We start from the raw sequence: 222,802 nt of genomic DNA, 5'->3' as shown, positions 1-222,802 counted from the left end.
TTGGCTTCTTTACCGCCGTGCGCGATCTCAGCCTGACGGTGCCTCAAGGCTCAATCGTTGGCTTTCTCGGGCCAAATGGAGCCGGCAAGTCGACCAGCCTGCGCATGTCGCTGGGCGTGCTGAGCCCGGATGAGGGCCAAGTCCGCCTGTTTGGCGGCGCGCCCGATATCGATACGCTGAAACGCGTCGGCTTCCTGCCGGAGGAGCGTGGCCTCTACAAGAAGATGAGCCCGCGCGCGATCATTTCCTATTTCGCGCGGCTGAAAGGCATGAGCGCATCCGACAGCCGCAAGCGCGCGGATGAGCTGCTCGAGGTCATGGGGCTCGGCAATTTTGGCCGCTCGCGGATTTCCAAGCTCTCGAAGGGTATGGCGCAGAAGGTACAGATCCTGTCGGCCCTCGCGCACCGTCCGGATTTCCTGATCCTGGATGAACCCTTCTCCGGCCTCGACCCGGTCAACCAGCAGGGCCTCGAGGACATGATCATCGAGGAACACAAGCGCGGCGCGACGATCCTTTTTTCCACCCATGTCATGGAGCATGCCGAACGGCTCTGCGATTCCATTGTGATGATGGCGCGTGGCCGCAAAGTGTTCGATGGCACGCTGGACCAGGCGTTTGGTGCGCTCGGCCGCGCGGCGCTGATCGGCGTCGAAGACGGCTATGACCTCAATGCAGCCATTTCGCCCAAGGGCTTCACCGAGAATGAGCTGGCGGGCGATCACTGGCGCGTGTCGCTGCCTGCCCAGTATGACGCGCAGGATGCCCTTCGCGCGGCCATAGAAGCGGGTGCGCCGATCACCAGCTTCCGGCCGGAAGAGGCGAGGCTGCGTGATGTCTTCGTCTCGCTTGTCTCCGAGGCAGAGGCCGAGGACCTTGAAAAGACGCTCGCCACCAGAAAAGCGACGGAGGCTGCCTGATGCGTTCGATCTATCTCGTCGCCCGCAGGGACTATCTCGGCTATGTACAGGCCTGGGGCTTCTGGCTTGGCCTGCTCCTGACGCCGATCCTCATGGGGGTCGGCATGATGGCGCCGACCTGGGCCGCCAATTCGCAGCCGACCCGCTATTACACGGTCATCGAGCAGGGCACCGAATTCGCCGATGCCCTGCGCGCCGAGCTTCAGGAAGACCGTATCGCGCTGGTGCGGATGACGCTGGACCCTGTCGGCGTCCTGAATGGTGAGCCGAGCGACAAGCTGCTTGCCTTTGATGACGCCATTGATGCGGGAAGCACGGTTGAAGCCGCGCTAGAGGCGGCTGGCGGTGCGCAGGTCAGCCTGCCGCAAGCCGATTTTGTAGCAGTGGCACCGCCCGCCACAGATGAAGACTCCATCCGCCCTTACCTGATGGGCGAGCGTCTGGTTGAAACCAGTGAAGGCCCTCAGCCGCTCTTTGCCGCGATCTTCGTGCCTGAGGACAATGGCGAGATCGAATATTGGAGCGAGAATGTCACCTCCCGCACCCTGCTCGACCAGGTCCGCGCGGCAGAACGCAAGATCACCGAAAGAAAGGTGTTTGAAGCGGCCGGCGTGAGCCCCCGAATCCTGAACGAAGCTGAGAAGCAGCGCCGTGATATCACAGAGCGGCGAGCGCGTCCGGCCTCGTCCGATTCCGGATCTCAGGTCACGATGGCCGACCGGGCCCCGTTCATCGCATCTGTCTTCATGGCATTCCTGCTCTGGTTCCTGATCTTCTCGGTCGTGAACTATCTTCTGATGGGCACGATTGAGGAGCGTTCCAACAAGATCTTCGACTCGCTGCTGACCTCGGTGAAGCTGCCTCACATGCTGGCTGGCAAGCTGCTGGCAGTGCTGGCCGTTGCGCTCACGCTGATGATGGTCTGGGCAATAGGGGGCTCGGTCATCGGCACTGCGCTTTCAGGCCAGATGCCCGCCGACATTCGCGAGAGCATGTTCTCCGTGGCTGGCGCGGTGCTGAAGCCCAGCCTGCTGATGCCTGCCATTCTGAGCTTTGTTCTCGGTTATCTCATGTACGGCGCTGTGTTCCTGGCACTCGGCTCGCTTTGCGACACGATCCAGGAGGCGCAGACGCTGATGACGCCGCTCATCGTCATGCTGATGGTGCCGATGTTCATGATTGTCGTGGCGATATCTGATCCGGAATCGCCGATCCTGTCGGTGATGAGCTGGATTCCGGTCTTCACGCCCTTCCTGCTGATCCTGCGCGTGCCGACGCACCCGCCACTCTGGGAAGTGATAGGCCTGCTTGTCCTGATGGTGGTCGCAGCCCTTGTCGTCCTCTGGCTCGCTTCGCGGGTCTATCGCGCGGGCGCTGTCCACGGTGCAGGCGTCGGCGATGTCGGCAAATGGTTCAGCAAGATGCTGCCGGGGAAGAAGGGCGAGACCGGCTGAACTGGGCCTTTGGCTTCAAATTTCGTCATCCAGGAAAAGTGATTGCGGCTGCGCTGTCCGGAGCTGTTTTTCAAACCGCAGCCTCAGCAGATCTGAGTTTGATTTCCAAGGTGTAGCGCGACGCTAGCGTGGCGCGTCACTCTCGATGAGCCGTAAGGCTTATCTGAGAGCCCATCTCTGATGCATGCCTCATCACAAGGGGCTGTCGATGGGAGGTGGACCCTCAGATGGCTGCGCCATCGAGGGTGACGCGGCAATGGAGGTCAGCTTGCTGGCTGCCTCCATTGTTTTCGAAACGCCAGGCATGAAAAAACCCCTCCGGCCGGGGCCAGAGGGGCTTTGTTTCACGCCAGATCAGGCGGGCTTATGGCTTATGCCAGGCCCTCACGCTGGGCGCGCTTACGAGCAAGTTTGCGAGCGCGGCGCACAGCTTCTGCCTTCTGGCGAGCCTTCTTCTCAGACGGCTTTTCAAAGTGCGTGCGGGATTTCATTTCCCGGAAGAGACCCTCACGCTGCATCTTCTTTTTCAGTGCGCGAAGGGCTTGTTCGACATTGTTGTCGCGGACGACGATCTGTACGATGGTTCAATCTCCATTGGTTCGCTCGAGGGTTAGCCCGAGCTATAGTCTGGCGTGTTGTTCAAAGTGAAGGCGCGCCTATAACACCAAATTTCAGGCTTGCCTACTCCCGGAGCCAGTAATGACAGCAACTCGACCGTCAATCAGACTGCAGGATAAATGGCTCGAATACCTCCTGCCTCTCATCAAGGATGAGGGCTGGACGGAACGGGCCGCTACACAATCAGCGCGCGAGGCGGGGATTGGTTCCGAAGAAAAAGCACTCGCGGCGCCAGATGGCGTGAAAGACCTCATCGAACGCTTCTTCGACCGGGCCGAGGAAGACATGCTGGCGGCTCTCGAGGCTGAGGACCTTCGCGAGCTGCGAACCCATGAGAAGGTCGCTGCAGGCATCAAGGCCTGGCTGTATGCGCTGGAACCGCACCGCGAAGCTGTAAAGAAGGCATCCGCGCGCGGTTTTGCGCCGTGGAACGCGCCCGCTGCGGCCCGTCGCACCTGGAAAACCGCAGATGCCATCTGGCTCGCGGCTGGCGACACAGCGGAAGATTATAATCGTGAGACCAAGCGCGCGCTCCTTTCGGCAACCTTGCCCACCACCGTGCTCTACTGGCTCGACAATGATTATGAGGAAGACGAACTCGACGCCTTCATCGAGAGCCGCCTCAAGGGGGCGATGAAGCTTGGCCAGTGGGGCTCGAAATTCGCCAGGCCGGGGCTGGAATTCCTCGACCGGCTAAGGGGGCGCACGTCGTCCTGAGCTCATACTGTAATGGGCGCAGCACCTTCTCGCCCGTGTCAATCTTTCGGTAACCTGTTACGGGCAACAGCGATACACATGTTGGAATTACTGCTGGCGCCTGCCTTTGCGGTGGGCGGAACTCCGCAAACCGTAGCGACTCTTCCCCAGGAATTGCCTCGGCCCGTGTCGAGGATGATTTCGGCTGCCATTCGCAGCAATGATGAGGCGCAGCTGGCGGCCGTCGTGGCCGCAGCCAAGGTCGCCTTTCCTGAATTTTCCGGCCAGATCGACACGCTTGTGGCGGAACTGAAAACGCCGGTCGAGCCCCTGCGGATCGCGCCGCTTGTCGTTCCCGCGCCGAAACCGGTTGAAATCGAGTCGCCCGGCTATTGGGAAGACTTCAATGCGGAACTCGCGCTCAACGCAGCTGAGACGAAGGGCAATTCAGACACGCTGTTCCTTGGCCTGCGCAGCAAGGTCAACCTGATGCGCAAGGCGCAGATCCACCGGCTGGAAGTCTTTGCCAACCAGGCCGAAGCCAATGGGGTCGAGAACCAGAGCAATTGGGGCGCCTCCTACCAGCTCGATACGCTCTGGAATGATGAGTATTTCGGCTATGTGCGCGGCTCCATGGCGCGCGATGACTTTGCCGGGTTCGAAACCGATGCGTTCGCAGGCGTCGGCGCGGGGGCGTATCTGGTCCAGACCGAGGCCGTGACGCTCCGCAGCGAAGTCGGGCCGGGCTATCGCTATCTGAAGGTCGCAAATGATGGCGATGAGATTGGCGGTGTTGGCCTCTACGGCGCGACGGAGCTTGACTGGCTCATCCGTGAAGACCTCAGTTTTGAAGTGGATGCAAAGGTCAATATTTCAGGCCCGACATCGACCTTCCACCCGACCTTCAGGATGAATACAGCCGTTTCCGACCATGTCAGCGCCGGCCTTTCCTATGATATTCGTTACGAGTCCAATCCGCCACTGATGAGCGAGAATCTCGACCGCATCCTGCGCTTCGACGTCAAATATTCCTATTAGGCGCGGCCTGTGCGGGCCACCACATGGCCCATCTTGCGTCCGGGCTTGGCGTCGCGCTTGCCATAGAGGGTGAGCACGGCGTCCTTGTCATAGCTGTCGGCCGGGGCGAGCGCTTCCTCGCCGAGCAGATTGTGCATCTCGGCATCGAAGACACGGGTGACCGGGCCGAGCGGCCAGCCGGCGACGGCGCGGATATGCTGTTCGAACTGGCCGGTCAGGCAGGCCTCTGGCGTCCAGTGCCCGGAATTGTGCACGCGCGGCGCAAACTCATTGGCGAGCAGTGTGCCGTCTTCAAGAACGAAGAGTTCCAGGGCCAGAACGCCAATATGACCGGTTTCACGCGCCAGCGCCTCGGCCATTGTGCGGGCCCGCGCGATGATGTCATCTGACAGGCCGCACGGGGCAATCGAGGTGCGCAGGATGCCGCCGGCATGATCATTCATGCTGGGGTCGAAAGCCGCCATTGAGCCGTCCGCGCCGCGCGCAATGACAACAGAAATTTCCCGCTCGAACGGCACATAGGCCTCCAGGATGGCAGGCACCTCGTCAATATCGGCATAGGCGGCAGCAAGGTCATCGCCGGATTTGAGCCGCACTTGTCCCTTGCCGTCATATCCATCGCGGCGGGTCTTCAGGATGCCCGCGCGGCCCAGCGTTTTCAGGGCCTGTTCAAGGTCGCTGACGGACGACACTTCGGCAAAGGCGCCGGTTTCGATCCCGATGGCATTCAGAAACTGCTTTTCGGCCAGCCTGTCCTGTGACTTTTCAAGCGATGCTGCGCCGGGGCGCACAACAGCGCCGATGGAAACGAGAAAGTCGACGGATTGAACCGGAATGTTCTCGAACTCATAGGTTATGACGTCGCACGCATCGGCGAATTCGCGAAGCGCGCTTTCATCATCATAGGCAGCCTGCCAGTGCATCGCGGCGACACGCGCTGCGGGCGGGCTGTCTTCCGGGGCAAAGATGTGCACGTCAAAGCCCAGCCTCGCTGCCGCGCTCGCCAGCATGCGGCCAAGCTGTCCGCCCCCCAGAATGCCGATCACAGATCCGGGTGGAAGAGGCTTCATCCTTCGGGGACCTCGCCCACACTGGCGGTCTGCGCCGCGCGGAAGGCGTCGAGCTTTGCGGCGACAGCGTCATCGTTCAAGGCAATGATGGAAGCAGCCATGATGCCGGCATTCGCCGCGCCCGCTTCGCCGATGGCCAGTGTCCCGACGGGCACACCCTTGGGCATCTGGACGATCGAGAGAAGGCTGTCCTGGCCGCTCAGGGCGCGCGACTGGACCGGAACTCCGAGGACCGGAAGCGGCGTCATCGCGGCGGTCATGCCGGGCAGGTGCGCGGCCCCGCCAGCGCCTGCAATGATCACTTTAAGGCCGCGGCCTTTTGCGGTCTTCGCATAGTCGCTGAGCCGGTCGGGTGTGCGGTGCGCGGAAACGATGCGCGCCTCATGGCGCACGCCCAGCTGGTCGAGCATTTCGCAGGCGAGTTTCATGACCGGCCAGTCGGACTGGCTGCCCATGATGACTCCGACGACGGGTTCTGCTGCGCTCATCTCGCCCCCTTTCAGGAAGCGGCACAAAATAGGCACGGGCTTTCGCCCGTCAAGCCGCCTGGTGTGTAGATGTCGTCGCGCCTTTGCCTTATAGGTGATGCATGGACCGAATCTCCAGGAATGGCGGGCGAAAACGAGGACACGCGACCGTTTCGGATGCGGCTGCGGACCTGTTGCAGGCGGTCGGTATCGATCTGCAGGAATACGATCTTCGCGCCCGCGCGGCTTTCCGTGCGCTGGCCGAGGAGGTCCTTGATCTGCGTGACCGCGAGGCTGGGCTGGCTCGCGCCCTTGAAGAGGCCGAGCGCCTCGCCGACCATGATGCGCTCTGCCCGGTCTTCAACCGGCGCGCCTTCGAGCGGGAGCTGAGCCGGGAAATCGCGCTCGCTGCCCGTCATGAGCTGCCGCTCTGCCTGCTCTATATCGACCTCGACCGGTTCAAGGCCATCAATGACACGTATGGTCATGCGGCCGGAGACAAGGCGCTGATACGGGTCTGCGATATCATTCTCTCACAGGTGCGCCAGACCGACATTGTCGGACGCCTCGGCGGAGACGAGTTCGGGGTGATCCTCACCCATGCCGGACTTGCCGACAGCCAGCTCAAGGCCAACCGGCTCACCCAGCGGCTGGATCGGCTGAAGATTGGCGAGGATCTGCACCTCGGCGCGTCCTGCGGCGTGATTGCCTGGTCGGGTCAGTCTTCTGCTGAAACCTTTATTGCAGAGGCCGACGAAGCCATGTTCCGCGTCAAGTCTGCCCGCAAAGCAGTCAGGCCTTAGGACTCTCTCGATATTGAAGATATTTTATTCTGGAGTCCCGTGACCAAGGCCTTCGCTTGTGCTTAACTGTGCCCATAATGTCACAGTTTTCAAGCAGCAAAGAAGGAGAAGTATATGTCACTTCAAGGACGTATCGAGGAACTCGCTAGCCGCCATCGCAAGATCGATGAGGAAATCAGTGACGAACAGAAACGCCCTGCTGCAGACGAAGTCCGACTGCACGAACTGAAGAGAAAGAAACTGAAGATTAAAGAGGAACTGGTTCACCTGCGGCCAAACTAGTCGCGAAGTCCGGTTGATCCTGACCGGGTGCAGCGACGTCCGGATCAGGAGCCGACATGGAAAAACCCGTCACTCTCATCTTGGGGCTGGGTCAGCTTACAGGCGAAGCCGTCGCGCGCCGCTTCGTGGATGAAGGCCACGCCGTCATCGCCTGCGACCCGCAGATGAAGCGCGTCGAACGCGTCGCTGACAATCTCCGCGACAAGGCGATTGTCCAGCATGAGGAGCTTCATACCCGCATCGGCATCAAGAACTGCCTTGCGGCAGCGGTCGAGGCCTATGGCCATGTCGATCACATCATTTCTGTCCCGCCCATTCCGCCAAACCTGTCGCTCAAGGATCTCGACGTTCCTGAATTCGAGCGCCTGCACCTTCGCTCGCTGCGCGGTGCCATCCTGACGCTCCAGCTTTTTGAGAAACTGGTTGCCCGCCGCATTGAGGAAGAGGGTGACACGATGGCGCGGCGACCGCAGTTCGGCAGTGTCACGTTCGTGCTGTCACTGTCGGCGCAGCAGATCAATGCCGGCGATTTCGCGGATGCGGTCGTCCAGCATTCCATTCTTGGCGTGATGCGTGCCGCTTCTGTCGAACTCGCCTCCAAGAAAATCAGGGCGAATGCCATCTGCGCGCTGCGGCCACGCGCCGAAAGCACCGAAGTCGACTGGCTCAAGCGCCGCACGCCACTGGGCCGTGCTAGCCTGGCCGATGAAATTGCCGATGCGGCGCTTTTCCTGTCCCTGCCGTCAAGCGCGATCATTACCGGCGAGATGCTGACCATGGATGGCGGCCGCGCGCGCCTCAGCGGTCTCATCGACGGCGATACCGACTAGGCACGAAAAAGCCCCGCAATGACTTGCGGGGCTCAATCCGTTCACAGCTGTGGCATCCTATTTCTTCGGATGGCAGATCACAGGCATCCAGGTATAGCCTTTCACGAAGCTGTGCGGCGTGCGGCTCGGCTCATCGAGCACTTCGATATGGTCGAAACGCTCCATCAGCTCTTCCCAGAGGATGCGCAGCTGAAGCTCGCCGAGACGGTTGCCGACGCAGCGATGGATGCCGAAGCCGAAGGACAGGTGGTTGCGGGCCTGGTCGCGGTCGATGATCAGGCGGTTCGGGTCTTCCTTCCAGAAACGCTCATCCTTGTTGCCTGAGACGTACCACATGGCGATTTGCTCGCCTTTCTTGATCGTCTTGCCGTGCATCTCGACATCCTCGAGCGCGGTGCGACGCATATAGGCGAGTGGCGTCTGCCAGCGGATCACTTCGGAGACCATGTTCGGAATGAGCGATGGGTCGGCTTTCAGCTTGGCATACTCGTCCGGCCACTTGTTGAGGGCATAGATCGAAGCCGTCATCGAGTTGCGGGTCGTGTCATTGCCGCCAACGATCAGCAGGATGACGTTCCCGAGCAGCTCCATCGGCGTCATGTTCTTTGTTTTCTCGCCATGTGCGAGAAGGCTGATGAGATCGTTCTTCAGCGGTTGGGCCTGACGCTCCTGGTAGATTCCCATGAAGGTCGTCAGGCACTCCATGAGCTCCTGCTTCCACTGGTCGAGGCCGCCCGGGCAGATGTCCGGATTGTATGGATTGGTCGCGACATCCGACCAGCGTGTCAGCTTGCGGCGATCTTCGAAGGGAAAGTCGAACAGGGTCGCGAGCATCATCGTCGTGAGCTCGATTGAGACGGTATCAACCCAATCGAACGGCTCGCCGACCGGCAGGCTGTCGAGCAGGCCCTGTGTGCGCGAACGGATCAGCGGTTCGAACTCTTTCAGCATGTTCGGCGCAACGGCCGGCTGCACCGTCTTGCGCTGTTCGGAATGGCGCGGCTCGTCCATCGCGATGAACATTGGCAGTTCGAAATCCTCGAACGGCTCGCCAAGCGTGATGCCTCCATATTCCCAGCTGGAGGAGAAACGCTTGTGGTCGATGTCGACCTTCATGATGTCGTCATAGCGCGTGACCGACCAGTAAGGCCCGGCCGGGCTGTCCGGCGTGTAATGCAGCGGATCATTATCGCGCATCCATTCGAAGAACGGCCAGAAGGCGTCGCGGCGCCAGAGTTCGGGGTCGAGAACGTCGAACGTCTTCATGTCGACGTCCTCGACAGAAGGGATAGCCTCGTCATGTGCGAGGTGGAAGTCGATCAGCTTGTCGCGCGGTGCGGGTTCCGGGCGTTTGAGCGTTTTATCGACGGTCTGAATTGTGTCTGCCATGTGTGCCTCCGAGTATCCCGGTTTTCCGGTGATATTTTGCTTTCAAGCATAGCTTAGCACGAAGTACGTTTAAAAACTATGACGCATGCGTCACTTTTTTCATGCGTATCGTTCGGCGCGGGCACGCATCACTGCATCCTGCATCGCCTGGTGGAGGCTTTTGCGCTCTCCAGGTGTCAGGAATCGCCCGATGACATAGGCGGTCTGGCCGTGGGCAATGCGCAGTTCGCTTGGCCGACGATCCGGGAAATCGAGGCTGAGCCGGGCAAAGGCCGTCGGCAGGCGGACGGTCCGCTTCTCCTGTCCGGGGCGACTGTGCCGCAGTGTGATCGCCTCGGCCGTGATCCGGACCAGTGTTTCTTCCCTGAGGTTCTGGAAGCTCTTGCGAAAGGCAAACCAGATGGCGAGGGCATCAAGGCCGAACCAGCCGATGACCGGCAGGGCGCCCATGGACAGAAACATGATCCCGCCGAGAAAGCTCATCGCGCCGACAAGGCCCATCACGATCATGAAGGCTTTCGGACTGAGGGCTACATGCGGTCTCAGCGTGGCGTCGAAATAGATGGTCTGTCCGTCCTCATCCATGCGTTCAGAAATAAAGGCGCTGGCGCGTTCGACAAGTGAAGGCTTGATTAGGCCGCTGCGGCATTTACATCGCTTGGCCATGTCAAAACCTCCGACACCCCGAAAGAGAAAGCGCCGCTCGCCAACGCTTGGCCCCGAAAAGACGGCGCAGCTCTATGCCGCGCTCGCTGAAGACCGGCCGGCCCCCAGGACCGAGCTTGAATATTCCAATCCGTATACGCTTGTGGTCGCTGTCGCCCTGTCGGCGCAGGCCACCGATGTCGGCGTCAACAAGGCGACGAAGACGCTATTCGAGATTGCCGACACGCCGGAAAAGATGCTGGCCCTTGGCGAGGAAGGTGTTGCCGATCACATCAAGACGATTGGCCTGTGGCGCAACAAGGCGAAGAATGTCATCGCGCTCAGCCAGATGATCGTGGATGAGTTTGGCGGCGAGGTGCCCCAGACCCGCGATGAGCTGACGAGGCTGCCGGGCGTCGGGCGAAAGACCGCCAATGTCGTCCTGAACGAAGCCTTCGGCCATGAGACCATCGCCGTTGATACCCACATCTTCCGCGTGTCGAACCGCACCGGCCTCGCCCCCGGCAAGACCCCGGACGAGGTTGAAGACCAGCTGGAGCGTGTCACGCCGCCAGAGTTCAAGAAAGGCGCGCACCACTGGCTCATCCTGCACGGGCGCTACACTTGCATGGCGCGCAAGCCGAAATGCTGGGACTGCTCCATCCGCGACATCTGCAAGTTCAAGGACAAGACGCCCGATCCGGCGCGCAAGACGTCTTCGCTTGGGCCGAAGGGGCCTAGCGCCTGAAAGGCCCGGTCAGGCTGTATCTCGCCGAGATGAAGTAATTGTATGACCGGTTGATCCCGTCAATTCCAAGCCGTCCGCCAACATTCGCTTCAACCGGCTGGTCGTCGAATGTGAAATATTCCACGCCCGCGCCCACCTTCCAGCGGTCCGAGACGCGGTAATTCACGCCGGCGAGGACATTCCAGTAGAGGCTCTGATTGGTGTCGTCGCCCATGACGATGAAATCGGGATTGATGTTGGCTGGCCCCGAAAACTCGAAATCGAGAATGCCCCAGCCCGCTCCGGCGCCGAGAAAAGGCCGGAACCGGCTGCCATGGTTGAAGTCGCGGAAGAGATGCGCTCCGAAGGTGTGACTGTCGAAATTGCCCTTGGCCTGGCGCGCACCATTGATGCCGGAAATCTTCGCCCAGCGCCGGGCATATTCGCCTTCGATGCGCCAGTTCTCGTCCCAGGCAAAGCCGATTGCGGCGCCGAATTCGCGGCTGGCTTCGAACAGGAAATTGTTCTGATCGTGGATTGCGCCATAGCCGCGCAGCGCCGCATACACACCGCTATTGTCGGTCTCATCGACCGGCTTGTAGCGGCTTTTGTCCTGCGCTGTCGCGGCCGGAAGGGCTGCAACGGCCAGCGCGCTGAAGGCTAGCGCGGCGCGCGCTTTGCGAGGATGCGCTGCAGGGTACGGCGATGCATGTTCAGACGGCGAGCCGTTTCCGAGACATTGTGATTGCATAGCTCATACACCCGCTGAATGTGCTCCCAGCGCACACGGTCTGCCGACATCGGGTTCTCGGGCGGCTCTGGCAGCCCGTCGCCCTTGTTGACCAGTGCGCGAACGATGTCCTCGACTTCGGCTGGCTTGGCAAGATAGTCAACCGCCCCGGCCTTCACGGCCGCGACAGCCGTCGCAATTGCTCCATAACCGGTCAGGATGACAGCGCGCGCTTCCGGGCGAAAGCGGTGCAGCACCTCGACGACGTCAAGGCCCGATCCGTCTTCGAGACGAAGGTCCAGTACAGCAAAGGCCGGCGGGTTCATGCGGGCGATGTCCTTGGCCTCGGCGGCCGAAGACACGGCCGAAACAAGGAAGCCACGCTGGGTCAGCGCCCTTGCCAGTCTCTGCAGGAAAGGGCCGTCATCATCGAGGACCAGGCAGGTGCGATCTTCAACGTCCTTCAGGGACTCATGAAGTTTTACGGTGACATTATAGTCCATGATCAAGTCTCCACTGCCGGGTTATTTATCTGTATCCGGTCAGATTCCAAGCTTTCCAGTGCTGTTCTTGGCCAGACGGCCTGCACAATTGCGCCGTGTCTTGGCGGATATCGGTTGCGCGTTGCGATCCGTCCGCCGGTTCTTTCAATCAGGGTCTTGGCAATAAAGAAGCCAAGCCCCATGTCGCCGCCGCCGAGATGGGCCTCGCCGCGCTGGGAGACATAAGGCTCGCCCAGCTTTGGCATGACGTCGGCAGCAAAGCCTGGCCCGTCATCGGAAATTGTTACCATGAACTGGCGATCCGTCCAGCTTGCGACAGCGCGCACCTGGCTGTCGGCAAAGCTCACGGCGTTCTCGATAAAGGCCCCGAGCGCGTGAAGGACTTCCGGGCTGCGGCGGATCATCGGAACGCGGGGTTCGCCATTCTCACCCGGCGAATAGGTGACTTTCAGCTCAACACCGAGACCCTTGAATGGCGCGGCAGCTTCTTCGACCAGGCTGGACAGCGGCATATTGGCGTGGACGATGTCCTCGGCCTCACGCGACCGGCTGAGCTGGCCGAGGATTTCCCGGCACCGATCAGCCTGTTCTGCAATCAGGCGGATATCTTCATAGCGCGGGTCCTCGCGGTCGAACTCGCCGGCCAGCTCCTTGGCGACCAGGTGGATGGTTGCGAGCGGCGTGCCAAGCTCGTGCGCGGTCATCGCCGCCATGGTGCCGAGCGCCGACAGGCGCTGCTCACGGGCCATGACGATGGACGCTGCATCAAGCGCGCGGATCAAGCGGGCTTCGTCCTCGCTGAGCCGTAGCGATGAAACGGTAAAGAAGAGAATCCCGATACCGAGCGCCGCAAAATGCCCCCATTCAAACAGCGCCGGCAGGTCGAATGGCTCGCCTTCCGGGCCCGGCAGGTCAAACGCAAAAGCAGACATCAGCGCCGCGCAGACAATGGCGAGGATCGCGACACTCACTGAGAAGCGCCGTCTGAGGCTGGTCGCCGCGACTGTGACCGGCGCGAGCAGGAACAGCAGAAACGGATTGGCGAGGCCGCCCGTCAGCGCCAGCAGCAAAGCAAGCTGCAGCGTGTCGAAACCAAGCTGCAGGACCGCCTCCCAGCCCTTCAACAGCAACTGGTCCCGCATGGCAAAGGACATGAAGACGTTGAGCCAGGCCGAGGCTGCGATCACCGTCAGGCAGAGACCCAGCGGCAACTCAAATCCAAGACCGAAGTGCACGAACAGCACCGCCGCCGTCTGCCCCGCCACGGCGAGCCAGCGCAGCGTGACAAGCGTGCGCAGGCGGGCACGGCCGCGCGCGGCGTCGACACCGGCGAGGCCGGTTGGCAGAAGGCTGTAGAGCGCCTGCTCCAGCCCTTCGCGTGTGGCATGTGTCTCTTCCATCGGCTCCCTGCGCCCCTCATGCGGCAGTTTGCACCTTGCCGCGCCCGGTGGCCAGTCGCATACATTTGTGCATGCGTATGATCCAGACCTTAATGCTTTCGGCTGCAGCGCTCGGCCTTGCCGCCTGCGACAGTGGAAATGACACCGCGAGCGGCAAGCCCACGGCAACAGCCGGCGGCGCGACCGCGTCCTGCACCACGCGCGCCTATGAGGAAATCGGCGGCCCGTTCGAGCTCACCAATCATCTCGGTGAGCGGGTGACCGAACAGGATTATATGGGCAAGCCGACGCTGATCTATTTCGGTTTCACCTTCTGCCCGGATGTCTGTCCCTCGACGCTGGTCAGCATCGCAAATGCGTACAAGAAGCTGCCGGAAGGCGTTGAGCCGCCGCAGACGCTTTTGATCTCCATAGACCCTGAGCGCGATACGCCTGAACAGCTCGCAACCTATGTGGCGAGTAATGCCTTTCCCGAAGGCCTGGTCGGCCTTACCGGCAGTGAGGAAGACATCAAGAAGGCCGCTGATGAGTTCATCGTTGGCTATAACCGGGTCGAAACGCCCGACAGCCTCGCCGACTATACGATGGATCACACATCGCTGCTCTATCTGATGGGCGAGGACTGGAAGCTGAAAACCTTCTTTGCCGAGACCAATACCAATCCTGACGAGATGGCCGCCTGTCTCGGAACACTGCTCGGCTCCTGAATCCGGTTGCAATCTGCACGAAAGAGCGCATATGTTGCAGTGCAACATGATGGGATCGTACAGTGCTCTATTCACTCGTTGAAATGAACCGCGCTGCCATGGCGCCGCTTCGGCTGCATGCCAAGGCCACCAATTCGGTGTGGACTTCACCCGTCAATCCGCTGCGCGATACCCAGTTCGCAAAGTCGGTTTCGGCGGCCTCCAAAGTCTTCGAGCGCGCGACCCGTTACTATGGCAAGCCGGACTGGCAGATCACATCGACCGAGATTGACGGCAAGGAATGCGCTGTCGAGCCGACGACGGTCTGGGCAACGCCCTGGTGTCAGATGGTGCATTTCAGCACCGAGAATGTTGAGCCGGAGCGCCCGCAACTGCTGATCGTCGCGCCGCTATCGGGGCACTATGCGACGCTCCTGCGCGGCACGGTGGAAGCTTTCCTGCCGACCCATGAAGTCTACATCACAGACTGGACTGATGCGCGCATGGCGCCGGTCTGGTTCGGCCGCTTCGACCTCGACGACTATATCGACCACATCCGCATGATGCTGGAAGTGCTGGGTCAGGGCGCGCATGTCGTCGCTGTCTGCCAGCCCGGACCTCCCGTTCTCGCGGCGATCTCGATGATGGCGGAAGACGGCTCTGACGCGATGCCCGCGACGATGACCTATATGGGGTCGCCCATTGATGCGCGCCGGTCGCCGACCGTGCCGAACCGTCTGTCTGAAGAGCGCAGCCTCGACTGGTTCCGCTCCAAGATGATCCACACCGTGCCGCCACCCTGGCCGGGTGCATTCCGCCGGGTCTATCCGGGCTTCGTGCAGCTTACATCCTTCATGCACATGAACTGGGACCGGCATGTCGACGCGCAGGCGCGTTTCTTTGACCACCTCGTCGAAGGCGATGGCGACGGCGCGGACAAGCACAAGACCTTCTATGACGAGTACCTTGCTGTCCTTGACCTCACCGAGGAGTTCTACATCCAGACGATTGAGCGCGTCTTCCAGAAGTGTCTGCTGGCACGCGGCGAATACCGCTACCGCGACGATCGTCTCGTCAAGCCGGGCCTGATCGAGACGGTCGGCCTGATGACGGTCGAGGGTGAGCTGGACGACATTTCAGGCATCGGCCAGACGCAGGCCGCACACGATCTCTGCACGAGCATCCCGGACGGGATGAAAGTCGACTATGTGCAGCCGGGCGTTGGCCATTATGGCGTGTTCAACGGCTCGCGATTCCGCAAGGAGATCGTCCCGCGCGTCATCGACTTCCAGAAGAAGGTCGTGAAAAAGAAATAAGCGGGCAGGCGTCTATTCGCCGACGCCGCGCACCTCAGCCTCTGCCTCGAGCGTCAGCGGCTCGTCGCGGCCTTCCACGTCGAAATAGAAAGTGATGTTGGCCGTATCGCCAGCCGCAAGGCCGGGCTCCACGCCAAACAGCATCAGATGGTCGCCGCCGCGGTCGAGATCGAGCGTTTCGCCATCGGCGATGTCCCATCCTTCCACCGGACGCATCTTCATCGTGCCGTCATCCATCGACATCGAGTGCGTCTCAACAGTGGTCGCGGCATCACTGGTTGCGCCGGTGAGGCGTACATCGCCGCCATTCACAGTGATCTCGATGCCGCCCATGGTGACGTCCCGGCCACCGATCGGGGCCATGATAAAGGCATCTGTGTAGGACAGCACAGGCCCGCCTTCCTGCTGAGAGCCGGACGTGTCTGCGGACTCCGTTGCCGGTTGGCAGGCCGCCAGCAGCAGCGGAATGGCGATGAGAAGGGTGCGGTTGATCTTCATGGATGCTGACCTTTGGTTAAGGCTCGCATCTACCGTCGAAATCAGGGCCGCCAGAAGCCGACGATCTGCCGCACCTCTTCCATGATCGGCTCTGCAATGGCGTTGGCCCGCTCGGCGCCCTGTCTCAGCGCCGCGTCGATTTCATCCGGATTATCCATCAGTTCGCGCATGCGAGCCGTGATGGGGCCGAGGTGGTCGACGGCAAGGTCAGCAAGAGCGGGCTTGAACGTACCAAAGCCCTTGCCGCCATATTCAGCAAGAACCTGCTCGTCTGTCAGGCCGGCCAGAGCGCCATAGATTCCGACAAGGTTTGCCACTTCCGGACGACCCTCAAGACCGGCCATCTCGCTCGGCATGTCGCCCAGCGTGTCGGTCTTCGACTTCTTGATCTTGCGCGAAATCGTGTCGGCATCGTCGATCAGGTTGATGCGGGAATTCTCCGCCGGGTCGGACTTCGACATTTTCTTCGTGCCGTCCTTGAGGGACATGATCCGGGCGCCCGGCCCTTCGGTCAGGGCTTCTGGCAGCGGAAAGAAGCCGGGGGCACCATAATCGCGGTTGAAGCGGTCAGCGATATCGCGGGCAAGTTCCAGGTGCTGGCGCTGGTCTTCGCCCACTGGGACATGCGTTGCCTTGTACGCGAGGATGTCAGCAGCCTGCAGGACCGGATAATTAAACAGCCCGACGGATGAGCGCTCAGCGTCCTTGCCAGACTTTTCCTTGAACTGGATCATCTTTTCCAGCCAGCCCATGCGGGCAACGCTGTCAAAAACCCAGGTCAGCTCAGTGTGAACCCGAACGGAGGATTGCGCGAACAGCACCGATTTGTCCGGCTCGACACCGCTCGCCATCATCGCCGCTGCAATCTGCCGGGTCTGGTTCGCCAGCTGCGACTGATCGAACGGCATGGTGATGGCGTGCAGATCCACGACGCAGAACACGCAGTCCCAGCCTTCATTCTGCAGCCGCGTGAATTTCTTCAGGGCACCGAGATAATTTCCGAGGTGGAGATTGCCGGTGGGCTGGATACCGGAAAAGACGCGTTGCGGTCCGGTATAGGTTGGGATCTGTTGTTCACTCATGGCGCCGCCAATAGCGCAAGGGCTCAGGCGCGCCTAGCCCCCTTGATGTCACTGAGGCGGATCGCGCCGAACAGGATGGCAAAGATGCCATATGCGCCAGCGCCACCAGCAGCAATGGCAAGAGCGGCGAGGAACTTGGAACCGAATGTGTAGGCCTGCACCGTCTCGCTGATACTGGCGAGATACCAGAGCAGGGCGGCGAGAGCCCCTGAAGCGATGAGAACGCTGACAAGCCGCTGCACGAGCCGCGCGCCCGGACGGTACCAGCCGCGGCGGTTCAGCGTCAGGAAGAGAAGCCCCGCATTGACCCAGGCCGCCGTGCTGGTGGCAATGGCAAGGCCGGGGAAACCTGCAACGCCCCGGGATTTCAGCCAGAAGAACAGGCTGGCCCCAAGAAGAGTGTTCACGACGACAGAGATCAGCGAGTAATTCATCGGCGTCTTCGTGTCTTCGCGGGCGAAGAAGCCGGGCGCGAGCACCTTGATCAGCACGAAGGCCGGCACGCCCCAGCCAAAGTGAAACAGCGCGCGGGCGGTCTGCGCGGCATCCCCCGATGTGAATTCCCCGCGGCTGAAAAAGCTGTCCACGAAGAGGAAAGGTGCCGCCATCAGCGCAGCGGCTGCGGGCACGGTCAGGGCCATGGCCAGTCCGACACCATTGTCCATCACGCCTTGCGACCCGGCCTGATCGTCCGAACGCGCAGCGCGGGCAAGTCGCGGCAGGATGGCAAGGCCGACGGCGACGCCCACAAGACCGAGCGGAAGCTGGTACAGCCGGTCTGCCGAATAGAGCCAGGTTTTTGCGCCTTCCTCGAAGCTGGCGAGCGACTGGCTGACGAGGATGTTGATCTGCATGCCGGACGCCGCGATCGTGCCGGGAATGGCCAGGGCTGCAACGCGCCGCACGCCCGGTGTAAAGCGGGGCAGGCCAAGATGCAGGCGAACCTTCTGGCGCGACACGCCGTACCAGAGCAGGCACACCTGCAGGAAGCCTGCAATGGAGACTGCAACCGCGAGCGATTTCGACACCGCGAAATTGTCCGAACCGAAAAAGGCCGCGACCAGCAAGCAGAGGTTGAGCAGCGTTGGCGCACCAGCCGACATGCCGAACCGTCCCGCAGAGTTCAGGACACCGGACAAGAGCGCTGCCAGTGCCATGAAGGACAGGTATGGCATGGTGATCTGCGTCAGCAGGATTGCGAGCGGAAAGTGGACCGGATCGTCCCTATAGCCGCCATGGATGACCAGCATGATCCAGGGCATCGCGACCTGCGCGATGATGACAAGCAGGACTGTGACCGCCAGCAGCCCTCTCAAGGTTTCGTTGGCAAGCTTCTGCGCGGCCTCCGGGCCTTCAGCTTCCAGGGTGCGTGCATAGACCGGGATGAAGGCCTGGGCGAAAGCGCCTTCGGCAAAGACCCGGCGGAACAGGTTGGGGAACATCAGGGCGGTGAAGAAGGCGTCTGCCACCGGCCCGGCGCCGACCTTGGCGAGGATGACGGCATCGCGCAGAAAGCCCAGCGCACGGCTGCCGAGCGTCCATGTCGACTGGGTCAGCGTATTCTTCAGGACACTCATCTTTCTGGACGTCTCTCCGGGGCCTTGGTCAGAAGCTGTCGGCGGCGTTGGCCTGTTTCAGGCTGCGGGCCGGGGTCCGCGGCGCATCCGGTTCATCGCGCCTCAGAACGTCCAGAAGTTGCTCCTTGAGTGACAAGATATTGTCCTGCGTGAATTTCTCGGGCAGCTGCACGTAAAATGCGTCGAAAACCCGCTCGCCATAACTGCCGACATGGGCGGAATGGATGGAGATGTTCCGGTCAGCGAGCACGGTTGCCACATCATGGAGAAGGCCCGGCCGGTCGCGCCCTGCCACATCGATGACCGTGTATTCCGTCGAGATGGCCTCATCAATTTCCACCTGCGGGATGACGCGGAAGGCCGCCTCACGCCGATAGGCTGGGGTTGGAATATTGCTGATCGGAGCATCGCTGGTGAACACGCGGCGCACCTCGCTTTCGAGACGCCGCAGCCGGCTCTCGTCACCGGCGGCAAAGACGCCACCCTTGCCATCCTGCAGGATGAAGACGTCGACGATGAAGCCCGACGGGCCAGTATAGACCTGCGCGGAAACCACATTGGCGCCCTGCGCGGCAATTGTCCCTGCGAGGCGCGCGAACAGGCCGAGCCGGTCATGTCCGGCAACCAGCAGCGAGACGCCGCCTCCGTCTTCGCGCACCTGCGCTGAAATGACCGGCGTTTCAGTCGACGACAGCTTCGAGGCATGTTCTGTCAGTTCATCCACGTCGAAGCCGGTCCAGTAGGACGGATCCATTTCGGCCATGACAGTCGGGATCTTGCCGACACGTTCCTGCAGCGCTTCACGGCTCTTGCTGGCGCGCATCTGCAGTTCCATCGACACGCCGCGTTCATCGGTCCGCCCGCCCCGGAGAGCTGCTTCGGTATTGTGGTAGAGATCCTCGAGAAGCTGGCCTTTCCACGCGTTCCAGATGCCCGGTCCGACGGCCCGGATGTCCGCGATGGTGAGGATGTAGAGCAGGCGAAGCCGTTCCAGGGAGCCGACCATGGCGGCAAACCGGACGATGGTGGCGGGGTCTGCTATGTCGCGCTTCTGGGCGGTCTCGCTCATCTCAAGGTGATGGCCGACAAGCCAGGCAATGAGGTCGGTTTCGGCATCGGTAAGGCCAAGCCGCTTGCCGGCCTTGGTTGCGGTCTTCATGCCCTCGACCTGCTGGTCGCCATGGCCCTTGCCGGTGTCGTGCAGAAGCATGGCGAGATACAGGACCTGCTTGTTCTCGATACGCTGGAACAGCCGGTGCGCCAGCTCGAAACCTTCGCCGCCATGACGGTCCATCTCGGCGATATACTCGACCGCGCGGATGGTATGCTCGTCTACCGTGAAGTGGTGATACATGTTGAACTGGGTCTGCGCGACAATGCCGCCAAACTCCGGCAGGAAGCGGCCAAGTACATCGGCTTCGTTCATGCGGTGCAGCGCAAGACCGGGATCGCGGCCCTCGACCAGCAGTTTCAGGAAGGCATCCCGCATTTCAGGCATTTCGCGGGTTTTCGGATTGATCAGGCGGGAACTGCGCGCAGCCAGCGTCATCGCATCAGGATGAATGTCGTGCTCGGTTTCGTCAGCGATCGCGAACAGGCGGATAAGATTGGCCGGGTCTTTCTTGAAGACGCCGTCATCGGTGATGTTTACGCGGCCGCCATCAATGGCAAATCCCTTTTGCGGCAAGGGTTTCGGCTGCCCTGCCGGAATGAAGCGCCGCCAGCCCTCCGGCTTCTTCTTCTGCTCGGCCTCAAGCTTTGCAGCGAGAATGCGCGTCAGGCCACCGACATCCTTGGCGACGAGGAAATAGTGTTTCATGAAGCGCTCGACGCCGAGCTGACCCGCCCGGTCGCGATAGCCCATGCGCGAGGCAATTTCCGGCTGCAGGTCGAAGCTCAGCCGCTCCTCGGCCCGGCCCGTCAAATAATGGAGATGGCAGCGCACGGTCCAAAGAAACCGCGCGGCGCGGATGAACACGGCATATTCGTGCTTGGTGAACGGGCCAGACTGCATGACATCTTCAAGCGTCTCGCCATGCTTGATATGTTTGGCGATCCAGTACAGCGTCTGCAGGTCGCGCAGGCCGCCCTTGCCATCCTTCACATTCGGCTCCACGACATAGCGCGTATTGCCAAGCTTGGCGTGCCGATTGTCGCGCTCGGCCAGCTTGTCTGTGATGAACTGGTAGTCCTGTCCGTCTATCACTTCCTCGCGGAATGTCTCGATCGTGGAGTGGCCAAGCTCGTCATCCCCAAACAGGAAGCGCGCATCCAGCAGGGACGTCTTGATGGTCACGTCCTCGCGCGAAAGACGCACGCAATCGGCGGGCGTGCGGAAGGCGTGGCCAACCTTCAGCCCCATGTCCCAGAGGGCGTAGAGCATATACTCAATGACGCTCTCGGCATGCGCCGAAGCCTTGTAGGGCCGAATGAAGAGAAGGTCGATGTCGCTCGACGGGGCGAGAACGTGGCGACCATATCCACCCGTTGCAAAGACGGCGAGCCGCTCGCCTTCTGTAGGGTTGCGGGCCCGGTGCACGTGTACCGTGACATAATCATACAGTGCGTGCAGGACCTCGTCCTGGACGGCAGCCAGAAGGCGTGCCGTGTCGAGACCGTCAGAGCCCTGTTGCAGACGCTCCTGCGCAATCATCCGCCCCCGGAAAAGCGCCCCGTGGAGATGGTTCAGCACTTCCTTGCGCGCCGCAGCTTCGTCGCCGAGATTGTCCAGCGCCGCCGCCGTCAGCTTGATCCGCAAGGAGCGGCCATCAATGATGTTGGAAATCTTCCAGTGGTTCGGCCATGCCTTGGTCGGCAGCTTCTTGTGGACGAGGGATTCGCTATTATCGGTCATGCCGGAATATCTAGCGCGATTTCGGGCCAAAATACCAGCAAAGCTGCACCCGGATTCAGATTGCCGACCGGCGCAGCGAGATCAGCGCCTGTTCGAATACGCCCTCCGACGATGCGCAGGCGATCTGGGAGCCGAGTTTCGCTTCATTCCCACGCCAGTCGCGAGCGATCCCGCCAGCTCCCCGCACCACCGGCACAAGCGCGGCAACATCATGTGCCTGCAAGCCTGTCTCACAGACAAGGTCAATCGTGCCGGCGGCGAGGCGCGCATAGGCATAGGCGTCAAGCCCATAGCGGCTGACTCTCGCAGTGGCCCGAAGATGCGTCCACGCGCCCTGCTCAGCAGGTGTCATGATATAAGGGTCGGTCGTTGCGATGATGGCCTGACGGAGGTCGGTGCAGGTCGATACTTTTAGCGGGCTGCGGCCTGACCGCGTTTCCAGGGTGCTGCCAGACGGCGCACCATAATAGCGCTCGCCGACAACCGGCTGGTCAATCACCCCAATGACCGGGTGACCGTCAGGGTCTACAAGGGCAATAAGTGTCGTCCAGACCGGCAGGCCGGCAATGAAGGCGCGGGTGCCGTCAATCGGATCGATCAGCCAGGTCCAGCCGGACGCGCCTTCGTGTTTTCCAAATTCCTCGCCGTCAATCCCGTCATCGGGGCGTTCCTGGGCGAGGATGTCGCGAATGGCCTGCTCGCCCGCCTTGTCGCCGGCCGTGACCGGGTCGAACTGGCTGCCACCTGCCTTGTTCTCGGCGGTGGCTCCAGTCCGGAAATAGGGCTGAATCGCAGACCAGGCGGCACCTGCGAGCCGCCTGGTCAGGTTCAGGATATCATTTTCGTCAATCGCCTGGCTCATGCCCAAGCGCTTTGGGCCAGTCAGGCCAAAGCGTCAAGCAGCGCCGCTGTCGCTACTATCGGTTTCGAGGGCCTTTGCCAGTTCAAGAAGGCGGCGGCGAGGGCGTTCGCCGAGACGATAATAGGCGCGCACCAGTTCCAGCGTCTCTTTCTGGCTGAGGATGTCCCCATCCATCCGGTCAGCGTCATTTGCTGCCAGCAGGTCATCTGTCTCGATCCCGTCGAAGAAATACTGCACAGATACGTGAAGCGCCCGCGACAGGTCGAACAGTCTCGACGATGTCATGCGGTTCGCGCCGCACTCATATTTCTGAATCTGCTGAAACCGCACACCCACCTGATTGGCGAGTTCCTGTTGTGTCAGTCCCAGAAGTCTACGGCGGCGGCGAAGGCGTTTCCCTACATGCAAGTCCGTCTTGTCCGTCATTTCCCGGCTCCCATCAGCACCCGGGAACAGTCCCGGAATGAACATTGTGGGACAGGAGAGCAAGCATCGTGCCGAACATGTGTGACCGGCTGTCACATGCGAAAATGCAGGTCTTGATAATTTTAGGGGTTGCATTTGCTGCGGCGCACAATAGATTGGGCTCAGCACTGCGGTGCTAACGCCTTCTGGCGTTTCCTCCCTTTACCTTATTGGCCGTGCCGGCTTGGCACGGCCATTTTTTTTTGAGGTGGGTCAGGCCGACAGCCGTGCTGAGAAGCGGCAAATCTCTGTTATGACGTGCTGCACCGCAGATATGACATTTTGCATGGATGCGTTCGGCGTAATCTCAGCTTCATCCATGTAGAGGCGCCGATTGATCTCGATCTGCAGGGCATGGACGTGGCGCTTCGGGCGTCCGTAACGGCGCGTTGTGTAGCCGCCGGCATAGGGTGCATTGCGCACCGTGCTGTAGCCCTCACTGCGGAAGGTACGTTCAACAAGGCTTGTCAGCTGGCTGGTGCAGCTCGAACCAAAACGGTCTCCAAGCACGATGTCCGGAAGGTCACGGCGCCCTGGCTGCTGCGATGGCATGGAATGGCAGTCAATCAGAATGGCGCAGCCAGAGGCCTCCCTGCAGCGGGCGATCTCGTCGGCAAGTGCGCGATGATAGGGTGTGTGGACGTGATCGAGGCGCGTGTGGGCATCCTGGCTGGAGATCTTGCCAGCATAGATGTTTTCGCCGCGTGCACCGATCCGTGGAAAACAGCCAAGTCCCGCCTGCACCCGTGCAGACGGCGCGGCGACAGGGCCGGGCAGTCCGCCCTCGATCATGTCGGCGTCGAGTTCGCGCGCATCCCGGTTGAGGTCGACAAAGCTGCGTGCATGCGTTGCCGCGATCAGGGTTGCGCCAGCTTGAGGGGCGCTCGCAAACAGCTGGTCGACAAAGGCATCTTCGGTCTGCCGCAGGTCGATCAGCGGCACACAGAGATTCTGCAACAGCGTGTCTGGATAATAGTGGCCGCTATGGGGAGACGCGAAGATGACGGGATGCGGGTCTGTTTCTGGCCGCGACAGGATGAAGGGGGCGACCGTGCGGGCCACGTCCTGCTTCATCCGTCTTTCGTCATCAATCATGCTCATTGTGTCCAGATGGTTGACCATTTGGCGCGAAGGTCAAGCATGTCGGTTCTGTTCACTTCGAATTTACCCGAAGCACTGTCTATGGAATCAATGTTAGAATAGACCGTGAATGTGGAGTCGGGGCCCATGAGTAAAATCCTGCTGGCTGAAGATGATGAGATGATGCGCACCTTCCTGGCGGCATCTCTGAAGCGTGCCGGCCACGAGGTCCAGGACTTCGAGGATGGTGAAACCGCGCTCGCCGCCCTGGAGCGCGAAGTGTTCGATCTCTTGCTGACCGATATTGTCATGCCAGGGATTGACGGGATTGAGCTTGCCCGCCGCGGTGCCGAGCTCGACCCGGCCATGAAGATTGTTTTCATCACCGGATTTGCCGCTGTGGCGCTCGCGTCCGGAACGCCGACGCCGGCAGGCGCGAAGATCCTCTCCAAACCGTTTCACCTGCGAGAGCTGGTGGAGGAAGTTGACCGCGTCATCGCGGCCTGACATTCACCGACATTGCGGGCTTGACTTGCCGGGCCCAAAGCCCGATTAGGGCCGCTTCGAAACGAGTGGGCGGTTAGCTCAGCGGTAGAGCACTACGTTGACATCGTAGGGGTCACAAGTTCGATCCTTGTACCGCCCACCATTTTCCTCCTCAAAAAATCCTGTTCTTGGTAAACAGGACCGGTCCCTTGAGCAGGTTCTCGCGGGTGCAAATCGGCGCATCCCATCGCCAGTGCAATCCGGTCGCACTTGGCGGAAGTAATCTACACTTTCGTATTCGATTTCTGCGCAAATGCATGCTGCCGAAGCTGTAATGAATACGTCAGAACAGGGTGCTTTCAGGGGAATTGTAAAGCGCGCTCCGGGCGACTTTTATTATACTATATACAATATTCAACTATTTAAAATAAAGTCTTTTGCAATTGCTTTTAAAAAGAATGTAAAAACAACATGTTGAATGGTTATCGCCTTGAGGGATTCGAGGCTGGTTCAATTTCTGAATGTTACAGAATGTTTTTGTTAATTTCTGAGGCACAATCCTCGCTCAACAGTGCCAGGGATTGAGCAAAATAAATATAAAATAGAAAATCGTTCCTGGTCTGGACAATTTGCTCTGAAAGGCGAACGTCAGAATGAGGAAGCGTGCTAAGTTTAAAGTAAGTAATGATGGGGTCGCGGCGATAGAATTAGCCATGATTTCCCCAGTATTATTGTTATTCATATTCGGTATTATTGCATACGGTGTTTACTTCGGTGCCGCGCACTCTGTGCAACAACTCGCTGCAAATAGCGCCAGGGCGGCGATGGGTGGGCTGGACATGAATGAGCGCCAGAAGCTTGTCGACACCTATGTCGCAACCGCCCTCGAACAAGGCGGCCTGTTGCTGGGTGACCATCTCAGCGTGGACGTGTCGAGCAATGAGGACCGCTCCGATTTCGTGGTCGTGACGGTCACCTATGATGCGACCGAGCTTCCTGTATGGAATCTCTATCAGGGCCTGCCTCTGCCCGAAAAGACGATCACCCGGACCTCGCTGATCCGCGCGGGAGGCTACTGAGATGCGCGCTGTATCCATTCTCCAACCGGTTACGCGCCTGCGAACCTTTTGGCGAGACCTGTCTGGACAGGTTGTCATCCTGGTCTCGATCTTCGCACCCATCGCTGTCGTAATGGCCGCATTTGCCGTCGATGTCGGCGCGACCGCCGAACAGAAGCGCAAACTGCAAGGCCTTGCCGACCTGGCCGCAATTGCAGCGGCATCCAATATCGAAAAGGCCGAACTGGCGGTCTACAAGCTGCTGTCCGACAATGGCTATCGCAAGAGTGACGCGCACCGTCTGCGCGGCCGCGATGGCAATCCCCAACGCGAGTCGCTGCACCAGTTCAAGGGAGATGTCTCTGTCGAGCTCGGCCGCTATTTCGCCAATCCGGATCTTGCCTTCGATGCGCGCTTTGAGGTCGGAGGTGAGCCTGTCAATGCTGTCCGCGTCTCGCTCACCGAAGCGCCGGCTCGCTATTTCGATTTCATTGGTACGAACCGGGAGCGCGTTTCGGCGTCCGGGACAGCGTCCGTCTCGTCAGAAGTGGCGATGTCCATCGGCTCGCGTCTCGCCAGGCTCGAAGACGGCCTGCTGAATGCCATGCTCTCCGGCCTGACCGGATCGGAGGTCAAGCTGACGGTCATGGACTATAATTCGCTCGTCAATGCGGATGTCGATCTCCTGAAATTCTCGGAAACGCTCGCCAGCGATCTCGATCTGGAAGCCGTCACCTATGATGATGTGCTGGATAGCGATGTCGCGCTGACAAGCGTATTCTCCGCAATGGCAGACGTCAGCGAAGGGTCGCTCAGCGCGAAATCGGTGCTGCAGGGGCTCGCCTCGAACAGGGCCATGGCGAACCTCTCCGTGTCGCTATCGACGCTGTTTGACCTTGGCCCTGTCGGGCGCGCTGAACTTGGCAGTGTGGAGGGCGATCTCGACCTCGTGCTCGAAGCCGTACAGATGGTGACCGCCAGTGCCATTGCCGCAAATGGAGCCAATCAGGTCGACCTCGACCTTGGGGCGAGCGTTCCCGGCCTGGCTGATACGCGCATTGCCCTGCTTGTCGGTGAACGTCCGCAGTCGATGACATGGTTCTCCCTGACCGATGATGGCCAGTCCATGGTGTCGACGGCGCAGCTCCGCCTTTTCATCGAGGCCTCGGTGACGGCAGGCGGCGCGCTGGACGGGGACCTGGTTCGCCTGCCGCTCTATATCGAGATGGCGTCCGCTGAAGCCCGGATCGCGGAGGTGATCTGCGCAAATGACCGGCCGGATGTGCACCGTGTTGATATCGAGGTTGATCCTTCGATCCTGACCCTGAGAATTGCCGACCTGCCGGGTGGTCTGGAGCAGATGGGCCGTGTCCAGCGGTTTGAGCCGGCCCGCCTCGTCAATGCGCGCCTGATCGAGGTGAGCGCAGTCTCCCGCACCAGCCTCTCGTCGCCGAATTCTCGCACGCTGCGGTTTCACAGCCGGGATTTTGGCGGCGATCCGAAGACCGTCCAGACCCGAGAAGCCCTGCGCGGTGCGATCTCTTCGACGATCGGCACGCTCGACTATGACGTCGATATCGCTGGTCTGTCGCTGGCGACCCCGAGGGCGGTGACGGGCCTTGTCGGCAGCACGCTGCAATCAGCAGCCGGGCCGGTCGATTCGATCGTCGACAGTTTGACTGAAATGCTCGGCATTGGCGTCGGAGAGGCCGATGTCTGGGTTCACCACGCGCGATGCAACCGCTCGGTGCTGGTGCAGTAATCACTGCAGTGGCCGGGATGGTGGTCCTGGCTGCTGAAAGGTTCCGGCCATTCGCCGGGACGTCCGGATGCAGGCTAGGGAGGACGAGGAATGCCACGACCGGCAGGGGTGCGAAATCAGGATTTTGAGGAGAAGAGGCTGGCGCTGGTCACTGCCGCATCGAGTTTTCTGCTGAGCGATGACGTGGAAGCGCCATCCTTCCGGCAAATCGCAATTGCAGTGGATACGTCCGAACCGACGCTCAGGCACTATTTTCAGGATCGGTCAGGCGTCATCATTGCCGTCTTCGAGCAACTTCATGAACTTGCCGCGTCGATGCGCGCTGCCGCTGCCGTCGTCGGGCCATCCATAGAGGAATCGGTTACCGACTATCTCGATCTCATGTCGCAATATCGCGAGAATTCGCTGTACATTCGGGCACACCGGTTCGGAATCCGGGAGAGCATGATCGATGAGAAGGCGAGGCGCGCCTATCTCGAAAACCTGGTGATGCCGGGTGTCGAAGCGGTCGCGAACAGGCTGTTCAAGTCACCGGGCTGGTCGGGGCCTCTTCATGCTGCCCGGCAGGCCGCCATGATGCTGATGGGCTCCTCCATCTTCATGGTCCTTCACCAGGAGCTTCTGAACGGCAAGAAATACGCCCCCATGGACGTTGATGCCTATTTTGAACGGATGAAGATCTGGATGAAGCCTGGTCTTGCCGAACACCCGGACCCGTCAGTCCAGAACTGACGCCAGCTGGTCAATCGTATCGGCGCCCGTCTGCCAGCTGGTTACAAGTCGCGAGCTGCCATCGAGCCAGGTGTAGAACACCGCGCCTGCGTCCCGCAGCCTGCCGGCTGTTTCGTCATCCAGCCTGACAAAGACCTCATTGCCATGCACCGGATGCACCAGTTCGGTCCCCGGTCTCCTGCACAGCAGGTTGGCGACCTCCTGCGCTCGCTGATTGGCGTTGCGGGCAAGGTCCAGCCACAGCCCGTCCGTCAACAGGGCGATGGCCTGGGCGGCGAGGTAACGCATCTTGGGCGGCATGTGCCCGGACCGTTTGGCGCGCGCCTTCAGCTCGTTGAACTTCGTTCGGGCTTCACCGAACAGGACGATGATCTCGCAGCCCATTGCCCCTGTCTTGGTCAGGCCGAGGCAAAGCACATCCGTGCCGGCTCTCCAGCTCATATCGGCAAGGCTCGCACCCATCGAGACAAGCGCATTGGCGATCCGCGCGCCGTCGAGATGGACGGTGAGACCCGCTTCCTTCGCCAGCGCTGCATAATGCGCGATGCGGGCCGCAGGGTAGGCGGTGCCACTTTCAGTAAGATTGGTGAGCGAGAGAACATGCGCCGGCGTTTCGTGGACGAAGCCATGATCGATCCGCGCGAGTGCATCGCGAAGCTCTGTCTCCTCGATCTGGGCGCCATCGCCGCCGAGCAATTGCAGCTTGCCGCCGCCGGAGAAAAATTCCGGCGCGCCGCGTTCATCGCGGGCGATGTGCGCTTCGGCGTGGCAGAGGATGGCGCCGGTCGGGGGACAAAAGCAGGACAGCGCCAGCGCGTTTGACGCCGTGCCCGATGCACAGAGCCAGAAATCGAAATCCTCAATCTCGAGCGTTCGGGCCAGCAGGCCTCGAAGCTCTGCCGTCACGGCGTCATTGCCATAGCTCGACTGGTGGCCCGCATTCACGCGGGCAAGTGCTTCCATGACGCGAGGGTGCGCCGGGGCGGACGTGTCGGAGGAGAAATCCATCAGATCTGCGTGTCCGGGGTCTGCCACATGAGGTGCTGGCCGCCGTCTGCAGCAATCATCTGTCCGGTCACGCTGTCAGCCGAGATAAGATAACGCAGGGCCCGCACGATTTCTTCTGGGCGCGAGCCTTCCTGTGTCAGCGTCGCCTTGCGCTCGGCTTCGAACTCTTCCTCGCTCTGATGGGCATTGCGCAGCGTCGGACCCGGCCCGATACCATTGACCCGGATATTCGGAGCGAGGGCCTGCGCCAGCGTCTGCGTGGCCGTCCACAGCGCCGATTTCGAAAGCGTGTAGGTGAAGAATTGCGGGTTGAGCTTCCAGACGCGCTGGTCGATCAGGTTGACGATGAGGCCGCGTTGCTTTTCCGGCAGGGCGTTCGCAAACGCCTGCGCAAGCGCCACGGGGGCGCGAAGATTGGCGTCGAAATGAAGATCCCAGCCCTCGCGATCATGATTGCGCGCTGTATCCTGTTCAAAGGTCGAGGCTGAGTTGACCAGGAGTGTGAGCGGTCCGCCAAGTTTTTCCGCAGCGAGCGGTACAAGCTGCCTCAAGTCTTTTTCCTCAGCGAGGTCGCCCTGCACGATGACGCCTTTGCCGCCAGCGGCTTCTATCGCGCGTACAGTTTCCTTCGCACCATCAGCGGACGAACGATAGTGGACCGCAACCGCCCAGCCATCTTGGCCAAGCGCTTCTGCAAGCGCCTGTCCGATCCGCTTTCCCGCGCCTGTGATGAGGGCGCGCCGGTGTTTGAGTTCAGTTTCCGCCAAGGAGGCTTTCCACTCCGCCTGCGATGTTCCAGCCGTTCACCAGCCCGTAGAGATAGATGCCATAGGTAAGTCCCATGGCAAGCGCGGCAAGGCGCGTGATCTTGTTGCGGGGAATGACGAAGAGACCGAGCGTGATCGCTGCCGCTGCCATGAACCAGTGATCAAATTGCGGGAAGGTCGGCGCGAGATCGGTGGGCCCGAACAGGGCGATGATCGCGCCCGCGCCGGCGAGGTTGAAGATGTTCGATCCGATGACATTGCCGATGATCACATCTGCGCGCCTGCGGAATGCGGCGGCAAGACCGGCGCCCAGCTCTGGCAGGGAGGTGCCGATGGCGAGTAGGGTGAGGCCAATGACTTCCTCGGGGACATTATAGGTTCGCGCGATGCCGGTGCCGCCCTCGACGATGAGATGCGCGCCGAGCGGCAGGCCGACAATGCCGACGATCAGGCTTGCAGCCATGGTGAACGTCTTGAGTTCATCGCCGTCTTCCAGCCCGACATCGACGCCCTTGCGCAAGGCTGACGAGGTCCACCACAACATCAGGAAGGTGTAGAGGACGAGGAGGGCCAGCAGGACAAGGCCGAAGAGCGGCGTCAGCGGGTGGTGCATGGTCCACGCGATCCACACGGCGGTCACGGCCAGCATGAACCAGAAGGATCGGCGCAGGCCGAACTGGCGCGCCGTCAGCGGTATGAGCAGGGCTGGCGCGGCCAGGACGAACCAGATATTGGCGATGTTGGAGCCGACGATATTGCCGATGGCGAGGCCGGGATTGCCGCTATAGGCGGCATCCAGCGACACAACCATTTCCGGCGCGGACGTGCCGAACCCGACGATCAGTATGCCTGCGATAAGAGGAGAAATGCCAAGACGCCGCGCAGCGTCCATGGCGCCATTGACCAGAAAGTCGCCCGCGAGGGCAAGAATGACGAGTCCGCCAACAAGGGCTGCAAGGAGCGCCAGATCTGGCAAGTCTACATGGACCTCTTAGTCGAGACGGCGATAATCGATCAGATTCAAAAGCCCGAAAACTGCGACCGTGACGCCGATGGCGATGAGTGCGAACATGTTTAACTACCCTGAATACCCAATGTTGCCCGGCTTGATAGACTGTGTTGAGTGGTTTGGCGAGGGTGCAATTCACCGGAAACCATATTGATGCCAAAACTCCGCACGAGAATGTTTCAGTCCTGGTTCCGCATGAGCCGCCCGATGACGCTTGGCGTGAGGGCGATGCTGGAAGATAGCCAAGGCCGTGTCCTGCTGGTCCGTCACACCTACACATCCGGCCTGTTCCTGCCCGGGGGCGGCGTAGAGAAAGGTGAAATCGCCGAAGTCTCGCTCAGGCGTGAGCTGATTGAAGAAGCAGGTGCCGAGATTGTCGGAGCGCCTCGCCTCATTGGCATTTACTCCAATCACCGCGTCTTCCCGAATGACCATGTCGTGCTCTACCGGCTGGACGCGGAGGCATGGCAAGCGCGGGAGCCGACAAGTCGCGGCGAAATCTCGCAGCGGCTGTGGATCGACCCGGTCTCGCCGCCCGAAGACGCGACGCCCGGCACGAAGCGCCGTCTTGCCGAGGTCTATGGCGGCGGCGTCTCGGATGGCTACTGGTAGGCTTTCAGTCCTGCTGGCGCAGCGCTGAGACATAGTCAGCGGCGGTCATCACGGACATGATAGCGGCGACCCAGATGCCGACCAGGCCTGCCATCAGGACGGCGCGCGTTCCGATCCAGGCTGCCGAGAACCGCTCGGTATCAAGCGCAAGCGCGCTGATTGCCATGCCGAGAAGGCATGCGCCAATCGCGACCAGTGCCACAGCCGTCTTCCATTTTGCCGCGCGCGTCACTTTCAACCCCCTCGGATTGCCCATGGATTCGCGGATGGCTGTCATGAGAAGATCGCGCCCGACAATGGTGAGCGCCGGAATGGACACCGTCCACGTCCAGCTATCGAGATGTGCGAGCGTCAGCAGGCAGGCGCCGGTCAGGAGCTTGTCCGCAATCGGGTCGAGCCGGGCACCGAGTGGGCTGACCGCATCGAGCCCGCGGGCCAGCGCGCCGTCCAGCCAGTCGGTTGCGGCCACGAACACAAAGGCCGCAAACGGAAGGAAAACCCAGCTGCCGGTGGCGCGGCCTGCATCAAGCTGGCGACCGAATTCCAGGATGAGAAAGCCGACCCAGATGGCCAGGACGCACCGCAGGATGGTGACGGTATTCGGCAACCATTTCAGCCCCAATGGTCACTAGCCTCCATTAAAATGGCCATAGATCCGTTCAGCGAGAGCGCGGTTGATGCCATCCACATTTTCCAGGTCGACCAGCTTGGCCCGTGAAACGCCTTTGGCAGATCCAAACCTGTGCAATAAGGCTTTTTTCCGCGATGGGCCAATGCCTTCTATCTCATCCAGAGGTGACGACTTGATGTCAGCCGACCGTTTGGAGCGGTGCGCGCCAATGGCCCAGCGATGCGCCTCGTCGCGCAGGCGCTGCAGGTAGTAGAGCACCGGCGTGTCCGGCGGCAGCTGGAAGGGTGTCTTGCCCGGCCGGAAAAACTTCTCCCGGCCGGCATTGCGGTCCGGTCCCTTGGCGATGGAGACGAGCGTAATGTCATCCGGCGTCAGCCCAAGCTCGCCGATCGCCTCGGTGACGGCGCTGAGCTGGCCGAGCCCGCCATCGATGAGCACAAGGTCCGGATAGGTTTCAAGCTCGCGGATCGGCAGCTTCTGCTCTTCCGCCTCCTTGAGGAGCCGTTTGAAGCGCCGTGTCATGACCTCCCGCATCATGCCGTAATCATCGCCCGGTTCGAGCTTGGTGTCCTTGATATTGAACTTGCGATACTGGCCCTTGATGAAGCCTTCCGGGCCGGCCACGACCATGCCGCCAACGGCATTCGACCCCTGTATGTGGCTATTATCGTAGATTTCGACGCGCTTTGGCGGTTCAGGCAGGTCGAACGCCTTGGCGAGATCCTTCAGCAGGCGCTGCTGGCTCGCCGTTTCGGCCAGCTTGCGCGATAGCGCCTCGGCTGCGTTGCGTGTCGCCTGGGCCACAAGTTCGCGCTTCTCGCCGCGTTGCGGGGTACGGATCTCGACCTTCCTGCCCGCCTTCAGCTCCAGCGCTTCGCCGATCAGGTCTCGCTGGTCCGGCGCCTCATTGGTCAGGATGAGGCGCGGGGCCGGGCGCTTGTCATAGAACTGGACGAGGAAGGCAGAGAGGATTTCCTCCTGCGTCTCGTCCTTCTCATGGCGCGGGAAGTGGATGGTGGCGCCCCAGTTCTGGCCAGCGCGGATGAAGAAGACCTGCACCGCCGACTGGCCACCTTCCATGGCAATGGCGAAGATATCGGCTTCCTCTATGCCGTCCGGGTTGATGTCCTGCTGGGCCCGCACGACGGCCAGGGCGCGAATACGGTCACGCAGGGTTGCGGCGCGCTCGAAATCCATCTCCTCGGATGCCGCTTCCATCTCGCTTGCGAGCTCTGCCTGCAGGTCGACGCCCTTGCCGCGCAGGAAGTCGGCCGCCTGGTTAGCGAGCCTGGTATAGCCGCTCTCGCTGATCAGGCCGACACAGGGCGCAGAGCAACGCTTGATCTGGTGCAGCATGCAGGGCCGGTTGCGGACCGAGAACACGCTGTCCTCGCAGGTGCGTAGCAGGAAGGCCTTCTGCAGCGTGTCGAGGGTGCGCGTGACGGCATTGGCGCTCGCAAACGGCCCGAAATAGTCACCGCGATCCTGCTTGGAGCCGCGATATTTCAGGATCTGCGGATAGTCATGATCACGGCGGATCAGGATATATGGAAATGATTTGTCGTCACGCAGCAGGATGTTGAATCTCGGCCGGAGCGACTTGATGAGACTCGCTTCCAGCAGCAGCGCTTCAGTCTCGCTTTCCGTCACCACGAATTCCATGCGCGAGGTCAGCGCAATCATGGCAGCGATACGCTGTGTGTGGCCGCCGAGCCGCGCATAATTTGAGACGCGCGCCTTCAGGTTTCGTGCCTTGCCGACATAGAGCACCTCATCCTTCGCGCCAAACATGCGGTAGACGCCCGGCTTGGCGGGCAGGCGCTTCAGATTGTCCTTGATGACATCGACGCCGCGCTTGGGCGCCTGCGATGTGGGCGAGTCAGACATGGCGCCAATCTAGGGGCTGGCAGCCCTGCCGCCTAGGCCGCCTGTGTCAGCCGCGGAACATGAAGGCCAGCGATCCGCCGCCACTGTCCAGCATCCAGCCAAGACCGAAGGCGAAAATCATGATCAGGACGACTGATCCGCCGAAATTGCGGCTCGTGCTGCCATCCTTGTTACGCATGGACCTGCGGATCATCAGCCACAACAGCAGCAGGATGAACACGCAGGCAATGATCAGCTGTTCGGCATCGTTGCGCTGCATCAGCCAGTGCACCGTCGCCTCGTACCGGCGCGATACCTCTGTCATGATGTCGCTGTAAATCTTGTCAAATGGCGACTTGGATACCGTGCTAATCATTTCCTTCCTCCGACTTGTCCCCCGGACAGGTCCGACGATTGATGGATCCTATGGCCAACTGACCAAAATTCGTTGAAACCGATGCGTGAAATTTGCTGCATCTGCTTCGTGCCTGATTAGCAGGTGTGCGCGCCAATCTACCGCCTTGCGCACTGAAACGGCCAGTCGTAAGGATGCGCTGCACAAGACAGACAGGAGCCCTGCATATGGCCAGCGACCTCACATTGAGCCGAGCCGTCGAACGCGTTCAGCCTTCCGCCACGATTGCCGTGACGACAAAGGCGAACGAAATGAAACGCGCGGGCATCAACGTGATTGGTCTGGGCGCCGGCGAACCTGACTTCGACACGCCGGACCATGTCAAGGAAGCCGCCATCAAGGCGATCCAGGACGGCAAGACGAAGTACACCCCTGCCGACGGCATTCCGGAACTGAAGGAAGCAATTTGCGCCAAGTTCAAGCGCGATAACGACCTCGACTACAAACCATCCCAGATCAATGTGTCGCCAGGTGGCAAGGCGGTGCTGTACAACGCCTTCATGGCGACGCTGAACCCCGGCGACGAGGTGATCGTGCCTGCGCCCTACTGGGTAAGCTATCCGGACATGGCGCTGCTGGCCGGCGGCACGCCTGTCTTTGTGCAGTGCGGCCCGAATTCGAACTACAAGCTTTCGCCGGAAGCGCTGGAAAGCGCCATCACGCCGAACACCAAATGGCTGGTTCTGAACTCACCATCCAACCCGACAGGCGCAGCCTATACAAAGGACGAACTGCGCGGGCTTGCCGATGTCCTGCTGAAGCATCCGCATGTCTGGGTGATGACCGACGACATGTATGAGCACCTCGTCTATGATGGCTTTGAGTACTGGACCATCGCGCAGGTCGAGCCGAAGCTGTATGAGCGCACGCTGACGGTGAACGGTGTGTCCAAGGCCTATGCAATGACCGGCTGGCGGATCGGCTATGCTGGCGGCCCGGAAAAGCTTATCAGCACGATGCGCAAGATCATGTCGCAATCGACCTCCAATCCATGCTCGATCAGCCAGTGGGCAAGTGTTGCCGCGCTGAATGGCGATCATGGCTTTCTGGCCGAGCGCAACGCCGTCTTCAAGCAGCGCCGCGACATGGTCGTGGAGGAACTCAACAAGTGCGAAGGCATCTCCTGCGCAACGCCGGAAGGCGCATTCTACGTCTATCCAAGCTGCGCCGGGGTGATTGGCAAGACTTCGCCGGCCGGCACGAAGATTACCTCGGACAAGGATTTCGCCGCTGCGCTGCTGGAGGAAGAGAAAGTGGCTGTCGTGTTCGGCGAAGCGTTTGGTCTCTCGCCAGCGTTCCGGATTTCCTATGCGACCTCGACCGAGGCCCTGGAAGAAGCCATGAAGCGCATCAATCGCTTCTGTGCGGCTCTGAAATAGAATATTTCTATATTTCAGCCCAGCCCAATTGATTGGTTCTCGGTTCGTTGATGCCCATATGGACGGCATCAATCATTCAGGAGATCCAGAAATGCCGATCGATATTGGTCTGACTGACGATCAGAGAAAAAAATCCGTCGAAGCCATCCGCAAGGTGCTGGGCGAGACCTATGCGCTCTATTCCAAGACGCACAGCTATCACTGGAATGTCACCGGCCCACGCTTCCAGTCCCTGCATGCCATGTTCATGGAGCAGTACACTGAACTCTGGGCGGCGCTGGACGAACTGGCCGAACGCATCCGCGCGCTCGACTATTATGCGCCGGCTTCGACAGAAGAAATGTATTCCTACGCGACCATTCGCGCCGACAATGGCGTGCCAGATGCCGAAGCCATGGTCACCAACCTGTCCAAAGGCCATGAAGCGGTGGCCCGGGCGGCCCGCGAAGGCGTCGCAGCGGTCGCAGAATTTGACGATGTGACGGCCGACATGCTCACCCAGCGCGCAACCATTGCTGACAAGACGGCCTGGATGCTCCGGGCCAGCCTCTGAAAAATTGCATAAATGTAACAAAAAAAAGCCCGGCAGCGAAGGATCGCGCCGGGCTCTAAAAAGTGGGTCCCTACTTTAAGGGAGGAAACGACCAATCGGAGGGATTGGTTAAAAGGCCGGGACCACGGCTCACCCCGACAAGTAGGCATGCAGGCGGTGAAAGCCAAGTTGCGAATCAGAAATCAAGCCATGCGTTTATGCATGGTGGGGTGGTCAGCTAGCGCGAAGTTGGATGCTTTCTCGCTTGATCGCCTCGACCTCGGTGGTGAGGAAGTCGCGAAAGGCGGCAATCCGCTTGGAGCGCTTGAGGTCACTTGGATAGATGAAATAGAGGTCGAAAGTCGGTCCGGTATGGTCTGGCAGCACCCTGACCAGACGGGGCGACGTGCTCGCCATATAGTCCGGCAGGTCTGCAATGCCGAGACCAGCCTCAACCGCGCGCAGCATGGCCGGAACATTGTTCACCGACAGGCTGGCCTTGCGCGGCAGCGTGTCGTCGCGGCCGACCCTCTGGGCCCAGCTCATCGCATCCAGCATCGATTTCTCCGTGCCATAGCCGATGATGCGATGATTATCGAGATCCTGCGGCGTGCGCGGGGTGCCGTGGCGTTTCAGATAGTCCGGCGTGGCGTAGAGATTGGTCGCGACCGTGCCGAGTTTGCGCTGGATCAGGTCTGATTTTTCAGCCGCCCACAGACGGATCGCGCATTCCGCTTCCAGCTTGAGGAGGTCATAGGTCTCCCCGTCATCAAGTCGCAGATCGACGCGCATGTTCGGATTGGCATTGATGAAATTTCCAAGGCGCGGCACCAGCCAGGTTGACCCGAAGGCGATGGGCGCCGTTACGACGAGGTCGCCCTGGGCAACATCCTGCTGGTCGCGCAGGGCGGCATTCGCCATTTGTGCGGCTGACGACATGTCCATGGTCGAGCGGTGCAGCGTGTGGCCGGCATCGGTCAGCACAAGCCCGCGCGCATGGCGCTGGAACAGCGAAACGCCGAGCTGTTCTTCCAGAGCCGAAATCTGTCGCGAGACAGCAGACTGGGAAATACCCAGCCGTTCACCGGCGGCGGTGAGGCTGCCCGCTTCAGCGGCAGCGTGAAAGGATTTCAATTTGTCCCAGTCCATCTGATCTCACGGTTTGCACACCGACTACCCCAAGGGCAAGCGGATAATGTGCTGCGCCTGCGAAGGCTATTGACTACTGACTGACCCAGAGAATGCGCGCAATCCAGAGGATGTCGCCCGGTTTGAACTGACGTGTCGGGTGGTCGCGATTGAGTGAAATCAGCTCCACCTGCTTCTCTGTCTGCCGGCCAAGTACCTTCGCCATTACCTCGCCATCCACCGTCTTGACGACCACCCGGTCACCCTTGCGAACCTGCGCGCCGGGCGCAACAATGATCCGGTCACCTTCGCGGTAGGCGGGCTCCATGCTGTCGCCGGAAATCTCGAGGGCATAGACCGGTTCGTCGCCAAGACCGGGAAACCGCACTTCGTCCCAGCCGCCACCCACCGGAAAGCCGCTATCGTCGAAAAAGCCATCCGCCCCCGCCTGCGCAAAGCCGATCAGTGGGGCGGTGGCACCGCGATAGCCTTCCACGAGGGCGGCGAAATCATCCATGCCCGCCCCGACAGCTTCGAGGGCGCGAGCGATGCTTTCGGTTGACGGCCAACGCGGGCGGCCATCCTTGCTCTCACGCTTGGACGGGTTGAAACTTGTCGGGTCGAGACCGGCCTGCTTGGCAAGGCCCGACGCGCTGAGGCCATTCTTCTCGGCCAGCAGGTCAATGCCGCGCCAGACCTGGGCATGTCGCATCGGAATGTCTCCGTCTGTCCTGCTTCTTCCTATCATGGGAATAAATACCTAGCAAGCCTGACATCTTGCCGACTCGGCAAAAGCCTGTTTCAAGCCAGCGCATGCTTATCGAGACCTATGTCTACAAGATCCTCGGCGCTGGCGATCATGCGCGCGCGAAAGAGCTCGGCCACACCGATACCGATCTCGATGCACGAGACGGCTATGTGCACCTGTCATCAAAGGACCAGGTCGCCGAGACACTGGCGCTGCACTATGCGGGCCAGCAGGGCGTCCACCTTTACGAATTTGTGCTGGAGCGGTTCAGCGGCGATGTGCGCTGGGAGGAATCGCGCGGCGGCCAGCTCTTTCCGCACCTCTACGGAACGCTCCGTCTCTCGGCAGCGAACCGTCACTGGGCGCTCGCAAATGATGTGGTGGGCAATCCGGTCCTTCCCGAGGAGCTGCGCTGATGTCACTTGCTGATCTTGGGACGAGGATTGTCCGCATGCTGCCGCCGGAAGCGGCGCACCTGGCCACCATAAGGGCCCTGAAAGCCGGGATTGGCCTTCCCAATGTCAGCGCCCTGCAGTGGAACACGCCGGTCACCCTGCCCAAGGCAGGCCTGAAGCTGTTCAACCCGGTCGGCCTTGCCGCCGGCTTCGACAAGAATGCCGAAGTGTTCGGTCAGATGCTCCGTTTCGGTTTCGGCTTTGTCGAATGCGGCACGGTCACACCGCGCCCGCAGACCGGAAATCCCAAGCCGCGCCTCTTCCGTCTGACTGAAGACATGGCCGTCATCAACCGGATGGGCTTCAACAATGAGGGCCTGCGCGCCTTCACCGCCCGCATCCGTCAGGCCGACAAGCGCCTTGCCCCGGTGGGCGCAAATGTTGGGGCCAACAAGGACAGCGAAGACCGGATCGGCGACTATGAAGCCGGGATCGAAGCGGTCTACCCTTACGCCCACTACATCACGATCAACATCTCCTCGCCCAATACGCCGGGGCTTCGCGGCCTGCAGGACAAGGGCGCCCTTCAGGAGCTTCTGGAACGCTGCGGAAAGATGCGGGATGTGGCGCACCTCTCCTGGAAGCAGGAAATGGGCGAGGAAGGCCGTATCGCAGAGGCGATGACGCCCAAGCCTGTCTTCCTGAAAGTTGCGCCAGATCTCGATGAGACGGCCATTCGCGACATTATCGACGTGGTGCGCGGGCCCGGCAAATGGCTCGCCGGCCTCATCATTTCCAATACGACGCTCGAGCGCCCGGAGACGCTGAAAAGCGAGTACAAGGGCGAGACGGGCGGGCTATCGGGCGCGCCGCTTTTCGAGAAATCAACAGAAGTTCTGAAGCAGTTCGCGTCCGACTTGTTCGGCGAGTTCGACCTTATCGGTGCTGGCGGTATTGCGAGCGGCGCAGATGCCTATGCCAAGATCCGCGCGGGCGCCCATGCCGTGCAGCTTTATTCTGCGCTGGTCTATCACGGGCCGGGGCTGGTTGCTGACATTAATGCCGATCTCGCAAAAATGCTGAAAGCGGATGGCTTCAGCTCTGTCGCGGATGCTGTCGGCGCTGATCTCAGCTGATCGCAATATGCATTGTACGGATCCCACGGCGTGTCCGTGGGATCCATCTCCTGACAACTGATGCGCGGATGTCTGCAGTGATGGGCACTACGGACAAGCCGTGGTGAACCTGAAACTAGGTCTGGGAATGCTGTTCGGTGGACGTCTTTCCAATAAGAGACGGCAGGTACAGCCCAAGCGCCGCTGCGCGCCAGGCATACATCGTCAGGAAGGCCGACCAGACGCCAACATTGCCGAAGGCGGGCCTGAGCGCGAGATCGGTCGCGACATAGAGCAGGCAGGACGCCACCCCCGCATTGCGCAGCGCCTTGCCTTGGGTTGCGCCGAGGAAGAAGCCATCGAGCTGCCAGGCGGGCAGGCCAAGCAACGGGATCACCGCGCACCAGGGCAGGAAGGCGAGCGCGACCGCGCGCGCTTCAGGATCAGACACGAAGCTCTCGATGATGAGGCCGCCTGTCAGGAAATAGGTGAGCGAGATCGCCGCTCCGAAGGCGAAAGCCAACTCGGTCGTGACCCGCATGGCGCGGATGAGGCGCGCCCGGTTTCGCGCGCCATAGGCCTCGCCAATCTCTTTCTCCGCGACGAAGGCAAAGCCATCCAGCACGAAGGCCGAGACGCTGACAAATTGCAGCAGCACTTCATTGCCCGCGAGCTCTGCCGTGCCGAGGCTCGCGCCGGAATTCACGAACCACGCGAAGCTGAACAGCAGCGCGAGCGTACGGATCAGGATATCGCGATTGGCATTGATCAGCGCCGAAAGCCGCGCGCGGTCGAACAGGTCTTTCGAGCGCGTGAGACCGCCGCGCACCAGGATGAGGCCGAAGCCAAGCGACACCCATTCGGCAATCGCGGTGCCGGCACCGATGCCCGCCGGGCCCCAGTCGAGGCCGGCCACGAACCAGATATCGAGGCCTGCATTCACGCCGTTCATCACGATCTGGAAGGCAAGCAGCTGGCCTGTTCGCCCCGTGCCGAGCAGCCAGCCTGTGATGCCATACCCCATCAAGACTGCTGGCGCGCCCCAGATACGCGCATCGAAATAGGCGCGCGCCAGCGACTTGACGTCTTCAGTCGCCGAGAAGGGCTGGAAGACGATCAGCTTGAGCAGGGGCGACAGCACCAGAATGGCGAGGCCGAGCGCCCCGCCCAACAGCAGGGCGCGCTGCAGGGTGGATTGCACTTCAACCCTGTCATCGGCCCCTGCGGCCTGCGCCGTGAGCCCCGTCGTCGACATGCGCAGGAAGCCGAACGCCCAATAGAGAAAGCTCATCACGACGCTCGCCACGGCCACCGCGCCAAGGTCCACCTTGTCGCCGTGCACGCCCATCACGATCGTATCGACAACGCCAGTTGTCGCCGTCGCCGCCTGCGCCAGCATGACGGGAACAGCGAGGTTCAGCACCTTCGAACGGGAGAGCATTGCGCCAGCCATGCTTCGCTCTAGGCGGCGTAGCTTGGCTTGACAATCGGGCCCGCAGGCGCACTTGCAGGATGATGTCCCTGCCCCTTGTCCACCATGCCGATTATGACGCCGCCAGCGTGCCGGATGGCCATCGTTTCCCCATGCGCAAATATTCGCTCGTGGCCGATCTGCTGCGTGAGCAGGGCGAGACGTTTGTTGTCCCGGCCCATGCGTCTGAACGCTGGCTCCACCTTGCCCATGACCCGGCCTATGTGACCGGCGTCCTGACCTCCTCGCTGGATGCGAAGACGGCCCGCCGCGTCGGCTTCGAGATGACGCCTGCCATCGCGGCGCGCACGCGGGCCTCGGTCGGCGGAACTTGCCTCGCGACAAGGCTGGCGCTGGAATACGGCGCGGCCGTCAATCTCGCGGGTGGCAGCCATCATGCCGACTATGAGGGCGGGGCCGGCTTCTGCGTGTTCAATGATGTTGCTGTGGCCGCAAGAGTGGCACTGAATGAGGGGCTGGTGCGCCAGGTGGCTGTCGTCGATTGCGATGTCCATCATGGCGACGGCACGGCGCGCATCTTCGCCGGCGAGTCGCGCGTCTTCACCACCTCCCTGCACTGCGACGATAACTGGCCGCGCGAGAAGCCACCATCTGACCTCGATGTCGGTCTCAGCAAGGGCGCGGGCGACATGCCCTATCTCGGGGCGCTCCGCGCCATGCTGGACGAGATGTTCGAGCGCACGACCCCTGACCTGATCTTTTACAATGCCGGCGTGGACCCGCATGCCGATGACCGGCTCGGCCTCCTCACCCTCAGCGATGACGGCCTGAAGGCGCGCGACCGCATGGTGGTGGAGGCTTGCCGCGCCCGGTCCATTCCTGTCGTCGGTGTTCTGGGCGGTGGCTATTCAAAAGACCCGATGGCGGTCGCGCGGCGCCATACATTCATGGTCGAGGCGCTGCAAAGATCCATGGAATTGGCCTGACGAGCTTAGTCTGCGGGCATTTTCGTGGTAAACACCCTGCCTGGGTCGTTTGAGCGCTGTGGGGGCGCCGGGTGGGAGAAACCAATGAGACTTTTGACGTCGAGCGCCATGGCGGCGCTCCTGCTGAGCGCGTGCGCAACCTCTTCAACCGAAGACCTTGCCCCGGCCATCGCGCCGGAGCCTCCGGCAGCTGAAGGCGAATACGAGACGGCCAGCCTTGCCGAAAAGGCCGGTGCGCCGCTGTTCGAGGGCATGGGCGATTATCACCGCACCATCTCGACCAGCAGCGAGGACGCCAACAAGTATTTCGACCAGGGCATGGTGCTGGCTTTCGGCTTCAACCATGCCGAGGCGATCCGGTCTTTCCGGGCAGCCCAGACACTCGACCCGGACTGCGCCATGTGCTTCTGGGGCGAGGCGCTGGCGACCGGGCCGAACATCAATGTGACCAGCAAGGGCAAGGCGGTCATGGCCGATGCTGACCGTGTCGCGGCCCGCGCCGCAATCGACAGGGCCATCGCCCTGAAGGCCAATGCCACCACGCAGGAGCAGGCGCTGATCGATGCGCTGTCGACTCGCTATAATGGCGACCCGTCCACCCCGCGCGAACCGCTCGACATCGCCTGGGCCGAGGCCATGGGAGACTATGTCGAAGCCTATCCGCAAGACGATGACGCGGCGGCTATCTATGCCGAGGCGTGGATGAACACCATGCCGTGGGATTACTGGTCCGCCGATGGCGAACCGAAGCCGGAAACGGTGGAGGTCATCAAGGCGCTGGAGACCACGATTGCCCGCTCGCCGAACCATCCGTTGGCGCTGCACCTCTACATCCATGCGGTGGAAGCGTCGGCAGACCCCGGCCGGGCAGAGGATGAGGCTGACCGGCTCTACACGCTCGTGCCGGGCTCAGGCCATCTCGTGCACATGCCGGCCCACATCTTCTGGCGTGTCGGGCGCTATGACGACGCCGCAGAAGCCAATGTGCAGGCCGCGAATGTGGACGAGGACTATATCGCCCAGTGCAATGCGCAGGGCTTTTATCCGGCGCTCTACTATCCGCACAATATCCACTTCCTGTGGGCGGCAGCGAGCATGGGCGGGCAGAGCGAAGTTGCACTCGAAGCGGCCCGGAAAGTTGCCGACAATGTGCGCCTTGAGCAGATCGAACAGTTCCCGACGGTCGAATTCTTCAAGACGATCCCGGTGCTCGCGCATGTGCAGTTCGGCAAGTGGGATGATATTCTCGCCATGGATGCCCCGCCTGCAGAGCTCGATTTCTCGAATGCCATTCATCACTATGCCCGCGGCGTGGCGCTCGCCCGAACCGGGAAAGCAGATGAGGCCGCCGGTGAACAGGCAAGGCTCGCCGCCATGAAGGACAGCGTGCAGGTCAGCTTCCTCGACACGAATGACTACCCGGCCAGCACGCTGCTCGGCATTGCCGATGACCTCCTGCAGGGCGAAATCGCGATGGCGCGCGGCATTCCGAACACCGCCGTCGCTCACTTCAAGGATGCCGTCGCCAGCCAGGACACGCTGCCCTATATGGAGCCGCCCTTCTGGTATTATCCGACACGCCAGTCACTCGGCGAAGCGCTGCTCGCGGCGGAGCGGTATGATGAGGCCGAAGCGGTCTACCGGCGCGACCTTGTCGACTATCCGCACAATGGCTGGTCGATGCACGGCCTGATGAGCGCGCTCGACGCCCAGGGCAAGACCGAGGAAGCCGCCGAAATGCGGGAAATGTTCCACCATGCCTGGTCGAAGGCGGATGTGGAGCTCACCGGCTCGCGCCTCTGAGGGAAAACGCAGTCCGCCATTGCGGGCAGGTCCCGACTCCCGGCAGGGTCTGGGAGATGAGCGCTGCCCGCAAACTGCCTGCCGATGAAACGCCGCTGGACCTTCTCAAACGGGTCTATGGCTATGACGCGTTTCGCGGTCTGCAAGACGCGGTGATCGGCGATGTCATGGCCGGCAAGGATGTCCTGGCCGTGCTGCCGACAGGCGGCGGCAAATCGCTTTGCTACCAGATTCCCTCCATCCTGCGGCCGGGTGTCGGCCTCGTCGTCTCCCCGCTGATCGCGCTGATGGCGGACCAGGTCGATGCGCTGAAGGCGCTTGGTGTGCGGGCCGAGCGGCTCGACTCCTCCATGTCCTATGAGGAAAAGTCCGCCGCGCTGGAAGCGGCGGCACGCGGCGAGATGGACATGCTCTATGTCTCGCCCGAAGCGCTCGCCAATGGCATGGGCCAGCGCGTGTCCGGGCTCAATGTCTCGCTGATTGCTATCGACGAAGCGCACTGCGTCAGCCAGTGGGGGCATGACTTCCGGCCCGATTATCGCGCGCTTGGCCGCCTGAAACAGCTCTTTCCCGGTGTGCCGCGCATCGCTGTCACGGCCACCGCCGATGAGCGCACGCGCGACGACATCCTCACCCAGCTCGATCTTACCGCGCCCGAGACTCATGTCGCGAGTTTCGACCGGCCAAACCTCACCCTTGGGGCCGAGCCAAAGACAGGTGGCAAGTCAGACCGCGTGGTTTCGCTGGTCAAAGCGCACAAGGGCGAAAGCGGCATCGTCTATGCTGCCACCCGCGACGGGACCGAGAAGCTGGCCGAAGCGCTGGAAAAGGCAGGCGTGCCGGCGCTTGCCTATCATGCCGGGCTCGACTCTGAGCTGCGCGCCGAGCGCCAGCGTCGATTCCTGCTCGAGGACGGCCTCACCATGTGCGCCACGGTGGCGTTCGGCATGGGCGTCGACAAGCCGGATGTGCGCTTCGTGATCCATGCCGACCCGCCAAAGACGCTGGAAGCCTACTGGCAGGAAGTCGGCCGGGCTGGGCGTGATGGCAAACCGGCCGAGGGCTATGCGCTCTACGGTCCGGCAGACCTTCGCCGTTCGATCAGCTGGACGATGGAGAGCGACGCTTCAGAGGAGGTGCGCCGCGTCCAGCTCAACAAGACGCGCCAGCTCTTCGCCTTCTTCAATGGCAATGACTGCCGCCGCGGTGCGGTGCGGCGCTATTTCGGCGAGGCCAAGGTTGAGCCGTGCGGCGTCTGCGACAATTGCCAGCGCGAACCCGGCACCGGCTATGACGCAACGAAATTCGCGCAAATGGCTGTGTCTGCCGTGATCCGCTGCGGGCAGCGCATTGGGCGCGGGCGCCTGATCATTCACCTGACCGGCCAGGCCAGGGACGGGTTCGACGAAGACCTTTCGCAACTCTCTACCTATGGCATTGGCACTGATCTTTCGAAGCAGGGCTGGAACGCCGTGTTTGATGAGCTGCTCTTCTCCGGCCTGCTGGCCGAAAGCGGCGAGGTAATGCGCCCCGTCATCATCGTGCCGGACGCCGAGGAGGCGAAGGCGCTGTTCCGCGGCGAGCGCGAAGTCTGGCTGCGCGAGGACCCGAACCAGCGCAAGTCGAAGCGCGCCAGGCGCGGGTCGGCATCGGCTGTGTCGATGGACCTTTCGGAGCGCGACCGCGCCCTGTTCGATGCGCTACGCACCTGGCGGCTGGAGACGGCCAAGTCCAAGGGCGTGCCGCCCTATGTCATCTTCCATGACAAGACACTCGCCGCCATCGCACAGGAGCGACCCTCCGGCGAGGACAGCCTGCGCGCGGTTTCCGGCGTGGGCGAGAAGAAAGCGAGCCGCTACGCCGCTGAAATATCGAAACTTGTTTCAGACGCAGCCTGATTGGAACACTTGTCTTCCGGCTCCGTTGCCCTTTCATTGAAGGGGTCTAGCCATATTTCGTAACAAGAGGGTCTGATGACAAGCCAGAGAAAAAAGGCGTCCATCGTCGTGCGCAACGCAACGCTCGAGGATGTGCCGAAAATTGCCGCGCTTGTCATCAAGGTCTACAAGAACCCGGCCGATGGCTACACGCCGGGTATGTTGCGCGGCCAGATCTCCTCCTTCCCCGAAGGCCAGTTCGTCGTCGAATATGAAGGCGAAATCGTCGGCTATTCGGCGAGCTTCATCGTCAAGGAAGAACTGGCGATGAGCCCACATGACTGGATCGAGATCACCGGCAATGGCTATGCCGCCCGCCATGACCCTGAAGGTGACTGGCTGTATGGCATGGACGTCTCGGTCGACCCGGACATTCGCCGCCAGAGGATCGGCCAGCGGCTCTATGATGCACGCAAGCAGCTCTGCGAGGAATGGGAACTGAAGGGCATCGTGTTCGGCGGCCGTATGCCGGGCTGGCGGCGCAAGCAGAAAACCTGGCCCGACCCGGAAGATTATGTACGGGCCGTCAAGGAACAGAAGGCAACCGACCCGGTCATCCGCTTCCATATTCGCGCAGGGTTCGAGCCGATTGGTGTGCTGCGCAACTATTTGCCGGATGACGCCGATTCCGGCGGGAACGCCACGCACATGGTCTGGCGCAACCCATATGCCGAGGAGCTTCCGCAGAAGCAGCGCATCGTCCAGCACGTCAAGGAAGCGGTTCGCGTGGCGACGGTGCAGGTCCAGATGCGGGCCGTGAAAAGCTTCGAGGAGTTTATCTCCAATGTCGAATATTTCGTCGATGTCTGTTCGGATCGCCGCGCCGATTTCGTGGTGTTCCCGGAACTCTTTACCCTGCAATTGCTGGCCTTCGAGGAGCGCAAGCTTTCGCCTGCAGAGGCCATCGAAGCTCTGACGCGGTTTACACCACGCTTCATCAAGGAAATGCGCGAGCTCGCCATTTCCTACAACATCAACATTATTGGCGGTTCTCACCCGACCCGGACCGATGACGGCGATATCCAGAATGTCGCCTATGTCTTCCTTCGCGACGGGTCTGTGCATGCGCAGGAGAAAATTCATCCGACACCGGACGAACGCCACTGGTGGAACATCAAGGGCGGTGACAGTGTCGATGTGATTCCGACAGATTGCGGGCCGATCGGCGTGCTCATCTGCTATGATGCAGAGTTCCCGGAACTTGCCCGCCGCCTGACCGATGAGGGCGCGCGCATCCTGTTCACACCGTTCTGCACCGATAGCCGGCAGGGCTATCTGCGGGTGCGCTATTGCTGCCATGCCCGCTGCATCGAGAACCAGCTCTATGTCGTGACGTCCGGCTGTACCGGAAACCTGCCCAATGTCGAGAACATGGACATCAACTATGCCCAGTCGGCCATCCTGACGCCGTGCGACTATCCCTTCGCGCGCGAAGGGATCGCGGCCGAGATTGCCGAGAATGTCGAGGCGGTGGTAATGGCGGACCTTGACCTCACCGACCTCGCCGTGGCCCGTTCCGAAGGCACGGTCCGAAACCTTCGTGACCGGCGGTTCGATCTCTACCGGGTCAAGTGGAATGACAGCCGCTGACGGGCGGTCTCAGCCGGCATCCGAGACCAGAAAGTGCGCCTGCAGGGCGGTGACGGTCTTGGTCGGGTCGTCGCCCTGCCAGGCTTCGGCGCGCACGCTCGCCATGCGCTGGCCAAGCTTGTGGACAATGGCGCGGGCATAAAGGTCTTCGCCTTTGGCCGAGCGCAGATAGTCTACCGTGATATTAATTGGCTTCGGCGGCTGCTTCATCTCTGATTCCAGGAACACGCCGGCGATGGCGGTCAGTTCGAGGAAAGCGCCGGTGCAGCCGCCATGCAGGGCGTTGATGGCAACATTGCCCAGGAACTTGTCCTGGAAGGGCAGAGTGGCGATCAGTTCACCGTCTTTCATCTCGCAGCGCATGCCGAGAAATCGCGCAAAAGGCGTGCGGTCGAGAAAGGTCTGCACCTCGGACAGGCGCGTCTTCATGACTGGCCTCCCAGCAGCTTGCTGGCCATTTCCATGGCGGCGTTGCCGCTCGCCCAGCGTGAGATGTCATTCAGCGCAAAGGTGCCGGCGGCCGTCGCAATCACCTTGTCCCTGCTCTCATGATAGGCCCAGGCGTGCGTGAAGGCGACATTGCGGGTAATGTGATAGCACTCGGCCTCAGCGAGGATGTCGCGCCCTTTCTCTGCCGGACGCATATAGTCGATGCGCAGGTCGAGCGTCGCCATCGACTTTGGCCTCGTCAGTGCGGTGTTGATGCAGACGCCGCACAGATTGTCGAGCAGTGCTGTCAGCACCCCGCCATGAATGACTCCAGTGTCCGGGTCACCGACAAAGTCTTCGCGCCATGCCACTTTCGCAAACGCGCGGCCCTTCTCCAGCCGCGTGAGCCTGAGGCCCAGTGCCTGCGCCCACGGGACCGATTCCATGATACGCGAGGCGTGCGCCTGCATCACTTCGAGCAGCATTTCGTTCTGGCTTTCCCCGGTGCTCATATGGCGGATTCCTGCTTACGTTATGTGAAATTGACGAATAGCGAAGCGTCGATACCATCCTTGTCAGCCAGCGCAACCAATGACGCGGCGGGAGGTTTTCATCGCAACGAATGCAGCATCAAAAGATAAGGCGTGTATCATCGGAGCAGGGTGCTCGGGCTTTACCATGGCCAAGCGCCTCAGGGATTACGGCATCGCCTATGACTGTTTCGAGAAATCCGACAATATCGGTGGCAACTGGTATTACAAGAACCCGAACGGGCTCTCATCCTGTTATCAGAGCCTGCATATCGACACGTCGAAATGGCGGCTCGCCTTTGAGGATTATCCGGTGCCGGAAGACTGGCCGGACTTCCCCCATCATGCACAGTTGCTGCAGTATTTTCACGACTATGTGGATCATTTCGGGCTTCGCGACACGATCACCTTCAACACGGAAGTGACGCGCGCAAAGCGCCGCGATGATGGCGACTGGGAGGTGACGCTCTCGACTGGCGAGACCCGCACCTATCAGTGGCTGTTCGTCGCCAATGGCCATCACTGGGATGCTCGCACGCCTGTCTATCCAGGCGAGTTCAATGGCTACCAGGTCCACTCCCACCACTACCGCGACCCGTTCGAGCCGTACGATTTCCGCGGCAAGCGGGTGATGATTGTCGGCGCCGGCAATTCGGCAATGGATATCTCGTCCGAACTGTCGCAGCGCCCGCTCGCCGAAAAGCTGTTCATCTCCATGCGCCGCGGCGTCTGGGTGCTGCCGAAATACATGAATGGCGTGCCGGCCGACAAGGCGTCGCTGCCAACCTGGATGCCGACCGGCCTCGGTCGCAAGCTTGCCCGGAAGATGATCAAGAAGAATATCGGCAATATGGAGGATTATGGCCTTCCAAAGCCCGATCATGAGCCGCTTGACGGCCACCCGTCAGTGTCCGGTGAATTCCTGACCCGGGTCGGCTGCGGCGACATCACGCCAAAAGGCGCCATCGAAAAGCTCGACGGGGATGGCGTGGTCTTCACCGACGGCACGCGCGAAAAACTCGACGCGATTATCTGGGCCACCGGTTACAATGTCAGCTTCCCCTTCTTTGACGACCCGCAATTACAGCCAGTCGAGAACAAATTTCCGCTGTTCAAGCGGATGGTGAAGCCGGGCTATGAGAACCTGTTCTTCCTGGCGCTCGCCCAGCCGCTGCCCACACTCGTCAATTTCGCCGAGCAGCAGTCCAAGCTCTGCGCTGCCCTCATTGCGGGTGAATATGAACTGCCCCCCGCCAGCGAAATGGATGAGATCACAAAGGCAGACGAAGCGTTCCACACCGGTCATTTCTACGATGCGCCACGCCACACGATGCAGGTGGACTTTAACGCTTATGTAAAGGACCTTATGAAAGAGATAGCGCGGGGGCAGAAGCGGGCCAGAGCCATGGCATGAGGCCCCGCAGCCAGCGGATTCTTTCACCATGCGAAATGTCGCCCTTGCCGTTTTGTTGATCGTGCTCTGGGCTGCAGGCTGCGCAACCTCGCCACAACGCGCGCCGCTCCCGCCCGCCATCACGACGACAGCGTCGGTGAATGCCGAGCAGGGCCCGTTCCAGCCGGACGCCAATCTTTATCTCTGCCCGAACAGTGTTATCACCAATGCGTTCGAAGCTGACCCGAACAATCGCATCCTGAACTTCAATCCCGTCATCATCGTCGATGGCAAGGTTGTCATGACGCCAGTGCCGATGAACAATGCCTGCATGACGTCCGGCTTCGGCCAACGCTCCGGGCGCGTCCACAAGGGGCTCGACGTCAAGGCCAGCCCTGGCTCCACCATCTATTCCGCAGCGCCAGGCATCATCCGCGAAGCCGATTTCAGCACGGGCTTCGGAAACTATGTTGTTATCGATCACGGACAGGGCGTGTTCACCCGCTACGCCCACATGGCCTCGTTTGCGAGCGGTGTTTACGCGGGCAAGTCCATTGGCTTCGGACAGCCGCTCGGCATCATCGGGCAGTCTGGAAATGCCACCGGCATACACCTGCATTTCGAAGTGCTGACGGGCAATTACAACACGTCGAAGCGCTCATTCGGACTGACAGCGCGCGACCCGCTATCCTTCCCGCCCTATGGAGGGGCGAGCTAGTCGGCCATCAAGCGTGAAAGGCGGGGACGCTTCATGAACACTGAACCAAAGCGGCAAATGGGGTTGCCGGCATGCTAAGCTGGCTGTCCCCTGAAAACCTGTCGCGCACCTATCGCGACCCTGTGGCATGGGCGATCCTGCTCGTGGACCTGTTTCCGGTTTATGCGATCTTCGCATTTGGATGGGACGCGACATCGCTCGTTTTCCTCTACTGGCTGGAGAATGTTGTCATCGGGGCCATGACCTTGCTGCGCATGATCACATCGAGTGTCCGCATGGGCATTGTCGGCCTGCCGGTCATGGTGTTTCTCGGGCCTTTCTTCACCTTCCACTATGGCATGTTCTGCTTCGTGCACGGCGTCTTTCTTGTGGCCTTCTCAGCGATGAGCGGTGGCGGAGACATGGGCTTTCCTTCGCCGTTGGGTGTCGTGGGCTTTGCCCTGGCGAGCGGACCGCACATGTACGTATTTCTCGGCGCGATCATTGCCCTTCAGCTTGTCCTCTTTGTTCGCGACTTCATCGGGCGCGGCGAGTTTCGCGAGACCGACCCCACGCAGGAAATGGCAAAGCCCTATGGCCGCGTCGTCGTGCTTCACATCGGCATTTTTGTGGGCTTCGGCGTGATGATCGCGCTTGGTCAGCCGATGATCGGCATTCTGGGCCTGATCGCGCTGCGGGCGCTGTGGGGCGTCTATCAGACCGTGCGCAGGCGTCTTGAAATTGATCGTCACGAAGCAATTGAAGTTGACGCGGCGTCACCAATTTGATTGCTGGGAATCCAGTCAGGAAGTCATCAGGATGTCCATAACAAAGCCGCCCTTGAACGTAGGAAAACGAGAACGCACCAAGGCCGCCAACCGCGATGCCATCCTGAAGGCAGGACGGCGCGTGTTTGCGCGCCTCGGCGTTGAGGCGACGACGGTCCGTGACATTATCCGCGAAACTGACCTCGCTGCCGGCACCTTCTACAATTACTTCAAGTCCAAGGAAGAAATCTTCCAGGCCATTGCCGATGAGAGCGCGCGTCGCTTTCGCCCCAAACTCGCCAAGGTTCGCGAACAGGCCCTGACGCTCCAGGACTATATTCGCGTCGCCTATGGCGAATATTTCAAATGGCTGAAGGAAGAGAACCAGGAAGACATTCGCAATGGGGCACCACACGCTGCGTTGATCGGTGTGCGCGTCGATACGCCCGAAATGCATGCCATCTTCGACGAAATCCGCAATGACCTTGAGGCCATCGCCAAGCAGGCCAGGATCGCGCTGTCGGACTCCGAATATTTCACTGCCGCGGCGATAGGGATTGCACGGGAGCTTGGCGATCATATGCTGCAGCGGCGCCCGATCGACGTCGAAGGTGCAACGGAATTTGCGACCCGGCTGCTGCTTGAAGGCGGCGGTGCGCTCGCACGGAAAACAGATTAAGGGAGCCGGCCAGATGAGCCTGCAAGTCAAGATTGCGAAACTCCTGCTGAAGCTGCCCGACAGCCTCCTCGTCAAACTGGCGGGTGGCAAGCCGGTCGAGATCAATGGCCGGAAGCTCGACCCACAGTTCCAGTTCCTCGCGCACGGGGCAAAATCGCAACCGCCCATGTCCAGCCTGCCAGCCGCCGATGCACGCGCCGCGTCCGCCGCCGGTCTCGCCATGTTCGGCGACCGTCCGGTGAGTGGTGTCAGCTGGGAGAATGACGAGATAGCATCATCCAGCCGGCACAAGATCCCGGTCCGAATCTACCGGCCGGCGAACCAGGATCCGAAAGCCCCGGTCATGGTTTACATGCATTTTGGCGGCGGGGTGATCGGTGATCTCGATACTTGCCACGTCTTCTGCACCATGATTGCGAAGCGTGCCCGCTGCCCCATCGTCTCTGTCGACTACCGCCTCGCGCCGGAACACAAATTCCCGGCAGGCCTCCAGGATTGTATCGATGCCTATGAGTGGGCCCTGCGCAATGCAGCAAAGCTTGGCGCTCCGGCCGGTGTGGCCACGATTGGCGGGGACAGTATGGGCGGCCATTTCGCGGCCATCGTGACCCAGGAAATGATGCGCGAGCGCAAGCCGCTTCCGCTGCTCCAGCTCCTCATCTATCCGGTAACGGAAATAGAAAACGAGTTTCCGTCCTATACCGTCTTTGGCGAGACCTATCCCCTCGACGCCGACACGATGCGCTGGTTCCTCGACCAGTACCTGCCAGAAGGTCAGGACCGCTCGGACGTGCGGGTTTCGCCCGCTCAGGAGACCCGCCTCGAAGACCTGCCGCCAACGATTATCGTCACGGCCGGCTTTGACCCGCTGGTCGATGATGGCGCCGCCTATGCCGAGCTGCTCCGGCGCTCAGACGTGGATGTCACCTATAAATGCTATGACAGCCTCGCTCACGGCTTCACCGCGTTCACCGGCGTCGTGGACGCGGCCAGACGGGCCTGCGAGGAGATCGCAAGCATGGTCGCGGCCGCTTATGGCAAGTTCGAGATCGAGGACGATTGATCAGACGGCGCACGCCGTCAGCGCCAGCAGGCCGACAAATATAAAGAAGATCGTCTTCATGAGCCCTTCCCGGTTCACATTGCCGCTATAACGCGCAAGTCTTCTTCAGGTTTCCTCGGCAAGTGCAGGGTAATTGTTGCGCACATTCCCGACCGCCGGATCGACGGGCCAGACATGTACGTCTTCTGAGGGGAAGGGCTCGAACAGCGACTCCACATCGCGATTGCTGGTGTCCAGCCAGCGCCCGAAATCGGACTGGTGCAGGATGACCGGCATGCGATGGTGCAGGCTGGCCGTCGCATCATTCGGCGTGGTGGTGAGGATGGTGAAGCTGTGCAGCTCAGATCCGTCGATGTGGGCGACATCGTAAAGCCCGGCGAGGCAGAAATGGCGGCGGTTTCGAAGGCCCACAGCGAAGGGCGTCTTCGCACCCGCCCGGCCCGTCCATTCATAATAGCCGCTCACCGGCACGAGGCAGCGATGATGGCGGAACGCGCCGCGAAACACGGGTTTTTCGGCCACGGTCTCGCTCTTGGCGTTGAAAGTGGTGAATGTCTTTTCCTTTAGCGGCTTCTTCCACCAGCTGGGCACAAGCCCCCACATGGCCGGGGCAAGTTCGGCCGTCCCGTCCCGCGCAAGCCTGATAATCGGCTGGTATGAGCCGGGCGCCGCATTATAGGTCGGCTCGGGCGGCTCGGTGTCCTCGGGGGGGACAAGGTTCAGCCACGCCCGGTAATCGGACCATGTCACGCCGTATCGGAAAAATCGTCCACACATGCTATGAGTTATATCCAGTCTTACCCTCCCTGAAAAAGAGGGAACAAAGCTGTTCAGATAACGTTCAGTTGACTGTCCCCAAGGTCCGGGGGTGCATCCAACAGGAGATTTCCCACCATGAACAAGATGATGATTGGCGTCGCAGCTGGCGCAATGATGCTGACGGCATGTGAAGGCACTGGCCTTTCCCAGCGCCAGGCGTATGGCGCAGGCGGCGGCGCGCTCGCAGGGGCCGCGCTCGGCACGCTGGCCGGTGGCAATGATACGCGCAACGCCGCGATCGGCGCAGCCGTTGGCGCGCTCGCAGGCGCAGCCGTCGGTACCTATATGGACCGTCAGGAGCGCGAACTGCGCGCCCGCACGGCAGGCACCGACATCCAGGTTGAACGCCAGGGTGACCAGATCGCGCTGACCATGCCATCGAGCGTGACCTTCTCGGTCGACAGCGCAACGCTGAAGCCTGAATTCTATGGCCCGCTGAATGATGTTGCCGCGACGCTCGTCGACTATCCGTCGACTTCTGTCGATGTTGTCGGCCATGCCTCGTCCGACGGTCCCGACGACTACAACATGCAGCTGTCCGAGCGCCGCGCGAATTCGGTCTCGAACTATCTTGTGAATCGCGGCGTTCAGCCGGTCCGCATCCGGGCCTATGGCATGGGTGAGACCCAGCCGATTGCGAGCAATGACACGGCTGCTGGTCGTGCTACGAACCGCCGCGTCGAAATCCTGCTGACGCCGGTCACCACCAGCTAGGTCCGGCCTCTGCCGACAACCAATACAAGACGGCCAGGCTCATCCGAGCCTGGCCGTTTTCCTTTGTATCATCCCTCTTTCATTTCCCGCAGAAGTTTTGCACAATTCGGAAAGTCAGGAATATGAGGGTCAGATGAATTTCCTTAAAGCTATCGGCTGCTGCGCCGCAGCGATTGCCGTCAGTATGTCCGTGTCTGTGGTGGCACATGGTCAGTCGGAACCGCCGCCGGTCGAGGCTTATGGCGACCTCGCAACCGTTCGAAATATGACGATTTCGCCCGATGGGCGTCACCTCGCTTTCATCAAGCGTGAGCAGAACAAGGATCTGGTAACGGTCGTGAGGATCGGCGGCGGTATTGTTCGGGCAGTAGAGGTGAAGAATTTCGAAGCACGCGGCGTCGACTGGGCCGGCAACAAGCATGCCATCATCCTGGGAACGGATATGAGCTATGACCGGCGCATTGGCGACTTCCGCTTTGCCGGCGCCATTGCGATCAATATCGAGAATGGCAAGACCGCGCAGCTTCTCTCGCGCGGCCGAGACCTGGCGCCGAAGGCAAGTTCCGGAACGACGATTTCGTACACATTTGATGATGGTGAAGTGCTCATGCCGGCGACGCAGAAAAGCGGCAGCCGGGCGATGTTCCGCGTCAATCTTGATACCGGCGCGGGCAAGCGAGAATATAATCTCTCGGACAAGCGTGTCCTGCTTGATGAAAATGGCCGGATAGATTTTGAGATCGAGCGCGACGATGCCCGCGACTATTACGAAGTCCGCCGACGCAGCGGCGACGAAAGCGTACTTGTCTGGCGCGAGGACAACGTCAAGGAGGATGAGTGGGACCTTCACTATCCGCTCATACAGGTCATCGGTTTTAATCATGACCGCTCCATGCTGTTGGTCTGGCACGATGAAGGGCGCGACGCATTTTCCATTCCGGATATCAAAGGCCTGACCTTTGATGGCCAGATCGTGGAGTCCGGCTTTTCAAATCCCTATGGCGCCGAGCAGATTGCGGGCACCATTCGTGACCAGGACGAAAATATCGTCGGACTCGCCTATGAGGGTATCACGCCGCTCTATGAATTCGTCGATCAGGACCTGCAGAACACTGTTCTCGCAGCCCAAGCTGCATTCCCGGACTCCGCGGTGCGAATCGTGAGTAGCAGTGACGATTTCGAGAAGATTATCTTCAACGTTTCGGGTGGCTCTGCGGTGGGCGATTATTACCTGTTCGACCGCACTCAGGGCGCACTTTCAGCCATTGGCTCCAGCCGGCCGGGCATTGACGCTAGCCATATCGGCTATGTCGAGATTATCGAGTATACCGCGCGTGATGGCATGGTAATTCCGGCACTGCTGACCTGGCCTGCGGGCGTTGAGCCGGGGAATGGCAAGAATCTACCACTGGTTGTTCTGCCGCACGGTGGGCCCGAAGCTCATGACGAGCTTGGTTTCGACTGGATGGCGCAATTGCCCGCTTCGCGCGGTATGCTGGTGATCCAGCCCCAGTTTCGTGGGTCAGACGGCTTCGGACGCGAGTTCCGCGACGCCGGTCGCGGACGTTGGGGCAAGGAAATGCAGGATGATGTCACTGATGCTGCAAAATACCTGATCGACCAAGGTTATGCCGACCCCGACAGAGTTTGTATCTTTGGATGGAGCTATGGCGGATACGCAGCACTAGCCGGTGCGACTTTCACGCCAGAAATGTACAGGTGTGTCATTGCTGGAGCCGGCGTGAGCGACTTGCCGGCCATGCTGTTCTGGGAAGGCCGTGAGACTGGTTTCGAAAGCCCGGTCGTTGCCTACTGGAACAACGTGATCGGCGACCGCCGCGAGGACCGCGAGAAGCTTCGAGACATCTCGCCAGTAAACTTTGCCGCCCGGGTTCAAGCGCCGGTGCTGCTTATTCATGGCGACGATGATGATGTCGTGCCTATTGAGCAGAGCGAAGCGATGTTCCGCGCGCTCCAGCGCGAAGGCAAGACGGTCGAGATGGTCGAGCTCAAAGACGAAGACCACTGGATGTCGACGGGCGAAGGTCGCATGAAGACTGCGGTGGCAGTGATCGACTTTCTTGAGGAACAACTTCTCGGAAAGTAGTCTTCGCCTCGACAAAAAACGGAGGCGGCCAGGCTCATCCGAGCCTGGCCGTTTTGCTTTGCGCAGGCGGGCGTCTAGCGGCTCTGTGGCTGCTGGTCGGCTGGGCTTGGCCTTACGTCCGGGCCGTCCGGAAAGCGCAGGAAGCCGTGCAGGAACCAGTTGTGCATCAGTGTCACCTGGCGTTCGAATTCAGCGGTGTCCGGTGTGATGTCGCTCATGGCGCAACGCAGCACCACGCTGTTTGCGCCGTCATACAGCAATCGGGCAGCCACCCGCGCGGTCGCGAAGTTTCGGGACCCGCCCGGTGTTTTCACAATCCGTTCCGCAATGGCATCGATTGCCGGTTCCACCAGTTCTTCCATATAGGTTGACAGCACCTCTTCATCGACCATGCCTTCTCGTATGGCAAAGGCATGGGAGCGCCGATAGGTGTCATTGGAGGCGAGCTCGATCGCAATCTTGACAAAGCCGGCGATGGACTCCTCGATGTTGCGTTCTGCAATGCGCAATTGCCGACGAATGGGGCGGGACATCAGTCGCAGGCGATGAATGATCGCAACCATCACGCCTGGCCGGTCGCCAAAATAGTGGTTGAGCGTGGGCTGCGAGGTTTCGGCCGCGATTGCAAGTTGCCTCATGGACGGCAACTGGACATCGTCGGACAGGACATAGGCTGTCAGCTTGTCGAGCAGGGCATTCCTTTTAATGTCAAAGTCGGGGTTTCTCACCCCAGATGGGCGGGCCATCAAATTTCCCCCTAAGCGCGATTCATAAACGCATAACACTCTTATAAGGAGAATTTTTCAATACTTTAATGGCTATGTACCTGCCGACGAATATGTCGCAGTTATTACAGTACCCAGCAATCTCGGCACGTGGACTTCAGGCGTCGGCGATGTCCGTGATCTGGTAGGTCAGGGGTTCGGCTTCCCGGTGCCGGATCGTTATGTATTCACCGCGTTCAAACCGATGATCGCCCAAGCGGTAGGCCGGCTCGTCCGGCCCTTCATGGTCTTCGTCATAGTGGATGTACCAGTGGCTGCCGCGATGGGTGAGCCAGCCATCGGCATGCTCGGCAGGGTCCGGGTCAAACCGGATCACAATCGCGTCCTTGCGATGGGTGCGCCAGGCGTCGAGATCAATCTGGCCGTCCGGCGTGATCGGCGCTGTGATGACATAGCCGCGCTCTGCATCGCCATTTGGAATGCCGGGATTGCGGGCAAGTCGAAGGACGATTTTCTTGAAGCTCATGATTTCCTCCCGGTTCAGCTCCAGACCTAAGCCATCGGCGCCGGGAGGGGGATACGGAGGATTACCTAGGCCGCTTCAACTGGCGTGGGCGTGCTTCAGGAGAGCTCCGCTTCCTCTTCAAGCCGTACCTGCATGTTTTTGGCATTTGGGTCCTGGACGAGTCCCCTTGTCATCCAGCTGACCATTATGGCGTGCTCGCGGTGGAGTTCGCCCGCCGCCTCCGGCGATGACTGGAAGGCCTGCCGAAGCGATGTCATCATGACGGCCGACATGATCATATCAGCGGCGATGCGGGCCGTTTCCATGCTGTCCGGTCCACCTGGAGAGTTCACGAAACTCTCGGCAATGGCTTCGATTGCGGGTGCGACAAGGACGGCATTGTAGGCCTTGGCGACTTCAGGGTTTGTCAGTCCCTCGCGAATGGCAAAGATGTGGGCGTTCACATAGCGCGGATTGCGGCTCAGGCTTTCGGCGATCTGCGCATATTTTTCAGCAGCCTCAAGCAGGGAACCGCGCGGCTCGCGCAATTGGTCGCGAATTGGTTCGCCAAGTTCTCCGAGCCGGTTGATAATGGCGATGATGACCCCTGTGCGATTGCCAAAATAGTGGTTGATCCTCGGTTGAGATGAGCCAACGGCAATAGAGAGCTGGCGCAGGGATGGCAGGACGACGTCGGTCTGGTTCACATAGTCGGCCAGGGCGTTGACAAGTGCTTCGCGCTTTTCGTCATAATCGGCATTCCGGGTGCCACCAGGGCGCGACATCTGAACTCCTTCGGTTCCTTGCCATCGTGATGTCGATGCCAGACGATAAGAGACGCGATAGCCCACTCGGGGTGAGCCGCTACATCCAGGCCCAACCCGTTGCGTCCGGAATGTCCATTACACGTTCAACAAGTGCATAAGATGCAAAAAGATTTCAAATGCGCAATAAAAAACCGGGGCGCGGGCCCCGGTTTTCTGATTGACGCGACGATGTTGTCTTATGCCGCGACCTTGGCTTTCACACCGCCTGGCGGGAAGCGGTCATAGAAACCTTCGCCCTTGGCGGCCATGTCCTTGAGCAGGGCAGGTGGGGCGAAGCGCTCACCATATTTTGCGGCGAGCTTTTCAGCTTCTTCCACGAACGGGCCGATGCCCCAGATCAGGTCGACATAGGAGCAGCAGCCGCCCGTATAAGGCGCAAAGCCCCAGGCGAGGATCGAGCCGATATCGGCGTCGCGTGCATCGGTGATGACGCCCTCCTCGAAACAGCGGGCGACTTCGATGGCCTGACGGACAAGGAAGCGGTTCTTCAGGTGCTGCTTCAGCTCCGGCGGGCACTCATCGACCTTCACGTCGATACGGTTGTTGAGGTCGGGCCAGAGCCGTGCAGGCTTGCCCTTCTCATTATAGTCGTAGAAGCCCTTGCCGGCCTTGCGGCCAACGCGGCCCTGATCCTCGACCAGCCAGGCCATCATCTGGCCCAGCTCATTGCCATTATAGTCCATGCCCGCGGCCTGGGCCATCTGACGGCCAACCTTGAGGGCGGTGTCGAGACCGACCGAGTCGGAGACTTCCAGCGGTCCCATCGGCATGCCGGACTGGCGTCCGACATTCTCGATGATGGCCGGCTTGATGCCTTCGGCCAGCATCTGCATGCCTTCCTGCGTATAGGTGCCGAAGCAGCGGGACGTATAGAAACCGCGGCTGTCATTCACGGCGATTGGCGTCTTGCGGATCGCGAGGACGTAATCGATCGCCTTGGCCAGCGTCTCCTCGGAGGTTTCTTCGCCAGAGATGATCTCGACGAGACCCATCCGCTCCACTGGGGAGAAGAAGTGGATGCCGATGAAGTTCTCAGGGCGCTTCGACGCCTTGGCAAGACCGGTGATTGGCAGGGTCGAGGTGTTGGACCCGAAGACTGCATCCTCGCCCAGCACGGCCTCGGCCTGCTCGGTGATCTTGGCCTTCAGCTCCGGGTTCTCGAACACGGCCTCGATAACGAGGTCCGCGCCCTTGAAGTCATCATAATTGTCGGTCGTCGTGATCAGGTCGAGCAGCTTGTCGCCCTTTTCCTTTGTCGACTTGCCGCGCGAGATGTCCTTCTCGACGAGGCGGCGGGAATAATCCTTGCCCTTCTCGGCATTCTCCTTGGAGATGTCGACGAGCACGGTCGGAATGCCAGCCTTGGCCTGGACATAGGCGATGCCGGCACCCATCAGGCCGGCGCCGATGACGGCGATCTTCTTGAACTCGGTCTTCGGGTAGCCTTCCGGACGGTTGCCGCCCTTCGAAAGGGCCTGCGTCGACAGGAAGAGTGAGCGGATCATCGCTTTCGCTTCCGGGCGCGACTGGGTGTTGATGAAGTAGCGCGTCTCAATGCGAAGACCCGCATCAATCGGCACCTGGATGCCTTCATAGATGCAGGAGAGGATGTTCTTCTGGGCCGGATAATTGCCATAGGTCTTGGCCGCCAGCATCATGTTCGACATGGTCGCGACCTGGCCGGCGCCCGGGCTCTTGTGAACCACGCCGCCTGGGACCTTGAAGCCCTTCTCGTCCCACGGGGCTTTCGCCGTCGGATTGGCTTTCACCCAGGCCTTGGCTTTCTCGACGACCTCTGCGCCGGGCGCGAGTTCGTTGATCACGCCCATGCTCTTGCCTTCCTCGGCAGAGAAGCTCGTGCCCTGAAGGATGAGCGGCAGGGCTGCCTGGACGCCGACAAGGCGCGGCAGACGCTGCGTGCCACCTGCGCCCGGCAGAAGGCCGATCTTGGCTTCCGGCAGGCCGAATTGCTGCTTTGGATTGTCATTGGCCGCGACGCGGTAATGACAGGCCAGCGCCACTTCGAGGCCGCCGCCCAGGGCGAGACCATTGAGCGCGCAGGCGACCGGCTTGCCGCAGGTTTCCAGCTCGCGAAGTGTCTTGTTGAGCGAGAAGCCCTGATTGAAGCGGGCTTTCAGCTTTTCGTCCTCGCTGAGGTTGCTGGTGTCTGCCGCGCCGGCACGGTCGCCCATCTCGCCCAGGTCTGCGCCTGCGCAGAAGCCGGATGGCTTGCCAGACGAGATGACGAGACCCTTGATCTTGTCGTTCTCGGCGACCTCCTTGGAGATCGCGATGATGTCGGCGACCGCCTTGGCGGTCAGCGTATTCATGCTGCGTCCCGGCACGTCGAACTGGGCGTGCGCAATGCCGTCGCCATCAATGTCGAATTTGAATGTTTCGAGGTTCATTTGAGTGGTCTCCCTAAATATGCTTCCCCTTTTGCCCCTGCCGCAAAGCGGGGGAGGTGGGCCAGCGCGTCAGCGTTGGGTTGAGGGGGGCAAGAGTGCGTGAATGCCGTCGAGGACGGCGTTGAGGTTGTTGTAGATGTCGATGTTCCAGACGCGGTGGACGTGCCAGCCTTGCTTTCTGAGGAAAGCCGAACGGCGTTCATCGTGAGCAAGCTGTGCGTCCTCGGTGTGTGAAGCTCCGTCCACTTCGATGATGAGGCGAGCTTTGACGCATGCGAAGTCGGCAATGTAGGGCCCGACTGGATGCTGGTTCCTGAATTGCCAGCCATTGACCTGCCTGCCTTTGAGTTTCGACCAGAGAATTCGTTCTGCATCTGTGAGTTCACTTCTCAGTGCTTGAGCGCGTCTTCTAATGACCGGGTTGGCTTTCAAGGTGCCCCCTCCGCCGGCTTCGCCGCCACCTCCCCCGCTGAGCGGTGGAGGCAAGAAGGCAGCTTCAGACGCAACGCCTTGCCTCCCCCAGTCTTGGGGGAGGTGGCCCGCAAAGCGGGTCGGAGGGGGGTGATAGCCAAACTAGACCCGCTCAATGATCGTGGCGGTGCCCATGCCGGCGCCGACGCACAGCGTCACAAGCGCGGTCTCCTTGTCGGAGCGCTCAAGCTCGTCCACCATGGTGCCGAGCAGCATGCCGCCGGTCGCACCCAGCGGGTGACCAAAGGCGATGGCGCCGCCATTCACGTTCATTTTCTCATGTGGGATGTTCAGCAGGTGCATCATCAGCATCGGCACCGAAGCGAACGCTTCGTTCAGCTCGTAGATGTCGATATCGTCGACGTCCATGCCGGCTTTCATCAGCGCCTTGCGGGACACGGCCGTGGGGCCGGTCAGCATAATGCCGGGCTCGGAACCGATGGACGCCATGGACTTGATGCGGGCGCGCGGCTTCAGGCCGAGCTTCTCGCCCATTTCCTTCGAGCCAAAGAGAACAGCCGATGCGCCGTCGACGATGCCGGACGAGTTGCCGGCATGGTGCACGTGATCGATGGCTTCCAGCTCCGGATAGCGCTGCTTGATGACTTCATCGAAGCCCATGCCGCCCATGCCTGCGAAGGACGGGTTCAGCGAGGCAAGCGACTGCATGGACGCGTCCGGACGCATATGTTCGTCATGGTCGAGGATGATTGCGCCCATCTGGTCTTTCACGGGCACGATGGAATTCTTGAAGCGGCCTTCTTCCCAGGCCTTGGCGGCGCGCTTCTGGGATTCGACAGCGTAAGCGTCGACATCATCGCGCGAAAAGCCCCATTTGGTGGCAATCGTGTCCGCGCCGATGCCCTGCGGGGCGAAATAGGTCTTGAGGGCGACTTGCGGGTCAGCCGACCACGCACCGCCAGCTGCGCCCATGGGCACGCGGGACATGCTCTCGACACCGCCGCCGATGGCCATGTCAGCCTCGCCGGTCATGACTTTTGCGGCGGCCATGTTGCAGGCCTCGAGGCCGGAGGCGCAGAAGCGGTCGATCTGCACGCCTGCGGTGGTTTCGGCATAGTCGGCATTCAGCACCGCGATACGGGCAATGTCTGCGCCCTGCTCGCCAACGGGCGACACACAGCCGAGCACGACGTCGTCAACATTGCTCGTATCGAGCTCGTTGCGGTCGCGAATGGCCTGCAGGGCCTGCGTCGCGAGCGAGAGGGCGGTGATCTCGTGCAGAGAGCCGGAGCTCTTGCCCTTGCCGCGCGGGGTGCGCACGGCGTCATAAATGTAAGCTTCAGTCATTTCAGGGGCTCCTTTCGGGAAAGTTCATGGATCGTGGTTCTGTGTCTGGCGCAGGACGATTGCGCCAATAACGATGGACCCGAGACCGAGCAGGGCGGGGACATAGCCGTCCGCCCCCGGCGTCTCGGGCAGGATGAATTCGACATACGCACCCAGTGCGACGGCAATGATGCCGAGGACAATGGAAGCAATGCCGAGCCAGCGCGTCATGATTGACTGCCTGGCAATGAGGCTGGATTGGCTTTCACGGGTCTTGCTCCTTGGTACTCTGGCTCGACCTGGTGCTCGCGGCTTGTATCTTCGCGACCATTTCTTCTTCCGAGGCATCGGATTTCATCAACGCATCGATATCGCTTTCGCTCAGTCCCAATGCCGTCAACTTGGCTCTGGCCTTGTCCTGAACGCGACCGAAGACAATCAGCAAGATCGCGAAGATGATCGCGGCAGCTGCAAGTCCGAAGTGCACCATCCACATGATGCCGTCCGGCTGAGAAGCTCGCAGATCGAAGCCCAGCCAGATATTCACAGCAAATGCCGCGAGTGCGATCATGATCCAGATCAGATTACCTCTCATTCTTTCTACATCGTCCTCGCGATCAGCATTTTCATCACTTCGTTCGCGCCGCCATAGATGCGCTGGACGCGGGCGTCGGCATACATCTGGCCGATCGGATATTCGTCCATATAGCCGTAGCCACCGTGCAGCTGCAGGCACTCGTCGATGATCTTGCACTGCAGATCGCTGATCCAGTATTTCGACATTGAGGCCGTCGCCGCGTCGAGTTTGCCTTGCAGCAGCAGTTCGGTGCAGTGGTCAGCGAAGACTTTGGCAACCGTCGCTTCCGTCTTGCATTCGGCGAGTTTGAACTGCGTGTTCTGGAAGTCCCAGATCGTGCCGCCAAACGCCTTGCGCTGCTTGACGTATTCAGTGGTTTCCCGGATCGCGCGTTCGATCATGCCGACGCCCTGGAGGCCAATGACATGACGCTCCTGCGGCAGTTTCTGCATGAGCTGGATGAAGCCCTGGCCTTCCTCCACGCCGAGGAGGTTGGATGTCGGAACGCGCACATCATTGAAGAAGAGTTCTGACGTGTCGGCGGCTTTCTGGCCGATCTTCTCCAGATTGCGGCCGCGCTCGAAGCCCTCGACCTCGTCGGTCTCAACCACGATCAGCGAAATGCCCTTCGCGCCCTTGGTCGGATCCGTCTTGGCAACCACGACAATCAGATTTGCGGTTTGGCCGTTGGAAATGAAAGTCTTCGACCCGTTGATCACATAATGGTTGCCATCCTTCCGGGCCGTGGTCTTCACCGCCTGGAGGTCCGAGCCGGTGCCTGGTTCAGTCATGGCGATGGCGGTCACAAGATCGCCCGACGCCATTTTCGGCAGCCATTTCTTCTTCTGCTCTTCCGAACCGAAAGCCTCGATATAGGGCGCGATAATCGCGTTGTGCAGCGTGATGCCGAAGCCGTCGATGCCCTTCCACTGCTGCTGTTCGATGATGACGGCCTCATGTCGGAAGTCGCCGCCTGCGCCGCCATATTCATCAGAGATCGAGGCGCACAGCAGGCCTGCTTCACCAGCCTTCTTCCAGGTTTCACGAGGCACGTATCCCTGCTTGCGCCATTCCTCGACATGCGGCGCACATTCGCGCTCGAAGAACTGTCCGACGGCGTCCGAGAAAATGGTGATTTCCTCATCCTGGCGCCATTTCGAGGGGGCGACGTTGAGCACGTCCTGCATAGACCTTCTCCCAAATTGTCCGTGATCTGACGGCAACTGCCGTTTACGTTCACGTCAACATATATGGCCCACGCGTCTGCGGCGCGAGTCCTCACGCAGCGTCAGGCGACTGCGTCAATCTTGTGTCCGGCGTGACGCCCTAGAAGCGCTCGGCCTCGAGCGCCATCAGCGGCTCTGCGCCGGTCTTGAGCTTGGCAAGGTGCGCGGACGTTTCCGGCAGAACTCGGCTCATATAATAGCGCGCCGTGACCAGCTTGTCGTCATAGAACGGGTCAGAGCCCTTTTTCTCAAGTGACGTCTTCGCCATCATCGCCCACATATAGGCCAGCGCGGTCAGCCCGAAGAGCTGGAGATAGTCGGTCGAGGCGGCCCCGGCATTATTAAAGTCGCTCATGCCGTTCTGCATCAGCCATGTCGTGCCGTCCTGAAGCTCGGCCTTGGCCGTCTTCAGGCCTTCGACGAAGGGCGCCATGTCGGCAATGCCTTCATGTTCGCCGATAAAATCATCCAACTCGGCGAAGAAGGTGAAGATGGCGCGGCCTCCATTGGCGGCAAGCTTGCGGCCGACAAGGTCCAGCGCCTGGATGCCGTTGGTGCCTTCATAGATCAGCGTGATGCGGACATCGCGAACGAACTGCTCGACGCCCTGCTCACGCGTAAAGCCCGTGCCGCCATGCAGTTGCAGCGCATCATTACAGGCCTTGAGGCCGCGATCGGTGAGGAAAGCTTTCACCACCGGCGTCATCAGCGCCATGTAGTCACCCGCCTTTTCGCGGACCTTTTCATCCGGCGATTTGTGCAGCAGGTCGCCATGCAGCGCCGTCCAGTAGGTGAACATCCGTCCGCCTTCAATGAAGGCCTTGGTGTCCATCAGCATGCGGCGCACATCCGGGTGCACGATGATCGGGTCTGCCGGCTTTTCCGGTGCCTTCGGTCCAGAGAGCGCGCGGCTCTGCAGGCGCTCGCGGGCAAAATCGGCGGCGTTCTGATAGGCGACCTCGGCCTGGCTGAGGCCCTGAAGGCCAACGCCAAGGCGCGCTTCGTTCATCATCACGAACATGGTGCGCATGCCCTTATGCTCTTCACCGACAAGCCAGCCTGTCGCCTCGTCATAATTCATCACGCAGGTGGCGTTGCCGTGAATGCCCATCTTCTCTTCCAGGCCGCCACAGCTGACCTTGTTGCGCTCACCGGGCGTGCCGTCTTCCTTGAGGATGTATTTCGGCACCACGAAGAGGGAGATACCCTTGATCCCTTCCGGGGCGCCCTCGATACGGGCGAGCACAAGGTGGATGATATTCTCGGTGAGATCCTGTTCACCGCCGGAAATCCAGATCTTCTGGCCGGAAATCTTGTAAGACCCGTCAGCCTGCGGGACGGCCTTGGTCTTGATGAGGCCAAGATCGGTGCCGCACTGGGGCTCGGTCAGGTTCATCGTGCCGGCCCACTCGCCGGATGCCATTTTCGGTCCGTACATGGCTTTCTGCTCATCCGACCCTCCGGCCATCAGCGCTTCATAGGCACCGGACGTCAGGCCCGGATACATGCCGAATGCCATATTGGCCGAGGACACCATCTCGCTCATCGCAATCGCAAGCAGGTGCGGCAGGCCCTGGCCGCCATGGCTCTCGCGCTTGGACAGGAGGGGCCAGCCATTCTCGACGAACTGCCGGTAGGCGTCGGGAAAGCCGTCAGGTGTCTTCACCGAGGCGTCGTCGGCGCGCCTGCAGCCCTGCTCATCGCCGACCTTGTTCAGCGGGAAAAGCACTTCCTTTGCGAACCGGCCACCCTCTTCAAGGATCTGGTCGATGATGTCGGGCGATGCATCGGAGAAACCTTCGAGATTGGAATAGTTCTGGAGCGACAGCACGTCATGAAAAATGAACTGCATGTCGCGGACAGGGGCATCATAGCGCGGCATCGAATCTTCCCTTCAAAGTGTGAAAAAGGCGCCGGACCCTTGGCGATCCGGCAACCTTCCTCTTTTTCTTGCAACTGTCAGTCAGGCTCAGGCGTCGTCAAGCTGCTTGCGGGCCACCGCATCATAGGCGGCGACACTGTCAGCATGATCGTCCGAAGGCCCGATCTTGGCGAGGTCGTCTTCCAGCCATTCAATACCCTTGCGAAGCTCGACAAGTGCGACTTCGATGTCTTCGCGCTGGCTTTCGAATTCACGAACCTGGTTGCGGAACTTTTCGAGCGTCTTGCGCTTCTGGGCGCGCTCATTGTCGCCAAGGCCGTAAAGGTCGAGGATTTCGCGGATATCGGCAAGTGGCAGGCCGAGGCGCTTCATCCGGACAATGATCGTCACGCGGGCACGATCACGGTGCGAATAGACGCGGGTCATGCCGTCACGTGCAGGGTGAAGCATGTCCTTGTCTTCATAGAAACGGAGGGCGCGAGGCGTGATGCCGAATTCGCGGGCGAGTTCCGAGATTGAGTAAGTGCGGCTCTCGGAAATGGAAAGTGAGGCTGTATCTGGCATCCGGGAAATATGTATTCCCTTTACGCAAACGTCAACTGGCATATTGGCGAGGTTCGCGAAATTGCCCTTTCCTTTTCAGAACCTGAATAAATTCGCACCGGGCGTTTACCTTTTTAACCCAGCCTTAATAAGACGCGCCTCATCCATGGAAGGATTCCGATGGCATGGGGTGCCTGGCCAGGCTGAGCCGCCGGAAAGCTGATGGAGTAGGCGTATGACCAATTACGGGCCCTGGAGCGTTAAGGGGATCGATCAGCGCGCACGGGACGCGGCCCGCGACGCCGCGCGCGAAGAAGGCCTCACCATCGGCGAGTACATCAACCGCATGCTCCTCGAAGTGACCGAGGAAGATGCCCCGTCCATGCGTGACACCCGCACGCCTCGCTATCCCCGCGCCGTCGATACGCACGCCAATCAGGATGAAGAGCCCTCTCCATCCCGTGGCTCGTTTGACCGCCTGATCGCCCGCCTCGAAGCCGTTGAAGCCCGCTCCACGCTGGCTCTGACCGGCATCGACCAGTCGCTTGTCGGTCTCGTCACGCGCCTCAATCGCACGGATGCGAAAACCGACAATGTCATCGAGAACGTCGAGGCGACCCTGGAAGACCTGCGCGCCACGCATGATGCGCTGCAGGAAAAGGTAAGGGCGCTGGAGGCCGATGACAGCAGCGCGAAGAACCTTGAAACGCTGAAGTCTCTCGAGCAGGCCGTCGGTAAGCTCGCCTCGCACATTTACGATGAGAATACCCGCCGCCAGGACGAAACGGCCGCTGTGCGCGCCCGCGTCGAGACCGGCATGGAAGACCTTAGCGACCGCGTCGCCGGCATCGAGGGAAAGATCGATGCTAACCTGTCCGAAGCGGCCCGCAAGCTTGAGCAGAAAGTCGGACAGGCTGAACTGCGGGCCGAAGGCACCGCGAAACACCTGTCAGACCGCTTTTCCGAACTGGAAACCGGCGTGTCCTCCCGTCTCGCCCGTATCGATCAGTTCAACACCCGTATCGAAGCGGTTGAGGGCGATGTCGCCGGCGCGCTGACCTCAATCGAATCTGTCATGACCCGTATGCAGGAGCGCCTGCACCGCGCAGAATCCATGACAAACTCGGCCATGTCGACGCTGGAGCAGACCTTTGACAGTCTCGACAAGCGGATCGAGCTGATTGCCGAGCAGGCCTCTCCTGAAAAGGCCGCCGAGCTTCGCCAGCAATTCGAAGCCCGCTTTGACGGGCTCGCCGATGAGCTGCGCGCCACCATCGAATCGACCCGCCAGGAACTCGCCCGCGAGATCGAGCAGGCGGCTGCGGCCGGCGCCTCGCCGGACGCGCTGAAATCGATCGAGGACTCGATCGGCTCTCTGGAAAAGCGCGTGACCACTGGCGAGGAACGCTCAAATCGCGCCCTGGAAAACATGACCGAGCAGATGGGCCGCATCTCTTCGGCCTTCGACGCGCGCATCCGCGATGTCGAGGCCCGCGACGCCTCAGAAGCCGTCGATGCAGTCCGCCGCGATGTCGAAGCGCTGTCGGGCGAGGTTTCCCAGCGCCTCGAAGATTTCAGCCAGCACAATGATGAAGTGATCGAACGGATCACCGGCCAGATGAAAACCATGGCGGACCAGTTCGACCAGCGCGTCGTCGACAGCGAGAACCGCAGCGCCGCCGCGATCGAACAGGTCGGTGAGCAGGTCGCCAGCGTGGCCAAGCGCCTGCAGGCCCGTCAGGAAAAATCCTTCGAGGATATGCGCCAGACCATCGATGCGGCCCGCAAGCAGCAGGATATGCGCCTGTCCGACGCCCTGTCCGGCGTGTCGGACCGTATCGAGCGGATGCAGGCCCAGCAGGCTTCCGCGCTGTCCCCGGTCCAGAAGGCCATTGCCTCGCTCGCAACGCGGCTGGAATCGCTGGAGGATTTCACCGCCCCGCCGCACAGCGAGACACCTGCGCCGTCATCCTTCGACTTCAGGCAGTCAGAGCCGACAACCGCAGGGCCCGACTTCAAGAAGAATGAAGAGCCCGGCGACTGGCTGACAGAAGATGACAGCGAGACTGACGATTTCGACCTCGGCCTGGAAACAAGTCTCGCCGAAGAGCCGGTCGCCGCGCAGGATGAGACGGCCGGTTCCAGCGCCAACGACGACCCTGTCTCCGATGATGAATTCCTTGCCGGCCTGCCGGACCTCGATGACCTCGAAGACATTGATGATGGTACCGCGCCCACTGCCGAGTTTGACGTCTTCGATGACGCGCCGCCTTTCGATGCTGCTGCAGATCCCGAAGAGACCGCGGAGGCTGAACACGATGATCCGCTTTCTGCCCTGGTTGACTGGGATGATGGCCGCGATGAAACGCGCGACAGTGATATCTTCCTCGAGGATGCCCAGCGTCCGGCTGAAGGGCCTGAAGAGGACGGTCTCGGCGAGCTCGACGTCGATGCCGCGTCAGCCGAAGACAGTGATGATCCGGAATTTGCGGTCGCCCTCGATGAAGAAGACGAGCCGGTTGACTATCTGACCCGCGCCCGCCGCGCCGCCATGGCCGCCAATGAAGGCCACAGCCGCAAGGCCGCGCGTCCGATGACGGCGAAAAGTGCGCCCGTGAAGAAGAAGTCGGGCAAGGTGCCCCTGATCGCGGCTGTCTCCGTGGTCGCGCTAGCGACTGCGACGGCCGGCACGATGATCACCCTGCGTGGCCTGCAGAACGACCCGGGCAAACCGGTCGTCTCCACGGGCGGCATGTCTGCGGCGCCGGTCGCTGCGCTGCCTGCAGGCGAAGAAATGGCCGAAGCGAGCGACACCGAAGCGGTCGATCCGCCGCTTGATGATCCTGATGCGCCGCTGACGGATGCCGAAGAAGCCGCCGTCGAAGATGTCCTGTTTGATGCGCCGGAGGAAAGCGCCGCCGCCGAGACCGACCCCGAACCGGTCGCCGAAGCCGAAGCGCCCGCAGAGACACCGCCCGCGCCAGCGCCAGCACAACCCCCCGCTGTCGATTTCGCGTCCCTCCCGCACATCCCCCTCACACCAACGCTTGAATCGGCTGCGGCCGATGGCAATCCGACTGCACAGCTCATTCTCGGCGAACAGCGCCTTGAGGCCGGTGACTATACGAGTGGTCCGACGCTTGTGCGCCGCGCTGCCGAAAGCGGTCAGGCGGCGGCGCAGTACCGGCTCGCCAAGCTGCATGAGAAAGGCCTCGGCGTCCCGCGTGACCTTGGCATGGCGCGCGAATGGACCGAACGCGCCGCAAACGGTGGAAACGTGAAGGCGATGCATGATCTCGCCGTCTACTATGCCGAAGGCGATGCCGGCTCGCAGAGCTATGCGGCGGCCGCTGAATGGTTCCGCAAGGCTGCCGATTACGGCCTGACCGACAGCCAGTACAATCTTGCTGTTCTCTATGAAGCGGGCCTCGGCATTTCACCCAGCAAGTCAGAGGCGCTCTACTGGTATGAAGTCGCCGCCCGTCAGGGCGATGAAGGTGCGCCGGAGAAAATCGACGAGCTTCGCAACGGACTTTCGCTGGAAGTCGCGCAGAACGCCCAGCGCCGGGCTGCGGCCTGGTCGCCGGCGCGTTCGGAACCGGAAGCCAATGGCCGCTTCACCAGCCAGCCCTGGCAGGCCAGTTCCAGCGAACAGGTCGCCGCAATACAGACCGTCCTCGCAGCGCTCGGCTATGATCCGGGTCCGGCAGATGGAATCATGGGGTCTGGCACGATCGCAGCGATTGCCAGCTACAAGTCCGAGAACGGCCTGTCGCCCGATGGTGTGATCACGCCTGAACTCGTCAACAGCCTCAACGCCACCGTCGAAGCGTCGGTTCAGGGCTGATCGCCTACTGGAAGGCCGGGCGCGGCTCGGCGCGGGCACGCCGCCACAGGATGTAGAGACCCGTCACCGCCGCGGCGATGGCGAGGAAATGCGTGCCGGTGCGCAGCCAGTTATTGAGGACGATGCCAAGCACTCCCCAGGACAAGGCCACATGGAACCACCAGCCCCGGCTCACATGGCGCATGAAGGCCCAAGCGAGGATGGCCGCCGGCACCAGGGCAGCCCACAGTGATACCCAGATCTGATCACTCACGCCAAGGCCTCGCAATTCGCGCAGCAGGCCCGGCACTGAAATCGATAGCGCAACCGCGATCCAGCCGGACAGCAGGCCGGTCAGCAGCGCGGCATTGAAGCGCCGGGCCGTGCCGTCCCAGCCGCCCATGCGGTGCAGGCGGAAGGCGCTTTCCCAGGCATAGACGAGAATGGGGATGAGCAGGGCGAAGTTGAGCCAGTCATTGCCAATCAGTTGCGCGCTCAGCATCCATGCCACATTGCCGACCCCGGCAATCAGCAGGGGCGGGCTAAGGCGCGTCTCAAGATAGCTCGGCCTGAACACGGCGAGCAGCGCGAATACCAGATAGGCTAGGAAGATCACGCTCCAGATCGAGAAGAAAATGCCGAGCGGAAGTTCCGGCGGGATGCCCTCATCCGTTGCCCGCGCGCCCACCGTCTCACCGAGCCCAAACAGCGGCAGGAGTGGCACTGTCCATTGCAGGATGGCCACGAGAAGAAGAAGGAGGGCGTTCCGGCGGTCCATCCCGATGCTCTATCCTGAATGACACGGCCTGAAAACTCACACCTTTTCTGGCAAGAGCTTTTCCAGCGCCTCGAGCGTGTCCGCGTCGGCTGACGGCTTGTCCCAGCGGATGCGGTTGATGCGCGGGAAACGCATGGCAATGCCGGATTTGTGACGGGGACTGCGCTGCAGGCCTTCGAAGGCGACCTCCAGGACAAGTCCCGTCTCTTCGGTCGCCGTGACGGAGCGGACCGGGCCAAACCGGTCAATCGTGTTCTCGCGCACGAACTTGTCGAGCTGTTTCAGCTCTTCATCGGTGAACCCGAAATAGGCCTTGCCGACCGGCGTGATCTCGCGGCCATTCTCGCCCTCTCGCCAGACGCCGAAGGTGAAGTCGGAATAGAAGCTGGAGCGCCGTCCATGTCCGCGCTGGGCGTACATCAGTACCGCATCCACCAGAAACGGGTCGCGTTTCCACTTGTACCAGGGGCCGGTCGGCCGCCCGGCGACATACACACTGTCCCAGCGTTTCAGCATCAGGCCTTCAATCTCCGGCGCCGGCGGATTGTTGCGGGCATGCTCGAGCGCCTCCAGCGTCGTTACAGGCACCAGCGGCGACAGGTCGAACCGCTCGCCGCCAACCCGGCCGATAAACGCTTCCAGACGGCTCCGCCGCGTCCGGAAATCCATTGAACGCAGATCTTCATCGCCTTCGACCAGCAGGTCGTAGGCGCGGATCATGGCCGGGCGGGCCTCCATCTGCTTCTTTGACACCGTCTTGCGGTTGAGGCGCTGCTGCAGCTCATTGAACGGCGCAACCCCGCCATCTGGCGCGCGCACGAGAAGCTCACCATCGATCGCGGCTTCGAAATCCATCGCCGCCAGCACGTCCGGAAAGGTGTGCGAGATATCATCGCCCGTGCGCGTATAGAGACGGCGCGTACCATTTGCCGAAACGGCCTGAACGCGGATGCCGTCATATTTCCACTCGGCCGCGAAGATGTCAGGGTCGATCAGAGCCGGGTCAATGGCGTCGGGGTCATCTCGCTTGTCCTTTGTGACCAGCGGATGGGCGAGCATGACGGGCCGATAGGGCGCATCGATGTCCGGCGAAGGCTTGTCGGCCTTGCCCTCCAGCCAGTCGAACAGGCTCTCATAGGGCGGCTCCAGCCCGTGCCAGATTTCCTCAATCTCTGCCGGGTCGACGCCGCCCATCTCCGCGAGCGCGACCTTGGTCAGGCGCGCCGAGACTCCGATCCTGAGGCCGCCCGTCACCATCTTGAGCAGCGCCCAGCGCTGGCGCGGGTCCAGCATGTCGAGATAGCCGGCGACCAGCCGCTCACCCTGCGCCCGCGTCGCCCCGCGCAGCGCCTCAACCACATCATCGATGGGCGGCACACGGTTCGCCCCGCGCTGGCCCGGCCACATCAGGCTGACCGTCTCGGCAAGGTCACCGACATAGTCATAGGACATGCGAAACAGCTCAGGGTCGGTGCGCTCTGAAATCAGCTTGCGGATCGTGCCCCCCTTGACGCCCGGCAGATCGAGCTCGCCCGTCAGCACGGCGAGCGCCCAACCTCTCGCAGGATTAACTTCACTAGTGAAGTAATTTACGAGATGGGCAATCTTCCCATTGCGCGACGGGGTGAGGATCAAGCGTTCGAGAAGGTCGGAAAAGGCCTGCATTCAGCAATAGATAGGAGAGGGTGCGAACAATGACAGCCATGGACATGCCCGCCGGCTATGCGCCGCATTTCAAACAGTCCGGCTTCACCGATCCGTGGGAGCCGCTCTATTCCAGACGCGCCGACCGCAAGCTCCTTATCGGCCTGCGGATTGCCGAGTCCCATTGTAATTCGCGCGGCTTCGCGCATGGCGGCCTGATCGCGGCGCTCGCCGACAATTCCATGGGCCTCAGCACGGGCGAAGTCCTGAAGGCCGAAGGCCGCAGCGATGTCGGCGGCCTTGTCACGGTCAGTCTCAATACTGACTTCATCGGCTCCGGCCAGATCGGCCAATGGCTCGAAGTCGATACACATTTCGTGAAAACCGGCGGTTCGCTCTGTTTCACCGCCGCGCTGGTCCTCGCCGACAATGAACCAATCGCCCGTGCCAGCGCGACCTTCAAGATCGTGAAACGGCACTAGGCCATCACTGAAATCTTTTGCCAGATCTTCCGCGACAGGTCGCTGGTCAGCTCTTCAATCTCATTCACGGCCTGGATCACCACGCTGTCGCGCGAATGCGCAAGATAGAGCGCGGCGAGCTTGCCGGCCAGCGACAGCATCTCACTGCAATAGTCGAGATACCGGCGAAGCTCGAAGGGGGTCAGCGACCGTTCCGGGCTGGAGACTGTCCGGTCCCCGCCTTCCAGGATGGCGACCGGGGTCTTGGTCAGCTGATGCGTATCGATCACATGCGCGATCGAGCGCAGCTCATGCAGCCGCTTCAGTGCGGCGCTGCGCTTCATGCGCGTTTCCAGCGAAAGCAGGAACCAGATGCCGGCACCAGACAAGATGACGACATTGATCAGAGCTTCGAGGCCTTCGAAGAAACGAAACGCTTCTGTGTCAATGCCATCGAGTTCAAGCAGCCAGAACAGACGCGCGACCAGAGCAATCCCGACCGCGATCACCAGGAACACTGCCCCGCGTAGTAACAGGTTCGGCTTGCTGAGTGTCGTCGCCGTCTGGACAACATCCGGTGCGAGTTCGCACAATTGCTGGCAGACGCCGCTAATGCCGCGGTCGGGAAACCGCTCTTCGACGCGTGACAGCAACCGGCTGATCGTCGCAATCAGCAGGTTTGGATTGAGGGCGCGATAATTCTCAGCCGGTCTCATTCTCACCGGACTAGCAGAGGATTATTGAACCTTGGTGAAGCCACTCACCACCAGCTCACCGTCCGCGCCTTCGCTAATCACGACATCATAGATCGCTCGCGCCTCAGGCGAACCGGTCATCTCGACATGAACATCAAAGACGCCTGGCCGCACGGAGCGCCGTGTGGCGGTCACGATATCGACCAGCGCCCGTGTCGGATGGCGGGCATAGACTTCGTTAAGGGCCACTTCTTCGGCCTGGTTCGTCGTGATGACGGGTTTGCGTGCGGTTAACAGGGTCGGTGTGGTTTCGGCGCATCTGGCACCCTGACAGGCGGCAAGGCCGACAATGGCAATCAGTCCAGGGATGATCAGTCTCATTCGGGTCTCCACCCTCCAGCAGGCAGAATATGCACCTGGGACGCGAATTTTCCTAATGGCTGTTCTGGCGCTTCCCCACCCCTAATCCAGATTTTCGTCTTCGTATCCGACAAGCCTCAGTGGACGTGCCTTGCGCCCTTCCAGCTCCGCCCAGCGCACCAGCGCGTCCTCGCGCCCATGCGTGATCCAGAGCTCCTCCGGGTCGACCTCGCGCACAGTGTCCGTCAGCTCGTCCCAGTCGGCATGGTCTGAAATGATCAGCGGCAGTTCGACGCCGGACTGTTTTGCCCTCTGCCGCACGCCCATCCAGCCGCTTGCAAAGCAGGGCAAGGGGTCGGGAAAGCGACGCCCCCATTTGTCGTGAAAGGAGGAGGGCGGGCCGAGCACGATCTTGCCGCGAAACCGCTCCTGCGCGCCGCGTTCTTTCGTGTCGAGCGTTGCGGTCTCCAGCGGTCCCAGTGAAACGCCGTGGTCTTCATACAGACTGCACAACTTCTCCAGCGCGCCGTGAATGTAGAGCGTGTCTGAATAGCCCGCCTCGCGGATCAGCTTGATGACCCGCTGCGCCTTGCCGAGCGCATAGACGCCGACAAGATGGGTGCGCTCGGGAAAGTTGCGGACGCTGTCGAGCAGTTTCGCAATCTCTCCGGCATCGTCCGGATGTTTGAAGACCGGCAGGCCGAAGGTCGCTTCAGAAATGAAGACATGTGTTCCCTCAACCGGTTCGAAGCCGCGGCAGGTCGGGTCGCGGCGGCGCTTATAGTCGCCGGTGCAGACCATGCGCAGGCCTTTCCACTCCACCACGACCTGCGCTGAACCGAGGACATGGCCTGCAGGCGACATCCAGACCGTAACGCCGTTCACCTCGACGGTTTCGCCATATTCGATGGCCTGCGTCTGCTTTGCGAACGCGTCACCATAGCGCGCCGCCATGATGGCCAGCGTCTCGGGCGTTGCGAGCACCGATCCATGCCCTGCCCGCGCATGGTCGGCATGGCCGTGGGTGACGACCGCCCTGTCCACTGCGCCGCGAACCGGATCGATATAGAAATCGCCCGGCGGGCAGTAGAGCCCCTTGGGTGTGGGGCAGAGCAGCAGGTCGGGTCTGATCATGCCTCTTCATATAGGCTTAAGGGCACCGGTTTTGACTGCCATGTTTCTGCCTTGTCATCATGGGAAACAGATGAGCGTCAAAAATACCCGATCACTATGGAGCCTTTCGATCATGAGACGACTGATTGCGCCTGTCATGGCAGCAGCCCTGCTCACCCCGACCCTCGCAAGCGCCCAGGAAGGCGGCGACACCGAAATCATGCAGAACGCGCTGGCCGCAGGCTACAAGGCGCTGTTCACCTGCTCGGCTACCTTCACGGCGGGCAAGTCCCTGAATGAGATCGAGTTCAATGAGCTGGATGGCATCTATGTCGACTACCGCAAGCCCATGCGCTCGACCTCGGAGCCGAGCATCAATGACCGTAACCGCACTGTCGCAGTCCGCTATGAACGCGGTGAGCCGCCCCGCATCGCTGTCTGGCGTGATGGTCTCGGCTGCTCGCTCCTGCCAATCGGGGCCGATCCGAGCGCCGAAGACTGGCTGCCACGCTTTGGCGGACCGGTGCCGCGTCAGGCGAATGATGTGTCCACCGCAATTGGTTCAGATGTGCAGCTGGTCGATCCGACCTTCTACAATGTCCGTCTCGAAGCGCCGGTAAACTTCGCCTTCGACGGCAATACCTATGGCCGCGGCAACCGCACAAGCGCCGTGGTCATCGTCAAGGACGGGCAGGTCATGGCCGAGCGTTATGGCCGCGGCATGGATGCCGAGACGCCGCAGCGCACCTGGTCGGTGGCTAAATCCCTCACCGCGACCATCATTGGCGCTGCCCTCGAGCAGGGCATGATGGATCTCGACTATCCGGCCCTTGTCGAGAACTGGACCGCTGGTGGCGATCCGCGCCGCAACATCACTCTGCGCGATACGCTTCAGATGGCGAGTGGTCTTGATTCCGGCGTCACCGGCAGCCGCACCGACCGTACCTATTTCGGCGGCGCCCGCGTTGTCGACACCGCACTCACCAACCCGCTGGAAGTCACCCCGGGCGAGCGTTTCAAATATTCCAATTACGACACGCTTGCCGCCATGCGCGGCCTGCGTGAGACGATGAAGGACGACCAGCGTTACTGGCGTTTTCCCTATGAGGCGCTGCTGCACAAGATCGGTGCGCTGAACACCACGCTGGAAACTGACTGGGGCGGCGATTTCGTCTCCTCCTCCCAGGTCTGGATGACCGCCCGCGACATGGCCCGCCTCGGCCAGCTCTACATCCAGGACGGCTACTGGGCTGGCGAGCGCATCCTCCCGCAGGGCTTTGTGGACTTTGTCAGAAGACCTGGCGCGGCCCAGCCGGACCGCACCGACCCCGGCTCGTTTGGCTATGGCGCGAGTTTCTGGCTGCTGGACCGTTTTCCGGGCATTCCGAGTGACACCTATGCGGGCATTGGCAATCGCGGCCAGTACCTGGTCATCGTGCCATCGCTCGATATCGTGATCGTGCGCCGCGGCTTCGACGTTGCCGGTCAGGAAGGCTTTGACATCGTCGCCTTCACCCGCGACGTGCTCTCCAGCATCGACATGGCAACCTCCGACATGCTCGCCGCCCAGACGGCTGCCTCTGACCTGGAACGCCAGCGCGACTAGGCTGCGCCCCACCCCGGCCCTCCCCAGAGGTGAGGGGGCGTAAGCCGCGGTTAGTATGCCTGAAGCGCTCGTCCTTCGACGTCGCTCAGGATGAGCGCTTTCGTGAAAGCTAAACGAAGGCCTCATGGTGAGCGAAGTCGAACCACGAGGCCGGAACACGCGACGCCGCGATCCCCCTCCCCATCTGAAAGGGTCGGGCGGACCATCGCTAAGCCAGCGGACATGCACTATCTCTTGAGCCATGCCAGACGCGTCTGCCCTCCCATTCCAGCTACCGGACCGGTTCGAGGACTGGTTCAAGGGGCGGGGGTGGGCGCCGCGTCCACACCAGCTCGCGCTGACAGAGACGGCGCTGGCGGGTGACAGTGCCCTCCTCATCGCCCCCACGGGCGGCGGCAAGACGCTGGCGGGGTTCCTGGCAAGCCTGATTGAACTGGAGCGGAAGCCGAAGTCGAACTCCGGACGCCCGGCCCTGCACACGCTCTACATCTCTCCGCTGAAAGCCCTCGCCACCGATGTGGAGCGCAACCTCAATACCCCCGTTGCCGAAATGGGCCTCGACATCCGCATCGAGACCCGCACGGGCGACACGCCGCAATCGAAGCGCCAGCGCCAGCGCACCAATCCGCCGGATATCCTGCTCACCACGCCCGAACAACTCGCCCTGTTCATTGCGTCCGACCATGCAGACGAATTCTTTTCGGACCTCCGATGCGTCATCATCGACGAGGTTCACGCCATCGCGGCCTCCAAGCGCGGTGACCTGCTCTCGCTTGGCCTCGCCACCCTCGCTGAATGGGCACCCACGTGCCGCTTCATTGGCCTCTCGGCCACCGTGCGCGATCCGGGCCTGCTGGCAGACTGGCTGGATGTGCGGAAAGCTCCAGGTCCCTTGCCTCCCCCAGACCTGGGGGAGGTGGGCGGCGGAGCCGCTCGGAGGGGGGAGCCACAAAGCACAGCGACTGCCGCTTCCCCCCTCCGCCCTTCGGGCACCTCCCCCCGCAAGCGGGTGGAGGCAAAAGCCCAAACGACCGACGAAGTCCTTGCCTCCCCCACGCATGTGGGGGAGGTGGCCCACAGCCGAGAGGCTGTGGGACGGAGGGGGCGCGGCGTCCACATCATCCGCGCCGAAGGCGGCGTCGGCGCGAATATCGACATTCTTGTCTCGCGTGAGCGCATCCCCTGGTCCGGCCATTCTGGCCGCTTCGCCATCCCGGAAGTCTACGAAGCCATAAAAGCCGCCGAAATGGCGCTCGTCTTCGTCAATACGCGCAGCCAGGCCGAGCTTCTGTTTCAGGAGCTCTGGCGGGCCAATGAAGACGCCCTGCCCATTGCGCTTCACCATGGCTCGCTCGCCGTTGAGCAGCGCCGCAAGGTCGAAGCGGCCATGGCAAAAGGCACGCTGAAAGGCGTTGTCTGTACCTCCACACTCGACCTCGGCATTGACTGGGGCGGGGTTGATCTCGTCATCCAGATGGGCGCGCCCAAGGGCGCCGCCCGCCTCATCCAGCGCATCGGCCGCGCCAATCACCGCATGGATGAAGCCTCCCGCGCGCTTCTGGTGCCAACCAACCGGTTCGAAGTCCTCGAATGCCGCGCTGCCGAAGCCGCCGTCGAAGCCGGAGAGATCGACGGCGAACCGATGCGGCAGGGCGCGCTCGATGTCCTCGCGCAGCACATTATGGGCCGGGCCTGCGGGGTGGGCTTCGAGCTGGAACCGCTCTTCGACGAAATTCGCCGCGCCGCGCCCTATGAAGCCCTCGACTGGGAATCCTATGAGCGTGTCGTCGACCTCGTCGCGACCGGCGGCTATGCGCTCAAGACCTATGACCGCTTCAAGCGGATTGTTCGGATGCAGGACGGCGTCTGGCGCGTGCGCACCGCCCGCGATGCGCAGCAGCATCGCATGAATGTCGGCGCCATCGTCGAAGCGCAGCTGCTGAATGTCAGGCTGGCGAATTTCGTTGGCAAACGCAGTGCGACCAATCCTCCCCCACAAGTGGGGGAGGGGCCCGCAGGGCGGAGGGGGCTTCGAAGCCAGTCTGCACAGCAGACCAATCGATCCAGTGGATCGATTGGAGGCGGAGAAGGCCACGGCAGTGGCAAAAAATCAGGCGCTGCGTCCCGAGGCTCCCCCCTCCGAGCGGCTTCGCCGCCCACCTCCCCCGCAGGCGGGGGAGGCAAGAGCGCAGCGCAAGAACAGCGGGCCATCCGCCCCGGTCGCAAGCTGGGTGAGATCGAGGAATACTTCATCTCGACCCTGACGCCCGGCGACACGTTCTTGTTCGCGGGCGAAATCCTGCGCTTCATAGGCATCTCCGAGCTCGACGTGCTGGTCACGCGCGCCCAGACCGACAAGCCCGCCATCCCGACCTATAATGGCGGCAAGTTCCCGCTGACGACCTTCCTTGCTGACCGCGTCCGCCACATGATCCACGACCCTGCTCAGTGGCAGGGCCTGCCCGACCAGGTCCGTGAATGGTTCGAAATCCAGAAGGAAAAGTCCGAAATCCCGCCGCCGGACCATCTTCTCGTCGAGACTTTCCCGCGCGCGGACCGGCACTACCTCGTTACCTACCCGTTTGAAGGCCGTCTTGCGCACCAGACGCTCGGCATGCTGCTCACCCGACGCCTCGAGCGGGCAGGGGCGAAGCCATTGGGCTTTGTGGCGTCGGAATACGCCATGGCCGTCTGGGCAATGGACGACATGTCCAGCATCGACATGGACGCGCTGTTCCATCCGGACATGCTGGGCGACGATCTCGAGGAATGGCTGGATGAGAGCCCGCTGATGAAGCGCACTTTTGCGCAGGCCGCGCAGATCTCCGGCATCATTGCGCGCCGCCTGCCTGGCAAGGAAAAGACCGGCCGCCAGATCACGTTTTCAACCGACCTCATCTATGACGTGCTGCGCAGCCATGAGCCGGATCACATCCTGCTACAGGCCGCGCGCCAGGACGCTGCGACGGGCCTCCTCGACATCCGCCGCCTGTCCGACATGCTGACGCGTATTCGCGGCAAGATAGACCATCAGAAACTGGACCGGATCAGCCCTTTCGCCGTGCCCGTCATGCTTGAAGTCGGCAAGGAACGCGTCAATTCCGAAAGTGTCATCGAGGCGATCGTGGCCGAGGCCGAGTCAGACCTCATTCGCGAGGCGATGGGGCGCTAACTTTTAATCCGCAGACACCTGCGAAGGCAGGTGTCCATGTTCGAAGGTTGCACTCTGGATGCCTGCCCGCGCAGGCATTGTCGGTGGTCATGCCAAGCCGCTAGAACCGTCCGCCGCCCGACCCGATCTTCTTGAAGTCTTCCGGGGAGAGCCGGCGATACGCCCCCGTCTCAGGGTCGACATACCAGACCGGGTCCTTCACCCGCTCAGGGTCATAGCCATCCTCGGCCAGTTCCACCTTGCGGTATTTGAATGTGCCTGTGGTCACCGCTTCCTGCTGCTCGCGGATAAAGACCGGGATCGCATATTTCGGCAGGCGTGCCGACAGGCGGTCGAGCAGGTCCTTATAGTCGAGATAGCCATTCGTCGTGACCGACGCCATGCCGGCCTTGCCTTCGGCACCGGGGATCGGGACACCGTAGACATTGGCCGTCTGGATGCCCGGAATATCGGACAGGGCCTCGGCAACCTCATTGGTCGAGACATTCTCGCCCTTCCAGCGATAGGTGTCCCCGACGCGGTCCACGAAATACATGTAGCCGAGCGCATCCTGGCGCATCAGGTCGCCGGTGCGATACCAGGCATCACCTTCCTCGAAGACATTGCGCAGGATCTTCTTCTGTGAGGCGTCATCGCTCTGATAGCCTTCAAACCGCGTCATTGTGTTGTCGCCAATCCGGCCGATCGCTTCGCCCACTTCGCCAACAGGTGCGCGAACGCAGAAGCCATTCTCGTCGCGCTCTGGTGCATCCTTCTCGACATCGTACTTGACGAAGGCGACATGGGCGTAGGTCTTGCGCGCAATCCACGGCACGCGGCCGCATGCGCCGACCGTGCCGTCATAGTTCATGAACTTCACATTGCCTTCGGTCGAGCCGTAGAACTCCACCATCTTCTTCACGCCAAACCGCTCCAGGAACGGCTCCCAGACATCGGTGCGCAGGCCATTGCCGAGACCGACACGCACCCTGTGCGAGCGGTCATGGATCGAGGTGCGGTGATTGAGCAGGTAGCGGCAGATCTCGCCGATATAGACGAAGGCGGAGACGTTTTCCTCGGCGCAATCCTTCCAGAAGGCGCTGGCGGAGAATTTCTCGCGCAGCACCACGCTCGCGCCGGTCATCAGGGCAACGCCGATCCCGCAAAGGCCAGCCGTCGTATGATAGAGCGGCATGGCCACATAGACGCGGTCCTTCTTCGAAATGCCGCACGGCGCGATGAAGGTACGCATGGTCGAGCGGACCTTGGCATGCGACATGCGCGCAGCCTTGGGCATGCCGGTCGTGCCGGACGTGTAGATGTAGAGGCAGTTGTCGGCATTGGTCATGCCGGCGCGAAGCTCGCGCGACGGGCGTTCGGAAGAAAAGTTGGGCAGGTCTTCGTCCAGCGACAGGCCGCAGGTCCCGCCAAGGCACCAGACATCCGGCGAAGTTTCCAGGAAGTCGGCGGCTGAGCGCATGGCTTCGCTCTGACTGGCACCGGTGATAACCAGCCTGGCATTCACAATATTGATGCAGTGGGCCAGCGACTGGCCGGCCAGCTGGTTGTTGATCAGCGCCGGGACGACACCGACCTTGGACAGGCCATACCAGATCGCGACATATTCCGGACAATTGTCCATGAACAGCGCAACCGTCTCGCCGCGCTTCAGGCCGCAGGCCAGCGCCCAGTGGGCGACACGGTTGGCATAGGCATCGAAAGCGCCATAGGTCATGCGGCGCCCTTCAAACCGGAACGCATCGGCTTCGCCATGCGCATCGACAATATTCTCAAGATCGTCGGCCAGCAGCTCCTCGGAGTCCGGCGTCACAGGGTCCAGCCAGCGTTTCACACCGAGCAGGATACGCACAGCAGTGGCTTCTCGTTTGATCGATTTCAGCAGCGTTTTCATGACACAGCCTTGCGCTTGGAGCGCGAAGCGATCAGCCTTTGAGGTTTGCTGGATGCCGCGCGCAGGTTTCAAGTTTCAGCCGGTAGTGATAATCGCGCGTGGTTAGAATTCTGATGGGGAAGACCTTCAAATATGACCGATGCCGTTTCCGAACTGTTAGGGATTCTCGAAGTCGAGCGTCTGGAGGTTGATCTCTTCCGTGGATTTACCCCGGAATGGGAAGCCGAACGGCCCCGCGTCTTCGGTGGCCAGGTCATCGCGCAGGCCCTGGCATCGGCGTATCGCACCGTGAAGGATGATCGCCAGTGCCACTCCCTGCACGCCTATTTCATCCGGCCGGGCGACCCGAAAATCCCGATCATCTATGAAGTCGACCGTTCCCGCGATGGCGGCAGTTTCACCACGCGCCGCGTCGTCGCGATCCAGCACGGCCAGCAGATCCTGAACATGTCAGCGTCTTTCCATGTGCATGAGGATGGCTGGGACCATCAGCACGACATGCCGACCGTCAAGCAGCCGGAAGAGCTGAAATCGCGCGATGAATTCCGTGAGATGTTCAAGGACAAGCTGCCCGAGCAGGAACGCAAACACTGGGAACGCCCCCAACCTTTCGACATGAAGGAAATCGGGGCGATGAACCCGTTCAATCCGAAGCCGAAATCGGATGTGAACGAGGTCTGGTTCCGCCTCACGCGCAAGATCGATGCGGCACCTGCCATGCATCACTGCCTGGTGGCCTGGGCGAGCGACATGAACCTGCTCGGCTCGAGCCTGCGTCCGCACGGCCTGCACTGGATAAACCCGGAGCTGATGACGGCGAGCCTCGATCATGCGATCTGGTTCCATGAGCCGATCCGCGCCGATGAGTGGCTGCTCTACTCCATGGACAGCCCCAAGGCCGGCAGTGGCCGCAGCTTCAATCGCGGCTCGATCTACACCCGTGACGGCAAGCTCGTCGCATCGACGGCGCAGGAAGGCCTGATGCGCAAGATGAAACCGCGCAAGAAAGACTGAGTCGCGTTTAGTTTTGCGTCACCCTCGACCGCCGCCAGGCGGTCTGAGGGTCCAGCTTCCATACGGTGACGAAAGCGCGAATGGATGCGACAGGGGATGGACGCTCAGATGAGCGAAACGCTCATCGAGCGTGACGCGTCCCCGATTTTGCGTTTGCCCACTTGCCCCCAACCCCACAAAACCGTAGCACCCCCGCCATGCTGACGATCGACAATCTGACCTACCGGATTCAGGGCCGGGTGCTGATGGACGGCGCCTCGGCGCGGATCCCTGCTGGCTGGAAGGTCGGCCTGATCGGGCGCAATGGTACCGGCAAGTCGACGCTGCTGCGGCTCATCCGCGAAAGCCTCACAGAGAGCGATAGCGCGATCCGCATCGGCAAGGCCGCCAAGATGGGCTGGGTCGCGCAGGAGGTCGAAGCCAGCGACCGCACCCTGATCGAGGAAACGCTGGCGGCTGACACCGAACGCGCGCAACTGATGCATGCTGCCGAGACCGTCACCGACCCTGACGAACTTGCCGATATTCACGAACGCCTGATGACGACGGATGCCTGGTCGGGCGAGTCGCGCGCTGCTTCCATCCTTACCGGTCTCGGTTTCTCCCAGGCGGACCTTTCGCGCGCCTGCCGCGAATTTTCCGGCGGCTGGCGCATGCGCGCAGCCCTTGCCGGCGTGCTCTTCGCCGAGCCGGACCTGCTCCTCCTCGACGAGCCGACCAACTATCTCGACCTTGAAGGCGCAGCCTGGCTTGAGAGCTATCTCAGGACCTACCCGCACACTGTCCTTCTTGTCAGCCACGACCGGGAGCTGCTGAACAGCGCCGTCACGCATATCCTGGCGCTCGAGCACCAGAAACTCACCGTGCATGCCGGCAATTATGACAGCTGGCAGAAGAAGAAGGCCGAACAGCTCGCCCTCGCACAGGCCCAGAAGGCCAAGCAGGACAAGCAGAAGGCGCACCTGCAAAGCTTCGTGGACCGTTTCCGCGCCAAGGCCTCGAAGGCGACGCAGGCCCAGTCCCGCCTCAAGATGCTTGAAAAGATGCAGGACATCGTCATTCCGCTTGAAGAGCGAACGCACCCCTTCGAGTTTCCGGCCCCCGGCGAACTGGCTTCCCCGCTTTTCGTGCTCGACAATGCAGATCTTGGTTATGCGCCCGGTCAGCCTGTGCTTCGCAACGTCCAGCTGCGCGTCGACAATGATGACCGCATCGCGATTGTCGGCGCGAACGGGCAGGGCAAGTCCACCCTCGTGAAATCCATCGCCAACCGCCTCAACCTGCTGGCTGGCAATCGCGTCGCCGCGCCAAAGGTCGAGATCGGTTATTTCAGCCAGGACCAGCTCGATGAGCTGAACGAGGGCGAGAATGCCCTCGACCATGTGCGCCGCATGCGCCCACAGGCGAGCGATGGACAGATCCGCGCCATCGTCGCCAATATCGGTTTCAACCGGGACAAGGCGGAGACGAAAGTCGAGAAGCTGTCCGGCGGTGAGAAAGTCCGCCTCCTGCTCGGCCTGACGGCCCTGAAAAAGCCGCACATCCTGATCCTCGACGAACCGACCAGCCACCTTGATATCGACAGCCGCGAAGCGCTGATCCATGCGCTGAACGATTATGAAGGCGCGGTCCTGCTCATCACGCACGATGTCTATCTCGCTGAAGCCACGGCTGACCGGCTCTGGCTCGTCAATGATGGCCGCGCTGCGCCCTATGATGGCGACCTGTCGGACTATCGCGCGCTTGTACTCGCCGCTGACAAGACGCGCGGCGGTGCGCCCGCCATTGTGCCCGATGAGCCGTCGGCCCCGCCACCACCGCCAAAGCGCTCAGAGTCTGACATCCGCCGCGCGACGGTCGATATCAGAAAGCAGATTTCCGCCGCCGAACGCGAAATGGAAAAGCATCGCGACACGATCGCGAAACTCGATGCGAAACTCGCCAACCCCTCCCTCTATGACCGCGATCCCGATGAAGCGGTGCGTCTCGGCACGGCGCGCGACAAGGCGCAGGCCGATCTGGACAAGGCCGAGGAGGCCTGGCTCGCCGCCAGCGAAGCCTATGAGACGGCCGCCTCAGCCTGAGCTGCACACCATATTCTCGCCACGGAACACTGCTTGCATGCAAGTGTTGATCGAACCAGCGAACCCTTCCACCTATGTGGCCTTGGGCGATGGTTAAGTCGGGGCGAGGCTCCGGTGGAAAGGTTATTGAACTTGCAAGGCGGGATGACACGGTGTTTGCGAAGCATCTTCGTCGTGGCTGCGGCGTCATTCACTGTGGTTGGTTGCGACCTCGGCCAGCCGGCTGCCGGTGATCACTGCCGCTCGCTTGACCACAAGTCGAGCCCTTATACCGTCTGCACCTTCAATGCCGAGCGCGATGACATCCGCCTCTTCCTCGCCGATTCCGAGGGCAGGCCATACCTGCAATTCGGTGCGGTAGCAGACTCCGTCAGAACCGAAGGCAAGACGCTGATCTTCGCGATGAATGGCGGCATGTATCATGATGACCGCCGCCCGGTCGGCTTCTACCGTGATGGCAATGGCGATGTCGCCACCGTCAACACCAATGACGGGCCGGGCAATTTCCACATGAAGCCGAATGGCGTGTTCTGGCTCGATGGCAATCGCGCAGGCGTCACCGAATCCCAGACCTATCTCGACGAAGGCCTCGACCCGGATTTTGCGACCCAGTCTGGCCCGATGGTGGTCATTGACGGCGAGGTCCATCCCTCGCTGAACCCGGATGGCACGTCGCGCCGCCGCCGCAATGGTGTTGGCGTTGCCGCCAATGGCGAGACGGTGTTTTTCGTGATTTCGGACGTCCCCGTCACCTTCCACGATTTCGCGACACTGTTCAGCGAGAAGCTCCGCGCGCCGAATGCGCTCTTCCTCGATGGCCAGGTGTCCCGCATCTACGCGCCGGCTTATGGCCGCGACGAACAGGGCCTCGACATGGGCCCCATCGTCGGTGTGGTGGAATGAAGAAGAAGATCGAGCTGACAGATGAGCGCCGCGGCGCCCTGATCGCTCACCTGCAGACGCTGTTTTCCACCGAATTCGACGAAAGCCTCAGCGACTTCCGTGCCGGCGAAATCCTCGACATCATGCTGAAAACTCTGGGCCCCACCGTCTACAACCAGGCGGTCGAGGACGTGCGGGCCCATCTGCAAACCAAACTCGATGACCTCGGCGGTGAGGTCTATGTCGACGAGAAATAAGCCTTCATGGTGAGCGAAGCTTGCCCCGGCGAAGGCCGGGGTCGAACCACGAAGTCAGCCCTGGAACCTAGTCACCATCATTGAGGTCGCGGATCGCCTCATCGGTTTCGCGCGCGAATTCATTCGCGGCTTCACCCGTCTCATGTGCAGCTGCGCCAAGCAGTCGGTCCATGCGGGCACCGGCTTCGGCGAATGAGCCTTCCGTGATGCGGAAAAAGAGAAGCAGTACCAGAAAGACTGCGGCGAAGAGCACGATGAGCGCCTGTAGAAATCTGCCCATGGGTCATCCCTTTGATTGTACGCACCGCCCGGACCTGAGCGGTGTTCATGACATGGTTAACCCGCAAGCGCTGCGCATGGTTCCCGCAGGCAGGCGATTGCCAGGCTGGCCCTGCTGCCCAATATGACAGGCTGACATGACAATCCCGAGACGCGAGGAAGACTGAGATGGCGAATCTGACGCTCTATGGCCTGAAGAATTGCGACACCTGCAAGAAGGCGCTGAATGCCCTCGACGCGGATGGGCATGACGTTGTCCTCGTCGACATCCGGGCTGACACGGATCTGCAGGAGAAAGTCCCGCTCTGGCTGAAAGAGGTCGGCCCGGACATGCTGGTCAACAAGCGCTCGACCACCTGGCGCGGCCTGTCGGAGGCTGACAAGGCGGCGATTGAACAGGGCAAGGCCGAAGCGCTCCTGATCGCAAATCCCACCCTGATCAAACGCCCGGTCATTGAAACCGGCGCAGATGTCTATGTCGGCTGGACCAAGGACGTCCAGGCCGTCTTCTAGCAGCTAGGCGAACGCAAACCAGATACAGGCGACACCCGTCCCCAGCATGGATATCAGCGTCAGCAGGGTGCCCCACATGCGACCGGGACTGCCTCCGCTTGAACCGGACAGGCCAACCGCGTGCAGCACGCGCCCAAGGACAAGCGTGCTGCCCAGCGCGTGGATCAGCCAGACCGGTGCCACAAGAGCGCCCAGCGCGAGCAGGCCAATCACAGTCACTGGCACATCTTCCACGGCATTGCCCTGTACCCGCTGGGCGCGCTGCAGCCTTTCATTGCCGCCATCGCCGAACATGACTTTCTCACCGCTGCGAACCAGTCCGACCCGGCCTTTCAGCAGCAAAAAGAAAATCACGAAAATGCCGGCATAGAGCGCAGCTGACTCCATGGATGTCATCGTTTCCTCCCCGATAGATGATCTGGCAACACTTTCAGTCAATCCGGCCTGACCGGTCAATTGCCGAGAGATTTGAGGTATTGCTCGAAACCGCATAGCCGGCCGGTTGATTGAGAGGGGAACGATGATGACAAGGCTTCGCGCCGCTCTGGTATCTATCTGCCTTGCATCCGCTGCGCCTGTTGCCGCGATAGCGGAAGAGGGGGCCATTCCGCCATGCCCGGACCAGTCCGATGTGCGCGCTCTTCGATCTTGAATAGACGCTTGATCGGGCCGGGCGAGCTGGCCTAGGAGGCGCCATGCTCATTGCGTTCAACAAGCCCTATGGCGTCCTCTCCCAATTCACCGACAAGGGCACGGAGGGTTCTCCCCGACCAACTCTCTCTGCCTTCATTGATGTCCCCGGTGTCTACCCGGCGGGCCGGCTGGACCGCGACAGTGAGGGGCTGCTCCTGCTGACCGATGATGGCCGCCTGCAGGCCGAGATCGCCGATCCCAGACACAAGATGGAAAAGACCTATTGGGCGCAGGTCGAAGGCGTACCTGATGAGGCCGCGCTCGCGGCGTTCCGGAAAGGCCTCGACCTCAAGGATGGCCGCACCCGTCCGGCTTCGGTCCGCCGCATGGACCCGCCTGAGGCCCTCTGGGACCGCGACCCGCCCATCCGGTTTCGCAAGTCGGTGCCCGATTGCTGGCTCGAGATCGGGCTGCGGGAGGGCAAGAACCGGCAGGTTCGCCGGATGACGGCCGCGATTGGGCATCCGACCCTGCGCCTCATCCGCTATCGGACCGGCAAATGGACGCTGGACGGTCTGGCCCCCGGTGAGTGGCGCGACATCACGCCCTGACGCCTTAGCCGCACTCGGTCGCGATCAGCACGGTCAGGTCGCCGGTCAGTTCACCGAAAACCTGGTCATGCGCCGCATTCAGCCCCTTCTGATAGGGGCTGGCGAGCCGCATCGCATCCTGCATGGTCGTGCAGGCCAGTTCCGGGTCGGTATCATACTGGTGCGCCGCGAGGCCGAACATCGCTTCGCCGCCGCCGAGGATCGCCTTGTTTGCCTCAAGCGGTGGAAGCTTGCCGCTCGGCACTTCCTGGCGGATGGCCTCAATCCAGCGATGGCAGACCTCGACGCTCTGAGGGCTGGCGTCCGGATCGTCGAGAATATTGCCGCAGGCGATCCCGCTTCGCAGCGCCTTGTCGCCCCAGTCATCGGCAAGGGCAGGGCCGCTCATAGCAGCGGTGGAAAGGCACGCCAGAAGGGCTAGCCGGTGTAATCTGATCATGGAGTCTTCTCCCATCCATATCTGACAACGCGCGCAGTCTTCGAGGAATTTTGCATCTCGTCAACGCATTCAGCCATGTTGATGCTGATACGCTCAAAAACTGACAGATTTGGAACAGCCGAGAGATGCGTTAGGTTGCATTCTGGACAACAAGACCCATCCAGCCCGAAAGGAACGCCCCCATGAAACGCCTGCTTTTTGCTGCTGCCGCCGCCTCCATTGCTGCGCTCTCGGCGCATGCCGGAGAGACCGTGACCTACGAAATCGACGGTGAGGCCTATGAGGGCTATCTCGCTGAAGCGACCCGCGAGTCCAGGGGCCTTGTCATTGTCATCCATGACTGGGACGGTCTCGACGATTATGAGCGCACCCGCGCCGAAATGCTGGCCGATGCGGGCTATGACGCCTTCGCGGTTGATCTCTACGGCAAGGGCAACCGCCCGGACACGACCGAGGGAAAGACCGCCCAGGTCCGCGCGCTTTACGGCGCCCGCGAGATGATGCGTGAGCGCATCCTCGCAGGCCTCAAGGCCGGACAGGACGCGTCTGGCGAAACGAAAGCAATCGTCATGGGATACTGCTTTGGCGGCGGCGCAACGCTGGAGCTTGCCCGCGCGGCCTCCAGTGACGATGTCGTCGGATACGCGACCTTCCATGGCAGTCTCGACACGCCGGAAGGCCAGAATTACGACGCTGTCAACGCGCCCATACTGATCATGCATGGCGGCGCGGACGCCGGCATCCCGATCTCGCTGGCCGGTGAGCTTGCCACGATGCTGGAAGAAGCCGGCGCGACTTATGAGCTGGAAGTCTATTCCGGCGCGCCGCACGCCTGGACCGTTTTCGGCTCCGACCGCTACCAGCAGCTCGCTGACGAGAAGAGCTGGGACGCCTTCATGGATTTCACCGACCGTTATCTCGGCGAAGCTGAATAGTCCCAGCTCGACCCTTCCTGTTCGCCATGGTACCCTGTCCAAAGGACAGGCGTGGAGGGTCGGTCATCGCAAACCTGGTTATCTATCTCACAGGGATTTACGCGCTGGGTGCCGGGTTCGCGCTGATGCTCGCTCCGGGCAGAATGTCTTCCATGATCGACAGTATCGCGGACATGCCGGCTGTGAGCTATGTCACCGGCGCGATCCTCGCGCCCACAGGGGCTGCAGTCCTGATCGCCTGTCATGGGTTTGCTACACTTGAGGTCGGCATCGCCACAGTCATTGGCGCGGGCATGTTGCTTGAAGGCTGGCTTCTCATGGCGGCGCCCAAGACGCTGCTGTCCATCGCAAGGCCTTTCCTGATGGCCCCGCCGCAAATGCGCATCATGGGAGCCGTGGTGGTGTTGCTCGGCGCGGTGCTGACCTGGCTGGGCTGGCCTTATTGAAGGCGTTGACCTTGCCGGTTGCGCAAACCTTTGCGCATGTCGCTGAGCACTAGCGGTCGTGCATGCCCTTGCCGTTGAAGATGTGCTGGCGATATTTCCCAATTCGGTTGGCACGGGTTGCAGCCTGCTTTCCCTGATTGAAATGCAGGAGGTAGCCACGCTGGCGACCGGGTGTGAGGTCTTCGAATGCCTTCCGGAAATCCGGATCCTCATCAAACGCGTCGACAAGTTCACCCGGATAGTCCGGAAGTTCGCCGCCTTCGACCTTCAACTTTTTTCGCTCCACCTCGATCGCACTCGCGACCAGCGCCCTTATCGTATCCGCCGCCGCCTTTACGGCATCGACCGAATTGAACTCCAGCCGCTTGGCAGAGCGTGAATTCGGGCCTTGCTCCTTCAATAGCCCGTCTGGATCATCTACCAGCCGCCCTTTGAAGAACATCAGCGCGAGGAAGTGCTTCATCCGCTGGATGATGCAGATATTCTCGCCATCCATCGAATAGCAGGGCTTGTTCCACTTCTTCTCTTCGGTGAGCCCGCAATCCAGCAGGATTGCCCGCACTTCCAGCGCTTCATCGCGCCACCGGTCGGCCGTCAGGAACGTCTTGTCGAGCGCCGCACTCATCAGGTCACATCTTCTCGCCGGGTAGTTTCGAGGCCTGTTTCATCCAGTCGGCGAGCTGCGCCTCATCAATCGGATCGTCCTCCCGGATGTGGAAGTAGCGGACATTCTCGACCTTGGAGGTTTCCGGCGGCGGTGGATCGAGCAGCGCGCCCTTGAAGAAGGACACTTTCACATAGGCCTTCATGCAATGGTATCCGGTGAAGTAGACGTCCTTCTCCATGCCGTAGAGCGGGGTGTTCCACTTCACCGCCTTTTCGACGCCCGGCACCGTCTCGCAGATGATCCTGTCCAGCGCCTTGCAGACCTGCTGCTTCCATCCGGGAACAGCGCTCAGATACGCCTCGATTGGCGCGTCGCCATATCCCTTGGGGATCTGCGGATTACCGCCTGCAAGCAGTTTGGGCTTTTCGGTGCGCATCGTGGGGCCTCACTCCAGTTTACCGCTGTCACCAGCGCTTCGGATGTACGGCAGCACAAATAGATAGCTCCCGCTGACCATCAGCAAGACCAGGGGCGCAAGCGTCGTAAGGCCAACCGCCAGAGCGACTGTCTCTCCGCCAATTCCGGTGATATTGGTAACAATGTTTGCGACCACGCACACCATGAAGATCGCGGCAATCCAGCGATGGCTGGTTCGAGTGAAGCGGCTGAAGCTCATTTGATGCTCCTTTAAGTCTGGCGGTTGTGATTCCGTCCAATCAGTCCCCTCGGGCCAGTGCGGTCTCGAGTTGATCGAAAAAGCGGGGCCACCCCTGAAGCGCACCGCCATAATACCGTGGCTGATCTTTCTTGAATCCGCTTTGCTCCATGGTCAGAAGCGTCCCGTTCTTCGCAGGTGTGAGCGTCCAGGTAACGACGGTCTCCAGCGTACCGTCGCCCCAAGTGTAGGATAATCGCCGTTCGGTCTCGAACTCCAGGATCTCGCAATCAACATGTCCCCAGTCAGCTTGAAAATTGAACCGGTGCCCATGCTGCAGTCGAAAATTCGCTTTCATCAGCCATTCTTCGAGAAACGCGGGCACAGTCAAAGCTCGCCACACTTTGGAAGGCGGGTGTGCCAGGTTGCGTTCAAAACAGATGGTCTTGATGTCTGGTTGGCTTTCGGTCACTGATCCATCCTCTTGAGAAGATCGTCCAGGGCATCAAACCTGGCATTCCAGAATGCGGTCATTTCTGTGGTCCAATCGGTCAGTTGCGACAACGCGCCGACGTTCGGACTGTAGAAGGTCTGCCGCCCCTGGGGCTGGTCGCTGACCAGACCGGCATTTTTGAGGATACCTAGATGCTTGGAAACGGCGGGCTGTGAGATTCCTGCCGCTTGGGTGACGGAAACCACGCTCTGGCTCCCGCCGCGGCACAGGCCTTCGAAAATTGCGCGTCGGGTCGGGTCCGAAAGTGCCTTGAAGATAGCATTCTGAGCGCTGGTCAAAAATTATAATCCATTGGTTATGAATAACGCATAGCCAATCGGTTATGAAACTGTCAACCCGCTGGCTCAGCGATGGCGCGGATTGGTATAGAGATCGCGTTCATGGCTATCGAGCTGGCGCACCGCCCGCCCGCGGCAGAGCTGTTCGAGCTCGCGTTTCACATGCCGGCGCGCCGAGCCGTTATAGCGCAGCATGGCACAGAACATCTGAACCACCTGCTCAAGCTTCGCATAGCTCTGCGCCTTGTCGAGCTTCACCTTCCATGATCCGCCCAGATTGACGATGCGATGGTCGAGCGTCCCGACCTTGCGGCTCTGGTCATCGTACAGCGTATAGTCGGCGCCGATGCCGATCACATTGCGGCGCAGCCGATAGAAGCGCGGGCCATCGCCAGTCTCGATGAAGAAGGAAAACTTCTCCGGAAACAGCGTCCATTTCTGTGCTGAACGCTCAAGCTGGATAAGCTGGTCATGCCGCGCGAGGTTGATGGAGTAGGCGGGCACCGGCACGCCGCGCGCGCCGAGGCTGAGCTGTAATGAGCGACCCATCAGCAGTTCCATCGAGCCGCGCCAGGTCATGTTCTCGTTGAACTGCTTGATGACGAGGCGGCGTTTCATGCCGTCACCATCCTTCCAGAGCGCCTTGCGGAAGGCGAGAATGCCCGTCCGCTCGGAGCCTTCCTTCACCTGGCCGATAATCTCCATGTCGCTGGTGAATTGCGGCGAGGCGGCTTCATGCTGGGTATGTTTCATGATGCCGAGTTCGGTCGTGTTGAGATCGGTCAGCCAGAGATCGACCTTGAATTCGCGCCATTCGGTTTTCGTGCGCTCGCGAGACGAGGTGGCATGATTTGCTGTGATGGCCATGCGCGGGATGCTCCTGCGGGCTTTGGGTTGGATAGTTCAGCCCAAACTCTCGCCGCTTCGGCTATACACAAGGTTAACGGATCGGAGCTTTTCATTAAGCTTCTCCGCTTCCTCATCACATTGATGGCCACATTCAGGGCTTGCGGCCAGCGCGCTTGTGGGGGAGAGGGGGCGCCATGAACATGACCGAACAGATTTCAGTCCCAGCCCGCTTTCGCGGTCCACCCCAGTCCGGCAATGGCGGTTACACTTGCGGCCTCATGGCAGAGCCGCTCGGCGGCCCGGTCAGGGCCATGCTACGCCAGCCCCCGCCACTCGACACGCCCATCGACATTGTGCGCGATGGCGATGGCGTGAAAGCGATGGTTGGCGAGACGCTGATCGGAACGGCTGTGCCTGGAAACGTCACGATCGACCTGCCGGAAATACCGGACGCGGCGGGCCTCAAGGCGGCGCGGGACGCCTATCTTGATGCGGCAGACATACATGCCATTCCCGGCTGTTTCGTCTGTGGCCCGAAGCGAACGCCGGGCGATGCGTTGTGCCTGTTCACCGGCCCGGTCCCCGGCAGCCGGGTCAACGCCGATGTCTGGGTCCCTGATGCAGGCTATGCCGGCGCCGATGGCCTGGTGCGACCGGAATTCATCTGGGCTGCGCTCGACTGCCCGACAGCTTTTGCCCTGCGCCACGGCGACACCAAGCTCTGCCTGCTCGGCTCCCTGACGGCAGAAATCCATCGTCGACCGAAGCCCGGTGAGCACCTGATTGCCATGGCCTGGAAGCAGCGGGTGGACGGCCGGAAAAATTATGCCGACGGCGCGCTGGTTGACGAGGCCGGAAAGGTCATCGCTGCGGCCAATGCTGTCTGGATCGAGCTGACGGACCCGAAAATGATCGCCGCCATACGGTCAGGCGCCTGACGCAGGGGCGTGCGGCCGTCTCAATTTACCCCGCTCCATCCCGCGCCGCATGCGGAAAGAGCTGCCTGTGCCGCGCGCATATCTTCGGCCAGAGCGTCTCCAGCTCCGGCTCCTCAAGACCGAACACCTCATCCAGCACGCTCGCCAATTCCTCCGGCGTATCGGATATCTGCTGCGTGCTGCGCCCCGGCATTTGCGTTTCCAGCATCCGCCCCCGCAGGATGAAATAGCGCGTCCCGCGCCGGACCTTCGCCGTCAGCGTCTTGCAGAAGATGCTGTTCGGATCAGTGATCTGCCAGGCATGGCGCTCCGCCAGCAGCGCCTCATCCGCAGGCTCAGTCCGAAAGTCATAGCTGAAAGTCGCCCCCGGTCCGCCCTCATGCAGGCGCCAGTAGCCATCATCCACTTTCGCCAGCGCCATACGTACGGGAGAATGGTCGCTCACGCCCTCGTCCAGCGCGATGGCGTGCACCTGGGAGCTGCCAAACCCGACATCGGCGAGATAGTCGCGACCCAGCCGCACCAGCAGCGCCAGATGATTGCCGAGTGCTTCATCGCCCAGCGCCTCGCGCCGCACCCCTGCGCTGAGCCGCATGACCTCAAACCCGATCTCGCCCAGTGCCCAGCCGAACACGGCATTCATTTCATAGCACCAGCCGCCCCGCCGCCGCGTGACGATCTCGTCAAAGGCAGCCTCCAGCGAAAACATCACCGGACGCCCGGCATGCACATCCAGATTCTCGAACGGCACCGCATTCACATGTGCCTCATGCAACGCGTTCAGCGTCTCAAGGTCCGCCCGCACCGGGCCGGCATGGCCAATGCGTTCAAGATAGGCATCGAGGTCGAGCGTCATCGCGGCTAGATGGGGAAGGGCGCATGAGCAGGCAAGCGATCCTTTCCTTCGCCCCTTTCCGAATGCCGCGCATTCCTCTAGGATGCCTTCAATCCGAGGGGCGCGCCGTGCATGCGCTGAGATCGGGCTGACGCCGCCCGAGCACCCTTAGAACCTGATCCGGGAAATCTCCTCGCCGAGGAGGTGGCCGGCGTAGGAACGGAAAAAACCGCGCGCGCCCCCGGGTCTCAAACCATTTGGAGAGACCCCTCATGAACAAGCCCACCAACCAGTCCGAGTTTTCGACGCCGCAGGTCACGACCGGTCCGCTGCCTGCGAGCCGCAAGGTCTACACGCACCCGAAGGCCGACCCGAGCCTCAGCGTCCCGCGCCGCCTGATCGACCTGCACCCGTCCGCGAATGAAGAGCCGGTGCCGGTCTATGACACGTCCGGCCCATATTCCGACCCGTCCGTCACCATCGATGTCGAGAAGGGCCTTGCCCGCCACCGCACCGAATGGATTCTCGCGCGTGGCGGTGTCGAGGAATATGAGGGCCGCGAAGTCAAACCCGAAGATAATGGCGGCGTCAGCGGCAAGCACCTCGCCCGCGAATTCCCGACCCGCCACAAGCCGCTGCGCGGCATGGCCAGCCTGAACAAGACCGAAGTCGCCTCCTCGCCCTGTTCGATGGATCTCGATCCGCCGGTCAATGCCGAGGGCAAGCCACTCGTCACCCAGTATGAATTTGCCCGAGCCGGCATCATCACCAAGGAGATGATCTACGTCGCCGAGCGCGAGAACCTTGGCCGTCAGGAAATGCTGGAAGGGGCCGAGCAGAAAATCGCCGAGGGCGAAAGCTTCGGCGCCGAGATCCCTGCCTTCATCACCCCGGAATTCGTGCGCGACGAGATCGCCAAAGGCCGCGCCATCATCCCGGCCAATATCAACCACCCGGAGCTTGAGCCGCAGATCATCGGCCGCAACTTCCTGGTCAAGATCAACGCCAATATCGGCAATTCGGCCGTGACGTCATCGGTCGAGGAAGAAGTCGACAAGATGGTCTGGGCGACGCGCTGGGGCGCCGACAATGTCATGGACCTCTCGACCGGCCGCAACATCCACAACACCCGCGAATGGATCATCCGCAATTCGCCGGTGCCCATCGGCACGGTGCCAATCTACCAGGCCCTCGAAAAAGTGAACGGCATCGCCGAGAACCTCACCTGGGAGGTCTACCGCGACACCCTCATCGAGCAGTGCGAGCAGGGCGTCGACTATTTCACCATCCATGCGGGCGTCCGCCTCGCCTATATCCACCTCACCGCCAAGCGCGTCACCGGCATCGTCTCGCGCGGCGGCTCGATCATGGCGAAATGGATGCTCGCCCACCACACAGAGAGCTTCCTCTACACCCATTTTGAGGACATCTGCGACATCATGCGCGCCTATGATGTCTCCTTCAGCCTCGGAGATGGCCTGCGCCCCGGCTCCATCGCGGACGCCAATGACGCGGCCCAGTTCGCGGAGCTGGAGACGCTCGGTGAGCTCACCAAGATCGCCCACGCCAAGGGCTGCCAGGTGATGATCGAAGGGCCGGGCCACGTCCCGATGCACAAGATCAAGATCAATATGGACAAACAACTCAGGGAGTGCGGCGAGGCGCCTTTCTACACGCTCGGCCCCCTCACCACCGACATCGCGCCCGGCTATGACCACATCACCAGCGGTATCGGCGCGGCGATGATCGGATGGTACGGCACGGCCATGCTCTGCTACGTGACGCCGAAGGAGCATCTCGGCCTGCCGGACCGCGACGATGTGAAAGTCGGCGTCATCACCTACAAGCTCGCCGCCCACGCCGCAGACCTCGCCAAGGGCCACCCCGCCGCGCAGATCCGCGACGACGCGCTGTCACGCGCCCGGTTCGAGTTCCGCTGGGAAGACCAGTTCAACCTCTCCCTCGACCCCGAAACCGCCCGCGACTATCACGACCAGACCCTCCCCAAAGAAGCCCACAAGGTCGCCCATTTCTGCTCCATGTGCGGCCCGAAATTCTGCTCCATGAAGATCACCGCAGAGGTCCGCGACTATGCGGCAGGCATGACGGATAATGAAAAGGCCGACCTTGAGAGGCAGGCGAAAGAGGCCGAAGAGGGCATGAAGGCGAAGAGCGCGGAGTATGAGGCGATGGGGCGGAAGCTTTATGTGGAGCGGGAGTAGCCGACAAAGATAACTCTATGCGGGCCTATATAGACATCTGATTAGTCCGCATTCAGCCCGAATTTCTCAAAAATTAAGCCGAGCCTTTTGAGCTCGGCTTTCTTGTTTGTTTTTGAAGTCGTTCGGAGCTTAAGCGTGTCGATTTTCCAGTCCAAGCTGCCAGCGGATCATGTCGCCGATGAGCGGAAAGATATCATTGTGCTTGGCGCCGAACCTCATGAGGCCGTCTTGAAAGAGGCCAGGATCGCGGTTTGCTCCATCGTCTTCAGGCAAATACTCTGCGAGTCCCGCGATTCCCAAGTTCTCGCGCTCGTCTTCGGATAGCTGATAGTATCGCCATACTGGGTTGTTATGGGAGAAATCCACGTTTGCGAGTTCTTCCATCAACTTCTCGTATTGTGCATCTGACGATTCTGACCGCCGTCGGTTGAACTTAAAGTCGTACACCAGCTTTGCCACGGCTTTGAGCACGACGGGTTGAGCGAGAATGGTCTTCTCTTTTGCCCGTTCGTCACCGAAGTGCGGAACTTCAATGATCGACTCCCACATCCGATGGACGGTATCGATTTTTGGTTCGATACCGGCCGGAGTCGCGCCCGCCACGTTACCTTTATTCAGGAATGCTATCGCATTCACCGACACAAGGTCTTTCAAAGCGATTGAGCCTTCGTCCTCGGACCAATTGCGCGGTTCCTTATCGACCACATCAACGACCCCGCCGGCGACAAGTGTTTCCTTAATGTAGGAGGTAATCGGGTTAGAGCTGTCGAAGCTCAACGCAAGCGATTTATCAACCTTCTTGCCCAGTTGGTTTAAGTCGTGAAATAGCTGTCGCTCTTCATCCACATTAAGGCCCAGATGAACCTCAACCGAAAGCGTCGCATAGCTCCGCATCGCCTGATAAACTTCGTTCCATACCAGCATCTCTTCATCGGTGGCGTCGTCACCCTTTCTGGGAAACAGCGCTGCGGTCTTGGCTGGATATCGTCCCGACGTCGAAACCTGTTTGAGGAACTGTACAACAGAATTTGCGCCGTCGCGTCTATGCTGCCCGTCAATGACCCAGAGGATATGGCGCTGAGCAAGAAAGATCTTAAATGCAGCGGTTTCGCCTTCAGCGGTGACAAGCCGTTTGCCGCCAAGATCTGATCCTCCCGGTTTTACGGTCCGGATCGAACAGACGATAGGCTGCAGCGAAAAGTATGGTTGCGACCCCAATTCGTGCAAAAGGCTTTCAAAGATCGGCGGAACATCGAGACCCTTCGACTGTCTCCGAAGTGCTGCTGCAGAGATCAGCCCCTTTAGCATGTAGACCGCTAGCTTCTTCGAGTGATTTGGATCGAGACGCCTTTGCGCTACCGGGCCGGCGTCCGGATGATTGGCAACATCTGAAAGTTCGTAGAAGTCCATAAAAGGTACCGACATCGTAAACACGCGGTGCCCGAGATTATGACCGATGAATACGTTAATCGGACGGGCGTTTGCGCCGCTTCCGCTATCGAGGTCATCGAGACTTTCCATCTCGGCATTGAGGGGGGTCGGCAGGTCTTCATTCTTTCCAAACATGGCATTTCCTTTCTCGCTGGTTGGCGATGATATGTAGCGTATTGCATCCACATTACAAGCCCCAGGAGAGTAGAAAAAGTCATTTTTGTTTCACCTGGTATGTGCAACAGGGGTCGTTTTGAGTTAATTTATCGGCCGCGATCTGCCAATGCCGCGGAAGCTCATCATCCCTGCTGGGTAAAAGAGGATCGAATTTCTGTCCCGGCTCATCCCCCATTGCCTCCCCCCATTCCCAGCGCTAATCCCTCCCGCATGCCAGACACACCCTCCACCGCCTCCCGCCTCGACGAGCTTGAAATGCGCGCCGTTCATCAGGACCAGACGATTGAGGACCTCAATGGGGCCATCACGGCGCAGTGGAAACTGATCGAGCGGCTGGAGCAAAGCGATGCTCCGTTTCGCCGTAGGGCGGGTTAGCGTCAGCGTAACCCGCCGGTTTTGCGGGCAGAATTGGCGGGTCATGACCCGCCCTGCGCCCCCCTTGCCCCTCCCGCGCCACACCCGAAACTTCGTTTCGCCGTAGGGCGGGATGACATCCCGCCGCCATGATCCGATGCCTCGAACGACAATTGGCGGGATTGCGGCTGCGCCTCCATCGCCGCCTTATCGTGCACATTTTGGCGGGTATCGGCCTTTGGCCTCAACGCCGCCCTACGCCCCACTTGCCCCTCCCGCGCCGAACCTTCTGGCTTGTATTGGCCTTGGGCTTCGATGGCGGGATTTCATCCCGCCCTACGGGCTTCACGATCTCAAATGTTCGTGATATGTTCCGCCTATGCCGAACTATCGTCGCCTCTATGTGCCGGGTGGGACTTACGCCTTTACGCTGTGCCTTCATGACCGGCGGGCCGATACGCTCATTCGGTATATTGAGGCGTTGCGCGCCTCATATCATGAGGTGACGGCCCGGCATCCGCTCCGGACAATCGCGATCTGCGTCCTGCCCGATCACATGCATCTGCTCTGGGCCTTGCCGGACGGCGACTGCGATTTTGTGAACCGGTTGAGGTTGATCAAGGCCGGTTTCACGCGGCGCCTGCCAGCGCACCTGAAATCGGTTGGCCGCAAGGGGGAGCGTCGCATCTGGCAATCGCGCTATTGGGAACATGTCATCCGGGGCGGTTCGAGCGTCAAAAATCGATCCAGTGAATCGATTTTAGCGAAGAACGACCTCGCCGCGCACATGGATTACATTCACTGGAACCCGGTCAAACATGGGCTTGTGGCTTCGCCGGAGGCGTGGCCGCACTCGTCCTGGCATCGTTACAAGGATAGCTGGAACCGGGAATGGAATCCGGACACGCCCGTCCTCCTCACCGAACCGTAGGGCCGGATGCAATCCCGCCAATATGATCGGCGGGATTTTATCCCGCCCTACGCCGCCGCGATGCGGGGGCCGCCGCCCCTATCCACATGTCCTGCGGCGAAATTCGGCGAGGTCCGGCACTTCTCCCGATTGTGGCACTGCGCAATCCACGATGTGGTAGCGGACCTCATAAATGCTGCGCGCCGCCTTGTTGGCGATAATGGCATAGGCCCCTTCCGGGCCCGTCTGCAGCATGTTGGGGTGGAACACCATGCCGCCAAGGGAGTCGTCGGAGAACACGTCCCATTCCATGAGTTCGAGCGTGACCAGCCCGTCCAGCGGGGTGGAATGGTCAGACAGGACATATTCGCCCGCATCGAGACTATAGGCCAGTTCACCTGCGCCGCCGGTCGGCACAATCTGGCCGTTGACCTTGAAATAGAAGTCGTCCGCGCCGGCCGTGACGCCATCGACGACATCGACCACGCTTTCGCCGAGTGCACCCCAGTCATCCGCGCCCGCAGCCTCGGAAATGAGGGATGTGACGACGTCACCGAACAGTTCGCCAGCATAGGGCGTGGCCTGGATGCCCTGTTCCAGCGCGAAGCCGCCAATCTGGCCCATCACGCGCGCGGCATCGCCAACCCCGGCAGAGGGCGCGAGCGCCCGGAAGCGCGACAGGTACAGGTGTTTCGGGGAATTCTCTGTCCAGTAGGACATCTGCTGCAGCGACACCTTCGCAAGGTCCTGCCGCCCGCGCTCGTCCAGCCCGACCAGTTTCGAAGGCGTCCCGCCACGGCGCAGGTCGTAATCCTTGAACTCGAACCGGTAGAAATCCAGCGCCGAACCTGTTGCATCAAGGCTGCCTGCGCCTTCGCGCCGCCAGTGCGGATATCGCTCATCGTGCGGGCCGAGCACGTACACAACATCCGGGCGCCAGCCATCGGTCCCCTTGACCTCCAGCTTGACGTGCGTGACGCGGCCAAGGTCGGCAATACCCGTGAACCTGTAGTAATCCCAGCCATCCCTGCGGAAATCATCGCCCGGATTATCCAGCTGGGTGTGCAGCGATGCGCCGGTGTCGCCATAAAGGGTGATGAAGACATCATCATCTGTTTCGGCGTGTTCCCGCTTGGACGTCTTCACGTTCACATAATAGGTCTCGCCCGCCGGCTTCGGTGAGGGTTCCGGCTGTTCACCCTTGCCCGCCTTGTCGGCTTCCCTTTCCAGAAAGCAGGGGTGGCGCGTGGCATCCCTCACGTCGAACAGCTTGCTGTCGACACGACCATCATTATAGCGCGGCGACATCATGATCAGGAGTTTTGCCGCCTCGTGCCTGTCGCACGCTGTCGAATGGCTGTCGTCCAGCCGTGCCATCGCTGCCTGATAGTCCTGTCTGTCTTTCTGGTCCCTGTCCGTCTGGCGGGCGGTCAAAATCCGGGATTCGGTCAGTTCAACTGAAGGGTATGCGAGCCGGTCATCTGTGCTCAGCCGGATGGCCCCGTCGGACGGTCTGTACAGATAGTGATTATAGGATTTGCCGCCGGCTTCGCCATGGCCTGGTATCGCGACAGGCCAGTTCGGGAACTCCGGATCGTGCGGTCCGAAAATTTCCACCTCCGCCCCGCTCCACATATCGTCGCCGTCAATCGAAAGCCTGATCTTCTCGATCCGCCCCAGAGAGCCCTTGTGCGGCAGGCTGTAAGTGTCCACCGCGCCGGTTTCGAGATCATTGTGCCCCGGCTTGTCGAGGCGCAGCTTGAAGCTTGACCCGCGACTGCCGAAGCCTTCCAGCGTGACAGTATTGTCTGTTCCGGCATTCTCGGATGAAGCCGTCGTGACCGTGATGAAATAGACGTCCGGCACCGAAAGGCTGGCCACTTTCCGATAGGCGGCCTGTCCTTCTTCATCCAGCGCCCTTTCGGCCGTGCTCACATGGTCGGTATCGATGGTGACCCCGCGAAAATCGAAGCGGTAATAGTCGAACCGGTTCGACCCCGTATCAGCGTGGCGCGGTGACTCCTGTCGCCAGCCGGAAAATTTCGGATCCTTCGGCCCGAACACATAGACCACCCGTGGGGACCAGCCGTCATCGCCTGTCACCTGAAGCTCGACGCTGATGATCCGCCCGAGGTCATGATCTGACCTGAACTTGTAGGAATCCCACTTGCCGCGTTGCTGGTCATCCCCGGGATTGTCGAGCTCCCAGCGCACGGAACGCTTGTCGCCCTGCAGAGTGATATAGGTCGGCGAGTCGGTCCCGGCGTCTTCCGCATCCTCCGTCAGGACATCGACATAATAGGTGAAGGAAGCGGCATGCGCCGCCATGGGCAGGATCAGCAGGGCGAGAACAAGGGAAAAACATGCCCGAACGGCACCAAGGCCGACATTGACTGGTTGCATGATGTGATCCCCCGGACATTTTCTGTGTCGTTTAAGTCCTGATCATTAAGGCGTTTTTCCACTGCGACAACGCGCTTCTTCAGTCTCTGGGACTTCGCCGCCTCGCCGTGTGCCTTCCCTCCTCCCGCGTCAGAGCGGAGGGCACGACGCTGCAGCCCATTGCCTCCCCTCACACCCAGCGCTAATCCCTCCGCCATGTCAGACACACCCGACACCGCCTCCCGCCTCGACGAGCTTGAAATGCGCGCGGTCCATCAGGACCAGACAATTGAGGACCTCAACGCGGCCATCACGGCGCAGTGGAAACTGATCGAGCGGCTGGAGCGGCAGGTGACCCGCCTCGCCGAGCGCGTCGCCGACGCCGAACAGTCCGCCGGCCAAGCCGCTGCCGTCGACCGCCCGCCGCCGCACTACTAGGTCGAGCGCGCCCCCACGCTCACCGATGCCCGAAAAATTCCGGATCGGTGTCCTCGTCATAGGGTATCGCCTTTCGGTCTTCCGGCACGCGCGCTGCGTCCCAGGGCGCGTCGGGACTGATGCGTTTGCGGGCGCGGGTGATGACCATGAACAGAGTGCCCGAGGATTGAAGGTCCTGTAGAAGTTCCATGGCCTCCGCGATGCAGAAGGCCGGCGACCCCCATATCGCCCGCCGTCGTCCAATGCCGTACAGCCCCTCTTCAATGGCGCTCGACGGTGTCCAGATCCGCCAGTCGACCTTGAAGAAGCGCGGGTTCGAATGCACCCCATCGCCCTGCCAGACAGAGCGCCCACGCCGGAACCACCGCGCTGTCGGCATTGCCCCGTCGCCAAAGCTGACCCGAATCCCCGCGCGATAACGCCAGTTGAACGCCATTGGTCACCTCTCGCTTGCTGAAAGCGAGAGGATATCATGGGTGTTGATGGCCTTATTGTCGCAGCTTGTTGGCTATTCCACCGGCCCGTTATTCCAGGCGTCCCAGTGCATCTTCCATTCGCCGTCCTCGAGCGCCCAGAGGAGCACCGCCTTGCCGCCGCCCAGCGCTTCGCCATCAGCGTCGTAGAGCGTGACGTGGGCGCGCTCGGTGATATAGCCCTCGCCCACCGGCAGGGCCTCATCGGTTACGAGATCGACCGTCTCGATCACACCGAACGCGCCGGTCCAGTAGGCGGCGATCGCCTCGGCACCGACCATGTCGGGCGCATCGGGCGGCACAAGGCGGCCCGTCTCGGTATAGAGGCTGGCGAGCCCCTCGGCGTCATCGGCGGCGAAGAAGGCTTCGAACCGCTCATTCTGCGCCTCGACGGCTGCGCGCGCCTCATCGGCCGTCATCGCAGCCGGCGCATCCGTCTCGGCCGCCGCGCAGCTGGCGAGCGCTGTCGCTGCCGCCAGCCCCGCAAGGCCCCCGGTCGCACGCATTGCAAATGTCTTCATGTCTCATTCCCTCCACCTTCAGGTGCGCGGACTGTCACCCTGAACCACGCCCCTGTCAAACGGGATCGGGCTCCTGCACGCGATACTCCTTGCCGCCTGCGCAAACCTGCTTAAGCTCGACGTCCAATCTCCGGAGGAAACCCACATGGTCCGTAAATCACTCTTCATCGCCGCGCTCACCGGCGCCAGCCTCACCGCCATCGCACCTGCCGCCCAGGCTGGACCGGATGAGTATATTGGCGAAATCATCACAGTCGGCTTCAACTTTTGTCCGCGCGGCACAATGGAGGCCGATGGCCGTCTTCTGCCGATTCAGCAGCATACGGCCCTCTTCTCACTGCTGGGCACCTATTATGGCGGCGATGGGCGCACGAGTTTCGCGCTGCCGGACCTTCGCGGCCGCGTCGTGGTAGGGACGGGCCAGGGGCCAGGTCTTTCCACGCGCACCGTCGGAGAGAGGGGCGGGATTGAACATCACTCAACCAGTGTCCCGGTTATGGTGGATGATGGCGCAGGTGGCGGGATGGGGAACAGCACGACCGGCGAGAACATGCCGCCCTTCCTTGCGATGAAACAGTGCGTCGTCACGCAGGGCATCTACCCGTCACGGAACTAGCCTGCTGCAGTCTTTGCGTCCGGCACTGGAAACCAAACCGTGCGCTGCGCTGTTGATGTCTTGTCTCAACCAGCAAGCAAAGCGCCTCATATGTTTACCCAGCTCAATCCGCCCATCCCCCTTACCGTGAAGGATAAGGGTGATGGCTTCGCCGTCGGTGTCATCGATTATGGCCAGGAACACCACCTCATCTGGGTGACGATCATTACCGATAGCGGCGAGATCTGGTGCGCGCCAAACCCGCAGGTGCGCGCCCCCGGAAACTGGACAATGGGGCGCGAACGTCCGGCGCTCGACAGCGCCCACTAGAGCGGACAGCGTGCGTCAGGCCGCCTTGTGTCCGACCGCGATGTGACACCCCAGCCGGGCGCTGCTAAACTCGCGGCACACCGACTGGGAGACGCACATGAGAACGATTCTGACACTCGGCGCGCTGGCAGCCGCACTCGCGCTGCCTGCGCTCGCGCAGGACCACACGCTTGATCTCACCGAAGACCCGAGCCCGAATGATGAGGTGATCTTCTCGCTGGAAGTTCCCTACGAGCTCAGTGATGTCGACGAGATGGTGACGACGTTCAGCTACCAGTGCTCCATCGACATCGGCCTGCCTCGCAACGGCACAGCGACGTATAATTTTGTGAATTTCATCGAGAATGCGGGAACCGACATAACCGGCACGCCGCTCAGCGCCGATGGCTATCGCGACGTGTCGGGCTCCATTACGGTCGACATCGCTGTCCCGCTTGAACATGTCCAGAAGATCAGCGTTCCGGGCGCTCTCGCCAGTTACAAGTGCGAGCCGCGCATGGCGATTGGCGGGCTGCAGCTCGGCGTTCGGGCGGTCTATGGCGACCACTCAGAAGACCTTAGCGCGCCAGCCTGGTCGCGGGGCGTCGGCGCTGCCCGGGTCAGTGGCGATCTCGTCCTGCCGGGATCCTCATCCAGCACAGCGGCCACGCCAACGCCCGTCCAGGTCAAGGATGGCGTTGATGTTTCAGCCGTGACACCGCCTTCGAAGCTGCCAAAGTCGCCGCTCTTTCCGAAGAAGCCGGACTGATGCGCCATCTCCTTATCTCTGTCGCTGTGCTTTCCCTGGGTCCGGTCGCCGCTGCGCAGGAGATTGTCGACCAGCAGATAAAGGCTGACGCCTTCGTCTATACCGGTGCAAAGGCGCGCGAAACCGCGCCACCGCCCTTGCCGGAGATGGTTGACCAGCGCATCGAGGCGGATGCCTTTGTCTACACCGGGGCAAAAGCCCGCGAGGTCGAGCCGCCACCGCCGCCCGAAATCGTCGACCAGACGATCCGCACGGATGGATTCACCTATACTGGGGTGAAGGCCCGCGAGAACTGAACGCTGTCGCGCACAGGAGCAGGCGGGGCGCGTCAGGCCACGACTTCCGGCACGGCGCGCGCTCTCTCGCCCATGATGCCGTTCGCACGGATCGCCTTCACGCATTCGAAACTGCCGGCTCGGAAGGCGCGGCAGGCTTCGGGCCGGTTCTCATAGACGCTGCAGGCCGCCTTGCAGTTCGAGAGGTTGAGGTGCACGCAATGGCCGCACTCGAACTTCACATAGGTCTCGCCGTTCTCTGAGAAGAGGCCATCTGGTGGCAAGGCACGCGAGGCGTCCCAGGGCAGGAGTTTCAGATAGCGCGGATTGCGGCTGAAACAGCACGCCCCGCAGGACATACAGTCGAACGCCTTGTCTGACATCTGTTGTCAATGGACCCACCGCGCGGATGCGGCCGCCCGCATCGGCCCGCGGCGGCGCGTATCTAGTCCGGCATGCGTCTGTCCGCAAGCAGATTTCCGTCCCTGCGCCGCACAAAAAAGCCCCGCGCAGATGGCGGGGCTTTCGGCTCGTCCGGGAGGAAGGGGCGGCGCCTAGCCGTCCATTTCGGAAACGACACGCGCATTCACCTCCGGGTCGGTCTGCGCCAGCTGCATGATCTCGGTATAGCGTCCTGCCGTGAGGCCTTCTTCCTCGATGGCGGCAATCATTTTGGTCTGCGCGCTTTGCTGCAGTTCGGCGAGCTCGGCTTCGGTCTCCTCACCCGAAAGACCGCTATTGATGTCAGCGGCAATCGTGCCGACCTTTGCATTCGCGGCAACAAACTGGGTCACTTCTGTGTCGGTGACGGGGGCTGCCTGCTGCGGCGCGGCTTGCTGGGCCGGGGTGGCCTGTGCGAGCGCAGCCGGTGCGCCCATCATGGCGACGGCGGCGACGGATGTCAGGGCTTTCGAAATCAGCGTTTTCATGATGATCCTCATTTCTGGCTGTTGGATAGGTCAGGAGGCCAGCCGAACAGCTGAGGACGCCGCATGCAAATAAAACATCATCCATGTGGATGTGTGGTAATGTATACCGCCTGTAATGCTGATTTATATCCTGTGCTGGCGGGGGTTTTCACAAGATCGAGTATTGATAATCATCCATGATTTCGTGGGGCTAATGCTATTTTATCAGACAGGTCGCGTCCCGTGTTTCAATACACGCATGCTCGACCGCCCATGGATCTTGTCCATTCTTGCCCAGCTTCCGGCCTGTTGGTGGCCGGTCTTCCTGTGGGATTGCTGGCAGGTCGGGCGCTATATGCGCGCCTGGGGCGCCGCCCATCCTCAGGGCGGCATGGTCGGCATCGGCGTGACCCGCAAGGGACGCATTCTCATCACCTGGCAGATGCCGGCCGATGAGCGGTCTGAGACCGACTGGACGCAGCATGCCCCGCGCACGCCGTGGAAAGCGCTGGACCTCGATGCCCTCGCAACGAACTTCGCCGCCTTCAGCGCTCCGGACGGGATTTGTGCGGATTCCGGACCGGTTCTGGACGGGTTTCACCCGCCGCTCACCCCGGTCGCGCTCGAACCCGGCTAGCGCTTTACCCAACCCGCAATCCAGCCTCGCCCGCCGCAAGTCAGATCGACTTTGCGGGCGCCGGTGCTGGTTGGTGAGTTGCGTCGTCAAAAAAGCCCTCATCCTGAGCGAAGTCGAAGGACGAGGGCGAGCGGCTGGGCTTATGGCCCTTCCACCTCATATCCCTTGTCGCGCAGCATGGTGATCACGCTGTCAGGGCCAGCCAGATGACCCGCGCCAACCGCGATGAAGATCGTGCCCGGCTCCTCCAGCATGTCCTCGATCAGCGGCACCCAGTTGCTGTTGCGCTCAACGAAGAGCGCATCATAGATGCCTTCGCCGCCGCCCGTCTCCGGATTCGCGACCAGCACGCCGAGGCCCTCGACATCGCCATCGGCCCATTCCTCGACAATCTGGTCGAGCATCAGCGAGGATTCATCGAGCGCCAGCGCCGTCTCATACAGGAACTGCTTCTGCACATCTTCCGGCAGCGTGTCGAAGATATCGGCCTGGAAGGAAGCTGTTTCGAGATAGCCAAAGGACTTTCCGGCAGCCCTGGCTTCATTGATCAGGATCGTTTCGACGCCGGAGTCAGGGTCGAAGCCATCATTCTGCAGCTGCAGCACAGACAGCGTCACCGCCGCCATCCACGGTTCCATCGGGTCGAAGACCGTGGTAGGCAGGCCCATCGGCTTCAGGGCTTCATTGAGCGCGGCAAGATCGGCCTCGCTGATCTCGCTGGAGAGGCGCCGTCCATCCTGGTAGAGGCCTTTCTGCTGGAAGTCGCGTGCCATCGCGCGCATGCCTTCTTCGCTCTCCATGTCGATCTCGACGACCAACTTGTCGGCGTTCGCAAAGGCTTCATTGAAGGCGTCGCTGCGCCATTCCAGTTCGGGGCGCAGGATATGCACCGTGCCGAACAGGTGGATCGTCGTGTCTTCATCGGCCAGCGTCCACAGCGCAGGCGTGCCGGCTCCATTTGTCTTGCGGGCCTCTTCGAGCGCGGCTTCGTATTCGTCTATGATGTCCTGCCGGTCGCGCCGGACCTCGGCCATTTCAGAGCTGGTCTCGCTTGTCGTGGCCGAGAGGTCATGCGGATCGCCTTCGCTGGTGGTGCTGCTGTCCGACCCACAGCCTGACAGGGACAGAAGCGCAGCGACGCAAACGCCGACAGCGATGGTGTGAAGACGAAAAGCCATGCGTTAAACTCCCTTGCAGTGGCGCATCGGGTGCACCCTTGCATAGCTCGCGGCAGGGTGAAAGCTGTGATGTCGTGCGGGCAGGTGATTGCCCTCCCGGCCAGCTTCGCCTATGGACAGCGCGACGCACCTATAGCTCAGCTGGATAGAGCGCTGCCCTCCGAAGGCAGAGGTCACAGGTTCGAATCCTGTTAGGTGCGCCAGATCTTCCACTCACGCTTCGTCAATGTGCCGCATTTGGCTGCAATTGGTCGTTCGCAATTAAATGTCTTGTAATGTGTTTCTGGAATACGGGCTGCGATGCGTGGTGTTCCGGTGTGCCTTCTGCTCGCTGCTGCAACGTTTCCAGCAGTGGCTCAGTCAGTCCAGTCCATGGACGAGACCGGAACTCTTGAATCCGCTGATGCCGCCATGTCTTCGTCGACAGCCAGGCACCGAGACATTGCGGGTGGGGACCTGCTGACCGTCCGTACGGTCGACACTGACACCGGTTACGCCCCATGGCGGAAGATGCAGTTTCGGACCGTTCATGGCGGCACCAACCAATGACGGGCTCCCGATGTTCAAACAGCTCAAGACCAAACTCACTTTCGCCTATGGCAGTCTGCTTGGCCTCATCCTCATCTCGATCGCCATGGCCGTTTATGTGTCTGTCGAGAACACGGCAAAGACGAAGATTGCCGACGAGATGGAAGCGGCCTCCGCCGTCTATGCGAAATTATGGTCGCTGAAATCGGAGCAACTCAAGCATAGCACCGGCGCCCTCGCGCGTGATTCCGGCTTTCGCGAAGCTGCCGCAAGCCATGATGTGGCTACGCTCGCGTCTGCGCTGGAGAGCACATCCCGGCGCGTCTCGGTCGACATTTCCGGTCTCATCACAGTGGATGGAAAGCTCATTCTCGCCGGAAGCGCAGAAGAGAGAGAGGCGCCGGTTGAAATCTGGAAGGCCCTGACACGCGATGGCTCCGAGCGGGGCATCATCGAAATCGGTGGCGTGCCTCACCAGGTCGTCTCAGAGCCTGTCCGCACTCCGGGCCTTATCGGCTGGGTGCTGTTCGGTTCGGCGCTCGACGCTGCCATGATGAAAGAGCTTGAAGGCCTGTCCTCCATTCCACTCACTGCAAAAGTGGTCATGGAGGACGACCTGTCCAACGGACATGGCACTGAGAAGGACGTCGTCGTCCGCGATACGCGCATTGGCGGCTTTGGTGAACTTACCGACGCCCACCTCATCCTGTCCTATCCGATCGTTGCCGCAATGGCGCCCTTCCGTACCACGCTGTTCGCCGTGATCGTCGTAACGGTCTGCGGTGTTGTGGCCCTGCTTGTCTGTTCCTGGTTCATCTCCCGCTCGGTGACAAGGCCTATCTCGACACTCGACAATGCGACCCGGGCGCTTGCTGATGGCCGCCGCATGCCGATCAATGTGAGCTCGACGGACGAGATCGGTCGCCTCGCCGCCAGTTTCTCGAAAATGGCGGACGAGATCGAGCTTCGTGAGGAAAACATTCTCCGCCTGTCACTGACCGACACTGAGACCGAGCTGCCAAACCGGCGGGCCCTGCAGCAGAAGCTCGACGATATTTGCGGCCAGGGCCACGCCAATGTGTATGCCGCCGTCATCAGCCCGGCTCGGTTCGCACGTATCATGGCGGTGATCGGACAGAATGCGAGCAACCGCCTGATGGCAACGCTCGGCAAGCGCATTGCCGATCTCTGTCAGGTTCAGGGCATTGGCCGACTTGGCTCAGATCTGCTCGGCCTGATCATCACGGCAGACAACGATTCAGACGCGTTCCGGAGGCTTCAGGACATCGTCCGTACGGTCAGCGACTCGATCGAGATTGATGGCGAAAAGGTCGATATCCAGCTCGATGCGGGCTTTGCGCCCTTCGCGGCCGATGAACGTCTGGGCTCGATCGACCGGGCGGTCATCGCCTTGCAGCAGGGCCGCGGCCGTCATGTGGATCTGTTCCAGTTCGATGCCGAGGCCTATGGCGATCCAAGCGGCACACTCTCTTTGATGAGCGAGATGATCGACGGTCTGAAGGATGGAAGCATCTACATGACCTACCAGCCAAAGGTCGACCTGCGCAGGCAGACCATCGGGTGTGTCGAGGCCCTGCTGCGCTGGAAGCATCCGGTGCGCGGCTTCGTATCGCCGGAGGAGTTTGTGCGGACGGCTGAAGAGACCGGTCACATCCGCCCGCTCAGCGAGTGGGTGCTGAAGCAGGTCCGGGCAGACCGGCAATCCTTCGTCGTGGCAGGCTTCGATATCAAGATGGCCGTCAACCTTTCTGGCCGGTTGCTGACCGATTCCGACTTTCTCGACTGGTCGATTGCGACCATCAGGGACGAGACATCCCGTTACTGTTTCGAGGTGACGGAAACCGCGGTCATCGACGACCCGGAGCTGGCGCTCGCAAACATTGAGAGGCTGCGCGATGCCGGTATCGAGATTTCGATTGATGATTACGGGTCGGGCCTGTCATCGCTCAGCTATCTGAAACAGATCCCGGCGCATGAGCTGAAGATCGACAAATCCTTCGTCATTCCATTGGCCGCTGGCTCATCGGACGCGCTTCTGATCAAGTCGACCATCGATCTTGCCCACAGCCTCGGCATGACGGTCACCGCAGAGGGCGTAGAAAGCGCAGAGGTGCTCGCCATGCTGAGTGGAATGGGCGCAGATTCGGCGCAGGGTTTCTTCATCTCGCGTCCTGTGAAGCATGATGAGGCGATCACCTTCCTCCGGGACTTCGTCCACCACGCAGGCACGGCCGGCACGACGCTGAAAGTCGGCTGACGCGGTCAGGTGGGACGAGGCATCAATCTGGGGAGCGGACTGGAGCGGGTACACGGAATCGAACCGAGATCCTCAGCTTGGAAGGCTGCTGCACTACCGTTGTGCTATACCCGCCCGGAGCCGGTGGAGATACTTCGCCGCCGCGTCCGATGCAAGTGGCGAAGTTATTTGATCGCAGTCCGGAGGATCAGCAGTAGCCTTGAGCCGCATCCATCGCGGAGCGTAGCCAGCCGGAGGTCACGACAGGTAAGCAGCCCTGAGCGCGATCCATGTGAGGCGCGTTAGCGCCGATACGGGATCAAAAGAGGAAAAGCAGCCTTGAGCATGATCCATCGCGTAGCGCAGCGAAGCGGGGATCGAGACCAATAAAGCCCCTGCCGCCGCATTCGCTTGCCTGAAATCTGTCCGCCGGACTGATTTTCCTGATCGACGCCAGATCGGCAGGAAATGGTGGAGGGGACAGGATTCGAACCTGTGTACGCTATGCGGGCAGATTTACAGTCTGCTGCCTTTAACCACTCGGCCACCCCTCCAGGGCATGTCCTGCGACGCTTTGATTGACGCCGCCGGAACAGGACGCCAAATGACTGCAACAGCAGGCACCGGCGCACCGAAGCGCGTCTTATAGGGATGAAGACAATCGCACGCAACCACCAGAAACGGCGATTTACAGCTGGCCCATCAGCCGATCCGTCTGCACCGGTCTGGCTATGGGGCCAGCATGCCGTCGAGGCGGCCCTCGCCAATCCGAAACGCGAGATATTGCGACAGATCGCAAGCGAGAACGCCGCGCGGCGCCTTGGCCTGTCTGACGTGGAAATCCTCGACCCGAAAGCCATCGACAAACTCCTGCCGCCGGGCGCGGTTCATCAGGGCCTTGCGATCCGGGTGAAACCACTGGAAGCGCTGTCGCTCGACGATGTTCTGGCAAGCCCGCACGCGCCGACCCGCATCTGCGTGCTCGACCAGTTATCCGACCCGCATAATCTTGGTGCTATATTCCGCTCTGCTGCCGCTTTTGGAATAGGAGCCATCATCCTGCAGACCCGCCACACGCCGCCAATCACCGGGGTCGCTGCAAAATCTGCCGCGGGCGCAATCGAGACCGTAGCCGAAGTGCGCGCCGTTAACATTGCCCGTGCCATCGACCAGCTTGGCGCGGAGGGGTTCCATACGATCGGCCTCGCCGGTGAAGGCGATGAGACAATCCGGAATGCTATCAGCGGCGCACCAAAGGTCGCCTTCGTGATGGGCGCCGAGGGTTCAGGCCTTCGCCCGGCCGTTGCCAAGGCCTGCGCAACGCTCGCCCGCATCCCGATGCAGCCGGGTATGGAGAGCCTCAATGTCTCCAACGCCGCGGCGATTGCCTTTTACGAATCCATGCCATCGAAGGAGAGCTGATGACACTGCACGGCCCCGTCTCGAACACCTATTTCTCGCAACGCCTGAAGCTTCACTATGTCGACTGGGGCAATGAAGACAAACCGCCCCTCCTGCTGGTTCATGGCGGGCGCGACCATTGCCGCAGCTGGGACTGGGTTGCGCAGGAACTTCGCGACGACTGGCACATCATCGCGCCTGATCTTCGCGGTCACGGTGACAGCGCCTGGTCGCCCGAAGGCAATTACAACATGCAGGCCTATATCTACGATCTCGCGCAGCTCATCCACCAGCTGAAGCTCGCGCCGGTCACCATCGTCTCGCACTCGCTGGGCGGTAATATCTGCCTGCGCTATACCGGGCTTTATCCGGAGAATGTGAAAAAACTCGTCGCGATTGAAGGGCTCGGTCCGAGCCCGAAGATGCTGGCCGAACGCCAGAAGACGCCGTGGCAGGACCGGTTCCGCAAGATGATCGAGGACAAGCGCGCCCTGTCAGGCCGTCAGCCCAAGCGCTATGAGAGCCTCGAGCAGGCCTATACCCGCATGAAGGAAGAGAATGGCTTTCTGTCTGAAGAACAGGCGCGCCACCTCACCCTGAACGGCATCGCGCGCAATGAGGACGGCACTTATAGCTGGAAGTTCGACAATTATCTTCGCGTCTGGGAATCGGTGGATCTCACCCAGGAGCAGATCCATGAGCTCTGGGCCTCGATTACCTGTCCGACGCTGCTCCTCTATGGCGAGAAAAGCTGGGCCTCCAGTCCGGCAGAGGATGGCCGCGACCGTCATTTCGGCAATGCCGAGGTAAAGCTCTTCCCTGAGGCCGGCCACTGGCTCCATCACGACCGGTTCGATCTCTTCATGGAAACGCTCCGCGATTTTCTCTGAGCTTGACGTCGCCACCTAGGATAGTTTATCGTTTTTCGATGAATTCTAAATTTGATTATCGGCCCGGTGACGTGGTCTCTGTCCGCTTCGGCGGTGTGCTTCGTCACTATGGTGTGGTGACTCATGGAGGCCGGATCCTGTCCAGCAATGGCCGCTATGGCGGGGTCGTCTCCCAGAGTTTTGAGGCGTTTGCGCGCGGACGGGATATCCAGAATCACGGCCCTGGCGAGGGTGAAAGCGACCATCTCGCTTCCGCGCGGGCGAACCGGCGCCTCGGCCATGACTACCACCTGACAGGCTCGAACTGTGTACACTTCGTACGGCATGCACGGGGTCGTGGGCCGACGGCAACACAGGTCGCCCGCGGCGTATTCGAGGCTGTCAGGGACATGCTGAAGCCCTATCGTCGCTCTTGATTTTCAGGCGCTGGCGTCAAAGCGTAACCAGCACGCAATCCCGACCTTGTTATACGTCCGCATCATCATGACCATGTCGCGAAACCGGTGATCCGGCCCGAGTTCCTTCGGCAGGAGCGGATCGTAATTGATTGCCCTGATGACGCTCTGCCCGACCAGAAAGGTCTCCTTCGCGGCAACTGTTGCTGGCAAGTCCGGCACCAGCTTCATGCTGTCCTCCATGGTCCGGATGGCGCGGTCATAGGACTCGCGCAGGACATCGACGGACCAGAGGCCCGACCAGGCGGCCTCTTCACCACTCGCTGTCGCGCAGACGCGATGTATCAGGATGCCTTCGTCGGCGCCGATGGATATCAGATCGTTGCGATGGTCCTGCAGGTCACGGGCGAGGTTGGCTGGACGCACCCAGAAATTCTGCGGGGTCTCGCGATAGCCTGACAGGGCCAGTGCCCGCTCGCGCGCACGCACCTGCTTGCGATTCGTCCGGCCGAGATGCTGAGTCAGTGCCGTGAGCCACTCGCCATCCCAGTCGCGTTTGCGATCATTTACGTCTTTCCATTTCTGGACGCGGGTCGTCAGCGCCCGTGAGCGCGGGCCGGGGACGTAGACGCCGCGGTCGGAGCTTTCCAGATGACCGCTCTGCATCAGGCGGGTTACAGCGACGCGCATGGTGGCGGCTTCGATGTCGAAAAGCGTGCCGGCCTTGATCAGTCGGCTGATGCTGATCTGGGGCACCTCGCTCCCGGCCAGCAGGGAAAGCACGAGCGAGCGGGCTGTGATCTCACCGGGGTCCGAAGGACGAAATTGATACAGTTGTTGATACATAGTGAGGCGTAGTGTAACAAACCCTTGCAGCTAGTGAGGTAACGCGATGTCATATTTAATGAAGCTCTCAGATGCCTTGTCAAAGGAGGAATTGCGACAATTGCGTGAAAAGTCCAATCTGAAGGCCGGGATCACTCTGGCCTGGAACTGGGCACTGATCGCCGCGGCCTTTGCAATAGCGATCATCTGGACAAATCCGCTCACGATCCTGCTCGGCATCCTGATCCTCAGCGGACGCCAGCTGGGGCTTGGCATCATCAATCATGATTGCGCCCATCATGCTTTCTTCAAGTCAAAGGCTGCAGACGATTTCGTCGGTGAATGGCTGGCCGGCGCGCCGATGAACATTTCGCTGGCCGCCTATCGCGCCTACCACCTCAAGCATCATAAATATGCCGGCACTCCCAACGATCCCGATATCGGCTTCGTCAAAAATTACCCGGTGCCGCGTGAGAGCCTGGTCCGCAAGTTCAAGCGGGACCTGACCGGCCAGACAGGCATTCGAGACACGCTATTCAAGATCCGCAAGTTCAAGCTGTCACGGAACTGGAAGTGGCTCGCCTTTCATGTGGCGCTTCTTGGCGCCCTCACCGCTGTTGGTGCGCCATGGGCCTATCTCATGTGGTGGGCGGCGGAACTGTTCATCTATCCGGCAATTGTGCGCCTGCGCCAGATTGGCGAGCACGGCACAGCCATTGACCGTACGCAACTTGACGCCCGCCTCAATACCGGCACCACGGTCGCCCCGTTCTGGCAGCGCATCTTCATTGCGCCGAACAATGTGAACTATCACCTCGAACATCACTTGCTGGCCAGTATTCCGCCCTACAATCTCGGGCGCATGCACCGCATCCTCAAAGAGCGCGGCTTCTATGCCGAGACCGACTGCATCTCGCATGGCTATGGCGATGTGATCCGCCGGGCCATTCGCCGTGATGAGCCGGCAATGGTCGCGGCAGAGTAGGGCGGGGGTCTAGCCCTTCGCCCTGGGCAGGGTGAGCCCGAACAGGATGGCACTTGCGCGCAGGATGAAGGCCGTCGCCGTCCCTGCTGCGACGGCGACGGTACCGCTCGGCCCATACTGAACCAGCAGGAAGTAGACGACCGACCCTGCAATGGCGCACGTCGCATAGAGTTCGCCTTCCTTGAGGACCAGCGGTTCCTCATTGGCGACAACATCGCGGATAAGGCCGCCAGCGCTGGCGGTAATCGTCCCCATCATGACCACAACAAGGAAACCGTGGCCGAGAGCGTGCGCCTTGGCGGCACCTGCAATCGCAAAGAGCGCCATACCCGCCGCATCCGGCCAGCGAAGTGCCCTGAACTGGCTGACATAACGATAGAAGAAGAAGGCTGTCACTCCGCCCGCCATGGCGAGGATCAGCGTAATGGAATCGCTGAGCCAGAAGACAGGCTGGTCGAGCAGCAGGTCGCGCAGTGTGCCGCCGCCAATTGCAGGCAGGAATGCGAGCACAATGACGCCGAGAAAATCCATCTCCTTGCGTACAGCGACGACGCCCCCCGAGATCGCGAAGACGAAGACGCCGATCCGGTCGGCCAGCATCAGGAGGAATTCAGGTCCCATGGCGAAGCGCTATGCCGGAGATCGCGCGTGACGTCCATTCACGCCACGCTTCTGGTCCCAAATTTCGCGTTCGAATGTTGATCTATGTTACCGCCCTGCGTGTCATCTGGAAAAGTTTGCAACCTATGAGGGTGGCCCCGCGTAAGTGGTCGCAGATGGGTGCTTGGTACGCCTCGGCGTCCCCATCTGATCGACAACCCCGACCCGCCTCAGGCGGGCAAAGAAGGAACGCAAGATATCAGTCATGCAACATATTCGAGAGGATCATTACACCACCCGAACGAACGCCCGCCCGCAATTCATCCCGCGCGAAGAACCCGTCATCCATGGCCGCCCAGACCGGCAGCCACCCTTGCGGCCAGACCAGCTGGCCGAATTCAGCCGCAATGGTTTTATCGTACTCGAGAACGTGTTCGCTGAGCACGAAGTCGAGCGCATGAAAGCCACGGCGGAAGAACTTCGCCAACACCCGGCCAGCCTCGCCGATGAGACGGTTGTATCCGAGCGCGACAGCGGCGCTGTCCGCTCGATCTTCGCCATCCACCGCCAGTCGGTTCACTTTGATTATGTTGCCCGCGACCGCAGACTCGCTGATGTGGCGCGCTGCATTCTGGCCGATGAGGTCTACATCCACCAGTCACGCCTGAACTACAAACCTGCCTTTCGGGGCCGTGAATTCTACTGGCATTCCGATTTTGAAACCTGGCACGCCGAAGACGGGATGCCGAACATGCGGGCGATTTCAATGTCGGTCATGCTGACGGACAATCACCCGCAGGCTGGCCCGGTGATGTTTGTACCAGGCAGCCACAAGACATTCATCTCGTGTGTCGGCGAAACGCCTGACGACAATTACAAGGCCTCCCTGAAACGCCAGGAAACCGGCATTCCGGACGCGAAGAGCATCGAGACGCTGGTCGATGAAGGCGGGATTGAAGCGCCCGCACCAAAAGCAGGTTCGGTCGTGATCTTCGATTGCAACACGCTTCATGCATCGAACGGAAACATTACCCCGTTTGAGCGGATGAACGCATTCTTCGTCTACAATGCGTGGTCCAACCGGCTGAAGACTCCGTTCGCGGCGCACAAGCCCCGGCCTGAGCATATCGCCCACAGGAAGGTGGACCACCCGATCCGGATCGTCGACTCCAATCAGGCGTTCGAGTAACCGGCGGACCTGCCCTCTCGCCCGGCGCGCGGTCACAGTTTCGCGAGCCGGTGCGGGAGGCCGCTTGTCTTGGCGCGAACCTGTCCTAGTGTCGGTTCCCATGGCGCACACCACTTTGATTGATCAGAAGTTTCAGGACCCGTTCCTCACCGCCAAGGGCGAAGTGCGCGGCAGCGTGCACTGGCGCGGCCTGAAGACGCTCTGGCTGAATACCGGCACGCTCTGCAACATTGAATGCGTGAACTGCTACATCAAAAGCTCGCCGACCAATGACAATCTTGTCTATCTCACGCTCGCGGACGTGACCCCCTTCCTGGATGAGATCGAAGCGCTCGGCGAAGGTGCGAAGGAAATCGGCATTACCGGTGGCGAGCCCTTCATGTGCCCGGACATTCTGAACATCATGCAGGCCGTGCTCGAGCGCGGGCACTCGCTCCTCCTGCTGACGAATGCGATGCGCCCGATGATGCGGCCGCGCATTCAGGCCGGATTGCTCGACCTGCGGGAGCAATATGGTGACCGCATGGTGCTCCGTGTCTCGATGGACCACCATACCAAAGCTGTTCACGATGCCGAACGCGGCGCGGGCAGCTTCGATGCCGCCTGCGAGGGGCTTTCCTGGCTAGCCGAGCATGGATTCAACCTTGCCCTTGCCGGTCGTCAGGCCCTTGCTGAAGACGAAACCGAAGCGCGGGCTGGCTATGGCGCGCTGATCGAGACCCTCGGCCTCGGCATTTCACCATCCGACACCAGACAACTGGTTCTCTTTCCGGAAATGATCGAAGGCGACAGCCCGCCCGAGATCACGACGGCGTGCTGGGGTATCCTTCATGTGGACCCGGCGGACATGATGTGCGCGAGCCAGCGCATGGTCGTGAAGCGAAGAGGCGAAGGGCATGCCGTCGTCACAGCCTGCACATTGCTCGCCTATGACAAACGGTTCGAACTCGGCGCGAGCTTGAAGGAAGCGACTGCCGAGCCCGTTCAGCTCAACCATGCATGGTGTGCGAGCTTCTGTGTGCTCGGCGGCGGCAGCTGCTCGGCCTGACCCTCCCCTCCCGCTGGGGGCGTCGGGGTGGGGCTCTCACTCCGCCGCATGTCTTGCGCTGACGGCATCCCGGTCCTGATAGACCGTCCCGGTCGACCGTGCGGACAGCCCTGTAATTGTTCAGGCCGGCAGAAGGGAAGGATCGTACTTGCAGGTTTCTGATGGCGCGTTAGGAGAGGCGCTCCATGGCGATTGCTCCCAACCTCCGCGTCTTCAGGCACAGAGCATATCTGCACTACTGGCTGATGCGGGTGTCGATTGCGGCCGCACGGCAGATGGAGGCCGTCGCAATTGGCTGGCAGGTCTACAATGTCGCGCGCGATCCCGCGGAAGTCGGCGGGCTTGGCTGGGGAATTGAGGAATCGGCCTTCCTGCTCGGTCTGGTCGGCTTGTCCCAGTTTCTGCCGGTCCTGCTGCTCTCGCTTGTGGGTGGACAGGCGGCGGACCGGCTGAACCGGAAAATGATCCTGCTCATTGCCATTGCGGTGCGTATCCTGGTTTCCTTCGCCCTGCTGGCGTCGGTCTTCCTGCCGGCGAGCTATGCCCTGCCCATTGTGTTCGGCGTCGCGGTGACCCTTGGCTGCGTGAACGCCTTCGTGCCTGCGGCGGCAAGCTCGCTGTTTCCGCGATTGATCCCGCGGATCGAACTGCCCACGGCCATTGCCTGGAACTCTCTCGGCTTCCAGACAGCGACGATTGCCGGCCCCGCCATCGGTGGCCTTATCTACGCTTTTGGCGGTGCCGAGGCGGTCTATATTTCGGCCATTGTGCTCGCCTGCTTCTCGTTCACGGCGCTCGCGACGGCCAAGACGCCGCCGCACGAGAAGGTGTTAAATGTGCGCGGATGGTCGATGGTGTTCGAGGGGCTCGGCTATATCCGCCGCAACAAGATCGTGCTCGGCGCGATTTCGCTGGATCTTGTCGTGGTCTTCTTCGGCGGGGCGAAGGCGCTGCTGCCCGTTTTCGCCCGCGACATCCTCTATGTGGGTGAGGTGGGGCTAGGTTTCTTGCAGGCCTCGGTTGCTGTCGGTGCAGCGTCGGTGGCCTTCGTGCTGGCGACCCGCCCATTGGCGCGCCGTGTGGGCCCCTGGATGATGTGGGCTGTCGGCGTCTATGGCGTGGCCACGCTGGTGTTCGGGTTGTCTACCTCGTTCTGGCTGTCTTTCGCCGCCCTGGCGGTGACAGGGGCAGCAGACGAGATTTCAGTCTTCGTGCGTGCCTCGCTCATTCAGCTCGCGACACCGGACGAGATGAAGGGCCGCGTGTCCTCTGTCTCCTTCATCTTCATCTCTGCGTCGAATGAGCTTGGCGAGTTTGAAAGCGGTGTGGCGGCGCGCCTGCTCGGCCCCGTGGGTGCGGTGGTCTTCGGCGGCTGCGCGGCCATTGCGACAGCGCTTTTGTGGACCCGGCTCTTTCCGGACCTCGCGCGGGCTGACAGGTTCGATAGTGTCGAGGAACAGGCCGTCAAACCGGCCTAGCGCCAGAAGTCCCGTCGCCGTTCGCGCATGCGCTCGGACTCCCAGCCAGAATCGCTGAAGCCGAGAAGTTCGTCGAGCTTCCACGACTTGTAGAAGATCACGACATAAAGCGCGCGGAGCGCCACGATACCGGCAAAGCATGCGGCGACAAAAACCATGGCCTGAATGGTCTGTTCGCTCATCTGTTCAACCCCTCATTTGAACACGATGTTGAACACCTAGATGGACCAAGCCTTCTGAAAAGTGACTCGATTAGATGAAATTTGGCCTACTCGGCCGCTATTTTCGAGATTGCCGGAGAGTGTTGCGCGCCGCGCACAATCCGTCCCGGTTTCGCCCCTGTTGGCGTGCCGTCGCGGTAGATTGTCTGGCCGGCGACAATGGTCGCGGTATAGCCGGTTGCCTTCTGCATCAGGCGTCGTCCCCCAGCGGGAAGATCCCGGATGATCTCGGGCCGATGGAGGGTCAGGCTGTCATAATCGATAATGTTGAGGTCTGCCCGATAACCCGGCTGCAACAGGCCGCGATCGTGAAGGCCCATCCAGTGCGCCGTATCAGCCGTCTGCATCTTTATGACCGACTCGATTGCGAAGCGGTCGCCGCGAGACCGGTCCCGTGTCCAGTGGGTCAGCATCGTCGTCGGGAAGGAGCCGTCGCAGATCATGCCGACATGAGCACCGCCATCAGACAGGCCGGGAATGGTCGCCCGGCTGTTGAGCATCTCATAGGACGGATCGAGCGAGCCCTGCGCGTAATTCAGGAACGGCAGGTACAGCATGCCCCGGCCGTCATCTTCAAGAAGGATGTCGAGCGCGACCTCTTCATTGGTGAGACCCCGCTGTTTCGCGATGGCTTCCACGGTGCGGTCGGTTGTCGGTTCATAATCCGGCACGGCATCCAGCACGAACAGCTTGCCGAACTGGCGCAGCAGGCTCTGCACGAAGGGGTTGTCCGGATCCGGCTTGCTGGCAAGCAGGCGGGCGCGGAAATCCGGATCCCGCAAGGCGGCGACCTGCTCGTCCAGCGTCTTGTCCTTGATTTCCTGATAGACCGGGTGAGCCGTGAACGGGTTCATGGTGAGGTCCAGCCCGAGCAGGACCCCGACGGGCCGACCGCAGACCTGCGCGCGCATCGGCAGGCCATCGTCCACAGCCTCTTCAATGGCACCGAGCAGCGCGCGCCAGCCTTCTGGAGCGACGTCGGACTGTGCGAGCGAGACAGAGAGTGGCCGTCCAGATGCCTCGACGATCCGGCGCAGCATCGCCGCTTCCTTTTTCGGGTCGTTGAAGTCCGAAACAAATTGCAGGACGCCCTTTCCGGCATCCTTGAGGGCCATGGCGATGCCGGTCAGCTCGGCTTCGGAGGCGGTGAGCGTCGGTGTCGGCTGGCCGTCGGATGTACGGTGATTGAGGGTTCTGGAGGTCGAAAAGCCGAGCGCGCCCGCCTCTACGGCCGCTTTGGCCAGCCGGGCCATCTCGGCAATGTCAGCGTTGGTCGCGTCCTCGCGGTTTGCGCCCCGTTCGCCCATCACATAGACGCGCAGCGCCGCATGCGGCAGCTGTGCCGCGAAGTCGATATCGAAAGCCTTGCCCGACAGGCTGTCGAGATATTCGGGAAAGCTTTGCCAGTCCCATGGAAGGCCCGTCGACAGGACTGGAAACGGGATATCCTCGACGCCTTCCATCAGGCGGATCAGCCGATCGCGATCGGCTTCTCGGCAGGGCGCAAAGCCGACGCCGCAATTGCCCATGACGGCGGTGGTGACACCGTGAACCGAGGAGGGCGTCAGCGTGTCGCCCCAGGTCACCTGCCCGTCATAATGGGTATGCACGTCGACAAAACCCGGCGTGACGAGTTCACCGCGCGCATCAATTTCTTCGCGGGCCTTCGCGGCAATCTGCCCGATCGCGGTGATGCGTCCAGCGTCGATGGCGATATCGGCGTCGCGGCCTGGTGCGCCTGTTCCGTCAACGACGAAGCCGTTCCGGATGACGAGATCATGGGTCATTCTGTGTCTCCCGATAGCCTGTCTCTGACTGCAGGCTTCGGGGACAGGAAGCAGACTTCACCACGGGGAAGTCAAATCAAGACTTAGCCTGCCGGACAGGAATTTCCGTCTTCATAACTGTTGCCGATATCGTTGATGGCATCGCCAATCAGGCTGATGCCGGCCGTCAGGTCCTGCGCTTCGGTATCTTCCTCAGCGGCCATCATGAGAGATCCCATCATGTTGCCGACAACGTCTTCTGCGCCCTGACCATTTTCTTCCATGGCGGTCGTGACACGAGACAGGGTCACTTTCATCTGAGCCTGTTCGGTCTCCGTCCTGGAGGCGACTACCTTCTCAAAGCAACCGCAGAATGTGTCGGCTGTAATGCCTGTCTCATCGAAGGTCTCCTGCGCCTCAGGATCGCTCGCGAGGATATCGCAATCTGCGCGAAGCTCTGATGTTTTCGTGGCCGGTTCGTCGTCCGCGCCCCCGCATGCCGAAAGAAGCAAGGCTGCTGCGCCGAGATAGAATGCTGATTTCATTGGATCGTCCCCTGTTTGCCTGACGTCGGTATCAGACAAACCTGCTCCGCGCCCGCTGTCCAGCCTCAGCCGAAATGTTTCGAGAGCTTCAGGCCCTGACCCTGATAGTTGCTCCGCTTGCCGCCATAGAGGGCGGATGGCTTGGCGGCCATGTCCTCATAGACAAGTTTGGCCACTGGCTGGCCATGCTCGAGGATGAAAGGCACGTCGCGTGAGCGCACCTCCAGCACCGCGCGCGAGCCGCCCTTGTTCGTGCCAAAGCCGGGGTCGAAGAATCCGGCATAGTGCGCGCGAAACTCGCCAAGCTCAGGCGCGATGGGGGCCATCTCCGCGGCCTTGGTGCCGGCCACTTTCACCGCTTCGCGTGAGGCGAGGATGTAGAAATCCTCCGGGTTCAGGACCAGCCGCCCCCTGTGGGGAAAGAGCGGTTCCCAGAAATCGGCGATCTCGTGCTTGGCTATTCCGCGCAGGTCGATCAGCCCGGCATGATGCTTGGCGCGCCAGCCAACCGGTTGGCCGTCTGGCAGGTCCATGTCGATAGACACGGTTTTCTCGCTCGTATTCTGCGGCTTGTTGCGCCGCAGGCGAAGCTGCGCAAGCCGGTCGCCGGGGCGCACAAGTATTGAAAACGTCCGAGGGCTGATTTCCAGCCAGAGCGGACCGGAATAACCGGTCGGGATATCGTCGAAAGCCTTGCCGCGATTGGTCACGAGACGGGTGAAAACGTCGATGCGGCCTGTCGAGGATTTGGGGTTGGCGCGGCCCGAAATGCCCGCAGGCAATTTCACATGCTCCATTAAGGGGACGAGGTAGACGCAGCCCGTCTCAAGAACAGCGCCCTGCCGGGTCAGGTCGATACGGTGAAGCTCGATCCCCGGCTCCTGCAGAACGTCGGCGACGGACCGGTCTGCGCCCGGCAGGAAGGATGCTCGGATGCGATAGGCGTCCTGGGCAAGGCGCAGGTCAAGGCTGGCGGGCTGGATCTGGTCGACGTCCAGCGGTTCTGTCGAGCGGATGGCACCCGCATCGAACAGCGCTTTCAGTTCGTGATCAGGCAAAACGCCCGGTTTTGCTTCAGCCATCCCTTGATCCCTTTCGAATATGAGGCTTATGACGGTCCGCTCTTTATTGGAAGGACCAAAGGCCATGTCGAAGCGCGATGGAGATGACTGGAAGCCAGCGACGAAACTCGTCCGCGGCGGCACCATGCGCTCGCAATTTGGTGAGACGTCCGAAGCGATCTTCCTGACGTCAGGCTATGCCTATGACAGCGCCGAACAGGCTGCGGCTCGCATGGCTGGCGAAGAAGAAGGCTTCGTCTATTCGCGTTATGCCAATCCGACGGTACGGATGCTGGAGGAGCGGCTTGCCCTGCTCGATGGCGCAGAAGCCTGCCGCGTGACGGCATCGGGCATGGGCGCGATCTCCAGCGCAATGATTGCGCCGGTCGGGGCGGGCGATCGCGTGGTGGCTGCGAGCGCGCTGTTCGGCTCCTGCCGGGTCATCTGCCAGACGATCCTGCCGCGCTATGGCGTGGAGACGGAGTTCGTTCCGGGCGCCGACCTCGATGCCTGGAAGAAGGCCCTGTCCCGGCCTGCAAAGCTCGTGCTGATCGAATCACCCTCGAACCCGCTCCTCGAAGCCGTCGATATCGAGGCTGTGGCTGAGCTCGCGCACAAGGCAGGTGCAAAACTTGTCGTGGACAATGTCTTTGCGACTCCGGTGCTCCAGCGGCCATTTGATCTGGGTGCGGACGTTTGCGTTTACTCCGCCACCAAGCATATGGACGGGCAGGGTCGCGTGCTGGCCGGTGCCATTCTCGGCAAGGCGGACTGGATCGAGGAATTCATTGATCCGTGGTTGCGTCATACAGGTCCTGCTGCGTCTCCATTCAACGCCTGGGTTGTGCTGAAAGGCCTGGAAACACTGGACCTTCGCGTGCGGGAAGCCAGTCGCAGCGCAGCCCGTATCGCCGACGCAATTGCGGGGCATGCGAATGTCAGGGCGGTCCATTATCCCGGCCGGAAGGACCATCCGCACCATGCTATTCATGCGAAGCAGATGAGTGAGGGCGGAACCCTCATTGCGTTCTCGGTGAAGGGTGAGCGCGCTGAAGCCTTCCGTGTACTGAACGCGCTGACACTGGTGGACATTTCAAACAATTTAGGTGACACCAAATCCCTTGCTTGCCATCCGGCATCGACAACACATCGCGCGTTGAATGAGGAAGAACGGGCCTCCATGGGGCTCGACGAAAGCTGGATTCGCCTGTCCGTCGGTCTCGAGGATGCGGGCGATCTGGAAAAGGATATCCTCGCGGCGCTGGATGCGATGTGATCTGAGGGAGTGAAGGGTATGGCCGGCCGACCGCCACCACCCGTCTATGAAGCCGAAACGGCTGGCGTGAAGATTCGCGTCCAGCCACGCTTCATGCATGATGAATCCAGGCCTGCATCCGGCGAATATGTCTGGTCCTACACAGTGGAGATAGAGAACGGGTCGCAGCGGACCTGGACGCTCACCATGCGCCATTGGGACATTATCGACAGCCATGGCCGACGCCAGCTGGTTGACGGCGAAGGCGTGGTTGGCCAGACGCCGACACTGGAACCCGGCAAGTCGTTTCGCTACTCTTCCGGTGCGCCGCTTGCCGCGCCGTCGGGCATGATGGGCGGAATGTACACATTGGTCGGCGAGGATGGCGAGGAAATGCACGTGCGCATCCCGACCTTCTCCCTCGACAGCCCGTATGAACGCTCCCGTCCGAGCTAGACCCGCCTGCTTCTTTAAATTTTGATGGTTCCGCCTGGCTTTGGGGTATGAAGATTTGCTTTGTACTGTTACAGGAATGGCTGACGATTGGCGGTTTCCATTACAGGGGCCGCTTTGCTTGGGGGCGTTTCGTCAAACATTGCAAGGGGGCGGCTCAATGCCAATGGCATTGATGCTGGGGGGACAAAGAAACATGAGTGCGTTCACTCGCATACCGAGCCCGAACTTCGATGATCGGCGTACAGGCGTCGACATGCTGGTTCTCCATTATACGGGTATGAAATCGGGCCAGGATGCGCTCGACCGGATGTGCGATGCAGATGCCGCCGTGTCGGCCCATTACATGGTCTGGGAGAATGGCGACGTGGTCTGCCTCGTCGACGAGGAAAAGCGCGCATGGCATGCGGGCGTGTCCAGCTGGCAGGGCGACCAGGACCTCAATTCGCGCTCCGTCGGGATCGAGATCGTGAATGGCGGGCATGACTGGCCAATGGAGGACGGAAAGCTTCCACCCTATCCGGCCGGGCAGATCGCTTCCGTCATCGAACTCGGCAAGGCGATCGTCGAGCGCTGGCAGATCCCTCAGGTCCGGATTGTCGGGCATAGCGATATCGCGCCTGCCCGGAAGATCGATCCCGGCGAGCATTTTCCATGGGCGAAGCTGGCGCAGAGCGGGCTTGGGCTTTGGCCGCTCGTCCTGGCAGAGAAGGAAGGCCCGCTTGAAAAGTCGCTCGCCCAGATTGGCTATGAAATCAAGGATATCAGCGCGGCGACGTCCGCCTTCCAGCGCCGGTGGCGGCCGGCCCGCGTCGATGGCGAGAGCGACAGCGAGACCCGACAGATCGCCCAGTCGGTCGCAGACCTCTACGCGTCGTTCTGAGGTGCCGACTCGTCCGGCTTGGTAGGGCTGATCGCTGCTGCCTTGCGCTGGCGTTCCGCGACCCGGTGCGCCCATTCCACCGATAGGGCCGCGCCGAGCAGCAGGGAGGACACCGACAGGATCAGCCAGATGAAACCGAGGATGACCGAGGCGAGCGCACCATAGAATGTGTCGAGCACCGAAACCTTGAGGTAGAGATGGTAAGCCCAGGTCACGACACTCCAGGCCAGCGCACCGGCAGCCGCGCCACAAAGCATCGACCGGCCTGAATTCACCCGCCCGTGAAGGGACAGGGAGATGATCAGGAAGAAGATCGCCAAACAGGCGAAGAATTTGCCGACCCAGAGCTGCGATGCGATGTTCGAAATGCTCTCGGCGAGTTCGAAAGCAATAAAGCCCTGCCTTTCAGTGATGAAGGACATCAGCAATTGCAGGGCGCCAAGCAGCCAGACCAGCAGGATCAGCAGCGTCGTCATCAGCATGGACACGCCCTGGAAGCGGATGATGTTGGTCCGCTTTTCCGAACCGGCCACCATGCGGATCCCGGTAATTGCGGCCTTCGCGCCGGAACTCGCCGTGTAGAAGACGATCAGTATGGCAAGGAAGGCGCGGATGGTGAGGCCCTGCGGCGTCGCATCGCGAATGGTTGTGAGGTCTGCCTGCTTCAAGGGCGCTACGGCTGAGGTCAGGACCTGGTCAATTGTCAGGGCAAGACTGTCGGACACCGAATGCGGCAGCAGCGAGAAGAGCAGCGTCAGGGTGAGGTAGATGATCGGAAAGATCGCGAACAGCGCATAGAAGCTGATCCCGCCGGTGACGATGCGCACTTCGGGTTTCGACAGGCGCACCATGGCCGACCAGACGGGCAGGATGACCCAATCTGTCATGGGTGCCGGCACCGGCAGGGATTTCAACCACTTCAACATCGATCAAGCCTTTGAGGGGCTTGCCCGTTTCGTCAAGCCGTCCGCATGCCGTAGAACGGTCACAATCGCATGAGACAAGAAACCTTCCTCGTATTGCCGCGGCTGCTGAACCGACAGGCAACTCAACGAGGATTACCATGCCCCACCCAAACTCGCGCGGCGAGCGCCGCGCTCTTGCGCGCAGACTTGATGGCCGTCATGGGCCGCCAACCTATCGCGGCTTCGAAGACAAGAGCTGGAAACTCATCTTCCGCCGTGCCAACAAGCTTCACCGGGCCTTGCAGATCGGAAAGATCTGGCCCCACAGGGAATGGGACAGGCTGATGGCAGATGCTGAGCAAGTGAAAGTGCTGTTTGTGTGCTCGAAGAACCAGTGGCGCAGCCCGACCGGCGAGGCGGTGTTCGGAGAGATCGAAGGCGTCGAGGCCCGCTCGGCCGGCACGGCGCGGTCCGCCCGCCGGAAGATCAGCGTCGCCGACATTCGCTGGGCTGATGTGATCCTCGTCATGGAGGACAAGCATGCTTCACGCATCCGCGCCGACTTCCGCCAGGAGGTCGGCTACAAGGCCCTGCACGTGCTCGATATTCCTGACGATTACCCGTTCATGGACGAGGAACTGGTTGAGCTGATCCGCGCGAAGGCGGAGCCGCTAATCTTCGGAATGGAGGGGTAAGTCTGCCGTCCAGCTTTCGCGCCGCCCTGCCAGCGGTGGTATCGCGCGATGCCGGTGCAAACGGTTGAGCTGCGCCGGCGCCTGGGACGGCCATCGTTTCTGGCATATTCGCCCGTCATCCCCTATATCCCTTTCCTGACCAGACGGCCGGGCAGCCGCTGGTAGTGGGGTAACCTGCTGCTGGAGGAAAGTCCGGGCTCCATGGAAGCAAGGCGGCGGATAATGTCCGCCCGGCGTGAGCCGAGGGAAAGTGCCACAGAGAGCAGACCGCCAATCCTCATCCTGAGCTTGTCGAAGGACGGATTGGTAAGGGTGAAAGGGTGGGGTAAGAGCCCACCGCGGGGCTGGCAACAGTCCTGGCATGGTAAACCCCGCCTGGAGCAAGACCGAATAGGGGGTGCGCATGGGCCGTTTCCAGCCCGCGCCCCGGGTGTGTCGCGTGAGGGTCCTGGCGACAGGGCTCCCAGAGGAATGGCTGCACAGGCGCTTTATGCGCTGGACAGAACCCGGCTTACAGGCCGTCTGGTCAGACTTACTTTTTCCAGAAGCGTCGTTTCTTTTCCCGCTTCAGTCGCACCTTTTCCAGAAGATCCGTTCGCACGCGGAGCATGGCGGCGGCGACGTGAATCTCCCAGAGAAAACTGCCGGTGGCGGCAATGAGCGCAGCCATGGCCAGGATGAACAGGACCGCGACGATGCCGGACACGTCAGCAGCAAAAAGCTGTCCTGTGAACAGGGTCATGATGACGAGACAGACCAGCAACAGTGCCGCGGTCGAAAGCACGATCGCCCGGTTAATCCAGGAGATGCGCCGGTCGAGCAGCCAGAGCTCCGACCGCCAGCGCGGGTGCGCTTCCATCGCGCCTTCTTCGGATAGTTCGATTTCAAGCGCGCGGGAACGGTCCACAACGCGGCCAAGGCGATTGGTCAGGACGGTCAGCAGCGCGCCAATACCGGCAATGAGAAACACCGGCGCTACGGCCAGCTCGATGCTGTGGGCGATATCTGCGGGCAATCCTTCCATATCCGCTGCCTTCACTTTCGCAAACGTCTGTGTCAAGCGCCTTCGAGGATCACACGTGCATCCTCTCTGCAAAGTAATAAGGTTTGACTCTGCCTGTATGAAAGCGCATGCTATGCACACCTTCAGGGTAGTCTGACCCTGGTGCCCGTGTCGGCCCTTCTTTCAAAAGCGGACTCGTCCTCAGGCAGCTTCGCCTTGGAAAGGCTGCGGTTCATAATGTTTATCACATTGCAATACGCTCTGCTTGGTGCAGGGATGATGTCGCTGTCGGCTATGTTCGGCGCAGGTCATGCTCTTGCTCAACCATCTGATAATGTCTTCGAGATGCCTGCCAATGCGCAGCCGCAGCCTTATGGTAAAAAGTGGCGCTGCAAGCCCGGCTTCAAGGAAGACGGCGACAATTGCGGCAAAATTATTCTTCCAGCCAATGCCTATCTTGACGGGCGCAGTTTTGGCAAAGGCTGGATGTGCGCCCGCGGATACACCGAAAGGGGAGATGCTTGCATCGAAATCCCTGTGCCTGATAACGGCTTTCTCAACTCGTCGGGTCGTGGCTGGGAATGCGAGCGGGGCTATCGCCTGGAACTTAATGAGTGTCTGAAAATCGAGGTTCCAGAGAACGGGTTTCTGACCAATGTCCAATATGGGCATGGCTGGCAGTGCGAGCGCGGATACGAAGCAATCAACAATACCTGCCGCATGGTCCAGGTGCCGGAGAACGGCTACCTGGCGGAGTCCGTCTATGGTCAAGCCTGGACGTGCGAGCGGGGCTTTACTGCGGTGGGGGATGCATGCGTGAAGGTCGAGGTGCCGCAAAACGCGCACCTCGACTTTGGCGGCGATCGCTGGGCTTGCGACCGGCCTTACCAGATGATCGGCAACAAATGTGAGTTTCCAGAGGATTTGCACACCGAGTAAGGGGCCGAGAACGCTGATTTACTCCGGTTCGGCAAAGCCCCATCCGTCCGGCTTGTAGCCGCGGGCCAGCGCCATCTTGGTCGTGCGTTCCTCGTGGAGCCAGATGTCCTGCGGCGTGAAGGGGATCGGGCCGATCACGCAGGCAACCGTGTCACCCTCGCTCTCCACATCGACGTCATAGCCAAACGCGCCGAGCGCTTTCTCGAAGGCCTCCTTGCGGGCGTCTTCGCCTTCAATGGGCAGAAAGAAGAGATCGAGCATGATCTCGCTATGCGGCTTTATGTTCTGCTTGTCGCGCAGCTGCTCGCACGTCCAGACCGTTTCGGCCTGCTGCTCGGTGAAATTCCAGTCGGCTTCGTCCATGAAGGCAGGCTTTAGACACAGAAACTCAACCTGTCGATCAGCCCAGCGCTCTGCCCTGTCAAAAACTTGCAGCGATCGTGTGGGCCTGCATTGACGCGCAGGCAATCCAGGGCGCTAATGCTGTTGCGATGAACCGCTGGATGGTCCTTACAGTTTTGGTGGTGCTGTTCGGGATCTGGGTTGGGGTGCCCCAGCTCGGCCTCTTGCCCGATACCGGCTCCGTACACCTGTTTTCCGGCCTGGCGCTCGGCGCATTTGCTTTCGGTTACATTCCTGAATCCGACACGATCGAAACCACAGAACCCGTGCTCCTCTGGCGCCGGTTTGCGGCATTCCTGATTGATCTCATCGCGCTCTTCATGGTGCTGCATCCGCTCATGTCGATGCTGGTGCCCGTAGCGGCCGTGATCGTGGGTGTCGCGCTGGTGTTCAGCTATTTCTGGCTGCATGGCGTGTTCGGGCGCGCGACGCTCGGCCAGTATGTGATGGGCTATACCATCCTGCCGGCCGACGGCGCAAACAGTGAGCCGGAATTTGCCCACCGCACAATTTCAAGCTTTGTTGCGACCTGCCTCTGGCCGGTCACCTTCATCGCCGCCTCGCAGGAAGACGCCACCCCCGGCACTTATCACTGGGACCGGGAGTCCGGCACGCAGGCCGTGCGTCTGATGTCGCTCAAGCGCTAGTTTCCGCCCTCGACCAGCCGTCTTGCGATGACCATGGCCTGGATTTCTCCGGCACCTTCGAAGATGTTCATGATGCGGGCATCGGCGAGAACGCGGGAAATCGGGTATTCCATCGCAAAGCCATTGCCGCCATGGATCTGCAGGGCGTTGTCGGCGGCCGCCCATGAGACGCGGGCGGCGAGCAGCTTTGCCATGCCGGCCTCGAGGTCGCACCGCTTGCCCGCATCTTTCTGACGCGCCGAGAAATAGGTGAGCTGACGCAGGCCAACGAGTTCGGCGGCCATCATCACAAGCTTGTTCGAGACACGCGGGAAGGAATAGAGAGGCTTGCCGAACTGCGTGCGGTCCAGCGCATAGCGAAGGCCGAGTTCGAAGGCGCACTGGCCAACACCGATGGCACGGGCAGCTGTCTGGATGCGGGCGCCTTCAAAGGTCGCCATCAGGTGGCGAAAGCCCATGCCTTCGGTTTCGCCGAGCAGGTTTGCAGCAGGAACCTCGAACTCATCAAAGCCGATCTCGTATTCCTTCATGCCACGATAGCCGATCACCTCGATCTCGCCGCCCGTCATGCCTTTTGCCGGGAACGGATTGTCATCGTCGCCGCGTGGCTTTTCCGCGAGAAACATGGAGAGGCCGGAGAAATTGTTCGTGGCCGGGTCCGTGCGTGCGAGCACCGTCATCAGGTCCGCACGGACGGGGTGGGTGATCCAGGTCTTGTTACCGGTGATCTTGTAGGTGTCGCCATCCTTGACCGCGCGGGTCTTCAGGCTGCCGAGGTCAGAGCCGGTATTCGGCTCTGTGAAGACGGCTGTCGGCAGGATTTCGCCGGATGAGATTGCGGGAAGGTATTTTTCCTTCTGCGCTTCGGTGCCGCCATTCAGCAGCAGTTCCGCAGCGATTTCGGAGCGCGTGCCGAGCGAGCCAACGCCGATATAGCCGCGCGAAAGCTCTTCGGAGACTACGCACATCGACGTCTTGCCGAGGCCAAGGCCACCATACTCTTCCGGAATGGTGAGGCCGAACACGCCAAGCTCAGCCATCTCTTCGACGACGGGCATGGGGATATAGTCATTCTTCAGGTGCCACTCATGGGCATGGGGCACGATGCGGTCGTCCGAGAAGCGGCGGAACTGGTCGCGGATCATGGTCAGCGTCTCGTCGAGGCCGGTCTCCTCCACCGTGGCGCGCCCGAGCGCGTCCGGCAGGTGTTTCGCGGCAGCAGCGAGCGCATCGGACGTCTTGCCCTCTGTCATGAAGCGCTGGACGGCAGGGTCGAAAAGACGCTGCATCCCGGCTTTGGTGACGCCAAGGTCGGCCGGACGGATGATCTCGCCCTGGTTCATCGGGATGCCGCCGATCAGTTGCGCGCAGTATTCTGCAAACAGGATCTGCGAGAGAAGCTGCTCGATTTCACCAAACTTGCCTTCGCCCTGAATCCGCTCTGCCCAGTGGGCGGTTTCGCGTAGCGTTTCGATATAGGTGATGACCCAGGACAGGCCGTGTGCGGCATGCTGATGAACTTCCAGCAGCTTGCGATCGGGCTTGCCGCCAGGCGCGAGCCTGGCCTTCATCGAGGCTTTGGCGTCTTCGCCATAGGCTTCAAGGCTGACAACGGCCTCGTTCATGGCTTCGATCAGTCCACCCATGATCGGCGATGTCTTGTCGGTGACGGCTGCATCCATTTCAAAAGTCCTCCGGGCCCGGTCTCGTGTATATTTTCAGGCGTTTCCCGGCTTGATGACACAAATTTTGCTGCAGCGCAGCGATAAAATCTGTCGCAGGGGCAATCTATGCCTCTGACGGGGGCGTCTCAAACGGAATATCGAGGGCAAGCCTCGCTGCCTCGATGGCATCTAGAGCCCGCTCAAAGCCTGACCAGTCATCCTGTTCAGCGATTGGCTCCCACAGGGCTTCGACATCATCATAGAGCAGGGTGACCGGGGTTCGGCGCTGCCAGTAGTCATGGGAGAGGCGCTCGGTCCGGTGAGGTTCAAATGCGACGAGCTGGTCGAGGACAGGCGCAAAGGCCGGCGCGGAATAAAGATCGCCAATCGGGCTGGCCTTGGCGCGGCTTTCGCTTTCGCGGCCACAGAACCAGTCGAAGAAGACCTGCGCCCACGGTGCCTGCGTGTCCGACATCCAGTTATACAGCGTCTGCAGGAAAGTGAGGTCGGTCTTGAGATCGGCAGAGGATTCAAGGCCGAACAGCTTCAGATTATGCTTGGCAAGGGCGTGCTGATAAGCGCTCTCATAGGTCTGCAGCGCATCGCTTAACGGTTCCGCGTCGCAAACAAGCGTGAATGTCGAGGCAAGCTGTTGCAGTGCCCAGAGACCCTGCGTCGGTTGGCGCCCGAAGCGATAAAGGCCCTGCTGGTCGAAATAGGCTGCCGTGAAGTTCGGATCTGACCAGGGCAGGAAGCGCCATGGCCCGTAATCGAAGCTTTCGCCGGTAATGTTGAAATTGTCCGTATTCATTACGCCGTGCACAAAGCCGCAGGCCATCCACTGGGCCACCATGCGGGCAGTTTCGGCGGTGATGCGCTGTAGCAGGGCTGGCGCCATGACGCCGAGATCATCATCGACGGTGTCGGGATAGTAGACCTCAGCGCAGTGACGGATGAGCCGCGCCAGATTCTCGCGCTCGTTAAGGTACGCGACCCTCTGGAATGTGCCGAAGCGTATGTGGCTATGCGAGAGGCGCACAAGGACCGAAGAGCGCGCTGGCGACGGCTCGTCATTGCGGTATAGCTCGTCACCGGTCTCGATAAGACTGAAGGGTTTGGATGTCTTGACGCCATGCGCTTCCAGGTATTGCGCGGCGAGAACTTCGCGGACGCCGCCCTTCAGCGTCAGCCGCCCATCCCCTTGCCGGGACCAGCGCGTCTGTCCTGATCCCTTGGTTCCAAGGTCGAGAAGACGACCAGTTTCATCTCGCACCTGCGCAAAAAGGAAGCCGCGACCGTCGCCCAGTTCAGGATTGTAAACACCGAACTGGTGGCCGTGATATCGCAGGGCCAGCGGCTGTTGAAGATTGTCGTTCAGCGGAATGAATTCGGCGAAATGGCGGATCCAGTCATTTTCGTCCAGCTCCCCCAGTTTGACATTCTTGGCCCATCGAGTGTTGCGAAATCGCAACAGAGCCATGCCAAAATGCGCGGGCGATGCTGCGTCTGCGAACGCATCGGAAAGTTCGAGAATGGGAAGGTGGTTGGTCATCTATATTGGCCGAAATGGCAGTTTTGACCCGGTTTCTCAAGTAGAGCTGCATGATTCCGCTGCGTTACCGCAGCTGTGTCCCAGAAACATCCCTAGTTCATTGGAGATAGCAAAATACTGCGATGGTGCGCCGCCCACATGAAAATGAATGGTATTCGGCGGTGCAGCATAAAAACCTAATTGAAATCAGATCGATATCGGTCAGCATGAGGGGGAATCTGCTTTCAAAGGGCAGGTGAATAAAAAAAATAATAAGAAATATAAAGTATTTTAATTTTGGGAGGAATACTATGAAGCTTGGATCAAAGCTCGCCTTTGGGGCATCAATATTGGTGCTCGGTGCAGCAGGGACCGCTGCAGCTCAGGACGATGACACGCTGCGCCAGTCGACAGTTACTGTGACAGGTTCCGCCATTGCGGGTACGCCGGAAGACGCGGCGCTGCCTGTGGACGTCCTGACCGCGGGCGACCTGAAGATCGAAGGCTCGCCGAGCATTACGGAGCTTATTCGCAATCTCGGTGTCTCGTCCGGTGTGGACGGGCAGACCAACCAGTTCGCATCGAACGGCCTGGAAGGGACGTCGAACGTCAATCTGAGGGGCCTTGGCCCGGCCCGGACGCTTGTGCTGATCAATGGCCGGCGCCAGACCGTTCACCCCTATGCGATTGGCGAGCAGGCCCAGCTCTTCGTCGACACCAACATGATACCCTCCGCCGCGGTCGGCCGGATTGAAGTTCTGAAGGACGGCGCGGCTGCCATTTACGGGTCGGACGCAATTGCAGGTGTGGTCAACTTCATCACGCGCGATGACCTTAGCGGATTTGAGATTGGCGGAGACTATTCGACCTTTGATGGCACCGATGGCGACTACAACATCAACGCTGCCTATGGGCTTCAGGGGGACAATTGGAGCTGGGTCACCTCGGTCGGCTACAATTTTCGCAACGAGGTTCCGCTTCTGGAAAAGGACTGGGCAATTCTGCCTTATGAAGACAACCCGGTCGGCGGCTGGTCGTCGCTTTCCAATCCGGGCTATTACGTTCCGCTCGGTGTCGTAAACGGCGCAATTGGCGCAATTAGCGGACCGGTTCTGGACAGCGGCTGTACGGACGTTGGCGGCACAGTGGTCGGCACCTGCCGGTTCCAGTTCACGCAGTTCGACAATCTGGTCGAAGAAGAAGAGCGCTATCAGGTCTTCTCCGAATACAACCGGACCTTTGCAAATGGTGTCGATTTCCACCTTGAAGGCCTGTATGGCTTCAGCGACGTTCCATCCTGGAAGACCTCCCCTTCCTATCCGCCGCAGGTTCTCACAAACCAGGTTGTCCCAGGCTCACACCCGGGCTTGCAGCAATATATGGCTGATAATCCGGGTGCGTTCCCGGCGGGGACTTTGGCTGCTCTGTACATTGGTCGCTCGTTCGGCTGGGGCGGTTTCCCCGGTACCAATAACGGGCCTCAGGAAGGATTCCGGACCTATGAGTCCTATCGTCTCGCAGGCGATCTCACGGGGCAGTGGTCGAATGGGGTGACCTGGGACACGGCGCTTAGCTGGTCCACCACGGAAGGTGAGCGGATTACCAATGACACATACATCAATGGTCTGACCATTGCGCTGCAGGGCTTCGGTCTTTGCGGTGACGCGAATACTGGTGCTGTGCCGGCCGGTGCGGTCCCGGGTCAGGGCGGATGTGAATACTACAACCCGTTCTCCAATGCGATTCAGGCTGGTGCGATCAACGGCAATGCGAATCCCCAGTACAATCCGGCACTCGCCAATTCAGCGGCGCTGGCCGACTGGATGACAGATGGCGTCGGCACAGTCGTCACGACGGACCTTCTGGTCTGGGACGCGTCGGTATCTGGTATTTCCAATGTCCAGACGTCCGGCGGTTCAGTCGGTTGGGCTGCGGGCGTCCAGGTTCGCCGCGAAGGATATGAGGTCGATCCCAATGAGGTGACCGATCTCACTGTTAATCCGGGCCCAGGAGGTACAGGACCATTCTCCTTCCTCGCGGGCACGACCCCTGCCGACCGGGATCAGACGATCTACGCCGTATTCGGCGAGCTCCAGGTTCCGCTCTTCGAGGATGTCGATATGCAGTTCGCCGTCCGGTATGAGGACTATGGCGGTGAAGTCGGCTCGACCTTCGACCCGAAAGTGGCCGGTAAGTGGCAGGTCAACGATCAGCTCGCCCTGCGTGGTTCGGCCCAGACCTCTTTCCGGGGGCCAACGCTTAACCAGCTGGACGGTGTCGCAACGACTCTGCAATTCGTCAGCGCGGCTTCTGCATTCAAGGCGGTGGACCAGTTCGGCAATCCAGAGCTCAGCCCGGAAAGTGCTTTCAGCTTCAATATTGGTGGTCTCTACGACAACCTGAATGGTTTCACGGCGTCGATTGATTATTACAATTTCGACTTCTCTGATCCGATCATCGTTGAAGATCAGGCTGACATTGTGGGCGCTGCCGTGGCGGCCATTAACGCTGGAGATACTGAGAACCCGATTATTTCTCGCATCACATTTACGGACAATAATGATGACGGCATAAACCAGGCGAATGAAATCGCCCGGATCCGCACCAACATTGTGAACGGCCCGGACATCAAGACCTCTGGTATCGACCTTCGAGCCGAGCAGGTCTGGGATATGGGGGCTTCGGAGTTCTCCATTGGCGGTGAAGCGACATACATCATCGAATATGATGTCGACGACTTCGAAATCGAAGGCGTCCTGATTGCGGGTGGCGACCGTGTCGGCCAGTTCAACCGGTCGAACTTCTCGCGTTCCCTGCCGCAGTGGAAGGGCAACTTCTTCGCCAACTGGGCAATGGGTAACCACAATGTCCGTGGTGTCATGCGCCATGTCGATTCCTATGACGATGAGCGTGCAGCGGCAGCCCGAGGCGGCGTCGGTGCTGAAATCGACAGCCAGACCACGTTCGATGCGTTCTACACCTATCGTGCAGATGCGTTCGATCTCGGCCTGTCAGTGGTCAATATCACCGATGAAGACCCGCCATTCGCGGCCTTTGACCTGAACTACGATCCGTACACCCACAACCCGTTCGGACGGACGTTCAAGGTCAGCGTGACAACGCGCTTCGGCGGCTGATCCAGAAAAGTCCAATCTTTATGCGGGAGGGCGGCACATATGTGTCGCCCTTCTGTCTGTGATGCGCCCAGAAGTCGGGGGTTGCGTTCGCACTACAGTCCACTATTGGCAGGTCGGACAATCAAGGAAAGCTGGAGAGAACATTGACCAAGACGGTACTTGTCACAGGTGGTGCAGGCTATGTCGGGAGCCATTGCTGCAAGGCATTCTCCGAAGCTGGATGGAATGTCGTGGTATATGACAGCCTGGCTCGCGGCTGGCGTGAATTCGTCTGCTGGGGCGACCTGGTGGAAGGCGACCTGCTGGACAGCGACGCCCTCGACCGCGTTTTTGATCGCTACAAGCCGGATGCCGTCGCGCATTTTGCTGCGCTCGCCTATGTCGGCGAGTCTGTCGAAAAGCCCGGAATGTATTATGAGAACAATACGCTCGGCACAGTGCGCCTGCTCGACGCCATGGCCAAGGCCGGCTGCGGCAAGATCATCTTCTCCTCCACCTGCGCGACCTACGGGGTGCCGCAAAAGGTCCCGATGACAGAAGACCTGCCGCAGAATCCGATCAATCCCTATGGCATGTCGAAACTGTTCGTTGAGAAAGTGCTCGACGATTACGATGTCGCTCACGGCATCAAGTCCGTGAAGCTGCGCTATTTCAATGCCGCCGGCGCGGACCCGGATGGGCAGGTCGGCGAACGTCACGAGCCGGAAACCCACCTCATTCCGCTGTGCATAGAAGGGGTGTTGAACGACAGTTTCACACTGACGATCAATGGTACGGATTTCGACACGCGCGATGGAACCTGCGTGCGCGATTATATCCACGTCATGGACCTGGCTTCGGCCCATTTGAAGGCACTGGATTACCTCGATGCAGGCGGGGCATCTGATGCCTTCAACCTTGGCACGGGCACAGGAACCACGGTGCTGGAGATCGTCGAGGCCGTGGAGCGCGTCTCCGGCAAGGCGGTTCCACGCCAGGACGGTCCGCGCCGCCCAGGCGATCCGCCGGCCCTCGTGGCATCAGCCGAAAAGGCCGAGCGGATTCTCGGCTGGAAACCCGTCCAGTCGGATGTGGACAGTGTCATTCGCAGCGCCTGGAACTGGCACCTCAAGGAAGTTGAGCGCAAAAAGGCCTAGCCAGCGAGGTCTTTCAGCTGCTCGACAAGATCGAGACGCTCCCATGAGAAGCCGCCCTCATTGTCCGGAGACCGGCCAAAGTGTCCGTAAGCGGCGGTTCGTGCATAGATCGGGCGATTGAGGCCGAGCGCGGTGCGGATCCCCCGCGGGCTGAGGTCCATGATTTCCATCAGGCGGGCTTCGAGCTTGCGCTCATCCGTATTTGCCGTGTCGTGCAGGTTCACATTGATTGACAGCGGCTTTGCGACGCCGATGGCGTAGGAGAGCTGCAGTGTGCAGCGCTTGGCCAGGCCGGCTGCCACGACATTCTTGGCGAGATAGCGCGAGGCATACGCCGCCGACCGGTCAACCTTGGTCGGGTCCTTGCCTGAAAACGCGCCGCCGCCATGCGGGGCCGCGCCGCCATAGGTGTCGACAATGATCTTGCGGCCGGTGAGCCCGGCATCGCCGTCCGGCCCGCCGATCACGAACTTGCCTGTTGGATTGACGTAGAAATTCTCTTCCGGCGGAAACCAGCCTTCCGGCAGCACTTCCGTCACAACCGGGCGAACCAGCTCCCGGATTTCTTCGGTAGAATAGCCGGCGCCGTGCTGCGTGGACACAACCACGGCGTCGACACCGACGGGTACACCATTGCGATAACGCATCGTGACCTGGCTTTTCGCGTCGGGCTGAAATTCCGGACGTTCACCGGAGTGACGCAATTCGGCCAGCCGCTTCAGGATCCGGTGGGAGTAGGAAATCGGCGCCGGCATGTATTCGTCGGTTTCGTCGCTGGCATGGCCGAACATGATGCCCTGGTCGCCAGCCCCTTCATCCGTGAATGTACCCGTACCCTCATCGACACCCGCCGCAATGTCCGCTGACTGGGCGTGCAGGTAATTGTTCAGCTCCAGCGTTTCCCAATGGAAGCCGTCCTGCTCATAGCCAATGTCACGGACGGCTGCGCGAACGACCTCCTCGACCATGTCGGGCGTGATCGTATCGGGTCCGCGCATTTCGCCGAGCAGGACAACGCGATTGGTGGTTGCAGCCGTTTCACAGGCTGCGCGAACGCGGGGCGTTTCGTATCCAGCTTCGATCGCCTTGCGGAAATACAGGTCGACGACCTCGTCAGAGATCCGGTCACAAACCTTGTCGGGATGGCCTTCGGAAACGCTTTCGCTGGTGAACAGGAACTCTGCGGCGCTCAAGCTTGCGACTTTCCGCAATATGGGTCGTGAGCATTACACTCGATAGTCATATCACACCTTTTGAAGTCAACGTTAGAAAGTCACATCTACATCAGTACATGGCATTGATCCATACGGATCATGGAACGGTTACATCTCCATACACAATGAAATTCGGATTATCGTAGCCGCGCTCTTTCTTCCCGTAGCGGAGCGGAACTCCATCGGCTGTCATCACTCGCGCGCCGGCAGCTTCAGCCACGGCCTGACCTGCAGCTGTGTCCCATTCCATCGTGCGGCCCATTCGCGGATAGATGTCTGCCTCGCCAGCTCCGACAAGGCAGAATTTGAGGGACGAGCCTGCAGAAATGATCTCGTTGACATCAAACCTGGCGAGAAATTCGTCTGTTTCGACCGAGCGGTGGGACTTTGACGCAATGGCCGTCAGACCGTCCTCGGGCGCCTTGCGAATGTGAAGCGGGAGGCGCGCATCGCTGCCGGGAACAGCTTCGCCCGGCCTGGCCTCGGCCTGCCATGCCCTGTCCGGGCTTTCGGCAAGGAAAAGCCGGTTGAGTGCTGGAGCGTACACCACGCCCATGACTGGCTTGCCGTGTTCGATGATCGCGATGTTGACGGTGAACTGTCCGTTCTTGTTGATGAACTCCTTGGTGCCGTCGAGCGGGTCGACCAGCGCGAAGCGGACATCGTGATCCGGGATCCTGCCGGCTGCGACTGATTCTTCGGCGATGACGTCAAGGTCAGGGTCGGCCTCTGCAAGTGCCGCCAGGATCAGGTCTTCGGCCTTCTGGTCGGCTTCGGTGACAGGCGAGGCGTCATCCTTCCGGTCGACATCGAAATCAGTCGAATAGATTTCCATGATCAGCGCGCCAGCGTCGAGGGCGATGCGGGCGAGTTGGTCGGGGGTAAGGCTCATATGAGGGGTCCTGGGCAGGCGAAAAGGCAGATGTTCAGGCGGCGTTATGCCCATGTTTCACAGGCCGCGCAAATACGCTCGGCGATATTGATCGCGTCGAAGGCCTGGTGGCTGTTTCCGCGGCGAAGCGGCGCGCGCCCGGCAATCGCGTCCAGGAACTCGGCGAGTTCCTCCTCTGCCGAGGAATGCGAGTCGAACTCTGTGACTGTCTCGTCGGGATTTGGATCGGGCTCACCGCGATTATTGTGCGAAAGCCGCGCGTGGATCAGCATTTCAGGGCCATACCCCTCAAGGCCGGGCAAGTGTCCGTCCAGCCAGACATAGCCGCGCTCAAAGCCAAGCTCGAGGCGGAAGGTCTGGCGCCAAGACGTCGATGACGAGTGCAGTTCAGCAATGGCGCCATCGGCAGTACGAAGCAGGGCGAACACATTTTCGTCGCCGCCTGCCATGCCTGAAGACAAGGCCTTTACTGTCTCGAACGGGCCGCAGAAAAGGTGAAGAAGGTCCAGCATGTGTATGCCGTGCCCCTTCAGGATGGACGTGTTGGCGAACTGTCCGTTCGGCGGGCCGGCATGCCCGTAGACGGCGCGTGCCGTGAGCAGGCGTCCGTAATTGTTCTCTTCAATCACTGTCTGCGCCGCACGCACATTTCCATGATGACGCAGGCCGCACCCAAACTTCAGGATTGCACCGGAATCGCGCTCGGCCTCGCGCAGGTTCACAATATCCTCCACGGTTTCACCGCCCGGCAATTCGCTCAGCACATGAATGCCCCGCTGTAGCGCACGTCGCGTAGCGCCGGTTGCGATGGCCGGCTGGAGCGCGAACACCACCGCATCGAGTTCGGCAGGGTCGAGCAGGGTCTGCCAGTCATCATCGGACAGGCCGGAAACATCCTCGTGAGACACGGTCCGGACGATCCTGGTTTCGCGGCACGCTGCCAGCGCGTGACACCGTGATGCGGCCAGATCGTTTTTCCCGAAAACAGCAAAGCGGAGAGGTGTCATTACGCGACCGGACTTTCGTGCAGATCCAGCCCATCGGACTATCTATTCAGTCCCCTCACGGCAACCATGCAGTTGTGAGCGACTGCAAAATCGGTCCGGCCTCAGGGCCGGATGTTCCAGCGATGCAAAATCAGACCGCCATCATCAGTGATGTGGAAGATGCCATAGGCTCCCGTCTTCAGCTTCAGATCGTCAGCGACGCCCTCCTTTGTGTCAGATGTCTCTCTTGCGGCAAGGAGCGCGAACCGGGCAACTCCGTTGCTCGTCACGACCAGGGCAGGGCCAGCCGTATCGGAGCCCGCCAGGTGCTGAACATAGCTGAGCCAGTCTCGCTTGAGCTGTTCGGGGTCTACGATCCATCCTGGCGGTGCCACGGCATGCTCTTCCCAGGCGTCGAGTGCGGCCTGCCCGATCCTGTCGACGACTTCAGGCTCAGGCCTGTTCTCGTCCGGCCCGTAATCAATCTCGCGCAGGAACTCGGCGACGTCGAGGCTGGGGGCAGCGGATTGCGCTGCAAGGATGGTCCTTGCGGTTTCCAGTGTCCGCTTCAGGGGGCCGGCAGCGGCCGAAGCAAACCGGATGTCCGTGTCTGCAAAATGCTTGGCCAGCGCTTCGGCCTGGAGTCGGCCTGACATCGAAAGCGGCAGATCTGTGCGCGCCCCGACCCGTGTGACGGTGTCACCCTTGTCGAATGTGTTGCCGTGACGGACGATGTAGACATCGCGTGCCATCAGGCGTCGGCATCCATGGGGTCGCCATGCTCAGCGATGAGCCTTTCAGCAAACGCCGCATCCTCCGGCGTGTCGATCCCCCACATCGCGGTTGCGCCGGGGTCCACAGCGACGCTCATGATGCTCATGCCGTTCTCAAGGAAGCGCAGCTGCTCCAGCCCTTCCAGCGCCTCATACTCGCCAACGGGAAGGCTGGCGAACTGCTCAAGGGCCTGCATGCGATAGCCATACAATCCGATATGCCGCCAGACGGGAGACAGGCCGGATGCCTCGCGCAGCGCTGCTTCTTTCCGGATGGAAGGGATGATCGTCTTGGAGAACCAGAGTGCCATGCCATCGGCGCGGCGAATGCAGCACGTGCCGCTGAACGGCTCGCGTGTCTTCTGGTCACGCATGATGTCCAGCGTTTCCCAGTCGAGCTGGACCACAGGGGTCACGACATCGGCTGTGCTCGTTGCGGCAGTCTTGATCAGGGCATGAAGGTGGGCCGGCGGCGTGAACGGCGCATCGCCCTGTAAATTGAGCACGAAATCCGGCCTGGTGTCAGCCATCTTTGCCGCCGCCAGCGCCCGGTCCGTTCCAGATGGAAGGTCCGGGTTGGTCATGACAACGGGTGCCCCGATCGAGCGGGCATGCTGGACGATTGCCTCGTCATCCGTCGCAATCACATAGTCCACATTCCGATCGGCGGCCGCTACTCTTTGGGCGATCGCAGCCACCCGTGACACCATGGAATGCCCCGCAATCTTGTGAAGCGGCTTGGCCGGGAACCGGGTCGAACCAATCCTGGCAGGAATGACGATCAATGTCCGCATGGAGTATGGTCTTCGAAGTTGAGCGGAGGGTTTGCTCGCCTGTGCCGTATGTGTCAAGGCGGCCTTCGGGACCGTTCCGTATCATGGCCGCTGCAGCGACATATGATGAAATCGCGGGCGTTGGCTGAGCCGGGTCATAGGTTAGAAAAACGCGGTGTGTCGGTTGACCGCTACTACATTGTTCGCTCTTTCCGCCATTGTTACCTAACTGCGCATAACAAGTCTCTGGAACGCATAATGACCAAACTCACCCATCTCGACCGGCTGGAGGCCGAGAGCATCCATATTTTGCGCGAAGTGGCAGCATCGGCGCAAAACCCGGTCATGATGTATTCGATAGGCAAGGACAGCTCGGTCATGCTGCACCTTGCCCGCAAGGCGTTCTATCCCGGGCCGTTGCCATTTCCGCTTCTGCACGTCGATACGACATGGAAGTTCCGTGAGATGATTGCCTTCCGTGACAAGCTCAAGGACGATCCGGCGATCGACCTCCTGGTGCATATAAACCAGGAAGGCGTCGAACAGGGGATCGGCCCGTTCACGCACGGCTCTGCCCTGCACACCGATGTCATGAAGACCCAGGCACTGAAGCAGGCGCTCGACAAGTACAAGTTCGACGCGGCCATTGGCGGGGCGCGCCGCGATGAAGAAAAGTCACGCGCCAAGGAGCGCATCTTCTCATTCCGTTCCGCGCAGCACCGCTGGGATCCGAAGAACCAGCGGCCAGAACTCTGGTCGCTCTACAATACGCGCATCAAGTCGGGTGAGAGCGTGCGTGTCTTCCCGCTGTCAAACTGGACCGAACTCGATATCTGGCAGTACATCTATCAGGAAAATATCGACATCGTGCCGCTGTATTTTGCTGAGGAACGTCCAGTCGTCACGCGCGACGGGATCATGGTCATGGTCGATGATGACCGGCTGCCACTCGAGCCTGGCGAGACGCCAGAGATGAAACGGGTCCGCTTCCGGACGCTTGGTTGCTATCCGCTGACAGGCGCTGTGGAGTCCAGCGCTTCGACCATCACGGAGATTATCGAGGAGATGCTGCGCACAACCACGTCCGAACGCGAAGGCCGCGCTATCGACAAGGATGCGCCTGCCTCAATGGAAATGAAGAAGCAGGAGGGCTATTTCTGATGAACGCCTATGCAGCCCCCCAGTTCTCGAACATCGAATCCTATCTCGACAGCCAGTTGAGAAAGTCGCTCCTGCGTTTCATCACCTGCGGTTCGGTGGATGACGGCAAGTCAACCATGATCGGACGGCTGCTTTACGAGTCTAAGATGATCTTTGACGATCAGCTGGCCTCGCTGAAGAATGAGTCGAAGAAGTTCGGCACGCAGGGCGAGGAAATCGACTTCGCCCTGCTGGTCGACGGTCTCGCCGCCGAGCGCGAGCAGGGCATCACCATTGATGTCGCTTACCGCTTCTTCTCGACTGATGCGCGCAAGTTCATCGTCGCCGATACGCCGGGGCATGAGCAGTATACCCGCAACATGGCGACCGGCGCATCGACGGCAGACCTTGCCATCGTGATGATCGATGCCCGCAAGGGCGTGCTGACCCAGACCCGGCGTCACAGCTTCATCGTGTCACTTGTTGGCATCAAGCATGTGGTCCTTTGCATCAACAAGATGGACCTCGTCGGCTATAGTCAGGAAACCTTTGATGCGATCCGGGCTGATTATCAGGAGTTCGCGAAGGATCTCGGTTTTGAGTCCATCCAGGCCATTCCGGTATCAGCCCTGAAGGGCGACAATATTGTCGAGCGCAGCGAGAATACGCCCTGGTATGACGGCCCGCCGATCATGACCTATCTTGATACGGTTGAGATCCGGTCAGACGCCAAGGAAAAGGCCTTCCGCATGCCGGTGCAGTGGGTCAACCGGCCGAACCTCGATTTCCGCGGATTTGCCGGCCAGATCCTGTCGGGGGCCGTAAAGCCTGGCGACAAGGTGCGGGCGCTTCCGTCGGGCAAGTCCAGCAGGGTCGAGCGCGTCGTCGCCATGGGCGGCGATCTGGACGAGGCGGTCGAAGGACATTCCGTCACGCTTACCCTCGAAGACGAGATCGACATTTCGCGAGGCGACGTGCTGTGTGCAGACAATGAACCGGCCGAAGTGTCCGACCAGTTTCAGGCAACCATCCTGTGGATGTCGGATGGCGAGATGTTTCCGGGGCGCTCCTACGTCATGAAGATCGGAGCCCGCGAGTGCCAGGTCCAGATCACCGAGCAGAAGTACAAGATCGACGTGAACACCCGCGCCCATGAGGCGGCAAAGACGCTGCACCTCAACGAGATCGGCGTGTGCAATATCGCGCTGGACCGCGAGATTGCGTTCGACGCCTACAAGGACAATCGCCGCATGGGCGGTTTCATCATCATCGACCGGATGACCAATGAAACTGTCGGCATGGGCCTCATAAATTTTGCGCTTCGCCGCGCCTCCAATATCCATAAGCAGACCCTGGACGTCTCAAAGGATGTCCGCGCGTCCATGAAGGGCCAGAAGCCGGTCATTCTCTGGTTCACAGGGCTTTCAGGTGCCGGCAAGTCAACGGTCGCCAACATCGTCGAGAAACGCCTCACGCATATGGGCAAGCACACCTACACGCTCGACGGCGACAATGTCCGGCACGGCCTCAATCACGATCTGGGCTTTACCGATGCTGACCGGGTCGAGAATATTCGGCGCGTTGGCGAAGTCTCCAAGCTGATGATTGATGCTGGCCTGATCGTCCTTGTGTCCTTCATTTCGCCGTTCCGCGCAGAACGCCGCATCGTTCGCCAGATGGTCGAAGACGGCGAATTCTGGGAAGTCTTTGTGGACGCGCCACTGGAAGTCGCCGAACGGCGCGACGTCAAAGGGTTGTACAAGAAGGCACGCGCCGGCGAGATCAAGAATTTCACCGGCATCGATAGTCCGTATGAGCCACCGGAAGACCCGGAGCTTCACATCGAGACGCACAAATTGTCACCAGACGAGGCTGCTGATCTCGTCCTCAAGCGTCTGGAGGCCGCCGGTTTTCTGGTTCAGCCTGACTGAACCGGAAACGGGGACCTGTATTCAGAGCTGATGCTTGTCGCTGACAATTGTCCCGCTGGCCCAGACGTGCGGCTGGCGTCGGTGCAGGGCGATCGGATTCCAGTTCATTGCCCTGGCGATATCGAGGCTGGACAGCTTTCTTGACTTCTGCACGGCACGCCTGGCTTTCATGGTTTGCGGCAGGCGGGCGAGCGCCTCGCCCAGGCCCCTTCGAATGGACGCGGCCCGTGGCTTTCCCAGCGCACTCAGATAGAGATACAGGGTCAGCAGGATGTGGCCCGGAAGCGTCGCAATCAGGGCAATGAGCGGCGTGTTCTTGAGATAGGTCGTCAGTCGGTTTCGCGTCCCCAGCCGGACCGTAAAATCGCTCCTGCGGCCGGATATGGCGCTGCCATGGTGAAGAATGATGGCGGATGGAATGAAGATGCAATGCTCGCCCTGCAGGCGCAGCCGGTAGCCAAGGTCCACATCCTCACAATAACAGAAATAGGTTTCGTCGAAGCCGCCTGCAGACAGGAAAGTGTCCCGATCAATCATTGCGCTGGCACCGCAAGGAGAAAAACATTCGCCTTCACCGGGCATGGCGCTCCTCGGATATTCGAACCCCCCGCGCCACGGAAATCCAAACGCCGAATAGCAGTCTCCGGTGCCATCGAGAATGCTGTGATCTTCGGCGCTGATCTGCGCACTGGCGAACAGCTTTGCCTCGGGATGGCGGTCGGCTGCCGCTGAAAGCTGGCTGAGCCAGTCCGGGTGCGGTTCCGTATCCGGATTGAGCAGAATGAGCCATTTGCCGGTGGCCTGTCTTGCGGCGACATTGTTGCCAGCAGCAAAGCCGAGATTCTCGCTCATGCGAAGCAGCTTTGCGTTCGGCAGGTGCCCAAGGTCCAGGCGATCTGCAGACCCATCGGTGGACGCGTTATCGACGATGATAACTTCTTTTGGCGCGCAGGTCTGGGCTTGCAGATGGTCGATGGCGGCCTGGATCAGATCGCCCCCGTTGTAATTCACAATGATAATGCTGGCGTCCAGTGTGTGGGGCAATGTTCGCTCCGGGAGTCATCAGCGTGTCCAATGAGCCAGACTGCGGGTTGCGTCAAACATGAAAGTGACGCGTGCTGAGTTGATCGCTGGGAAGCGGGGCCGCGGGAGCAGCCCCGGTCATGCGCTGAGGACGAGACAGGATGACTTCGCTGTCATATTCAGCGCGAGCTGTTGAATCGGCTGATCCGAGTCTTCATACTCCGAGCTTCGCAACCGATAAATTTTGCTCATGTCCTCGCTCTCGAAAGTCAAAGATGAAGCGCTTGCTCTGCCATGGATTGAGCAGGACCATCTGATGAGAGCCTTGCGCAGCAAACTGGAAGACGACCGTCAGTGGCGTCTTGGCGGCGTCAGAATTCGCGAAACCTACCAGAAATGGTCGCACCTCGCGCTGGAGCATCTCGGACGCTCTCCGTCGAAGGTGATGGATTTTGGTGCCGGCATCTACCATCCGCTCGCAAACGTCGCCCAGTTCAATGTGCTGCATGGATCGGAAGGGGTGGGCGTTGAGCTTGATCCGCGCTTCCTGCCAGATCGCGCGGCCAAGTGTCTAGCGGACACCATTTTCGATGCCTGGTTACACGCTGACCCGGAAGCGCGCCTTCGCGCCCGGGATTACCCGCTCGACAGCCTTCGCCAGGGGGAATGGACTGATCGCGTCACGCCGAAGGTGTCTCGTTTTGTCGGGGATGTGCGTCAGCTGGACGATAGCGGTTTTGATTTCGTCTTCTCGCAAAGCGTCCTGGAGCATGTCGACGAGTTCGATGATGTGCTGAAGGCCCTTACGGAACGCACGCAGCCAGGCGGGGTGCACGCGCATGTCATCGATATGCGCGATCATCGTTCCTACTATCGCAGTGACAAGCATCAGTGGTCATTTCTGTGCGAGGAGGAGCCCGATGGACCCTTCTGCAATCGTTTGCGGTCGTCACAGATCATCGACGCTTACAAGCGTCATGGCTTCGAAATTATTGTTGCCAGGCCACAGAGAGAAAAGCCGCCAAAGCACATCCGGAGGGAGCTCATTGAAGCGTTTTCCGACCTGTCCTACCGGGACCTTGAACGCACTGGTTTGCGCCTTGTCGCCCGGAGGAGGTGATTTCAGAGGCTCGATGGTCGCTGCGCCTCAGTGACAGCTTCGTATTGCCTCGTGCATGCCGAAAAGATATTTCGTTAATCCTACATGGTTAGCTAACGCGTAAGAGACCGTCTCGAACAGGAACTGGCAATTGCGGCCCGCCTTCGCCAGAAACGCAGAATTTCAGTCCGGAGCACATACCCCTGTCGAGCTGTCTATAAGTAACCGGTGATGCACAATGTCAGTACAGTACAAATGCTATCTATGCGGCAATGATAGCTCCGTTATCCAGGACAGCGTAGAATTCGGTGTTCCTGTCCACCGCTGCGATTCCTGCAGCCTCATCCAGACCCAGAGTCTTCCAGAAGCCTTCCTTGAGGGAACATACCTCGAGGCCTATTCGGCCCAGCGCAAGACGCACGTATCGGATGAATACCTGGAATTTGCAAAGCAGCGCGGCGTCGATCAGCGCGCATTCATCGAACGCGAGACCGGGGTAAAGCAGTTTTCGAAGGTTCTGGATTTCGGCGGTGGGTTCGGCGGTGCGCTCGCTGCCTTTCCAGAGTGTGAAAGGCACATTTTTGAACTCGATGTGGCCGCTCGCGAATATCTCGAAACCCTTGAGAATGTGCACATTCACGGCAAGGAACTGTTCGACGACAATTCGCATGCAGGTCAATTTGACCTCATTATTCTCTCGCATGTGCTGGAACACATGAGAGATCCGCTATTCGAGCTTGAGCGCCTGCAAAACCTGCTCAAGCCCGAAGGCATTCTTTTCATTGAAGTGCCCACGGAAGATGAGACTGTCCTGCGTCTTCAGTTGCAGCAGATGAAGCCTGGTCTTGGTCATGTCTTTCATTTCGAGAAAAAGACGCTTCGCCAGATGATGCAGAAGGCGCGCGGCTTTGAGCTTGCCGGACTGGAGCAGTGCGGAATCTCGAAAGTGCCCTTTTATGAGGGGCGGAAGAAAATGGCATTTGGCGTCGAGAATAGCACCGACGGCATCTGGCTTCGCGCCGTGATGAAGCGCCGCGTCCGTCCTGTCATTCCCAAGCCGAAAGCTCGCGAATCCGCGCTGTCACCTGAGGTTGCACAATTGTTGTTCAGTTCCAGGCGCAGGGAGCTCGCCATGCTCTCAGCGATGCAAAAATCCTATAAGGAACTCGCGGGCGTTGTTCAGGAAAATGTGCCAGCGGCTGAAAGTGTCATCGGACTTGAACGAGAAGAGTTTAACAAGCTCTTCTTTATGAGCGAGAAGGCGAGACGAGCTTTAGAGGGGCAGCAAAAGCTGGTTGGTGAAACATTGGGGGAGTCCAGGGCATTGGAGAAAGCTGTAGACGGCGAGCGACAGGCGCTGAAAGAAGCGATCACGAGTAACAAGGCCTGGGCTGAAGCACAGCTTGCAGAGTCAAAGGCGCTAATGGATGCGCGCCTTGCGCAAGAACACGACCGCGCCACCCGGCTGGAGGCGCAGATTGCTTCGCTGGTGCAGGAAAGCACTGACATCCGGCGCCTCAACACCGAACTCATCGAAAAGGCGGCAGCCGCCAGTCACCAGAGCTCTGAGTTGGCGGCGGAAAAGAGCAAGGCTGAGAGTGTTGCTGCAGACCTGAAGCGTCAGAATGAAGAACTGGCAAAGAAGCTGTCCTTGCTTGAGGAAGACCAATCCGCGCTCGCGACAGAACGAAATGACCTGAAGGCGGGCCTGGCATCGGCTGATGAGAAAGCTGCAAAGCTTGAAGCAGAACGAGATGCCCTGAAGGAAGGACTCGCGTCCGCCGAGGAAAGCGCCGCCACGCTTGAGACCGAACGAGATGCCCTCAAGGAGGATCTGGCTTCCGCCGAAATGAAGGTTGCGACGCTTGAGCCTGAAATCGCGGCGCTAGAGAAGCAGGTTGAACGACTGGAAGAGGCAAACCGCGACGCTCGCTCCAATGTGGCGAAGCTGCAAATCAAAGTCCGAAATCAGGTTAAAATCCTCAGGGCTGAGCTTGAGCGGGAACGCAGCAAGAGCCGGTCTCTGATGGACGAAGTTGATGTCAGGACTTCGGTCTATGAGCAGAAGATCGATGCGCATTATGCCGAGAATTACGAGAAGCTTGAGCGTACCTACGCCAGGAAACTCGAGGACGTGGCAGCCGATTATGAAAACAGGCTGAAGCGGCTGGCGGACGAATACAATGCTCAGGCGAAATCGACAGCTTCAGCATTCAATCAGGCCATGTCTGAGGCAAATGCGAAGATTCGTCGTCTCGCAAACGAGCAGCGCGCCCTGTTCAACGTGATCGGAATGATCGAAGCATCCTCCACTTATCGGGTTGGTTCCGCGCTTACATTTCCGGTTCGCAAGCTGAAAAACGCGAGCGCGGCATTCGTCCAGCCGCTGGTCGACTTGCCGACAGAGAATGATTTCGACCGTCGGTCGGCCCCGGTTGCGCTTCCAGCCGAAGTCGTGACTGTCGATGCGAAGATCGATTCGCAGCCGATCAAGCCGGAAAGTGCGTCGACCAACGCTCCGCAAAACGCTTTGGCAAAGCCCTCTATCGTGCGAAACAAGGCTCAATTGGCGGAGGCCGAAAAGCAAGAGCATGCAAGACGCCTGGAATCACAGACCCGCGGTCTTGGTTCGTTCTATGAAGAGAATGGGTTTGCGATCGTTAGAAACCTGCTGACGGAGCAGGAAGCGCGCGCAAAGGCGACCCAGTTCAAATCCGATCTCATTCGAGGCCCCATTTCCAAGAATGGTCATACGACATTCGATGTCGCTTCCGTCTATCCGCCGGCCCAGGATATGGTGTTCGATCCCCGGATCCTGTCCGTTATGCGAACTTGCCTCGGTGATGATATCCGGTTCCTGCAATGGGCGACCTACCAGGCCAACCACATGTCATTCCCGTGGCATCGGGACGGCGCCTACCGGTTGTTCAATGTGGGCCATGACTGGGATGAAGAAGATCATGCCTATCGCGTCGCAAAGATAATTATCTATCTGGAGTGCGATGACTTCTCCATGGGTATCTATCCGCGCTCCCATCGCGAGGATATTGACCGCACCAAGATCACAAAGAGCATCGAGGGCTTTGATTTCGTCGACACCGAAAGGCAAAGACCCGGCATCCGCTTGCCCAACAAGCCTCACCTGGCTGGCGTAAAGCCCGGAGACGCTTTGATCTTTGATCAGCGACTGTTTCATTGCGGCCGCCTGACCAATTCAACTGCAGGCGATTTCACCAAGGAGATGAAGTCCGACAAGTGTTTCCTGTCCCTGCTGTACGGTGCGGACAATCCGCATTCCTACAGGTTCTATTCATACTTCAATCATGAGCGACAATTCGGCATCCGGCCGATGCAGAAGCGTTTCGTTAATCGATTGAAAGATGCAGGGCTGTTTCTTTCGATCGGGCAGGCAAATTACTTTGACTTGCATCCTGAACAGAGAGAAGGCCTGTGGCTGCCTGAAGACAAGCGCGCACACGTCGACGCTGAGGGGAAATAAGTGAGTATGGAAATGAATTGGAAAGGGCTGCCAGAAGAGGTCCTTTCAGGTGCCTTGTCGTATCTCTCGGAACGCACGCATCTGCCGCTTGCGATTATTGGCCCCGGGCCGACGATCAATGACATCGATCCCAAGAATATTCCGGATGAAGTTATTCGCTTCCGGATGAACATGTTCTTTGCAGAGCCGACACCCCGTTTCGGGCGGAGGGTCGACGGCTACTTCTGGGCGAATGATCTCGACGTCATGTACGAATTGATGAAGTCGACGTTCGAAGAGAAGATATACGATTACAAACTGTTCTTCACGCCAAACGAGATCAAGCCTGAGCGACCCACAGGCAAGGCAGTCGCCGACAAATGCCGTGCCATTCTCAAGCCGAGATATGATCATTGGTGGCTTATCGGGCATCATGCCGACGTCGTACGCAACATGCTGTTGCGCCCACTGCCCACGCAAACCTTCCAGGCCCTGGCAACGGCGCTGATTCTCGGGTTTCGCGATATCCACCTTGTTGGGATCGACATGTATCGCAATAAGGGGACGCGATACGCGCACGACTATTCAGATGACATCAAGGCCCGTCTTGCTGAAAAGCATCGCAAGCCTGGATATGAGGAAAATGCCCATTCGGAGCGCCGGGACATCGCGTTTCTTCAGCACCTGCAGAAATGTTTTCCGGACGCCAACATAACGAATGCCTCTTCGGTGTCGCCGCTGCGGGACGTCCTGCCGGACTCTCCGCTGATGCATGGCAAGCCGATCAATGTGACGCCTCGGCCGATCGTTCCGAAACCGGTCCCTCTGAAGGATCCAAAGACCGAGATCGAGCGCCTCGATGCCGAAGTCCGGGCGCTGAGGTCGAGTAGATCCTTCAAGTTTGGTCAAGCCATATTCAAGCCTGCCGCACGCGTAAAAGCTGGCCTGAAGGGCATCAAGTTGATCGCCAACGGAAACGGCTCGGCGAGTGCCAGTTCCAAGGCAGAGGAAACTCAGCCGCGCCCGAAAGTCCCGTCAGGACCAAAGACGGTGGCGAAGACCAGCAAGCCGGCAGCAGCTGCCGCACCAGCGGTCGCGAGCCGTCCTGCCAAGCGCGGTGAAACTCAGCAACCGGCGCCCATTGCTGCACCGAAGAAAGGTGCCGTCGATCTTCTGGCAATCTGTCATGAAACAACGTCAAAGACGGGCGGCTACCGACCCATCAAGAATTATGTCGAGGAAACCTCGTCGCAGGGCAGGGAAACCGCATTAATCGACCTGCGAAAGCTTGATCGCACAAAAAAAGGCAAGATCGTCTTTCCTAAGGCAAAGCGCACCATTGTTAATTCGATTGCTGCTTTTGAGTGGAAAGCCGTCAACGATTTCCTCGCGTCTCGAAATGAGGGGGTTTACCTCTACCTTCATGAGATGGACTGGATCTTCAACCGGATCAAACGGGAACAACCCGACCTGTTCGATGCCATCGCCGAAGGGATGAGGCGGCACCCGGTCCTGTGCGTGTCCCAATTGCAGAAAGATTATATCGACCGGACGTTCTCAACGCCCTTCACCAAGCTGATCTACAATGTTGCGCGTGATGGCAACCTGGATCCGGCAATGGTGAAGATGGAGCCAGAGGTGGCGAACGCCGAAAAGCTGGTTCTCATGGTCGGCACGATCCAGAACCGCAAAGGCCCGCAATTGTACGGGCAAGTCGCTGATCTGGCGAAGGCCAGAGGCCTGCCCTATCGCTTCTTGTGGGCCGGGCACCAGACCGAAGATGTCGGGGAGTTGTCCGAAAATGTTGAGTGGCTGGGCCATCAACCGACGGACGAACTGCAGAAACTTCTCAGGCAGGTCGATCGCTTTATGCTGACCTCGCACGACGATCCCTTTCCGCTTTCCTGTCTTGAGGCGCTGAGCTGGGGCGTGCCAATCGTGAGCTATCACTACAGCGGCATCTGCGAGATCATCGACGGCATGCCAGGGTGCGGTGTCTTTTACACACGGGATGCAGACGACGCGCTCAATGAGCTGGAGCGCGCAATGAATGACCGGCCGGACCCAATGCGGCTCTTTTTTCATGCGCGGCCTTTTATCGACTGCAATCACTTTATAAGACTGCTCGACGAAGCAACATCAAACGAACACTTGGCCCTCGTAGGCACCTGATCCGGGCCAAACGGGCCGAGTTGTGCTGTCGTGCTGTCTACGGCGTCAAAGGAGAACATCGAATGGCGAAGATACTCTTTATCAACCCCAATAAGTGGGGGAGAGGCATCACGGCAATCTGGATTCCAGCGCATGCCGGCCTCCTGCGCGAAAAGGGCCATGAGGTGGAGCTGTTCGATGCGACCTTCTACACCGAATGGACGGTCGATGAGATCGGCTACAACACGCAGAACGGTCAGTACAAGCCAACTGACTACAAGAGCCACATTACCTACAATCACGGGTCTGTGGTCGAGGATCTCAAGCGCAAGGTCGCCGAGTATCAGCCTGATATCATCTTCTGGTCTGCGATCTCTTCGCATATTCATGGTGAAGGCGAGTATGTGAATATCCAGTACGGATATGAGCTGGCTGAACTGTTCAAGGACCAGGCGCTCCTGGTGACGGCTGGCCTGCAGGCGACGGCATCGCCAAAGGATGTTCTGGCTGGCCTGCCGGGGATTGATATCCTCGTGCGCGGCGAATCGGAAAAGGCACTCGCCGAGATTGCTGACGCTGTCGATGCCAAGAAGAATTCCTTCCAGCACATCAATGGCCTGGCCATCAATGGCAGCGAGGGCGTGAAAACAACACCGCCTCAACCCATTCTTCGTGATCTGGACGAACTACCAGCTTATGATTACTCGCTTTTTGAGCCGCAGACTTTCTGGCGGGCCTATAATGGCGAGGTCGTAAAGGCCGTCGATTACGAAATGTCCCGCGGCTGCATCTACGCCTGCGAATATTGCGTGGAAACCGTCATCCAGAGCTATTACGGCTTTGAAAAGACAACGAGGTCGGGCGCGATCCAGCGAGCCCCGGAATACCTCCGCAGCAAGTCTCCGCAACGCATCATGGAAGAAATGACGCGCCTGCACAAAGAGCATGGCGTCACGCTTTTCAGGTGCCAGGACACCAACTTCCTGACCATTACGCGCACGACGCTGACCGAACTTGCCGACCTGATGGATGCGAGTGATCTCGATATCAAGCTCTATATCGAGACCCGTCCAGAGGGCATCAATGAGAAGACCATCGACATGCTGAAGAAGCTGAAGGTCGACGGGATCGGCATGGGCGTTGAGCTGTCGACGCAGGACTTCCGTGAGGACAAGCTGCGCCGCTTCGCGTCTCAGGACCGCATCATCAAGGCGTTCAAGGTGCTCAAGGAAGCCGGCATCAAGCGGACCTCCTACAATATCATTGGCCTGCCGGATGCAGACGAAGAGTCCATCAAGGGCACGATTGAGTTCAACAGGCTCATCGAGCCGGACAATGTCACCGTTGCTTTCTACTCCCCGTATCAGGGGACGGCCCAGCAGAAGAAGGGCAATGAGCTCGGTTACTTCGACGAGTATGAGTTTCATGTCGATGGCCAGCTGCGGACGATGAGTAGCGACACGCTCGTCGATCCGGACACGCTTTGCTTCTACAAGGCGAAGTTCAAGGAACTGGTCGAAAATGGTATGGACGATCTGGAGGCGATGAAAGCCGAGTACTTCCGCGAACACGTCGCTCAGGAAGCGGGCGTTGGCGCCTCCACACCCAAACGGGTCAGCGCATAGAGGTCTATCGAATGTCGCTTGCAGACAAGATTGTGATCGGCACCTGGCCGCTGAGCGGTGACTTCGGTGCTCGATCCCTCTCTGAAATTGAGAAAAGCCTTGCCAAGGCGTTCGATGCTGGAATCAGGACTTTCGACACGGCGCCGAACTATGGTCTTGGCTTCGCCGAAAGTGCGCTCGGCATGGTGTTCGCCGGTGAGAGTGATGTGCGCATTTTTACAAAGTGCGGCAACGTCCCTTTCGTCGGAAAGGATTTCTCGCCGGACGCCATCGAAGCGTCGATCGGTCAGTCGCTGAAGCGACTGAAACGAGACTCCATTGAGGGCGTTTTCCTCCACAATCCGCGCGATGAAGTTCCTGACTTTGAGCCTGCCATTGAGCGCCTCGAGGCAATCAAGGCCGACGGCACCGTTCGCATGATCGGGCTGAGCGGAGCAAAGGGCTACGATTATTCGCGGGTGCCGGATGGCCGACTGGACATGTTCCAGCAGGATGCGAACCTTTTGTACCTGAAGGAAGCAAACGGCGCTCGTCCAAAGTTCAAGACGTTCTTTGCGCGCTCGCCACTGGCAACTGGAATGCTGTCCGGCCGCCTGTCTGAATCGTCTGTCTTCCCGCCCGATGACCACCGGTCAGGATGGCTGAAGGGCGAACGACTGGCCTCCCTTGTGGCGCGTGTCGAGGCGATCAAGTCTGTCCTGCCGGCGGGCGTGAGTGTCCCTTCGGCGGCAAGACGTCTGCTCTTGCACCATCCTGCCATTGATTACGTGATCTGCGGTGTCGGCCGCCCTGACCATCTCGACGGCCTTATCGAAGATCTGTCATCAGGCCCGTTGCCTGAGAGTGTTGTCGAGGCTCTGGTTTCGCTGCACGACCGAGACTTCGACCGGCCGGAAGAGGAATCGGGACTTGGCTACTGACGTCGCCCAGGAAGTGCCTCGCAAAGGCGAAGGCAAGGCCGCGAAGCGGAGGCAGAACAAGGTGCAGCGGGTCGTCTACAGCCCCGCCTATCGCGCCAAGGGCGGGCTGTTTCAGGCGCTGCGCACCTATAGTGCCGAAATCTGGCGGGATCGCTGGCAGATCTGGATGAACTTTCTGAGGAAGTTCAAATCCTCCTACAGCACCACCTTCTTCGGCATGTTCTGGGCGTTTGCGCTGCCGCTCGTGCCAATCGGTGCCTATACCTTGCTGGCGACGATGCGTGTCGTGTCGACCACTGACGACATGTCCCACCTCGTCTACATCGCTCTGGGCGTCACCCTTTACGCTTACATCACGGCGCCAATCGAGCAGACCATGGCGGCCCTCAAAAGTGACATGGCTCTGCTATCAAAGACGCATATCGGTGTCTTCTCGGTCATTCTCGGACGGTTCGGAAACATCGCTTTTGAGACGCTCGTGCGGCTCGGTCTTATCGGTGTCCTGATGGCTTTCTTCGGGAGCTATCCGACGCACTGGCAGTCACTCTATTTCATCCCATTGCTAGCGGTCGCCTTCATGGCTTCGCTGGGCGTCGGGCTGATACTGGCGATCTTCAATGCTGTCGCCTCGGACGTGGAAAAAGTCGTCAGCGTCGTTATCCGGTTTGGCGTGTTCTTTTCGGCTGTGTTCTTCCCGATGCCACAGGACGGGCTTTCCGGGCAGCTGACCGACTTCAATCCGCTGCATACATTTGTGGACGGGTTGCGCCATTTGCTGGTCAAGGGATACTTGCCGGAATGGGAACTCATGGCCTGGACAGCGGGTGGCGGAATGGTGCTCTTCTTCATTGCCCTGTCGCTGTTCTACAGGGCTGAGCCGCACCTGCGCGCATCAGGATAGGGACGCAGATGGTAGAGTCAGCAAATGAGGTCGTTCTGAGGGCTTCTGGTGTTTTCAAGAAGTTCGGACGCAATCACCTGGTTGCCCGCCGCCAGCTGGCGGGTCGGCTCAGCGCTGTCCTGCGCGGGAAGTCGGCAGAGCACAAGCAGATCAAGAGCGGCGACTTCTGGTCGCTTCAGGACATAAACCTCGAAGTCTGCCGCGGCGAAGTGCTTGGCGTGATCGGCCTTAACGGGGCGGGCAAAAGTACGCTGCTGCGCGTGCTCCACGGCCTGCTCCCGCCTGACCTTGGTGAGATTGAGGTAAATGGCGAAACGGGCGCGCTTATCGAGCTTGGCGCCGGCTTTGAGGCGAGCCTTTCGGGCCGCGAGAATGTCTTCATCAAGGGCGCTCTGATGGGACGTTCCCGGCGGGAAATGGAGGAGCTCTTCCCGTTAATCCACGAATTTTCGGAGATCGGTGATTTCATCAATTCTCCGATGTCGAGCTATTCCTCAGGCATGCGGCTCCGGCTTGCTTTCGCGATTGCCTCGACGATCAAGCCAGACCTGCTCCTGCTGGATGAGATCGTGTCTGTGGGTGATTTCACCTTCAAGCAAAAGTGCCGAAGCCGTCTCAACGAAATGTCGGAAAAGGCGGGTGTCGTCTTTGCGTCGCACTCGATGAGCGACATCCGCTCCATGTGCACCAAGGCCATCGTTCTCCAGAAAGGCAAGATCATGTTCCGCGGGGAGCCTGACCTTGCCATTGACTTCTATACCGACATGCAGGCGCAGATTGAATCAAAACGCGTCGCGCCTGCCGCGCAATCGGCCCCTGCTGACGAGCCTGCAAGCGAAACGTCTGCGGCCGCGGCCCCTAAGAAACCTGCGTATAATCCGGGCGACCATGTGGTGAAAGATACACGCTACGGCGTGATCGCCATCGACCGCACGAAAGTGCTGCGCGCCGACCACTACTGGAAGATGGATGGCAAGCCGGCCAATGTGCTCGATACCTGCAAGCCCGCATCCTTCCATTTCGAAGTCGAATGCCTGCAGACCATTGATGACCTGGAAATCGGCATCATGATCTGGGACGAGAAGGGCAACAAGATCGCTCCGATCACCACAGAGTTTGTTAAACCTGACCGGCTGCGCGAGACTTCCGGAAAGGTGAAGGGTGACGTCAACCTGCCTCAATTCTCGCTCGTGCCTGGCCGCTACATCACGACGATCGCAATTTCGGAAAAAGGCGTGCTGCTTTATCGCAATGTGCTTGAGGAGATCAGCGTCGTGTCGAGCGCGCGACCGATTGGCGTTGTTCGGCTGCCTGCGGAGTGGACATTCGAGGTCGATGCTGACCGGCCGTGAACGGGCACTGTTCGCGCGCCGCTAGCGTGCCTCATAGTCGAACCGCTGCAGAGCGTCGCTCTCAAGCGACTGCATCTTCTCGATCTGGGCAGACGACCAGTCGGTTGTCAGTGACTGAAGGGACTGGTTTTCATGTTTTGTGACCGTCGGAACTTTCCAGCCATAGCTGCGGCACAAGGCTGAAAACGAAGCGTGCAGATCTTCCATCTTGATGATGTGATCGACAGTGGATGTCGACTGATGCGAGCCGAGATATTCCTCGTACATGTTCGTGACAAAGCCGGGCTGGTCGCTGATCACATTGTCGATGAACGTGGAAAATGAACTGTCATGGCAGTGGGCGATGCGGCGCAGGGGGTGCCAGACGCCTTCACCGATCCAGGTGTCGAAATTTGGTCTGCCCTGCTCGTCCAGGGTTTCGGGCCTGTCCTTGACCTTCGGGCTTTGAACATAGCGCCACCAGGATTCGTACCAGGTGAGCGGGTGCCGCACGGTGGCAAAAGACACGTCATAAATGTCGCTCACTTCGTGCAGGCGACAATGCTTGATGTCTGACTTCGCATTCAGGCGTGTGGTTGCCACGCATCCTGGGTAGGAAGACCGCCACAGATGGGCTGCGCTGGTCCCTCCACATTTGGGGATGTGCAGGAAGTACAGGATGCTTGGCCGCCCGGCGTCTCGCCGGGCGCGAGCCGCCGCTTCCGCATCTTCTGTAGGCAAGGCTCTCGACGCTTTCAGCGTTTCTATGTCAGTCACGAATAGCGGCATGCGCCCAACACCAGATGAGCCAAAAAAGAAGACCGGCAGGCGCAGATCGCCTGCCGGTATTTTCTACGTTCCCAAAGACGCTCAGACGCTCTCGGTTGCCGTCCACTTGAGTTTGCGACGCGTTTCGATCTCGATCGGCAGCAACTCTTCGGACTTGTAGTTCAGCCCGTCTGCTACGACGTGCAGATCGCGGACCAGCTTGCGCAGACCATCGGGCTCCAGCGAAGCAGCATGGTCGGTGCCTTTCCAGGTGCGGTCCAGCGTGTAGTGGCGTTCGATCCATTCGGCGCCAAGTGTATAGGCCGCGATGTCGAGCGCGATGCCCAGATGGTGGCCCGAGAAACCAATGGCTTCGACGCGGTCGTCGAATTTCTGCTTCAGGCGGGTGATTTCGAGGAGCGCCGACTGCTCGGCCGGAACCGGATAGCCGGATGTGCATGCATACAGCAGCAGGTCCTTGTTGCGGCCCTTCTTCTCGAAGAACTGGACGATTTCCTCTTCTTCCTTCTGCGTGGTCATGCCGAGGGAAAGTTGAATCTTGCCTTCGAACTCGTCGCAGAGCACGCCAAGCATTTCGAAGTGCAGGTTGGATGCTGACGGAACTTTCAGGAATTCAGGCTGCAGCGAGGCCATCTCGCGCGCCGATGTGACGTCCCAGACGGATGTCGAATATCCGATACCGGTCTCGTCGCAATACTCCATCAGCTCCTTGTGCTGGTCGACGGAGAATTCGAGATATTCGCGGTGAGCACCATAGGTGTCACCATAGGAATTGGATGGAACCGGGTGAGGTGCATTATACTGGTCCGCAGGCAGCAATTCCTTGTTGTTGCGCTTCTGAAACTTCACGAAGTCAGCCTGGCAGAAGGCCTTCGCAATGGAGATCATTTCCTTGGCGATTTTCATGTCGCCTTTGTGGTTGCAGCCGATCTCGGCAATGACTTTTGGCGGTTTCATACTGCACTCCGTTGGGTAATGTGAACCAGACGTCGTTAGCCAATTCGCCTAATGGGTGCAACCTTACAGTGCCGTCATTCAGACTTTCTTGAGCACTGTGGACGGCGTGCAATCAGCGGCGAGGGCGATATGAGCTTCTAAAGGGTCTCCTCCCGCGTTTGGCTGGAAAGTTCGCGTTCGGGCCATGGCTTCCAGAAGGTGTGAGACCTCGCCAGGCGATGCGCAGTTCCGGATGGAGGGGTGGGCGATGTCAGGCATGACATCCAATGCCCCGCAGTCGCAGAATATGACGGGTATGCCGGCGGCGATACAGGACAGAAAGCTCGTGGATGAGACCGTTACCGCAACATCAAAATCCTGGCCGGACAGATCGGACAGAAGCTCTCGGCCCATGATATGTGCCGTTGGACCGGCCGCCTCGATGACATCATCCGCCAGGTCCCGGGGCTGTGCAGGGTGCAATTTGACAGTCAGGTCATGAGGCCGGAGCGATTGTATCAGAGGCAGGTATTTCATTCCCCAGTTCGTCGGGCTCATCCGGCCGTAGCGCAAAAAGCACTGGTCGAGAAACAGCACTCTGAGCGCCGTGTTCGCCTGTGGCGTGTTGGGGCGTTCGGGGACGCGTTTCGGGCGAAGCAGGGGCCCCGTCACATGGATACGGCCTGCGTCGATCCGCCATTGCCTAATCATCCGCGTTTTCATGGCGGCTCCAAAGACAAGCATCGTGTCTGGACGGGTGATGCCAAAATGGTGATTGCGGTAGAGAAGCCTGTTCAGACGCGAGCGCAAGCGAGGGCGAGGCGTCGCCGGGTCAATCCTGTCCATGCGCGATGATATCGGCCAGGTATGGCGCCGAGCACCCACCGACCGTGCGATGTCAAAGCTCAGATAGCCATCCTGCAGAATTGTCCGGTGTGTACCGGCCGACTGCGCGGCCATGCTGACAGCCTGCGCCAGCCACCCCTGATCCTGGAATTGCAACAGGCGATGAGAAGACAGAAGAGACCGGGTCGTTTCCTGTGCCAGGGCCCAGGCCTTCTCCGGCGTATTGGCCTCCATCGATGGCAAGGCTGTCACCGGCACATTCACCGCCCCGAGTTGTTCGAAGGTTCCGGTGGTCAGAATGTGTTCGATCGCAATGCCGTCCCGGTTGACGAGCACGTCGAGCATTGCCGCATGGGTCTTCGACTCGCACATGGCGATGTAGGTCGGGTGCATATCTTCGGCTGGCATAAGCGCGCGACGTTACCTGTCGCATTGAGGTCAGGCCAGCTGCAAAGTGAATAATGTTCGCCACGTTTGACAATCCAGCCGGGGTTTGCGCATTGCTTTCAGCCTTGTCGCTTTCACGGGGCTGGACTTCATGGCTTCAAAACAAACAGTGGTGGTCACGCGGACGCGAAACCGGCCGCAATTTCTGAAACGGGCTGCCGAAAGCGTCATGAGCCAGCAGTATCAGGACCTGTCATGGGTCGTGGTCAATGATGGCGGTGAGCGTGACCCGGTGGATGCCATCGTCGGAGCAATCTCTTCCGAATGCTCTTGTGAAGTCATTCACCTTGAGTCGAATGTTGGCATGGAGGCCGCTGGCAATATCGGGATGAACTCCGCCGCAGGCAGGGCCGCTGAGTACGCCGCGATCCATGATGACGATGATACCTGGTCAACCGATTTTCTCGCCGTGATGACGCAGGCGCTGGCATCGGATGAAACGCTTGCAGGGGCTGTCTGTCGCTGGAGTGAGATAGAAGAAGAAGTCTCGGATGGAGCGATCACCCCAAAGGGGAGTTCGAAGACAAATGAAGCGGGTCCGTTGACGCTTCCGCGCCTGGCTGTGCGCAACCGGTTTCCCCCTATCGCACTGCTGTTCAGGGTTTCGGCCTGGAAAGCCGCCGGTGGGTTCGCGGAACACCTGCCAGTCCTGGGCGACTGGGATTTTAATCTTCGCCTGATGATGCAGGGTGACCTGGCACAGGTGGCTGACACGCTCGCATTCCAGCATGTGAGGCCTGAAAGCGCTGGCGAGGAAGCCAACACGATTACCGCGAAGCGAGATCTGCACCAGGCCATGCGGACCCGTTTGATCAACGAATATGTCCGGCAGGACGTGCGCAGCGGCAAGCCGGGACTGGGAACGCTACTGGCGCAGGCCGACATGTTCGAAGACGGCCTCGAGAAGATCTCGCTCAGGGCGCAGCTTCGCCGGGTGCTCGGTTTGAAGGACCGGGCCGGAGTCTAGCAGAAGAAGAAATAGCGAAAGCTCTGAGAAGAGCCAAACCTGTTCTCAATCCATATCCCCCCGCTCACCGTGCCGATATTGAGCTGCGTATCTGCGCCAGTTGTGCCGCTCAGGGCCTGGTTGGGATAGCCGCCCAGCTTGCCGCCATTTGCAAGGATTGCGATGGATGGCGTGGTGCCGGCATCGAAACAGACAATCCCGGACACCGGCACCTGGGGGAAAGTTTCAGAATAGAGCGTGATGGCCATCATGCCGCTCGCTGAAGGCGGGGTGACCAGCACGGCGGTATCATCGTCGAGTAAAATTTCCGCTGACTGGATGCCGGTTACCCGCGTTTCGCCAGTCGACGGTGTGATCGCCAGTGCCTGACGCCACGACGTGCCATCCTGGCTGACCTTCACGCCAAGAACATCGTCGCCCAAAAGGCCGATTTCAGCACGCGCACTGAAATTTTCCTGAAAGACAAGACTGGCGGAATCGAGGGGCGCAGCCTTGTTGACCATGACGCGGTGATCGCTGCCTTCATGGCTGAAAAGCGTTGCCGCAGATGACACGGCCAGCCTGTTGGTAGCATCTGCCGAAGTGTTTACACCAATCTGGTCAACCTGCCCGTCAGCTGACACCAGCGTGTCCCAACTCGTCCCCGACCAGTACCGGACACGACTGTCGCTGCGAACGAATGTCCGCCAGCCTGGTTGCGGGGCAGCAAATTGCCATGCCCCATCATACCATCCCGCGATCGCATTCTCATGGCCTGCCCATTCATCCGTTGCAGGGCTGAGAACAATGAAGCAGTTGCCATTGACCGGACTGGCTGGCGGGGCGGTCAGCATGGCTTCGCAGCTCGACTGGACGAGCTGGTCGAGGAATCTGAGACTTTCGTTCAGCGTAACGTGTTTCTGGGCCTGGTTCTGCAGGAGGTAGGGAAGGTTGAGGTTTGGTGTCATGGACAATCGACCTGTCGTTGCTTGGAGGGCCCACTCAGTATAGTGGACGCCGGATACGGTCGGTTATTCGCCGATTGACAGGATCAGCGAAGCTCCTGCCCGGACCCGTTGTGGCCGGGTGATATTGGAGATGAGCGCGAACAGAAAACGGGACGAACACAGTGGAAACAGTCGCAATTATCCCGGCCAGGGGGGGATCAAAGGGTATTCCCGGAAAGAACCTCAAACAGATCAATGGCCGGTCATTGCTTCAAAGGGCTGTGGAGGCGGCCAGAGGATCTGAGCTTATCACGCAGGTTTATGTGACGTCCGATGATGAGGCGATACTTGCCGAAGCCGAGCGCTGCGGCGCCCGGACGATCAGACGGCCGGCTGAACTGGCAAATGATACGGCAAGTTCGGAATCGGCGCTCCTGCACGCCATCGACGAAATCGAAGCAGGCGGCGTGACGCTGGACCGCGTCGTCTTCATTCAATGCACCTCGCCCTTCCTGCGCACCGCGGACCTTGACGGTCTGTTGAGCGCCATGACGGATGAAGGCGCAGACTGCGGCCTGACAGTCACATCCTTCCATGGCTTTCTCTGGTCGCCATCAGATGACGGCGTCCAGCCCGTCGGGCACAGGAAAGACCACAGGCCCCGACGCCAGGACCGCGACCCTGTCTTTCTGGAGACCGGTGGTGCGTATGTCATGAAAGCGGAGGGATTCAAGGCGGCCCGGCACCGCTTCTTCGGAAAGGTTGCCCACTATGTGGTCGACAATGCCAGCGCGATGGAAATCGACGAACCGCTCGACCTGCAGATTGCGCATGAGATTGCCGACAGCCTGGAAACCCGACAGGGGATCGATGTCCTGCCGGACAAGGTTTCAGCCCTGCTTCTCGATTTCGATGGTGTGCTGACCGACGATCTGGCGATCGTCGACCAGAATGGAAAGGAAGCGGTGTCCGTGAGCCGGTCTGACGGCATGGGGATCGAGCGCCTGAAAAAGCTGACGGACATCCATGTCTCGGTCGTTTCGAAGGAAACAAATCCGGTCGTTGCGGCGCGTTGCAAAAAACTCAAAGTAAGGTGTGTTCAGGGGCTGGAAGACAAGGTCGCGAATGTCACCGCATGGTCGAAAGAAGCTGGCATCCCGATGTCGGAAATTGTGTTCATCGGAAACGATCTGAACGACCTGCCACTCTTCCCGCTGGTCGGCCTTGCTGTGGCGCCATCAGATGCGTTTCAGCCGGTTCTGAAATCGGCGGGCTACATCCTCAGCAAGCCGGGTGGCCGCGGCGCGGTTCGCGAAATGTGTGAGCTTCTGATCGAAAAATTCGGGTCTGACATAGACTGATTTTGTGCGGTGCCGCCACAGGCAGATCGCGGCGAGGTCGCTGTCGCGCTATGGATTAACCGCAATCAGATTGACCAGGTAGATGAGGTCGGCGTCTGGCGGAATGACATCGCCGAGACCTTCTTTGCCATAGCCAATCCTGGCCGGCACCCTGCCGATCCAGACGGCGCCGGGTTTCATCAGGCTGATCATCTGCGCAAAGCCCGGAATCATGTCGCCAGCCTGCACAATAAGGGGCGTCTCCTGCGACCAGGTCGAGCCGATGACGGTGCCGGTCTCTTCCAGGCGCGCCTCATAATCAATCGCAACCGTGTCCTTGGCGTAGATCTTCCCGGCAGAGGCATCGCCCGGCTCGATCTCGAAATAGGAAAGTCCGGATTTGAGTTTCACAACCCCGTCGCGTGAGGCATCCCAGGGCAGGAATTCGTCCCATAGGGCCTCCGATGCACCTGCAGATGCAGGCTGTTGCTGAGCCTCTTCCATCTCATCTGGATTGAGAAAGCCGTCCAGACGGATCTTGAAGACAAGATCGCTACGCGGCGGAATGGTGTCACCGCGGCCTTCGGCGCCATAGGCGAGCTGATACGGGATGAGCACGATCCACTCATCACCGGGGGTCATGCGCTTCAGCGTTTCGGTCCAGCCCTCGATGACTTCCTCGACATTGAAAACCGCGGGCTCCCCGCGCGCATAGGAGCTGTCGATCCGCGTGCCATCGCTCGCAAGATAGCCTTCATACGCTACGATCACGGTGGCGTTGGCCTCTGGCGAGCCCTTGCCATCCGGGCCTTCGGTCAGCTCAATCCACTGGATGCCACTCTCGCTTGTGCGGACATCGGCGCAGCTGGATGGAAAGGGCGGGAGGAAGGGGCCTGAGCCGGGCCTGATGTCAGGGCAGGCATTCGAAGACCCGCCAGACCCAGGCGTTGGGACTTGCGGCAAGGTCTCGCAGCCAGCCAGCAGGCCCATCGCCAGTCCCGCGACCCATAGTCCCGAAGAACGGATTCCACCCATCATGCCGAGCCCCTCACTCCACCATCAGTCCTCTTTCAGATGACCTTATTCCGTGGTGAGCACATCAATCAACTCAACTTCGAAATTGAGATCGGTGTTGGGCGCGATGCCTGCCGGGTGTCCGCGCGCTCCATAGGCGAGGTCGGACGGGATGTGGACCAGCCAGCGGTCGCCCGGACGCATCATGGACAGCGCTTCCTGCCAGCCCGGAATAACGCCATTGGCCTGGAACTGTGCCGGAGCGCCACGCTGATAGGCACTGTCGAAGACTTCTCCCGTCTCGGCAAATCGGCCCTCATATAGGACCACGACCGTGTCTGAAGGCTGGGGCGTTTTCCCATCAGCGCTTCCGGACTCCAGAACGACATATTCGAGGCCGGAATCGGTAGACTGTACACCTTCGCGAGAGGAGACCCACGGGGTGTACTCATTCCATGCTGCCTCATCTGCGGGCTTGGGCTGGAAGACTTTCATCAGCTCGACGCGGAAAACCAGATCATCGCCCGGTTTGATGACGCTGCCCGGCCGCGGGGTCTGACCGTAGCCAAGCTCGCTCGGAATGAAGAAGATATACTCATCGCCTTCCGACATGAGCTGCAGGCCCTGCGTCCAGCCGGGAATGACCTGCGTCACGCCGAACATGGCGGGGCGGCCTGTTCCGAAATTGCCGTCAAATGGCGTGCCGTCGGTCAGGCGGCCGTCATAGAAGACCTGCACCGTGTTCTCGAGTGTTGGCGACGCACCATCCTCCGGCCCTTCCTTGACGACGTAGTACTGGATGCCGGACTCGGTCGTCTCCAGGCCTTCCATGTCAGGGTTCCACGGGAAGAATGCGTCAAAGTCCGTCGATGAGGACGGGCCCCCGCAGCTGGAAAGCCCAAGCGCAAGAAGTGGGGCGACGAGATATTTCAGCATGGCTGTTCTGGCTCCTGTTGGGGATATCAGGGTTCAGCCAGCAAACTAGGCGCAGTGAGGTTTCAAGTCACCGGGTCATTGCAGGCTAGTTCTGCCGCGGCGGATAGCCTGCCTGTGCCAGCGCATCGATGATTTCCTGCGTGTGCTGGGCATCGCGCGTTTCCATGAGAATGTCGAACTCTGCGCCTTTTGCCGGCACGTCGAGCGCAATCCTGTTGTGCGCGACTTCCATGATATTGGCGCCATTATCGCCGATGATCTTGGAGACGAGCGCCAGAAGGCCCGGCCGGTCGTCGCCAATGATACGGATATTGGCGAGGCGTTTCTCACGCACCAGCGCGCGCGTCAGGACGGAGGCCAGCAGGCGAGTATCGATATTTCCGCCGCACAGGATGAGGCCGATCTTCTTGCCGGCAAATTTCGAGGGGTGCGCAAGCAGGGCGGCAAGGCCGGCTGCCCCGGCTCCTTCTGCGACCGTCTTCTCGACGTCCACAAAAAGCGTGATAGCCCGCTCGATATGCTCTTCCTCGACGAGCACAATATCATCGACCAGCGCCTGCACGACCTCTTTGGTCAGGTGCCCCGGCTGTTTGACGGAGATACCTTCGGCAATCGATGCGCCGCCTTTTGCCGGCTGACCGCCCTTGATCGCCGAATGCATGCTCGGATACATCGCGGCCTGCACGCCGATGACCTTGATGGCTGGATTGTGCGCCTTGGCAACGGTTGCCATGCCCGAGATCAGGCCGCCGCCGCCAATAGGCACAACCAGCATGTCGAGATCAGGCACATCTTCGAACATTTCCAGTGCCGCTGTCCCCTGGCCGGCCATGATCAGCGGGTCGTCGAAAGGGTGAATCCAGGTCAGGCCCTCGCGCTGGCGGACGAGTTCAGCATGCTCCTTGGCCTCGTCGAACGTTGTGCCTTCAAGCAGGACGCGGGCTCCGAAGGCGCGCGTATGCTCGACCTTGTTGAACGGGGTCGTGACGGGCATGGCAATGGTCACCGGAATCCCGAGTCGGCGGCCATGAAAGGCCACGCCCTGCGCATGATTGCCGGCCGAGGCGGCGATCACGCCGACTTTTTTCTCGTCCTCAGTCAGCCGGGCCAGCTTGTTCAGAGCGCCGCGCTCCTTGAAGGCGGCGGTGAACTGGAGGTTCTCAAACTTCACCCAGACTTCAGCGCCGGTGATCGCCGAGAGTGTGCGCGAGCGGCGCATGGGCGTGCGCTCAATCTGCCCTTCAAGAATCCGGGCAGCATCCTTCACATCCTCAAGGCTTATCGGCAGCTTTTCACTCATTGTCTGGCCATCCTGTCAAATCGCGCTCGCCCCTCCTATTCAGCCCTGAATGAGAGGGCAAGCGGCGAGACGCTATTTCAGCCATGCACTCAAGCGGGCTTGCTCTGCGCGGGCGGGTTGTCTATCCGGCATGCGACGCAATGACAGGACCCGCACCATGACCCGCCTCAGCCTTGCTGCCCATGATCTTCATATCGGAACGGGCGAGAAGCTGGTCGTCATGGCGGGGATGAATGTGCTGGAGAGCCGTGACCTCGCAATGCGGATATGCGAGCAGCTGAAAGCGGTCTGTGAGCGCCTCGACTTGCCCTACATATTCAAGGCAAGTTTCGACAAGGCGAACCGTTCGTCCATCACGTCCTATCGCGGGCCTGGCCTCGATGAGGGCCTCAGAATCCTGGCCGACGTGAAGGCTGAGCTCGGCGTGCCGGTCATCACCGACTACCACACTGCCGAACAGGCGCAGCTGGTCGCTGATGTTGCAGAGATCATCCAGGTCCCGGCCTTCCTCGTGCGCCAGACGGATCTTGTGGTCGCGGGCGCCGAAGCGGTGATGAAAACGGGCGGCTGGCTGCATGTGAAAAAGGCTCAATTCCTTGCGCCATGGGACTGCAAGAATATCGTCAGCAAGATTGGCGAAGTGACGGGCCCGGACAATCCGACCATCCTGTGCGAACGCGGCGCAAGCTTCGGCTACAATAACCTTGTCGTCGACATGCTGAGTATCCCGGCCATGAAAGCGCTTGGTGTGCCGGTTACGATTGACGCGACCCACGCCGTGCAACTGCCGGGCGCAGACCCGCGCACAGCCGGCGGTTCAACAGGTGGCCGCCGTGAAGGCGTACCGATTATTGCCAAGTCAGCGGTTGCTGCTGGCGCAGACGGCGTCTTCCTCGAATTCCACCCGGACCCTGACAAGGCCCTTTGCGACGGCCCAAGTTGCCTGCCGCTTGATGGGGCAGAGGCATTGCTCGCAGACCTCAAGGCCATCCACAGTATCGTGAACGCTTAAGACTTCACCTTGGGCCCTCCCCAGAGGGGAGGGGGAAGCGTTGTGCCAGGATGCTGACAGTATGCCAGCGGCCTCCTGGTTCGACTTCGCTCACCATGTCGGCCTTATGCGATGTCAGAAATAGCCCGACATGGTGAGCGAAGTCGAACCACTGGCGGGCGATCAAGCAATACAGTTGCAGTTGTTGTCCCCTCCCCCTCATCCTGAATTTGTCGAAGGATGGGGAGGGTCGGGGTGGGGTGCTAGGCGTCCACAGCCTCTTTCGCTTTCAGTGCCGGAACATCCGCATAAGCGTCGTGCTCGGCCACAAGATGGCCGGGAGCGACTTCGATGAGCTTCGGATTGTACTGCTCGGCATCGGGATCATCCACGATCACGGATTTCATGAAACGCAGCGGCGCGCGGCTGTCGAGCGGGGAGGGCAGGTCGCCCTTCAGTTTTACGCGCTCGCGTTCGCGTTCCAGTCTGGGGTCGGGCGTCGGCACAGCGGAGATGAGCGCCTTGGTGTAGGGATGGCGCGCATCCTCATAAATTGCCGTCCGGTCAGCAATTTCGACGACCTTGCCGAGATAGAGCACCATCACCCGGTGGCTCACTTCGCGCACAACGGAAAGGTCGTGGCTGATGAAGATCATGGCGAGGCCGAACTCTTTCTGCAGGTCGATGAGCAGGTCCACGACCTGTGCCTGAACGGACACATCAAGCGCGGACACCGCCTCGTCACAGATCAGCAGCTTGGGTCGCAGGATCATGGCACGGGCAATGCCGACCCGCTGGTTCTGGCCGCCGGACAGTTCGTGCGGATAGCGGTTGATTAGCGCCGGGTCGAGCCCGACGCGCGGCAGGAAGTCCCGCACCATTTTCTCGCGCGCCGCCTTGTCGAGTTCAGGCTTGTGGACCGTCAGCGGCTCGGCGATGGACTGGCCGATCGTCATGCGCGGGTCGAGCGAGGCGAGGGGGTCCTGGAAGACGATCTGTAGGTCGTCGCGCATGCCGTTCATCGTCTTGCGATCAGCCTGCGTGATGTCGCGGCCCATAAAGGCAACGGTGCCCGCTGTAGATGGTACGAGCTTCAGCACGGCGCGCGCCAGCGTGGACTTGCCGCAACCGGATTCGCCAACAACGCCTAGCGTCTCGCCGGGGCGCAGGTCGAAAGACACGCCATCGACGGCCTTCAGCATCTTCGTCTTGCCGAAAAGCCCACCGCCGACATTGATCGGGAATTGCACTTTCACGTCGCGGGCCTCGACCAGCGGCTCAACGCTTGCGGCAGGCTCAGGCCCAAGCTTCGGGCGGCCTTCGCGGTTCGGCTGGTCGATGCGTGGAACCGCGTTCAGCAGCATCTTCGTGTATTCGTGTTGCGGATTGTAGAAGATCTCGTCATTCGTTCCGGTCTCGACAATCTCGCCATGCTTCATGACGACGACGCGGTCACACATGCGGGCGACGACACCCATATCATGGGTGATCAGCACGATGCCGGTGCCGGTGTCGCGCTTGAGGTCGTCCATCAGGTCGAGAACCTGGGCCTGCACGGTCACATCGAGCGCCGTGGTGGGCTCGTCCGCGAGCAGCAGTTTCGGCCCGCACAGCATGGCAATCGCAACCATCACCCGCTGGCGCATGCCGCCAGAAAGCTCATGCGGGAACTGGTCGAGGCGACGGCGCGCTTCCGGAATGCGCACCTGCTCCAGCCAGTCGACGCAGCGCTTGGTCGCTTCCTCGCCTTTCATGTCCTTGTGCAGGGCCAGCACTTCGCGCATCTGCGCACCAACAGTGAGATGAGGCGTCAGCGATGTCAGCGGATCCTGGAAGATCATCGACATTTCGGCGCCGCGGATCTTGCGCAGTGTGCTCGCCTTCGCGCCGACCATCTCGGTGCCGTTAAACCTGATGGAGCCTGTCACCGTTCCGTTGTCGGCGATCAGGCCCATGGCGGCGAGGGCCGACTGGCTCTTGCCCGATCCGGACTCGCCGACAATACCAAGACATTCGCCAGGCGCCACGTCGAAGGTGGTGCCTTTCACCGCGTGAACCGTGCCGTCCGGCGTATCGAAATCGATCTTCAGGTCTCGGACAGACAGGATGGGTTGGGTCACGGAGGGTGGCCTCGCATTCTTTGAAATCTCAACTGCAGGACTATCGGCCCAAACATGGCCGCACTGTCAACAAGCAGCGCCAGCTAGCGGTAACGAAGGTGACGCAGGCCCGCTGCCTCATAGATCGTGTCGAGACGCTCCTGCTGGTCGAGAATGACCTGTCCTTCGGTCGGTAGCGGCTGGCCGGCGTTTAGCGCATCGACGATTGCAGCAAGCTGCCAGGTATAGGTTGAGATCCCGCTCACGGGTCGGAACTGGTCCACTTCGCTGCCATCGGCACGCCGCAGGCTGACGCTTCCGCCATTGTGGGGGGCGAGCGGGTTCCTGAAATGGATGAGGCCGTCCGTCCCGGCGATGGTCATCTCGGCATTGAAAGCCGTGTCCTTGGCCATGTTTGTGGTGAGGTGCACCCACGCATTACCATACTGCAGACGCGCTTCTAATGTCTCATCAACGCCGCGCTTTGTTGTCTGGGCTTTTGCATCGACAACTTTGAGGTCTGGTCCAAGCAGGTTCAGCGCCCAGCTCAGGGGATAGCAGCCAAGGTCCATCATTGCGCCGCCGCCTGTTTCAGGCAGCTGGCGAATTTCATCATCGCTGTCGCGGATCTCGACGCTGAAGTCTGCATCGATGCGCGTGACCTCGCCGATCCTGCCGTCCTGCAGCCAGTCCATGCAGGTCGCGAAAGCAGGGTGGTAGCGATAGTGGAAGGCCTCGATCAGCCGCTTGCCGCTCCTGTCGGCAGCGGCCTGCATGGCCTTGGCCTCATCCAGATTCATCGCAAATGGCTTCTCGCACAACACATGCTTGCCGGCCTCAAGCGCGCGAATACTCCATTCAGCATGCAAATTGATCGGCAGAGGATTGTAAACGAGATCGATCTCCGGGCTGGTGATCAGTGCCTCATAGGACGGGTAGACTGTCTCCACGCCATGTTTCGCGGCAAAGGCCTGCGCCCGGTCCTTGTTGCGAGCGGCAAGGCCGGCAACCGTGACGCCGGAGACGACGCGTGCCGGGTCGCAGACAGCCTTTGGTGCAATGCGGGCCGCGCCCAGGATTCCGATCTTTAGAAGTGAGGACATGGGGGCTCCATTCTGGCGTGTCGGGCACACAGAAACGGATTGGCGCGGTGATCACAAGGCCAGAATGACGCGGCGTCTGCGCTTGCAAACTGCCTGCTGCTCAGTCTAGTTGGCGATAGCCGATTAACCTGACCCAATAGCGAGACCGCGATGCCCGTACTGACTTTCATGAACACCTGCTTCTTCGACAATGGCGCGCTGAAGCGGCTGCCGAAAGCGCTGGGCGGGCAGGGCGCGTCGAAGCCTTTCGTGATCACGGATCCGGGCATCAAGGCTGTGGGCATTCTCGACAAGGTCCTCGAAGCGCTTGGCGGAGAGCCGGCGGGCGTGTTCTCGGACACGGTTGCAAACCCGACCGAGAACCAGGTCATCGAGGTCGCGGACCTCTACAAGCAGTCCGGTGCCGACAGCGTTATCGCGCTTGGCGGTGGCTCGAGCATGGACCTTTCAAAGGCTGTTGCGCTGCTGGCCTCGCATGGCGGAACGCTGGAAAAATACGCCGCCATGTCCGGCGGGTCGAAATTTATCGGCAAGCTGCCACCCGTCATCGCAATCCCGACCACCGCGGGTACGGGCTCGGAAGTCTCGGTTGGCATGATTGTCACCATGAACAATGGTCGCAAGGAAACCTTCGCTGCGCCAAACCTCATTCCGCCCGTGGCTATCTGCGACCCGGAACTGACGCTCGGCCTGCCGAAGATGATGACGGCAGCAACCGGCATGGACGCTGTCACCCATTGTATCGAGGCGGTGCTGGTTCCTTCCTCCAACCCGCCAGCCGAGGGGATCGGCTATGACGGCCTGACCCGTGCCGTCGGCGATGGCTGGCTCCGCCGCGCCGTGGCCGATGGCTCCGACCTTGAAGCGCGCTGGCACATGATGATGGCCTCCTATGAAGGTGCGCTTGCCTTCGTGAAAGGGCTTGGTTCGGTCCATGCATTGTCTCACGCCGCAGGGCGCCTGCACGAGAAGAAGCTCCATCACGGTACGCTCAATGCGATCTTCCTGCCGCACCTGCTGCGTTTCAATGAAGGCGCTGCCGACAAGAAGTATGAACGGCTGCGTTTTGCCATGGGGCTTGGAGAAGGCGCAGACCTCGCCGAAGCCATCGAGACGCTCAATCAGGATCTCGGCATACCGAGCACTCTCAAGGAAATCGGCCTCGACGCTTCAGACGGACCGGGCGTCGTCGAATACGCGCTGGCGGACCTTGCCCATATGGGCAACGCAAAGCCGGCCACGCAGGCCGACTACGAGAAAATCTACGAAGCCGCCCTCGGCTAGGTCTTCAGCAAGGATTTGACGGCTCGTACATTGGCGGGCCGCCAGTCCGGCATCGGCCCGAGCAGGACGTCAGCGCGGCTTGTATCCAGCACAACGCCTCTCGGACGTTTGGCGGGATAGGCGAAATCCGTAGCCTTTGCCTCTTTTAGCTCTGGGGTTGGCCCGCCGGCTTCAGCAGACGCCTTGAAGATTTCCTCGGCCCATCCGAACCGGCTCACCACCGGCCCCGGTCCAAGGTGCAGCAGCGAAGGGGTTTCTTTCCCGGCTGCCATCAGCTCAGTCAGCTTGACAAGGTGGGCAGCAAGATCATCAATCGGCGTCGGGCGACCGATTTCATCGGTGACGATCCTGAGCGTGTCCCGTTTTGCGGCAAGTTCCAGCATCTTGCTCGCAAAGCTCACGCAATCATCGCCGAATAGCCAGCTCACCCGGCAGACGGTGTGCCGCCCACCGGCGGAGCGGACCATTGTCTCTCCTTCGAGTTTGGTTGCGCCATAGACTGATTCAGGCGCCGCCCAGCTGCCTTCGTCGAGCGGCTTTTCCGGATCGCCGTCGCCGAACACCATGTCTGTCGAGATGTGGATCAGAGGAATGTCCGAACTGGCGCACAGGGTCGCAAGATTGGCCGCGCCGGCAGCATTGATTGCGCGTGCGTCATCCTCATGGCTCTCGGCGGCATCTACCGCTGTGTACGACGCTGTGTTGATGACCACGTCCGGTCGGCGCTCATTCAGGACAGCGGCGATCTGGGCCGGCTGGGTAATGTCCAGACGGGTTCGCGGCAGCGCGTCGCAACCGAGCCGCGCCAGCGCTCCGCCAAGCTTGCCCTGGCCGCCTGTCACAAGAATGCGGGGCGCGTTCATGTGTCGCCATACCGGAAAGGTGACTGGAGATCGCCGAGCGTGGGCCAGGTGAAGTCGCGGCCAGACATCACCACGCCTTCAGGCATGGGCCAGGGGATATTCGGTCCGATCCCGGACCATAGAAGGCCACCTTCGCTGGCGGGCGCATAATGGGCCGATACCTTGTAGGTGACCATCGTATCGGTCGCCAGGGTCTGGTAGCCATGAGCGAAGCCGACAGGGACAAAGAAGGCGGCCGGAGACTTGCCCGAAAGCTCCACATGCATGGCCTTGCCATAGGTTGGCGAGCCGACGCGCAGATCCACGATCGCATCGAAAATCCTGCCGCGCAGAACGCGGATCAGCTTGGCTTGTGCATGCGGCGGTGCCTGGAAATGCAGGCCGCGCGTGGTTGCGGGCGCAGCAGAAAAGGCCTGATTGTCCTGGACCCAGTCCACGTCAGGCAAGCCGGCATCCAGCCAGTCGGCCCTGTTCCATGTTTCGCAGAACCAGCCGCGCTCGTCGCCGTGCACGGGAGGTTCCACCAGGGCAGGGCCTTCAATCTGAAAACGGGTGACGTTCAATTTTGGCATGGGGCCTGCTTGGCTGTCGCTTGGTGGAGCGTCAACACTAAATTCACGGCGCTTGAGGGGGCTTTGAGGGTTGACCTTGGTTGGCGGCTCGCGCCAATGACCGGCGGTCCCCGGCAATCGAACGGACCGGAAGCCTGTCGACGTTTCGGCGAAGACATGTGATGGATGAGTGGAAGGGGACTGAACTTGCCTGACAGGATTGTGCGGCCAGTCATACTTTGTGGCGGTGGAGGGACCCGTTTGTGGCCCTTGTCCAACAAGGACACACCGAAACAATTCCTGACCCTGCATGGCGAAACCTCTATGCTCACCCAGACGGCAGAACGCGTTGGGGCGTCGTCGGTGCGCGGTGTTTCATTCGGACCTCTGCTTGCCATCGGGGCAGAACGCCACGAAGGGATGCTTCGCGAACACCTGCCTGAAGCGCGTCTCCTGCTGGAGCCTTTCGGGCGCAATTCCGCCGCCGCCGTGATCGCCGCCGCGCTCGTGCACCGGCCGGACGACTATCTCCTGATCCTTCCGGCCGACCACCATATCGCCTATCCCGACCGGCTCCACGACGCTGTTGCTGCCGGCCTCGACCGTGCCGAAGAAGGCCATCTGGTCACATTCGGTATCGAGCCCAGCTTTCCAGCCACCGGCTATGGCTATATCGAACTGGAGGACGGCACCGGGCGGACGCGAAAGGCCCGCCGCTTTGTTGAAAAGCCTGATGAAGCGACAGCCGCCGCCTATCTCGAAACTGGCCGCTATGTCTGGAACGCCGGAATTTTCCTGTTCCGTGCAGACGCAATGATTCAGGCGTTCAAGGCTCATGCGCCGGAAATATTCGCCGCAGTGACGTCCGCCTTGCCGAAGGATCCAGTGAAAAGTATCGCAGAGCGGACCGTGACGCTGAACCCCAGCGCGTTCGCTGGCTGTCCGAGTATCTCCGTCGACTATGCCATCATGGAGAAGGTGAGCCCCATTTTCGCCGTGCCGGTCGATATGGGCTGGTCTGATGTCGGCGATTACAAGGCGCTCTGGGAACTTTCACCGCGTGACAATGATGGCAATGCCACAGCAGGTGCCGCCCATCTCGTCGATACCCGGGACTCCTATGTCCGCTCTGAAGGTCTCCCAATCTTTACCGCCGGCCTGAGCAATATGATCGTCGTCGCGAATGACAGGCACATCATGGTCTGCCCGATGGACAAGGCGCAGGACGTCAAGACCCTGGCCGACCGTGCAAGCGCCCCATCTGCCCCCCTGAAACACGTCCGGGAGCAGGCAAGGTCGATCCTGTACGAACAGTTCGATTTCTGGAGCAGGGCGGGCTGGGATGATCAGCATGGCGGCTTTTTCGAAAGTGTGGATGCCACCGGCCGCCCGCTTGAGGGCGCTGTGCGTCGCACACGTGTCGCGGCCCGGCAGGTGTTCAGCTTTGCCAGTGCGGTCGAGCTTGGTTGGGACAGGACGCAGGTCGCCGCCGACATTGTTTCCAAAGGCCTTGATCATCTGCTCGATGCCGCCCGGAACCCGTCTGGGGGATGGGCGCATCTCATCGGCCCCGACGGCAGGATCGCAGACCATTCGGAAGACCTGTACGACCACGCATTCATCATTCTGGCGGGCGCGACAGCCTACCGGATTCTGGGCGATTCACGCGGACTGGACATGGCGCTTGCTGCGCTTTCTCACATCGAAGCAAATTGGACAGACCCCGACGTCGGCGGCTATTTGGAAGGTTCTGCGCATACCTCTGAACGCCGCGCCAATCCGCATATGCACATGCTCGAAGCGCTGCTGGCGCTTCACGCTGGCACCGGCGACGAAGCGCATTTGACCCGCGCGCGGGATATTATTGTCCTGTTCGAAAGCACATTCTTCGAGCCACGCTATGACATCCTGCGTGAGTTCTTCCTGTCCGACTGGAAACCGGCAGCGGGCGAACGGGGCCTGCTCTTCGAGCCCGGCCACCACTATGAATGGGCGAGCCTTCTTTCCCAGTTCCAGGCCGTGACAGGACGCGATCTCTCCAGCTGGCGCCATCGCCTGATCGCCAAGGCTGATCGGGACGGTCGGTCGGAAGACAGCTTGTTCTGCCACAATGCAGTGCTGGCGACAGGCGCAGTTGCCGACGCCAACAAGCGGCTTTGGGTGCAGCTGGAAAAGCTGCGTGCACTCAGGCTTCATCCTCAGGTGACGACAGATGAGGACGTTGCTCTGCTGTTTGATGGCATCAGGAAAGCTTATATTGATCCGGCAGGGCAGGGGCTGCTCATTGACGAACTGGACCAGGACGGCAATCCGCTCGACAAACCCGTTCCGGCCAGCATGCTCTACCATCTGGTGACGGCATTCGCACCCTTCCTGTAGCGGTCTGGTTCGTGACCTGATATTGCAGCACCAGCCTGACCGGCATAGAGGACTTGTGATGAGATTGTTGATTACCGGAGGGGCTGGTTTCATCGGCTCAGCCTTGGTGCGTCGCGCGGTCAGGGATGGGCACCACGTGCTCAATGTCGACAAGCTGACCTACGCTGCCAATCTCGCTTCTGTTTCAGAGGTCGCTGATCAACCGAATTACAGGTTTGTAGAGGCCGATATCTGTGATGCGGCGAGCGTAAAAGCTGCGCTCGACAGCTTTGCGCCTGACGTGGTCTTCAACCTTGCAGCCGAAACGCATGTCGACCGTTCAATCGACGGCTCTGACGACTTCATCCGCACCAATGTCAACGGTGTTCATACCTTGCTGGAAGCGTGTCGCGCCTGGCAGGCCAAACCTGAAGGGTTCAGGTTCATCCAGGTGTCAACGGATGAAGTATTCGGATCAATCGACAAAGGCGGCTTCACCGAAACCTCGCGCTACAAGCCCAGTTCCCCCTATTCGGCATCGAAAGCGGCAGCCGATCATCTCGTTCGCGCCTGGCATTCGACCTACGATTTCCCGTCCATCATCACCAATTGCTCGAACAATTACGGACCGCACCAGTTTCCGGAGAAATTCATCCCGACGGTGATCCTGAAAGCGCTGCGCGGGGAAACCATCCCGCTCTATGGCGACGGACAGCAGGTGCGTGACTGGCTTTACGTGGACGACCATGCCGATGCGCTTCTCACCGTCGCGCAGAAAGGCGTGCTTGGCGAAACCTATTGCATTGGGGGCGGGCATACGCCGACCAATCTCGACCTCGCCAGAACGGTCTGCGCCCTCGTTGATGAGCGCCTTCCGGAGACGCGCGGATCGACCAGCGCCGACCTGATCAAACGTGTCGCAGACCGACCGGGACACGATCGGCGCTATGCAATCGACTTTTCCAGGATCAAACGCGAACTCGGCTGGTCGCCCCGTATGACGCTGGAGCAGGGCCTTGCGCAGACGGTCGACTGGTACATGAACAATGAAGACTGGTTGCACGCGCTGGTCGATCAGGGCAAGGCGGGCCAGCGGCTGGGGACAGCAAAGACGGCGGAGGCCTCATCTTGAAAGGTATCGTCCTGGCTGGCGGAAATGGCACGCGGCTCTATCCACTGACCCGAAGCATCTCGAAACAGCTGATGCCGGTCTATGACAAGCCGATGATCTATTATCCGATCAGCGTTCTCATGCTGGCCGGGGTCACCGAAATCCTTGTGATCACAAAGCCCGAAGACCGCGCGGCCTTTGAAAAACTGCTGGGCGACGGATCTGACTTCGGCGTCACTTTTTCCTTCGCGGAACAGGAGCATCCGCGCGGCCTTGCTGATGCGCTGATCGTCGGCGAAAGCTTCCTCGACGGCGACAAGTGCGCGCTCGTCCTTGGTGACAATATCTTCTACGGCCACGGCCTGCCGGAAATGCTGGCGCGAGCCACACTGCTGGAAAGCGGCGCAGAGATCTTCGCCTATCAGGTTGCCGACCCTACAGCCTATGGCGTGGTTGAGTTCACACCTGACGGACAGGTTTTCAGCATTGAGGAAAAGCCGAAGAAGCCGAAGTCCAGCTATGCCGTGACCGGACTCTACTTTTACGATGAAACGGCACCGGCCAAGGCAAAGACGCTGAAGCCATCCAGGCGGGGCGAACTGGAAATCACAGCGCTGAACAACCTCTATCTGGAGGAAGGCTCGCTTCGCGCCAATCTGATGGGACGAGGCTATGCCTGGCTTGATGCGGGAACACACGATTCCCTTCTGGAGGCGGCCCAGTTCATCGCATCAATCGAAGAGCGCCAGGGCATGAAGATCGCCTGCCTTGAAGAGATTGGCTATCGACTCGGGCTGATCGGGCAGGAACAGCTTCTGGATCAGGCGAAGCGGCTGAGAAATTCCCCTTATGGGGCCTATCTGGCAAAGATCGCCAGGTCACCCGGCTGAAACTACGTCTTTGTCGCGCTCGGGCGAGAACAGTGTGCCCCTGATTTCCCGAAATCCATTTTCGCGCCGCATTTTGCCCGCTTTTCATGTATTGTCTGTCATGTATGGACGTGAGGGACGCTCCCAGCCAGATTTTTGGCGCTGTCAATCGTGATGCGCGCCACTGGCAGATTCTGGCGCTCTCTGGCCTGTTCCTTATCTCGATCCTGACGACCGATTATGGCGCCAGGCCGATGCATCTCGTGTCCGCCCTTGCTGGCACCATGACGGCGCAGATCATCGGCACGGCTATTGTCGGCGGCAAGTTCGAATGGAAGTCGGCGGCTATTACATCGCTGTCGCTGACCATATTGATGCGTGCCGTTGCGCCGTGGATGTGGTTCGTGGCGGGCCTTATCGGCATCGGCCTGAAATTCGCCGTTCGTTATAATGGCAAGCACATCTTCAACCCGGCCTGCATCGCTATTGTTGCGATGTGTCTCCTCTTTGACCGCGATGTCTGGGTGAGCCCCGGCCAGTGGGGACAGGCTCCTCTTCTGTTGGGCTGGGCGGCTGCTGCGGCAGCACTCGTCCTCTCCAGTGCGAAACGGCTCGATATCGCACTCGCTTTCTTCGGCACCTTCGCAGCGATCCTTATTGGCCGGGCGCTCTGGCTGGGCGACCCGATGTCGATCCCGATGCACCAGCTATCGACTGGCACGCTGCTCGTCTTCACCTTCTTCATGATCACCGATCCGCGCTCAACGCCGGATTCGCGCATTGGCCGCATTCTCTTCGCGGCGCTCGTCGCGATCCTGTCGGCCTGGTTCATCATCGTGCCGAACGTGCTCGCCGCGCCGATCATGGCGCTGGCGGCTCTTTCATTCCTGACACCGATTCTTGACCGGCTGTTGCCCGCAGACCGGTTCCAGTGGGGCAAACCATCAAAGTCCAAGGAGGGACGCATCCATGAAACTCAGACACCTGGCCGGAGCGGCGATGCTCGGCCTCAGCTCGCTCGCCTTTAGCGCGCCGGCGTCCGCCTTTTGCGGCTTCTTTGTCGCCAAGGCCGATACCGACCTGTTCAACGATGCGTCCAAGGTGGCGCTCGTGCGCGACGGGGACCGGACGGTCATCACCATGGCGTCGAATTTTCGCGGCGATGTCGAGGAATTCGCGATGGTCATTCCAGTAGTGGACGTGCCCGAAGAAGAGCAGATCAACGTCGCCAATCCCGGCCTGATCGACCATCTCGACCAGTACACCGCGCCTCGTCTTGTCGAATATCATGACGAGAACCCGTGCGATCTGCGCCGGTATCGCGAAACGATGGCGATGTCTGCGGGCCCTGTACCTGAGCCAGCGCCTGTCGCGATGGAAGATGCCGAGGATCTCGGTGTCACTATCGAAGCCGAGTATGAAGTCGGCGAGTACGATATCCTCATCCTTTCGGCTGAGGAATCTGATGGTCTTATCACCTGGCTCAATTCCAACGGCTACAAGATCCCGGACGGCGCCGAGGAAGTCGTCGGCTCCTACCTCAAGCAGGACATGAAGTTCTTCGTGGCCAAGGTGAACCTTGAGCGCCATGACGGCTCGGCGTTCCTGCGGCCCATCCAGGTCGCCTATGAGCATGAGGATTTCATGCTCCCGATCCGCCTCGGCACAGTGAACGCCGACGGCAAGCAGGAACTCTTTGTCTTCGCGATGACCCGCAAGGGCCGGGTCGAGACGCTGAACTACAAGACGGTGAAACTCCCCTCCGATATGGATGTACCGATCTTCGTGAAGGATGAGTTCGGCGACTTCTATAAGGACATGTTCGCCCACCAGGTCGACAAGCATGACGGCAAGGCGGTCTTCACCGAATATGCCTGGGATATGAGCTGGTGCGACCCATGCGCCGCTGAACCGCTTTCGCGGTCGCAGCTTCGCGAGCTTGGCGTGATGTGGCTCGATGAAGCTGGCAATGAGCCGCAGACGCGGCCAGGCTGGGGTGGGCCTGAACCTGTCGACGTCTTCGTGACGCGTCTGCATGTGCGCTATGATGGCGAGACTTTCCCGGAAGACCTGACCTTCCAGGTCACTGGAGATCGCCAGAACTATCAGGGTCGCTATGTCCTGCGCCATCCATGGCGCGGCGATTTCGACCAGTGCGAGGAAGCCCGCGACTATGCCGACACGCTCGTCGACCGCTGGGATCGGGAGGCCGAAAACCTCGTCAAGCTGACTGGCTGGGACGAGGACGAAATCAAGCAGAAAATGGCTGACGGCGGCTACTCAGCCTCCGCTATCGATGTTGAGCCGAAGCCGAAGAAGCCCTGGTGGCAAAAGCTCTGGGGGAATGGCTAATACTTTACACGGGAAATTCAGCTATATAGCCTTGAAGGAATATTCCTTTGGGGTTATATATGGCTGAGAATGATTGGACTGTAGAGTTTCACGATGAGTTCGATAAAGAGTTCAATCAGTTGGCCGAGGTTGTTCAGAACGAGATTCTGACATTAGCGCTTTTGGTTAAAAGAGAAGGACCTCAACTGGGGCGTCCTCACGCTGATACACTCAATGCGTCGAAGTATAGCAATATGAAGGAATTGCGAACGAAAGTTAATAACGGAGTTTGGCGTATTGCTTTTGCGTTTGACCCTAATCGTAGGGCTGTGATGCTAATTGCAGCAGATAAAGCCGGTAAATCTGAAAAGCGATTCTATAAGCAGTTAATTGCAACAGCGGACGCGCGTTTCGCTCAATGGCTTAAGGAGATTGAGAAAAATGGTAGTCACACTTGAAGATAAATTGAAAGCTTTGGCTCCTGAACGTCGGGAGCGTATTGAGCGAGCGGCCGAGCAGCTTCACGAAGAGTACTGTACACTTCGAAATCTCCGGATGGCAAAAAAGCAAACTCAAGGCGAAATAGCTAAGAAGTTGGGTGTGCGCCAAGCTAGCATTGCTAAGCTTGAAAAGCGCAGCGATGTTATGTTGTCTACGTTACGTAATTATATCGAAGCGATGGGGGGCAAGCTCGAATTGCTTGTTGAATTTCCAGATTCAAAACCAATCACGATCACGAAGCTTGGTGATACTGAAGAGTTGTCGAGGCAAAAGGGTGAGGCAGCGTAGCTTGCCGACGTAGTTAACGTTGACAACTCCCACAATAAAAACTTGAGCGCCCCGACTGGACGATGCGTCTGATCGGGGCGCCGCAGGTTTTGCAGGGCTGGTTTTCACGGTCATAGACCGAGAAACTGTGCTGGAAATAGCCAAGTTCGCCGGTCGCCGCCTTGAAGTCGCTGATGGATGAGCCGCCCGCTTCGATGGCTTCAGCAATCACTTGGTTGATCGCCTGCGTCAGCCGCGCGGCCCGCGCGCCCGGCACCGTATTGGCCCGCCGCTTCGGGCTGATGCCTGCGCGGTAAAGCGCTTCGCAGACATAGATGTTTCCAAGCCCTGCAATCGTGCGCTGATCGAGCAGAACCGACTTGATTGGCCCAGTCTTGCCGGCCAGCGCTTCATTCAGCCAGGCGTGCGAGAAGCCATTCGACAGCGGCTCCGGTCCAAACCCCGCAAGCCGCGGATAAGCTTCCATGTCCGCCAGTGGCCACAGCTCCATGAAACCGAAACGGCGCGGGTCGTTATAGGTAACCGTCTGCTCGCCCTCCATGCGGAAGATGACATGGTCATGTTTTGGGTCCGACGCGACCTCATGATGGAACTCGCCGAGCCTTGTTCCGTCCGTAATCGTGAACCGGCCCGACATGCCGAGATGCATGATCAGCGCCTCGCCGGAGGACAGCTCCGCCACAAGGAATTTCGCCCGCCGCCCCAGCCGCTCGATCCGCACGCCGGACAGGCGCTCTGCAAAGCCGGAAGGCATCGGAAAACGCAGATCCGGCCGGTTGAGCTGGACCCACTCAATGGTCTTTCCGTCCATGACAGGGGAAAGGCCGCGGCGAACTGTCTCGACTTCGGGTAATTCAGGCATGGTAACCGCATATAGTGTTTAGATTTTCATGCCACTATGGTTGGCGCGCATGACAGACCAGACAGAAAAAGAAAAGACCGTCAGCTTCGGCTTTGAAGAGGTGACACCGGACGAGAAGGTGGCGCGCGTAAAGGGCGTGTTCCGCTCGGTCGCGAGCCGCTATGACGTGATGAATGATCTCATGTCTGCGGGCGTTCACCGCCTGTGGAAGCATGACACGATCGCCAAGCTGAATCCGCAACCTGGCGAAAAGCTCCTCGATGTGGCTGGCGGGACAGGTGACCTCGCAAAGGCCTTTATCGACCGCGCAGACAGGGCCGGGCGCAGACGCCGGCGTGATGCGCTTGCAAGCGCCGTTGTCTGTGACATCAATGATGCGATGCTGGATGCTGGCCGCGCCCGCCCGGACATGGCGGCTTATGAGGGGCGCATCAACTGGGTCTGCGGCGACGCCCAGGCCTTGCCATTCGAGGACAGGTCCGTCGACGCCGTGACAATCGCATTCGGCATACGCAACGTTGCTGACAGGTCTGCGGCCTTGTCAGAGTTCCGCCGCGTCCTGAAGACGGGTGGCCGGCTGGCCGTCCTTGAGTTCAGCCACATGACCGTGCCGATGCTGCAGCGCATGTACGACACATACAGCTTCAACGTCATCCCGAAGCTCGGCGAACTCGTCGCCTCGGATCGGGAGAGCTATCAATATCTCGTCGAATCCATAAGAAAATTCCCGAAACAGCAAGTGTTTCGGGAAGAAGTGGAAGCCGCTGGATTCTCCAGCGTGTCTGTCACCAGTTTCTCTGGCGGAATTGCTGCGCTCCATTTTGGATGGGCGGTATGAACCGATTATTCGTCCGGCGTATCCATCGACATTCCGTCTTCACTCACCGAGACGGACAGGTCGGCTTCGCCGCCGCCATTCGCAGCGGGCTGGCCGGTAAAGTACCAGATGCCAAAACCGATGACGGCAACCACAAGGGCCCCAACGATGAAATAGAGCGCGCCATTGCTGGACTGTGCGTTCTCAGACATATCAACTCTCCTTATTGTGGAATTGAAAACGTCTTTGGCGACATCGGGTTCCACCGGTCGGGCGGTGCGGTGTGCTGAAGGCCCTTTCCGATTATGGCCGGCTGATGAGGGCTGGTACGGCGCTTGTTCGCCACGATGTCATCCTTCCGGGTGAGTATCATGGGCGGATGCCTTTCCCGGCGCGGTTTGCCGGACGCACCATGCGTTTCTTCGGCGGGCGCGCCAGAGGCCGCGAGGGCGAACGCCTCGCGCGTGCCCTGGAAAAGCTCGGTCCCGCCTATATCAAGCTTGGCCAGTTTCTAGCGACCCGGCCAGATGTGTTCGGCGCAGAGGTCGCCACCGATCTCTCCCGCCTGAAGGACAAACTACCGGCCTTTTCCCTGGAGGAGGCACGCAAGGCGCTTGCAATTGAGTTCGGCGCGCAGGAAGCCGAAAGCCTGTTCGCGGGGCTTGGCGAACCTGTGGCGGCCGCCTCGCTTGCGCAGGTTCACAAGCTGCAGACGTCGAATGGCATGAAAGCCGTCAAGATCCTGCGTCCGGGCGTGGAAAAGCTCATTGCCCGCGAGCTGCGCGCCATGAAACGCGCGGCCCGCACAGTCGAGCGGGTGTCGATCGAGAGTCGCAGGCTGGAACCAGTGGCCTTCACAGAGACGGTGGCGACGGCGATGGAAAAAGAGCTCGACCTTCGCCTCGAAGCAGGTGGGGCTGACCAGATGCGCGCGATCAGCGAGCAGGACGACTGGTTCACCATTCCTGCAGTGGACTGGGACCGAACCGGGCAGCGCGTCCTCACGACGGACTGGGTCGACGGCATTCCGCTAACGGACCCGAAAGCCCTCGAACAGCCCGGTCTCAATCGGCCGGACCTCGCCAATGCCATTACGCGCGGCTTTCTCTCGCACGCGATCGGGCACGGCGTCTTCCACGCGGACATGCATGAGGGCAACATTCTCATCACGCCGCAGAACAAGGTCGCGCTGGTCGATTTCGGCCTGATTGGACGCATCGGCCTGAATGAGCGCCGGTTCCTCGCTGAAATTCTCTGGGGTTTTATCCGCCGCGATTATCAGCGTGTGGCGGAAGTTCACTTTGAAGCGGGCTACGTCCCGGCGAACCAGTCAGTGGGTGAATTTTCCCAGGCCCTGCGTTCAATTGGCGAACCCATACACGGAAAGCCGGCGGAGGAGGTCTCAATGGGCCGCATTCTCCTGCAGCTCATGGACTATACCCGCACATTCGGCATGCGCCTGCGTCCGGAACTCGTACTTTTGCAGAAGACGATGGTGCAGGTGGAGGGGGTCGCCCGTGCCATCGATCCGGCTCACGATATCTGGAAGGCTGCGGACCCTGTGGTCAGCAGCTGGATCACGGAGAATTTCGGCCCTGTTGGCGCGGCCAAGCTGGCTGCCAGGAGCGTGCGCGACATTGCCGACCGCCTGAAACGCCTGCCGGACGTCATGGACCGGTTCGAGCATTTTCTCGAAACCAGCAATGACGCAGGCAGCGTCCAGGCAAAGCCGTCCGGGCCGCCATGGTGGGGCTGGTTCGGCCTCACAATTGCCATTGCAGCCATTGCGGGACTGACTATCAGCCAGTTCGCGTAGCAAGAGAAGCGACTCCACCGATCAGATGGGCGTGTTAGGGTTTCTGTAACCAACCCGTCCTGATCTCGCGGAGTCCGGAATGAATGCCCAGCTCGGTTTCGTCGCAGCCCTCGCAGCAATGCTGTTTGCTTCAACGGCGAGCGCCGATCCGCGCGGCTGTTTCAGCGACAGTCTGGCTGGCGGACCTGCCGCTTCAAGCTGCCAGGTTTCAACCGACACCCATGCCGGTCGCTATACGCAGCGCCAGATTGCGTCGGCCTTGAAGACCTCAACGCTCATCCGCCGTGTCGGCGAAGCCGCGGCGGACGGCACGCGCATCATCCGCGCTCCGGCCATGGACCGGCCATCCATTTCCTTCGGTGACGTCGCCGACGAAGTGTCTGGCGTGCGCGTCTTTCGCGGCGGTGTGGAGGGCGCAACCCGTCCCTGTTCCTTCGTCTCGGCGGACACAGGTGTCACGACGCACAGGGCCTGCGCCACGCGCCGGCCGGAGTCGGTCATCTCGATGAATAGGAGCGTATCTGAGCTTGCTGGCGGTCCCAGCCGGGCAGCGGCAGGGCCAGCCTTCTACAGCACCTCGCATCAACCTTCTGTGAACTTTCGTCCATATAGTATGGGCCTCAGACCAAAGGTCATTACAGGACCGCTGCGCCGATACTAGGCGCTGCCGGGGCTAACGGGGACCGGGCGTGCCAGGGCGAAAACCCGCACGCCCGGTTAATTTTTTTCAGCAGCTCCCCATGGTGTGTCTTCGATTTCTCAATACTTTATGTGTAAGAGGGATGCTGAAATGACGGATTTGTTCGCATGAGCAACAAAAGCATTCTTCTCATCATTGGCGGCGGCATTGCGGCCTACAAGTCGCTGGAGCTCATCCGTGAGCTTGCTCGACGTGATGTGAAGGCCCGCTGCATCCTGACCAAGGCTGGCGCGGAATTCGTGACGCCGCTCTCAGTGTCGGCCCTGTCCGGCGAGAAATGCTACACCGACCTCTTCAGTCTCGATGACGAAGCCGAGATGGGCCACATCCAGCTGTCGCGCTCTGCTGATCTTGTCGTTGTCTGCCCAGCAACAGCGGACCTGCTCGCCAAGGCTGCGAATGGCCACGCCAATGATCTGGCCTCGACGACCCTGATGGCCACGGACAAGCCGGTTCTCATGGTGCCGGCGATGAATGTGCGCATGTGGGAACATGCGGCCACAAGGCGCAATGTCGAAACCCTCCGCCGCGACGGCGTCGCCGTCATGGAGCCTGATGAAGGTGCCATGGCCTGCGGCGAGTTCGGGCCCGGCCGCCTGCCGGAAGTGCTCGCCATCGCAGACGAGGTCGAGGAGCAGCTGGCCGCGCAGAATGGCGCGAAGCCACTAGAAGGTCAGCATATTCTGATCACTGCTGGCCCGACCCGCGAGCCGCTCGATCCGGTGCGTTACCTCTCCAACCATTCCTCCGGCAAGCAGGGCTATGCCATCGCGGCCGCTGTTGCCCGTCTAGGCGCAAGGGTCACCCTCGTCTCCGGACCGGTCGCGCTTGCGCCGCCGAAGGGCGTCGACATGGTGAATGTCGAAACTGCCCGCGACATGCTGAAGGCCTGCGAGACCGCCCTTCCAGCCGACGTCTTCATTTCCGTGGCCGCGGTCGCTGACTGGCGCCCGTCCATTTCGGCGAACAAGAAGCTGAAGCTGAAAGATGAGGGCAAGACGCTCCCGGCGCTCTCCCTCGCCGAAAACCCGGACATCCTCGCGACCATCTCGAAGAAGCGCAAAAACCGCCCCGGCCTGGTCATCGGCTTTGCCGCCGAAACCCATGACGTCGAAGCGCTCGCCCAGGCCAAGATGAAGCGCAAGGGCTGCGACTGGATCGTGGCCAATGATGTGTCTGGCGATGTGATGGGCGGCGCCGAGAACGAGGTCTCTCTCGTCACACGCGACAATGTCGAACACTGGCCTCGAATGGACAAGACGACTGTCGCCCGCAACCTTGCCAACCGGATCGCGGTCGCGCTCGGCAACCCGGATGGGCAACAGCTGGCGGCGGAATAAACGCATTATCGCGCCCTTGCCTTCGGGCTTTCATTAAACTGGTGTAGTTTCTCCCGCATCTAAACGCATGCGAGGGGATGAACGCATGGCAAAGGCGATACCGACCGATGAGCGGCTGCTGCGGGAAATTTACAGGCGCTATCTCGGCGCGTTTTCGGACTTTTCCGATGAGAACAAGACGCGGAATGCCAAAATCTGGGTGCCGATCGATATCATGGCGCTGTCGAGGAAATTTCGCTGTGACGAGGATCTGATCTTCGGGCGGCTCTATTACCACTTCAATTCCAAATTCGGCTCGCATACCGGAGAAGGCGACAAGGTCAACTTCTTCAACATCCGTCTCGGTCAGGACAGGCACTGCGTGAACTTCCCGCTCCTCGCATCCGTCCTCTCAGACCTGCAGGACGAACGCCGAAGGTTTCTCGTCTCCACACGCCTTGCTGCGCTGTCACTGATTGTGTCCAGTGTCTCCATATTTCTGGCCATTTATCTCTGAAGACTGATGCCTCGGAACCGGTCCCACCTGTCTTCGTTGTAACCGGGACCGTAACACTTTGTTTGCTGCCCCAAGCGAGAATGGAGACTTGGGGACCGAATGGAAGAAACCATGAGACTGATTGTTGGATACTTTGCATTCATAGCGCTGGCGATGGCCGGCCTCTATTCGTTTGCAGATGCCCTTGCAGAAGCCGAACAGCCGGCCGACGCTCAGATTGACGCTGCATCCGGCGATTTCCAGCCCGAACAGGTCATCGACCGTCAGTTCCCTCAAGCCGCGCCTGACTTTTTCGTCGTCTGATCATTTTCTTCCCGCAGATGCGAGTTGACTCCGCATCGCGACTCCCGCGCATTAGCGCGCATGACCGATATCACCGTTGCCGTTAAGGCTCTTCCTCACTTCGCCGGCCTGCCGCTGCCTGCTTATGAAACAGACGGCGCTGCCGGTATGGATGTCCGCGCCGCCTATCCCGAAGACGAACCGTTCGAACTGAAGCCCGGAGAGCGGACCATGGTGCCCACCGGCCTGTCAGTCGCGATCCCGCAGGGCTTTGAAATCCAGATACGTCCACGCTCGGGGCTCGCGGCAAAGCACGGGCTGACCTGTCTCAACAGTCCGGGCACGATCGACAGCGACTATCGCGGTGAGCTGAAGGTCATCCTGATCAATCATGGCAGCGAGACCTTCACCATTTCGCGCGGGGAACGCATTGGACAGATGGTGCTCGCGCCGGTCACACGGATTGTCTGGCAGGAAGTCGACAACCTTGACGAGACCGCACGCGGAGAGGGCGGTTTCGGATCCACGGGCCGATAAACCCGATTCTCCTTGAATCCGGACCGCAATGACCCTATTATCGAATTACGATAATAAAAGAGGGTCCAATGTTCGAGATCGATAGTCCGTTCACCATGGTTGTTCTCATTGTGCTGATTGCCGTCGGCGCAGGCGTGATCAAGAACTGGATCAAGACCAGGGGTGATCGCGAGGCGGACGAAGAGACCCAGGCCGAGATTTTTCGCCTCCGCAAGGACGTCGAACGCCTCACCGAGCGCGTACGGGTCCTCGAAACCATCGCCACCGACAAGGATGAGCGCCTGCGCGAGGAAATCCGCCGGCTCGCCTAAAGCAGCCGCGTGTCATCCTTCGCAAATCTTGCAAGCAGGTAAGCGTCCGTCTCTTCGATTGGCTCCAGCTTGCCAAAGGCAAACGCATTGCGGTCCATGACAAGGTCGCGCGGCCTGAGTGCCCTTGAAATTTCCAGGCCCTCCAGGTTCCGTGCCCGCGAGAACGCCACATAAGCCTGCCCGTGCGCGAACATGCCCCGGTCGAAATCGATGAACACCTTGTCGAGCGTCAGCCCCTGTGCCTTGTGGATTGTCACGGCGTAGGCAAGGCGAAGCGGCACCTGTTTGAACGTGCCGACAACCTCGCGTGAGACCTTCTTCGTTTCCGGGTCCAGTTCGTATTTGTACTTTTCCCAGGCCGCCGGCTCGATTTCGTAGATATGGCCGTCCAGCTCAACGCGGACATTGTCTCCCTTGAAGCTGTCCACGGTTGCAAGCGAACCGTTCACCCAGCGTCCTTCCGGATCATTCTTGATCAGCATCACCCGCGCGCCTTCCTTCAGCTCAAGGTCGGCTTCTGTCGGATAGGATTTCTCGTCGAATGTTCCCTGGATCTTCGCCGCTAGAGAATGGGACTTGCCGGGCAGGTCCTCGAGGCGTGCCTGGTTGATGCGAAACGCATTCGCATTGTTCGGTGTCAGGACGACATGGGTTTCGCTCGCCTCTACGGCCGTTCGTTCGGAGACGACCGACTGCAGCAGCTTCTCGTCAGTGGGCAGGAGTCGTCCCTGCCGCATCGCGCCGAGCAGGGCAAGGAAGCGCGGGTCTTCCTGGCGGAAGACGTGCTTCAGAGCGAGCAGGGCAAATTCGGCATCCTTGAATCCGGGCGCATTGAAAAAATAGTGCCCTCCATAGCGCTCATTCAGGATTTCAGCTTCAGGTCCACGCGCGACAGGCGGCAGCTGGTGCAGGTCACCGGACAGGATCATGCGCACACCGCCAAAAGGACGCTTCGAGCCGCGATTGAGCTGCAGGCTCTTGTCGATGGCGTCCAGCATGTCGGACCGCACCATCGAAATTTCATCGATGATCATCGTCTCGACCGCCTTGATGAGGCGTACGCCGCGCAGGCGTTTGACGTCGCTCGGCTCAATCAGGCGAGGCGGGAACTTGAAAAAGGAGTGAATGGTCTGCCCGCCCGCATTCATCGCGGCGACGCCCGTCGGGGCGAGGACGACGGTATTCTCTCCGGCTTCTGCGAGGAAGCGGCGCAGCATGGTCGTCTTGCCCGTGCCGGCGCGGCCGGTGAGGAAGAGATTGCCCTGTGCACCCGCACCCTTCGCGACCCAGTTTGCGGGCGCGGCATAGACGGTATCGGGCACGTTGGCGGCAGGCGAGTCACTCATTGCCTGTAGCCTTAGCGGCATCCGCCCTGCTAAGCGAGACCATGGCTTTGACCCCGCAGCAGCTCGAGCGCCACAAGCGTCACATTCTCCTCAAGGAGATTGGCGGCCCGGGCGTGCAGAAACTGCTCGATGCGCGCGTATCGATCATTGGCGCAGGCGCGCTTGGCGGGCCGTGTGCAATGTACCTGGCAGCCGCAGGGGTGGGCGAGATCGAGCTCTGGGATAGCGACATTGTCGACCGCTCCAACCTTCAGCGACAGGTCCAGTTCACCGAGCAGGATGTCGGCCAATCGAAAACGGCCCGTCTCGCAAGCCGGCTGAAGGCCGCGGCGCCGGACTGCCGGGTGATTGAGCGGAACAGGCGATGGAATGAGGCCTGCAAGCTCTCTGGTTCGATCCTGATCGACGCAACCGACAACTTCGAAACCCGGTTTGCCCTGAACCAGGCCGCGCATGCGCTTGGCCGGTATCTCGTCTCAGGCGCTGCCACTCGCTGGTCCGGGCAGGTGTCGGTGTTTGCGTCGGGCGTGCGGAAAGGCGCGCCATGCTATCAGTGCTTCGTTCCCGGCATGCCTCCGGAGGCCGAAGCGTGCGAGGATGTCGGCGTCGTTGGGCCGGTCACCGGCATCGTTGCCTCACACATGGCGCTGGAAACCTTGAAGCTCATCACCGGGGCAGGACGGCCGCTCATCGGCCAGATCGGAATAGTGGACGGCCTTACAGGAATTACGCGCACCGTGAAACTTAATCAGGACACGGATTGCCCGGTCTGCTCAGCCTGAAACTTTCCTTTGACACGTCCGGCGATTGACGGTTTTACGACACGGGGTGGGCGTTCGAGGTGAGAACTTATGTTGCGAAAGCTGGCCGCTATTCTGCTTTCGGTTGTGGCGATCCTTGCTGCCGGATGGCTCGCTCTCAGGCGCCCTGACATACCCTATGACACGCTCGAGACAGCCTACTCGCTGCCAACGTCGAACTTCCAGACGATTGACGGTGTAAAGATCCACTTTACCGATGCCGGACCGCGCGATGCGCCGGTCATCGTCCTGCTTCACGGCTTTGCCGCATCGGTTCACACCTGGTCGCAATGGCAGTCGAGGCTCGACGATACCTACCGCGTCATCGCTATCGATCTGCCGGGTCACGGTCTCTCTCGTGTGCCGGATGACGAGCCAGTCAGCCGCGACTATTATGTCCGGACGGTGGGCGCGATTGCCGACCAACTTCAGCTTGACAGTTTTGCCCTTGCAGGTTCGTCCATGGGCGGAGGAATAGCCTGGAAGTATGCAGCGGAAAATCCGACGCGCCTCGACGCGCTTGTCCTCGTGGACGCGGCCGGCTGGCCGATGTCGAGCGAAGACCGGGAGACCAGCCCGCTTGTCTTCAAATTGATACGCATCCCCTTCGTTCGCACGCTGATGAAGGATCTCGACCTTTCCAGCCTGATCGAGGATGGGCTTTCCGACAGCTTCACCGACCAGACCTTCGTGACGCCCGAAATGGTGGATCGCTACAGCTCGCTGTCACGCGCGCCCGGCCACCGCGGCGCACTGCTGGAATTGTCCGCACAGGGACCGGATAGTCCGGCGAGCGTAAGAGACCGCCTTGCCGGGATCGATCTTCCGACGCTCATCCTCTGGGGCGAAGACGACAAGCTTATTCCTGTCTCGCACGCCCGCCAGTTCGACGAGGCAATCGCGAAGTCGGTCCTGATTGTCTATGAGGGCACCGGCCACCTTCCGCAGGAGGAGCGGGCGAAGGAGAGCGCGAGCGATGTCATCGCTTTCCTCGACCAGCATGTATCGGCCCTGTCGCCGCCCTTCATCGAGGAGGATGCGGACGAGGTGGACAGTGCCGCCAATGGGGCAACGCCCCAGACCGCGACGGGCGGCGGAGCGCGTCCCCGCTAGGCGCAGCTCAGGACTGGAGACCACCAAACGCATTTTCGGCGCCGCTCAGATGACGAACGGCCCGTCGCCTTCAGATGCAATCGGAATTTTCTCTGGAGCCACATGCTCCGGATCGAGGCGGGGCGATCAGTTTCAGCTGCGCAGGGCCTCCACCGACGCGGTCAGGTCCGCTGATATCAGGCTACTGACGCGTTTGCCGCTTCCGGGCAGAGGATGGTGCGCATCTGGGCCGCGGTGTCGGCCTTGCGGAGCGCGTCGCGCAGGTCTGGCTGGCGCAGTGTGCGGCTCACCTGAGCCAGGGCTCGCAGATGGTCCGCGCCTGAACCGACCGGCGCGATCAGCATGAAGATAAGGTCGCAGGGGCGATCATCGACAGCGTCGAAATCGACACCCTTTTGCAGGCGCACAAACCCGCCAATCGGTTGCGGAAGTTTCTCAATCCTGGCATGTGGAATGGCGACACCTTCGCCGACGCCCGTCGAGCCGAGGCGCTCTCTCTCCATCACGGCGTCGAAAATGTCTCGCGCATCGAGGCCCGTGCGCTCTGCCAGTGCTGCTGCGAGTGTTGTCATCGCCTGTTTGCGTGTGTCTGCGGATACAGGATCGAGGATTACGCCTTCTCCGAGAAGGCTGGTCAGATCAGTTGCCATGGCTCGCCAGGTTTCTTCAGGAGGTTTTGCTATCAATTGCCGGGTCGACCCAGCCTATGTTTCCGTCTGGCCGTCGATAGACCATGTTCAGCCCCGCATGTTTGGCATTACGAAACATAAGAGCAGGTGAATCGGCAAGCTCAAGCTGGAGAACCGCCTCGGAGACTGTCATTGTGCGAATTTGTGAAGCAGATTCTGCCACGATTACGGGCGCTTCGCCCAGTTCGCCTGTATCTTCACCGGCATCGTCCTCGCCAGCACCCTTGAGCACAAAGGCAGCTGCTGGCTCGCTCGGAAACGGGTCGCGCCCATTCTTGTGGTGATCCTTCAGGCGGCGCTTGTAGCGGCGAACGCGTTTCTCGATCTTGTCGAGCGCTTCTTCCAGCGCGACGTAGGGGTCGCTCGCTCTGCCACTGGACTGAAGGATAATGCCAGACGGCAGGTGGATGTTGCAGTCAATCTCGGTTTCGTGGCCGTTCGGACTGACCGTCACATGGCCGTCGAACTCGCGGTCGAAATATTTGGTTACTGCGGCTTCAAGACCTGTCTCGATGCGGCTGCGAAGCGCATCGCCCAGATCCATTTTACGTCCTGCGATTTGTATTTGCACGGAACTCTCCGTTTACGAGAAGCTACTATAACGCCCCGATTTCGGAAAGCGAGACCGCGGCGTCCTAAAAATCACAGCTGGGGGAGTCAATGTCCCGTCAGCAGGGGCTCATGCACTGGCTTTGAGTTTCCGCCGGCGTTGCACGCTGGACGGAATGCCAAGGCTTTCACGATATTTCGCCACGGTCCGTCGTGCAATCTCGATACCGAATTCCGTGAGGATTTCGACGATCTGGTCATCCGACAGGACCTGCTCGCCCTCATCATCGACCAGCTGTTTGATGCGATAGCGCACCGCTTCAGCCGAGTGTGCCTCACCGCCACCCGTCCCTGGAATGGAGGCAGAGAAGAAATATTTCAGTTCGAACAGGCCGCGTGGGGTGCCCATATATTTATTGGACGTCACGCGGCTGACGGTCGATTCGTGCATCTCGATGGCGTCGGCGACCTGTTTGAGATTGAGCGGGCGAAGATGCGCCACGCCATGCGCGAAGAAGGCGTCCTGCTGGCGCACAATCTCGCTCGCGACTTTCAGGATGGTGCGGGCCCGCTGGTCGAGAGACTTGATCAGCCAGGAGGCGTTCTGGGCGCACTCGGTGATGAATTCCTTTTCCTTCTCGCGCATCGGAAGCGTCGAGACTTCGGCATAATAGGCCTTGTCCATCAGCACCTTCGGCAGCGTGTCGGAATTCAGTTCGACCGCGAACATTCCGTTCGGCATTTCGCGTACAAAGACATCCGGGGCGACCGCGATGGATGGGCCGCTCGAAAAGGCCGCGCCGGGGCGCGGTGTCAGCGTGCGGAGCTCCGACATCATGTCGGTAACGTCTTCCTTGTCGACGCCGCAGACGTCGCACAGGGCCTTGATGTCGACCTTGGCGACAAGATCGAGATTCTCCAGCAAGGCCTGCATGGCCGGGTCGAAACGGTCACGTTCCTTCAGCTGCAGGGCCAGGCATTCCTCAATCGTGCGCGCCATGACGCCGGTCGGCTCGAAGCCCTGGCAGACCTCCAGCACAGCTTCCACATTGGCCGGATCTGCGCCGAGAGCAGTGGCGACTTCGTCGATATCGACCTTGCAATACCCAGCATCGTCCGTCTCATCGACGAGGCGGGAACCGATAAGCTGGTCAGCCTGGGACAGGCCAGACATTTTCAGCTGATCATGAAGGTGTTCGTGCAGGGATTTTTCAGAGCTGAGCGAGCCTTCGAAATCGAAATCGTCGCTGGAAAAACTGCCACCACTGCCGGCTTGCGACCAGTCGGTCTTGGCGGATGGACCGGACATCTCATTGGCCGTCTGGCCACTGTCGGAATTTGTGCCGCTCTCATAGAGGTCGTCTTTCGAAGCATCCATCGCCTCGCGCGCCTCATTCAGCGCAGACGAGTCGTCCAGGGTCAGCTCCTCGCGTTTCGAGGTCGGCTGGATCTCTTCGGCGGAATAGTCTTCGCGGTCGCCAGCTTCGCCGCGCTCAAGCAGCGGGTTGCGCTCGATCTCGGCTTCGACGAACTCTGCGAGTTCGATATTGGACAGTTGCAGGAGCTTGATCGCCTGCTGCAATTGCGGGGTCATCACCAGGGACTGGCCCTGGCGCATGTCGAGGCGTTGTGAAATGGCCATAGTCGTTACGCAGCGAACCGTTCGCCCAGATAGACCCGACGCACATCCTCGTTGGTGAGCACTTCCTCAGGCGCGCCTTCGAACAGCGTGCCGCCATCATAGATGATGGATGCCCTATCAACGATCTGGAGCGTCTCGCGCACCTGGTGGTCCGTAATCAGCACGCCAAGGCCGCGCTGCTTCAGGTAACCGACCAGATCGGAAATATCCGAAACGGCGAGGGGGTCGATACCGGTAAACGGTTCGTCCAGAAGCATGAAACTCGGTCTGGAGGCGAGGGCACGGGCAATCTCGACGCGGCGGCGTTCACCACCCGATAGAGACGTCGCAGACTGCTTGCGCAGGTGCGTGATGTGCAACTCATCCAGAAGGGCGTCGACTTCCGCCATCTGCGCCGCCTTGTCCTTTTCGACAAGTTCGACGACCGACAGGATGTTCTCTTCCACGCTCATGCCCCGAAAGATCGAGGCCTCCTGCGGAAGATAGCCGACACCCAGGCGGGCACGCTGGTACATGGGAAGATGCGTGACATCAGCGCCGTCGATCGAAATCGAACCGGCATCAGCCCCGATCAGCCCCATGATCATGTAGAAGCAGGTTGTCTTGCCGGCCCCATTGGGACCAAGCAGACCAACAACTTCGCCGCGCTGGAGAGACAGGGAGACGTCTTTCACGACCTGGCGCTTGCCAAAAGACTTGGCAAGTCCGGTCACAATAAGGCCGCTGGCCGTATCCGTCATCCTGTGGTCCTCCCATTAGCGCAATGTGCGCCGCCCGCCATGAGAGCTAGGGCAATAGACTTAATATCCGTTTAGACCGGCCTGATTAATTTGATCCGTTTCCAGACTGGTTCGGATTAATATTCATCTGGACCTGACCTGAGCCGCCATCAAGTACCGTGCGGCCTTCTTCAAGGTTCATCACAAGATTCTGGCCTGTGGCGACGTCTTCCCCTCGGATGAGGACGACATTTCCTGAAAGCGTGATCGTATCGGTGGCGGCAAGGTAAACGCCCTTGTCGCCGGTCGCCTTGAGTTCCGGCGTCACATAAAAGACCTCGCCAACCGCTTCCATGGATTCGATATCCCCAAAGCCGGTGAGGCCGTTCGTCTGGGTTTCGCCGGACCCGGCATAGTTAATGGTGACGCGATTGGCGCGCAGCCGCGCCGTGCCCTGCATGATGTCGACATTGTCGATGAGCACGACTTTGCGCTGGCGCTCCAGCACCTCGCTCTTGTCTGCATTGACCTTGATCGGGCCACCGTCTCCGGAAACCTGGGCGATTGCGGCAGGCGTTGCGACGGCTGCCAATGCGGCCATCGCCGCAATTACTCTATTCTTCACCACCACGCTCCTCATCACTGGCATCGCTGCCGGGACTGGTTTCTGTCGTTTCGTCCGTCGTTTCACGACCACCCGGGAAGATGGTCATCTGGACGCGCCCGCTCAGCAGGACTCTGTCCCCCTCATCGACGATCTCATAAGAGTCAGATCGCACATCGCCAAGAGGCCCTGTTCCGTTCAACGGGTCAATGCCTTCGACCCGGCCTTCCTCCACAAACATTCTCGCCGAGGTCGAGGCGAACTCATACCCTTTGGCATTTACCAGGCGCACATCTTCATAGAGGGCGAGGGTCTGGTCGTCCTGGTTGTAGAGGCCGGCCGGGGCCGTCACGACCGTTCCATCTTCGCTGACCATCTTGGGATTGGACAGGTCGATCTGCTCTCCGCCGCCGCGCCGTCTCTGCGCGGTGCTGGCCGTAATCACGAACGACCGGCCGGCAATGTCGCGGCCCGTGAAACGCGGATTGACCATGGTAACGACTTCGTCGCCCGACAGCTTCTCGATCGAGCCGGGAGACCGTGTGACCGCATTCGCGGCAAGGTGGCCCACCATGATGCCTGCAGCGATCGCCGCGCACGCGGTGAACACCAGCCGCATCAGCGCCACCATCGACGAACGCCGACGCGCCTGCTCAAGCGTCATCTGGCGTTTCGGCTCCCACAGGCTCAGGGCCTTTTCGGTTTCGGCGGTCACATCCATGCTTTTGAATTTATAGACAGATTGCGGCTATTTGATAGCGCCCACTGCATGACTTTGACGTGAGCTGGCTGGGCTGTTTGCAAGCTGCTCTAGCTGTGCGCAAAGATGTCGGTTTCCGGCCAGCCTTGCAGGTCGAGCTCGGCCCGTACCGGCAGGAAATCGAAACAGGCCTGTGCCAGTTCCATGCGGCCTTCGCGCTTCAGCATGGCTTCAAGACCCGCCTTGATCTCGTGCAGGTGCAGGACGTCATTGGCGCAGTATTGCAGCTGGGCGTCCGTCAGCTCGGCGGCGCCCCAGTCCGTCGATTGCTGCGCCTTGGACATGTCCACGCCGGCAATCTCCCGCGATACATCCTTGAGCCCATGCCGGTCAGTGTAGGTGCGGCACAGCTTGGAGGCGATCTTGGTGCACCAGATCGGCGCGCAATCGATGCCCAGCCAGTGTTTCATCATCGCCACGTCGAAGCGGGCGAAATGAAAGATTTTCAGCTTCGACGTGTCTGCCATCAGGGCCTTGAGGTTCGGGCAGTTGAAGCTGCGATCCAGCTGGATGACATGCGCCGTCCCGTCGCCTGCAGACAGCTGCACCACGCACAAGGCATCGCGCTGAAGGTTGAGCCCCATGGCTTCAGTGTCGACGGCAATCTCCTTGCCGAAGCGGACACTGGCGGGCAGGTCGCCCCTATGCAGAGTGATATTGTTCATGCCATCGGGCATACTGCCTTGGCGTTAATACGCAATTGTCAGCGTGCAACAGTTTCGCCGCTTCGTATGCGCCGCCCGCTTATTGCGGTGTCGAGGCAGAGCGTATGTCGCCGTTCTTGCTGGCGAGCTTCACGCTGACAATATAGGCCTTGTCGGCCTGCATGCCGGCAAGGATGAGACCCGCCTGATCAGACGGCATCAGGCGCAGGAACCCTGCTGCAAAGCCGGGGTCCATCTGGTTGAAGATGCCGGCGGCCTGATCCGGTTTCATCGCGGAATACATCTGAGCGAGATGCTGGATGTCATTGTCGGCGCTCGTCGCCATCGACTTCCAGCGGTCATCAATTGTCGTCTTCAGCGCCGCAAGCTCTGCGGCCTGGCGGTCAAGTTCCTGCGAGCGACTGCGAAGGGCCAGTTCCTGCTCGCGCAGCGCATCTGCCCGCGCCGCCAGCGCTTCCTGGTCGCTGGCAAGAGCTTCCGCCGCGGCGCCAGTCAGGCAGATCTGCTCTTCGGCAGGCGTGCTGTCATCCGGCATGGAATAGGAGGCCGGCACAATCTCGCCGTGAGGCTCAGCGTCCGAGGCGTGCTCGTCTGCCGCTGTCTCTTCGGCAGCCGCGAGTGTGCTTGGCAGCACGCGCGTCAGGCCGCCAATGGTAAACAGGACGCCGAGCGTGATCAGGACATGCGTTCGGGTTCCAGCGCCAGCCATGTCTACCTCCTGCCGCCTGCTGCGGGCATAATGTCATCTTCGAACAGGAAGTCCGCATCGCGGTCGGCCGCCGACAGCCGGCTCTTCTGTGCCTTCAGCTCCTGCAGCAACTGCTTCATCTCGCGCATTTCCTCGCGGGACCGCTGCAGGATCAGTTTCATTTCCGAAGTGACCTCGGACTTCACAGCGTCGGCCTTGCGACCAAGATTGCCCTCGGACGCTTCGACCGAAGCCTGGAGCGCGCTGAGGCGCTGGCAGGACTTGTCCGCTTCCCTCATCATCTGGGCGAGCCTGTCGGTGAGTTCGCCAGCCTGCACGCGGGTTTCGCGTGTGGCCGAAGAGACTGCCGCGACCGACTTGTTCATGGCCATGATTGTTGCGCCGAGTCCGTCGCGTGTATCCTGCAATGTCTTCAGTCGGCGGCTGAGAATGATGCAGTAGACGCAGGCCGCAAACGAGACCAGGAAGAGTGCGATATCGGTCGGCTGTATGGCGAGCTGTTCAATCATCTCAACAGAAACTCCGTAATCAGGACGCCCCGCGAGACGTCATCACCGAGAACGAGTTCTGCGCGCTGCGCGAGCTGTTCGCGCATGCGAGGGTAGAAGCTGGTCGTTTCGAAATCGCTGAGCTCAACTGACCGCAAATAGGTGATGAAGGCGTCTGCGAGCATGGGTTCGGCCTTCTTGATCGCCTCGCCATTGCCTTTCTTGGTAACAATGGAGGTGTGGATTTTCACAAAGCGGGTCGCTGGCTCATTGCCAATGGTTACCAGCAGTTCTTCAAGCTCGACATATTCCTGATCGGGAGCGGCAAGCGGCGTGCCCTTGGGCGGGCTGCTCGTCGCCACCGTGCACACCGGTGATTCGGCCGTCACGGGCGGCGACATGAAGAAAACAACAGCGAATGAGCAGGCAGCGGAAACCACTGCCAGAATGGCCCAATTTACGATGTTTCCGCCAGATTTTTCCGCGGGCGCTGTGTCAGTGATTGCGGTTTCTTCCGGCATGTGCCGCTCGTCTCTATAATCAATCTATGCGTCTGCTTTTGTAACTTCTCAGTAAAGGAAGCGTTAACGATTTCGGCCGAGATATTAATCATTCCGGATTTGGGACAAGATGATGGGGGGCGGAATAAACCATGAAGTTTCTGGATACAATAAAGTCACTGTCTTTGGGACGGCAGGTGGCTCTCGGTGTTGCTGTTCTCGCGGTTGTGTTCACGATGAATTTTCTCATTCGCGGCGCTGTCACTGAGCCGAAAGCACTTCTCTATTCCGGGCTGCAGGCGAGCTATGCCGGCGAAATTATCGACGAGCTGGAGCAGCGCGGTATCGACTATGAAATCCGCGGCGAGGCGATTTTCATCCCGCAAAGCAAGCGCGATGAAGTCCGCTTTGATCTCGCCCGCCAGGGCCTGCCGAAACAGTCCGTCCAGGGTTATGAACTGCTGGACGATGTGAACGGCTTCTCGGTGACGTCGGAGATGTACAATGCTGCATACTGGCGCGCCAAGGAAGGGGAACTGACGCGGACCATTCTCGCCGTCCCCGGTGTGTCCTCGGCCCGTGTCCATATCGGCGCAAGCCTTCGCTCAGGCTTCTCGCGCTCGGCCCCGGCCCAGACAGCATCCGTCACCCTGACTACCTCCCACCATCTCACCGCTGACCAGGCTGAGGCGATCCAGTACATGGTCGCGCTCGCCATTTCCGGGCTGAAGCCTGAGGATGTCGCGGTCATCGATCCTGAAAAGGGCCTTCTTGCCGGACCGAATGTCGACAAGATGGAAATGCCGTCTGTCGTGGCGAATTCGGAATCCATGGCGCTTGAGCAGAAGATCATGCGTCTCCTCGAGGCGCGTGTCGGTCCGGGCAATGCCCGCGTGTCCGTCAGCGTTGACGTGAACCGTCAGCGTCAGGTCATCTCGGAAAAGACCATCGATCCGCAGTCCCGCGTTATCCGCAGCCGCACCAGCAATGATGTGAGTGAGACCAGCTCTGCCGCGAATGGTGGCGCGATCAGCGCGTCCAGCAATCTGCCGCAGGCGGCTGGAGAAGGGGCCGGCAATTCCAGCACGCTGAAGAATTCGACCGAAAGCGTCGCCTATGAGTTCAACGAAAAGCGCACCGAAGTCGAAATGCTGCCGGGGGACATCCAGCGTATCTCGGTGGCTGTCCTGCTAAACCGGGACGCGCTTGGCATCACGGACGGAACAGGCGATATTGAAGCGGCCTCGCGGCAGGTCATCTCGAATTTTGAAAATCTCATCCTGACGGGCGCTGGACTGGACCAGACCCGCGGCGACTCGCTGACGGTCGAACTCATGCCGTTCCAGGCACCACCCGTGCAGGAGTTGATCACCGCGCCGAGCATGGTTGAGACGCTGATCTCCAATTATTTCTGGTCCGGACTGCAGGCCATCCTGCTCGGCATTGTCGTGATTGTACTGGCCCTCGGCGTGGTGCGCCCATTGCTGAGCCCGAAGCCAGCCCAGCCTGCGGCCATGCAGGCGCCCGGTAACGACACGCTGGCCATTGGCGGCCCAGCGCAGCCAGACCCGTTCCATTATCTCTCCGATTACACCAAGGAGCGTCAGGACGACACGGCGGCGCTTCTCCAGTCATGGCTCGAAGAGGACATGAAGGGGGCGGTAAATGAGTGACACCATCTTCGCCAATTTGCCCAGTTTTGACGCGCTGGCAGAAGGCCGGCAAGCGGGCCGCCTGATGACCCGGAAGGCCCGGGAAGCCGAAAGCCTTGCTCAGGAATCTGAGGCCAAGGAAGCCAGCTTCAAACGCCAGATGACAGCCGTTGAAGCAACGCTCAATTCGCTCGCCGACAAGATTACCGCCGTTGAAGCCGATGCGCGCCGGCAGACCAGCGAAACCATCATTGCCATGGCATCGCGGTTGTTTCCGGAGCTCTCGAAGCGCTTCCTCGCCGACGAGATCGTCCTTCACCTCCAGAAGCTCATCCCGCCGAGCGCGGTCGAAGTCGTCATCACGGCAGAGCCTGAGCTTGCAGAGCGGCTTCAGGCCGTGATCCAGAAGTCCGAGCGCCTCGCCGGCGTCTGCTCTCTGAATCCGGCCCCGTCGCCAAAAGGCGATAGAGTAGACGTGTCATGGAAATCCGGCGGCCTCACCTTCGATTTCGAAGGTCTGCTTGAATCCTGCCTCAAACACATCGACACAACGCACGAAGCAATGGGAGCTCCATCCTGATGGCCAATCCGGAACCTGCACAAGCCAGTCCTGACGCGATCGAACGCCGTGACCCGTCTGCCGAGAACCAGTTCCGCCGCGCGATTTACGGCGTGCCGGTTACGCTGACCGTGTCGATTGGCCAGCGCCGCATGAGTGTTACGGAAGTGCTGCAACTTGCGCCGGAATCCATCGTCGCGCTGAACACCAAGATTGAAGACCCCGTCAGTCTCATGGTCGACGACAAGCTCATCGCAAAGGGTGAGCTGATCGAGACCGAAGAGGGCGGCATTGGCGTGAAGATCACCGAAATCGCGGAAGATGCCGATGACGCGACTGGCTCCTAGCCACGCGACCTGTCTGCGCTGGGCCTGCCTGCTTGTCCTTGCCCTGGCACTCGGGATGATAGCGAGCGCGCAGGAAGCCCCGGCAGATGCTGCCGGAAATGCCCTGAACGGACTGCTTGGTCAGCCGGGCGAAGGCGGCGGCCTCAGCGGTTCTGTCATCATCCTGTTCCTGACGGTGACAGTGCTGAGCCTCGTGCCCGGTCTCGCCATGATGGTTACCTGCCTGCCCTTCATGGTCATTGTGTTCTCGTTCGTGCGTCAGGCGCTCGGCGTGCAGCAGGCCCCGCCAAACATGATGATCATGGCGCTCGCCATGTTCCTGACCTTCTTCATCATGGAGCCGACCTTCTCCGAGGCCTGGGCCAATGGCCTCGGTCCCTACACGCAGGGCACAATTGACGAGCAGGCGGCCTGGACCGGCACAACCGCGCCCTTCCGGGAGTTCATGAGCCTTCGGGTCGACCCTGAAACCGTTCCTGTGCTCGGCGATGCCCTCAACCGCCCTGTCGCTGCAGGCGAGGAGCCGTCCTTCTCCCTGCTTTCGACGGCGTTCATGCTGTCGGAAATCAAGCAGGCCTTCCAGATCGGCTTCGTCATCTTCCTGCCCTTTCTCGTGATCGACCTCGTCGTTGCCTCCGTCCTGATGGCGGTTGGCATGATGATGGTGCCGCCCACGGTCGTCTCTCTCCCATTCAAGGTTGGCTTCTTCGTGCTGGCCGATGGATGGCTGAAAATCACTGAAGCCCTCATCAGAGGATATGCCGGATGAGCAGTAGCGTTCCCAAACAGCCCGCTTCCAATGTCACGCGCCTGAAGCCGCGGGCGCAGAGCAATTCTCCTGTCGTGAACTCGATCACGCCTTCCCAGCGCGCTGCGGTGATCATTGCAGTTCTTGGCGAAGCAGCGGCACGGCCGATCGTGGAAAAGCTCGATGATGCTGCCATGACGCGCATCGCAGCCGGCCTCGAAACTGTCCAGTATCTGGAACGCGATGAACTTGCCGAGATTGTCATGGACTTCCTGCAGCACCTTCGCCAGTCCAGTGGTGCTTTCCGGGGTGGCAAGGCCCGCGCCCGCGAAATCGTCTCGACTTTGCTGGATGAAAACCGTCTCGACCAGGTGTTTGGCGGCGGCAAGGCAATCACCCATGAGGAAAAGCCGGTCATTGATGACAGCGATATCTGGGGCAGGCTGGAACAGAAGGATCCGTCTGCGATCGCTGATTATCTCGATGGCCTCACACCAAACATTGCTGCGCTGATCCTGCACAAGCTTGACGTGTCTGTCGCCTCCGAAGTCGTCAGCAACCTGTCTGAAGAGACGCTCGATCCCACCATCGGATTTCTTGTCGAGATCGAGCGGCCCGACCCGGAGATCGACGCCGCGATCGCCCGAATGGTCGAACTTGAATTCCTGAATGTCAGTGATGGCGAGGATGAGGATGCTGGCGGCGGGAACCTTGAGGCTGTTGGCGAAATCCTGAGCCTTATCCCTGGTGCCAAACGCGACCGCCTCCTGGCTTTCCTCAAGACCCAGCATGAGGGTAAGCTGGAGAGCATTGAGAAGGTCCTCTTCACGATTGACGGCCTGCCGGACATGCTGCCGCGCAATTCGGTCCCGGTCGTCTTCCGGGAGCTTGGGGAAGAGGGGGTGGTACCCGTTCTTTCAACTCTTACTGGGCCGCTACAGCCTGTCGCGGACTATCTGCTCAGCAATATTTCCTCGCGCCTTGCTGACCAGTTCCGCGAAGCTGTGGCTGATCCCAATCGCAAGCCGGTCGCCGATGTAGAGACCTGTCAGCGCGAATTCCTGACCGCTCTCATGTCCTTGAAGCGCCGCGGTGCCATTACGATGGAAAAATCAGTGGCCGAGGGCTGATGAGGAAACGGCGAGGACTCTCCTCGCCTTGCCTTTTTCTCCGCAACTGAACTGCTGAGCGTCAGCGCACGATCAGGTCCGCATGGATCGCGCCTGCCGTCTTCATGGTGCGAATGATATCGGCCATTTCCTGTGGGCTCACGCCCAGCGCATTCAGGCCGGCAATGAGCTGCGACAGGGTCACATTCGGATTCAGGGTCGCGATTCTGTTGCTGCCGGTCTGGCCAATCGAGATCTGCGAGCGTGGCAGGACAATCGACTCGCCATCGGAGAACGGATTCGGCTGTGACACCACCGGCGTTTCGACAACCTTGATCGAGATATTGCCTTGCGCAATCGCGACCTTCGAGATGGTAACATCTTCGCCGAGCACGATGGTGCCGGACTGCTCATCGATCACGATACGCGCCGGAACGGCGACCTGGATCGGCAGGTTCTCGATATTGGCGAGCACGCGCGCCGGAGAGCTGTCAAAGACGCGCAGGTCAAGATCCACTGTGCCCGGGTCGCGCATGAAGGCGACGGGGGCACCGAACGCATCATTGATCGTGTCTTCAATCCGTGCCGCGGTCGTGAAGTCGGGGTCCCTCAGGGCGAGCGTCAGCGACTGGCGCTGGTTGAAATCATAGCCGATCTCGCGCTCGACCCGCGCGCCGTTTGGAATGGCACCGGTGGTCGGCGTTCCGCGGCGCTCACGTGCGCCCTGGGCCTGCACGTCAATGCCAGAGACGACGATGCTGCCTTGTGCGACCGCGTAGACCTCGTTGTCAGCGCCTTTCAGTGGCGTCAGGATCAGCGTTCCGCCCTCCAGGCTTTCCGCATCGCCAATGGAGGCAACCGAGACATCCAGCGAAGAGCCATTGCGTGCAAAAGCGGGCAGGGTGGCGGTGACCAGGACAGCCGCGACATTGTCCGGCTTGATGTCTTCACCCTGTACGTTCACGCCGAGGCGTTCCAGCATGTAAGTGAGCGAATCTTCGGTGAAGGGCGAGTTGCGGACTGTGTCGCCCGTACCATTGAGGCCCACCACGATACCATAGCCGATAAGATCGTTCTGCCGCACGCCCTCCACATCGACAATGTCGCGAATTCGCGTCTGGGCGTCGGCCACAGGAGCCGGAAGCGTCGTGACGGCGAGACTGGCGAGTGCAATCAGCCATGCGAAAAGTTTCATCGGGCTACCTCAGGAAATTCAGGAGCGAGAGATTGGAAAGCCGCGCGGTCAGCGCGTAGGAGGTCTCAAGATTGGCCTCAAGGACCTTGAGTTCGGCCGCCGCGTCATACTGGTCGCGCGCCGTCATCTGATTGAAAGTTTCCGTGAGAATTGTGTTCTCCCGGCCAAGATCGGTCAGCCGGTCGGCGAGGCGTTTCTGGTCAAGGCCGATCTCAGACCGCATATTTGTAAGGGCTGTCTGACCAGCGGCCACTGTCCGGGCGGCTGACAGGCGCGCTTCGTTGGCGTCCGGCAGGGCCTCGATTGCTCCGCCCGGAGCGCTGATCACCATGACCGCCAGCCCGCGTACAAGTTCGGTCAGGGCCGGGTCCACGGCCGTTCTTGCCTCCCTGTCGGACGCAGTTGCGGTGCCCCGGAAGATGGTCTGCTGCCAGCCACCGGCCGGGTCAGTGAAATAGGCGTCGAGCTGGGCTTCAAAGTCTGCTGCATCAGTCGCACCGGCGGCGAGCGCCTCGATATCGGCAATGAGCTGGCTCGTCCCGCTGAAAGGCGGAGTGGATGTCGCATCGCCTGCAAACAGGTAGCGCTCGCCATGACGGGCATTCAGGCGCGTGAGCATGTTGCCGAGCTCGATTTCGGCGTCGCGCGCAATATTGGCAAGGTCGACATCGCTCGAAAAGCCGACCGCGTCCAGCATTCTCGTCGACAGGCCATCCGCGCCGGATTGTATGCTGCCGAGGCTGTTCTGCATGACGTCGAGCCGGCTCTGACGCAACTGGATCTGGCTCTTTTCGGCCTGCAGGTCATCAAGCGCCTTCTGGCTGAGCATGGCCTGCCCAATACGCCCGTTCAGGTGCTTGGTCACGTCAGCCACGCGGCCGGTCACCGCTTCTGTCGAAGTTGTCTGCATCTGCGCCTTCAGGTCGGTGACGTTCTGCTGGAGTTTGCCGATCATCAGGCTCATGGGAAGGGTGTTACGGATCATGTCAGATCTCCATCAGCCGCTGCAGCATCAGGTTGGCGACCTCGATCACCCTTGCATTCGCGGAATAGGCCTGTTCGATGAGCAGCAGCTGCTGCATCTGCTCGTCAATATCCACGCCTGTCTTCGACAGTTCAGCGTCGAGCATGATGGAATGCTGCGCGGATGTGGAGGTGAGGATCGTCTCCTTGCTGACCCGCATCTGGCCGGTCTGGGATGAAAGGTTGGCGGCAAGATCGGCGACCGAAAACATGCCCTGAAGCCCGTTCGAGTTGATCGCATTGGTCGCCGTCACAGCGTCATAGAGCGCTGACAGAATGGCATTGTTTCCAGTTGGTCCGGGCGTTGCCGCTTCCAGCCCGTCACGAAGCCGTGACAGCTCCCCACCCTGCGTGGGATCGACCAGCGCATTGACCCGGATCCGTCCGGCGATACCGGCCCCGGCCGCCGGATTGGGATCGACGAAGAGGCCAAATTCACCGGGCGTCTTGGTCGGGTCGATCGAATCGTCAGAGAGGCGCGTGACAAGATCGTTCGCGACCGTGTCGAGCTGGTTGGAAACCTTGGGAAGATCGGTGTCGCGCAGCGTGAACAGAGCACTGAGCAGGCCGCTGGAGACGGCTGAATAAGTCGCGCTGCCAGGGGTCAGGTCAACGCCATCCACGCTGATGCCGGATAGGTGTCCGCCTGCGAGCGTCTGGTTCGGCCCGAACGCATTGGACGGCGTGAATTCGATCTGCCGCGGTGTCCCGACAATCAGGTACACGCCTTCGCGCGTGACGAGGTCGACTGCACCATTCGGACGGTCGACGGCCTCGACAGGCAGGTATTCGGCGATGGAATCTATGGCGCGCTGGCGTTCATCCATCAGCGCAGCCGCTTCGCTGGATGTGCGGTCGACCGAGCCGAGCTTCACATTGAGCGCATGAACCTTGTTGATGGCGTCATTCACCGTCTGAACGCCATTGGCGATTTCGAGGTCGGCTTCGGCTCGCTGGTTCTGGACATAGCGCGAGAGATCGTTGAATTCGCGGGCAATTGCCTTGGCAGCGTCAATGACGGCGGAGGCATTTGCCGGGGACTCCGGAGTCGTGGCGGCTGTCGAAAGCGCCGACTCAAAGTCCGAGAGGAGGCTGAAAAGCCCGACACCGTCAGTGGAATCGCCAAGACGGGAAGAGAGCGCCTGCCAGGTCGAGGACATGACGCTGGCCTGTGCCAGGTCGCTGGACAGCGACATGCGCTGATTGGTCAGCGCGGAATCTGCGGAGCGGGTAATCCCGCCGATATGCGAGCCGGCGGTGGTGCCGCCGACCAGGGTTTCGGCCATAACAACAGAACGCCGGACATAGCCCGGCGTGGATGCGTTGGCGACATTCATGGCCGTGATATCGGCCCTCAGACTTGTGGTCTGAAGGCCGGATCGGGCTGCGTTTATGGCGTGAGTGAGGCTCAAGGAAGTGAGGCCCTTTCAACTGGCCGCTTCTTACCGTTTGAGGTTGGTGGTTTCCTGAAGCATCTCGTCCACAGTCTGGACAATCTTCGCGTTCGAGGAATATGCGCGCTGGGTCTCGATGAGATCCGTCAGCTCCGATGCGATATCCGTTGTGGATTCCATCAGCGAGTAGCCGGATACCGTTCCGACCGGGCCGGTCCCGGCATCCCAGAAATACAGGTTGCCGCTTTCGGCGGAGACCGCATAGGCTTGCGCGTCGAGTGCCTTCAGCCCGTTCGCGTTTGGCACGTCTCCGACCGGGATCTGGTACAGGGTCCGGCGGAAGCCGGTATTATAGATGGCCTGCAGGAAGCCTGACTCGTCGATTTCAACAGACTGGAGGTCGCCAATCGGGGCGCCGTCCTTGGCCACGGCCGTTGGCGAGAAAGGTGCCGAAAGCTGCGTGATGCCGGCGCTGTCGCCCGGGCGGCCAATGAAGAGATCGACATTGCCGTGCGGCAGGTTCAGCGTGACCTGGCCGGTAGCGGCATTGTAGGTCGCGCCGTTCGTGGCGGTCACGCTGGCAATCCGGCCACCATTCGCGGTAGTGTCGTCAAACGTGATGTCGAGATCGCCGATCGATGCCGCAGGGTTTCCGGCGCTGTCGAAGATTTCAACAGTCCAGTTATTCGAATAGCCGGAACCTGGGATCACCGGAGAGAATTCGAGCGTCAGCGTGTGGGCGCGGCCAAGATTGTCGAAATATTCAATCGGCAGCGGATAGATATCGCCCGTGCCATCGGACTCGGTTGCGTCGACTGGCAGGTTGATGCCGAGTTCAATCTGCTCCGTCGGGGAGGCTGTATATTGTGACGCAGAGATGTTCACTGGTTCGAGGCTGATGCCGCTATTGCGGCTGACATTTCCAACATTGCCGTCACCGTCGGCTGGGAAGCCCAGGAGATAGAGGCCGCTCTGCGTGCGCAGGTTGCCATTGGAGTCGGCGTAGAAGGACCCGGTGGGTGTCAGCATCAATTCGCGCTCGGAGGCGAGTGCACCAATGCCGGAGCCGTCGGTGACAGGGAGCAGACCGCGGCCTGCAACAGCCATGTCCGTGGCGTTGCCCGTGGAGATCAACGATCCCGTTGCCGCAATATCCTTGAATGTGCTGACGCGAACACCGCCGGCGGAGTAGGCCGATGACTTCTGCTCAAGCACCATGCTGGCGAATTCCACCTGGCTACGCTTGTAACCATATGTCGATGAATTCGCGATATTGTCGGAAATGGTAGACAGGCGGGTGGCGTTGGAATTCAACCCCATCACACCTGCATTCAGGGATGATGATATAGTCACTGGACAACTCCTTTGTCAGATTTCTCTGAAAGTGGAGTCGATTCCTTAATAAGCGGATAACCCTTAAGTGGCTGGGGAATCCGCGTTCGTGACGATGGTGATTGAGATCCGGCGGTTCTGGGCCGCGCCCGGATTCTCCTTGACCAGTGGATCGGTGTCGGCGCGGCCGGACACTTCGCGCAGGCGGCCCGTGACCAGGCCGTCGCCAACCAGGAGCTGGCGGGCCGTATTGGCGCGGTCAGCCGACAGGTTCCAGTTATCATACGACCCATTGCCGCGATACGGACGGTTGTCTGTATGTCCGACAATTTTCAGGTCGTTGTCGAACGTGTTCAGCGACCCGGAAATTCGATCAAGCAGATTGATGAGCAGTGGCGTCGGCTCACTCTGGCCAAGTTCAAAGAGCGGGCGGCTTTCGGAATCGATGATTTCCAGCACGATGCCTTCCGACGTCATCTTCACCATCAGGTGCTCGGACAGCTGCATCGGCTCCTGGCTGAGCTCCTCACGCAAATTCTTCAGATCAGACGCGATCTGTTCGTCATCCATCTTTTTCTTCTTGGGGTTTGCGTCGACAGATTTCTCGCGCGTCGCGCCGGTGCCCATCTGAGCGTAGGTTTCCTCGGTGAAGATCGAGCTGCCATTCAGTCCATCAGACCCGCCGCCGGAGATACGGCTGACCGGAATGGTCGGGTTGAAATAGTCGGCAATACCTTTGCGCTGTTCTTCCGTGGTGGCATTGAGCAGCCACATGAGGAGGAAGAATGCCATCATGGCTGTCACGAAGTCCGCATAAGCGACTTTCCAGGCACCGCCATGGTGTCCGTCAGCCTTCACGACCTTCTTTCGCTTGATAATGGTGACGTGAGTCACCCCTGCTGGCTTTTCTGCCATGACCTGCTCGCAATTCGATTTCAGCGGTCGGTATAGCAGAAGCTTCCCAAGCAAGACTGTAGATGGGCCGCGTAATTCCAGCGGTTCCAATAACGCTTCGTTTACCAAATCTATCCAGAAGTTAACCGGAGAATTGGTTAATGTATCTGCAGGTTTCGTTTGTCTTCTGTCCTCCTCCAGAAAATCCGTTCGGCCGGTGGGATTTCCCCGGTGCTGCAGCAGTGCGAGCCGCTCTGGGCATCGCTGGAAGCGGTCGGGGAAAAGTGGGCGAAGGTAATCTTTGAACACGACCTGGCAGCGCAGGTTATCCAGAAGACGCCGCTCAACGGAAAGGAAGCCGAAGAGCAGATGTCTGAACGTTTCGGCTATATCTGTTTACCATACTCGACCACTGGCCTGCGTGCCGTCGCGCTCGACAGTTCGACAGCCAGACGGTACGCCGCCATCAAGCTGAAGCAGGCCAGCGACACACTCTCGCAGTCGCCTCGCCTCTTCCTGCGCCTGATGTGTGATCATCCCGCGCGCACGCTCTGGAAGGAACTTGCCAAGGCGATTCCGGTCGGTCCGGACTTGCCTGCAGATTTTTCCGTGGTCGATCCGGCAAGCCTTCCTGACAGTTTCGACCCCCAGGAAAAGCTGATCAAGGTCGTCCTCGCCTTCGCCGAGGAGGGCGAAGAGGATGGCTGGCTGCTCGAAGGCGGAGAAGAATTCCCGGAACTTCACCTGTTCTACGAGGCCGCCTCTCTGACGCGCCATGCCGGTCTGATGCATGAAAAAGCCTCGACGGGAAAGGCGGCCGCCGACCCGGCAGGGCAGGCAAATCTGCGCAAGCAGATGCGCACGTCGACCATCAAGCTGGATGCCGTGCTGGAGCGCCTGTCGCTCAGCCTGGCCGACTGCTCCCGTTTCGAGGTTGGACAGGTGATCCCGCTTCCCGATGTGGAGCCGGGCATTCTCTCGCTTTGTGCAGAGACCATGCATGGAAGCGTCGCGATCAGCCAGGCTGAGTTAGGCACTTGGAAAGGCAAGCGTGCTCTAAAGCTGACCTCACCAGTTCTGGAAAGTTTTGCCCAGGAGATTGCCGAGATTTGATCTGGCTTGACGGGGTCTGCGCTGAGGGGCGCGAAGGAGGAAATAAGTGAATGCAATTCTTGGTCTGATCGTCACTGTTGCCATGGTGTTTGGCGGCTACCTGCTGGCCGGCGGTCACATGGAAATCATCATGCACGCCCTGCCTTTCGAGGGCATGATGATTGGTGGTGCGGCCATCGGCGCGCTGCTCGCCGCCAACGATTTCAACACGGTCAAGCATACGATGGGCGATGTCGTCGCCGCGTTCACCGGCGCGAAGTGGAAGAAATCCGACTATCAGGACCTTCTTTGCCTGATGTCCGAACTGCTCAACGTGCTGCGCCAGAACCCGGTCGACATCGAGGTCCATATTGAAGACCCGCAGCAGTCAGCGATCTTCCAACGCTATCCGAAAATCCTCAAGGATCACGACGCGGTTGAGATGATCTGCGACACGATCCGTTCGATGCTTATGAACTTCGACAATGTTCACCAGGTCGAAGAACTGCTCGAAAAGCACCTTGAAAGTCTGCAGGAAGAGAAATTGCACGGTTCGCACGCCCTGCAGAACATGGCCGACGCACTTCCGGCGCTTGGCATCGTCGCGGCTGTGCTCGGCGTGATCAAGACCATGGCGTCGATCGACAAGCCACCTGAAATCCTTGGTGGCATGATTGGCGGCGCGCTCGTCGGAACCTTCCTCGGCGTGTTCCTTGCCTATGGCGTCGTTGGCCCCTTCGCCGCCCGCGTCAAGGCGATCCGCATGGAAGAGCATTTCTTTTACTCGATGATCGGCGAAGTGCTGGTGTCGAACCTTCACAAGAACCCGGTCAACATCTGCGTAGAGGTGGCCCGCCGCCACGCTCCCGCGCGGGTGCGTCCATCCTTCAACGAAATCGAGCAGGCGCTGAAAGGGCTGAAACAGGCCGCGTGACACACAGACTGCCCATATGTCTCTTCGCGCTTGCAATTCCGCTGGCGCAGACGGCTGCTGCAGAGCAGCCGTCTCAAGGCGTTCAGGGGGTAGTGAACGACGAGATGGACCGGCTGCCGGCGCAGCTTGACAGTTTCGTGCAGGAAGCGATTGACCAAGGGCTCCTGAAACGCTCTTCGCCTGTCGGCACGGGCCCGGCCATGCCATCCACACCGCAGGCCGCACCGCCATCCACACCGCAGGCCGCACCGCCATCTGCGCAGCTGGCCGCGCCTGAAGAAGCGTCTGTACCGCAACAGGTTTCGCTACGGCCGCGCCAGGGTGCAGAGGTGCAGACCGGTTGCGCGGTCACCTCTGCCTACGATTTCTCCGACTTCAGGGAGCTCAGCACCTATTCCGACCTGATGAGCTGGCGAGGTGTGCTCGGAGCGGAAGACACAGACACTTCGAGAACGCTGCTCGCCAAGGCCTACCTCGTTCTCGGCATGAATGAGGAAGCGCGCATGCAGCTGGTTGGCAAGGCCGACCGGACGTCGACGGCGCTGCGCGAATTCGCCTGGCTGATGGAAGCGCGGTCATTCCCGAACATATCCTATTTTTCCGATCTCGCCGACTGCGATGAGGAGGCCCGCATCTGGCTCGCCCTTGCCCGGCTTCGCGCCGGCGACCCTTCCGGGGCGCAGATCCTGTCGACGCAGCTCAGTTCATTCCGCCACATGCCGCTTCGCCTGCGCGTGAACTATGCCGGGCTCGCCATACCGGCCCTTGTTCGCATGAAGGAAGCAACGCTCATCGAGAAGCTGCTGGCCACCTTCAGCAAGGATGAGATCGAGTATTACTCACGGCTCAAATTCGTGAAGGCGCTGTACGATTTCTCGCGTGCGACCCCCGGATCGGAGCAGGTCATGCGCGACTATTTCAATAGGCTCTCCTATCGCGACGAAGCCGGCGCGGCGCTGCGACGCGCAGGGCTGGATATCGATGCCGAATACGAAACCGAACTGGTGACGCGCCTCGTCGACGATTATGGCCAGCTGCCAGAAGACATTCCGGTCGAAGCCAGCCTGGATGTGCTTCTGCGCGATCTCAATCGCGCTGCTGATTACGGGATGACGCTACAGCTGGCATCGGTTCCGGCAGCACAGTCGCCTGAGGCGCAGGCTCGCCTCGCAGACCACTATGCCAACCTTGTCGCAGCTGATCTCGCCAGCACGAAGAAGCTCTGGAACATCCGCGGCATGGACGCGCTGCTGAACGGCGAAGACTTGCTTGATGGCCACGAAGATCTCGAGGCCAGACTGGGCGAGGCCGCTGCCCTTGCTGCCCATCTTGGCCTGAAATCCATGTCCGCAAAGCTCTCGGCCAAGCTGGACTCCGACGACCAACTCGCCATCGCACAGGCTGAGCTTGCCTACCGGCTCGCTGACGGCAAACAGCTCGAAGCTCTCGCCCTTCAGAATACGGGCATTGAACAGATCACTCGCCTCGCCGCGCTCGACGCTGTCCGCAGCGGCGATGCAGCGCGGTTCGCGGCGCTGTCGGACCGTCTGCCGGCGGATCCGGATTTCGCCCTCCTGCTCGTCGAAACCGATGCCGCAAGCGGTCACCACATCGTACCCGACATCTTCTACCAGCGCGCCCGCGATGCCGGGGGAGAAGGTGGGGAGACAACCCTCAACCAGATCATGACCGCCCGCAAGGCGCTCGCCAGCGCCAGCGAACAGCCGCCCCGCGTGGCGCTTGCTGATGTTCCGGGCAGCCTCACACGCGTCGGAGCTTCGCTTCAGGCCAGTTCAATGGAGATGCGCTGATGTCCAATGCCATTTACGCCGCCCTCGCAAGACAGACCGGCCTCATGAACGAGATGCAGGTCGTCGCGAACAATCTCGCAAACTCCAGCACGACCGGATACAAGTCCGACCGCGCCATTTTTGCCGAGTTCGTGGCCCAGGCCGGCCAGAACATGCCGGAACTGTCCATGGGCGGGCTCGCCGGACACGCCTTTGACCTGGAGCAGGGCGGCCTGCGGTTCACGGGCGGCAAGTTCGACCTCGCTATCCAGGGCGAGGGCTATTTCCTCGTCGAGACACCGCAGGGCCAGATGCTGAGCCGCGCCGGTCATTTCCAGCTCAACGAGCAGAGTGAACTGATCGACAGCGCGGGCAACAAGGTCCTCAATGCGGGCGGCGGCGGGATCACCATTCCCGAAGACGCACGCATCGTCTCGATCGCAGGTGATGGCACAATCTCCGCCGACGGCCTGATTGTCGATCAGGTCGGCGTGGTCGTTCCGAACGGGCAGCTGATGCGCGAGAGCAATACCATGTTCAGCACCAGGGATGGCTTCGCCCAGGCCGAAGAGCCACGCGTCGTTCAGGGCGCGCTCGAACAGTCCAATGTCGAGCCGGTGCTTGAGGTTGCGCGCATGATCGAAGTGCAGCGTGCCTATGAGGCTGGCCAGGCCCTCATCGAACGCGAAGACGAAAGAATAGAGAAATTTATCAGTACCTTGCGCCAACTCTAACACTGGATGTGATTAAAGGGAGGACCCTATGAAGTCACTGCAGATTGCAGCCACCGGCATGGCCGCGCAACAATTGCGCGTCGATGTCATCTCGAACAACATTGCCAATATGAGCACCAATGCTTACCGGCCCCGCACGGCCGAGTTCGCAGACCTCATGTACCAGCAATACATGACGCCCGGCACAATCACATCGCAGACGGGGACGATCGTTCCAGCCGGTGTCCAGATGGGCACGGGTGTAAAGCCTGCCTCGGTCTCCATGGAGATCACGCAGGGTGCGCTGCGCCAGACGGGCGCAGAGCTCGACCTGGCCATTGACGGCGCCGGCTTCCTGGAAATCACGCTTCCTTCCGGTGAGTCCGCCTACACCCGGGACGGCAACCTCAACCGCAGCGCCGACGGCCAGCTTGTGACCAAGGATGGCTATGAGCTTACCGACGGCATTGTCATCCCGGAGGATGCCCGCCGCGTCTCGATCAGCCCGGATGGCGAAGTCGTCGCCTATTTCGACAACGAAGCCGCCGGCCAGCCCATCGGTAACATCTCTCTCGTCCGCTTCGTCAATGAGAAGGGCCTTGAGGCGATGGGGGACAACCTCTTCCGCGAGACCGAAGCCTCCGGCGCGCCAAACCGGCTCGTTCCGGCCACCGAAGGCGTTGGCCAGATCCGTCAGGGCTATCTTGAGGAGTCCGGCGTCGATGTGGTGCAGGAAATTTCCGAACTCATCGAGGCCCAGCGCGGCTATGAGCTGAACTCCAAGGTCATCACGGCAGCTGACGAAATGCTCGCCGCGACGACGAGGCTGCGCTGATCATGGCTCTCCTTGCTTCACTTGTTTCCGGCGCTGTCGTGGCCATGGCGGGCGCACAGGGCGTCGTTGCAACCGACGTTATCCGTGCGGGCGATATTGTCCTGCCGGAAATGGTATCGACCGAGGATGGCGGCTCTGTCGCCGACAGCCCGGTGATTGGCCGAGAAGTTCGCCGCACGGTCTATGCCGGACAGGAAGTTCGCCTCGACAACACGCAGGCCCCTCGCCTCGTGACCCGCAACCAGCTCGTCACCGTCAAGTATATCAGCGGCGGTCTCGAAATCACGACGACAGGCCGTGCCATGGGCGAGGGTGCCCAGAATGACACGGTCAGTGTTCTCAACCTGCAATCACGCAAAATGGTCAATGGCATCGTCCAGGCCGAAGGATGGGTGCTCGCACAATGAAACCCTTGATCCCGACATCCATCGCCGCACTCGGTCTTGCCGCCTGCGCTTCGAATGCCGCCCAGCAGCAGGCTGCGCAGATGCCGCCGCCACCGCAGCTCGTCTCGGTCGCCAGCGAAGTGCGCACGACGGCCCCTGCGTCTCAAACCAATTCGCTGTGGACAACCAATTCAGACTCGCTGCTCAGCATGCGCCGCGCCAAGGCGGTCGGTGACCTGCTGACCGTGATCGTCGAGATGGACGACCGCGCCAGCATGCAGAATTCGCTGTCGCGCAATCGCGGCACGAATGCGGACTTCAACCTCGACGCGCTCTTTGGTCTGCCCGATCTTGCGGGCAATTTCCTGCCAAACGGGGCGAGCCTCTCACCCGGCATCGATTACAGCCGCAATCAGGCACTGACTGGTAATGGCGCGATCAACCGTGCGGAAAAGGTGACCTTCACGCTTGCTGCCCGCGTCATCGGGCTTGAGCCGAACGGCAACCTGATCATTCAGGGCTATCAGCAGACCCGCGTCAGCAATGAAGTCCGCGTGCTGACCGTGCAGGGCGTTATCCGCTCGCAGGACATCACACGCACAAATACCGTCACCTACGACAAGATCGCCGACGCCCAGCTCGCCTATGTCAGCTCCGGTGAGGCGACGGCCGCAATCCAGAGCGGCGCTGTGCCCAAGCTGCTTGATAAAGTCGTGCCATTCTAGGGAAACACCATGAACAAGATCATCCCGGCGATTATTGCTGGTCTCTTCATTCTTATTGGCGGTGCCGGCGGATTCTACCTGAAGAATTCGGGGTCGGCCAATGCCTCGACCGCGGAGCCTGGCGGGCATGGCAAGACTTCGTCAGGCCATGGTGAAGAGAAAAAGGGTGACGGCCACGGCGACAAGAAATCCAAGGGCGGGCATGGCGGGGAGGCGAAATCGGGCTCCGGCGAAGTGAGCTATTACCGGTTCACCCGCGAATTCGTGGTCCCCATCATCTCCAATGAGCGCGTCGACAGCCTCGTGATCCTCAACCTCAATCTCGAAGTCGACAATTCAGTATCGGACAAGCTGTTCTCAATGGAGCCCAAGATCCGGGACAATATCATGACGACGCTGATCAAGCTGTCGAATGATGGCGATACGCTGCACTCGCTGACCGATGTGGAGAATTACGAAATGATCCGCGCGTTGATCCTTGCAAACCTGCAGGATGTCATCTCCGACGGGATCAGGAATGTGCTGATCCTGGATATGGCCAAGCAGGACCTTTAGTCGGGCAGTCCGAAACCGGGTCTATTCGTCGTCGATCTTGCTCACCTTGTCGACGCTGGCAGAGAGATTGGACGATGTGCCGACGCGCATTGTGCCATTTTCATTGGCGACATTCGTCACCGTGGTTTTCACCTGGGGCGCTGCAGTGCCAAGGAAGTTCGTTCCCGAATAAAGGTCGATCCCGAACTCGAAAATCTGGTCGGTCTGGGCTTCGACGCCGCTGAGGGTCTGTCCATTCCAGCTATGGGTCTCGTCGGAAAGGTCGAGTGCCTTGGTCCAGATGGTTTCGCCGGCCGAGTCCTTGATGTTCAGGATGGCCTTGTCGGCGGCGTCTGGCGCATTGACCATGAAGTCCACCGACTGCCCGGAATAGGGCACCCAGGACGATTCAACCGTCACGGACTTGCCGATCCACTCACTTGCAAACATGGCATGAATATCGCCAATCATGCTCGCCATGCTTTCGAGGCTCGCATTGCCGCGCACCTGCTGCTCAAGCGAGGAGAAGGTCGCAAGCTGCTCGACGAACTGGGTCGAATCGAGCGGAGAGAGCGGATCCTGGTTGCGCAGCTGGGCGGTCAGGAGCTTCAGGAAGTTGTCGAATTCCTCGCCCATCTGTGGCTGCGACAATTGCGCGGTCTGTTGCTGGGCCGTGGTATTCGTCTGCGTATTCGTTGCTGAAGTGACAGTGCTCATGGGTGAGCCTCTCAGAGTTTGAGGTTGATGCCGGATGTGGCAATCATGTTCGTGCGTCCGCGATAGTTGACGATGTGCTGAACGTCCGTCTGGTTCTCGCGCTCGATCGCGCCGGTGAAGCCGTTCCCCACCCGATCCTGCCATTGCGCATGGCGCTGCGGTGTGTCCTGGCTGAACGACATGTTGCTGGCTGACAGGCCGTTCTGTTCAAGCGACTGGACGAGCTGTGCGTGCATCTGGCGAAGCTTGGTCATGGCTTCTGGCGTTTCGCCGGTCACCACAACATGCTGCAGGCCCTGACCGTCGAATTTGAATTCTATGGAGACGCGGCCCAGCTCGGGTGGGTCGAGCTGGATAGCGATCTTCTCTGGTCTATCGCCTGCGCCAAGGCGCGTGGTAACAATGTCGGTAATCTCTTCCGGCGCGGCAACGAGGGTTGCGGACATCGCAGCCTGAGCCGGACTGGCCAGCGCCCCGGCCGCCAGGTTCACGGAAGGCGCGGAGGGTGCCGCAGCTGTCTGGATCAGGCTCTGGAACGGAGCCGGTGCAGCCTGGCTCGAGCTGGATGAGCCTGTCATTGCCGTGTCGATGGCTGCTTCGGCAAATGACGGGACAGACCTCTCGGAACGGATCGGCGCAGCAAGCTTGCTGATACGTTCACGCTGGGCGGTATCTGCCGTCCCGATTTGTGGGGTTTTCGCCATGTCGGTGACGCCCGCCGCTCTGGCGTTCACACCTGCCGGCGGCTCGGCCCTGGTCTTTCCATTCGCCTTTTCCGGCCTTGCTGGCATGACGCTGGCCATTGCGGCAGGCGTCATCTCAGCCTTCGGCTTGGCGGCACCTTCGTCCTCGTCGGTCCGTGCGGTCATGATATCCGGCGCCGTCCCATCCGATTGGGTTTCGACAGGCTGCCCCGCCGCCTCTTTCGAAGCCTGCGCAAGGTCTGCGGCCGTTTCAGCCGCTCTGGTCAAGGCGTCTGGCGCGGTCCCCGGTACAAGATCGATCTCCGAGGGAGGGGCATCCGCCTGTGAAGTGAGCGGCGCCATCGGCTCTGCGTCTGCGGTTGCCTGTGTGAGTTCAGGCGAAGACATAGCGATTTCCCGCATGGAGTCGGGAGTTGTGGAAGGCCATTCGCCAGGTGCCTTGTCGGAAACCAGGGGCAGAGTGAGCCGGGTGGAGGTCGCCATTGGTGAGGCGTTTGCAACCAGGTTGTCTTCAGTCGACTGTCTGTCTGTTGGAAGAGCCTTCGCGCCATTCAGCGCTGAAGCGAAGCCACGGCCATTCTCCGTGCTGATTGCCTGTGCGCGCCCGCGAGATGTGGAGCGTCCGGCGTCTGCAAGGTTCAGCAAATCGCTGGGAAATGGGGCGGGCATCCTGCCTCCCTATTAGTGGTCTCTTAACCAAACCTGCACCAACACTGGTAAAATATGATTTAACGGCCACCCGGAAATTCGCGGTGGCGAGAAAACTCGGATGGGAAGTGCGTCGCCATGGGCCCTGTTGATTTTCCAGTCCAGAATTTCGCTGCGAAGACGCCCGAAAAGGCGCCCGCAATGCCCGCGCCTGAAGATGCCCGCTCTGACATTGCCAAACGCTTCGAGCAGATGCTCTGGGCAGAGATGTTGCGGCATACGGGACTTGAAGATGCGCTGACGCGTTCGGGCGGGCAGGGAACGGAAGCCTTTACCCAGTTCGTCATCGAGGCGATCGCCGAGGACATTGCCGAACAACACCCGCTCGGCCTCGATCCGATCCCCGTTGCTGCCGAGGCCTATGCCCGGCTGGACAAGGAAGGAAAAGCAGAATGAGCACGCCTGAAGCTGCAGGAAACATTCTTGATCACCTCCAGTCCGTCCTGGAAGCTGAACACCAGGCCCTGCTCGCCGGACAGGCGGGCACCGCTGCCAGTCTGCTTGAGCAGAAGATGAAGGCGATGAGCGCGTTCGACACGCTGCTCCAGCAACCTGAACTGATCCGCGCGTTGCCCGATTATAGCGCCCGCATGGAGCGCATTATTTCTCTCGCCAGCGAGAATGCCGGACACTTCAATGCCGTGCGCAATGGCGTGAACAGCGCGATCTCCCGGCTCGGCTCTTCGGCCGGAAATTCATACGTCGGTGCCTACCAGGCAAATGGCGCTCAAACCGCCTTTACCAAAGCGGTCGGGGGCTACGAGAAAAAAGCCTGACACGGTTAACGGATTATCCATCTGTGTCATTTACCTCTCAACCTCAAGACCAAGATTGGTTCGGGGTTTTCCCGCTGTCAGGACGACAAAAAAATTTTGGAAACAAAGGGTCGCCGCGAGGCGATAACCTGACATCAGAGGGGCTGACACATGTCTAGCATTCTTACCAATACCAGTTCGATGGTTGCGCTCGAAACGCTGCGCAACATCAACCGTAGCCTTGAAACCGTCCAATCGGAAATCTCGACCGGCAAGAAGGTTTCTTCTGCCAAGGACAACGCTGCCATCTGGGCAATCTCGACGGTCATGTCGACGGACGTGGAAAGCTTCAAGCAGATCACCGACACGCTGAATAAAGGCTCGTCGGTTGTGGGCGTTGCTCGCGCTGCTTCCGAGCAGATCACCAGCCTGCTTCAGGACATGAAAGAGCTGATCGTGTCGGCTCAGGAAGACCTGAACGCTGATGACCGCGCCAAGATCCAGACCGACATTGACGCGCTGAGCACGTCGATCAGCAATATCGTCAACGCCGCTCAGTTCAACGGCCAGAACCTGCTGAAGGGCACGGCGAGCATCAGCGTGCTTGCATCGCTCGACCGCGCCGCTGACGGTACGGTTTCGGCAACAAACATCACGGTGTCCCGCAACGACCTGCAGACGAATGCTGCCACAGCTGCAGCCGACAAGGCAAATACCGACGCGGGCTACGTTTCGACGGCTGACTCGATCACTCCGAGCGATGTTGCCAAGGGTGCCTCTGAAGGCGGCTACATGTCGACGGCCCAGACCGGTCAGATCACTGACGGCAACACTGCAACCATCACGCTCAAGGGCGGTGCAATCTCTGCGGGTGATGTGTTTACGATCAACGTTGGCGGTGCCGACTACTCCGTCACCGCGACGGCTGGTCAGACCATCAACGACATCGCTGCGGCTCTCCGCACGGCGATCGATGCAGGCTCGATCAGCAATCTCGACCCAGCTGGCGGCGCAAATGCTGCTGACCCACTTGTCAATGACGCGACCATCACGCTGACGGCGAACGGCGCTGCCGTTGCATTCGATGAGTCCGGCCTGGCTTCGACCAAGTCTGTTTCACAGCTTGCTGACACTGAAACCGCTGATGTCTCGATCGCTGGTGGCACGATCACCGCAGGTGACACGTTCACCGTCAGTGCCGGCGGAAGTGACTACACCTACACCGCTGTCGACGGTGACACGAACAACGACGTTGCTGCAGGCCTCAAGGCCCTTCTCGACGCCGCCAGCATCACCAACCTCACGGTTACTGTGACCGATGCGGACGATCCAACTTCTGACGCAGCCACACTGACGCTTGAAGCCGATGGCGGTGCTGTTGAAGTCAACCTCAGCGGTCTCGCCTCGCAGAACGCTGCAGTTGCAGCCGGCGGCCTCGGCTCCCTGGCGACGCTCAGCGTTTCGACATCGTCCGATGCCTCCACGGCTCTGACCACGATCGAATCCCTGCTGTCCACAGCGATCAACGCTGCGACTTCTTTCGGTTCGGCTCAGAAGCAGATCGAAGGCCAGTCCGAATTCGTCCAGTCGCTCATCGATTCGATGACGGCCGGTATCGGCAGCATGGTTGACGCAGACATTGAGGCGGCTTCTGCAAAACTGCAGGCGCTGCAGGTTCAGCAACAGCTCGGCATCCAGGCGCTTGCAATCGCCAATGGTCAGCCGCAGACACTTCTGGCGCTGTTCCAGTAAGAATGACACTAACCGGACCGGGCGCTTCGCGCGCCCGGTTCACCTGATAACACTATGTGAGGGTCCATGCACAATCTGGCGCGCAAGGCGTATAGCGACGTCACAAGCCGTACGGCGACTGACAAACAGATCGAATATGCCCTGTTTAGTGATATCACGAATGCTCTTAAGGACGTGGCGGCACAGGACATGCCGCCTCCTGCCGTTTGGGCTGAAGCGATTGATCGCAATCTCCAGCTTTGGCTTGCCCTGTCCGTTGATCTTCTCAATCCGGATAACCGGCTTGACCCGCAACTGCGCCGCGGAC

General features: G+C 60.4%; 224 protein-coding genes, 4 tRNA genes, 1 other RNA gene, 2 pseudogenes and 1 riboswitch (2 of these 232 only partly in view). Of the genes and pseudogenes, 120 read left to right on the top strand and 111 right to left on the bottom strand.

Annotated elements, in window-relative coordinates; all coding sequences use genetic code 11:
• Window positions 1-920, top strand: partial view of an ABC transporter ATP-binding protein gene (locus tag B8746_RS03960; RefSeq protein WP_084391930.1) — the 3' portion only. Its footprint begins 43 nt before the window's first position; the window shows 920 of its 963 coding nt (coding positions 44-963); its start codon lies beyond the left edge, outside the window; the stop codon is at window positions 918-920.
• Window positions 920-2,374 (top strand): ABC transporter permease, encoded by a 1,455-nt coding sequence (locus B8746_RS03955; protein WP_084391929.1) that lies wholly within the window; start codon window positions 920-922, stop codon window positions 2,372-2,374. The genes B8746_RS03960 and B8746_RS03955 overlap by 1 nt, the downstream gene beginning before the upstream one ends.
• 371 nt (window positions 2,375-2,745) lie before the next feature.
• Here B8746_RS03955 and rpsU read toward each other — a convergent pair whose 3' ends face one another.
• Window positions 2,746-2,955: a 30S ribosomal protein S21 gene (gene rpsU / locus B8746_RS03950; protein WP_026180774.1), complete on the bottom strand. Its 210-nt coding sequence runs from the start codon at window positions 2,953-2,955 to the stop codon at window positions 2,746-2,748.
• Between the two features lie 118 nt (window positions 2,956-3,073).
• On the opposite strand from rpsU, the gene B8746_RS03945 reads away from it, so the two are divergent.
• The gene (locus B8746_RS03945; RefSeq protein ID WP_084391928.1) at window positions 3,074-3,709 is read left to right on the top strand and encodes a COQ9 family protein; all 636 of its coding nucleotides are present in this window, start codon (window positions 3,074-3,076) and stop codon (window positions 3,707-3,709) included.
• Window positions 3,710-3,883: 174 nt separating this feature from the next.
• Window positions 3,884-4,726 (top strand): DUF481 domain-containing protein, encoded by an 843-nt coding sequence (locus B8746_RS03940; RefSeq protein WP_233124046.1) that lies wholly within the window; start codon window positions 3,884-3,886, stop codon window positions 4,724-4,726.
• Here B8746_RS03940 and B8746_RS03935 read toward each other — a convergent pair.
• Window positions 4,723-5,796, bottom strand: coding sequence for a 5-(carboxyamino)imidazole ribonucleotide synthase (locus tag B8746_RS03935; protein ID WP_084391926.1), 1,074 nt, complete (start codon window positions 5,794-5,796; stop codon window positions 4,723-4,725). The two genes, B8746_RS03940 and B8746_RS03935, sit on opposite strands and share 4 nt — an antisense overlap.
• Window positions 5,793-6,284, bottom strand: a complete 492-nt coding sequence (gene purE, locus B8746_RS03930) for a 5-(carboxyamino)imidazole ribonucleotide mutase (protein ID WP_084391925.1) — start codon at window positions 6,282-6,284, stop codon at window positions 5,793-5,795. The genes B8746_RS03935 and purE overlap by 4 nt, the downstream gene beginning before the upstream one ends.
• A 101-nt stretch (window positions 6,285-6,385) precedes the next feature.
• Between purE and B8746_RS03925 the strand changes: the two genes are divergently transcribed.
• The 3 genes from B8746_RS03925 to B8746_RS03915 all read left to right on the top strand — a co-directional run bounded on the left by B8746_RS03925 (window position 6,386) and on the right by B8746_RS03915 (window position 8,178).
• Complete coding sequence (locus B8746_RS03925; RefSeq protein WP_084391924.1) at window positions 6,386-7,066, top strand: GGDEF domain-containing protein; 681 nt, start codon at window positions 6,386-6,388, stop codon at window positions 7,064-7,066.
• Between the two features lie 114 nt (window positions 7,067-7,180).
• Window positions 7,181-7,348, top strand: coding sequence for a YdcH family protein (locus B8746_RS03920; RefSeq protein WP_084391923.1), 168 nt, complete (start codon window positions 7,181-7,183; stop codon window positions 7,346-7,348).
• Between the two features lie 56 nt (window positions 7,349-7,404).
• Window positions 7,405-8,178: an SDR family NAD(P)-dependent oxidoreductase gene (locus B8746_RS03915; RefSeq protein WP_084391922.1), complete on the top strand. Its 774-nt coding sequence runs from the start codon at window positions 7,405-7,407 to the stop codon at window positions 8,176-8,178.
• Between the two features lie 57 nt (window positions 8,179-8,235).
• Here B8746_RS03915 and B8746_RS03910 read toward each other — a convergent pair whose 3' ends face one another.
• Complete coding sequence (locus tag B8746_RS03910) at window positions 8,236-9,567, bottom strand: cytochrome P450 (RefSeq protein ID WP_084391921.1); 1,332 nt, start codon at window positions 9,565-9,567, stop codon at window positions 8,236-8,238.
• Window positions 9,568-9,666: 99 nt separating this feature from the next.
• The gene (locus B8746_RS03905; RefSeq protein ID WP_084391920.1) at window positions 9,667-10,233 is read right to left on the bottom strand and encodes a DUF2244 domain-containing protein; all 567 of its coding nucleotides are present in this window, start codon (window positions 10,231-10,233) and stop codon (window positions 9,667-9,669) included.
• On the opposite strand from B8746_RS03905, the gene nth reads away from it, so the two are divergent.
• Complete coding sequence (gene nth, locus B8746_RS03900) at window positions 10,232-10,960, top strand: endonuclease III (RefSeq protein ID WP_084393111.1); 729 nt, start codon at window positions 10,232-10,234, stop codon at window positions 10,958-10,960. The genes B8746_RS03905 and nth overlap by 2 nt on opposite strands.
• Here the strand turns inward: nth and B8746_RS03895 are convergent.
• From B8746_RS03895 to B8746_RS03885, 3 genes are read right to left on the bottom strand one after another with little or no spacing between them, the layout of a single operon-like run.
• Entirely contained in the window at window positions 10,950-11,690 is a 741-nt protein-coding gene (locus B8746_RS03895) for an outer membrane protein (protein ID WP_084393110.1), read from the bottom strand. The two genes, nth and B8746_RS03895, sit on opposite strands and share 11 nt — an antisense overlap.
• Window positions 11,600-12,172, bottom strand: coding sequence for an ActR/PrrA/RegA family redox response regulator transcription factor (locus B8746_RS03890; protein ID WP_084391919.1), 573 nt, complete (start codon window positions 12,170-12,172; stop codon window positions 11,600-11,602). Before B8746_RS03890 ends, B8746_RS03895 begins: the two co-directional genes overlap by 91 nt.
• Window positions 12,173-12,174: 2 nt before the next feature.
• Window positions 12,175-13,572: an ActS/PrrB/RegB family redox-sensitive histidine kinase gene (locus B8746_RS03885; protein ID WP_084391918.1), complete on the bottom strand. Its 1,398-nt coding sequence runs from the start codon at window positions 13,570-13,572 to the stop codon at window positions 12,175-12,177.
• Window positions 13,573-13,649: 77 nt separating this feature from the next.
• On the opposite strand from B8746_RS03885, the gene B8746_RS03880 reads away from it, so the two are divergent.
• Both B8746_RS03880 and B8746_RS03875 read left to right on the top strand, forming a co-directional pair.
• Window positions 13,650-14,279, top strand: a complete 630-nt coding sequence (locus tag B8746_RS03880; RefSeq protein WP_233123907.1) for an SCO family protein — start codon at window positions 13,650-13,652, stop codon at window positions 14,277-14,279.
• A gap of 62 nt (window positions 14,280-14,341) precedes the next feature.
• Complete coding sequence (locus B8746_RS03875; protein WP_084391916.1) at window positions 14,342-15,574, top strand: polyhydroxyalkanoate depolymerase; 1,233 nt, start codon at window positions 14,342-14,344, stop codon at window positions 15,572-15,574.
• A gap of 12 nt (window positions 15,575-15,586) precedes the next feature.
• Here B8746_RS03875 and B8746_RS03870 read toward each other — a convergent pair whose 3' ends face one another.
• The 7 genes from B8746_RS03870 to B8746_RS03840 all read right to left on the bottom strand — a co-directional run bounded on the left by B8746_RS03870 (window position 15,587) and on the right by B8746_RS03840 (window position 24,007).
• Window positions 15,587-16,072: a copper chaperone PCu(A)C gene (locus tag B8746_RS03870; protein ID WP_084391915.1), complete on the bottom strand. Its 486-nt coding sequence runs from the start codon at window positions 16,070-16,072 to the stop codon at window positions 15,587-15,589.
• A gap of 41 nt (window positions 16,073-16,113) precedes the next feature.
• Entirely contained in the window at window positions 16,114-17,154 is a 1,041-nt protein-coding gene (trpS, locus tag B8746_RS03865) for a tryptophan--tRNA ligase (RefSeq protein ID WP_084391914.1), read from the bottom strand.
• Between the two features lie 23 nt (window positions 17,155-17,177).
• On the bottom strand, window positions 17,178-18,731 hold the full coding sequence (gene murJ / locus B8746_RS03860) for a murein biosynthesis integral membrane protein MurJ (protein WP_084391913.1): 1,554 nt from the start codon (window positions 18,729-18,731) through the stop codon (window positions 17,178-17,180).
• A gap of 28 nt (window positions 18,732-18,759) precedes the next feature.
• Window positions 18,760-21,585 (bottom strand): [protein-PII] uridylyltransferase, encoded by a 2,826-nt coding sequence (locus tag B8746_RS03855; protein WP_095380823.1) that lies wholly within the window; start codon window positions 21,583-21,585, stop codon window positions 18,760-18,762.
• 55 nt (window positions 21,586-21,640) lie between these two features.
• Window positions 21,641-22,447 (bottom strand): inositol monophosphatase family protein, encoded by an 807-nt coding sequence (locus B8746_RS03850; RefSeq protein WP_084391912.1) that lies wholly within the window; start codon window positions 22,445-22,447, stop codon window positions 21,641-21,643.
• A gap of 33 nt (window positions 22,448-22,480) precedes the next feature.
• On the bottom strand, window positions 22,481-22,873 hold the full coding sequence (locus B8746_RS03845) for a helix-turn-helix domain-containing protein (RefSeq protein WP_084391911.1): 393 nt from the start codon (window positions 22,871-22,873) through the stop codon (window positions 22,481-22,483).
• 252 nt (window positions 22,874-23,125) lie between these two features.
• Window positions 23,126-24,007: an N-formylglutamate amidohydrolase gene (locus B8746_RS03840; protein ID WP_233123905.1), complete on the bottom strand. Its 882-nt coding sequence runs from the start codon at window positions 24,005-24,007 to the stop codon at window positions 23,126-23,128.
• A 132-nt stretch (window positions 24,008-24,139) separates the two neighbouring features.
• Here B8746_RS03840 and cpdR point away from each other — a divergent pair, with 132 nt between their 5' ends.
• The 6 genes and pseudogenes from cpdR to B8746_RS03815 all read left to right on the top strand — a co-directional run bounded on the left by cpdR (window position 24,140) and on the right by B8746_RS03815 (window position 28,030).
• On the top strand, window positions 24,140-24,499 hold the full coding sequence (cpdR, locus tag B8746_RS03835; RefSeq protein WP_084391910.1) for a cell cycle two-component system response regulator CpdR: 360 nt from the start codon (window positions 24,140-24,142) through the stop codon (window positions 24,497-24,499).
• A 67-nt stretch (window positions 24,500-24,566) separates the two neighbouring features.
• Window positions 24,567-24,641, top strand: a tRNA-Val gene (locus B8746_RS03830).
• A gap of 490 nt (window positions 24,642-25,131) precedes the next feature.
• Window positions 25,132-25,284 (top strand): annotated as a pseudogene (locus B8746_RS17490) (TadE/TadG family type IV pilus assembly protein); the annotation flags it as partial.
• 33 nt (window positions 25,285-25,317) lie between these two features.
• Window positions 25,318-25,557: a hypothetical protein gene (locus tag B8746_RS17340; RefSeq protein WP_233124064.1), complete on the top strand. Its 240-nt coding sequence runs from the start codon at window positions 25,318-25,320 to the stop codon at window positions 25,555-25,557.
• A 1-nt stretch (window position 25,558) separates the two neighbouring features.
• Complete coding sequence (locus B8746_RS03820; RefSeq protein ID WP_084391908.1) at window positions 25,559-27,298, top strand: pilus assembly protein TadG-related protein; 1,740 nt, start codon at window positions 25,559-25,561, stop codon at window positions 27,296-27,298.
• A 90-nt stretch (window positions 27,299-27,388) separates the two neighbouring features.
• Window positions 27,389-28,030: a TetR/AcrR family transcriptional regulator gene (locus B8746_RS03815; protein WP_084391907.1), complete on the top strand. Its 642-nt coding sequence runs from the start codon at window positions 27,389-27,391 to the stop codon at window positions 28,028-28,030.
• Here the strand turns inward: B8746_RS03815 and B8746_RS03810 are convergent.
• Genes B8746_RS03810 through B8746_RS03800 form a run of 3 tightly spaced genes read right to left on the bottom strand, consistent with a single transcriptional unit; the run spans window position 28,016 to window position 30,781 of the window.
• The gene (locus B8746_RS03810) at window positions 28,016-29,038 is read right to left on the bottom strand and encodes a threonine aldolase family protein (RefSeq protein WP_084391906.1); all 1,023 of its coding nucleotides are present in this window, start codon (window positions 29,036-29,038) and stop codon (window positions 28,016-28,018) included. The two genes, B8746_RS03815 and B8746_RS03810, sit on opposite strands and share 15 nt — an antisense overlap.
• Entirely contained in the window at window positions 29,038-29,805 is a 768-nt protein-coding gene (locus B8746_RS03805) for an SDR family oxidoreductase (protein WP_084391905.1), read from the bottom strand. The genes B8746_RS03810 and B8746_RS03805 overlap by 1 nt, the downstream gene beginning before the upstream one ends.
• Window positions 29,792-30,781, bottom strand: coding sequence for a calcium/sodium antiporter (locus B8746_RS03800; protein WP_084391904.1), 990 nt, complete (start codon window positions 30,779-30,781; stop codon window positions 29,792-29,794). The genes B8746_RS03805 and B8746_RS03800 overlap by 14 nt, the downstream gene beginning before the upstream one ends.
• A 186-nt stretch (window positions 30,782-30,967) precedes the next feature.
• Here B8746_RS03800 and B8746_RS03795 point away from each other — a divergent pair, with 186 nt between their 5' ends.
• Window positions 30,968-31,426 carry an NUDIX domain-containing protein gene (locus B8746_RS03795; RefSeq protein ID WP_084391903.1) on the top strand — a complete coding sequence of 153 codons (459 nt, stop codon included), beginning with the start codon at window positions 30,968-30,970 and terminating at the stop codon, window positions 31,424-31,426.
• Between the two features lie 4 nt (window positions 31,427-31,430).
• Here B8746_RS03795 and B8746_RS03790 read toward each other — a convergent pair whose 3' ends face one another.
• The 3 genes from B8746_RS03790 to B8746_RS03780 are packed head-to-tail and all read right to left on the bottom strand — an operon-like array spanning window position 31,431 to window position 34,299.
• On the bottom strand, window positions 31,431-32,033 hold the full coding sequence (locus tag B8746_RS03790) for a CDP-alcohol phosphatidyltransferase family protein (protein ID WP_158084530.1): 603 nt from the start codon (window positions 32,031-32,033) through the stop codon (window positions 31,431-31,433).
• A gap of 21 nt (window positions 32,034-32,054) precedes the next feature.
• Window positions 32,055-33,944, bottom strand: coding sequence for an excinuclease ABC subunit UvrC (uvrC, locus tag B8746_RS03785; RefSeq protein ID WP_084391901.1), 1,890 nt, complete (start codon window positions 33,942-33,944; stop codon window positions 32,055-32,057).
• A gap of 46 nt (window positions 33,945-33,990) precedes the next feature.
• Entirely contained in the window at window positions 33,991-34,299 is a 309-nt protein-coding gene (locus tag B8746_RS03780; RefSeq protein WP_084391900.1) for a hypothetical protein, read from the bottom strand.
• Between the two features lie 206 nt (window positions 34,300-34,505).
• On the opposite strand from B8746_RS03780, the gene B8746_RS03775 reads away from it, so the two are divergent.
• Together B8746_RS03775 and B8746_RS03770 are read left to right on the top strand one after the other, a co-directional pair.
• Window positions 34,506-35,717 carry a pyridoxal phosphate-dependent aminotransferase gene (locus tag B8746_RS03775; RefSeq protein ID WP_084391899.1) on the top strand — a complete coding sequence of 404 codons (1,212 nt, stop codon included), beginning with the start codon at window positions 34,506-34,508 and terminating at the stop codon, window positions 35,715-35,717.
• A 91-nt stretch (window positions 35,718-35,808) separates the two neighbouring features.
• A complete protein-coding gene (locus tag B8746_RS03770; RefSeq protein ID WP_084391898.1) occupies window positions 35,809-36,270 on the top strand; it encodes a Dps family protein in 462 nt (153 codons plus the stop codon).
• A 213-nt stretch (window positions 36,271-36,483) separates the two neighbouring features.
• On the opposite strand, the gene B8746_RS03765 is transcribed toward B8746_RS03770, so the two are convergent.
• On the bottom strand, window positions 36,484-37,398 hold the full coding sequence (locus B8746_RS03765; protein WP_084391897.1) for a LysR family transcriptional regulator: 915 nt from the start codon (window positions 37,396-37,398) through the stop codon (window positions 36,484-36,486).
• A gap of 73 nt (window positions 37,399-37,471) precedes the next feature.
• Window positions 37,472-38,089: a S24 family peptidase gene (locus B8746_RS03760; protein WP_084391896.1), complete on the bottom strand. Its 618-nt coding sequence runs from the start codon at window positions 38,087-38,089 to the stop codon at window positions 37,472-37,474.
• A 65-nt stretch (window positions 38,090-38,154) separates the two neighbouring features.
• Between B8746_RS03760 and B8746_RS03755 the strand changes: the two genes are divergently transcribed.
• Both B8746_RS03755 and B8746_RS03750 read left to right on the top strand, forming a co-directional pair.
• Entirely contained in the window at window positions 38,155-38,541 is a 387-nt protein-coding gene (locus B8746_RS03755) for a DUF952 domain-containing protein (RefSeq protein ID WP_198943696.1), read from the top strand.
• The gene (locus B8746_RS03750; RefSeq protein WP_084391894.1) at window positions 38,541-39,656 is read left to right on the top strand and encodes a quinone-dependent dihydroorotate dehydrogenase; all 1,116 of its coding nucleotides are present in this window, start codon (window positions 38,541-38,543) and stop codon (window positions 39,654-39,656) included. The genes B8746_RS03755 and B8746_RS03750 overlap by 1 nt, the downstream gene beginning before the upstream one ends.
• Before the next feature lie 115 nt (window positions 39,657-39,771).
• On the opposite strand, the gene B8746_RS03745 is transcribed toward B8746_RS03750, so the two are convergent.
• On the bottom strand, window positions 39,772-41,088 hold the full coding sequence (locus B8746_RS03745) for an MATE family efflux transporter (RefSeq protein WP_084391893.1): 1,317 nt from the start codon (window positions 41,086-41,088) through the stop codon (window positions 39,772-39,774).
• Between the two features lie 59 nt (window positions 41,089-41,147).
• Here B8746_RS03745 and B8746_RS03740 point away from each other — a divergent pair, with 59 nt between their 5' ends.
• The 4 genes from B8746_RS03740 to B8746_RS03725 all read left to right on the top strand — a co-directional run bounded on the left by B8746_RS03740 (window position 41,148) and on the right by B8746_RS03725 (window position 47,383).
• Window positions 41,148-42,053 carry a histone deacetylase family protein gene (locus B8746_RS03740; protein WP_233123903.1) on the top strand — a complete coding sequence of 302 codons (906 nt, stop codon included), beginning with the start codon at window positions 41,148-41,150 and terminating at the stop codon, window positions 42,051-42,053.
• 84 nt (window positions 42,054-42,137) lie between these two features.
• Window positions 42,138-43,856, top strand: coding sequence for a tetratricopeptide repeat protein (locus tag B8746_RS03735; RefSeq protein ID WP_084391892.1), 1,719 nt, complete (start codon window positions 42,138-42,140; stop codon window positions 43,854-43,856).
• Between the two features lie 56 nt (window positions 43,857-43,912).
• Window positions 43,913-45,754, top strand: coding sequence for a DNA helicase RecQ (gene recQ / locus B8746_RS03730; RefSeq protein WP_084391891.1), 1,842 nt, complete (start codon window positions 43,913-43,915; stop codon window positions 45,752-45,754).
• Window positions 45,755-45,829: 75 nt separating this feature from the next.
• A complete protein-coding gene (locus B8746_RS03725; RefSeq protein WP_084391890.1) occupies window positions 45,830-47,383 on the top strand; it encodes a bifunctional GNAT family N-acetyltransferase/carbon-nitrogen hydrolase family protein in 1,554 nt (517 codons plus the stop codon).
• 9 nt (window positions 47,384-47,392) lie between these two features.
• Here B8746_RS03725 and B8746_RS03720 read toward each other — a convergent pair whose 3' ends face one another.
• Both B8746_RS03720 and B8746_RS03715 read right to left on the bottom strand, forming a co-directional pair.
• Window positions 47,393-47,812: a PaaI family thioesterase gene (locus B8746_RS03720; protein ID WP_084391889.1), complete on the bottom strand. Its 420-nt coding sequence runs from the start codon at window positions 47,810-47,812 to the stop codon at window positions 47,393-47,395.
• Window positions 47,809-48,324, bottom strand: a complete 516-nt coding sequence (locus tag B8746_RS03715; protein ID WP_084391888.1) for a PaaI family thioesterase — start codon at window positions 48,322-48,324, stop codon at window positions 47,809-47,811. Before B8746_RS03715 ends, B8746_RS03720 begins: the two co-directional genes overlap by 4 nt.
• Before the next feature lie 79 nt (window positions 48,325-48,403).
• Between B8746_RS03715 and B8746_RS03710 the strand changes: the two genes are divergently transcribed.
• From B8746_RS03710 to B8746_RS03690, 5 genes are all read left to right on the top strand, one after another.
• Complete coding sequence (locus B8746_RS03710; RefSeq protein WP_084391887.1) at window positions 48,404-49,756, top strand: flavin-containing monooxygenase; 1,353 nt, start codon at window positions 48,404-48,406, stop codon at window positions 49,754-49,756.
• A gap of 28 nt (window positions 49,757-49,784) precedes the next feature.
• Window positions 49,785-50,453, top strand: a complete 669-nt coding sequence (locus B8746_RS03705) for a M23 family metallopeptidase (RefSeq protein WP_084391886.1) — start codon at window positions 49,785-49,787, stop codon at window positions 50,451-50,453.
• Window positions 50,454-50,524: 71 nt separating this feature from the next.
• Complete coding sequence (locus tag B8746_RS03700; protein WP_084391885.1) at window positions 50,525-51,220, top strand: DUF6498-containing protein; 696 nt, start codon at window positions 50,525-50,527, stop codon at window positions 51,218-51,220.
• Between the two features lie 31 nt (window positions 51,221-51,251).
• Window positions 51,252-51,878 carry a TetR/AcrR family transcriptional regulator gene (locus B8746_RS03695; RefSeq protein ID WP_084391884.1) on the top strand — a complete coding sequence of 209 codons (627 nt, stop codon included), beginning with the start codon at window positions 51,252-51,254 and terminating at the stop codon, window positions 51,876-51,878.
• 13 nt (window positions 51,879-51,891) lie between these two features.
• Entirely contained in the window at window positions 51,892-52,941 is a 1,050-nt protein-coding gene (locus B8746_RS03690; RefSeq protein ID WP_084391883.1) for an alpha/beta hydrolase, read from the top strand.
• A 105-nt stretch (window positions 52,942-53,046) separates the two neighbouring features.
• Here B8746_RS03690 and B8746_RS03685 read toward each other — a convergent pair whose 3' ends face one another.
• On the bottom strand, window positions 53,047-53,718 hold the full coding sequence (locus B8746_RS03685; protein ID WP_084391882.1) for an SOS response-associated peptidase: 672 nt from the start codon (window positions 53,716-53,718) through the stop codon (window positions 53,047-53,049).
• A gap of 117 nt (window positions 53,719-53,835) precedes the next feature.
• On the opposite strand from B8746_RS03685, the gene B8746_RS03680 reads away from it, so the two are divergent.
• A complete protein-coding gene (locus tag B8746_RS03680) occupies window positions 53,836-54,474 on the top strand; it encodes a YiaD family glycine zipper/OmpA-like lipoprotein (RefSeq protein ID WP_084391881.1) in 639 nt (212 codons plus the stop codon).
• A 133-nt stretch (window positions 54,475-54,607) separates the two neighbouring features.
• Complete coding sequence (locus tag B8746_RS03675) at window positions 54,608-56,581, top strand: alpha/beta hydrolase family protein (RefSeq protein ID WP_143434516.1); 1,974 nt, start codon at window positions 54,608-54,610, stop codon at window positions 56,579-56,581.
• Between the two features lie 74 nt (window positions 56,582-56,655).
• On the opposite strand, the gene B8746_RS03670 is transcribed toward B8746_RS03675, so the two are convergent.
• The 11 genes from B8746_RS03670 to B8746_RS03620 form a co-directional block, all read right to left on the bottom strand.
• Window positions 56,656-57,327 carry a TetR/AcrR family transcriptional regulator gene (locus B8746_RS03670; protein ID WP_084391879.1) on the bottom strand — a complete coding sequence of 224 codons (672 nt, stop codon included), beginning with the start codon at window positions 57,325-57,327 and terminating at the stop codon, window positions 56,656-56,658.
• Between the two features lie 136 nt (window positions 57,328-57,463).
• Window positions 57,464-57,832 (bottom strand): hypothetical protein, encoded by a 369-nt coding sequence (locus tag B8746_RS03665; protein ID WP_084391878.1) that lies wholly within the window; start codon window positions 57,830-57,832, stop codon window positions 57,464-57,466.
• 95 nt (window positions 57,833-57,927) lie between these two features.
• Window positions 57,928-58,596 (bottom strand): TetR/AcrR family transcriptional regulator, encoded by a 669-nt coding sequence (locus B8746_RS03660; RefSeq protein ID WP_084391877.1) that lies wholly within the window; start codon window positions 58,594-58,596, stop codon window positions 57,928-57,930.
• Between the two features lie 218 nt (window positions 58,597-58,814).
• Window positions 58,815-61,046: a 3-hydroxyacyl-CoA dehydrogenase NAD-binding domain-containing protein gene (locus tag B8746_RS03655; protein ID WP_084391876.1), complete on the bottom strand. Its 2,232-nt coding sequence runs from the start codon at window positions 61,044-61,046 to the stop codon at window positions 58,815-58,817.
• 69 nt (window positions 61,047-61,115) lie between these two features.
• A complete protein-coding gene (locus B8746_RS03650) occupies window positions 61,116-61,478 on the bottom strand; it encodes an endonuclease domain-containing protein (protein ID WP_084391875.1) in 363 nt (120 codons plus the stop codon).
• Window positions 61,479-61,619: 141 nt separating this feature from the next.
• Window positions 61,620-62,825: an acetyl-CoA C-acetyltransferase gene (locus B8746_RS03645; RefSeq protein ID WP_084391874.1), complete on the bottom strand. Its 1,206-nt coding sequence runs from the start codon at window positions 62,823-62,825 to the stop codon at window positions 61,620-61,622.
• Window positions 62,826-62,849: 24 nt separating this feature from the next.
• A complete protein-coding gene (locus tag B8746_RS03640) occupies window positions 62,850-63,035 on the bottom strand; it encodes a hypothetical protein (RefSeq protein ID WP_084391873.1) in 186 nt (61 codons plus the stop codon).
• Window positions 63,036-63,069: 34 nt separating this feature from the next.
• Window positions 63,070-63,375 (bottom strand): hypothetical protein, encoded by a 306-nt coding sequence (locus B8746_RS03635; protein ID WP_143434515.1) that lies wholly within the window; start codon window positions 63,373-63,375, stop codon window positions 63,070-63,072.
• A 29-nt stretch (window positions 63,376-63,404) separates the two neighbouring features.
• Entirely contained in the window at window positions 63,405-64,568 is a 1,164-nt protein-coding gene (locus B8746_RS03630; protein WP_084391871.1) for an acyl-CoA dehydrogenase family protein, read from the bottom strand.
• A gap of 139 nt (window positions 64,569-64,707) precedes the next feature.
• A complete protein-coding gene (locus B8746_RS03625; RefSeq protein WP_084391870.1) occupies window positions 64,708-66,489 on the bottom strand; it encodes an acyl-CoA dehydrogenase C-terminal domain-containing protein in 1,782 nt (593 codons plus the stop codon).
• Window positions 66,490-66,576: 87 nt separating this feature from the next.
• The gene (locus B8746_RS03620) at window positions 66,577-67,053 is read right to left on the bottom strand and encodes a MerR family transcriptional regulator (RefSeq protein ID WP_084391869.1); all 477 of its coding nucleotides are present in this window, start codon (window positions 67,051-67,053) and stop codon (window positions 66,577-66,579) included.
• A 214-nt stretch (window positions 67,054-67,267) separates the two neighbouring features.
• Between B8746_RS03620 and B8746_RS03615 the strand changes: the two genes are divergently transcribed.
• Window positions 67,268-70,879: a peptidoglycan-binding protein gene (locus B8746_RS03615; RefSeq protein WP_084391868.1), complete on the top strand. Its 3,612-nt coding sequence runs from the start codon at window positions 67,268-67,270 to the stop codon at window positions 70,877-70,879.
• Window positions 70,880-70,883: 4 nt separating this feature from the next.
• Here B8746_RS03615 and B8746_RS03610 read toward each other — a convergent pair whose 3' ends face one another.
• Together B8746_RS03610 and B8746_RS03605 are read right to left on the bottom strand one after the other, a co-directional pair.
• Window positions 70,884-71,636 (bottom strand): hypothetical protein, encoded by a 753-nt coding sequence (locus B8746_RS03610; RefSeq protein WP_084391867.1) that lies wholly within the window; start codon window positions 71,634-71,636, stop codon window positions 70,884-70,886.
• A gap of 36 nt (window positions 71,637-71,672) precedes the next feature.
• The gene (locus tag B8746_RS03605; protein ID WP_084391866.1) at window positions 71,673-73,301 is read right to left on the bottom strand and encodes a cisplatin damage response ATP-dependent DNA ligase; all 1,629 of its coding nucleotides are present in this window, start codon (window positions 73,299-73,301) and stop codon (window positions 71,673-71,675) included.
• A 29-nt stretch (window positions 73,302-73,330) separates the two neighbouring features.
• Here B8746_RS03605 and B8746_RS03600 point away from each other — a divergent pair, with 29 nt between their 5' ends.
• Window positions 73,331-73,762, top strand: coding sequence for a PaaI family thioesterase (locus B8746_RS03600; protein ID WP_084391865.1), 432 nt, complete (start codon window positions 73,331-73,333; stop codon window positions 73,760-73,762).
• Here B8746_RS03600 and B8746_RS03595 read toward each other — a convergent pair.
• The 3 genes from B8746_RS03595 to B8746_RS03585 all read right to left on the bottom strand — a co-directional run bounded on the left by B8746_RS03595 (window position 73,759) and on the right by B8746_RS03585 (window position 75,930).
• Entirely contained in the window at window positions 73,759-74,457 is a 699-nt protein-coding gene (locus tag B8746_RS03595; protein ID WP_084391864.1) for a hypothetical protein, read from the bottom strand. The two genes, B8746_RS03600 and B8746_RS03595, sit on opposite strands and share 4 nt — an antisense overlap.
• 21 nt (window positions 74,458-74,478) lie before the next feature.
• On the bottom strand, window positions 74,479-74,817 hold the full coding sequence (locus tag B8746_RS03590) for a hypothetical protein (protein ID WP_084391863.1): 339 nt from the start codon (window positions 74,815-74,817) through the stop codon (window positions 74,479-74,481).
• Between the two features lie 81 nt (window positions 74,818-74,898).
• Window positions 74,899-75,930 carry a ligase-associated DNA damage response exonuclease gene (locus B8746_RS03585; protein ID WP_084391862.1) on the bottom strand — a complete coding sequence of 344 codons (1,032 nt, stop codon included), beginning with the start codon at window positions 75,928-75,930 and terminating at the stop codon, window positions 74,899-74,901.
• 112 nt (window positions 75,931-76,042) lie between these two features.
• Between B8746_RS03585 and B8746_RS03580 the strand changes: the two genes are divergently transcribed.
• Together B8746_RS03580 and B8746_RS17335 are read left to right on the top strand one after the other, a co-directional pair.
• A complete protein-coding gene (locus B8746_RS03580; RefSeq protein ID WP_084391861.1) occupies window positions 76,043-77,515 on the top strand; it encodes a serine hydrolase domain-containing protein in 1,473 nt (490 codons plus the stop codon).
• Between the two features lie 241 nt (window positions 77,516-77,756).
• Window positions 77,757-80,687, top strand: coding sequence for a ligase-associated DNA damage response DEXH box helicase (locus B8746_RS17335; protein ID WP_233123898.1), 2,931 nt, complete (start codon window positions 77,757-77,759; stop codon window positions 80,685-80,687).
• A 100-nt stretch (window positions 80,688-80,787) separates the two neighbouring features.
• Here the strand turns inward: B8746_RS17335 and B8746_RS03565 are convergent, their stop codons facing one another.
• Entirely contained in the window at window positions 80,788-82,578 is a 1,791-nt protein-coding gene (locus tag B8746_RS03565; RefSeq protein ID WP_084393106.1) for a long-chain-acyl-CoA synthetase, read from the bottom strand.
• A gap of 132 nt (window positions 82,579-82,710) precedes the next feature.
• Here B8746_RS03565 and B8746_RS03560 point away from each other — a divergent pair, with 132 nt between their 5' ends.
• The 4 genes from B8746_RS03560 to B8746_RS03545 all read left to right on the top strand — a co-directional run bounded on the left by B8746_RS03560 (window position 82,711) and on the right by B8746_RS03545 (window position 86,815).
• Window positions 82,711-83,592, top strand: coding sequence for an acyl-CoA thioesterase (locus tag B8746_RS03560; RefSeq protein ID WP_084391860.1), 882 nt, complete (start codon window positions 82,711-82,713; stop codon window positions 83,590-83,592).
• 197 nt (window positions 83,593-83,789) lie between these two features.
• A complete protein-coding gene (locus tag B8746_RS03555; RefSeq protein ID WP_084391859.1) occupies window positions 83,790-85,676 on the top strand; it encodes an ABC-F family ATP-binding cassette domain-containing protein in 1,887 nt (628 codons plus the stop codon).
• A gap of 156 nt (window positions 85,677-85,832) precedes the next feature.
• Complete coding sequence (locus tag B8746_RS03550) at window positions 85,833-86,579, top strand: phosphodiester glycosidase family protein (RefSeq protein WP_233123896.1); 747 nt, start codon at window positions 85,833-85,835, stop codon at window positions 86,577-86,579.
• Window positions 86,576-86,815 (top strand): DUF2164 domain-containing protein, encoded by a 240-nt coding sequence (locus B8746_RS03545; protein WP_084391857.1) that lies wholly within the window; start codon window positions 86,576-86,578, stop codon window positions 86,813-86,815. The genes B8746_RS03550 and B8746_RS03545 overlap by 4 nt, the downstream gene beginning before the upstream one ends.
• 67 nt (window positions 86,816-86,882) lie before the next feature.
• Here B8746_RS03545 and B8746_RS03540 read toward each other — a convergent pair whose 3' ends face one another.
• Entirely contained in the window at window positions 86,883-87,095 is a 213-nt protein-coding gene (locus tag B8746_RS03540) for a hypothetical protein (protein ID WP_084391856.1), read from the bottom strand.
• A 167-nt stretch (window positions 87,096-87,262) separates the two neighbouring features.
• On the opposite strand from B8746_RS03540, the gene B8746_RS03535 reads away from it, so the two are divergent.
• The gene (locus B8746_RS03535) at window positions 87,263-87,607 is read left to right on the top strand and encodes an ArsC/Spx/MgsR family protein (protein WP_084391855.1); all 345 of its coding nucleotides are present in this window, start codon (window positions 87,263-87,265) and stop codon (window positions 87,605-87,607) included.
• A gap of 3 nt (window positions 87,608-87,610) precedes the next feature.
• Here the strand turns inward: B8746_RS03535 and B8746_RS03530 are convergent, their stop codons facing one another.
• Window positions 87,611-88,003, bottom strand: coding sequence for an MAPEG family protein (locus tag B8746_RS03530; RefSeq protein ID WP_158084529.1), 393 nt, complete (start codon window positions 88,001-88,003; stop codon window positions 87,611-87,613).
• Between the two features lie 299 nt (window positions 88,004-88,302).
• On the opposite strand from B8746_RS03530, the gene B8746_RS03525 reads away from it, so the two are divergent.
• Window positions 88,303-88,851: a pseudouridine synthase gene (locus B8746_RS03525; protein ID WP_084391853.1), complete on the top strand. Its 549-nt coding sequence runs from the start codon at window positions 88,303-88,305 to the stop codon at window positions 88,849-88,851.
• Between the two features lie 4 nt (window positions 88,852-88,855).
• Here B8746_RS03525 and B8746_RS03520 read toward each other — a convergent pair whose 3' ends face one another.
• Entirely contained in the window at window positions 88,856-89,290 is a 435-nt protein-coding gene (locus tag B8746_RS03520) for a hypothetical protein (RefSeq protein WP_143434514.1), read from the bottom strand.
• 182 nt (window positions 89,291-89,472) lie between these two features.
• Between B8746_RS03520 and B8746_RS03515 the strand changes: the two genes are divergently transcribed.
• Both B8746_RS03515 and B8746_RS03510 read left to right on the top strand, forming a co-directional pair.
• Window positions 89,473-90,225 (top strand): dienelactone hydrolase family protein, encoded by a 753-nt coding sequence (locus B8746_RS03515; RefSeq protein WP_084391851.1) that lies wholly within the window; start codon window positions 89,473-89,475, stop codon window positions 90,223-90,225.
• A 152-nt stretch (window positions 90,226-90,377) separates the two neighbouring features.
• Complete coding sequence (locus B8746_RS03510) at window positions 90,378-90,671, top strand: DUF2065 family protein (protein WP_158084528.1); 294 nt, start codon at window positions 90,378-90,380, stop codon at window positions 90,669-90,671.
• Between the two features lie 49 nt (window positions 90,672-90,720).
• On the opposite strand, the gene B8746_RS03505 is transcribed toward B8746_RS03510, so the two are convergent.
• The 6 genes from B8746_RS03505 to B8746_RS03480 form a co-directional block, all read right to left on the bottom strand.
• The gene (locus B8746_RS03505; protein ID WP_084391849.1) at window positions 90,721-91,296 is read right to left on the bottom strand and encodes a YdeI/OmpD-associated family protein; all 576 of its coding nucleotides are present in this window, start codon (window positions 91,294-91,296) and stop codon (window positions 90,721-90,723) included.
• Between the two features lie 4 nt (window positions 91,297-91,300).
• A complete protein-coding gene (locus B8746_RS03500; protein ID WP_084391848.1) occupies window positions 91,301-91,714 on the bottom strand; it encodes a DUF1801 domain-containing protein in 414 nt (137 codons plus the stop codon).
• A 9-nt stretch (window positions 91,715-91,723) separates the two neighbouring features.
• Complete coding sequence (locus B8746_RS03495) at window positions 91,724-91,954, bottom strand: hypothetical protein (protein ID WP_084391847.1); 231 nt, start codon at window positions 91,952-91,954, stop codon at window positions 91,724-91,726.
• A 40-nt stretch (window positions 91,955-91,994) separates the two neighbouring features.
• A complete protein-coding gene (locus B8746_RS03490) occupies window positions 91,995-92,405 on the bottom strand; it encodes an SRPBCC family protein (protein ID WP_084391846.1) in 411 nt (136 codons plus the stop codon).
• Complete coding sequence (locus B8746_RS03485; protein ID WP_084391845.1) at window positions 92,402-92,725, bottom strand: ArsR/SmtB family transcription factor; 324 nt, start codon at window positions 92,723-92,725, stop codon at window positions 92,402-92,404. The genes B8746_RS03490 and B8746_RS03485 overlap by 4 nt, the downstream gene beginning before the upstream one ends.
• Before the next feature lie 66 nt (window positions 92,726-92,791).
• Complete coding sequence (locus B8746_RS03480; protein ID WP_084391844.1) at window positions 92,792-93,592, bottom strand: hypothetical protein; 801 nt, start codon at window positions 93,590-93,592, stop codon at window positions 92,792-92,794.
• Between the two features lie 176 nt (window positions 93,593-93,768).
• Between B8746_RS03480 and B8746_RS03475 the strand changes: the two genes are divergently transcribed.
• Entirely contained in the window at window positions 93,769-94,512 is a 744-nt protein-coding gene (locus B8746_RS03475; RefSeq protein ID WP_084391843.1) for a hotdog fold domain-containing protein, read from the top strand.
• A gap of 25 nt (window positions 94,513-94,537) precedes the next feature.
• Here B8746_RS03475 and B8746_RS03470 read toward each other — a convergent pair whose 3' ends face one another.
• On the bottom strand, window positions 94,538-95,368 hold the full coding sequence (locus B8746_RS03470) for an arylamine N-acetyltransferase family protein (RefSeq protein WP_084391842.1): 831 nt from the start codon (window positions 95,366-95,368) through the stop codon (window positions 94,538-94,540).
• Between the two features lie 86 nt (window positions 95,369-95,454).
• Window positions 95,455-95,584, top strand: a riboswitch (TPP riboswitch).
• Window positions 95,585-95,619: 35 nt separating this feature from the next.
• On the opposite strand from B8746_RS03470, the gene thiC reads away from it, so the two are divergent.
• A complete protein-coding gene (gene thiC, locus B8746_RS03465) occupies window positions 95,620-97,569 on the top strand; it encodes a phosphomethylpyrimidine synthase ThiC (RefSeq protein ID WP_084391841.1) in 1,950 nt (649 codons plus the stop codon).
• 129 nt (window positions 97,570-97,698) lie between these two features.
• Here thiC and B8746_RS03460 read toward each other — a convergent pair whose 3' ends face one another.
• Window positions 97,699-99,135 carry a DNA sulfur modification protein DndB gene (locus B8746_RS03460; RefSeq protein WP_198943695.1) on the bottom strand — a complete coding sequence of 479 codons (1,437 nt, stop codon included), beginning with the start codon at window positions 99,133-99,135 and terminating at the stop codon, window positions 97,699-97,701.
• A gap of 252 nt (window positions 99,136-99,387) precedes the next feature.
• On the opposite strand from B8746_RS03460, the gene B8746_RS03455 reads away from it, so the two are divergent.
• A complete protein-coding gene (locus B8746_RS03455; RefSeq protein ID WP_084391840.1) occupies window positions 99,388-99,552 on the top strand; it encodes a SlyX family protein in 165 nt (54 codons plus the stop codon).
• A gap of 358 nt (window positions 99,553-99,910) precedes the next feature.
• On the top strand, window positions 99,911-100,462 hold the full coding sequence (locus tag B8746_RS03450) for an REP-associated tyrosine transposase (protein WP_084391839.1): 552 nt from the start codon (window positions 99,911-99,913) through the stop codon (window positions 100,460-100,462).
• Window positions 100,463-100,540: 78 nt separating this feature from the next.
• Here the strand turns inward: B8746_RS03450 and B8746_RS03445 are convergent, their stop codons facing one another.
• A complete protein-coding gene (locus B8746_RS03445) occupies window positions 100,541-102,844 on the bottom strand; it encodes a PLAT/LH2 domain-containing protein (RefSeq protein ID WP_084391838.1) in 2,304 nt (767 codons plus the stop codon).
• Window positions 102,845-103,039: 195 nt separating this feature from the next.
• Here B8746_RS03445 and B8746_RS03440 point away from each other — a divergent pair, with 195 nt between their 5' ends.
• Window positions 103,040-103,261 (top strand): SlyX family protein, encoded by a 222-nt coding sequence (locus tag B8746_RS03440; protein WP_084391837.1) that lies wholly within the window; start codon window positions 103,040-103,042, stop codon window positions 103,259-103,261.
• A gap of 19 nt (window positions 103,262-103,280) precedes the next feature.
• Here the strand turns inward: B8746_RS03440 and B8746_RS03435 are convergent, their stop codons facing one another.
• The gene (locus tag B8746_RS03435; protein ID WP_084391836.1) at window positions 103,281-103,697 is read right to left on the bottom strand and encodes a hypothetical protein; all 417 of its coding nucleotides are present in this window, start codon (window positions 103,695-103,697) and stop codon (window positions 103,281-103,283) included.
• Between the two features lie 72 nt (window positions 103,698-103,769).
• Complete coding sequence (locus B8746_RS03430) at window positions 103,770-104,255, bottom strand: YybH family protein (RefSeq protein WP_084391835.1); 486 nt, start codon at window positions 104,253-104,255, stop codon at window positions 103,770-103,772.
• A gap of 145 nt (window positions 104,256-104,400) precedes the next feature.
• Between B8746_RS03430 and B8746_RS03425 the strand changes: the two genes are divergently transcribed.
• The 4 genes from B8746_RS03425 (at window position 104,401) to B8746_RS03410 (ending at window position 106,224) form a co-directional block, all read left to right on the top strand.
• Window positions 104,401-104,871: a phage tail protein gene (locus B8746_RS03425; protein ID WP_084391834.1), complete on the top strand. Its 471-nt coding sequence runs from the start codon at window positions 104,401-104,403 to the stop codon at window positions 104,869-104,871.
• Window positions 104,872-104,961: 90 nt separating this feature from the next.
• On the top strand, window positions 104,962-105,180 hold the full coding sequence (locus B8746_RS03420; RefSeq protein ID WP_084391833.1) for a hypothetical protein: 219 nt from the start codon (window positions 104,962-104,964) through the stop codon (window positions 105,178-105,180).
• Window positions 105,181-105,277: 97 nt separating this feature from the next.
• The gene (locus B8746_RS03415; RefSeq protein ID WP_084391832.1) at window positions 105,278-105,928 is read left to right on the top strand and encodes a hypothetical protein; all 651 of its coding nucleotides are present in this window, start codon (window positions 105,278-105,280) and stop codon (window positions 105,926-105,928) included.
• Window positions 105,928-106,224: a hypothetical protein gene (locus tag B8746_RS03410; protein WP_084391831.1), complete on the top strand. Its 297-nt coding sequence runs from the start codon at window positions 105,928-105,930 to the stop codon at window positions 106,222-106,224. Before B8746_RS03415 ends, B8746_RS03410 begins: the two co-directional genes overlap by 1 nt.
• A gap of 32 nt (window positions 106,225-106,256) precedes the next feature.
• On the opposite strand, the gene B8746_RS03405 is transcribed toward B8746_RS03410, so the two are convergent.
• Window positions 106,257-106,586, bottom strand: a complete 330-nt coding sequence (locus tag B8746_RS03405; protein WP_084391830.1) for a YkgJ family cysteine cluster protein — start codon at window positions 106,584-106,586, stop codon at window positions 106,257-106,259.
• Window positions 106,587-106,757: 171 nt separating this feature from the next.
• Window positions 106,758-107,132: a DUF4168 domain-containing protein gene (locus tag B8746_RS03400; RefSeq protein ID WP_158084527.1), complete on the bottom strand. Its 375-nt coding sequence runs from the start codon at window positions 107,130-107,132 to the stop codon at window positions 106,758-106,760.
• A 238-nt stretch (window positions 107,133-107,370) separates the two neighbouring features.
• Between B8746_RS03400 and B8746_RS03395 the strand changes: the two genes are divergently transcribed.
• Complete coding sequence (locus tag B8746_RS03395) at window positions 107,371-107,748, top strand: hypothetical protein (protein WP_084391828.1); 378 nt, start codon at window positions 107,371-107,373, stop codon at window positions 107,746-107,748.
• A gap of 140 nt (window positions 107,749-107,888) precedes the next feature.
• Here the strand turns inward: B8746_RS03395 and B8746_RS03390 are convergent, their stop codons facing one another.
• Window positions 107,889-108,926: a TraB/GumN family protein gene (locus B8746_RS03390; protein ID WP_084391827.1), complete on the bottom strand. Its 1,038-nt coding sequence runs from the start codon at window positions 108,924-108,926 to the stop codon at window positions 107,889-107,891.
• A 126-nt stretch (window positions 108,927-109,052) separates the two neighbouring features.
• On the opposite strand from B8746_RS03390, the gene B8746_RS03385 reads away from it, so the two are divergent.
• Both B8746_RS03385 and B8746_RS03375 read left to right on the top strand, forming a co-directional pair.
• Window positions 109,053-109,129 (top strand) — tRNA-Arg (locus tag B8746_RS03385).
• Between the two features lie 326 nt (window positions 109,130-109,455).
• Window positions 109,456-111,732, top strand: coding sequence for a putative bifunctional diguanylate cyclase/phosphodiesterase (locus tag B8746_RS03375; protein ID WP_084391825.1), 2,277 nt, complete (start codon window positions 109,456-109,458; stop codon window positions 111,730-111,732).
• A 40-nt stretch (window positions 111,733-111,772) separates the two neighbouring features.
• Here the strand turns inward: B8746_RS03375 and B8746_RS03370 are convergent.
• Together B8746_RS03370 and B8746_RS03365 are read right to left on the bottom strand one after the other, a co-directional pair.
• Window positions 111,773-111,846: transfer RNA gene (locus tag B8746_RS03370), tRNA-Gly, on the bottom strand.
• 334 nt (window positions 111,847-112,180) lie between these two features.
• A tRNA-Tyr gene (locus tag B8746_RS03365) sits at window positions 112,181-112,265 on the bottom strand.
• A 97-nt stretch (window positions 112,266-112,362) separates the two neighbouring features.
• On the opposite strand from B8746_RS03365, the gene B8746_RS03360 reads away from it, so the two are divergent.
• From B8746_RS03360 to B8746_RS03350, 3 genes are read left to right on the top strand one after another with little or no spacing between them, the layout of a single operon-like run.
• Window positions 112,363-113,133 carry a TrmH family RNA methyltransferase gene (locus tag B8746_RS03360; protein ID WP_084391824.1) on the top strand — a complete coding sequence of 257 codons (771 nt, stop codon included), beginning with the start codon at window positions 112,363-112,365 and terminating at the stop codon, window positions 113,131-113,133.
• Window positions 113,133-114,002: an alpha/beta fold hydrolase gene (locus B8746_RS03355; RefSeq protein ID WP_084391823.1), complete on the top strand. Its 870-nt coding sequence runs from the start codon at window positions 113,133-113,135 to the stop codon at window positions 114,000-114,002. Before B8746_RS03360 ends, B8746_RS03355 begins: the two co-directional genes overlap by 1 nt.
• Window positions 114,003-114,040: 38 nt before the next feature.
• Window positions 114,041-114,418, top strand: coding sequence for a C40 family peptidase (locus B8746_RS03350; RefSeq protein ID WP_084391822.1), 378 nt, complete (start codon window positions 114,041-114,043; stop codon window positions 114,416-114,418).
• Between the two features lie 3 nt (window positions 114,419-114,421).
• Here B8746_RS03350 and B8746_RS03345 read toward each other — a convergent pair whose 3' ends face one another.
• On the bottom strand, window positions 114,422-115,243 hold the full coding sequence (locus B8746_RS03345; protein WP_267905929.1) for a hypothetical protein: 822 nt from the start codon (window positions 115,241-115,243) through the stop codon (window positions 114,422-114,424).
• Between the two features lie 46 nt (window positions 115,244-115,289).
• On the opposite strand from B8746_RS03345, the gene B8746_RS03340 reads away from it, so the two are divergent.
• On the top strand, window positions 115,290-116,207 hold the full coding sequence (locus tag B8746_RS03340) for a fatty acid desaturase family protein (protein WP_084391821.1): 918 nt from the start codon (window positions 115,290-115,292) through the stop codon (window positions 116,205-116,207).
• Window positions 116,208-116,216: 9 nt separating this feature from the next.
• Here B8746_RS03340 and B8746_RS03335 read toward each other — a convergent pair whose 3' ends face one another.
• Window positions 116,217-116,828 (bottom strand): trimeric intracellular cation channel family protein, encoded by a 612-nt coding sequence (locus B8746_RS03335; RefSeq protein ID WP_084391820.1) that lies wholly within the window; start codon window positions 116,826-116,828, stop codon window positions 116,217-116,219.
• A 244-nt stretch (window positions 116,829-117,072) separates the two neighbouring features.
• On the opposite strand from B8746_RS03335, the gene thpD reads away from it, so the two are divergent.
• The 3 genes from thpD to B8746_RS03320 all read left to right on the top strand — a co-directional run bounded on the left by thpD (window position 117,073) and on the right by B8746_RS03320 (window position 120,522).
• Complete coding sequence (thpD, locus tag B8746_RS03330; RefSeq protein WP_084391819.1) at window positions 117,073-117,996, top strand: ectoine hydroxylase; 924 nt, start codon at window positions 117,073-117,075, stop codon at window positions 117,994-117,996.
• 100 nt (window positions 117,997-118,096) lie between these two features.
• A complete protein-coding gene (locus tag B8746_RS03325; RefSeq protein WP_084391818.1) occupies window positions 118,097-119,044 on the top strand; it encodes a radical SAM protein in 948 nt (315 codons plus the stop codon).
• A 185-nt stretch (window positions 119,045-119,229) separates the two neighbouring features.
• On the top strand, window positions 119,230-120,522 hold the full coding sequence (locus tag B8746_RS03320) for an MFS transporter (RefSeq protein ID WP_084391817.1): 1,293 nt from the start codon (window positions 119,230-119,232) through the stop codon (window positions 120,520-120,522).
• Here B8746_RS03320 and B8746_RS03315 read toward each other — a convergent pair.
• The 4 genes from B8746_RS03315 to B8746_RS03300 all read right to left on the bottom strand — a co-directional run bounded on the left by B8746_RS03315 (window position 120,519) and on the right by B8746_RS03300 (window position 124,136).
• The gene (locus B8746_RS03315; RefSeq protein WP_084391816.1) at window positions 120,519-120,704 is read right to left on the bottom strand and encodes a hypothetical protein; all 186 of its coding nucleotides are present in this window, start codon (window positions 120,702-120,704) and stop codon (window positions 120,519-120,521) included. The two genes, B8746_RS03320 and B8746_RS03315, sit on opposite strands and share 4 nt — an antisense overlap.
• Before the next feature lie 86 nt (window positions 120,705-120,790).
• On the bottom strand, window positions 120,791-122,530 hold the full coding sequence (locus B8746_RS03310) for an N-acyl-D-amino-acid deacylase family protein (protein ID WP_084391815.1): 1,740 nt from the start codon (window positions 122,528-122,530) through the stop codon (window positions 120,791-120,793).
• An 83-nt stretch (window positions 122,531-122,613) separates the two neighbouring features.
• Window positions 122,614-123,054, bottom strand: a complete 441-nt coding sequence (locus tag B8746_RS03305) for a hypothetical protein (protein ID WP_084391814.1) — start codon at window positions 123,052-123,054, stop codon at window positions 122,614-122,616.
• Window positions 123,055-123,119: 65 nt separating this feature from the next.
• Window positions 123,120-124,136 carry a 2'-deoxycytidine 5'-triphosphate deaminase gene (locus tag B8746_RS03300; protein ID WP_084391813.1) on the bottom strand — a complete coding sequence of 339 codons (1,017 nt, stop codon included), beginning with the start codon at window positions 124,134-124,136 and terminating at the stop codon, window positions 123,120-123,122.
• Between the two features lie 64 nt (window positions 124,137-124,200).
• On the opposite strand from B8746_RS03300, the gene metZ reads away from it, so the two are divergent.
• The 3 genes from metZ to B8746_RS03285 all read left to right on the top strand — a co-directional run bounded on the left by metZ (window position 124,201) and on the right by B8746_RS03285 (window position 126,706).
• Window positions 124,201-125,391 carry an O-succinylhomoserine sulfhydrylase gene (metZ, locus tag B8746_RS03295; protein WP_084391812.1) on the top strand — a complete coding sequence of 397 codons (1,191 nt, stop codon included), beginning with the start codon at window positions 124,201-124,203 and terminating at the stop codon, window positions 125,389-125,391.
• A gap of 18 nt (window positions 125,392-125,409) precedes the next feature.
• Window positions 125,410-125,826 carry a Co2+/Mg2+ efflux protein ApaG gene (gene apaG, locus B8746_RS03290; RefSeq protein ID WP_084391811.1) on the top strand — a complete coding sequence of 139 codons (417 nt, stop codon included), beginning with the start codon at window positions 125,410-125,412 and terminating at the stop codon, window positions 125,824-125,826.
• A 193-nt stretch (window positions 125,827-126,019) separates the two neighbouring features.
• A complete protein-coding gene (locus B8746_RS03285; RefSeq protein WP_084391810.1) occupies window positions 126,020-126,706 on the top strand; it encodes an N-acetylmuramoyl-L-alanine amidase in 687 nt (228 codons plus the stop codon).
• Here the strand turns inward: B8746_RS03285 and B8746_RS03280 are convergent.
• On the bottom strand, window positions 126,691-127,632 hold the full coding sequence (locus B8746_RS03280) for a YhjD/YihY/BrkB family envelope integrity protein (protein ID WP_084391809.1): 942 nt from the start codon (window positions 127,630-127,632) through the stop codon (window positions 126,691-126,693). The two genes, B8746_RS03285 and B8746_RS03280, sit on opposite strands and share 16 nt — an antisense overlap.
• 137 nt (window positions 127,633-127,769) lie before the next feature.
• On the opposite strand from B8746_RS03280, the gene B8746_RS03275 reads away from it, so the two are divergent.
• On the top strand, window positions 127,770-128,306 hold the full coding sequence (locus B8746_RS03275) for a low molecular weight protein tyrosine phosphatase family protein (protein WP_233123891.1): 537 nt from the start codon (window positions 127,770-127,772) through the stop codon (window positions 128,304-128,306).
• Window positions 128,307-128,445: 139 nt separating this feature from the next.
• Window positions 128,446-128,836, top strand: an RNA gene (rnpB, locus tag B8746_RS03270) — RNase P RNA component class A.
• 2 nt (window positions 128,837-128,838) lie between these two features.
• On the opposite strand, the gene B8746_RS03265 is transcribed toward rnpB, so the two are convergent.
• Window positions 128,839-129,330 carry a DUF2721 domain-containing protein gene (locus B8746_RS03265; protein WP_084391808.1) on the bottom strand — a complete coding sequence of 164 codons (492 nt, stop codon included), beginning with the start codon at window positions 129,328-129,330 and terminating at the stop codon, window positions 128,839-128,841.
• 216 nt (window positions 129,331-129,546) lie between these two features.
• On the opposite strand from B8746_RS03265, the gene B8746_RS03260 reads away from it, so the two are divergent.
• A complete protein-coding gene (locus tag B8746_RS03260) occupies window positions 129,547-130,248 on the top strand; it encodes a hypothetical protein (RefSeq protein WP_084391807.1) in 702 nt (233 codons plus the stop codon).
• A gap of 18 nt (window positions 130,249-130,266) precedes the next feature.
• On the opposite strand, the gene B8746_RS03255 is transcribed toward B8746_RS03260, so the two are convergent.
• Window positions 130,267-130,611: a hypothetical protein gene (locus tag B8746_RS03255; RefSeq protein WP_084391806.1), complete on the bottom strand. Its 345-nt coding sequence runs from the start codon at window positions 130,609-130,611 to the stop codon at window positions 130,267-130,269.
• 140 nt (window positions 130,612-130,751) lie between these two features.
• Here B8746_RS03255 and B8746_RS03250 point away from each other — a divergent pair, with 140 nt between their 5' ends.
• Window positions 130,752-131,297, top strand: coding sequence for an RDD family protein (locus B8746_RS03250; protein ID WP_158084526.1), 546 nt, complete (start codon window positions 130,752-130,754; stop codon window positions 131,295-131,297).
• Here the strand turns inward: B8746_RS03250 and B8746_RS03245 are convergent.
• Both B8746_RS03245 and B8746_RS03240 read right to left on the bottom strand, forming a co-directional pair.
• Window positions 131,294-132,979 carry an acyl-CoA dehydrogenase family protein gene (locus B8746_RS03245; RefSeq protein ID WP_084391804.1) on the bottom strand — a complete coding sequence of 562 codons (1,686 nt, stop codon included), beginning with the start codon at window positions 132,977-132,979 and terminating at the stop codon, window positions 131,294-131,296. The genes B8746_RS03250 and B8746_RS03245 overlap by 4 nt on opposite strands.
• A gap of 106 nt (window positions 132,980-133,085) precedes the next feature.
• Window positions 133,086-134,513 (bottom strand): protein adenylyltransferase SelO family protein, encoded by a 1,428-nt coding sequence (locus B8746_RS03240; RefSeq protein WP_084391803.1) that lies wholly within the window; start codon window positions 134,511-134,513, stop codon window positions 133,086-133,088.
• A gap of 290 nt (window positions 134,514-134,803) precedes the next feature.
• On the opposite strand from B8746_RS03240, the gene B8746_RS03235 reads away from it, so the two are divergent.
• On the top strand, window positions 134,804-137,629 hold the full coding sequence (locus tag B8746_RS03235) for a TonB-dependent receptor plug domain-containing protein (protein ID WP_084391802.1): 2,826 nt from the start codon (window positions 134,804-134,806) through the stop codon (window positions 137,627-137,629).
• 143 nt (window positions 137,630-137,772) lie between these two features.
• Window positions 137,773-138,765: a UDP-glucose 4-epimerase GalE gene (galE, locus tag B8746_RS03230; RefSeq protein ID WP_084391801.1), complete on the top strand. Its 993-nt coding sequence runs from the start codon at window positions 137,773-137,775 to the stop codon at window positions 138,763-138,765.
• Here the strand turns inward: galE and metK are convergent.
• From metK to B8746_RS03205, 5 genes are all read right to left on the bottom strand, one after another.
• Window positions 138,762-139,958 carry a methionine adenosyltransferase gene (gene metK / locus B8746_RS03225; protein ID WP_084391800.1) on the bottom strand — a complete coding sequence of 399 codons (1,197 nt, stop codon included), beginning with the start codon at window positions 139,956-139,958 and terminating at the stop codon, window positions 138,762-138,764. The two genes, galE and metK, sit on opposite strands and share 4 nt — an antisense overlap.
• 118 nt (window positions 139,959-140,076) lie before the next feature.
• Window positions 140,077-140,871, bottom strand: a complete 795-nt coding sequence (cysQ, locus tag B8746_RS03220; protein ID WP_084391799.1) for a 3'(2'),5'-bisphosphate nucleotidase CysQ — start codon at window positions 140,869-140,871, stop codon at window positions 140,077-140,079.
• 44 nt (window positions 140,872-140,915) lie between these two features.
• Window positions 140,916-141,779, bottom strand: a complete 864-nt coding sequence (locus B8746_RS03215; RefSeq protein WP_158084525.1) for a Gfo/Idh/MocA family protein — start codon at window positions 141,777-141,779, stop codon at window positions 140,916-140,918.
• Between the two features lie 200 nt (window positions 141,780-141,979).
• Window positions 141,980-142,609, bottom strand: a complete 630-nt coding sequence (locus B8746_RS03210; protein WP_084391797.1) for a histidine phosphatase family protein — start codon at window positions 142,607-142,609, stop codon at window positions 141,980-141,982.
• Window positions 142,609-143,424 (bottom strand): 3-deoxy-manno-octulosonate cytidylyltransferase, encoded by an 816-nt coding sequence (locus B8746_RS03205; protein WP_084391796.1) that lies wholly within the window; start codon window positions 143,422-143,424, stop codon window positions 142,609-142,611. Before B8746_RS03205 ends, B8746_RS03210 begins: the two co-directional genes overlap by 1 nt.
• A gap of 237 nt (window positions 143,425-143,661) precedes the next feature.
• Here B8746_RS03205 and cysD point away from each other — a divergent pair, with 237 nt between their 5' ends.
• Together cysD and cysN are read left to right on the top strand one after the other, a co-directional pair.
• Window positions 143,662-144,564 (top strand): sulfate adenylyltransferase subunit CysD, encoded by a 903-nt coding sequence (gene cysD / locus B8746_RS03200; protein WP_084391795.1) that lies wholly within the window; start codon window positions 143,662-143,664, stop codon window positions 144,562-144,564.
• Complete coding sequence (cysN, locus tag B8746_RS03195) at window positions 144,564-146,474, top strand: sulfate adenylyltransferase subunit CysN (protein WP_084391794.1); 1,911 nt, start codon at window positions 144,564-144,566, stop codon at window positions 146,472-146,474. The genes cysD and cysN overlap by 1 nt, the downstream gene beginning before the upstream one ends.
• A gap of 21 nt (window positions 146,475-146,495) precedes the next feature.
• Here the strand turns inward: cysN and B8746_RS03190 are convergent, their stop codons facing one another.
• Window positions 146,496-147,518 (bottom strand): glycosyltransferase family 2 protein, encoded by a 1,023-nt coding sequence (locus tag B8746_RS03190; RefSeq protein ID WP_084391793.1) that lies wholly within the window; start codon window positions 147,516-147,518, stop codon window positions 146,496-146,498.
• Window positions 147,519-147,813: 295 nt separating this feature from the next.
• Between B8746_RS03190 and B8746_RS03185 the strand changes: the two genes are divergently transcribed.
• The 8 genes and pseudogenes from B8746_RS03185 (at window position 147,814) to B8746_RS17565 (ending at window position 159,023) form a co-directional block, all read left to right on the top strand.
• Window positions 147,814-148,617, top strand: a complete 804-nt coding sequence (locus B8746_RS03185; RefSeq protein WP_158084524.1) for a class I SAM-dependent methyltransferase — start codon at window positions 147,814-147,816, stop codon at window positions 148,615-148,617.
• Between the two features lie 217 nt (window positions 148,618-148,834).
• A complete protein-coding gene (locus B8746_RS03180) occupies window positions 148,835-152,095 on the top strand; it encodes a methyltransferase domain-containing protein (protein ID WP_084391791.1) in 3,261 nt (1,086 codons plus the stop codon).
• Window positions 152,096-152,107: 12 nt separating this feature from the next.
• Entirely contained in the window at window positions 152,108-154,246 is a 2,139-nt protein-coding gene (locus B8746_RS03175; RefSeq protein WP_158084523.1) for a glycosyltransferase family 4 protein, read from the top strand.
• A gap of 62 nt (window positions 154,247-154,308) precedes the next feature.
• A complete protein-coding gene (locus B8746_RS03170; protein ID WP_084391789.1) occupies window positions 154,309-155,850 on the top strand; it encodes a B12-binding domain-containing radical SAM protein in 1,542 nt (513 codons plus the stop codon).
• A gap of 11 nt (window positions 155,851-155,861) precedes the next feature.
• On the top strand, window positions 155,862-156,770 hold the full coding sequence (locus B8746_RS03165) for an aldo/keto reductase (protein WP_084391788.1): 909 nt from the start codon (window positions 155,862-155,864) through the stop codon (window positions 156,768-156,770).
• On the top strand, window positions 156,760-157,671 hold the full coding sequence (locus B8746_RS03160; RefSeq protein ID WP_084391787.1) for an ABC transporter permease: 912 nt from the start codon (window positions 156,760-156,762) through the stop codon (window positions 157,669-157,671). The genes B8746_RS03165 and B8746_RS03160 overlap by 11 nt, the downstream gene beginning before the upstream one ends.
• 203 nt (window positions 157,672-157,874) lie before the next feature.
• Window positions 157,875-158,180: pseudogene (locus B8746_RS17570) on the top strand (ATP-binding cassette domain-containing protein); the annotation flags it as partial.
• Entirely contained in the window at window positions 158,172-159,023 is an 852-nt protein-coding gene (locus B8746_RS17565; RefSeq protein WP_372530520.1) for a Wzt carbohydrate-binding domain-containing protein, read from the top strand. The pseudogene B8746_RS17570 and the gene B8746_RS17565, both read left to right, overlap by 9 nt.
• 21 nt (window positions 159,024-159,044) lie before the next feature.
• On the opposite strand, the gene B8746_RS03150 is transcribed toward B8746_RS17565, so the two are convergent.
• The 3 genes from B8746_RS03150 to B8746_RS03140 form a co-directional block, all read right to left on the bottom strand.
• Window positions 159,045-159,605, bottom strand: coding sequence for a hypothetical protein (locus B8746_RS03150; protein WP_084391785.1), 561 nt, complete (start codon window positions 159,603-159,605; stop codon window positions 159,045-159,047).
• Window positions 159,606-159,872: 267 nt separating this feature from the next.
• Window positions 159,873-160,748, bottom strand: a complete 876-nt coding sequence (locus tag B8746_RS03145; protein ID WP_084391784.1) for an N-acetylneuraminate synthase family protein — start codon at window positions 160,746-160,748, stop codon at window positions 159,873-159,875.
• 78 nt (window positions 160,749-160,826) lie between these two features.
• Window positions 160,827-161,981, bottom strand: a complete 1,155-nt coding sequence (locus B8746_RS03140; RefSeq protein WP_084391783.1) for a hypothetical protein — start codon at window positions 161,979-161,981, stop codon at window positions 160,827-160,829.
• Between the two features lie 130 nt (window positions 161,982-162,111).
• On the opposite strand from B8746_RS03140, the gene B8746_RS03135 reads away from it, so the two are divergent.
• Entirely contained in the window at window positions 162,112-162,987 is an 876-nt protein-coding gene (locus B8746_RS03135) for a glycosyltransferase family A protein (RefSeq protein ID WP_143434512.1), read from the top strand.
• Here the strand turns inward: B8746_RS03135 and B8746_RS03130 are convergent.
• Window positions 162,984-163,934: a DUF2793 domain-containing protein gene (locus B8746_RS03130; RefSeq protein ID WP_084391781.1), complete on the bottom strand. Its 951-nt coding sequence runs from the start codon at window positions 163,932-163,934 to the stop codon at window positions 162,984-162,986. The two genes, B8746_RS03135 and B8746_RS03130, sit on opposite strands and share 4 nt — an antisense overlap.
• A 161-nt stretch (window positions 163,935-164,095) precedes the next feature.
• Between B8746_RS03130 and B8746_RS03125 the strand changes: the two genes are divergently transcribed.
• The gene (locus B8746_RS03125; RefSeq protein WP_084391780.1) at window positions 164,096-165,274 is read left to right on the top strand and encodes an acylneuraminate cytidylyltransferase; all 1,179 of its coding nucleotides are present in this window, start codon (window positions 164,096-164,098) and stop codon (window positions 165,272-165,274) included.
• Between the two features lie 48 nt (window positions 165,275-165,322).
• On the opposite strand, the gene B8746_RS03120 is transcribed toward B8746_RS03125, so the two are convergent.
• The 3 genes from B8746_RS03120 to B8746_RS03110 form a co-directional block, all read right to left on the bottom strand.
• Complete coding sequence (locus B8746_RS03120) at window positions 165,323-166,291, bottom strand: FKBP-type peptidyl-prolyl cis-trans isomerase (protein WP_084391779.1); 969 nt, start codon at window positions 166,289-166,291, stop codon at window positions 165,323-165,325.
• Between the two features lie 42 nt (window positions 166,292-166,333).
• On the bottom strand, window positions 166,334-167,203 hold the full coding sequence (locus B8746_RS03115) for an FKBP-type peptidyl-prolyl cis-trans isomerase (protein ID WP_084391778.1): 870 nt from the start codon (window positions 167,201-167,203) through the stop codon (window positions 166,334-166,336).
• An 85-nt stretch (window positions 167,204-167,288) separates the two neighbouring features.
• Complete coding sequence (locus tag B8746_RS03110; RefSeq protein WP_095380822.1) at window positions 167,289-168,503, bottom strand: threonine ammonia-lyase; 1,215 nt, start codon at window positions 168,501-168,503, stop codon at window positions 167,289-167,291.
• Between the two features lie 157 nt (window positions 168,504-168,660).
• Between B8746_RS03110 and kdsA the strand changes: the two genes are divergently transcribed.
• Window positions 168,661-169,515, top strand: a complete 855-nt coding sequence (gene kdsA / locus B8746_RS03105) for a 3-deoxy-8-phosphooctulonate synthase (protein WP_084393101.1) — start codon at window positions 168,661-168,663, stop codon at window positions 169,513-169,515.
• Between the two features lie 242 nt (window positions 169,516-169,757).
• Here kdsA and B8746_RS03100 read toward each other — a convergent pair whose 3' ends face one another.
• Complete coding sequence (locus tag B8746_RS03100; protein WP_084391777.1) at window positions 169,758-171,614, bottom strand: ABC transporter ATP-binding protein; 1,857 nt, start codon at window positions 171,612-171,614, stop codon at window positions 169,758-169,760.
• Window positions 171,615-171,697: 83 nt separating this feature from the next.
• On the bottom strand, window positions 171,698-172,696 hold the full coding sequence (locus B8746_RS03095) for a Gfo/Idh/MocA family protein (RefSeq protein ID WP_084391776.1): 999 nt from the start codon (window positions 172,694-172,696) through the stop codon (window positions 171,698-171,700).
• Window positions 172,697-172,846: 150 nt separating this feature from the next.
• On the opposite strand from B8746_RS03095, the gene B8746_RS03090 reads away from it, so the two are divergent.
• A complete protein-coding gene (locus tag B8746_RS03090) occupies window positions 172,847-173,980 on the top strand; it encodes an iron-containing alcohol dehydrogenase (RefSeq protein WP_188657439.1) in 1,134 nt (377 codons plus the stop codon).
• On the opposite strand, the gene rfbD is transcribed toward B8746_RS03090, so the two are convergent.
• Both rfbD and rfbC read right to left on the bottom strand, forming a co-directional pair.
• The gene (rfbD, locus tag B8746_RS03085) at window positions 173,977-174,843 is read right to left on the bottom strand and encodes a dTDP-4-dehydrorhamnose reductase (protein ID WP_084391775.1); all 867 of its coding nucleotides are present in this window, start codon (window positions 174,841-174,843) and stop codon (window positions 173,977-173,979) included. The two genes, B8746_RS03090 and rfbD, sit on opposite strands and share 4 nt — an antisense overlap.
• Window positions 174,840-175,415, bottom strand: coding sequence for a dTDP-4-dehydrorhamnose 3,5-epimerase (gene rfbC / locus B8746_RS03080; protein ID WP_084391774.1), 576 nt, complete (start codon window positions 175,413-175,415; stop codon window positions 174,840-174,842). The genes rfbD and rfbC overlap by 4 nt, the downstream gene beginning before the upstream one ends.
• Window positions 175,416-175,580: 165 nt before the next feature.
• Here rfbC and B8746_RS03075 point away from each other — a divergent pair, with 165 nt between their 5' ends.
• The 7 genes from B8746_RS03075 to B8746_RS03045 all read left to right on the top strand — a co-directional run bounded on the left by B8746_RS03075 (window position 175,581) and on the right by B8746_RS03045 (window position 182,852).
• A complete protein-coding gene (locus tag B8746_RS03075; RefSeq protein WP_084391773.1) occupies window positions 175,581-177,773 on the top strand; it encodes an AGE family epimerase/isomerase in 2,193 nt (730 codons plus the stop codon).
• A 58-nt stretch (window positions 177,774-177,831) separates the two neighbouring features.
• Window positions 177,832-178,884, top strand: a complete 1,053-nt coding sequence (gene rfbB, locus B8746_RS03070) for a dTDP-glucose 4,6-dehydratase (protein ID WP_084391772.1) — start codon at window positions 177,832-177,834, stop codon at window positions 178,882-178,884.
• Window positions 178,881-179,753, top strand: a complete 873-nt coding sequence (gene rfbA / locus B8746_RS03065) for a glucose-1-phosphate thymidylyltransferase RfbA (RefSeq protein ID WP_084391771.1) — start codon at window positions 178,881-178,883, stop codon at window positions 179,751-179,753. Before rfbB ends, rfbA begins: the two co-directional genes overlap by 4 nt.
• A 110-nt stretch (window positions 179,754-179,863) precedes the next feature.
• Complete coding sequence (locus tag B8746_RS03060; RefSeq protein WP_198943694.1) at window positions 179,864-180,760, top strand: RnfABCDGE type electron transport complex subunit D; 897 nt, start codon at window positions 179,864-179,866, stop codon at window positions 180,758-180,760.
• Complete coding sequence (locus B8746_RS03055; protein ID WP_084391769.1) at window positions 180,702-182,084, top strand: DUF2330 domain-containing protein; 1,383 nt, start codon at window positions 180,702-180,704, stop codon at window positions 182,082-182,084. Before B8746_RS03060 ends, B8746_RS03055 begins: the two co-directional genes overlap by 59 nt.
• A gap of 59 nt (window positions 182,085-182,143) precedes the next feature.
• Window positions 182,144-182,521, top strand: a complete 378-nt coding sequence (locus B8746_RS03050) for a type II toxin-antitoxin system RelE/ParE family toxin (RefSeq protein ID WP_084391768.1) — start codon at window positions 182,144-182,146, stop codon at window positions 182,519-182,521.
• Window positions 182,505-182,852, top strand: coding sequence for a helix-turn-helix domain-containing protein (locus B8746_RS03045; protein ID WP_084391767.1), 348 nt, complete (start codon window positions 182,505-182,507; stop codon window positions 182,850-182,852). Before B8746_RS03050 ends, B8746_RS03045 begins: the two co-directional genes overlap by 17 nt.
• Before the next feature lie 13 nt (window positions 182,853-182,865).
• On the opposite strand, the gene mutM is transcribed toward B8746_RS03045, so the two are convergent.
• On the bottom strand, window positions 182,866-183,714 hold the full coding sequence (mutM, locus tag B8746_RS03040) for a bifunctional DNA-formamidopyrimidine glycosylase/DNA-(apurinic or apyrimidinic site) lyase (protein ID WP_084391766.1): 849 nt from the start codon (window positions 183,712-183,714) through the stop codon (window positions 182,866-182,868).
• A gap of 49 nt (window positions 183,715-183,763) precedes the next feature.
• Here mutM and ubiE point away from each other — a divergent pair, with 49 nt between their 5' ends.
• A complete protein-coding gene (gene ubiE / locus B8746_RS03035; RefSeq protein ID WP_084393099.1) occupies window positions 183,764-184,552 on the top strand; it encodes a bifunctional demethylmenaquinone methyltransferase/2-methoxy-6-polyprenyl-1,4-benzoquinol methylase UbiE in 789 nt (262 codons plus the stop codon).
• 5 nt (window positions 184,553-184,557) lie between these two features.
• Here ubiE and B8746_RS03030 read toward each other — a convergent pair whose 3' ends face one another.
• A complete protein-coding gene (locus B8746_RS03030; protein WP_084391765.1) occupies window positions 184,558-184,743 on the bottom strand; it encodes a hypothetical protein in 186 nt (61 codons plus the stop codon).
• 71 nt (window positions 184,744-184,814) lie between these two features.
• On the opposite strand from B8746_RS03030, the gene ubiB reads away from it, so the two are divergent.
• From ubiB to B8746_RS02995, 7 genes are all read left to right on the top strand, one after another.
• Window positions 184,815-186,347, top strand: a complete 1,533-nt coding sequence (ubiB, locus tag B8746_RS03025; protein WP_084391764.1) for a 2-polyprenylphenol 6-hydroxylase — start codon at window positions 184,815-184,817, stop codon at window positions 186,345-186,347.
• Between the two features lie 79 nt (window positions 186,348-186,426).
• Window positions 186,427-187,008, top strand: a complete 582-nt coding sequence (locus B8746_RS03020; protein WP_084391763.1) for a hypothetical protein — start codon at window positions 186,427-186,429, stop codon at window positions 187,006-187,008.
• Window positions 187,009-187,154: 146 nt separating this feature from the next.
• Window positions 187,155-188,387: a bifunctional phosphopantothenoylcysteine decarboxylase/phosphopantothenate--cysteine ligase CoaBC gene (gene coaBC, locus B8746_RS03015; protein WP_084391762.1), complete on the top strand. Its 1,233-nt coding sequence runs from the start codon at window positions 187,155-187,157 to the stop codon at window positions 188,385-188,387.
• A gap of 85 nt (window positions 188,388-188,472) precedes the next feature.
• On the top strand, window positions 188,473-188,883 hold the full coding sequence (locus B8746_RS03010; protein ID WP_084391761.1) for a hypothetical protein: 411 nt from the start codon (window positions 188,473-188,475) through the stop codon (window positions 188,881-188,883).
• A 111-nt stretch (window positions 188,884-188,994) separates the two neighbouring features.
• Window positions 188,995-189,186, top strand: coding sequence for a hypothetical protein (locus B8746_RS03005; protein WP_143434511.1), 192 nt, complete (start codon window positions 188,995-188,997; stop codon window positions 189,184-189,186).
• A gap of 60 nt (window positions 189,187-189,246) precedes the next feature.
• Complete coding sequence (gene dut / locus B8746_RS03000; RefSeq protein ID WP_084391759.1) at window positions 189,247-189,702, top strand: dUTP diphosphatase; 456 nt, start codon at window positions 189,247-189,249, stop codon at window positions 189,700-189,702.
• Window positions 189,703-189,770: 68 nt separating this feature from the next.
• Window positions 189,771-190,013 (top strand): hypothetical protein, encoded by a 243-nt coding sequence (locus B8746_RS02995; protein WP_233123887.1) that lies wholly within the window; start codon window positions 189,771-189,773, stop codon window positions 190,011-190,013.
• Here B8746_RS02995 and B8746_RS02990 read toward each other — a convergent pair.
• Window positions 190,010-191,359 (bottom strand): ATP-dependent DNA helicase, encoded by a 1,350-nt coding sequence (locus tag B8746_RS02990; protein ID WP_084391758.1) that lies wholly within the window; start codon window positions 191,357-191,359, stop codon window positions 190,010-190,012. The genes B8746_RS02995 and B8746_RS02990 overlap by 4 nt on opposite strands.
• A 41-nt stretch (window positions 191,360-191,400) precedes the next feature.
• Here B8746_RS02990 and B8746_RS02985 point away from each other — a divergent pair, with 41 nt between their 5' ends.
• Entirely contained in the window at window positions 191,401-192,141 is a 741-nt protein-coding gene (locus B8746_RS02985) for a HesA/MoeB/ThiF family protein (protein ID WP_084391757.1), read from the top strand.
• 69 nt (window positions 192,142-192,210) lie between these two features.
• Entirely contained in the window at window positions 192,211-193,272 is a 1,062-nt protein-coding gene (locus B8746_RS02980) for an alpha/beta fold hydrolase (RefSeq protein WP_084391756.1), read from the top strand.
• Window positions 193,273-193,448: 176 nt separating this feature from the next.
• Here the strand turns inward: B8746_RS02980 and B8746_RS02975 are convergent, their stop codons facing one another.
• From B8746_RS02975 to B8746_RS02930, 10 genes are all read right to left on the bottom strand, one after another.
• Complete coding sequence (locus B8746_RS02975) at window positions 193,449-193,922, bottom strand: PTS sugar transporter subunit IIA (RefSeq protein ID WP_084391755.1); 474 nt, start codon at window positions 193,920-193,922, stop codon at window positions 193,449-193,451.
• Between the two features lie 16 nt (window positions 193,923-193,938).
• Window positions 193,939-194,532: a ribosome hibernation-promoting factor, HPF/YfiA family gene (gene hpf / locus B8746_RS02970; protein ID WP_084391754.1), complete on the bottom strand. Its 594-nt coding sequence runs from the start codon at window positions 194,530-194,532 to the stop codon at window positions 193,939-193,941.
• Between the two features lie 108 nt (window positions 194,533-194,640).
• Window positions 194,641-196,152 carry an RNA polymerase factor sigma-54 gene (rpoN, locus tag B8746_RS02965; RefSeq protein ID WP_084391753.1) on the bottom strand — a complete coding sequence of 504 codons (1,512 nt, stop codon included), beginning with the start codon at window positions 196,150-196,152 and terminating at the stop codon, window positions 194,641-194,643.
• A gap of 5 nt (window positions 196,153-196,157) precedes the next feature.
• On the bottom strand, window positions 196,158-196,892 hold the full coding sequence (gene lptB / locus B8746_RS02960; protein ID WP_084391752.1) for an LPS export ABC transporter ATP-binding protein: 735 nt from the start codon (window positions 196,890-196,892) through the stop codon (window positions 196,158-196,160).
• Window positions 196,893-196,977: 85 nt separating this feature from the next.
• Entirely contained in the window at window positions 196,978-197,496 is a 519-nt protein-coding gene (locus B8746_RS02955) for an LptA/OstA family protein (RefSeq protein WP_233123882.1), read from the bottom strand.
• On the bottom strand, window positions 197,486-198,196 hold the full coding sequence (gene lptC, locus B8746_RS02950; protein WP_084391750.1) for an LPS export ABC transporter periplasmic protein LptC: 711 nt from the start codon (window positions 198,194-198,196) through the stop codon (window positions 197,486-197,488). Before lptC ends, B8746_RS02955 begins: the two co-directional genes overlap by 11 nt.
• Before the next feature lie 89 nt (window positions 198,197-198,285).
• Entirely contained in the window at window positions 198,286-198,900 is a 615-nt protein-coding gene (locus tag B8746_RS02945; protein ID WP_084393097.1) for a ribonuclease D, read from the bottom strand.
• A 79-nt stretch (window positions 198,901-198,979) separates the two neighbouring features.
• The gene (locus B8746_RS02940; protein WP_084391749.1) at window positions 198,980-199,609 is read right to left on the bottom strand and encodes a MotE family protein; all 630 of its coding nucleotides are present in this window, start codon (window positions 199,607-199,609) and stop codon (window positions 198,980-198,982) included.
• A gap of 2 nt (window positions 199,610-199,611) precedes the next feature.
• A complete protein-coding gene (locus B8746_RS02935; RefSeq protein WP_084391748.1) occupies window positions 199,612-200,118 on the bottom strand; it encodes a DUF6468 domain-containing protein in 507 nt (168 codons plus the stop codon).
• Window positions 200,115-200,618 (bottom strand): flagellar basal body-associated FliL family protein, encoded by a 504-nt coding sequence (locus B8746_RS02930; RefSeq protein ID WP_084391747.1) that lies wholly within the window; start codon window positions 200,616-200,618, stop codon window positions 200,115-200,117. Before B8746_RS02930 ends, B8746_RS02935 begins: the two co-directional genes overlap by 4 nt.
• Window positions 200,619-200,749: 131 nt before the next feature.
• On the opposite strand from B8746_RS02930, the gene fliF reads away from it, so the two are divergent.
• From fliF to B8746_RS02905, 5 genes are read left to right on the top strand one after another with little or no spacing between them, the layout of a single operon-like run.
• Window positions 200,750-202,270, top strand: a complete 1,521-nt coding sequence (gene fliF, locus B8746_RS02925) for a flagellar basal-body MS-ring/collar protein FliF (protein WP_084391746.1) — start codon at window positions 200,750-200,752, stop codon at window positions 202,268-202,270.
• Window positions 202,263-202,829 (top strand): hypothetical protein, encoded by a 567-nt coding sequence (locus B8746_RS02920; protein ID WP_084391745.1) that lies wholly within the window; start codon window positions 202,263-202,265, stop codon window positions 202,827-202,829. The genes fliF and B8746_RS02920 overlap by 8 nt, the downstream gene beginning before the upstream one ends.
• Window positions 202,829-203,155 (top strand): FliM/FliN family flagellar motor switch protein, encoded by a 327-nt coding sequence (locus B8746_RS02915; protein WP_084391744.1) that lies wholly within the window; start codon window positions 202,829-202,831, stop codon window positions 203,153-203,155. Before B8746_RS02920 ends, B8746_RS02915 begins: the two co-directional genes overlap by 1 nt.
• Window positions 203,136-203,924, top strand: coding sequence for a flagellar type III secretion system pore protein FliP (fliP, locus tag B8746_RS02910; protein ID WP_084393096.1), 789 nt, complete (start codon window positions 203,136-203,138; stop codon window positions 203,922-203,924). Before B8746_RS02915 ends, fliP begins: the two co-directional genes overlap by 20 nt.
• Window positions 203,921-205,033, top strand: coding sequence for a FliG C-terminal domain-containing protein (locus B8746_RS02905; RefSeq protein ID WP_084391743.1), 1,113 nt, complete (start codon window positions 203,921-203,923; stop codon window positions 205,031-205,033). The genes fliP and B8746_RS02905 overlap by 4 nt, the downstream gene beginning before the upstream one ends.
• A 61-nt stretch (window positions 205,034-205,094) precedes the next feature.
• On the opposite strand, the gene B8746_RS02900 is transcribed toward B8746_RS02905, so the two are convergent.
• The 5 genes from B8746_RS02900 to B8746_RS02880 form a co-directional block, all read right to left on the bottom strand.
• A complete protein-coding gene (locus tag B8746_RS02900; RefSeq protein ID WP_084391742.1) occupies window positions 205,095-206,207 on the bottom strand; it encodes a flagellar basal body P-ring protein FlgI in 1,113 nt (370 codons plus the stop codon).
• A 4-nt stretch (window positions 206,208-206,211) separates the two neighbouring features.
• Entirely contained in the window at window positions 206,212-207,192 is a 981-nt protein-coding gene (locus tag B8746_RS02895; RefSeq protein WP_084391741.1) for a flagellin, read from the bottom strand.
• Between the two features lies 1 nt (window position 207,193).
• Window positions 207,194-208,642: a flagellar hook-associated protein FlgK gene (flgK, locus tag B8746_RS02890; protein ID WP_084391740.1), complete on the bottom strand. Its 1,449-nt coding sequence runs from the start codon at window positions 208,640-208,642 to the stop codon at window positions 207,194-207,196.
• Between the two features lie 30 nt (window positions 208,643-208,672).
• Window positions 208,673-209,977 carry a flagellar hook protein FlgE gene (locus B8746_RS02885; protein ID WP_095380821.1) on the bottom strand — a complete coding sequence of 435 codons (1,305 nt, stop codon included), beginning with the start codon at window positions 209,975-209,977 and terminating at the stop codon, window positions 208,673-208,675.
• Window positions 209,978-210,040: 63 nt separating this feature from the next.
• Window positions 210,041-210,871 carry a flagellar motor protein MotB gene (locus B8746_RS02880; RefSeq protein WP_084391739.1) on the bottom strand — a complete coding sequence of 277 codons (831 nt, stop codon included), beginning with the start codon at window positions 210,869-210,871 and terminating at the stop codon, window positions 210,041-210,043.
• A 159-nt stretch (window positions 210,872-211,030) separates the two neighbouring features.
• On the opposite strand from B8746_RS02880, the gene B8746_RS02875 reads away from it, so the two are divergent.
• Genes B8746_RS02875 through B8746_RS02840 form a run of 8 tightly spaced genes read left to right on the top strand, consistent with a single transcriptional unit; the run spans window position 211,031 to window position 217,880 of the window.
• On the top strand, window positions 211,031-211,963 hold the full coding sequence (locus tag B8746_RS02875) for a FliM/FliN family flagellar motor switch protein (protein WP_084391738.1): 933 nt from the start codon (window positions 211,031-211,033) through the stop codon (window positions 211,961-211,963).
• A gap of 46 nt (window positions 211,964-212,009) precedes the next feature.
• The gene (gene motA, locus B8746_RS02870; RefSeq protein WP_084391737.1) at window positions 212,010-212,876 is read left to right on the top strand and encodes a flagellar motor stator protein MotA; all 867 of its coding nucleotides are present in this window, start codon (window positions 212,010-212,012) and stop codon (window positions 212,874-212,876) included.
• Complete coding sequence (locus tag B8746_RS02865) at window positions 212,873-214,687, top strand: hypothetical protein (protein WP_143434510.1); 1,815 nt, start codon at window positions 212,873-212,875, stop codon at window positions 214,685-214,687. Before motA ends, B8746_RS02865 begins: the two co-directional genes overlap by 4 nt.
• Window positions 214,687-215,400 carry a flagellar hook-basal body complex protein gene (locus B8746_RS02860; RefSeq protein ID WP_084391735.1) on the top strand — a complete coding sequence of 238 codons (714 nt, stop codon included), beginning with the start codon at window positions 214,687-214,689 and terminating at the stop codon, window positions 215,398-215,400. The genes B8746_RS02865 and B8746_RS02860 overlap by 1 nt, the downstream gene beginning before the upstream one ends.
• Window positions 215,401-215,428: 28 nt before the next feature.
• Window positions 215,429-216,214: a flagellar basal-body rod protein FlgG gene (gene flgG / locus B8746_RS02855; protein WP_084391734.1), complete on the top strand. Its 786-nt coding sequence runs from the start codon at window positions 215,429-215,431 to the stop codon at window positions 216,212-216,214.
• Between the two features lie 2 nt (window positions 216,215-216,216).
• Entirely contained in the window at window positions 216,217-216,621 is a 405-nt protein-coding gene (flgA, locus tag B8746_RS02850; RefSeq protein ID WP_084391733.1) for a flagellar basal body P-ring formation chaperone FlgA, read from the top strand.
• Window positions 216,618-217,325 carry a flagellar basal body L-ring protein FlgH gene (locus tag B8746_RS02845; RefSeq protein ID WP_233123880.1) on the top strand — a complete coding sequence of 236 codons (708 nt, stop codon included), beginning with the start codon at window positions 216,618-216,620 and terminating at the stop codon, window positions 217,323-217,325. Before flgA ends, B8746_RS02845 begins: the two co-directional genes overlap by 4 nt.
• A 9-nt stretch (window positions 217,326-217,334) precedes the next feature.
• Entirely contained in the window at window positions 217,335-217,880 is a 546-nt protein-coding gene (locus B8746_RS02840; protein WP_084391731.1) for a flagellar basal body-associated FliL family protein, read from the top strand.
• 21 nt (window positions 217,881-217,901) lie between these two features.
• Here the strand turns inward: B8746_RS02840 and B8746_RS02835 are convergent, their stop codons facing one another.
• Window positions 217,902-218,576 (bottom strand): flagellar hook assembly protein FlgD, encoded by a 675-nt coding sequence (locus tag B8746_RS02835; protein WP_084391730.1) that lies wholly within the window; start codon window positions 218,574-218,576, stop codon window positions 217,902-217,904.
• Window positions 218,577-218,587: 11 nt separating this feature from the next.
• Window positions 218,588-219,949: a flagellar hook-length control protein FliK gene (gene fliK / locus B8746_RS02830; RefSeq protein WP_084391729.1), complete on the bottom strand. Its 1,362-nt coding sequence runs from the start codon at window positions 219,947-219,949 to the stop codon at window positions 218,588-218,590.
• A gap of 180 nt (window positions 219,950-220,129) precedes the next feature.
• Here fliK and B8746_RS02825 point away from each other — a divergent pair, with 180 nt between their 5' ends.
• The 4 genes from B8746_RS02825 to flaF form a co-directional block, all read left to right on the top strand.
• Entirely contained in the window at window positions 220,130-220,384 is a 255-nt protein-coding gene (locus B8746_RS02825; RefSeq protein ID WP_143434509.1) for a hypothetical protein, read from the top strand.
• Window positions 220,381-220,764 carry a hypothetical protein gene (locus tag B8746_RS02820; protein WP_084391727.1) on the top strand — a complete coding sequence of 128 codons (384 nt, stop codon included), beginning with the start codon at window positions 220,381-220,383 and terminating at the stop codon, window positions 220,762-220,764. Before B8746_RS02825 ends, B8746_RS02820 begins: the two co-directional genes overlap by 4 nt.
• 150 nt (window positions 220,765-220,914) lie before the next feature.
• On the top strand, window positions 220,915-222,495 hold the full coding sequence (locus B8746_RS02815) for a flagellin (protein WP_084391726.1): 1,581 nt from the start codon (window positions 220,915-220,917) through the stop codon (window positions 222,493-222,495).
• A gap of 66 nt (window positions 222,496-222,561) precedes the next feature.
• Window positions 222,562-222,802 carry the 5' portion of a flagellar biosynthesis regulator FlaF gene (gene flaF, locus B8746_RS02810; RefSeq protein WP_084391725.1) on the top strand. 149 nt of this gene lie beyond the right edge of the window, so the window shows 241 of its 390 coding nt (coding positions 1-241); its start codon is at window positions 222,562-222,564; its stop codon lies off the right edge, out of view.

The organism is Henriciella pelagia (assembly GCF_002088945.1).
Classification (GTDB): domain Bacteria; phylum Pseudomonadota; class Alphaproteobacteria; order Caulobacterales; family Hyphomonadaceae; genus Henriciella; species Henriciella pelagia.
The sequence above is the reverse complement of the archived record's forward strand: the minus strand, read 5'-3'. Positions and strand labels throughout refer to the sequence as shown.

What these genes read in the sequence shown, in the direction of transcription:
- B8746_RS03845 (WP_084391911.1), bottom strand. Translation starts at nt 22,873, where the DNA reads ATGACGGACAAGACGGACTTGCATGTAGGGAAACGCCTTCGCCGCCGC.
- B8746_RS02945 (WP_084393097.1), bottom strand. Translation starts at nt 198,900, where the DNA reads ATGAACAATATCACTCTGCATAGGGGCGACCTGCCCGCCAGTGTCCGC.
- B8746_RS03680 (WP_084391881.1), top strand. Translation starts at nt 53,836, where the DNA reads ATGAACAAGATGATGATTGGCGTCGCAGCTGGCGCAATGATGCTGACG.
- B8746_RS03925 (WP_084391924.1), top strand. Translation starts at nt 6,386, where the DNA reads ATGGACCGAATCTCCAGGAATGGCGGGCGAAAACGAGGACACGCGACC.
- B8746_RS03375 (WP_084391825.1), top strand. Translation starts at nt 109,456, where the DNA reads ATGGCGGCACCAACCAATGACGGGCTCCCGATGTTCAAACAGCTCAAG.
- B8746_RS03280 (WP_084391809.1), bottom strand. Translation starts at nt 127,632, where the DNA reads ATGTTGAAGTGGTTGAAATCCCTGCCGGTGCCGGCACCCATGACAGAT.
- cysD (WP_084391795.1), top strand. Translation starts at nt 143,662, where the DNA reads ATGACCAAACTCACCCATCTCGACCGGCTGGAGGCCGAGAGCATCCAT.
- B8746_RS02935 (WP_084391748.1), bottom strand. Translation starts at nt 200,118, where the DNA reads ATGATTGAACAGCTCGCCATACAGCCGACCGATATCGCACTCTTCCTG.
- B8746_RS02915 (WP_084391744.1), top strand. Translation starts at nt 202,829, where the DNA reads ATGGCCAATCCGGAACCTGCACAAGCCAGTCCTGACGCGATCGAACGC.
- B8746_RS17340 (WP_233124064.1), top strand. Translation starts at nt 25,318, where the DNA reads ATGAATGAGCGCCAGAAGCTTGTCGACACCTATGTCGCAACCGCCCTC.
- B8746_RS03635 (WP_143434515.1), bottom strand. Translation starts at nt 63,375, where the DNA reads ATGATCGCACTCGCGGCATTTGCTGTGAATATCTGGCTGGGCTTCGAT.
- metZ (WP_084391812.1), top strand. Translation starts at nt 124,201, where the DNA reads ATGTCGAAGCGCGATGGAGATGACTGGAAGCCAGCGACGAAACTCGTC.
- B8746_RS03285 (WP_084391810.1), top strand. Translation starts at nt 126,020, where the DNA reads ATGAGTGCGTTCACTCGCATACCGAGCCCGAACTTCGATGATCGGCGT.
- B8746_RS03165 (WP_084391788.1), top strand. Translation starts at nt 155,862, where the DNA reads ATGTCGCTTGCAGACAAGATTGTGATCGGCACCTGGCCGCTGAGCGGT.
- B8746_RS02920 (WP_084391745.1), top strand. Translation starts at nt 202,263, where the DNA reads ATGAGTGACACCATCTTCGCCAATTTGCCCAGTTTTGACGCGCTGGCA.
- B8746_RS02975 (WP_084391755.1), bottom strand. Translation starts at nt 193,922, where the DNA reads ATGGCAACTGATCTGACCAGCCTTCTCGGAGAAGGCGTAATCCTCGAT.
- B8746_RS03815 (WP_084391907.1), top strand. Translation starts at nt 27,389, where the DNA reads ATGCCACGACCGGCAGGGGTGCGAAATCAGGATTTTGAGGAGAAGAGG.
- B8746_RS02940 (WP_084391749.1), bottom strand. Translation starts at nt 199,609, where the DNA reads ATGGCTGGCGCTGGAACCCGAACGCATGTCCTGATCACGCTCGGCGTC.
- B8746_RS03235 (WP_084391802.1), top strand. Translation starts at nt 134,804, where the DNA reads ATGAAGCTTGGATCAAAGCTCGCCTTTGGGGCATCAATATTGGTGCTC.
- B8746_RS03050 (WP_084391768.1), top strand. Translation starts at nt 182,144, where the DNA reads ATGGCTGAGAATGATTGGACTGTAGAGTTTCACGATGAGTTCGATAAA.
- B8746_RS03855 (WP_095380823.1), bottom strand. Translation starts at nt 21,585, where the DNA reads ATGACCGATAATAGCGAATCCCTCGTCCACAAGAAGCTGCCGACCAAG.
- B8746_RS03400 (WP_158084527.1), bottom strand. Translation starts at nt 107,132, where the DNA reads ATGAAAACGCTGATTTCGAAAGCCCTGACATCCGTCGCCGCCGTCGCC.
- B8746_RS03435 (WP_084391836.1), bottom strand. Translation starts at nt 103,697, where the DNA reads ATGGCGTTCAACTGGCGTTATCGCGCGGGGATTCGGGTCAGCTTTGGC.
- fliP (WP_084393096.1), top strand. Translation starts at nt 203,136, where the DNA reads ATGACGCGACTGGCTCCTAGCCACGCGACCTGTCTGCGCTGGGCCTGC.
- B8746_RS03705 (WP_084391886.1), top strand. Translation starts at nt 49,785, where the DNA reads ATGCGAAATGTCGCCCTTGCCGTTTTGTTGATCGTGCTCTGGGCTGCA.
- B8746_RS02985 (WP_084391757.1), top strand. Translation starts at nt 191,401, where the DNA reads ATGGCTTTGACCCCGCAGCAGCTCGAGCGCCACAAGCGTCACATTCTC.
- rpoN (WP_084391753.1), bottom strand. Translation starts at nt 196,152, where the DNA reads ATGGCCATTTCACAACGCCTCGACATGCGCCAGGGCCAGTCCCTGGTG.
- B8746_RS03745 (WP_084391893.1), bottom strand. Translation starts at nt 41,088, where the DNA reads ATGGCTGGCGCAATGCTCTCCCGTTCGAAGGTGCTGAACCTCGCTGTT.
- B8746_RS03660 (WP_084391877.1), bottom strand. Translation starts at nt 58,596, where the DNA reads ATGTCGCGCCCTGGTGGCACCCGGAATGCCGATTATGACGAAAAGCGC.
- B8746_RS17335 (WP_233123898.1), top strand. Translation starts at nt 77,757, where the DNA reads ATGCCAGACGCGTCTGCCCTCCCATTCCAGCTACCGGACCGGTTCGAG.
- kdsA (WP_084393101.1), top strand. Translation starts at nt 168,661, where the DNA reads ATGACCCGCCTCAGCCTTGCTGCCCATGATCTTCATATCGGAACGGGC.
- B8746_RS03665 (WP_084391878.1), bottom strand. Translation starts at nt 57,832, where the DNA reads ATGAGCTTCAAGAAAATCGTCCTTCGACTTGCCCGCAATCCCGGCATT.
- B8746_RS03820 (WP_084391908.1), top strand. Translation starts at nt 25,559, where the DNA reads ATGCGCGCTGTATCCATTCTCCAACCGGTTACGCGCCTGCGAACCTTT.
- B8746_RS03135 (WP_143434512.1), top strand. Translation starts at nt 162,112, where the DNA reads ATGGCTTCAAAACAAACAGTGGTGGTCACGCGGACGCGAAACCGGCCG.
- B8746_RS03920 (WP_084391923.1), top strand. Translation starts at nt 7,181, where the DNA reads ATGTCACTTCAAGGACGTATCGAGGAACTCGCTAGCCGCCATCGCAAG.
- apaG (WP_084391811.1), top strand. Translation starts at nt 125,410, where the DNA reads ATGGCCGGCCGACCGCCACCACCCGTCTATGAAGCCGAAACGGCTGGC.
- B8746_RS02990 (WP_084391758.1), bottom strand. Translation starts at nt 191,359, where the DNA reads ATGAGTGACTCGCCTGCCGCCAACGTGCCCGATACCGTCTATGCCGCG.
- B8746_RS03335 (WP_084391820.1), bottom strand. Translation starts at nt 116,828, where the DNA reads ATGGGACCTGAATTCCTCCTGATGCTGGCCGACCGGATCGGCGTCTTC.
- B8746_RS02905 (WP_084391743.1), top strand. Translation starts at nt 203,921, where the DNA reads ATGAGCAGTAGCGTTCCCAAACAGCCCGCTTCCAATGTCACGCGCCTG.
- B8746_RS03510 (WP_158084528.1), top strand. Translation starts at nt 90,378, where the DNA reads ATGATCGACAGTATCGCGGACATGCCGGCTGTGAGCTATGTCACCGGC.
- B8746_RS03735 (WP_084391892.1), top strand. Translation starts at nt 42,138, where the DNA reads ATGAGACTTTTGACGTCGAGCGCCATGGCGGCGCTCCTGCTGAGCGCG.
- B8746_RS03600 (WP_084391865.1), top strand. Translation starts at nt 73,331, where the DNA reads ATGACAGCCATGGACATGCCCGCCGGCTATGCGCCGCATTTCAAACAG.
- B8746_RS03645 (WP_084391874.1), bottom strand. Translation starts at nt 62,825, where the DNA reads ATGACTGAAGCTTACATTTATGACGCCGTGCGCACCCCGCGCGGCAAG.
- B8746_RS03455 (WP_084391840.1), top strand. Translation starts at nt 99,388, where the DNA reads ATGCCAGACACACCCTCCACCGCCTCCCGCCTCGACGAGCTTGAAATG.
- B8746_RS03715 (WP_084391888.1), bottom strand. Translation starts at nt 48,324, where the DNA reads ATGAGCACCGGGGAAAGCCAGAACGAAATGCTGCTCGAAGTGATGCAG.
- B8746_RS03010 (WP_084391761.1), top strand. Translation starts at nt 188,473, where the DNA reads ATGGCAAAGGCGATACCGACCGATGAGCGGCTGCTGCGGGAAATTTAC.
- B8746_RS03620 (WP_084391869.1), bottom strand. Translation starts at nt 67,053, where the DNA reads ATGCCAGATACAGCCTCACTTTCCATTTCCGAGAGCCGCACTTACTCA.
- dut (WP_084391759.1), top strand. Translation starts at nt 189,247, where the DNA reads ATGACCGATATCACCGTTGCCGTTAAGGCTCTTCCTCACTTCGCCGGC.
- B8746_RS03480 (WP_084391844.1), bottom strand. Translation starts at nt 93,592, where the DNA reads ATGGCCATCACAGCAAATCATGCCACCTCGTCTCGCGAGCGCACGAAA.
- B8746_RS03935 (WP_084391926.1), bottom strand. Translation starts at nt 5,796, where the DNA reads ATGAAGCCTCTTCCACCCGGATCTGTGATCGGCATTCTGGGGGGCGGA.
- B8746_RS03130 (WP_084391781.1), bottom strand. Translation starts at nt 163,934, where the DNA reads ATGACACCAAACCTCAACCTTCCCTACCTCCTGCAGAACCAGGCCCAG.
- B8746_RS02900 (WP_084391742.1), bottom strand. Translation starts at nt 206,207, where the DNA reads ATGAAACTTTTCGCATGGCTGATTGCACTCGCCAGTCTCGCCGTCACG.
- B8746_RS03170 (WP_084391789.1), top strand. Translation starts at nt 154,309, where the DNA reads ATGGCGAAGATACTCTTTATCAACCCCAATAAGTGGGGGAGAGGCATC.
- B8746_RS03140 (WP_084391783.1), bottom strand. Translation starts at nt 161,981, where the DNA reads ATGCCAGCCGAAGATATGCACCCGACCTACATCGCCATGTGCGAGTCG.
- B8746_RS03610 (WP_084391867.1), bottom strand. Translation starts at nt 71,636, where the DNA reads ATGGACCGCCGGAACGCCCTCCTTCTTCTTCTCGTGGCCATCCTGCAA.
- B8746_RS03535 (WP_084391855.1), top strand. Translation starts at nt 87,263, where the DNA reads ATGGCGAATCTGACGCTCTATGGCCTGAAGAATTGCGACACCTGCAAG.
- B8746_RS03885 (WP_084391918.1), bottom strand. Translation starts at nt 13,572, where the DNA reads ATGGAAGAGACACATGCCACACGCGAAGGGCTGGAGCAGGCGCTCTAC.
- B8746_RS03340 (WP_084391821.1), top strand. Translation starts at nt 115,290, where the DNA reads ATGTCATATTTAATGAAGCTCTCAGATGCCTTGTCAAAGGAGGAATTG.
- lptC (WP_084391750.1), bottom strand. Translation starts at nt 198,196, where the DNA reads ATGGATGTGACCGCCGAAACCGAAAAGGCCCTGAGCCTGTGGGAGCCG.
- B8746_RS02820 (WP_084391727.1), top strand. Translation starts at nt 220,381, where the DNA reads ATGAGCACGCCTGAAGCTGCAGGAAACATTCTTGATCACCTCCAGTCC.
- B8746_RS03870 (WP_084391915.1), bottom strand. Translation starts at nt 16,072, where the DNA reads ATGAAGATCAACCGCACCCTTCTCATCGCCATTCCGCTGCTGCTGGCG.
- B8746_RS03430 (WP_084391835.1), bottom strand. Translation starts at nt 104,255, where the DNA reads ATGAAGACATTTGCAATGCGTGCGACCGGGGGCCTTGCGGGGCTGGCG.
- B8746_RS03945 (WP_084391928.1), top strand. Translation starts at nt 3,074, where the DNA reads ATGACAGCAACTCGACCGTCAATCAGACTGCAGGATAAATGGCTCGAA.
- B8746_RS03565 (WP_084393106.1), bottom strand. Translation starts at nt 82,578, where the DNA reads ATGAAAACGCTGCTGAAATCGATCAAACGAGAAGCCACTGCTGTGCGT.
- B8746_RS03630 (WP_084391871.1), bottom strand. Translation starts at nt 64,568, where the DNA reads ATGCAGGACGTGCTCAACGTCGCCCCCTCGAAATGGCGCCAGGATGAG.
- B8746_RS03420 (WP_084391833.1), top strand. Translation starts at nt 104,962, where the DNA reads ATGTTTACCCAGCTCAATCCGCCCATCCCCCTTACCGTGAAGGATAAG.
- murJ (WP_084391913.1), bottom strand. Translation starts at nt 18,731, where the DNA reads ATGAGTGTCCTGAAGAATACGCTGACCCAGTCGACATGGACGCTCGGC.
- purE (WP_084391925.1), bottom strand. Translation starts at nt 6,284, where the DNA reads ATGAGCGCAGCAGAACCCGTCGTCGGAGTCATCATGGGCAGCCAGTCC.
- B8746_RS03910 (WP_084391921.1), bottom strand. Translation starts at nt 9,567, where the DNA reads ATGGCAGACACAATTCAGACCGTCGATAAAACGCTCAAACGCCCGGAA.
- B8746_RS03655 (WP_084391876.1), bottom strand. Translation starts at nt 61,046, where the DNA reads ATGAACCTCGAAACATTCAAATTCGACATTGATGGCGACGGCATTGCG.
- B8746_RS03275 (WP_233123891.1), top strand. Translation starts at nt 127,770, where the DNA reads ATGCCCCACCCAAACTCGCGCGGCGAGCGCCGCGCTCTTGCGCGCAGA.
- B8746_RS03500 (WP_084391848.1), bottom strand. Translation starts at nt 91,714, where the DNA reads ATGCGCACCGAAAAGCCCAAACTGCTTGCAGGCGGTAATCCGCAGATC.
- B8746_RS03555 (WP_084391859.1), top strand. Translation starts at nt 83,790, where the DNA reads ATGCTGACGATCGACAATCTGACCTACCGGATTCAGGGCCGGGTGCTG.
- B8746_RS03725 (WP_084391890.1), top strand. Translation starts at nt 45,830, where the DNA reads ATGACAAGCCAGAGAAAAAAGGCGTCCATCGTCGTGCGCAACGCAACG.
- B8746_RS03895 (WP_084393110.1), bottom strand. Translation starts at nt 11,690, where the DNA reads ATGCAATCACAATGTCTCGGAAACGGCTCGCCGTCTGAACATGCATCG.
- B8746_RS03770 (WP_084391898.1), top strand. Translation starts at nt 35,809, where the DNA reads ATGCCGATCGATATTGGTCTGACTGACGATCAGAGAAAAAAATCCGTC.
- B8746_RS03720 (WP_084391889.1), bottom strand. Translation starts at nt 47,812, where the DNA reads ATGAAGACGCGCCTGTCCGAGGTGCAGACCTTTCTCGACCGCACGCCT.
- B8746_RS03530 (WP_158084529.1), bottom strand. Translation starts at nt 88,003, where the DNA reads ATGACATCCATGGAGTCAGCTGCGCTCTATGCCGGCATTTTCGTGATT.
- B8746_RS03315 (WP_084391816.1), bottom strand. Translation starts at nt 120,704, where the DNA reads ATGAGCGAACAGACCATTCAGGCCATGGTTTTTGTCGCCGCATGCTTT.
- B8746_RS03075 (WP_084391773.1), top strand. Translation starts at nt 175,581, where the DNA reads ATGAGTGGAAGGGGACTGAACTTGCCTGACAGGATTGTGCGGCCAGTC.
- B8746_RS03110 (WP_095380822.1), bottom strand. Translation starts at nt 168,503, where the DNA reads ATGAGTGAAAAGCTGCCGATAAGCCTTGAGGATGTGAAGGATGCTGCC.
- fliK (WP_084391729.1), bottom strand. Translation starts at nt 219,949, where the DNA reads ATGCCCGCCCCATTTCCCAGCGATTTGCTGAACCTTGCAGACGCCGGA.
- B8746_RS03095 (WP_084391776.1), bottom strand. Translation starts at nt 172,696, where the DNA reads ATGTCCTCACTTCTAAAGATCGGAATCCTGGGCGCGGCCCGCATTGCA.
- B8746_RS03520 (WP_143434514.1), bottom strand. Translation starts at nt 89,290, where the DNA reads ATGATCAGATTACACCGGCTAGCCCTTCTGGCGTGCCTTTCCACCGCT.
- B8746_RS03750 (WP_084391894.1), top strand. Translation starts at nt 38,541, where the DNA reads ATGTCACTTGCTGATCTTGGGACGAGGATTGTCCGCATGCTGCCGCCG.
- B8746_RS03690 (WP_084391883.1), top strand. Translation starts at nt 51,892, where the DNA reads ATGAGCCTGCAAGTCAAGATTGCGAAACTCCTGCTGAAGCTGCCCGAC.
- B8746_RS03300 (WP_084391813.1), bottom strand. Translation starts at nt 124,136, where the DNA reads ATGGCTGAAGCAAAACCGGGCGTTTTGCCTGATCACGAACTGAAAGCG.
- fliF (WP_084391746.1), top strand. Translation starts at nt 200,750, where the DNA reads ATGAAGTTTCTGGATACAATAAAGTCACTGTCTTTGGGACGGCAGGTG.
- thpD (WP_084391819.1), top strand. Translation starts at nt 117,073, where the DNA reads ATGCAACATATTCGAGAGGATCATTACACCACCCGAACGAACGCCCGC.
- cysN (WP_084391794.1), top strand. Translation starts at nt 144,564, where the DNA reads ATGAACGCCTATGCAGCCCCCCAGTTCTCGAACATCGAATCCTATCTC.
- B8746_RS03905 (WP_084391920.1), bottom strand. Translation starts at nt 10,233, where the DNA reads ATGGCCAAGCGATGTAAATGCCGCAGCGGCCTAATCAAGCCTTCACTT.
- B8746_RS03425 (WP_084391834.1), top strand. Translation starts at nt 104,401, where the DNA reads ATGGTCCGTAAATCACTCTTCATCGCCGCGCTCACCGGCGCCAGCCTC.
- B8746_RS03585 (WP_084391862.1), bottom strand. Translation starts at nt 75,930, where the DNA reads ATGATCAGACCCGACCTGCTGCTCTGCCCCACACCCAAGGGGCTCTAC.
- B8746_RS03915 (WP_084391922.1), top strand. Translation starts at nt 7,405, where the DNA reads ATGGAAAAACCCGTCACTCTCATCTTGGGGCTGGGTCAGCTTACAGGC.
- B8746_RS03615 (WP_084391868.1), top strand. Translation starts at nt 67,268, where the DNA reads ATGACCAATTACGGGCCCTGGAGCGTTAAGGGGATCGATCAGCGCGCA.
- B8746_RS03625 (WP_084391870.1), bottom strand. Translation starts at nt 66,489, where the DNA reads ATGCCGCGCTATGATGCCCCTGTCCGCGACATGCAGTTCATTTTTCAT.
- B8746_RS03395 (WP_084391828.1), top strand. Translation starts at nt 107,371, where the DNA reads ATGCTCGACCGCCCATGGATCTTGTCCATTCTTGCCCAGCTTCCGGCC.
- B8746_RS03760 (WP_084391896.1), bottom strand. Translation starts at nt 38,089, where the DNA reads ATGCGACATGCCCAGGTCTGGCGCGGCATTGACCTGCTGGCCGAGAAG.
- B8746_RS02860 (WP_084391735.1), top strand. Translation starts at nt 214,687, where the DNA reads ATGTCCAATGCCATTTACGCCGCCCTCGCAAGACAGACCGGCCTCATG.
- B8746_RS03560 (WP_084391860.1), top strand. Translation starts at nt 82,711, where the DNA reads ATGACCGATGCCGTTTCCGAACTGTTAGGGATTCTCGAAGTCGAGCGT.
- B8746_RS03450 (WP_084391839.1), top strand. Translation starts at nt 99,911, where the DNA reads ATGCCGAACTATCGTCGCCTCTATGTGCCGGGTGGGACTTACGCCTTT.
- B8746_RS03685 (WP_084391882.1), bottom strand. Translation starts at nt 53,718, where the DNA reads ATGTGTGGACGATTTTTCCGATACGGCGTGACATGGTCCGATTACCGG.
- ubiE (WP_084393099.1), top strand. Translation starts at nt 183,764, where the DNA reads ATGACAGACCAGACAGAAAAAGAAAAGACCGTCAGCTTCGGCTTTGAA.
- B8746_RS03305 (WP_084391814.1), bottom strand. Translation starts at nt 123,054, where the DNA reads ATGAAATCAGCATTCTATCTCGGCGCAGCAGCCTTGCTTCTTTCGGCA.
- B8746_RS03355 (WP_084391823.1), top strand. Translation starts at nt 113,133, where the DNA reads ATGACACTGCACGGCCCCGTCTCGAACACCTATTTCTCGCAACGCCTG.
- B8746_RS03090 (WP_188657439.1), top strand. Translation starts at nt 172,847, where the DNA reads ATGCCCGTACTGACTTTCATGAACACCTGCTTCTTCGACAATGGCGCG.
- lptB (WP_084391752.1), bottom strand. Translation starts at nt 196,892, where the DNA reads ATGACGGATACGGCCAGCGGCCTTATTGTGACCGGACTTGCCAAGTCT.
- B8746_RS03020 (WP_084391763.1), top strand. Translation starts at nt 186,427, where the DNA reads ATGAATGCCCAGCTCGGTTTCGTCGCAGCCCTCGCAGCAATGCTGTTT.
- B8746_RS17565 (WP_372530520.1), top strand. Translation starts at nt 158,172, where the DNA reads ATGCGGCTCCGGCTTGCTTTCGCGATTGCCTCGACGATCAAGCCAGAC.
- B8746_RS02825 (WP_143434509.1), top strand. Translation starts at nt 220,130, where the DNA reads ATGCCCGCGCCTGAAGATGCCCGCTCTGACATTGCCAAACGCTTCGAG.
- B8746_RS03005 (WP_143434511.1), top strand. Translation starts at nt 188,995, where the DNA reads ATGAGACTGATTGTTGGATACTTTGCATTCATAGCGCTGGCGATGGCC.
- B8746_RS03185 (WP_158084524.1), top strand. Translation starts at nt 147,814, where the DNA reads ATGAGAGCCTTGCGCAGCAAACTGGAAGACGACCGTCAGTGGCGTCTT.
- B8746_RS02835 (WP_084391730.1), bottom strand. Translation starts at nt 218,576, where the DNA reads ATGAGCACTGTCACTTCAGCAACGAATACGCAGACGAATACCACGGCC.
- B8746_RS03955 (WP_084391929.1), top strand. Translation starts at nt 920, where the DNA reads ATGCGTTCGATCTATCTCGTCGCCCGCAGGGACTATCTCGGCTATGTA.
- B8746_RS03780 (WP_084391900.1), bottom strand. Translation starts at nt 34,299, where the DNA reads ATGATTAGCACGGTATCCAAGTCGCCATTTGACAAGATTTACAGCGAC.
- B8746_RS03440 (WP_084391837.1), top strand. Translation starts at nt 103,040, where the DNA reads ATGTCAGACACACCCGACACCGCCTCCCGCCTCGACGAGCTTGAAATG.
- B8746_RS03055 (WP_084391769.1), top strand. Translation starts at nt 180,702, where the DNA reads ATGAAACTCAGACACCTGGCCGGAGCGGCGATGCTCGGCCTCAGCTCG.
- B8746_RS03460 (WP_198943695.1), bottom strand. Translation starts at nt 99,135, where the DNA reads ATGTTTGGAAAGAATGAAGACCTGCCGACCCCCCTCAATGCCGAGATG.
- recQ (WP_084391891.1), top strand. Translation starts at nt 43,913, where the DNA reads ATGAGCGCTGCCCGCAAACTGCCTGCCGATGAAACGCCGCTGGACCTT.
- B8746_RS03405 (WP_084391830.1), bottom strand. Translation starts at nt 106,586, where the DNA reads ATGTCAGACAAGGCGTTCGACTGTATGTCCTGCGGGGCGTGCTGTTTC.
- B8746_RS03495 (WP_084391847.1), bottom strand. Translation starts at nt 91,954, where the DNA reads ATGAGCTTCAGCCGCTTCACTCGAACCAGCCATCGCTGGATTGCCGCG.
- B8746_RS03540 (WP_084391856.1), bottom strand. Translation starts at nt 87,095, where the DNA reads ATGGGCAGATTTCTACAGGCGCTCATCGTGCTCTTCGCCGCAGTCTTT.
- B8746_RS03675 (WP_143434516.1), top strand. Translation starts at nt 54,608, where the DNA reads ATGAATTTCCTTAAAGCTATCGGCTGCTGCGCCGCAGCGATTGCCGTC.
- B8746_RS03345 (WP_267905929.1), bottom strand. Translation starts at nt 115,243, where the DNA reads ATGTATCAACAACTGTATCAATTTCGTCCTTCGGACCCCGGTGAGATC.
- B8746_RS03590 (WP_084391863.1), bottom strand. Translation starts at nt 74,817, where the DNA reads ATGAGACTGATCATCCCTGGACTGATTGCCATTGTCGGCCTTGCCGCC.
- B8746_RS03890 (WP_084391919.1), bottom strand. Translation starts at nt 12,172, where the DNA reads ATGGACTATAATGTCACCGTAAAACTTCATGAGTCCCTGAAGGACGTT.
- B8746_RS03360 (WP_084391824.1), top strand. Translation starts at nt 112,363, where the DNA reads ATGAAGACAATCGCACGCAACCACCAGAAACGGCGATTTACAGCTGGC.
- B8746_RS03775 (WP_084391899.1), top strand. Translation starts at nt 34,506, where the DNA reads ATGGCCAGCGACCTCACATTGAGCCGAGCCGTCGAACGCGTTCAGCCT.
- B8746_RS03765 (WP_084391897.1), bottom strand. Translation starts at nt 37,398, where the DNA reads ATGGACTGGGACAAATTGAAATCCTTTCACGCTGCCGCTGAAGCGGGC.
- B8746_RS03205 (WP_084391796.1), bottom strand. Translation starts at nt 143,424, where the DNA reads ATGCGGACATTGATCGTCATTCCTGCCAGGATTGGTTCGACCCGGTTC.
- trpS (WP_084391914.1), bottom strand. Translation starts at nt 17,154, where the DNA reads ATGAGTGAACAACAGATCCCAACCTATACCGGACCGCAACGCGTCTTT.
- B8746_RS03525 (WP_084391853.1), top strand. Translation starts at nt 88,303, where the DNA reads ATGCTCATTGCGTTCAACAAGCCCTATGGCGTCCTCTCCCAATTCACC.
- B8746_RS03030 (WP_084391765.1), bottom strand. Translation starts at nt 184,743, where the DNA reads ATGTCTGAGAACGCACAGTCCAGCAATGGCGCGCTCTATTTCATCGTT.
- B8746_RS02895 (WP_084391741.1), bottom strand. Translation starts at nt 207,192, where the DNA reads ATGATCCGTAACACCCTTCCCATGAGCCTGATGATCGGCAAACTCCAG.
- B8746_RS02980 (WP_084391756.1), top strand. Translation starts at nt 192,211, where the DNA reads ATGTTGCGAAAGCTGGCCGCTATTCTGCTTTCGGTTGTGGCGATCCTT.
- B8746_RS03700 (WP_084391885.1), top strand. Translation starts at nt 50,525, where the DNA reads ATGCTAAGCTGGCTGTCCCCTGAAAACCTGTCGCGCACCTATCGCGAC.
- cysQ (WP_084391799.1), bottom strand. Translation starts at nt 140,871, where the DNA reads ATGAGCCTTACCCCCGACCAACTCGCCCGCATCGCCCTCGACGCTGGC.
- coaBC (WP_084391762.1), top strand. Translation starts at nt 187,155, where the DNA reads ATGAGCAACAAAAGCATTCTTCTCATCATTGGCGGCGGCATTGCGGCC.
- rfbB (WP_084391772.1), top strand. Translation starts at nt 177,832, where the DNA reads ATGAGATTGTTGATTACCGGAGGGGCTGGTTTCATCGGCTCAGCCTTG.
- B8746_RS03350 (WP_084391822.1), top strand. Translation starts at nt 114,041, where the DNA reads ATGAATTCTAAATTTGATTATCGGCCCGGTGACGTGGTCTCTGTCCGC.
- B8746_RS03470 (WP_084391842.1), bottom strand. Translation starts at nt 95,368, where the DNA reads ATGACGCTCGACCTCGATGCCTATCTTGAACGCATTGGCCATGCCGGC.
- B8746_RS03310 (WP_084391815.1), bottom strand. Translation starts at nt 122,530, where the DNA reads ATGACCCATGATCTCGTCATCCGGAACGGCTTCGTCGTTGACGGAACA.
- B8746_RS03210 (WP_084391797.1), bottom strand. Translation starts at nt 142,609, where the DNA reads ATGGCACGCGATGTCTACATCGTCCGTCACGGCAACACATTCGACAAG.
- B8746_RS03940 (WP_233124046.1), top strand. Translation starts at nt 3,884, where the DNA reads ATGATTTCGGCTGCCATTCGCAGCAATGATGAGGCGCAGCTGGCGGCC.
- B8746_RS03670 (WP_084391879.1), bottom strand. Translation starts at nt 57,327, where the DNA reads ATGGCCCGCCCATCTGGGGTGAGAAACCCCGACTTTGACATTAAAAGG.
- B8746_RS03740 (WP_233123903.1), top strand. Translation starts at nt 41,148, where the DNA reads ATGATGTCCCTGCCCCTTGTCCACCATGCCGATTATGACGCCGCCAGC.
- B8746_RS03880 (WP_233123907.1), top strand. Translation starts at nt 13,650, where the DNA reads ATGATCCAGACCTTAATGCTTTCGGCTGCAGCGCTCGGCCTTGCCGCC.
- mutM (WP_084391766.1), bottom strand. Translation starts at nt 183,714, where the DNA reads ATGCCTGAATTACCCGAAGTCGAGACAGTTCGCCGCGGCCTTTCCCCT.
- uvrC (WP_084391901.1), bottom strand. Translation starts at nt 33,944, where the DNA reads ATGTCTGACTCGCCCACATCGCAGGCGCCCAAGCGCGGCGTCGATGTC.
- B8746_RS03840 (WP_233123905.1), bottom strand. Translation starts at nt 24,007, where the DNA reads ATGATTGATGACGAAAGACGGATGAAGCAGGACGTGGCCCGCACGGTC.
- B8746_RS03810 (WP_084391906.1), bottom strand. Translation starts at nt 29,038, where the DNA reads ATGGATTTCTCCTCCGACACGTCCGCCCCGGCGCACCCTCGCGTCATG.
- B8746_RS03505 (WP_084391849.1), bottom strand. Translation starts at nt 91,296, where the DNA reads ATGAGTGCGGCGCTCGACAAGACGTTCCTGACGGCCGACCGGTGGCGC.
- B8746_RS03795 (WP_084391903.1), top strand. Translation starts at nt 30,968, where the DNA reads ATGCCAAAACTCCGCACGAGAATGTTTCAGTCCTGGTTCCGCATGAGC.
- B8746_RS02880 (WP_084391739.1), bottom strand. Translation starts at nt 210,871, where the DNA reads ATGGCAGAAAAGCCAGCAGGGGTGACTCACGTCACCATTATCAAGCGA.
- nth (WP_084393111.1), top strand. Translation starts at nt 10,232, where the DNA reads ATGTCAAAACCTCCGACACCCCGAAAGAGAAAGCGCCGCTCGCCAACG.
- B8746_RS03260 (WP_084391807.1), top strand. Translation starts at nt 129,547, where the DNA reads ATGTTTATCACATTGCAATACGCTCTGCTTGGTGCAGGGATGATGTCG.
- cpdR (WP_084391910.1), top strand. Translation starts at nt 24,140, where the DNA reads ATGAGTAAAATCCTGCTGGCTGAAGATGATGAGATGATGCGCACCTTC.
- B8746_RS03045 (WP_084391767.1), top strand. Translation starts at nt 182,505, where the DNA reads ATGGTAGTCACACTTGAAGATAAATTGAAAGCTTTGGCTCCTGAACGT.
- B8746_RS03410 (WP_084391831.1), top strand. Translation starts at nt 105,928, where the DNA reads ATGCGCCATCTCCTTATCTCTGTCGCTGTGCTTTCCCTGGGTCCGGTC.
- B8746_RS03180 (WP_084391791.1), top strand. Translation starts at nt 148,835, where the DNA reads ATGTCAGTACAGTACAAATGCTATCTATGCGGCAATGATAGCTCCGTT.
- B8746_RS03445 (WP_084391838.1), bottom strand. Translation starts at nt 102,844, where the DNA reads ATGCAACCAGTCAATGTCGGCCTTGGTGCCGTTCGGGCATGTTTTTCC.
- B8746_RS03265 (WP_084391808.1), bottom strand. Translation starts at nt 129,330, where the DNA reads ATGGAAGGATTGCCCGCAGATATCGCCCACAGCATCGAGCTGGCCGTA.
- B8746_RS02845 (WP_233123880.1), top strand. Translation starts at nt 216,618, where the DNA reads ATGAAACCCTTGATCCCGACATCCATCGCCGCACTCGGTCTTGCCGCC.
- B8746_RS02815 (WP_084391726.1), top strand. Translation starts at nt 220,915, where the DNA reads ATGTCTAGCATTCTTACCAATACCAGTTCGATGGTTGCGCTCGAAACG.
- B8746_RS03250 (WP_158084526.1), top strand. Translation starts at nt 130,752, where the DNA reads ATGGTCCTTACAGTTTTGGTGGTGCTGTTCGGGATCTGGGTTGGGGTG.
- flgG (WP_084391734.1), top strand. Translation starts at nt 215,429, where the DNA reads ATGAAGTCACTGCAGATTGCAGCCACCGGCATGGCCGCGCAACAATTG.
- rfbD (WP_084391775.1), bottom strand. Translation starts at nt 174,843, where the DNA reads ATGAACGCGCCCCGCATTCTTGTGACAGGCGGCCAGGGCAAGCTTGGC.
- B8746_RS02995 (WP_233123887.1), top strand. Translation starts at nt 189,771, where the DNA reads ATGTTCGAGATCGATAGTCCGTTCACCATGGTTGTTCTCATTGTGCTG.
- B8746_RS03595 (WP_084391864.1), bottom strand. Translation starts at nt 74,457, where the DNA reads ATGAGACCGGCTGAGAATTATCGCGCCCTCAATCCAAACCTGCTGATT.
- thiC (WP_084391841.1), top strand. Translation starts at nt 95,620, where the DNA reads ATGAACAAGCCCACCAACCAGTCCGAGTTTTCGACGCCGCAGGTCACG.
- B8746_RS02930 (WP_084391747.1), bottom strand. Translation starts at nt 200,618, where the DNA reads ATGCCGGAAGAAACCGCAATCACTGACACAGCGCCCGCGGAAAAATCT.
- B8746_RS03390 (WP_084391827.1), bottom strand. Translation starts at nt 108,926, where the DNA reads ATGGCTTTTCGTCTTCACACCATCGCTGTCGGCGTTTGCGTCGCTGCG.
- B8746_RS03695 (WP_084391884.1), top strand. Translation starts at nt 51,252, where the DNA reads ATGTCCATAACAAAGCCGCCCTTGAACGTAGGAAAACGAGAACGCACC.
- B8746_RS03320 (WP_084391817.1), top strand. Translation starts at nt 119,230, where the DNA reads ATGGCGATTGCTCCCAACCTCCGCGTCTTCAGGCACAGAGCATATCTG.
- B8746_RS03710 (WP_084391887.1), top strand. Translation starts at nt 48,404, where the DNA reads ATGACGCGGCGGGAGGTTTTCATCGCAACGAATGCAGCATCAAAAGAT.
- flgA (WP_084391733.1), top strand. Translation starts at nt 216,217, where the DNA reads ATGGCTCTCCTTGCTTCACTTGTTTCCGGCGCTGTCGTGGCCATGGCG.
- B8746_RS03145 (WP_084391784.1), bottom strand. Translation starts at nt 160,748, where the DNA reads ATGAAACCGCCAAAAGTCATTGCCGAGATCGGCTGCAACCACAAAGGC.
- B8746_RS03245 (WP_084391804.1), bottom strand. Translation starts at nt 132,979, where the DNA reads ATGGATGCAGCCGTCACCGACAAGACATCGCCGATCATGGGTGGACTG.
- B8746_RS03115 (WP_084391778.1), bottom strand. Translation starts at nt 167,203, where the DNA reads ATGCTGAAATATCTCGTCGCCCCACTTCTTGCGCTTGGGCTTTCCAGC.
- B8746_RS03605 (WP_084391866.1), bottom strand. Translation starts at nt 73,301, where the DNA reads ATGCAGGCCTTTTCCGACCTTCTCGAACGCTTGATCCTCACCCCGTCG.
- B8746_RS03255 (WP_084391806.1), bottom strand. Translation starts at nt 130,611, where the DNA reads ATGGACGAAGCCGACTGGAATTTCACCGAGCAGCAGGCCGAAACGGTC.
- B8746_RS03475 (WP_084391843.1), top strand. Translation starts at nt 93,769, where the DNA reads ATGAACATGACCGAACAGATTTCAGTCCCAGCCCGCTTTCGCGGTCCA.
- B8746_RS03545 (WP_084391857.1), top strand. Translation starts at nt 86,576, where the DNA reads ATGAAGAAGAAGATCGAGCTGACAGATGAGCGCCGCGGCGCCCTGATC.
- B8746_RS03240 (WP_084391803.1), bottom strand. Translation starts at nt 134,513, where the DNA reads ATGACCAACCACCTTCCCATTCTCGAACTTTCCGATGCGTTCGCAGAC.
- B8746_RS03175 (WP_158084523.1), top strand. Translation starts at nt 152,108, where the DNA reads ATGAATTGGAAAGGGCTGCCAGAAGAGGTCCTTTCAGGTGCCTTGTCG.
- B8746_RS03850 (WP_084391912.1), bottom strand. Translation starts at nt 22,447, where the DNA reads ATGAGCCAGGCGATTGACGAAAATGATATCCTGAACCTGACCAGGCGG.
- rfbC (WP_084391774.1), bottom strand. Translation starts at nt 175,415, where the DNA reads ATGCCAAAATTGAACGTCACCCGTTTTCAGATTGAAGGCCCTGCCCTG.
- B8746_RS03325 (WP_084391818.1), top strand. Translation starts at nt 118,097, where the DNA reads ATGGCGCACACCACTTTGATTGATCAGAAGTTTCAGGACCCGTTCCTC.
- B8746_RS03415 (WP_084391832.1), top strand. Translation starts at nt 105,278, where the DNA reads ATGAGAACGATTCTGACACTCGGCGCGCTGGCAGCCGCACTCGCGCTG.
- B8746_RS03640 (WP_084391873.1), bottom strand. Translation starts at nt 63,035, where the DNA reads ATGACGCGCTGGCTCGGCATTGCTTCCATTGTCCTCGGCATCATTGCC.
- B8746_RS03580 (WP_084391861.1), top strand. Translation starts at nt 76,043, where the DNA reads ATGAGACGACTGATTGCGCCTGTCATGGCAGCAGCCCTGCTCACCCCG.
- B8746_RS03120 (WP_084391779.1), bottom strand. Translation starts at nt 166,291, where the DNA reads ATGATGGGTGGAATCCGTTCTTCGGGACTATGGGTCGCGGGACTGGCG.
- B8746_RS03515 (WP_084391851.1), top strand. Translation starts at nt 89,473, where the DNA reads ATGAAACGCCTGCTTTTTGCTGCTGCCGCCGCCTCCATTGCTGCGCTC.
- B8746_RS02840 (WP_084391731.1), top strand. Translation starts at nt 217,335, where the DNA reads ATGAACAAGATCATCCCGGCGATTATTGCTGGTCTCTTCATTCTTATT.